Raw genomic sequence first — 228,997 nt, forward strand, 5'->3', positions numbered from 1 at the left:
GAATGCTCCGTGCAGATGGGGTCATGACCCCATCTGCACGCAATCAACACCTCACATAGGTTTTGATCACCCAATCATCATGCAAGGACGAACGGTTGTGGTTAGATAAATTTATGCTTCCACCCACGCCTTCCCTTGCCACCTCGATCGGTCCGGTGCTCGAAACATTGAGCATTATCGGCACCTTCGTCTTCGCCGCGTCCGGGGCGCTGGCGGCGGCGCGGTTGCGGCAGACGCTCGTCACCTTCGCTTTCTTCGCGCTCGTGACGGGGGTGGGCGGCGGCACGGTGCGCGACCTGCTGATCGGTGCACCGGTCTTCTGGGTGGTGGATGCGGTGCCCGCGATCGCCTGCATGGCGGCGGCGCTGGTCGTCTGGTTCAGCCCCCGCCGCTGGTGGAGCGACCGCGCGCTCGACTGGCTGGACGCGATCGGTCTGGCCGCCTTTGCCGTATTCGGCGCGGCCAAGGCGATGAGCTTCGGCGTCCCGCCCTTCGTCGCGGGGATGATGGGTGTCGTCACCGGCTGCGTCGGCGGCATCATGCGCGATCTGCTGGCGGGCGAGCCGTCGATCCTGCTGCGGCCGGAACTTTATGTGACGGCGGCGGCCTTCGCGTCGGGGCTGTTCGTGGCGCTGCGCTGGATCGGGCTGGATGTGCCGGTCGCCGGCGTGATTGCGGCGCTGCTGGGGTTCGGCCTGCGCGCGGTGGCGATCTGGCGCGGGCTGGGCTTGCCGGGCTATCGGGATGAGAAGTAGGGCGATTTGGTTGGCAAACATATGGACCAATTCTGCACCGTCATCCCCGCGCAGGCGGGGATCCATCTCGCACCATTTCACTTTGTTCAGAGGTCGGGAGATGGGTTCCCGCTTTCGCGGGAATGACGAGAAGGGTGGTTAGGGGACTGTCAGCTTTTGCACAGAGTCAGTGTATAGCCGCCACAGAAATTGCATCAGGGGTGCCGCATGTTTGTCATAGAAGATGAGTCACACGCCGAACATGTTGGGCAGTTTGAGAGCAAAATCGACGCGATAGGTGAATTGCAGCGATTGGCTAAACTCCCATGGGATGAAGCGCCGAATGTTTGCCCCTGTAAAAGTTGGCGGACTTGCGGGCGAAGCTACCACCTAATCGAATACGATACGTCAGGAACCCCATGGCGACAGGTAAGCAATCTCCCCTTTCTCGAAGTATCGGCAGCCGGAATTTTGTGGCTGTCTGGCGTTGAGTGATAAACGTCAGCTTTCAGGTGCGAGAACCTCCAAGCTGACCGGCAACAAATGGTCGTTTGCGCCGAAAGTGCATGTCATATTCGCGCAGAGGCGCGGAGAACGCAGAGTTGGAGTGGTAATTTTCTCTGCGCTCTCTGCGTCTCGGCGCGCAATCTTTCTTTGGTTTGGTTCACGCGGAGGCGCGAAGGCGCGGAGGGGTTGCGCATCTGCTCCGCGTCTTCGCGCCTCCGCGTGAACAATATATGCTGCCTGCGGCGCGACTGCGGCTTAAGGTCGACTATGGTCTTGCCCACCCCGCTGCGACTAACGCGCTGCGCGCGTAAGTCTCGCTAACCCCTCCCGCAGGCGGGAGGGGTGCATCTGTTGCTGTTTTACCGCCACAATCCCGCGAGCAATGCCATCACGCCACGTTCGTCTGCGGCGCTTTGCTGCTTGGGCGCGCCATAGCCGCGGCATTCCAGGCAGTCGGCCCGGATGCCGGCGCCCGTGACCAGCGCTTTCACATCGGACACCGCCTGCATCGCCCAGCCGCGTTGCGCCGCCGCCTGCCGCGCCAGCATGTCGCGGGGCGCGCTGGCGTCTTCCTGCTCGCGCTGCGCGATCGACTGGACGAATTCGGTGAACGGGTCAGGCTTCTTCTCGATCGCATAGGCGCGTGCCTTGGCAGGATCGAGCTTGGCGCGGCGGGCGGCTTCGGCGATCGCGTCTTCCAGGCCGCCGAACCGGTCGACCAGCCCGATCTGGCGCGCGGTGCCGCCGTCCCAGACGCGGCCCTGCGCGATGGCGTCGATCTGTTGCGGGGTCTTGTGGCGCGAGCGGGCGACCAGACCCACGAAGCGGCGATAAATATCCTCGACGCCCAATTGCATGATCTGATCGAATTCCGGGGTGGTGCCGCCCACGACATCGGGCTGGCCCGACAGCGGCGTGGTGCGCACGCCGTCCGTGGTGATGCCCATCTTGGCCAGCGTGCCTTCAAAGCTGGGGATGATGCCGAACACGCCGATCGACCCGGTGATGGTATCCGGTTCGGCAAAGATCACGTCGCCCGGCGTCGACACCCAATAGCCGCCGCTGGCCGCGACATTGGCCATGGAGACGACCACCGGCAGCCCGGCCGCCTTGGCTTGCAGGATCGCGCCGCGAATCTTTTCCGACGCCATCACCGATCCGCCCGGCGAATCGACACGGACGACGAGGGCCTTCAAATCCTTTTCATCGAGCGCGGTCAGCAGCAGGTCGGAAATCGTGTCGCCCGCCGCCGTGCCGGGGCCGCCTTCGCCGTCCACGATATCGCCCGCGACCGTCAGCACGCCGATCTGGCCATCGCCGGAAGGCTTGTGCGCCTTCACATAGGCGGCCAGGTCGATGCTGGCGAAACTGCCCGCCTTGTCGCTGCTGGAGTCGCCCGCGACCTGCGCCACGCGCGCGCCAAAGGCGGCTTCGTCGCCCAGCTTGTCGACCAGCCCCGCCGCCAGCGCGGCCTTGGCAATGTCGCCGCCGGTGGCGCGCGCGGCGCTCAGCGGATCGGCGGCATAGGCGGCGATCTTCGCCTTTGGCCGCGCCTTGGCGACATCATCCTGCCAGTTCTGCCACAGGGCGTCGGCCAGCGCCTGATTGGCCTGCTTGGCTTCGGGCGACTGTTCGGACCGGATATAGGGTTCGACGAAGCTCTTATAGGTGCCGACGCGATAGACATGGGTGTTCACGCCCAGCTTGTCGATCAACCCCTTATAATAGAGGTTGGAGCCGCCCCGGCCCAATATGGCGACACCGCCCAGCGGATCGCTCCACACTTCGCTGGCATGGGCGGCCAGTTGATAGCTGTCGTCGCTGTAGAGCGTGGCATAGGCCAGCACCGGTTTCTTGGCGGCGCGCACGCCGTCCAGCGCCTTGCCCACGCGGGCCATCGCCACCTGACCGCCGCCGGCAAAGCCGTCGAGGTTCAGGACCACCGCCTTCACCTTGGCATCATCCTTCGCGGCGTCGAGCGCGGCGACGATGTCGGACAGGCGATATTCCTTTGTCTCCGGTCCGGAACCGCTGAGCAGGGCCATGGCGCCGACCTCGGCGGGTTGCTCCACGATGCTGCCGTCCAGATCCAGCAGCAACGCGCCGCTGCCGACCTTTTGCGCGGGCTTGGGGGAAAAGGAGAGGGCGGCATAAAGCGCGCCGAAGAAGAGCAGCAGGAGCAGCAGGACCAGTCCGTCCTTGATCGCAACCAATATGCGCCATGCGCCCTTCACAAATGCCAAGTCGGCTGCTCCTTCATCTTGAACCCTTTGGCTATCGCAAGGACGCCCTCGCTGCAATGTGGGGCATGAACAGCCCGCGACAAGCTTGCGCCCACGATTTTGCCCGTTATGGGAAGCACATCATTTGCCGCTATCGTGCAGGAGACGCGCCCTATGCCCACTCTCGTCCTTATCCGTCACGGCCAGTCGGCCTGGAATCTGGAAAACCGCTTCACCGGCTGGTGGGACGTCGATGTGACCGAAAAGGGCGTGGAAGAGGCGCGCGCCGCCGGCCGCCTGCTCAAGGAAAAGGGGCTGGATTTCGACCAATGTTACACTTCGGTCCAGAGCCGCGCGATCAAGACGCTCAATCTGGTGCTGGAGGAAATGGGGCGGCTGTGGCTGCCGGTCGAAAAGGACTGGCGCCTGAATGAACGCCATTATGGCGGCCTCACGGGCCTGAACAAGGCGGAAACAGCGGCCAAGCATGGCGACGCGCAGGTGAAGATCTGGCGCCGCAGCTTCGACATTCCACCGCCGGTGCTGGAAGCGGGCAGCGAGTTCGATCTGGCCGCCGATCGCCGCTATGCCGGCATCCCGATCCCGTCGACCGAAAGCCTCAAGGACACGATCGCCCGCGTGCTGCCCTATTGGGAATCGGTCATCGCGCCTGACCTGAAGGCTGGCAAGCGCGTCGTCATCTCCGCCCATGGCAATTCGCTGCGCGCGCTGGTGAAGCATCTGTCGAACATTCCCGACGATGAGATCACCGAACTGGAAATCCCGACCGGCCAGCCGATCGTCTATGATCTGGCCGACGATCTGACCGCGATCGACCGCTATTATCTGTCGGAGCGCTGATCGCGATCTTTGGAAGTAATTGATCGCGGCGATGTGAAGGGCTGGAAGCTTCGGTTTTCATACGCACAAGTCGCGACTGCGATCTCTGAACGGCTATAAACTTCATTGCCCCTTGGCGACCCGCTCGCTAAGGGGCTTTGCTTTCCGGGCCATCACCATCAGGGGAAAGTATCAAGGCCATGAGCGCAATCGACGTCGGTATCATCATGGGTTCGCGGTCCGACTGGGAAACCATGCGCCACGCCGCCGAAACGCTCGACGCGCTGGGCGTCGCGCATGAATGCAAGGTGGTGTCCGCCCACCGCACCCCGCAGCGCCTCTATGATTATGCCACCGGCGCTGTCGCGCGCGGCCTGAAGGTGATCATCGCCGGTGCCGGCGGCGCCGCGCATCTGCCGGGCATGACCGCATCGATGACGCGCCTGCCGGTGCTGGGCGTGCCGGTCGAGTCCAAGGCGCTGAAGGGCATGGATTCGCTGCTCTCCATCGTCCAGATGCCCGGCGGCATCCCCGTCGCCACGCTGGCCATCGGCAAGCCCGGCGCGATCAATGCGGGCCTGCTGGCCGCCGCCATCCTCGCCACCAATGACGCGGCTCTGGCCGATCGGCTCGATGCCTGGCGTGCCCGCCAGACCGATGCCGTCGCCGAAACCGTCGAAGACTGATAGATAGAAGGCCCATGACGACCATCGCGCCCGGCTCCACCATCGGCATCCTTGGCGGCGGCCAGCTCGGCCGGATGATCGCTATGGCGGCGGCCCAGCTGGGCTATCGCACCAGCATCTATGCGCCGGAGGAAAGCGGCCCGGCCGCCGACGTCTCGCCGCTCTGGACGCGCGGCGCCTATGAGGATGCGCAGGCGCTGGCGTCCTTTGCCGATGGCGTCGATGTCGTCACCTATGAGTTCGAGAATATCGATCCGGCCGCGGTTGAGGTTCTGTCCACCCACGGCCTCGTCCGCCCCGGTGCGCAGGCGCTGCGCGTGGCGCAGGACCGGCTCGCCGAAAAGCGCTTCGTCTGCGATCTGGGCGGGCTGACCGCGCCCTTCGCGCCGGTCGAAAGCCTCGACGATCTGGAAGAGGCGATCGAACAGGTCGGCAGCCGCGCCATCCTGAAGACCAACCGCATGGGCTATGACGGCAAGGGGCAGGCGCGCCTGTCCGAGCCGGGCGATGCGGTCGGCGCCTGGAACGCCATTGGCCGCCAGAGCGCGATCCTGGAAGGCTTCGTCACCTTTGCCGAGGAATTTTCGGTCATCCTGGTGCGCGGCGCCGATGGCGAAGTGCGCTTCTGGGATTCGGCGGCGAATGTTCATGTGAACGGCATTCTTGCCACATCGACCGTGCCCGCCGGGCCGCTGATCGAGGGGCAGATGGAACAGGCCCGCGCGATGGCGAAGCAGATCGCCGACGCATTGGGCTATGTCGGCGTGCTGACCTGCGAATTTTTCGCCAGCGCGGACGGCCCGGTCTTTAATGAAATGGCGCCGCGCGTCCATAATAGCGGTCACTGGACGATCGAGGGCGCGGTGACGAGCCAGTTCGAAAACCATGTCCGCGCCATTTGCGGCCTGCCGCTGGGCGACACCGGCCTTGCCGCGTCGCGCGTGGAGATGCGCAACCTGATCGGCGATGAGGCCAATGCATGGCTGGAGATATTGGGCGATCAGGCCAATCATCTGCACCTCTATGGCAAGCATGAAGCGCGTCCCGGCCGCAAGATGGGGCATGTGACGCGGCTGGTGCTTTAGGTAAAAGCGCCGTCATTCCCGCGAAAGCGGGAACCCATCTCCCAACCTCTGATCGGGGTGAAAAGGCGGGAGCTGGATCCCCGCCTTCGCGGGGATGACGGACGATGAGTGGCAAGGGAGTGACGTTTTGAGTGGGCAGAGCGGAATCACCCTGGTCCTTGCCCGCGCCGACAATGGCGTGATCGGCAAGGATGGCGACCTGCCCTGGCGGCTGCCGGCGGACCTCAAGCATTTCAAGGCGATCACCGCCGGGCACCCCATGATCATGGGGCGCAAGACGTTCGATAGCCTGCCCGGCCTGTTGCCCGGCCGTCGCCATATCGTGCTGACCCGCGATGCCGCATGGGCGAGCGAGGGCGCAGAGGCTGCGCAGGATATCGCAGGCGCGATCGCGCTGGCCGATGCCCCGGTTGCGATGGTGATCGGTGGCGCGGAAATCTATCGCCTGTTCCTGCCGATGGCCGACCGGATCGAACTGACCGAAGTGCATGTCGATGCGGAGGGGGATGCGGCGATTGCCTATCCCGACCCGGCAGGCTGGCAGGAAAGCGCGCGGGACGATCATCCGGCGGTGGATGGGCGACCGGGTTACAGCTTCGTGACGTTCGAGCGGAAGCGCTGATTTTCGTCATTGCGAGCGTAGCGAAGCAATCCACGGCGCGATATTGGATTGCTTCGCTGCGCTCGCAATGACGGTAGGATAGGGCATCCCGTCCATTGCCACACCCGGCCCACCTCCCTATAGGCGCGCCATGGAGCGGCTTTCTAGCGGCGCCCCGATCCCCGCCCATCTGCGCGGGAGCGTCATGGCGCTGGGCAATTTCGATGGGTTTCATGCGGGCCATCAGGCGGTGGTCGGTCGTGCGATCGATCGCGCGCGGGCCGAAGGGCGTCCGGCGATCGTCGCCACCTTCGATCCGCATCCGATGCGGCTGTTCCGGCCCGACACACCCAGCTTTCGCCTGACCACGCTGGACCAGCGCGCCGCATTGTTCGCCCGCGCCGGTGCGGATGCCATGCTGGTGTTCGACTTCACGCCGGAGCTGGCCGCGCTGGACGCCGCCGCCTATGTCCGCCTGCTCACCGATCAGATGGGCGTCGCCGCCGTGGTGACGGGGCAGGACTTCACCTTTGGCAAGGGGCGCAGCGGCACGATCGACAGTTTCGGCCAGTTCGGCCTGTCGGCAGAGGCGATTCCCCCGGTCATGGACGGGGAGGGGGTGATTTCCTCCAGCCGCATCCGCGTCGCGTTGCAGGCGGGCGATTGCGACACCGCCACGCGCCTGCTGACCCGCCCCTTCGCGATCGAGGGGCTGGTGCAGCATGGCGACAAGCTGGGCCGCACCATCGGCTTCCCCACCGCCAATATCGACATGGGGCCGTATCTTCGCCCAGCCTATGGCATTTATGCGGTGCGCGGCCTGCTGCCTGACGGCCGAGTGCTGGATGGCGCCGCCAATCTGGGCATCCGCCCCAGCTTCGATCCGCCCAAGGAATTGCTGGAGCCGCATTTCTTCGACTTCGCCGAAAGCCTCTATGATATGTCGATAGAGGTGCAACTGATCCGCTACCTCCATGGCGAGGTGAAATATGACGGGCTCGACGCGCTGATGGCCGGCATCGCCCGCGATTGCGAGGATGCGCGGCAAATCCTTGCGGGAACGCCTTACCTCGCGTAGGGCACGCTCTCCATTCACCCCGTTCGTCCTGAGTAGCCATTGAGCGAAGTCGAAATGGCGTATCGAAGGACTGGGCTTTGGCGCGGATGCTTCGATACGGGCCTTCGACAAGCTCAGTCCCTACTCAGCGCGAACGGTTTTACGTTCTAGTGCCGGACCCATCATGACCGACCAGCCCGATTATAAATCCACCGTCTTCCTGCCCGTCACCGACTTTCCGATGAAGGCCGGCCTTGCGCAGAAGGAACCGGCCATTGCGGCGAAGTGGGAGGCGATGGACCTCTATGGCAAGCTGCGCGAGAAGCGCGCGGGGCGCGAACGCTTCATCCTGCATGATGGCCCGCCCTACGCCAATGGCGACATCCATATGGGCCATGCGATGAACAAGGTGCTCAAGGACATCATCGTCCGCAGCCAGTCGCTGCTGGGCAAGGATGCGCCCTATGTGCCCGGATGGGATTGCCACGGCCTGCCGATCGAATGGAAGATCGAGGAGGAATATCGCAAGAAGAAGCTGAACAAGGATGAGGTGCCCGCCGCCGAATTCCGCGCCCAGTGCCGCGCCTATGCCGACAAATGGGTGGGCGTGCAGAAGGATCAGTTCAAGCGTCTGGGCGTGATGGGCGATTGGGCCGATCCGTACCTGACCATGAAGTTCGATGCCGAAGCGACGATCGTGGGCGAATTGCTGAAGTTCGCGGAAAGCGGCCAGCTCTATCGCGGCGCCAAGCCCGTCATGTGGTCGCCGGTGGAGAAGACCGCGCTGGCCGAAGCCGAGGTCGAATATGAAGACGTCACCTCGACCCAGATCGACGTGGCGTTCGAGATCGTCGAAGCGCCCAACGCGCCGGAGCTGGTCGGCGCGCATGCGGTGATCTGGACGACGACGCCCTGGACGATCCCTGTCAATCAGGCGATCGCTTATGGGGAAGAGGTCGAGTATTCGGAATTGCTGGTGTGGCCGGCTGATCTGCCTTTGGAGACTATGTCTCGGGAAGAGAAGATCGCTACCGCTGCAATCATTTTGGTGGCGACGGATCTGGTCCCGGCTGTCGTGGAGCGACTGCACATCATCGCTATGGTGCAACGCAAGTGGAAAGGCACCGACCTCGCCGGCGCGATCACCCGGCATCCGATGCACGCGCTGGGCGGCTTTTTCGCCAGGCCGCGTCCGCTGCTGCCGGCCGACCATGTCACGACCGATGCGGGTACGGGCCTCGTCCATATGGCGCCCGACCATGGTGAGGAGGATTTCCTTGCCTGCAAGAAACTCGGGATCGATCCGGTCTTTGCGGTCAATGATGCGGGCTTCTATCGCGACGACTGGGACTGGCTGCCGGGGCAGGGCAGCGTCATCAACACCAAGTTCAATGGTCCCGATGGCCCGATCTGCACCGATCTGCGTGGCGTCGGCGCGCTGCTGAGCGCCAGCGACTTCCGCCACAGCTATCCGCATAGCTGGCGGTCTAAGGCGCGCATCATCTATCGCTGCACCCCGCAATGGTTCATCCCCATGGATAAACCGCAGGAAGCCGTGCTGGCGGACGTCGATGGCGGCGTGATGCCGACCCCGATCGTCACCGGCAACGGCCCGACGCTGCGCGAAATCGCCCTCGACGCGATCGAGCAGACCCGCTGGGTGCCGGAGCGGTCGACCAACCGCATCCGCTCCATGGTGGAAGGCCGCCCCGACTGGGTGATCAGCCGCCAGCGCGCCTGGGGCGTGCCGATCGCCCTCTATGTCCATCGCAAGAGTGGGCAATATCTGGTCGATCCGGCGGTCAATGCCCGCATCATCGAAGCGTTCAAGGGCGCCGGTGCGGACGCCTGGTTCGGCGCGGATCATCAGGCGCTGCTCGGTCCCGATTATGACCTCAACGACTATGAGGTCGTGAACGACATTCTGGACGTCTGGTTCGACAGCGGCTCGACCCACAGCTTCGTGGTCGAGGGCCGCTATGGCGAAGGCGTGCGCGCCGACCTCTATATCGAGGGTTCGGACCAGCATCGCGGCTGGTTCCAGTCCTCGCTGCTCGAAAGCTGCGGCACGCGCGGTCGCGCGCCCTATGGCGCGGTGCTGACCCATGGCTTCGCGCTGGACGGTACGGGCAAGAAAATGTCCAAGAGCCTTGGCAATGTGGTCGATCCGCTCAAGATCATGAGCGAGAGCGGCGCGGACATTTTGCGCGTCTGGGTCGCCAGCACCGACTATTTCGATGACGTGCGCATCGGCAAGGAAGTGCTGGCCGGTTCGTCCGACGCCTATCGCAAATTGCGCAATACATTCCGCTACATGCTGGGTGCTCTTTCCGACTATGATGAAGAGACGGAAGCGGTGTCCTATGCCGACATGCCGGAGCTGGAGCGTTATATGCTCCATCGTCTGGCCCAGTTGGATGCGGAACTGCGCGCTGTGGTCGACAAGGCCGCGAAGAGCGAGAACTGGCTGGAGTTCAGCCGCTACACCCGCGCGATCTTCGATTTCGCGAACAGCGACCTGTCGGCCTTCTTCTTCGATATCCGCAAGGATTGCCTCTATTGCGATGCGAAGAGCGATCCCAAGCGGCGCGCCTATCGCACCCTGCTCGACACGCTGTTCCACGCGCTGGTCCGTTATGTCGCGCCGATCATCCCCTTCACCGCTGAGGAAGTATGGCAAAGCCGCTTCCCAAGTGACGAGGATAGCGTCCATTTCCTCGAATGGCCGGAAGTCGATCATCACTGGATCAACAGCCACCTGAACGACAAATGGGGCGAACTGCGCTACCAGCGCGAGCAGGTGAACGAGGCGATCGAGCCCTTCCGTCGGGAAAAGGTGATCCGCTCCAGTCTGGAAGCCGACGTCACCATGGGTGAAATGCTGCCCAGCGACGGTGTGAACTTCGCCGAAATCGCCATCGTCGCCAGGATCGAAATGGGCGTGGGCGACGGCATCATCGTCAAGCCCAGCGACTGGCACAAATGCGGCCGCTGCTGGCGCCTGCTGCCGGAGGTCGAGGAAGACGGCACGCTCTGCAACCGCTGCGACGATGTGCTGAAGGCGTGACGGAGAGGGCGGGCCTGAAAACGGTTCGCCCTTACTGAAACAAGTTCATCGTGACGTCATTTCCAGGCTGAGATAAACGCAACCATGCCTACGCCATCCATCAACCATCGCCCGCTGGGGCTGACCGTCGCGATCGTGACGCTCGCGCTGGACCAGCTCGTCAAATATACCGTCACCTATCCGCTGGCGCTCAAGAGCCGACTGGACGAGGGGATCGAGATATTGCCGATCTTCCGCCTGCGCTGGCTGGAAAATCGCGGCGTTTCCATGGGCTTCTTCCATGCCGATACCGATATGGCGCGCTGGGCGCTGGTTGGCATGACCTTCCTGATCGCCGCCTTTGTGGGCGTGTGGATGTGGCGGGAACGCGCGCGGCAGGATGTCGCGGCGCTGGGCATGGTGCTGGGCGGCGCGATCGGCAATATCGTGGATCGCGTGCGCCTCGGCTATGTCGTTGATTATGCGGATCTGCATTTCGGCGAATGGCGGCCTTTCCTGATTTTCAACCTGGCGGACGCCGCCATCACGATCGGCGTGCTGATCCTGCTTGCGCGGGCGCTGCTGCTGCGCGACAAGGGCGCAAAGACGGAGACTTTGAAGTGAAGCGTAACCTGATCCTCGCCGCTGGCCTTGTTGCATCCCTGTCCGCCTGTGGCGGCGGCGGTGGCCTGTTCAATCGCGCGCGCCCCGACGAATTCGCCGTCTCGCGTCAGGCGCCGCTGGTCGTGCCGCCCGATTTCGCACTGGTGCCGCCGGCGCCGGGCACTCCGGCCGCCGCTGCGGTCGATTCGCGCAGTGAAGCGATGCAGGCGATGTTCGGCGGCCCCGCCGCCCGCAGCGCGGGTGAAACCGCGGCGCTGACCGCCGCCGGTCGCGCCAATGCGGCCGCTGGCATCCGCTCGTCGGCTGGTGATCCGGCGACCGAAGTGGTCGACAAGGGCAGCACCACCCGCGACATCATCGCCGCGCCGGAAGGTGACGGGCAGGACGCACGCGCCGCCACGCCGAACTGATTAATATCAGGGAAGGGGACCTTGGTGGTCCCCTTCCTCGACCAGAGCCTTGAGCCGGGCGAGGGTGCCGTCCCATTGGGCGCTCACTTCGTCCAGCCAATGGCATGCCGCCTCGATCGCGTCGCGCCGCAGCGCATATTGGACCTCCCGCCCGCTGCGGCGGCGATGAACCAATCCGGCGCCATGCAGCACGCTCAGATGCTTGGTGACGGCCTGCCTGCTCATCGGCAGCCCGTCGCCTAGCTGCGCGATCGACCGTTCCCGGCCATCGGACAGGCGCCGGACCAGCCCCAGTCGCGTCGAATCGCCCAGCGCGGAGAAGAGCGAGGCCGGTTCAGCCGCTGACATAGCGCCGGACATTCTGGACCTGCTCGGCCCAGCCGCCGTCATTGGAGCGCAGGATATTCGACCGACGCGGTTCCGGCACGGCATCGAAACCGCTTTCGACCACGGTCAGTCGCGTGCCCGTCGTGATCGGCTCCAGCAGGAATTCGACCAGCGTCCATTCCGGCACGCCATTGCGGATCGCCTCCTCATCCCCGCCGGTCGCCGGCCATTCGAAGGCGAAGCGCGTCATCGGCTCGATCGCGACGGTGCGCGATTCCCAGGGGAAATGCTCATAGCCCGGATAGGTCATGTGCCCGGTCGTGCTCTGGCCCACGATAAAGGGTTGGTCGAGCGCAACCTGAAACCAGGCGCCGAATTTTTCATGATCGGTGATGGCGTCCCAGACTGCCTCTACGGGCGCGGCGATTTCGATCGTCTTGATGATGCTGTCGGTCATATAGGCAACCTCCTGGTTGCTTATATGACCTGCTTCGTCGATTGGCGCAATAACATCGATATTTGTTTCTATATCGCAATGAAAATATCAATGATAAACAAACTATAATTTCAAAAGTTCCATTTATGTAAAACAATAGTATTTTTATGTAAAATATAAGAAGATGATACTGAATTATTATTTAATGATATTTTTTAAAATGATCTTAGAGGCAATGGTGTCTTTTGTATTGGCGGGGAGTATTTTGTCTGGAGGATGAAATGTCCGTATTGAAAAGCATGCCGAAACTTGCTTCTGCGGCTCTGATACTGGCTGCTGGCCTGGCGGCATCAACGCCGTCATTCGCTCAACTCAAATTGCAAAACAGCCCGATCCGGGTGCAGGTCGGCAATGGGCCGACATTGATCGGATCGTCTACGCCCAACAGCGGTATCGGTGTCAGTATCCTGTCCAATCAGGTCGGCACCCATAATGGCACGAGCATTCGCTTGTTGGGTGACGAAACGATTGCAGGGCTCAATACCAATTTGCTGGGCACCAACGGCAGCGGGGAAACGACTCTGCTGCTCTCGCTCAATCCGACGAAGAAATAAGGTCAGCGAGCATGGGAGGGCCGTTTCCGGTCCTCCCTGCTTTTTGGCAAGCCATGCATATCCTGCGCCTTTTTCTGATCATCTTGTCCGTCTTCATGGGCGCTCCGATACTCAGCGCGCAGGTGGCGCCTGATCAGGCGGGGAATGTCCAAGAAGCGGGCCTGTTTCCGTCGCCGGACGTCGCGATCCGGAAGATTGTGATAAAGGGCAGCAGGATTTCCGCTGATCTCGACCGGGCGGTGAAGCCATTTGAGGGCAAGGCAGCGAGTGAAGCGGCTCTGCGCGAAATCGCCGACGTGCTGGCGCGCACTTATAACCTCAGTGACATCGCGATATTCAACATCAGCCTGGACAGCTTCACGCCCGCCGATGGTGTGTTGCAAATCCATGTGCAGGAAGGCCATGTCGAAAAAATCCAGGTTGATGGTGATGTGACGGCAAAACGGGCGCAGCGCCATGTGCGAGCGATTGCTGCTCCGCTTGCGCTATCATCGCCGTTGCGCAAATCAGCGCTACAACGGGTGTTGCGCCAGATTGCCGATATGCAGGGCAACAGGGTGGAGGCGGACATGATCGGCGGCCAGGCTCCCGGCGGGTTGGTGCTGCGTTTCACGGTGCAGCGCGCAAAGCCCAGATGGTCGATCGGCTTCGACAATGGCGGCACGCAGATTTTCGGTCGGCCGCAGGCGCGTGTCGGCGCGGGATATGACAATGTGCTGACCGGTGGCGATCGAATCGACATGCTCTATAGCCGCCTGCTCAGTAGCAAGGGCGAAGCTATGGGGGCGACTTATATGGCGCCTCTGGGCGTAGATGGGCTGCAACTATCCTTGACGGCGGCGCATGGCCGGACGGAATTGGCCGATTACGAATTGAAGGCGCGTACAACCACCTTGTCCACGACGTTGTCCTACCCGTTGCATAGCGGAGTCGCGACAGCACTGTCGGCGAGTGCCGCGCTGGAAATGCAGCAAAGTCATCTTGATATAATCGGCCTTCGTTTGATCACGGAAAATGTGCGGATCGGTCGATTGGGGCTGAACTGGTCCAAGGCGAATGCACAGGCGCGATCGGAGATTGGCGTTTCCGTCTCCCGATCCATCGATTTGCCAGGTGCACAGACCAGTTGGTTCATCACCGACCGGCGTTTCACCAAATTGCGCGTTAGTGCTGCCTATCATCGTCTGATCGACCGTAATGTCATCGTCCGTCTCTTGGCTACCGGCCAGTATAGCAAGGATGCATTGCCGAGTGCGGAAGCCTTCTTTCTGGGGGGCGACAGCTATGGGCGGGGGTTTGAACCGGCGATAGTGAGCGGTGACAGCGGCATTGCGGGCAATATGGAACTCGCCTGGGCGCCGCCGGCGTCCAAAAGCGGCCGTCGTGCCGAATTCTACGCCTATGTCGATGGGGGGCGGGTGACATATAATGCCCGGCCGATATCCTATCGCGCGACCTATGGACTTGCGTCGACTGGGGCCGGGGTCAGAGTGCGCGATGGGCTGTTGCGCATGGACTTGTCCGCCAATCGCGTAATAAAAGACCCCTATGTCGGATTTGGCGATCGTTGGCGCTTGTCCGTCAGTGCGTCCTTGTCCTGGCCTTGATGGTGGCGGCTATTCAGATAGCGCGCGAAGCTGGCAATGCTGAGAGGCAAGGGAATGGTTTCCGGCGACCGGGCCGTTGCTTCAGGCAGTGAAAATAACTGGAAGAACTCGGCGATCATGTCTTCAATATCTTCCGGATCGATGCTGGCGTCCTTTTCCAGATCGTCATCGGGGTGCGGCAATATGTCGCCCTCGCCATAATAAGGGCTGATGGCGTCCCATAGGAATTCCGCCACAGGCTCCGCGATGCCGGATGCGACCAGCCCGTCGATCATCGCCCATGGCGCCATGCCATCCCGCTTCGCGGCCAGGCGTCTGGCCTGACGCTTCGCATGCCAATGGCCGCACAGGATCAAGCCGCCCATGCCCAGCCACACGCCGAGCAGCAGCTTGACGACGAGCGTCAGGCCCGCGCCTCCGCGCCCACGCTGTTGTGGCGAAGCGCGGTGAGCACCGTGTCGACGATCGCATCGGCATCGAGGCGCGCATCGGCATATTGTTTTTCGGGCTTGTCCTGATCCTGGAACAGGTCGGGCAGGCGCATGGTGCGCAGTTTCAGGCCATTGTCGATCAGGCCAGCGTCACTGGCGAGCGTCAGCACATGGGCGCCCAGGCCGCCGATCGCACCTTCCTCGATCGTCACGGCGACTTCATGCGTGGTCAGCAGCTTGCGGATCAACGCTTCGTCCAGCGGCTTGGCGAAGCGCAGGTCGGCGACGGTGGTGGACAGGCCCTTGGCCTCCAGCACTTCGGCGGCTTTCAGGGCTTCTTCGAGTCGGGTGCCCAGCGAAAGGATAGCGACCTGACGCCCTTCGCGCACGATCCGGCCCTTGCCGATTTCCAGCGCTTCGGGAACCGTCGGCATGTCGACGCCGGTGCCATTGCCGCGCGGATAGCGCACGGCGATCGGCCCGCTGTCATGCACGGCGCAGGTGTGGACCATATGGATCAGTTCGGCCTCGTCCGCCGCCGCCATCACCACCATATTGGGCAGGGTGGCGAGATAGGTGACGTCGAAGCTGCCCGCATGGGTGGAGCCGTCGGCACCGACCAGACCGGCGCGGTCGATGGCGAAGCGGACGGGGAGATTCTGGATCGCCACATCATGCACGACCTGATCATAGGCGCGTTGCAGGAAGGTGGAGTAGATGGCGCAGAAGGGGCGCATGCCTTCCGCCGCGAGGCCCGCAGCGAAGGTCACGGCATGCTGTTCGGCAATCCCCACGTCGAAGATGCGGTCGGGGAAGGCCAGTTCGAACTTGTCGAGGCCGGTGCCAGACGGCATGGCAGCGGTGATGGCGCAGACTTTGGGGTCGCGCTGCGCTTCGGCGATCAGTGCCTGCGCGAAGACATTGGTATAGCTGGGCGGGCCGGGAGGCGCCTTCGCCTGCGCGCCGGTGATGACGTCGAATTTCTGGACGCCATGATATTTGTCCGCCGCCGCTTCGGCCGGGCCATAGCCCTTGCCCTTTTGCGTGACGACATGGACCAGACAGGGCCCTTCGGCCGCATCGCGGACATTTTCCAGAACCGGGATCAACTGGTCCAGATTATGGCCGTCGACCGGGCCGACATAATAGAAGCCCAATTCCTCGAACAGGGTGCCGCCCATCGCCATGCCGCGCGCAAATTCATCGGTCTTGCGCGCCGCATTGTGGAGCGGACGGGGCAGCTTGCGCACCAGACGCTTGGCCAGGTCGCGCAAGCCCAGAAATTCGCGGCTCGACACCAGACGGGCGAGATAGGCGGAAAGGCCCCCGACCGGCGGCGCGATCGACATATCATTGTCGTTCAGGATCACGACCAGCCGGTTGCCCGCGTCACAGGCATTGTTCATCGCCTCATAGGCCATGCCCGCCGACATCGCGCCGTCGCCGATCACGGCAATGCCCTTGCCGGGACGGTCCTGCATCTTGTTGGCGATGGCGAAGCCCAGCGCCGCGCTGATCGAGGTGGAACTGTGCGCCGCGCCGAAGGGGTCATATTCGGATTCGGCCCGCTTGGTGAAGCCGGACAGGCCACCACCCTGACGCAGGGTGCGGATGCGATCGCGCCGCCCGGTCAATATCTTGTGCGGATAGCATTGATGGCCGACGTCCCAGACCAGCTTGTCGCCCGGCGTATCGAACACATAATGGATCGCCGTGGTCAGTTCCACCACGCCAAGGCCCGACCCCAGATGGCCACCGGTTACGCCCACCGCCGCAATGGTTTCCGCGCGCAACTCATCGGCCAGTTGACGCAATTGGTCGGGCTGGAGCTTGCGCAGGTCGTCGGGGGTGCGAACGGTATCGAGCAACGGGGTAGCAGGTTCGGACATGGGAAGGTGCCTACTCGTTTTCCTGCGCCAAGTCGAACCCTTGCGACGTTTTTGACGGCGCTAAAGCCTCGATCAGGGCCACGGCTTGGGCGAATCGCGCGTCCCAGTCGCCACCGACCGATGCCCAGCGCACGCCGCTCGTCTCCAGCATCGTCTGGCAGATCGCGGCGAAACGGGCGCGCGCCCTGTCTTCGCCATAGACGCGGACCTCATCGGGCACCCACCGGACATCGGCTTCCATCAGCAGATAGAGATCGGCCTTGGGATGGGAGAGGAGTTCGGTCGGGACGTGGCCGATCATCATCTCCGCCCAGGCGGCGGTCATCAGCGAATCGGTGTCTGAAAAGAGGAAGCCATTGGCCTTTGGTAGCGCCGCTTCGATCATCGTCGCCTGTGTCCGGCCGATCAGCAGCAGGTCGGCCTCGTCCATTTCCACGCCATGCGTCTCGGCATGGGTGCGGCCATATTCGGATACCCAGATCGTGTCGAAATGGCGGGCCAGCCGATCCGCCAGCACCGATTTTCCTGTGCTTTCCACGCCATGCAGAACGATAGACACGCTCATGCCGGCGCGCGCTCCATCGTGCGGCGCCATGCCATCAGGCCCCAGAGCGCGATGACGAAGAAGAGGGCATAGAGGATCGATGTCGCGATCAGGCCCCGGCTCCAGAACAGGCCGGTCGCCAGCGCATCGACCACGACCCACAAGATCCAGCTTTCGACCTTCCGCTGCGACTGGAGGATTTGCGCGGCTACGCTCATGCCCGCGATGGTCGCATCGGCGAAGGGCGCGGCGGCGTCGGTAAAGCGGGCCATCATGCTGCCCCATGCCACCGCCGCGAGTGCCGTGCCGGCCAGCCAGAGCACGCGCGCCATGGCGCTCAGCCGCTCCACGGCAATGCCGCCATCGTCGGTCTTGCGGCTATGCACCCAGTTCCACCAGCCATAGAGGTTGATGACCAGAAAGAAGATCTGGAGCAGCGCGTCGCTATAGAGTTTCGCGTCGAGGAAGACGAAGAAATAGAGCGTCACCATCGCGATGGCGAACGGGTAGTTCCACAGCGATCGGCGCGCGACGAGGATGATATTGACCAGCCCCAGCGCGGCCGCGATCCATTCGATCATGGTCATGGCAGGCGGCGAAGCCCCGTCAATGGGCGTTGCAGGTGCCGCGCATCTCGATCACCGCGCGCTTCGGCGTGAAGCCGGCCTTGTCGGCGGCGGCGCGCAGCGAGGAGGTGATCGGATCATTGTCGATATGCGTCACCTGCCCGCATTCGTCGCAGACCAGGAAGATGCAGTCATGATGACAGCCCGGATGGGCGTTGGCGATATAGGCGTTGGCGCTTTCAACCCGCATGGCGATGTTGTTCGCCACGAACAGGTCGAGGATGCGATAGACGCTGTTCGGCGCGACCCGCTTGCCGCGCGCCTTGGACACATTGTCGGCAATGTCATAGGCGGAGGCGGGCTTTTCCTCGGCCGCCAGCGCATCGAAAATGGCGGCGCGCATCGGCGTCCATTGTTCGTTCTGCGCCTCCAGCGTGGCGCGTGCGGCATTGGCCAGCTTCGCGCCGGTCGGTTCCTGATGATGATGGTGATCGTGGTCGGCCATGGTCTCTAATCTATGCGCAGCCAGGGGTTCCGGCAAGGGGAGGGCTTTTTAGGGACGGCTGAAGTTCCAGGCGGCCCACAGCCAGCCCGCGATCATCAGCGTGCCGCCGATCGGCGTGATCGCGCCCAGCCATTTGGGACCGCCCAGCGCCATGACATAGAGGCTGATCGCGAAGATCGCCGCGCCGACCAGCATCGCCGCCGCTGCGCCGCGCGCCACGCCCATGACCGCCAGCACGCCCACGGCATGGATCAACTGATATATCCCGCCGGTGCGCAGCCATTCGGCCGCCTTGGGATCGGCCACGCCATGGGCGCCGAAGGCCCCGGCGCCGATCGCCAATGCCGCCGACAGACAGGCCAGTATCGCGATCATGCCTCTTCTCCATCCCCTCGGCTCAGCAGCCGCATGCCGCGGCCGGGCCGATACATCAAGTCCTTCGCCGCCAGCAAATTCCCATGTTCGATCTGAAGCGCCATGCGCTGTTCGTCATTCTCGCGATATTGGCGCTCGACTTCTTCCACTTCCTCCTGCGGCACGCCCAGCGCTTCCATCGCCTGCACGCCCATGCAGATGGCGGATTCATAGACTTCGCGCACCACCCCGGCCAGATCCATGTCCTGAAGCGCCAGTACCTGCCGCCGGTCGAAGGCGCGGACCATCAGGGCGGCTTGCGGGAAGGCTTCGGCGATCGGCTGGAGCGCGCGGCTGTCGAGCGAGGGATCATCGATGCAGAAGGCGATCAGCCGCGCTTCGCCCGCGCCGGCGCGGTGGAGCAGGTCCATGCGCGTGCCATCGCCATAATAGACTTTCATGTCGAAGCGGCTCGACACTTCGATCTGCGCCGGCTTCTTGTCGATCAGGGTGACGCCGAAGCCATGGCCCATCAGCATCTGCGCCACCGTCTGGCCGAAGCGGCCATAGCCCACGATGATGGCGGAGCCGCGTGGCGCATCCTCAGGCCCCAGCAAGCTGCCGTCATCCTTAGGCTTGGCGAATTCGAAGCGGCGGGCGAACAGCATCAGGAACGGCGTTGTTGCCATGGAGAAGGTAACGATCGCGCTGAACAGGCTGGCGGCCTGCGGGGCGATCAGCAGGGCGCTTTGCGCCTGCGCGAACAGGACGAAGCCGAATTCACCGCCCTGAGACAGGAGCAAGCCCGCGCCCAGCGCCTGTTGCCAGTTCATGCCGAACAGCCGGGCCAGACCGGTGATGATCGCCGCCTTGGTCGCGACCAGCATCGCGGCCATCGTTATCACGAAGATCGGATTGGCGGCCACGGTATGCAGGTCCAACACCATGCCGACGGCCAGAAAGAAGAGGCCGAGCAGGATCGACCGGAACGGTTCCACGTCCGATTCAATCTCATGCCGATAGGGCGAATCGGCCAGCATGACGCCCGCGACGAAAGCGCCCAGCGCGGTCGACAGGTGAAGCGCGTGCATCAGCGCGGCGGCGGCCAGCACGGTGAACAGGCCGACGGCCACGAACAGTTCGCGCTCGCCCATGCGCCCGACCAGCCCCAGCAGCGGGCGCAGGATGAAGCGACCGGCCAGAACGAGCCCGGCGATCGCCGCGACGGTATAGCCTGCCATCATCCATCCCGGCGGGCCACCGGCATCGGCCGGATTGCGCGACAGGGCAGCGACGATGGTGATCAGCGGAACGATCGACAAATCCTGGAACAGCAGGATCGAAAACACCTTCTCACCGAAGGGCGAGTTGATGCGGCCGCTGGATTTCAGGCCCGGCAGCACCTGCGCCGTGGACGACAAGGCAAGCGGCAGGCCGAGCGCGATCGCCGCGCCCCAACTGAAGCCGGTGGAATAGAAGATGATCGCGGTCAGCGCGCATCCGCACAGCACGACCTGCGCCAGACCGAGCGCGAAAATGTCACGCTTCAGCCGCCACAGCCGGGCGGGATGCAGTTCCAGCCCGACGAGGAAGAGCAGCAGGACGATGCCGATTTCCGCGATGGCGAGCTTCGATTCTGCGCCACCGACAAGGCCCAGCCCCTGCGGCCCGACCAGCGCGCCCGCGACCAGATAGCCCAGCACGGCGCCAAGGCCGAAGCGACGGAACAGCATGACGAAGGCGACGGCCGCGCCTAGCAGGATCACGCCCTCGGATAGCAGCACGTCGGTCGCACTCACGGCAGCATGGGCCTCCATCAGGCGTCTGCCATGCGGGCGGCTTCGGCGATCGCCTCGAAACCGAGTCGGATCGATGCATGCCGGGCGGGATAGCCGCGCGCCGGCGCCAGCACGGCAAGACCCGGCCAGAAATCCAGATCGTCACTGTCGCCGGACAGATAGGCGGTCAGCCGGTCGCGCGCATCGGCCAGTTCCTGCGCCGTCAGGCCGATCGCCTGCGCCGCCATCAGCGCCGCCGATGCCTGTCCCAGCGCGCAGGCCTTCACGTCCAGCCCCATGTCAGCCAGCCTGCCATCGGCCATCTTCACGTCCGCCGTGACCCGCGATCCGCAGGTCGGCGACCGCCTTTCGACCGTGGCTTGCGGGTCGGGCAGGCGCTGGTGATGCGGGATGCTGGCGGCGAGCCGCAATATGTCCTTGTTATACAGGGGCGCTTTTAGGGGGGCGTTCATGCCGACCCATGTAGGGCAGGAGCGGCGCGGGGTGAAGGCGGCGATTGGTCCTAGGGGAAAATAGAATTGGGAATCCTCCCCTGCAAGGCGATGGTGGAGAGGGATTTGCCTAACCTCAAAGGGTAGCGCCATACTCCTCCGTCTGGCCTTCGGCCATCCACCTCCCCTCCCAGGGGAGGATTATCGGAAGGCCATTGTCTCGACTGCCCCGGCGGCCTATCGCGCAAGCCATGAAGATCCTCGTCGATGCCGATGCCTGCCCTGTGAAGGAGGAAATCTATAAGGTCGCCTGGCGGCATGAGGTGCCCGTCACCATCGTCAGCAACAGCCCGATCCGCATTCCCGTCCATCCGCTGCTGGACCGGGTGGTGGTGAGCGATGGTTTCGATGCGGCCGATGACTGGATTGCCGAGCGGGCCGATGCCCGGTCGATTTGCATCACCGCCGACATCCTGCTCGCGGACCGCTGCCTCAAAGCAGGCGCAGTGGTGATTGCGCCGAACGGCAAGCCCTTTACGCTGAGTTCCATTGGCGCCCGCGCGATCATGGCGGACCTGCGCGCGGGCGCGGTGGGCGATCCGATCGGCGGGCCGCCGCCTTTTTCGAAGACGGATCGTTCGCGCTTCCTGTCTTCACTCGATGAGGCGCTGATGCGCCTGAAGCGGGGCCGCTGATGGCCGACTATGACGCGATCATCCTGGGGGCAGGCGCAGCGGGCATGATGTGCGCCAGCGTCGCCGGACAGCGCGGTCGGCGCGTGCTGCTCGCCGACCATGCCGATGCGCCGGGGAAGAAGATCCTGATTTCCGGTGGCGGCCGCTGCAACTTCACCAACATCCACACCGCTGCCGACCGTTATCTGTCCGCCAATCCGCATTTCGCCAAGTCGGCGCTGGGGCGCTATAGCGCGCAGGACTTCCTCGCGCTGGTCGAGCGCTACGGCATTGCCTGGCATGAAAAGACGCTGGGGCAGCTTTTCTGCGATGGATCGGCGAAACAGATCGTCGCCATGCTGGCGGAGGAATGCACCAAAGGCGGCGTCACCATGGCGCTGGGGCAAGGCATTACGGCGATCGATCATGCGGACGGCCTGTATCGGGTGACGATCGGCGGGGTCGTGCATCGTGCTCCCGCGCTGGTACGGGCGACCGGCGGGCCATCGATCCCGAAAATGGGCGCGACCGGCTTTGCCTATGATGTCGCCCGGCAGTTCGGGCTGACGATCGTCCAGCCGCGTCCCGCGCTGGTGCCTTTCACGCTGGGGCCGGAGGAGGCGCTGTTCCAGTCGCTCTCCGGCGTGTCGGCGGATGTCGAGGTGCGCTGGAACAAGACCCGCTTTCGCGAAGCGGCTTTGTTCACCCATCGTGGGCTATCCGGTCCGGCGATGCTGCAAATCAGCAGCTATTGGCAGCATCGCACGCCCATTCAGGTGAATTTCCTGCCGGACAGGACGGCGGACTGGCTGCTGGAGGAAAAGCGCGAGCGGCCGCGCACCCATTTGCGCCGCGTGCTGGGGCAGGCGCTGACCGAGCGGCTGGCCGACACATTGCTGGAACGGATCGGCGTTCAGGGCGAACTGGCCAATCTGTCGGACAAGGCGCTGCGGCAGGTGGCGGCAAAGCTTGCGGACTGGCCTTTCGTTCCGTCGGGTACGGAAGGCTATGCCAAGGCGGAAGTTACCGTGGGCGGCATCGCCACCGCTGGCCTTTCATCCCGCACGATGGAGGCGACGAAGGTGCCGGGCCTTTATGCCATTGGCGAGGCGGTGGACGTCACCGGCTGGCTGGGCGGCTATAATTTCCAATGGGCATGGGCCAGTGGGTGGGCCGCAGGACAGGCGCTTTAGGGGCGTTCGACATTCAACCCTGACGGGCTGCAAATGGCGAATTGCCGCGCTTCCGGTGCTCACATACTTTTAGTACGCTGCGTTGAAACGAGGCACATGACTCGTTTCAAGGGTCGCGAAAATCCACCATTTTCGCTCCGTCATCATCTGAATGTCGAGCGCACCTAGGCAACCTGCGCCCGTGCGGCGCTGATGCTGGCTTGCAGGTGCGTGCGGCGGAACGGTTTGGACAGGCGGACGATGTCGGGCGCGATCAGGTCGATACCCTGATAGCCCGAGATGATCATCACCGCGACGGTCGGATGGTCTACTCGTAACCGCAGCGCCAGTTCCGCGCCGGTCATTCCCGGCATGACATGATCGGTGATGACGATGTCGGGCTGATAGCCTGCCTCGATCATGCTGATCGCCAGTTCGGCATGGTCGATATCGACCACGTCATAGCCCATGTCCGCCAGCATCTCGCGCGTGCTGTTGCGGACCAGTCCATTGTCGTCGACCAGCAGCACCTTGCCCTGAAAACCGCCCTGCGCCGTCACGGTCGGTTCGTCATTGGCTGGAGCGAGGGCAATTTTCTCGACCGGCAGCCAGAACTGAACCTGCGTGCCCTTGCCGAATTCGCTGTCGATTTCCAGCGCGCCGCCCAGTTGCCCGGCGAGGCCATGCGCCATCGACAGGCCGAGGCCCGTGCCGTGGCCGCTTGGCTTGGTCGTGAAGAAAGGCTCCATCGCCGACGCCTTGACCGCCGGAGTCATGCCGATGCCACTGTCCGCGATGGTCAGGCAGACATAGGGACGAGGGAGCAGCGGGGCGGGCAGGCCATGTTCGCGTATGTCGGCGCTGATGGACAGCATGCCGCCATCGGGCATGGCGTCCCGGCTGTTGACGACCAGATTCAGGATCGCCAGTTCCAGTTGGTGCCCGTCCGCGCGGACGGAGGGCAGGGAATGGGGCACGTCGATCGACAAAGTGATGCGCGGCCCCAAGGTACTGGCCAACAGCGCCTGCATTCCGTCGAGCAGATCGCTCAGATCCACCGCCGTCGGCAGCAGCGGCTGGCGGCGGGAAAAGGCCAGCAGCCGCTGGACCAGCGTCTGCGCCGTTTCGGCCGCTTGCATGGCGATGGATCCCGTCCTTGCGATGGCTTCGGGGGTTATGTTGCCGGAAAGGATGCGATCCAGTCCGCCGATGATGGGTGTCAGCAGATTGTTGAAGTCATGGGCGACATGGCCGGTAAGCTGGCCCAATATCTCCATCTTCTGGATCTGGCGCAGCGTGTCCTGCGACTTTTCCAGATCCTTGGTCCGCTCCCGCACCCGATCGTTCAGTTGCAGGTTGAGCGCTTCCAGCGAGGCGAAGAGGCGGCCATTTTCCAGCGCCGTTGATGCCGCCCGTGCCAGAGCCTCCAGCAAGGCAATCTGATTGTCGGTCGGCGCACCCGCTTCGGACCAATAGGCTCCCATCGCCGCAATCGATTCCACCCGGCCGATCGGCACCATGATCATGGATCGGACGAAGGTGGTGCGATACGCATCCACCGGCACCCGTGGGTCCATGAAAATATCAGGGATCACGGCGGTCTGGTGGTTGAGCATTGCCCAGCCGGAGACGCAGCGCTGCATCGGGAAGCGCTGGCCCGCCCAGAGCGGTTCCATCGCATCTTCCGCGACATAATGGCATTTGTCTTCATCGCGCAGCACCACCGCGATACCATCGGCGCCGACCGCACGGCGCGCAAAGGCACGCAGGACGGAGATGATCGCGTCGATCGATCGGGCACCGGCTAGTGCCTCCATCGCTTCGGCTGCCAGGGTCCAGCGTGCGGCCAGCGCCTTATGCTCGGCGCGAACCTCGCTGTCTGATGCTTCCCTCATCGCGCAACCTCTGCATTGGAACTGGCGCCATATGACATGCAGGCAGTTTCGTTGCGAAATAGGCCTTCGTCAACGGCTTACGCGATGAAGTGAGGAATGCGTATCCGATTATGTAATTTACGACAGGGCATTAACCACGCTGGAGAGGCCGGGATCATGGCCCATTATCTTCGCCCTCCGGCTGCGTCGGTGCGATACGCGGCGGGGGCGTGCCTTGCGGCGGCGCGGGGATGGGCTGGTCGGTCGGGATGCGGATCTGGTTCGGGCCGATATTGACGGTCATGCCGCCTTCATCGACGCCCAGGCCGACATTGCCGATGCCGGTTTCCACGGCGATGTTGGCGATGGCGTTGACCAGATCGGGATCCTGTTCCGCGTCGGACGTATCCTCGACCGGTTCGTTGATCGCGCCGCTCATGAAATTGCGCCAGATGCGCGCCGGTACGCCGCCACCGGCCGCACCGCCGGGAAGGGGCGTGTTGTCGTCATTGCCGATCCATACCGCCGTCACCAGACCGCCGGCATAGCCAACGAAAATGGCGTCACGGCTGTCTTGCGTCGTGCCCGTCTTGCCGAAAGTGCTGGTGCGCAGGGCGGCCGCGCTGCCCGTGCCGCGATTGGCGGCGGAGGAGAGCAGATCGCGGATCATTTCCAGTTGATCATCGCTGAAATGGCGCTGGCGTTGCATCAGCTTTTCGAACCAGCCTTGCTCCTCCGGCGGCAGGCCATGGGCGACGACCGGATAGGCCCCGGCTGCGACCGCCGCATAGGCCTCCACCAGTTCGACCAGCGGAATTTCCGACGTGCCCAGCGCCAGACTGAGATCCTCGGTCAATGGCGCGGTGACGCCCAGATCGCGCGCGACCTTGATGACATTGTCGACGCCGACCTTCTGGGTCAGGCGCACGGCCGCCACATTGCTGGACGCGGCGAAGGCCTGACGCAGGGTGATGCGACCGCGATATTTGCCGCTATGATTGGCCGGGCGATAGGTGCCGGTGGTGATCGGCGTATCCTCGATCATGTCGTCCGGCGTCATGCCCGCGCGAAAGGCCGCGAGATAGACGAACAGTTTGAAGGTCGATCCCGGCTGGCGCTTGGCCTGCACCGCGCGGTTGAAGCTGCTCTTGTCGTAATTCTTGCCGCCGACCATGGCGACGACGCTGCCATCGGGTTTCATCGCGACCAGCGCCGCCTGTGCCCCGCCCAGCGGCGCGCGGCGGATCGCGGCTTCGGCCAGACGCTGGATACGCCAGTCGAGCGTGGTCTTGATCTCCTGCTCGCCATAGACGGCGCCGGCCCGGTCGCGCGCCTGCGGCAGCACCCAGTCGGCGAAATGGGTGCCGCTGGTGGGGTCCGGCTCCTCATGCACGTCCAGCCGCGCGGGCGGCAGGGCATTGCGGTCAGCCTGGCTGATATAGCCTGCATCCACCATCGCCTGCGTCACCAGCGCGGCACGGGTGCGGGCGCCCTTCAGATTGGAGGTGGGGGCGAGGCGGGAGGGCGCCTTCAGCAACCCGGCCAGCATCGCCGCCTGCGGGATGCTGAGGCGATCGGGCGAACGGTTGAAATAATGGCGCGCGGCGGCGCGCAGGCCATAGACATTGTCGCCGAAATAGACGTTGGAGAGATATCTCTCCATGATCTGATCCTTGGTCAGCCAGGCTTCTAGCCACACCGCAATCAGCGCCTCGCGCGCCTTGCGGCCGAAGGTGCGGTCGCTGGACAGGAACACGCCCTTGGCCAACTGCTGGGTGATGGTGCTGCCGCCCTGTGACGATCCGTCCGACCAGAGATTATGCCACATGGCGCGCGCGATGCCACGCGGGTCGACGCCCCAATGGCTCTGGAAGCGCCGGTCTTCGATTGCCATGAAGGCCTGTGGCACATGGGCGGGCAGTTCGGCGACGGTGACGGGCTTGTCGATCACCGCGCCGCGCCGCGCGATCAGATGGCCGTCGGCCGACATCAGGCTGATCGCGGGCGGGGCGATGGGCTTTAAGGATCGGGACAGCGGCGCCGTGACCGCCAGCCAGCCGATCAGGATCATCAGCACGGCAAGGCCGGCGGCCATGACCCAGCCGAAAATCTGGAGACGCCGCCGCCATGGGGTGGGCGGGGCAAAGGCGCTGGGCGGACCCGCGCCAAATTCGCGCGGCGGCGCAGCGGCGGGATCGGCGTGGGCAGAGTCGGTCATCGGTTCGTTCATACTGTATTGTTCACATGATACAGTCAAGCCTGTCCCGCAGCGGGACACGGGCCGGAGTTAACCACAATAAGCGCTGGCAGATATGGTAAATTTTGCGTTAACCATTTTCCATGCGTAACCGACCTCTCGTCCTCACCACCGAATCGGCCCGCCATCCCTTCCGGCAAAGGCTGCCCGCCCATGTGTTGCGTGTGCGAGATGATGGGCCGACGGGCAAGAAGCGCCCGGTCGACGACGACAGCGACTGGAAATTATTCGCGCTCAGCTTTTGCGCCTTCTTCACGGCCTTCTACAGCTTCATCTTCTGAAGCGTCGGGCTGCGCGCGCCACTTAATGGCATAGCGGGCCGTCGCAGGCCTTGTGCAGTTTCCACGCCATGCCCGCGCAGGGGATGGTCAGGATCGCGACCAGAAGCAATTGCATCACCACGGATACGCCCGCGATGCTGAGGCCGATGGCGCAGAGCGATCCCACCACCATCGCCCCGGAATTGACGATATTATTGGCTGCCACCGTCCGCGCCGCCTCGCACTTTTCGACCGTGGTGGTCAGGAAGGCATAGAGCGGCACGACGAACATGCCGCCAAAGGTCGCGACGCCCAGCAGGCAGAAGGACAGAGGAATCGCCAGCGGATGAGCCAGGAATCCCGCCAGCGACAGCATCTGGCCATCGGGCGCCGGCGTCCACAGATCGCACACGATATGGAAGGCGACGATGCACACGCCCATGCCGATTACCGAAGCGGGGGCATATTTGGCGGACACATGGCCCTGAAGCAGGCGGTTGATGGCGATCGATCCGATGGCGATGCCGATGGAGAAGATCGCCAGAAACAGGCTGGCGACAGGCTTGTCGGCGGTCAGCACATTCTTCACCAGCGGCGGAAACTGGATGAACAGGATCGATCCCACCGCCCAGAACAGGCTGATCGCCATGATTGCCAGAAACAGCCGGCGAATATGCATCGTACCCTTCACCAGCGCGATGGAGGAGCGGATGATGTGAAAATCGATCGGCTGCTTTTCCAGCAGGGAGGGGGCAGACGGCACCTTGCGCCCGGCGACATAGCCGATCAGTGCGGTGATGATGATGCCGACGGCGGCCGCCTCGATCGGGATCAGGCCGGCCAGGATCGTGCCCGCCAGAATCGCAATATAGGTGCCGGCTTCCACCAGTCCGGTGCCGCCAAGTACTTCGTCATCTTCCAGATGCTGGGGCAGAATCGCATATTTGATCGGGCCGAAGAAGGTCGAATGGATGCCCATGGCGAACAGGGCGGCCAGTAGCAGGGGGATCGCCAGCGTGTGGATGGCGATGCCGCTCCAGATCAGCGCAAGGCCGATCGCGCCGACGCCCATGATGCCGATTTCCGCGGCTTTCACCCAGCGGATGATCATCGCCTTGTCTCGCTGGTCCGCCAATTGGCCCGACAGCGCCGACAGCAAAAAGAAGGGCAGGATGAAGATGCCCGTCGCCAGCGCGCTGAACCAGGTTTCCGACCGTTCGTCATTGTAAACCTGATACACGACGAACAGCACCATGGCGTTCTTGAACAGGTTATCGTTGAAAGCACCCAGCAGCTGAGTGATGAAAAGCGGCAGAAAACGGCGCTTGTTCAGGAGCCTGAGTGAGGCTTGCATATTATTGGGCGTCTTCTTTCCCGTTAGCGACCGGGGCGGGGTCTAGCGGGTGGCGGCGTCCCTGTCCAATACCAAGCGCCTGCATGCTGCCAACCTGCATGGCCTCGCTTGTGCCGCGTCCCAGTCTGTGGCAGGTCGCCCGAATGCTGACGCTGCCCAATTTGCTGACGCTTTCGCGCATCCTGACAGTACCCTTGCTGGTCGCTTTGCTGTGGCCTGCGGAGGTCGGTGCGCGCTGGACGACCGGCTATGCCTTTGCCTTCGGCCTCTATTGTCTGATGGGCATCACCGATTATTTCGACGGCTATCTGGCCCGCGCGCAGGGCGCGGTGTCGAAACTGGGCATCTTCCTTGATCCCATTGCCGACAAGATCATGGTCGGGGCGGTAATCCTGATGCTGGCGGCGACCCGCGACATTGCGGGGATGCATATCATCGCCGCGATGATCATCCTGCTGCGCGAGATCGCGGTGTCGGGCCTGCGCGAATTCCTCGCCGGTTTGCAGGTGTCGGTGCCGGTGTCGCGGCTGGCCAAGTGGAAGACGACATTTCAGATCATCGCGCTGGGCGCGCTGATCCTGGCCGGTGCGGTGCCGCATTTCGCCTTCGTCCAGTTGGTGGGCATCATCACGCTCTGGGCCGCCGCCATTCTGACGCTGATCACCGGATGGGATTATCTGCGTGTCGGCATCAAGCATATGGACTGATCCATGGCCGCGCCCATGCTGACCATCGTCTATTTCGCCTGGGTGCGTGAAGGCGTGGGCCGAGATGATGAGCGGATCGATCGTCCGTCCCCCGACATGACGGTTGCCGATCTGGTCGCGGCACTGGCGGCGCGGGGCGGCGGCTATGCGCAGGCGCTGGGTGATTCCACCAAATTGCGCGCCGCACTCGACCAGCGGTTCGTGCCGCTGGAGGCCGTGATCGGCGAGGCGCGGGAACTGGCCCTGTTTCCGCCGGTGACGGGCGGATGAAGCGGGTTTCGATCCAGTCGCAGGACTTCGACATTGCCGCCGAACTGGCGGCGCTGGAGGCGCTGGGCGGCGGCGGCGTGGCGAGCTTTACCGGCGTGGTGCGTGGGGAGGGCGGCCTCACCGCGCTGGAACTGGAACATTATCCGGCGATGACGCAGGCGCAGGTCGACCGGATCGTGGAGGATGCGCTGGCCCGCTGGCCGCTGCTGGGCGTCAGCGTCATCCATCGCTTCGGGCGGCTGGAACCGGGCGCGCGCATCGTCTTCGTCGGCACGGCATCGCGCCATCGCACCGCCGCGCTGGAAAGCTGCGCCTTCCTGATCGACTGGTTGAAATCGCACGCACCCTTCTGGAAGAAAGAGCATTTCGGCGACGGCGCAACCGCGTGGGTCGAAGCGCGCGCAGAGGATGAGGCGAAGGCGAAGGGGTGGGGCGGTTGATCGCCTGATTCCCACCGTAAAGGGACAAAAGAACCGCAAAACGCGCGTGTTTTTGTCACCTTATGTCACCTTTGACGAGCGCAGGGCGGCGACAGGCATCGACAATGGAAAGAGCAGGTGATGCGGTAGCCGATTTGGGGTCTGTAGGACAGGAACCGGTCGGGCGGGTTTTGACCAAAGGCGGACTTCTCCGTGCCGTCACCCTGAACTTGTTTCAGGGTCCATTCCTCCTCTTGGAGCGACAGCATGCGGCTGCACGATGGATGCTGAAACAAGTTCAGCATGACGAACTGGGAAGGTGGCCGGTAGCGACCATTAGCTGCCATTTAACATCCGTAATTTACCGCTCTGTCAGGTAATTTCCTCTCGAACGAACGGATGTTGTCAATGCTCCGCTACCTTATGCCTTTAGCCTTGATTGCATCGGGAGCCTGTTCCAGCAAACCCGAAAAGGCAGATAATGCCGACGAACGCGTCACTCTCTATTCTCATGAGAGTAATGGAGCCACCCCAGCATATCGAACTCCCGGCTTATTGGATTGCGACCCGTTGACGGCCTATTACCAGATAGGTGGCAACCCTGTATTGGCAAAGGAGGCGCAGGCTCTCTTCCTGCCATTGCCAGATGCGAATGATAATGAGGGCGTGCTTCGGTCACGGGAAGAACGCGAGAGACAGAAATCCGCCGTGAAATTTGCACTGATGCACAACCATGCGGCTTTCAAAGCCGGAAAAGCACAGATTCTCCGGGTTTGCCGTTCCGCAAAGCTGGTCGATTTCTAAGCGGGGGCGCAACCAACTGCCGCTAGTAAAGCCGCCCTTCCGTTCCCCACCCATTTTTGCCGTTAAACCTGACCCAACAGTAGCGAACCGCCCCACGCCTCACGCTGCTTCGGGCAACCGGCAACTCATCGCCGCCGCATCGCGCAAAATTTCGGCCAGCATGTGGAATTCCTTTTCGCGCGGGCTGTTGCGGCGCCAGACCAGCGCGATATCGCGGGAGGAGCGTTCCGATTCCAGCGGTCGTGCGATGATCTTGGTATGCTCCAATATGCCGCCAGCGATCGCCATTTCCGGGATCATCGTCACGCCCAGCCCATTGTCGACCATCTGGATCAGCGTGTGCAGCGACGTGCCCATCATCGTCGCGCTGGCCCGCAACTCCGGCCGGTTGCACGCCGCCAGTGCATGGTCCTTCAGGCAATGGCCGTCTTCCAGTAGCAGCAGCTTGCTTTCATCGATCATGCCCGGCTTGATCCATTCGGGCGGGTTGCTCGGTTCGTCCTTGGGAAAGGCGACATAGAGCCGGTCCTGAAACAGGATTTCGCTGTCCATGTCGCCCATCGGAAAGGGTAGAGCCAGCAGCACGCAATCGACATTGCCGTGGCGCAACGATTCGATCGCCGCCTGGCTCGTCTCCTCGCGTAGATAGAGTTTGAGTTCGGGCCGTTCGGCGCGCAGCCGGGGCAGTAGGCGGGGCAGCAGGAAGGGAGCGATGGTCGGGATCACGCTCATGCGCAATTCGCCGGTCAGCGGCTTGCCGGAAGCTTCGGCGATCGCCGCCAGTTCCTCCGCCTCGCGCAGGACGCGGTGCGCCTTTTCCACGATCCGGTCGCCCAGCGCCGTGAAGCGCACCACGCGCCGGGTTCGCTCGACCAGCGTGACGCCGATCAGCGACTCCAGTTCGCGGATGCCCGCCGACAGGGTCGACTGGGTGACGAAGCAACTGTCGGCGGCCTTGCCGAAATGGCCCTGTTCCTTCAGCGCCACCAGATATTGGAGTTGCTTGAGCGTTGGCAGGTAACTGGACATTTATCGGCTTCCTCGATCAGAAAGCCGGATATAAGCGTCTCATCCGATATATCCAAGATATTTGGCGACCCCGAACAGCGATGTCAGCGTCAGGATGATGCCGACCGCCGTGAACAGCAGGCGCGGCGCGACATGGCGGGCCAGCATGGCGCCGAAGGGGGCGGCGACCACGCCACCGACCAGCAGGCCCAGCGTGTAGGTGGTGAAGGTTTCCCAGCCCAGATGGAAGATGAAGGTCAGGCTGATCGCAGTGGTCAGGATGAATTCCACCGTATTGACCGTGCCGATCGTATGGCGCGGACTGGCCCCCTGGATCAGCAGGTTGGATGTCACGACCGGACCCCAGCCGCCGCCGCCCGACGCATCCATGAAGCCGCCGATCAGGCCCAGTGGCGTCACCCATTTGGGATCGCGCGGCTTGGGCGGCAGATGAAATCCGCGCCAGATCAGATAGAGGCCGATCGCCGCCAGATAGGCCTGAACGAACGGCTTGATGACCGCGCCATCGATGTTGGACAGGATATAGGCACCGGTTACGCCACCGATCACGCCGGGGATGATGAGTTTGGCAAATAGTTTCCAGTCGACATTGCGGTGCAGGATGTGACTGATCGCCGATACGCCGGTGGTAAAGGTTTCAGCGACATGGACGCTGGCGGAGGCACGGCTGGGCGGTACGCCGAGCGTCAGCAGGAGCGTGCTGGAGATCACGCCATAGGCCATGCCCAGCGCACCGTCGATGATCTGTGCCCCGAAACCGACCAGGATGAAAGGCCAGATGTCGTCAAAATTGGCGACGAAAGTGTCGATCATCCATTACCCCTTGGTGACATTGTCTACCTTCATGATTGGAATATATCTGGCCGCCAAGCAAGTTTCTATTTGTTGCCTTAAAGGCTGATTGGGCCAACATCTGGAAATAGGCGACCGGTTCGCTTATATGCGTTGCTCATAAGATGTTGGGAAACGGTCAGGGACGTCAGGATGGTGCGCAACCTCATTGCTTATCTGGATTCGGTTAAAGCCCGTGATCCTGCGCCGCGATCCCGCGCCGAAATCCTGCTCTATCCCGGCGTCTGGTCGCTGGCCTTCCACCGCGTGGCGCATCGACTGTATCGGTCCGATCTGTTTTTCCTCGCCCGTGCAGTCAACCATATGTCGCGCTTCCTGACCGGGAATGACATTCATCCCGGCGCGAAGATCGGCAAGCGCTTCTTCATCGACCATGGCTTTACCGTGATCGGCGAGACGGCGGAGATTGGCGACGACGTCACCCTGTATCAGAATGTCACGCTGGGCGGTACCGATCCGGCCAATGGCATCGCCGGCAAGCGGCATCCGACTCTGCATGACGGCGTGATCGTCGGTTCGGGCGCGCAGGTGCTGGGACCGATCCAGGTCGGCCCGCGCGCGCGGGTCGGCGCCAATGCCGTCGTGACCAAGGATGTGGCCGAAGCGGCGACCATGGTCGGCATCCCCGCGCGACCGATGCTGGTGGACGTTACCGCCTATCAGCGCGACTTCCTGCCCTATGGCACGCCGTGCAGCGATTGTTTCGACCCGGAAAAGCAGAAGCTGGAAATGCTCCAGTGCGAAGTCGAGCAATTGCAGAAGCGCCTCGCCGAATTGATGGCCGAACGGCAGACGCCGGTCCTGCCGGGCGATGACGGCGCGCTGTTCAAGGAGCGCGGCCGGGCCTGATGACCAATGTGACGCCGTTTCCTGTTAACGGTGCGGGTCAGGTCGGTTTCGACCGACTGGAATTGCAGCGGATCATGGACTTGTACGGGCGCATGGTGTCGGCCGGTCACTGGCGCGACTATGCGATGGACATGGGGCGGGAAGCCGCGATCTTCAGCGCCTTTCGCCGGAGTGCCGAGCGTCCCGAATATCGTATCGAAAAGCGCCCTGCGCTGCGTCACCGGCAGGGTATGTGGGCATTGGTTGGTGAAAACGGCCAGGTGCTGAAACGCGGTCAGGAATTGCAGGGCGTGCTTGCGCCGGTCGAACGGAAATTGCTGCGCATCGTCGAGAATTGAGCGACCGCTGATGGTCAGACGGTCGCCCGGTCCAGATAGGGCAGGCGATCCGTCACCATCGGCGGCAGGCCATGGACGATCAGCGCGCGGGCATGGTGCCATAGGGCTGATAGCAGCAGCAGGGCGGAGCCGATCACCAGACTGGTCAGCGCCCAGGACAGTTCGACGGCGCCGGCCTGTTTGAACAGGGCATAGAGCGCGAACAGCACATAAGCGAGACTGGACACCAGCAGCGCCCGCCGGTCGATCGCCAGCGCGACCAGACCGAAGGCGACATAGAGCGCGATGACCAATATCGCCCGGCCGACGCTGATCTCGTCCCCGTTCAATACGCCGAGCAGGTGGAACAGCGCATGGGCGATCATCGGCGCGGCGGCCAGATGGAGCCAGAAGGCGACGTCGGACCGGCGGGTGGTCCGGGCGCGATCACTCATGTCCCACCACATGGCGAGGGCAAAGATCGCCAGCCCCGATCCCAGCAGCAGCAGGAAGGGCAGGGTCTTGCTATCCGGGGCGGCCGCCATGATGAGGCCGGCAATCACTCCGGCGGCGGCGGCAGAGCCGGCTGCCACGGTGATCGGCACGTGGAAGCGGCGCCAGTGGGCGAAGGCGGCAAGGCCGCTCATCGCCGCAACGCCGGAGAAGATCAGCGACGCCAGACTGTCGCCGGCATGGGGGAAGATGCGGATCGCCAGCGCGGACAGCGCAAAGCCGGTGCCGCCCACGAAGCCCGCCAGCAGCAGGATGGACGGAAGGGCCATGCGGCGTCGGCGGGTGAAATATTCGGCCAGACCCCAACTGGCCGCCGCGACCAGCAGGCCCGACATGAAAACGGGTTCATGCGCTGACGCGCCCAGCCGGAAGCTGTTGCCGAGCCAGCCGACTGCGACCAGCAGGATGATGCTGGCGATGGCGACGAAGATGTCGTTGAAGCCGGTGAGCAGCCGAAAATGTTCTTCATCCACGACCGGACTGGCGCGCAATTGCGCCACATGATCGCGCAACGCCTGTGCGGCCGTGGCGGGAATGACGCCCGCCGTCACCGCATCCTGAAGATCGCTCTCGCTATACATCGGTCCTGCTCCCGGAACTGTCCAGGATCGCAGAATAGCACCACTGTATTATATTATCAATACAGTGGTGCGCTGACTGTGCGCTCAGCGGGCGACGCGGTCTGCCAGGCTGCTTTCTTCCTGAAGAAAACCGCGCACTTCGGTGATGAAATGGTCGAACTGGTCATGGTGCAGCCAGTGGCCGGCATCGGTGAACTCGACCAGTCGGGCATTCTGGAAATGGCGGATGCGGCCGTCGCGGACCGGGTTGGATGCCCAGCTATCCTTGCCGAGGCAGAGGAGGGTGGGGCAACTGATCTGCGACCAGAAGGCGGGGAGGTCACTGTCGGTTCCGGCCTGCGGCGTCTGGGCATTCAGATAGGGATCGAATTTCCAGCCATAGCTGCCATCTTCATTGCGGTTGACGCCGTGGGCGGTCAGATGCAGCGCCTGTTCCACCGACAGATGTTCATTGCGTTCCCGCATGCGACCAACGGCGGCTTCGATCGTAGGGTAGCGGCGCGGCGTGCGCCCGGCGCTGGCGCGTCGTCCCGCAATCCACTGGCGCCAGACGTCGGTCGTCTCCTGCTCGGCTTGCTGCCGGACACGTTCGGGCGACAGGCCGAGGCCTTCGATGGCGACGATCCGGCGCAGCTTTTCGGGGAAGAGGCCGGCATAGCGAAGGCTGATCGCCCCGCCGAGCGAATGGCCCACGATCGTCACCGGCGATCGATCCAGCAGATCGACCAACTGTGCCAGATCATAGACGAAATTGCTCATCATATAGGAACCGTCGGGCGACCAGGCGCTGTCGCCATGGCCGCGCAGATCGGGTGCGATCACATGATAGTCGCGCGCCAGCGCCCGCGCCGTCCAGTCCCAACTGCGCGCATGGTCGAACCCGCCATGCAGCAGGATCAGCGTGGGCGCGGATGGATTGCCCCAGTCGAGATAATGAAGCCGCGTGCGCAACGACGTGAAGAAATGCGACGTGGGCGTAGGCACGGTCGGAATATCCATGCGATCCTGCAAGCTAGAGACGAAAGTCGATGACCTCCCCTTTGGCGATGTCTGTCGCCCTTGCAAGCAAGGAGCGATTAAAATCCTATCTTTATAATTATTTCAATCGCACAGTTCGAAAATGAATTCAACGATCAGAAAGCGCAATATTGGTTGTTTCCTCTGCGGGACGGCGCGATATGCTATGATGGATCGAGCCAATGGCCCTTGCGAGGTCGGCTTGCCGGAACGGTTTGTCGAGCCGCAACCGGCCGGAAACATGCGGCGGCAGTTCGGCAAAGCCGGTGATGATGATGACCGGCAGGCCGGGCCGCAACTGCTCGATCGAATCGGCCAGTTGCGCGCCGGTCATGCCCGGCATGGCATGGTCCGTCACCACCAGATCGACCGTGCCGCGTTCCAGCATGTGCAGCGCTTCCTGCGCCGACGACGCCTGAAACACGGTGTGCCCCAGTTCCTCCAGCATGCCCGCCGTGTTCATCAGCACCAGATCATCATCATCGACCGCCAATATCACCAGCGGCGCATTTTCGCCGATCATCTCTTCGATCGGCTGAGTGGGGGCGCTCAGGTCGCTGTCGCCCTGCGCCACCGGCAACCACAAGGATACGGTTGTGCCATGGCCCGGCTCGCTGGAGATGGTCAGCGATCCGCCGCATTGCTGGGCAAAGCCATGGACCATCGACAGACCCAGCCCCGTTCCCTTGCCGACGCCCTTGGTCGTGAAAAAGGGTTCGCGCGCCCGCTCGATCGTGGCGGCGTCCATGCCTTCGCCATCGTCGGTCACGGATAGGCGGATATAGCCGCCTTCGGTGAGATCGGGCCGTTCGCCTGAAACCACGGCGATTTCGGCGGCGTCGATGATGATCTTCCCGCCACCCGGCATGGCGTCCCGCGCGTTCACCGCCAGATTGAGCAAGGCCAGTTCCAGTTGCGCCGGATCGGCATGGGCCGTGCGCAGCGTCAGGGGGAAATGGGTTTCGATGCTGGCCGTCGTGCCCAGCGTGGTGCGCAGCAATTCCGCCATGCCCTGCACCAGCGCGATGCAATCGACGCCCTGCAACTTCAATTCCTGCTTGCGGGCAAAGGCCAGCATCCGCTGGGTCAGGGTCGCGCCGCGATCCGCCGCGGTCATCGCATTGTCCAGATAGCGGGAAATATCGCCGCCATGGGCGAGCCGCTGCCGCGCCAGATCCAGACTGCCGACGATAACCGCCAGCAGATTGTTGAAGTCATGCGCGACGCCGCCGGTCAGCTTGCCGATCGCTTCCATTTTCTGCGTCTGGACGATCGCGTCGCGCGCTTCGTCCAGCGCCTTTTGCGTTTCGCGCCGCTCGGTCAGGTCGCGGGTGATCTTGGCAAAGCCCAGCAGCCGCCCGTGTGGATCGCGGATAGGATCGATCACGACATTGGCCCAGAAGCGCGACCCGTCCTTGCGGATGCGCCATCCTTCCGCCTCGAACCGGCCTTCGCGTTCGGCGGTGTGCAGCGCGCGGGAGGGCAGGCCGGCCAGCCGGTCTTCCTCGCTGTAGAAGCGGGAGAAATTCTGGCCCATTATCTCGTCGGCGCGATAGCCCTTGGCGCGTTCCGCACCGGGATTCCAGCTTGTCACCGTACCGACCGGATCGAGCATGTAGATGGCATAATCGGTGACGCTCTGCACCAGCAGGCGAAACCGTTCTTCGCTTTCCCGCAGGGCTTCCTGCGTTTTGCGCCGCTCGGTCAGGTCGCGGGTGACCTTGGCAAAGCCCAGCAGATGGCCCGCCGGATCGCGAATGGGATCGATGACCACATTGGCCCAGAATTGCGACCCGTCCTTGCGAACGCGCCAGCCTTCCGCCTCGAACCGGCCGTCATGGTCCGCTGTGTACAGTGCGAGCGCGGGAGTGCCGCTGGCCTGATCCTCCGGCGTATAGAAGCGGGAAAAATGCTGACCGATAATCTCGTCCGCCTCATATCCCTTGAAGCGGCGCGCGCCTGCGTTCCAACTGATGACGACGCCACCCGGATCGAGCATGAAGATGGCATAATCGGTCACGCTCTGCACAAGCAGTTCGAAACGGTTGCTGGCCTGTTCAAGAGAGGCAGTGATCATGGAGTCCCCGGTTGCGCCGCCCCTACGGCGTCCTTTGCCTGTGGCAAAACACGGTATGGCAACGAACGTTCCACGATAGGCCCTGTTGATGACATTTCCAGTCCCTGGCGTGTCGGTCAGGGTCTTGACTTGAATCGCCGCGCTGCCCACCACGACGCCAGACTTAGGACAGGATGGCATGGTGGAAAAGGCGACGATCACGGTCATTGGGGAAGCGATGCTGGAATTGAGCCGTGGCGAAGGCGACGGCTGGAACCTGCGTTATGGCGGTGACGTCATCAATACAGCCGTCCATCTGGCGCGTTCGGGGGATCATGTGCGCCTTGCCAGTGCGCTGGGCGCGGACCCGATGAGCGCGCAGTTGCGCAGCCAGTGGGAAGCCGAAGGCGTCGATACCAGTCTGTTGATCGCGGTGCAGGGACAGCTTCCCGGCCTCTATGCGATCGAAACCGATGCGACAGGGGAACGCAGCTTCCATTATTGGCGCAGCGAAGCGGCCGCGCGACGCATGTTCGACCTGCCCGAAAGCCCGGTCATGGTCGCGCAGGCGGCGCAATCGGACCTGCTCTATTTCTCGTTGATCACCCTTGCCATCCTGCCCGATGCGGGGCGGGAGGCCTTGCTGGCACTGGCGAGGCAGGTGAAGGAGCGGGGTGGCAAGGTCGCTTTCGACGGTAATTATCGTCCCCGCCTGTGGAGCGATGCCGCCACCGCCTGTCACTGGCGCGACCGGGCCATCGCGCTCTGCGACATCGGCTTGCCGACGCTGGCGGATGAAGTCGAGATGGGCGAGGCGGATGACGCGGCGGATGCAGCGGCCCGCTGGGGCGCTGGCGAGGGCCGGGAGATTGTGGTGAAGCTGGGCGGCGACGGCTGCATGGTCGAGGGCGTGGTCGTGCCGATCCCGCAGAAGCTGGCGGTTATCGATTCGAGCGGTGCGGGGGATGCCTTCAACGGCGGCTATCTCCATGCCCGGTTGGCGGGCGCGAGCGTGGCGGATGCCGCACTGGCCGGCCATCGCCTCGCCGGGTGGAATATCGGACGGCGCGGCGCCATCCCCGCCAAGGATGCCGACGCGCCTTACTGATCAGGCCGGTTGCAGGACTGCGGCCGAGCGGTTCAAATCCTGTTTCAAGGTGCGAATCTGGCGCTCCAGTCGGCGCTGTTTCAGCACATTGGCATGGATATGGGTGGCCAGCATCCGTTCCTGCACAAGGAAAGGCTCGGCCGCCATCTGCGCCCGGCGGGCGGCGTTGCTTTGCGGCGGGACGGCCAACGCCTGTTCCAGATGGTGCGGCAGCAGATAGCGCGTCAGCCATGCATCCGGCGTGGAATGGGCGAAGGCGACACCGGTCGCATAATTGTCCAGAATTTCGGCCGCGAGCGATGCGGCGGACAAGCGGCGCTCCTGACAGCGACCGGTGAAATTGAAGCGGGCCGCTGCATCGCGATTGCCTTCGTGCAGATAGCCCGGCCCGCCGAAATGATCATAGACATAGACGGGCGTGCGGCCCGCGAGGGCATAGGGAATGCTCTTGCCGATGGAGATCACCAGATCCGCCTGTGCGATCATGGCCGGCGTCACCAGTTCCTCTTTGTCGCCGCTGCGGCCGATATGCTGAACGCTGCATGTCTGTCGCAACAGATGGAGCGCGCCCATAAGATCGGGGTCGCGATGGCTGCTGATGGTCAGGATGCGGGCAGGGCGGGTCGGCAGCGCGCGAGCAGGCGCGAAGAAGGCGGCGGGCGCCGCATTGTGGAAGCAATGGATCGGGCCGGTCTGGCCGATTTCCTGCAAATGGCCCGCCGTCATCTCGCTATTGGCGAGTATCATGTCGGCCAGCAACCGGTCATGCAGCCAGCCGCCGCTTTCCATATAGGATTTGCGCGACAGGCGACCGAGCAGGATCAGCGTCGCTTTCCGGTCTTCCTGTGAAGGCGCATAGTCGAACAGGCCCAGAAGCTGATGCTGGGCATAGAGGGCATCGAAGGTGAAGGGGCGGATCAGCGCCGGGTCGGTGATGATATGGCCCCCGGCATCGGCGATCAGCAAGGACATGGGCGGTTCGGCGATGCTGGCATAGACGGTCACGGCATAGCCCGACCGGTGAAGATGATCTGTCATTTCCAGCGCAACCACTTCTGACCCGGCGATATTTTTGAGGTGATTGGTCGCGACGAGCGCACGCCGCACGGGCGCGTTGGGAGTGGGGGCAATAGGCATGATCGCTGGCTGATCCGTGATCCGGCGGGGCGGGTCAATCCTTGATAAAAAGGGCGCGGTCTTCATCGACCTGAAATGGGGCCGTTGACCCGTTCGGGGCGCTATGCCATGGACGCTCCACGATGCGGGTGTAGCTCAATGGTAGAGCAGCAGCTTCCCAAGCTGACGACGGGGGTTCGATTCCCCTCACCCGCTCCAACTCCCCGGAAATAGCTGTTCAATAGCGGATCGACCATAACTGGTCTGTGTCCCGGCTTGAGTTGCGCCTGCCATTTTCGCTAAGAAGCAGGCATCAGATCTGATCGGGGTTGTGGAATTTGTGAACGGTTCGCGCAAGCAACAGGATGTCAGGCCGGCCGCGCGACAGCTTTTGCGGCAATGGTTGGGGTCCAGCGAGGCGGAGGCCTTGTCGTCCGTCGATGCCTTGGGGCGCGGGTCCATCCGCGCCGCTGCGCAGGCCGCCGAGCGTCTGGACCGGGGGACGGCCATGTCGGCTTCGGCCGATGGCGTGTTGCATGAATTGCAGAAACTGGCTGAGGCCTATGCACCAGCCGAACCGCCGCGTCGGCGGCTGCGCATTTTCGGCCGGGCGCAGGCAGTGCGCCCTGACAGGCCCGATCTCAATGCGCTGGTGGCAAAGCTGGAGCGGGAGCGGGACAATGTCGCGCATGGCCTGATCGTGATCGAAACCGATCGGGCCAGATTGCAGGATAGCGAAGCCGGTCTGGAGGAGGCGGTTCAACTGATCCACGCCTGCGTTGCGGCGATCGAGGCGGCGGCGCGGGAACTGGCGGGGGATCAACCGGCGCGGGCGGGGTTTTTGCGCGATGGCATCGCCCCCCGATTGCTGGCGCGGGAGCAGGATGTGCTGACCCAGTTGGCGGTGACGCGGCAGGGCGTGCTGGCGCTGCAACTGGTGTCGGACGGGCAGCGGGCCTTGGGGCAGGCGATCGATCGGGCGCGTGAAACCAGCGTGGCTGCGTTGCGGACCGCCATGGCGGCGCGGCAGGCGGTCGATGGCAGTCGCGACCTGTTGCAACAGGCTGATGCGCTGGATCGCACGATGGACGCTGCGCGCGGGGCGGGGGCGGCCGACCGGGACGTCGATCGGGCTGTGGCCGATGCGGTCGATCAGGTGCGCCGGGCCATTGAGGCTGCACACATGTCGACGCGCGCCCTCTAGCGCTGCGCTTTCCCCTCGCCTAGGATAGCTGCGTGGCTGGTTTTCTGGACAAATTGACGGGTTGGATGGGGGGAAGGGCCGCGCCCATGCCCCCTGCACGGGTAGAGCAAGAGCCCGCAGCACCCAGCATAGCGTCGGATGATCCGCGCCTGCCAGATGCGTCGCGTCCGCTGGTGGCGCGGATGTTGTCGCTGATCGCCGATATCGAGGCGCGGACGCAGGATGACGGGCTGATGGTGTCCGCGCTGACGGAGGTGCGCCAGATGCGCGACAGCCATTTGCCGCGCCTGATCGCCAGCTATGCCGATATTCCGGCGTCGCACCGGGCAGAGATTTTCCGTCAGACGGGGCGCTCGGCCAGCTATAATCTCAATCAGGGGTTCGAAAAGATGATCGCCCGGCTTGAGACCCTGTCGCGCTCGCTGGCTCAGGAGGATCTCGACAGTTTCGCCGACAATCTGCGCTTCATCGATCACCGCTATGGCGAGGATGATCCGCTGCGCTGATCGGTTTGTTTGGAAATGCGCCTATGGCGCATCCGCACCGGCCCTCACCCCCACCCGACCACCCAGATATGGTACCCTGTTGGGCGGTCGGTTGGGGGTGAGGGCCGGTGCGGTTCTTGAAATGCGCTCTTTCGCGCATTTCCAAACAAACTATCAGCCCAGCCGAACCGTCGGTGTCAGCCACACCGTCCCACGTCCCCGGAACATATAGACCAGCCCTTCGCCGCTGCGCATCGCATTGCGCAGGCCACGTACCAGCGGCCGCAATTCCACCTGAAGCCCGGCCGAAAACATCAGCATCAGGTCGCCATCGACGATCAGTTCCTTCTGACCGTCCAGTTCGACCACTTCGATCTCTTCGACCGGCACCGGCGCTTCGACCACGAAGGCGCCCCGACCGGTCAGCTTGGGCTGCATCAGGCCGTTGCCCGACAAGATGCCCTGCACCGACCGGTGAATATGCGTCGACAGTTCGATATTGGCGTCGCAGGCGTAGAAGGCGCCATCGTCCAGGATCAGCGAATCATCGGGGCCTTCCATGGAGGCGAGGATGAAATATTTGGTCGTGGCTTCGGTCCAGACCTCCCCCCATCCCGAATAGCGCGTGGCAAAGGCGCTTTCTCCGGTCCCGGCGGAGGTGATCGCCCGCTTCAGGAAACCACCGGCGCCGGCATTCTTCTGCACCTCGACCTGTAGCTTGCCATGCGCATATTGCAGCGCGCCCGGCTCCAGCAGCGCCGCGCCGCCATCCAGCATGATGCGCACTTGTCGCGCGGTCACGCCATGGGGCGCATGAAGATGGATGGTGGCGGCGGTGCCGTTCGGTGTCGGATTGGGGACATGGACTGGCCCGCCCAATATGTGGCTCTTACGCGCAAATTCATAGAGTTCGAAGCGAACCCCGGCGCTGGCCTGCTCATCGATCTTGCTGCGATAGGCGCTCATCCCTGCCTCCTCTTTCTGGATCAAGCGCGCAGGGCGAGCGGATCGGCGATGCCGAATAGCGATGCACGTTGCAGCAGCCGCTCGGCCCAGCCGCGATGGGTGGCCGGTTCGCACATCACGCCGTCACGGCCGAATACGGCCGGGCTGCCCTCTGCCAGCACGAGGCGGGCTTCCTCTTCCTCGTCGGCCGGGACGGCCAGGGCATTCTGGATCACGGCGATCTGGGCGGGGTGTATGGCCGTCTTGGTCAGCAGCCCATGCTCGATATCGCGCAGCACCTCTTCGCGCAGCAGCGCGGCGTCGGCATAGCGTTCCAGCACCGGCGCGCTCAAGGCAAAGCCCCAGGGCGCGAAACCGGCCACCAACTGGCCGATCAGGCTGCCGAGTGGCCCTTCATAGGCGGTGCGGTTGGCCGGTCGGCGCAGGCCCATCGCCTGCAACAGGTCGTTGCCGCCGATCCGCAGCACCAATATGCGGTCCTGCACCGCCAGCAACTGGTCACGGAAGCGGCGCATTTCCTGCGGGTCGCAGGCTTCGCGGGTTTCCAGCGTCGGCATCAGGCGATGCCGGTCATGCAGCGGCAGGGAGAGATAGGCCGGCATCGTGTCGGCATGCGCCTTTGGCACGACGAAGCCGTCAATCTGCTCGATGCCCGGCATGCATAATATATGTTCCAGCATCGCGGCGGAGCGGGGGCGGATGAACAGCAGCGGGTCGGTGGGGGCCGCCTCCCGCGTGACGAGCGCCCGCAGGAAGGTCGCCAGATGGGTGAGGGCGGTAGGCAAATCCGCCTCCCGCACCGAATCCTCCAGACACAGGACGGCCGATCGCAAGCCCGGAGGACGACGCGGGCCGAGGACCGCCGTAAACAGGTCGCCCCGCATGCAGGGAATGTAGAGCGTTGCCCCCAGAGCGACGGAGGAAATCGGCGTCGTGACGGTCATCTGTCATTTCCCAGGCTACGGATGATGGCGACGGCGCGATAATGGGAATCGGCGCCCAATGGTTCGATCGGGATGGCGTGGCCGGCCGCAAGGTGGAGCAGATGCGCGACATCCGCATCATCGCGGTCGCGGATCAGCAGGCGTTCGGGCATGCGGCGCAGCAGCGCGCGGGTGGCTTCAGCGATACCGGGCTTGATCCGGTTGCGATCGCGCGATCCGGTCTTTGCCAGCAGCGCTTCCACCATCGTTTCGCAAGCCTGCCCCAGCATCGCACGGCGCGCAGCATGCCCGGCTATCGACCGGGGCGTGGCGGCGGCCGCCAGCGGGGCAATCGCGGCGATAAAGGCATGGGACATGTCCGCATGCGCATAATGCGGGTAGGTGACGCAGGCATGAAAATCGCCGGGGCCGACGACGTCCGTGTTCAGGATGGACCGGCTGACGAGGCCCGACACGATGCCGTTCAGCAGGCCGGACGCGATCAGATAATCATCGTCGCTCGCCGCGATATCGGCTTGTCCCGCCGGATCGGCGATCACCGCCAGTGCCGGCGCAAAGCCATGGGGGCAGGCGTCCAGCGACCGGCGCAATTCCTGGGCGATGGCGCCCTTGCCGGTCCAGCCGTCGATGAAGATCGCATCGCGCGGATCGTGACGTTCCGCAATATGCGCCAGCGCCACGGGATCGATCCCGCGATCGCGGATGATGCTGATCGAATAATGGCTGGCGCGATGCCCCCAGGCGCGCAGCGTCCGCGCCAGCAGCACGCCGATCGGTGTGCCCGCCCGGGCGAGCGACACCAGTATAATCTCCCGGCCGGGCCTGCGCTCGACAAGTCTGGCGGCAAGGCTGGCCACATCCTGCGCCAGCCGGGCGCCATTGCGGGCCAGCGCGGCATGATAGAGGCCAAGATAGCGATCGTCCGGAATGGATTCCGGCGCGATCATTTCGGAATAATGGCGGCGGCCCGATTGGATCGCGGCTTCCTTCGCCGCGACATCGGTGGCGGCCATCGATACCGGCTTCAGTAGGAAGGTCACGTCCTGCGGATCATAGCTGCCGGAAAAGACGGGGCTGGCATCGGCATCAATGCGCATGGAACATGCTCCCCGCCAGTTGGGAGCGCGGCGGCATCATCGCATAGTCGCACAGGCCCATGAACGGCGCATCGGTCAGGCTGTCGCCAATGCCGATGACCGGCGCATCGGGATATCGTGCGCGCAGGGCGGGCAATATGTGGGCGACTGCATGTTCCTTGCCCAGATAGGGCGGCATCAGCGCAACATTATTGCCGTTACGGTGATCGGTCCAGCCGGGCGGCAGCGCGGGCACGGCGGCGTCGACGACCGCGAACAGCGCCGCATGATCGGCATCGGCATGTTTGGCCAGCGTATAGAGCGGCAGGTCGCCCTCCATCAGCACGCGCGCGCGAATGGTGATGCTGCGGGCCTGTGCTTCCACGGCGATGGCGTCGGACAAGGCCGCCAGTTCCGTCGCATGGCGGGCTGCCTTTTCGGCGATGATCGCCGCCCAAATTATGTCTACTTCGCTGTTTGCATCCAGCACGACACCGCCATGGGCACAGACTGCCGCCTTGAAGGGAATATGCGCCCGGCGCAGCGCGTCCAGACTGCGGGCGGTGACGGGGACCATATGGCTCGTCTCTGCCAGCCACTGAATGAACTGCATCTGGCGCGGGGTCGCATAGCTGAGTGGGGAGCCATCGGCGGCAAAGCCCAGCGGGGTCAGCCGATCATGCGGCACGTCCGCCGGGCATTTGCGCAGCGTCTGGAACAGCGTGTCGTCCAGATCGACCAGGGTGATGGCGCGCATCAGGCGTTCCATCCGATCAGGTCCGCGTCCAGCGCGCGGACCAGCGCCGGATCGACCGTGCCGGTGCCGGTTTCATGGGCGATCCATGTGGTGCGCTGGTCGGCCGGATCGGCATTGTAGAGATAATTAGGGACGCCGGTGTCATAATTGTCAGCGAAGCAGAGCTTGGCCTTCATCGCGGCGGCGAGGCGCGCTGGGCTGCGGCTGGTTGCCTGCACCACCACATCATGGCCTTGCTGCGCCATTTGTTCGGCGAGGCGGAAGGGGAGATAGGTGAACTCGCCGGTGCCCACGATACGCAGCGGGCCTTCGACCGGCGGCAGCGGGGTGATCGGTGGCAGGGCGATCGGCGCATCCAGTCCCAGCCTGCCGAAATTGCGATGGGTGGCGAGACGGCCGAGTGAGGCGGCGGCGACATCGAACGCGGCGTTCGCGGTCGCGACCTCCCCCTGCGTCCATTCCATGCGGCCGGAAAGCAGGGCCGCGATCTGCGTCGGGCGGGGCATGCGCGTCGGCCAGTCCTTGCCGACCGACCAGTTGGTCAGCGTCGCGACAACGATCGCCTCGACCGCCGGCCATGCCTCGACAAAGGCCGTCGCCAGATTGCACAAGGTCGTGCCGGTTGACACTTCATCGTCCACGATCACCAGCGATCGGGGGCCTTTCGGGCCGAGCGCAGGCAGGTCGGGGCGGTAGACGAGGTGAGCCGAAGCATGGCTGTGCGGCTCCTCGAACCGGCAGAGCAGGGGATGATCGATCTGCTGGCGGGTCGAATGGATGAAATAGATATCGTCGCGACCGGTGGTGAGACGCAATTCCTCATGGATCGTCTGGCCCAGACACACCGCCGTTTCCGCCAGACCGATCACCATGATCGGGCCGGGCAGGTCAGCCGGGATGCGAGCGGCGAGATCATGAACGCTGCGGCGCATGACCTGCGGCGCGGCGGGGGTATGTCGTCCCAAAACGCGTGAGACGACCAGAAAGCCGCGCCGGGGGTTCTCGCGCGCGGCGAAATCGCACAGCGCGTCGAGCGGCCAGACGGCTTCCTCCACCTCTATGTCGAGTTGGCCGGTCGGCAGGGTGATGGATCGGGCTGTTGCGGACCGGGTCAGCATGTGCAGCTAATCCGGGCGATCGTGTCGCGTGCCTGCCGGACCACGGCGGCCCGGCCGATGATCGCCGGATCGGGACGGGCAAAGGGCGGTTCGATGCCGAAGGAGTCGAGGAAACTCAGGATGATGGCCCCTTTTATGCCGAAGTTGATATTTTCCGCGCTGGCACCCGACTGGCGGATGCGATCGAGGTTCAGTGATGAGCTAACGAGTCCGACCAGATGACCCGCCATGTCCAATATCGGGCCACCGCTATTGCCGCTGGCGATCGGTGCGGTGAACTGGAAGACCGTGCTGTCATTGCCGATGCCGCACAGCGCCGCGATATTGCCGGCGCTGGCCTGTGGCCCGGTGCCTAGCAACCCTTGTAGCGGAAAGCCCAGCGCGACGATATCCTCGCCCAGATGCAGGCCGACCTGCGACCGGAACTGTGCCGTGGCGGGCAAGGGCGCTTCGACCCGCAGCAAGGCGAGGTCGTTGCGCGGATCGGCGAACACGGTCACGGCGTCGATCGGCCGACCTGCGGCATGGACGGTGACGATACGGGCGTCCTCCACGACATGCGCGTTGGTCAGGATATGGTGGCGATCGATCGCAACCCCGCTGCCCGAAGAGGTGCCGCCGCGTGGGCGATCATGGCCGCCATGGTCTACCTCCCGATCGGGCGGACGAAGCCGGGGGATCAGGCGCTGGACCCAGCCATGGTCGATGCCATGCGCGCCGGCGATGGCGCCCAGCCCCATGGCGAAGCCCTGCCCATTGGCGGCCATGCGCCATGCCCCCTGATGGCGATAGCATTCGATCAGGATCACCGCCGCGTCGGGGCGGTCATGCAGGTCCACGCCAAAGCGCAGGTCGCCGGTTTCGACCGTCAGCCGCCGCGCGATCGGCTGAGTCTCGCGATCGAAGGCGATCAGTTGCAGCCGGTCCACCTCAGCCGGCACGGCGTCGAGCGAGAGGGACAGCCGATCGCCATCCTCGAACCGCGCCGCCGGGCGCATTTCGCGGGTGACGCTGTCGAGTGGGGGGAAAGCCGAGGCGGTTCTGCGATCGGACCCCAGGGCGATCAGCGCCAGCGCGAGATTATGGCCGCCACCGCCGGCGAACGCGAAGATGCGCTCGCCGGAGATTGGCGTCCGTTCGCCCGCGACCAGGTCACGCATAGGCGCGCGCGGGACGGGTCAGACGTTGACGCCGAAGGAAGAAGCAAGCGGTCCCAGACCACCGGCAAAGCCCTGGCCGATCGCCTTGAATTTCCATTCGCCATTATGGCGATACAGGTCGCCGAAGATCATCGCGGTTTCGGTCGAAGCGTCTTCCGACAGGTCGTAGCGCGCGATTTCCGTGCCGCCATCGGCGTTCAGCACGCGGATGAAGGCGTTGGACACCATGCCGAAATTCTGGCGGCGGCCATCGGCTTCGTGAATGGTGACGGCGAAGCTGAGCTTGGTCACATCGGCCGGTACCTGATCGAGCGAAACGGCCACGACTTCATCGTCGCCGCTGCCTTCGCCGGTCAGATTGTCGCCCTGATGCACGACCGATCCGTTGCCGCCATTCTTGTTGTTGTAGAAGACGAAGTCGGCGTCCGACCGCACCTTGCCACCGTCATTCAGCAGGAACACGCTGGCGTCGAGGTCGAAAGCGCTGCCATCGGTGACGCGGGTGTCCCAGCCCAGGCCCACGCGCACGGCCTTCAGGCCCGGCGCTTCCTTGCTGAGGCTGACATTGCCGCCCTTGGAAAGCGAAACTGCCATAACTATTCTCCTTCTCGCCGGCCTTTAGCCGACATTGACACCATAGTTGCGCGCCAGCGGGGCAAGGCCGCCCTTATACCCCTGGCCGACCGCGCGGAATTTCCACTCGCCATTATGGCGATAGACTTCGCCGAAGATCATCGCCGTTTCGGTCGAGGCGTCTTCGGCCAGATCATAGCGCGAAATCTCCCGCCCGGTCGCATCGTTGACGATGCGGATGAAGGCGTTGGACACCATGCCGAAGCTCTGGCGGCGGCCTTCGCCATCATGGATCGTCACGGCGATCGCGATCTTTTGAACGTCAGCGGGAACGCGCGTCAGTTCGACCTTCAGGGCTTCGTCATCGCCGTCGCCCTCACCGGTGCGGTTGTCGCCGGTATGCTCGACCGATCCGTCCGAAGACCGCAGATTATTGTAGAAGATGAAATCGCTGTCGCCGCGCACCTTGTCGCCGGATGCCAGCAGGAAGGCGCTGGCGTCCAGATCGAAATCGGCGCCATCGGTGGTGCGCGTGTCCCAACCCAGACCGATCAGGATCTTCGACAGATTGGGTTCTTCCTTGGACAGGCTGACATTGCCGCCTTTGGACAGGCTTACCGACATGCTTTTCTCTCCTGCTTATGGGTGGTCCAGATGCTCGCCGGTGCCGCTGACCGGGGAGGCATCCTTGCGGTTGTTCCGCAGCGAATCATAGAAGGCGATGCCGATCAGCGCCGCGCCGATCAGGCCGGTGACGGTTTCGGGGATTTCGAACCGGACCGACAGCAGCATGATCGCGGCCAGCGCGACGATCGCATAGAAAGCGCCATGTTCCAGATAACGATATTCGGCCAGCGTGCCCTTATCGACCAGCATCACCGTCATGGAGCGGACGAACATCGCCCCGATGCCCAGGCCCAGCGCGATGATGAACAGGTTGTTGGACAGGGCGAAAGCGCCGATCACGCCGTCGAACGAGAAGGAGGCGTCGAGTACTTCGAGATAGAGGAAGCCGGCAAGGCCCGATTTCACCACCGCGCCGGTTGCGGCGTCACCATGTTCTTCCTGCTCCAGCAGCGCGCCGATCGACTGCACGCCGATATAGGTGATCAGGCCGAAAATGCCTGAGGTGATGAAAGTCATCGCCTCTTCCGGGTGGATCAGGCGCGAAATGCCGTAGAGCGCCAGCAGGACGATGCCGATCGCCAGACCCGAAATGCGCGACAGGTTGACGAAGGGGCGCTCGATCGGGCCGATCCAGTGGACGTCCTTGTCCTCATCCAGGAAGAAGGTGAGGCCCACCATCGCCAGGAAGGCGCCGCCAAAGCCGGAAATGCCGACATGCGCGCCGGTGATGATCTGTTCGTACCGGACGGGATCGCTGGCCGCCATGGTGATCGCGTCGATCGGCCCCATCTTCGCCGCGATGGCGACGATCGCCAGCGGGAAGACGATGCGCATCCCGAACACGGCGATCAATATGCCCCATGTCAGGAAGCGCCGCCGCCATACCGCGTCCATGTCGCGCAGCACGGTGGCGTTGACCACCGCATTGTCGAAGGAGAGCGAGACTTCCAGCACGCCCAGCACCGCGACGATCCACAGGATGCCCAGCGTGCCCGTGACGCTTCCCGTAATCGTCCAGCCCAGCCATGCGGCCAGCGCCAGACAGATAGCGGTGAAGAGGAAGGAACCCTTATAATATTTGAACACGATAACCCCCGTTTTGCCGCGAGCGGCTTAATCCTTGCGACCGGCAACCCAGCGCAGACCCCATCCCAGACTGTCATCCAGCACCTTCTGGTCGCGCACATAATCCACGATGCGTGTCGCCTTCAGGCGGCCGACATCATTTTCGATCAGCACGATACCGCATAGACGGCGATCGTTACGCCCTTCGGTCATGCGCACCTCGATCGGTGGCTGGTCTGGCATGGTGACGAGCACCACGCCATCCGTCTGTTGCCAGTTTGGCACGCCGTCGTAAATATTGGCGAACACCGCAATCCGCCGGATGCTGTTCCAGTGGGCGCCGTTGATCCGCATGGTTTCGCCCTGCGATACGTCGCCGGTGCGATCGTCGCCGGACAAAGCGATATAGGGCGGCTCGGCAAAAGCGCCGAAGACATTGCCCAGCGCCTGCACCACGCCCTTGCGCCCGTCCGCCAGTTCGAACAGGCAACCAAGATCGAGGTCGATCGCCGATCCGCCGCCGAAAAAGCCCTTGCGGCCGCGCGACCAGTTCAGGTTGATGCTGATCTCGCCAAAATGCGCGCCACGCTTTTCCAGGCTGATCGTCTGGCCCGGCTTTTCCAGCGACACCTTGCTGAGATTGACCGGCGGGGGTGGTGGCGGTGGAGGAGGGGGCGGCGGCGCAGCGGGCGCTTCCTCCGCCACATCGATGCCGAAGGAGCGGGCCAGAGGCGCCAGCCCGCCATTAAAGCCCTGACCCACGGCGCGGAACTTCCACTGTCCGTTGCGGCGATACAGTTCGCCAAAGGTCATGGCCGCTTCGCTCGCGCCGGCGAGGGCCGGGCGGAAGCTGAGGGCAGAGGAGCCGCCAACCGGGGCGACACTGATGCTCGCTCCGTCGATCAGCGCCAGCGTCTGGCCCTTCGCCTGCGCTTCATGGATGGTCGCGCAGAACACGATCCGCTCGATCTCGGCGGGCAGGCACTGAAGATCGACCTCGAACGCGCCGCGCCCCGAACCGGTGACGAAGCGAATGCCGCCACCACCGCCTTGCGGCTGGTTGTAGAAGATCATGTCCGCATCGCTGCGGACCTTGCCAGAGGCCGTCAGCAGATAGGCCGACGCATCGGCATCCACGTCCCGCCCGGCCGCGGGCGTCCATGCGAACGCAACGGTCAGTGTATCGCCGGGAACCGCTGCGTTTCCGCCCTGCTGGAGATCGGTCATCTAAGCCTCGGTCAAAGAGAAGCGCGGATCGTCTGCATCATGTCCTGGAAGGTGCGGCCGCTCGTGCGTTCGCCCAGCGCCTTCATGTCCCAGCCATCGCCATTGCGCGTCAGCTTCGCCATCAACTGCCCGGTGTGGGAGCCCGCCCCGGTCAGGTCGTAACGGGCCATTTCCTTGCCCGTGGTCGAATCGACCAGTCGGCAATAGGCGTTTTCGATCCGGTCGAAGCTGTCGCCCATGAAGCTGTTGACCGTGAACAGCAAGGTCTGGACGGTCGCGGGCAGGCGAGTGAGATCGACCTGGATGACTTCGTCATCGCCATCGCCCGCGCCGGTGCGATTGTCGCCGCTATGGACGATGCTGCCGTCGCGGGTGGAAAGCTGGCGGAACCAGACCTGATCCAGCAAATTGCCCTGCGCGTCGAACAGCAGGCAGGATGCGTCCAGATCGATTTCGCCGCCACCGCCCACCAGCTTGCCGAAAAAGCCCTTGGCCTTGCGCACGTCCCAGCCCAGACCCATCGCGACACGGGTCAGGCTGCCGCCACCGGACTTTTCCAGACGGACCGACTGGCCCTTTTGCAGACTAACCATGCACACCCTCCGTCAAACTTGTGATCATATGGAGCCTAGTGCCAATGGCTTACGCTCCGCAATAGCAACTGGGCGAATTTTGCTTTCCGGATATCGACTTGACCGTCGAATTTGACATCGCTTTTGCAGGTTGACCGGGGCTTATTTTCAGGAAACCCCGTATCAGGCAAACGCATTGCGAAACTATTACCATCGCCCGGCTTGTTAGGGCAGACAAATGCCTGCCGATCCCTTCTGACGCGGCTCTGCCTGCACCATCGCGATGACCTCGATGTCGACATCCGCTTCGAACGGATTTGCCGTGCCTGTCACCACGTCGATCCAGGTCGCGCAGAAGGGGACGCCAGCCGCATCGCAATAGGATGCGCCGCCGGCCGCGCGGGCGTTGATTTCCAGGATGCGCCAGCCGCCATGACGGTCCTGCTTATACTGGACGTTCACGGCGCCATGCAGTCGGTGTCGGCGGACCAGTTCCGTTGCATGTTTGGTCAGTTGGTGGCGAGTCTGAATGCGTTGCCGGTTGGCGTCCAGCTTGGTTCGCACCGCCGCCAGCATTACCGTGCCGCGATCGGCGACGATATCGACCGACGCTTCAAGGCCGGGCAGATGCTCCATCACCAGAAGCGAGAAACTGTCGCCGACCTCTTCGGCATGGCGGAGCGAGGCGGCATAGACCTCCGGCGCGATCCGCCGCGCATCAGGATCGGCCAGATGCGCCAGCGGTCCGTTGGCGTCCAGCGTCCAATAGCCCGCACCATAGACGCCCCGGCTGGGCTTAACACAGGCTGTCGCGCCATTGCGCGTCGTGGCGTTCACGGCGGCCTCGAACGCGGCGGCCGTCGTTACCCATGTCGTGGGGCACAGATAGGGATCGTCGGCCAGAGAGGCGCTGAACGCCGCCTTGTCGTCCAGCAGATCCAGCGTGTCGACATCAGCCGCGATATGGACGTGAATGCCGCTCGCCGCAAACCGGTCCAGCGCTCTCGCCACGCCGATCTTGCCGCGTTGGGGCACCAGCGCCTCTATGCCGCGCTGCGTGGCGGTTTCGATCAGCCAGTCGGTATAGTGTGTCTCGCCCCGGCCCGGCTCCGTCCAGAAGAGGGGCGACACGTCCCGCACCGGCGAGTCCTGGTCGATGGCGCTGACGCATAGCTGAATATGCGGCCGATCCGCAACGATACGACGCACAAGGTTGCGCATGGAAAAGGATTGATTGAACCAGACTCGCATCTGCGCGCGCTGCCCCCCCGATTTGACAAGCGTTGATGACATGTCAGCCTAGCGCGCGTGCAGGGGCTTGTCGCATTCCGAATGCGCGTCAAGTGCTTCAGGTGAAGACGAAATCCGAGACGGAAAGACTGGTCTTGTCGATCCCGTCCAGCACCAGCACCGTGCCCCCGCCAAAGTCGAAGACGGTATCGTCGCCATCCTGCACGGCGATCGCCATCACCTCGCTGAAGCTGTCATAATCTTCCCCGACAGTGACATTGATATGGTCGTCCGTGCCATCGCCTGCCGTGAAGTCCATGATCCGCTGTCGTCCGGTGCCGAACACGGTGAAGATGTCATAGCCATCCCCGCCATAGATGCGGTCATTGCCGCCGCCGCCCATGATGTAATCGTCGCCGCCCCCGCCATAGAGGACATTGTTGCCGCTGCTGCCATAGATGGCGTCGCCCGCTTCGCTGCCGCGCGCATTTTCGAAATCGCGGAATTTGTCACCCGTGCCCTCCGCGCCATAGGCGGTGCCGGTTTCCAGGTTGAGGCTGACCCAGTGGGTCGATCCTTCATAGCTGATCGTGTCGATGCCCGCGCCACCGTTCATCCGGTCGGCACCGCGCCCGCCTATGATGAGGTCATTACCCGATCCGCCGCGCAATATGTCGTCGCCGTCGCCGCCCTCGATCCGGTTGTTGCCGGTGTCGCCGGCCAGTTCATCGGCCTGTGCGCTGCCGATCAGCCGTTCGAAGCCGCTGAATGTGTCGCCCTGCGCATCCCCGCCGGAGGCCGCACCGGTGCCCAGATTGACGGAGACACCAAGGCTGGAATGGCTATAGTCGAGCGTGTCGGTGCCCAGGCCGCCGATCATCATGTCCGCACCCAATCCGCCGCGTAGGATGTCATTGCCCGCGCCGCCATTCAGTTGATCGTCGCCTGCGCCGCCGATCAGCAGGTTGGTCTGGCCATTGCCGGTCAAAATGTCGTTCTTGCTGCTGCCCTCGACATGGCTGAAATTCGCTAGTGTGTCGCCATCTGCATGGCCGCCCGATGCGGTATGGGTCAGCAGGTCGACCCAGACGCCAGCGGTCGATCCGGCATAGCTGACCGTGTCACCGCCGCCCCCGCCGTCCATATCGTCCGCACCCGCGCCGCCGGTGAGAATGTCCCGCCCGTCGCCGCCGCGCAATATGTCGTCGCCATCGCGGCCGAACAGCCGGTTGGCGCCGCTGTCGCCGGTCAACTGATCATCATGGGCGCTGCCGATCAGCCCTTCGATCGAGAAGAAGCTGTCGCCGATCGCTTCGCCCAGCGTGCCAAGGCCCGTTTCCAGATTGACGGCGACCGCAGAGGCGGCCTGGCTATAGCTGGCGCTATCCCGTCCGAAACCGCCATCCAGTTCATCTGCGCCTGCGCCGCCCAGCAATATGTCGTCGCCATCCCAGCCGATCAGCAGATCATCGCCGGCCCGGCCCAGCAGCGTATCGTCCGCCAGTGCGCCGACCAGCATATTGGAGGCGGCATTGCCGGTGCCACGGAAATCCTGGCTGTCATCGACATTGATCAATATTTCGACATTGTCGCCCAGCTTATAGGCAGCCAGGCCCCAGACGACGACCTGATCCATACCTTCGTCGGCATTTTCGACCACCGTATCGGCCAGGCTGTTCACGACATAGATATCGTCATCCAGCCCGCCTTCCATATGGTCGTCGCCCAGGCCGCCTTCCATTATGTCATAGCCATCGCCGCCCACCAGCGTGTCATCGCCATCATAGCCATAGAGCGCATCGTCGCCGTTCAGGCCGATCAGGACGTTGGCCTGCATATTGCCGGCGATGTCGTTATCTTCATCATTGCCGGTGCCGTCGATCGCGTCCGATCCGTCCAGCAGCAGCGCTTCGACATAGGCGCCGAGGGTGTAGCTGGTCGTCGTGACGACCATGTCATAACCGCCATCTTCCAGTTCCACGACCTGATCGGACAGGGAGTCCACGATGTAGAGGTCGTCGCCTGCGCCGCCGTGCATCTGGTCCTCGCCGGCGCCACCATCCAGCCAGTCGCTGCCGTCGCCCCCATAGAGCCGGTCATTGCCGTCACCGGAATCGAGATAATCGTCGCCCGCCAGCCCGTAGAGTTCGTCCGCGCCATAGCCGGAAATGACAATGTCCAGATCGCTGGTGCCGGTCAGTATCTTGTCGCCATGGGCCAGACCGGCATTCAATATGTGCCAACTCATGCTGACCATATCCGCGCTGAAGCTGTTCATCGCGGTTAAGGTCAGTGTGGCGTCGGCCACATCCTCGCCTGAGGGAAAGCCGATATAGATGGGCACCGTCTCGGAGTCCCAGCCATAGCCGCCGGTCCCGCCGCCAATGCCGGAATTCACATCATAATAAGTGTAGTTCCAGCTTGTTTCGTAAAAGGACTCGCCCGTCTCCGGATCATTATAGCCATCGACTATATAGTCGACCTGCATGTCGAAGCTGTTGGAGTCGCGATCGACGGAAAACCAGTATCCGATGGAACCTGACATGACCTGCTCCCGCCTCATCTTTGTTACGGGAGCGTTTATACTATTTTGCCTGTTTCAACAAGAAATCCCGGATATTCGACTGTCGATATTCAGCATCTTGTATCAATAAATAGATAGTAAATTCAGATATTTGGCAATTTCTTCATGGATGGCCGAAAATATCTCAACCAACCTGTCGCTTGGCGAGCTTGCGGGCGAGCGTGCGGCGATGCATGCCCAGGCGCCGGGCGGCTTCCGAAATATTGAAGTCGCTGTCCTTCAGCACTTCATGAATATGCTCCCACTCCAGTGTCTTGATCGATGTCGGGCGCGGGGCGAGGGGCGTGTCGGGATCGCCGCCGGACCGGGCGAACGCCGCCTCGATATCGTCGGTGTTGGACGGTTTGGCGAGATAGTTGGTCGCGCCCAGCTTGATCGCATCCACGGCTGTCGCAATGCTGGCAAAGCCGGTCAATACGACGATCAGCATCGCGGGATCATGGGCATGGAGCGCCTGAACGCAGGCCAGCCCGGATTGCGGGCCGAGCTTCAGGTCGACCACCGCATAGCCGGGCTGGTTGGCGGCAAGCAGATCGTTGACCGCCTCCAGACTGTCCGCCAGCAATACCTCATAGCCGCGCCGTTCGAAGGATCGTTTCAGGGTACGCGCGAAGCCTTCGTCATCCTCCACGATCAGGAGTTGCTTGTCAGTCGCCATCGCTTTCCTCCTCCAGCGCCAGCGTGGCGAAGGGCAGGCGCAACTGGATCATCGCCCCGCCATCCGCGCCGTTGCTGGCATCGACCCGGCCGCCCAGCTTGCGCACCACATTGACCACCAGGAACAGGCCCAGCCCGCCGCCCTGCCGACCCTTGCTCGACCGATAGGGTTTTCCGACATCGGCCAGCATGTCCGGGCTGAACCCCTTGCCATTGTCGCGCACCGTGATGTGCAGCCACTGGCTGTCCCGGCTGATCATCATGTTGATATAGGTTGCGCCCGCCTCGCGCGCATTGTCCAGCAGGTTGGTGACGGCCTGACGGATCACCGGATCGGCAACGATGCGTGGATAATCATGCGGGCCGAAATCACAGCGCAGCGGCATGCCCGCATTTGCGGCGCGCCAGTCGCGGGCGATGATTTCTATGAAGCTGCGGACATCGGTAGCCTGCGGGGCTTCGCCACGGGCTTCGCCGGCGGACATCAGGATACCGGTCAATATGGATTTGCAGCGCTTCACCGCCGCTTCCATTTCCTCCACTTCCTCGACCAGCGCGGGATGCTTCCTGATCTGGGGCATATGCCGCCAGTCGCCCAGCACTACGGCGAGCTGTGCGAGCGGGGTGCCCAGTTCATGGGCGGCGCCCGACGCCAGCAGCCCCATGCGGATGATATGTTCCTCTTCCACAGCCTGTTGCCGCAAGCGTGCCAGATAGGCTTCGCGCTGTTGCAGATTATGCGTCACGCGGGTCATGAACAGGACCAGCAGCACCGCGATCATCGTGACGCAGACCCATGTGCCGACGATATGCAGGTCGAACAAATGACCTTCCAGCGAGTCGCTCAGGTCCAGCGGTCGATAGAAGACGGTCAGCATCGCCGCGCAGGCGGAGGAGGCCGCCACGATGCCCCACACGCTCCAGCGATGGAGGAGTACCACGCCCAGCGCCACTTGCAGCAGATAGAGCGAAATGAAAGGATTGGTCCCGCCGCCGCTCAGATAGAGTTGGGTGGTCAGGGCCAGCACGTCGAACAGCAGCGCCAGGAACAGTTCGGCATGGGTGATGTCGGCCCGGCGTCGCAGGATCATCAGGCTGCCGACATTCATCAGCACCGCGATGCAGGGGACCACCAGCATCGACTGTAACGGCAGGTGGATGTTCATGCCGAAATGCACGACCAGGATCGTCGCGATCTGTCCGGCGATGGCGATCCAGCGCAATTGCACCAGCAAGGCCATGTTGCGGCGCCCGGCGGCGTCGGCGGGCCACTGGCTGGGGAGCCAGCGGATACGCTTGACCGGCGCGCTGTTCATCCCTGGCGATCTTTTCCCGACTGGCGCATCACGACGATGTAGCCCCCCACGGTCATCGCCGCCAGCACGAACCATGTGATGGCATATTGCAGGTGACTGTTGGGGAAGGAAATGACGGTGAGGCCGCCGACAGGCAGGGCGGACGGGGAGGGGGCCGCGCCCGCATCGATGAAATAGCTGGCCTCGACACCGTTCAGCTTGCGGGCATGGCCGATGGCCGCGACATCGCGGGAATACCAGCGGTCGGCGGTCGGATCGTTACTGCGCAGGAAGCCGCCGCCCGGTTCGGTCAGGCGCAGCAGGCCGATGACCTGCACCTTGCCTTCTGGCCGGTAATAGCGGGCCTTGCGGTCGGGCACGAAACCACGATTGATCAGGGTGATCTTGCCATCGTCCTGGCGCAGCGGCGCCATCACCCAGAAGCCGGGACCGCGTATGGTGACGGCCTGCGTCAGGGCGGCCTTGTCATGCAGGAAGGTACCGGTCAGCGTGACGCGGCGATATTCGTCGTCCCTGGTCGCGGTGGCGGGTGCGGGGACCGGCGCGGCGTGGATGCGGGCATCGACACGGGCGATCAGATCGCGCTTCCAGGCGAGGCGTTTGACTTGCCAGATGCCGAGCGCGGAGAAACCGGAAAAGAGGATCAGGGCGATCAGCGTCAGGCCGATCGTGAAAGCCGGGGAGCGCTTGGCACGCCCCCCGGTGTTCGCCATTGTCACGGCATGTCGCTCATGTTCGCCATGGCATTCATGTCATGATCGGCCATGTCGTGGGTCATTTCACCCGTGGGATCGCTCGGCATCGTCCCGGACATTTCCATGTCGCCATGCGGCATCATGTTGGTGTTCAGGTGATACATGACCCAGGTGGACCCCGACAGGGTGATGACGATCAGCACGACCGTCAGCATCATCGCCATGAACGACCAGCCGCCTTCGACGCGGGTGTTCATGTGCAGGAAGTAGATCATGTGGACGACCACCTGTACGGCGGCGAAGGCCAGGATGACGAAGCCGGTCAGCTTCGGATCGCCCAGCACGCCGGACATGACCAGCCAGAAGGGAATGGCCGTCAGGATCACCGACAGGCCGAAACCGATCATGTAGCTGCCCATGGTTCCATGGGCGCCATCCTCATGGTGGTCATCATGCCCGTGGCCGTGGGCGTCGTGGCTATGGACAGCGTCGCTCACCGCAGGACTCCCATCAGATAGACAAAGGTGAAGACGCCGATCCAGATGACGTCGAGGAAGTGCCAGAAGAGGCTGAGGCACATCAGGCGACGCTTGTTGGCCGGGATCAGACCCTTCTTGCCGACCTGCACCATCAGCGTGATCAGCCAGATCGAACCGAAGGTGACGTGCAGACCGTGGGTGCCGACCAGCGTGAAGAAGGACGACAGGAATGCCGAACGCCACGGACCTGCACCTTCATGGATGAGATGCGAGAATTCGTAGAGTTCGATGAACAGGAACGCCCCGCCGAACAGCAGCGTGACGAACAGCCAGGCCTGCGTGGCGCTGACCTTGTTCTTTTCCATCGCCAGCATGGCGAAGCCATAGGTGATGGACGAGAACAGCAGCATCGCGGTGTTGAGCGCGATGAGCGGCAGGTCGAACAGATCCTTGGGGCCAGGGCCGCCGGCGAAGTTGCCGCCGAGCACGGCATAGGTGGCGAACAGGATGGCGAAGATGAGACAGTCGCTCATCAGGTACATCCAGAAGCCCAGCATGGTGCTGTGGCCTTCGTGGAGGTGCGGTTCCTCGGGTAAATGATATACCCGAGGTTCCGTGTTTGCAGTTGCGCTGCTCATGGGTGTCAGACTCCCGCCGCGAGGATGCGCGTGCGCTCTTCCTCGGTGCGCGTGACCACATCCGCGGGGATGTAATAGTCGCGCTTGTAGTTGAAGGTGTGGAAGATCGCGAAACCGATCATGCCCAGGAAGCTGAGGCCCGCGAGCCACCAGATGTACCAGATGAGGGCAAAGCCGCACAGCGTGGCCAGACCAGCGAGGATAACCCCGGTGCCGGTGCCGCTGGGCATGTGGATCGCTTCATAGCCGCTCAGCGGACGCTGATAGCCATGCTTCTTCATGTCCGCCCAGCTATCGGCATCGTAGATGACCGGCGTGAAGGCGAAGTTATACTCCGGCGGGGGCGAACTGGTCGCCCATTCCAGGGTACGGCCATCCCACGGATCGCCTTCCACCTTATATTCGTCGCGCTTCCAGATGGAGACGGCGAACTGCACCAGCATCGCACCAATGCCTGCCGCGATGATCACCGCGCCGATGGCGGCGATGATGAACCACTTCTGGAGCGACGGGTCGTCGAACACGCGCATGCGGCGGGTCACGCCCATCAGGCCCATGATGTAGAGCGGCGTGAAGGCGAGCCAGAAGCCAACCTGCCAGCACCAGAAGGACACATGGCCCCAGAACTGGTTGAGCTTGAAGCCGAACGCCTTGGGCCACCAATAGTTGATCGCCGCGAACAGGCCGAACAGCACGCCGCCGATGATCACGTTATGGAAGTGCGCGATCAGGAACAGCGAATTGTGCAGAACGAAGTCGGCGGGAGGAACCGCCAGCATCACGCCGGTCATGCCGCCGACCGTGAAGGTCAGCATGAAGGCCACGGCCCACATCATCGGCAGTTCGTAGCGGATCTTGCCACGATACATGGTGAAGAGCCAGTTGAAGAGCTTCGCACCCGTCGGGATCGAAATGATCATCGTCGTGATGCCGAAGAAGCTGTTGACGCTGGCGCCCGAACCCATGGTGAAGAAGTGGTGCAACCATACCAGGTAGGACAGCACCATGATGGTGCAGGTAGCATAGACCATCGACGTATAGCCGAACAGGCGCTTGCCGCAGAAGGTCGAGACGACTTCCGAGAACACGCCGAAGAGCGGCAGGATGAGGATGTAGACTTCGGGGTGGCCCCAGATCCAGATCAGGTTCACGTACATCATCGGGTTGCCGCCGAAGTCGTTCGTGAAGAAGTTGGTGCCGGCGTAACGGTCCAGCGAGAGCAGGACCAGGGTTGCGGTAAGAATGGGGAAGGAGGCGACGATCAGCACATTGGTGCAGAGCGAGGTCCAGGTGAAGACCGGCATCTTCATGAGGGACATGCCGGGCGCGCGCATCTTGATGATGGTGGCGAGCAGGTTGATGCCCGACAGGGTGGTGCCGACACCGGCGACCTGAAGCGACCAGATATAATAGTCGACGCCGGTCGCGGGGCTGTAGGCAAGACCCGACAGCGGCGGATAGGCCAGCCAGCCGGTCTGCGCAAATTCACCCAGGAACAGCGAGGCCATGACCAGAACCGCCCCGCCAGCCGTCATCCAGAACGAGAAATTGTTCAGGAAGGGGAAGCTGACGTCGCGGGCGCCGATCTGCAGCGGGACGATGTAGTTCATCAGACCCGTCACGAACGGCATGGCCACGAAGAAGATCATGATCACGCCATGGGCGGTGAACACCTGATCATAATGGTGCGCGTTCAGATAGCCTTCATTGCCGTTGAAGGCCATGGCCTGCTGGCCGCGCATCATGATGGCGTCGGCAAAGCCGCGCAGGAACATGATAAGGCCCAGCACCATGTACATGATGCCGATTTTCTTGTGGTCGACGCTGGTGAACCATTCGTTCCAGAGATAGCCCCAGAGTTTGAAATAGGTCAGCGCCGCGACGAGTGCCGCACCGCCCAGCATCACGCCGCAGAATGTCGCGACGACGATGGGTTCATGCCATGGGAATGCATCCCATGTCAGACGACCAAAGATCATCTGTGTTGTTGTGAGTGTGCCTGTCATGGGCCTTACCGATGCTGCGCGTGCGCGTCAGCGCCGCTGGGAGAGGAGTGATCGGCCGAAACCGCACCCGGTGCGTCGGGAGCGCTTTCCTGCCCGTTATTCACGTCGGACTGCTCGATCGAATGGCTGTTGGGCAGGTCATATTTCAGACCTTCCGTTTCCTTCGCCGATTCCTTGCCGGCGCCGCCCATCTGGTCGATGTGCATCAGGTCGCTCATGCAACGCTGACCGGGCTTGACGCACATGTTGACCACCGCGTCGAACAGCTTTGCTTCGCTGGTGCCATAATAAGCGACGGGCGCTTTTTCGGTCGGCTTGGCAAGGGTCAGATAGGCCGCGCGGTCAAGCGGGGTCTGGCTGGCCTTCACCTTGGCCACCCAGGCGTCGAAGCCGGCGCGGTCCATGGCTTTGTACCCGAAGCGCATATGGGTGAAGCCCGCGCCCGAGAAGTTGGCGGAGAAGCCGGTGCTGGACACGGGCTTGTTGGCGACGGCGTGGAGCTGCGTCTTCATGCCGGGCATCGCATAGATCTGGCCGGCGAGTTCGGGAACGTAGAAGCTGTTCATCACGGTCGATGCGGTGATGTCGAAGCGGACCGGAACATTGGTGGGCAGGGCCAGTTCGTTGACCGTTGCGATACCCAGTTCAGGATAGATGAAGAGCCATTTCCAGTCGAGCGCGACCACTTCGACCGTCAGCGGCTTGACCTTGGGGTCGATCGCGGTGGTCGAGTCGATCCGGTCGAGCGGACGATAAGGGTCCAGCTTGTGCGTGCTAACCCAGGTCACGGCGCCCAGCGCGATGATGATCAGCAGCGGGGCCGACCAGATCAGCAGTTCCAGCTTGGTGCTATGATCCCAGTCGGGGTCATAATCCTTGTCGACCGCGTCGTTCGTGGCGCGATAGCGCACCGCGAACCATACGACCATCGCCATGACGGGGATGACGATGAGGAGCATCAGCGCGACCGAAATCAGGATCAGATCGCGTTGCTGCACCGCAATGTCGCCCGACGGGTTCATCACGACCCAGTTGCAGCCCGCCAGCGGCGCCGCAAGAATCGGAGCGGACCAGCGCAAACGCCTGATCCAGTTGGGGGAGAGTGGGTTAGCCATGGCGCGCGCCTAATCCTTCCGCACAGAGTCGGATAGTGGGCAATTTGTCCAATTGTGTGCGAACGCAAAAAATGTTTGGGATATGGGATACTGCTTAGACTCTGCGTGTTTTCTGTTATGCTGTGATTCCACGGCCACTGGCAGACGATATAACAACCGCACCGGTGGCCCTGCCAAGGAGCGGATGTCTATGAGTTCTGGGGCCATTGCCTTCACCTCCACGCCACTTGAGGATGATGCGCGCAATATCAATGCGCGTGACCATTCCATCGCGCCGGGTGATATTTCCATCGGGGTGATCATCGGTCGCACCTCCGAGTTTTTCGATTTCTTCGTGTACGCGATCGCTTCCGTGATCGTGTTTCCACACCTGATCTTTCCCTATGTGGATGCCCTGACCGGCACCCTTTATTCCTTCGCCATCTTTGCCGTCGCGTTCGTCACCCGGCCCCTGGGATCGCTGATCTTCATGGCGATCGACCGGCGCTATGGACGCGGCACCAAGCTGACGGGGGCCCTGTTCCTGCTGGGCAGCTCCACCGTCGCGATCGCCTTTCTACCGGGATATGAGACGATTGGCCACTATGCTGCGGTCGTCCTGATCATTTTGCGCGCGGCGCAGGGTATCGCGCTGGGCGGCACCTGGGATGGTCTGGCCTCGCTCCTGTCGCTCAATGCGCCGCAGCATCAGCGTGGCTGGTACGCCATGGTGCCGCAGTTGGGCGCGCCGCTGGCGCTGATCGTGGCGAGTGGCCTGTTCGCTTTCTCCATCCTCAACATGACCGAAGCCGATTTTCTCGACTGGGGCTGGCGCTATCCCTTCTTCGTAGCCTTTGCGATCAATGTCGTGGCGCTGTTCGCCCGACTGCGCATCGTGGTGACGCACGAATTCGAACGGCTGTTCGAACAGCGGGATTTGCAACCCTCGCCGGTGCTGCCGACGCTGCAGAAGGAAGGCCGCAATATCATCATCGGTGCGTTTGCGCCGCTGGCCAGCTTTGCGCTGTTCCATATGGTGACGGTGTTCCCGCTCTGCTGGGTCGCACTCTATACCGACCAGCCGTTGGATCGCTTCCTCATCATCGAGATGATCGGTGCATCCGTCGGCCTGCTCGCCATCGTCGTGTCCGGTTTCATCGCCGACCAGATCGGTCGTCGCTCGCTGCTCGGCTGGTCGGCGCTGGGCATCGCGATCTTCGCGCTGATGGCGCCGCTGCTGCTGAATGGCGGGGAGCTGGGCGAAGTCGCCTTCATGATCCTGGGCTTCATGCTGCTCGGCCTGTCCTTCGGTCAGTCGTCCGGCGTGGTGGCGTCCAACTTCGCGACGGAAGCGCGCTATACAAGTTCGGCGCTGACGTCCGACCTTGCTTGGCTGGTCGGTGCGGGCTTCGCGCCGCTGCTGGCCCTGCTGCTGTCGGTGAAGTTCGGTTTGGCCGCTTCGGGTATCTATCTGCTGTCCGGTGCGGTCGCGACCATGGTGGCGCTGTACGTCAATAAAGAACTCGCCGGGCGCGACCGTTAAATCGCGCGCCGCATTCGCTGAAGCGCCTTTCGGTCGAACCATCCGGTCAGGCCGGGGCGCGGACGCCAGCGGGGCAGCCAGTCCGCATAGAGGCTGGACAGACGCGCGGGGAGGCCATCTGGCCCCTCGCGCGTCATGATGTCCGACACGATCCGGTTCTGATAGAAACGGACAGAATAATTGATCAGCCTTTTATATTGCATGGTCCATGTCGACGGGCGGGCAAGGCCCACCATTTCGGCCAGAAAGCCCGCATCGTCGCAATGCCGCACCCGGTCATGCACCCAGTGGCTGTCATCCTTCAGGTCCGTATGCGCCCAGGCGGCGACCAGTCCATCGTCTCCGATCAGATCGTCGGGCAGGCGCAGCCCGCGCCGCCGGATCGTCGCGACGAAGCGGCCTGACAGCGCATAAAGATCACCGAACAGCCCGCCTTCGGCCCGCAACCCCTCCCGATAGGCCTGCGCCATGCGGCCGTTCATCGGCATGCCGGCAACGGCGTTGGCGTGCGGATGCGCGGCGAGATGGGCCACCAGCGCGTCGAAGGAGCCGGACATGATTTCCGCGTCGCCATCCATGAAGATTACGGCCGCTTCGGTCCCGGTGAGCAGATGATGGACGAAGTGGTTCCAGGTCCGCGACTTGCCGCCCTGTACGATATCATGGACGATGATGTTCGCCCGGCCGCCCGCCGCCGCCTTTGCCCTCTCCACAGTCGCGTCGGTGGTGCCGTTCACCAGTACATGAAAGATGGTGTCCGCCCGGTCGAGCGGCAGTGAGGCGAGGCAGAGGCCAATCCGGCGCTCCTCCTGATGGGCGAAGATCGCCACAGCGACGGAGGCGGGGGGCAGGGGCGCGGCGGACATGGCCTTAGCGGAAGTCCCAACCCTGCTGGCCATGCTGCACGCCGTCCAGCCCGTCGGCCTCATCCTGCGGGCTGACCCGCATCGGGATGATGACGGAGACGATCAGCGCCGCGATCGCGCTGCCGACCATGGCCCACAGCGCCACCACGACCACGCCGATGACCTGGCTGACCAGTGCGCCGGTCAGGCTGATATTCGCGTCGAACCCAACTCCGCCCAGCAAGGGCAGAACGAAGATCGGCAGCAACAGCGCTCCGGTGATGCCGCCCAGCCCGTGGATGACGAAGACGCCCGCGCCGTCATCGATGCGACGGCCGATAATCACATAACCCAACCGACATATAAGGGCGGCGATCAGACCGATCAGCATCGCGCCCCCGGTCCCGACCAGTGCGGCCGACGCCGATATGGCGGCGATCCCCGCCAGCGCGCCGGACAATATGCCGGTCGCGCTGCTGCGCGCGCCCATCAACTTATCGAGCAAGGCCCATGTCAGCGCGGCGGCGCAGGCGGCGAAATGATGGTTGAGGATGGCGGTAGCGGCATCATCCGTCGCGCCCAGCGCCCAGCCGCCGATCACGCCCGACAGACCGACCCATAGCAGCGCGCCGCCTGCCATAGTCAGCACCGGCGCATGGCCCGCCGTCGTGGCGTCGCGCCGCGCGCCCACGATCAGCGCCAGCGCCAGCGCGGAAAAGCCCGCCAGCCCATGCACCACCAGTCCGCCGGCAAAATCCATGACGCCAAGGTTGGCGAGCCAGCCGCCGCCCCAGGCCGCATGGGCGACCGGCACATAGACCAGCAGCAGCCAGAGCGGCGTGAAGCCGATCCACCAGCCGATCGGCGTCCGCTCCGCCACCGCGCCCACCATCAGGCAGGCGGCCAGCAGCGCAAGGCCAAGCTGGAACAGGACGAAGGCCGATTCGGGTATGGTCAGCGCGTCGCGCAACTGGCCCAGATTGGCGAGCAGCAGATTGGCGCCGCCGCCCAGCCAGTCGCCACCGGGCGCATAGGTCAGGCTGTAGCCCGCAATCGCCCATGTCAGCGACGCCGCCGCCACGACCCCCGCGCCCTGCGCCATCACCGACAGCGCGCTGCGCACATTCACCCCGCCCGTATAGCGCAGCATCAGCCCCGGCAGCGCCGCCAGCAGCACCAGCAGCGCGCACAGGATCATCCACCCGGTATCGCCGCTATCGGCCACCGCCACCTGCGCAAAGGCAGGCCGGGGCAGCGCCAGCGCGGCAAGGAAGGGCAGGGCAAAAGTGAAGCGCATCGGTGGGACCTGACTGTCAAAACTGGCAAGGGTCTAGCGGAAGGCTGGTAAAGTTTTCGATAAGCAAGAGCGTGGCGTTTGGGGCAACGGCGACCGGTGGAGGGGCAACGCGACGGTGCGGCCGAAGTTCACAGTGTCGTCGGGCTTTTTCGGCCCGAAGCGTCCGCGAAGCGCTTGCAACGCACCGCGAAAGCGTCTCCGACGCGCCACTTGGGTCACGGCGGCGCGTCACAGGTGATCATGGTGACGCGGCAGTGACGCGATGTAGGTGCGTTAACGGCGCGTTGGGCACGCGATGACGGCGCGGGAGGAAAAAGGACGGCTGTTTCATCCATCAGGATAGATCAGAGAAAATCCTACATTGGAAGGGAGTTGAGGATGGTAGAGCCACAGACGGTGCAGTTTGGAGCGCAGGCTTTAGAAAAAGCTACCATTCCAATGGCGGCGGCTCCTGCCCCACCCGAGGAATTCAGCGCTAAATTTGCTCTCCAATGGCCTTAAATAGGCTGCGACAATCGACTGATTGTTTTGCCCGCCTCAAAACAGGTTTCCAGTGATATGTATCTGCAATCATCAGTTGAGCGGCCGCTGCCTCCTATACTGGCCCGATTGTCGAAGGGGGAGCGGTCCATTCCTATTCTGACTACACCAAGCAAGCCCGCCGCTGTATGGCTACGAAATGCTAGATGATACAGCCGCCCACGAATTGCTCACGTCGGTCTTCTATTCGGAAAATGAGGGCCTTCTGGAACGCCTCCAAGCTGGAGTGCAATTCGCGCATTACACCAGCGCCGAGACGGCGATGCGGATCATTCAGAGCCAAGGGGCAGAGCGGGCGATATGGCTCCGCAATTCCACCGAAATGAACGATTTCGCTGAAATTGAATACGGCTGCTTTTGGCTGAACAAGTGCCTAGAAGACCCCTCAGTTAACACACGGATGCTACACCTAGCGCAAGCGTTGGGGCTGAACATTGTTGATCTTATGGGCTCAATGAATGCGTCAAGTCGCCAGTTGAAAGTGGGCACTTTTCTGCTCAGTCTATCGGAACACCGCGCCACTGATAATACCGGAACGCTCAGCATGTGGCGTGCCTATGGCGGACACGCCAATGTGTGCATCGTCTTGAAAGCCGAGCCGCTCGCTGGCGATCAGGACGCTTATTCTGTCGATCTAGTAGCTGTGGATTATAACGGCGAAGACGGTTTTATGCGCCGGATCACAAAGCGTTTGGATAATATCGAAGATAATCTCGAAGCGCTGAAGCTCTGCAATCCCCAATGGGTACGATCAAACTGGCTGCTGTCGATTGAAGAATTGGTTCTCTCCACGAAAGATCCGGGATTCCATGAAGAGAAGGAATGGCGGATAATCCATCGACCCTCGCGTAAATGGTCGGCGCTGAACGTGCCGAGCAAGGTCGTGTCTGTTGGCGGCATTGTTCAGCTAATCCACTATCTCCCATTCCAAAATTTTCCGGAACATAATCTCAACGGTGTGGAACTCGAAGAAATTTTGGATCGGATCATTATTGGGCCAACGCCTAACCCCGCTTTGGTTCGAGAGGCATTCATCCGTCTGCTGCACGATGCGAACATTACAGACGCGGAGAGGCGTGTCGTAATCAGCAATATCCCCTTGCGTCGTTACTAAAACCATTCAGCTAAGTTAGCTAAGATTCACTACAGCTTAGGCTGAGAAGCCACCCCAGCCACCCCAACCCCATCATCCCCCTTCACCGGCATCAACTCCCGTATCACGCCCCAATAGCCCCGCGTCACATGCGCGTCCGCGGCATAGGCGGGGTCCTGCATCATATGCACATGCAGGCGGCGCAGATTGTGCCAGGGGACGGAGGGGAACAGATGATGTTCCAGATGATAGCTGACGTTGAGCGGCCCGATCAGCACGCGGTCGACCAGCGTGGGGAGGATGGTGCGGGTGCCGTTCAGTTCGCTGGTGTCGGCGACGCCATTATGTTCGGCCATCGCCCGGATGCGGTTGAAGATATTGGCCCAGAGATATTGGGGGATCAGGAACAGCCCCAATATCTGCCAGCGCCAGGGCGACCAGAGGACGAGGCCATAGACCACCACCGCCCACACCACATAGCGGATGCGCAGCGCCAGCCGATAATCGAAGCCGAAGCGGCGGGGATTGTGGAAATTGGCGAGCGGGGACCAGACCCGCGCGGCGCGGGCGACGCGATAATAGTTGAGGCCCAGCAGGCTGCGCAGGAACAGCACGACCATGCCCGCGCCATCCTTGGGGAAATGCTGGTCCGGGTCCTTGCGCTGGACCCGATAATCATAGTCGCGCGACGTGTTGGTATGGCGGTGATGCACCATATGCGCCACGCGATACAGGTCGACGCTGAACGCCAGCGGGTAGGCGACGAACAGGTCGCCGATCAGATCATTGGCCCGGCGATTGCTGAACAGCATATTGTGGCAGGCTTCATGCATCATCACCGCCAGACACTGGATGCGGGTGCCGATGACGAAGCCGGCCAGCAGATAGACGGGCAGGCTGTCGGCCCGGATGGCGACCACGCAGGCGCCGATCATCACCGCCCATTGAAAGACGAGCAGCAGCGCGTTGCGCATATTGGGGACGACGGAAAGCTGGCGGATCAGCGGCATCGTGCCGCGGCGCGAATAGCGATATCCTGCCGGCCGATCATGGGCGCTGTCTTCCATGGCGGCCTGCCTCCCTATGCCCCGTCAGCCTGAGCGCCATGCTATGGATGGTGCGATGCAGCGTCAAGCATTGCGCCCGGACGGGTGGGATTGAGGCTTCTACGGAATTGCGCCTTCAATCAGACCCACATCCGTTCGTCCTGAGTAGCCATTGAGCTTGTCGAAATGGCGTATCGAAGGATCAGGCGCAGCGCTGGATGCTTCGATACGGGTCTTCGACTTCACCTTTGGTGAAGTTTATCCTGAGCGCCTGCTGCAAGCAGGCAGTCGAAGGGCTCAGCCCCTACTCAGCACGAACGGTTCAGATCAAAAGCACATGCCCTAATAACTCTCGCCGCCGCACAGCACCTTGCCGACGCCGCGATTGTCGACGGTGCAGGCCGGCTTGCCTGCGATCGTCACGTCGCCGGTTCCGGTCGACGTCACCGTCGCATTGACGTCGGTCGTCAGGGCGATATTGCCCGCGCCGTCGTTGAAGATGGTCGCCTGTCGCGCGCGCAGCGGCTCGGCGGCCACGCTGCCCGGCCCGGTCAGGCGGATATTGGCGACCCCGGTGCGTCCGGTCAGCGTCGCCCGTCCACCGCCCGCCAGCGTCACATCGACCTGATCGAGTTGCACATCCGCGATGCCGACATCGCCATTGCCGCCCAGGATGATTTCGCCGCGCAGCCCCTTCATCCGGTTGATCGCGATCGATCCGCCGCCGGTCAGCACCACCCGCTCGACCATGCCGGTCGACAGGCGTAGCGTCGCGGCGCCGCTGCGCTTCTCACCGGCCTGCCGATCCATGCTGATGGTCAGCAGGCGGCCCGATACCTCGACTTTCAGCCGGTCTAGCGCGGTCTGATCGCCCTCGGCACGGGCGGACACGCCCATGCCGGTGGCCAGGATGACGGTGACGGGCGCGTCGACCCGGATCGCGTCGAAACTGGTGAGGGTGAAGCCGCGCGTCGCCGCACCAGCGGGCGCGGCGATCGCCAGGGGGATCAGGATCAGGGGGCGCAGCGCGCCTCGCCGGGACCAACTCCGCTTGTCGTGCATTGCGCCTTGCCCTTCACCGTCACATCGCCCGGACCCATGATGCTGATAGCGACCTGGCCGTCGGAGGCAATGTCGATATCGCCGGCGCCCAATATGTCGATCTTGGCGGTGCCGACTTTCAGCGCTTCGCCATCGATATCGCCCGCGCCGGTGATGGACAGGGTCGCCTTGTCGGCGGTGCCGGCGATCTTGATCGATCCCGCGCCGGTGATGTCGGTGCTGAGCGTCTTGAGCTTGACCGCGCCGATGCGGAAATCGCCCGCGCCGGTCAGCGAGAGGGAGAGGCTGTCGCCTTCCGCTCTGTCCAGATCGAAATCGCCTGCGCCGGTCAGGTCTGCCGACTTGATCGCGGGCATGGTGACATGGACGGTCGCGCCTTTGTCTCCGCTTTTGCGGCCCCAACTCCAGTTGCCCTTGGACTTGCGGCCGATGACCAGCTTGCCGCCCTTCACCTTGATGTCGAGGTCGGCGACGGCGGCAGAATCGCCATCGGCCTTCACGGAGAAGGCGTCGCCGATGGTGACGGAGACATTGTCCGGCCCGGTCGCGTCGATCGCGTCGAAATCCTTGAGGGTTGCCCAGTCCTGCGCGGATTGCACGACCTCCGCGGCGGTCGGCGCTTCATCGGTGCGCGAACAGGCGCTGGTCGAAAGGGCCAGTCCGGAGAGGGTGAGGGCCAGCAGGGGCAGGGAGCGGGGCATCGCAAATCTCCATATCGTGTATTGCCGTGATAATACACATGCGGGGTGGCGGTTCCAAGCCCCTTGTTCGTCGGACGGGTTGAAGCCAGACTATATATCTGAAAATCGCGGAGTCTCCCTGTTCATGCGCCTCTCTCTTCTTGCCCTGCCTCTGGTAGCGCTTTCCGTCGCCGCCCATGCCGAAACCAATGAGGAGAAGGGCGCGCGCTGGTGGAGCCATGTGCAGGCGATCGCCAATGACGGGATGGAAGGGCGCGGCACCGGCACGCCGGGTTATGATCGTGCGGCCGACTATGTGATTGCTCAGATGCAGGCGCTGGGCCTGAAACCGATGGGCGTGGACGGCTACAAGCAGCCTGTCGCCTTTGTCGAGCAGGTGATCCAGTCCGACAAGAGCAGCGCTTCGCTGGTCGGGCCGCAGGGCGCGGCGGCGCTGGCGGTGCCGGGCGACCTCATCTTTTCGGGTGGCGGCGGGCCGGTGCCCGAAAGCATCGATGCGCCGATGGTGTTCGCGGGCTATGGCCTGCATCTGCCCGAAGCGGGGCATGATGATTTTGCCGGGCTGGACCTGAAGGGCAAGATCGTGGTCGTCCTGTCGGGCGGCCCGGCCAATATTTCGGGTGCGCTGAAATCCCATGCCCGGTCGGAGCGTGCGCATTGGCTGGCGGCGCAGGGCGCGCTGGGCCTGATCACGCTGGTCACGCCCAAGCAGGTGGAGATCCCCTGGGTGCGCCGGGTGGCGCTGGCCAGCGCGCCAGCGCTCTATTATGCGGACAAGGCGCTGCGCGATACGGAAACGCCCTTCCTGGGTGCGCAGTTCGACCCGGCCAAGTCGGCGCAATTCTTCGCCGGTACGGGCAAGGATTTCGACGCGATCGCCGCCGCGGCTGATGCTTCCGCCCCGGTCGCCAGCTTCCCGCTGGCGCTGCGGTTCAAGGCGCAGGTCGCCGCCACTCGTCGCGACCTCTCCTCCCCCAATCTGGTCGGGGTCATGCCCGGCAGCGATCCGAAGCTGGCCAAGGAATATGTCGTCCTGTCCGCCCATCTGGACGGCTATGGCATCGGCACCCCGATCAAGGGCGACGCCATCTATAATGGTGCGTTCGACAATGCATCGGGCGTGGCCAGCCTGCTGGAAATCGCCCGCGCGCTCAAGGCCGGGAAGTTGAAGCCGAAGCGATCCATCCTGTTCACCTTCGTCACGGCGGAGGAAAAGGGGCTGTTGGGCGCCCGCTATTTCGCCCGGCGGCCGACCGTGCCGCAGAAGGATATCGTCGCCGACCTGAATTTCGACATGGCGCTGCCCATCTTCCCGCTGACGGCCGTCACGCCGATCGGCTATGACCAGAGCAGCCTGGGGCAGGATGCGGCGGCGGTCAGCGCGGCGATGAACCTTCCGATCACGCCCGATCCCTTCCCGGATCGCAATGTCTTCATCCGGTCGGACCAATATGCCTTCATCCGCGAAGGCATCCCGGCGCTCTTCTTCAAATATGGGTTCAAGGCGGGCACGCCGGAGGCCGACACCGAAAAGGCGTGGCGCGCCAATCTCTATCACTCGCCCTTCGACGATCTGAACCAGCCGGTGCTGCCGGCCGAGACAGCGAAGCTGAATGACTATGTCACCGCCGTCACGCTGCGCGTTGCCAACACGCCCGCGCGCCCGGCCTGGAATGCGGACAGCTTCTTCAAGCGCTTTGCCAAATAGGAATGCGCCTCTTGAACCAAAACCGTTCGTGCTGAGTAGGGGCTGAACCCTTCGACTGCCCGCTTGCAGCAGGCGCTCAGGATAAACTTCACCAAAGGTGAAGTCGAAGTTGAAAAGGTCGGATCGTCCCCCGGACGATCCTGAACCATCCGGGGGATGGTTCACCTGTTCAAGTATCGAAGGATCAAGCGCGGCGCATGATCCTTCGATACGCCATTTCGACTTCGCTCAATGGCTACTCAGGACGAACGGGGGCGGGGACGCTTTATCACGCAGATCGTTCGTACAATTCCAGCGGAAGACCGTCGGGATCGGTGAAGAAGGTGAAGCGCTGATCGGTATAGGGATCGATGCGGATGGGTTCGCATTCCACGCCTGCGGCGGTCAGGCGCGCCACTTCCGCGTCGATATCGTCGATCAGGAAGGCCAGGTGCCGCAATCCGCAGGCTTCGGGGCGGCTCGGGCGAGCCGGGGGTGTGGGGAAGGAGAACAGCTCGATCTGGGCATTGCCCGCGTCCAGATCGCACTTCCAGCTTTCCCGTTCCGCGCGCCACACTTCGCGAAGGACGGGAAAGCCCAATATGTCGCGATAGAAGGCGCGGGAGCGTTCATAGTTGGAACAGATGACGGCAATATGGTGGATGCAGCGCATGGCGGTGGCTTAGCCCAGAAGCCAGCCGGTGGGAATGGGAGGGAAGAGGTGGGCAACCTTGCCCTTTTGCGCCCCGCCAAGTAAGGCGCGCCGGTTATGACTCGCTCGCTCACCTTCGCCATCCCCAAGGGCCGCATCCTCGATGAAGCGCTGCCCCTGCTCGCCAAAGCCGGTATCGAACCGGGGGCGGAGTTTCATGACAAGAAGAGTCGCGCGCTGCGTTTCGCCACCAACCGGCCCGATGTGTCGATCATCCGCGTGCGCGCCTTCGACGTTGCGACCTTCGTCGCCCATGGCGCGGCGCAGATTGGCATCGTCGGTTCAGACGTGGTGGAAGAGTTCAACTATTCCGAACTTTATGCGCCGGTCGACCTCGATATCGGCCATTGCCGCCTGTCGGTCGCCGAACCGGTCGATGCGGCGGACGAAGATCAGGCGGCGATGAGCCATGTCCGCGTCGCGACCAAATATCCGCATCTCACCCGCCGCTATTATGAAGCGCGCGGGCTTCAGGCCGAATGCGTGAAGCTGAACGGCGCGATGGAATTGGCGCCGTCGCTGGGATTGTCGCGGCGGATCGTCGACCTTGTGTCGTCCGGCGCGACGCTCAAGGCCAATGGTCTCGTCGAAACCGACATCATCATGCAGATCAGCGCGCGCCTGATCGTCAATCGCGCCGCCTACAAGATGCGCTCGGCCGAACTGACGCCGCTGATCGACGCCTTCCGCGCCGCCGTGGGGGTGAAGGATGCCGCTTAAGCTCTCCACCACCGACGCCGATTTCGCGTCCGCCTTCACCGCTCTGGTCGACGCTCGTCGCGAAGCGGACGAGGATGTGTCGCGCGATGTGACCGCGATCCTGAAGGCCGTGCGTGCCGGCGGCGACACGGCGCTGGCGGACTATACCCAGCGCTTCGACCGGCATGACCTGAATGTCAGCGGCTGGTCCGTGACGGCTGCGGAAACGCGGGCGGCGCTTGACGGCCTTTCGACAGAACTGCGCGACGCGCTGGAACTCGCGGCTGCGCGCATCACCGCCTATCATGAAAAGCAGAAGCCGGTGGACAGCGATGGCGTGGACAGCGCCGGGGTTCGCCTGGGCGCCCGCTGGAACGCGGTCGATGCCGCTGGCCTCTACGTGCCGGGCGGGCGTGCCGCCTATCCCAGTTCGCTGCTGATGAACGTCATCCCGGCCAAGGTCGCGGGCGTAGCGCGCATCGCCATGGTCACGCCGACCCCCAATGGCGAGATTAATCCGCTGGTGCTGGCCGCCGCGCAAATTGCCGGGATCGAGGAAATCTGGCGTGTCGGCGGCGCGCAGGCGGTGGCCGCGCTCGCTTATGGCACTGACCGGATCAGGCCCGTCGATGTGATCACCGGCCCCGGCAACGCCTGGGTCGCCGAAGCCAAGCGCCAGCTTTACGGCGTGGTCGGCATCGACATGGTGGCCGGCCCGTCGGAGATCGTGGTCGTCGCCGATGGCAAGAATGATCCGGAATGGACCGCCGCCGATCTGCTGAGTCAGTCGGAGCATGACCCGACGAGCCAGTCGATCCTCTTCACCGACGATGCCGCTTTTGCCGATGCCGTCGCGCAGGCCGTCGAGCGCCAGATTCCGACGCTTTCCACCAGCGCCGTCGCCCGCACTAGCTGGGACGCCAATGGCGCGATCATCGTCGTGCGCGATCTGGACGAGGCGATGCCGCTGGTCGATCGGCTGGCGGCCGAGCATCTGGAACTGGCGGTGGACGATCCCGACCGCTATTTTGCGCAGGTGCGTCACGCCGGTTCCGTCTTCCTGGGTCGGATGACGCCGGAGGCGGTGGGCGATTATGTCGCTGGGCCGAACCATGTGCTGCCCACCGGTCGCCGTGCGCGCTTCTCCTCGGGCCTGTCGGTGCTCGATTTCATGAAGCGCACCAGCTTCCTGAGCCTTGACGCAGCGGCCATCGGCGCGATCGGCCCCGCTGCCGTCGCGCTGGCGCAGGCGGAAGGACTGCCCGCGCATGCTGCTTCGGTGGCTTTGCGTTTGAAATAGAATATCGTTCGCCCTGAGCGAAGTCGCAGGGCGCGCCTGAGCATTGGCGAAGGCAATTGACCTCACTGCGTTCGGTCATGGGCTTCGACATTTTTTCGAGGCCAGTGACTCGAAAAAACAGCCCGAACGGCTAAGGAAAGAATTATGAACGAACGCTCCAAATCCCGTTCCGCCGCGCGCCTTGCCGCGGTTCAGGCGCTGTACCAGCTCGAAATGGAGGGCACGCCCGTCCATATCCTGCTGCACGAATTCCATCAGCACCGTCTGGGTGCGACGATCGAGGATGTGACCTATGCCCCGGCGGAGGAACCCTTTTTCGACGATGTCGTGCAGGGCGTGGATCGTCGTCGGGATGAGATTGACGGCCTGATCGCCGCCCGCCTGTCGAGCGGCTGGAGCCTTGACCGCCTCGACAAGCCGATGCGCCAGATTTTGCGCGCCGGCACCTATGAGCTGCTCGCGCGGGCCGATGTCGGCACGGGCACCGTGATCAGCGAATATGTCGATGTCGCCCACGCCTTTTACGACAAGCGCGAGGCGGGCTTCGTCAACGGCCTGCTTGATGGCGTGTCGAAGGACGTGCGGAAGTAAAGTTTCGCGCCGGCTACCCGTATAGATAAGGGATCATGTCCGCCGAATCCCGCTTCCTCACCCTGTTGCGCCTGCTGGCTCATGATCCGGCGGCGCAGGGGCTGAGCGACGATGTCGCGATCCTGCCGGTCGGCGGGGCGCGGCTGATCCTGACCAGCGACACGATGGTCGAGGGCGTCCATTATCTGCCCACCGATCCGCCCGCCGACATTGGCTGGAAGCTGGCGGCGGTCAATCTGTCCGACCTGGCAGCCAAGGGCGCGCGCCCGGTGGGGTGCCTGCTCAACTATGCGCTGTCGGGCGACGATGGCTGGGACGCGGCCTTTCTGGAGGGGTTGGGCGAAGCGCTGGAGCGGCACGCCATGCCGTTGCTGGGCGGCGATACGGTGCGGATGCCAGACGGCAGCGCGCGCAGCTACAGCCTGACCGCCATCGGGGAAGCTACAGCGGCCGTCCCCACGCGCAGTGGGGCGCAGCCGGGCGACCGGCTTTATGTCACCGGGCCGGTGGGCGATGCGGGCATCGGGCTGGATTTGGCCCGCGCCGATCCCGCTGCATCCGGCCCGCTGGTGGAGGCCTATCGCCGTCCCCGCCCGCGTATATCGGAAGGCGCGCTGCTCGCGCCGGTGGCCGGCGCGATGATGGACTTGTCCGACGGGCTGCTGATCGATGCGCTGCGCATGGCGCAGGCGAGCGGCGTCGCCATCACTATCGACCATATCCCGCTGTCGCGCGCGCTGGAAAAGGTGCGCGGGGCCAGCACCGCTGTCCAGATCGCGGCTGCGCGCGCGGGGGATGATTATGAACTGCTCTTCGCCCTGCCGCCCGGCATGGCGGTGCCGGTCCGGGCGATCCCGGTCGGCCATGTGAGTGAAGGCACAGGCCTGACGCTGAAGATCGACGGCGCGATCCTGCCCTTGCCCGACCGGCTGGGCTGGGAGCATGGGTAAAGGCGGGCAGGCTGGGACAAACTGCCCGGCTTGATCCCCCCGGTTGCCGCGCCTACACCCCTTGCCATGACCCATGCACCCTATCCGGCGCTGCGTATGCGCCGTACCCGTGTCGCCGCCTGGAGCCGGGCGATGCACGCCGAAAACCGCCTGTCGCCCAGCGATCTGATCTGGCCGCTCTTCGTGACCGAGGGCGAAGGCATAGAGGAACCGATCGCCGCGCTGCCGGGCGTGTCGCGCTGGTCGGTGGACCTGATGGTCGCCCGCGCGAAGGACGCGCGCGACGCGGGCATTCCCTGCCTTGCCCTGTTCCCCAATACCCAGCCGGACCGGCGCAGCGATGCGGGCGAAGAGGCGCTCAATCCCGATAATCTGATGTGCCGCGCCATCCGCGCGATCAAGGATGCGGTGCCCGATATCGGCATCCTGACCGACGTGGCGCTCGACCCCTATACCGCCCATGGGCAGGACGGGCTGCTGGACGATAGCGGCTATGTCCTCAATGACGCGACGATCGACGTGCTGATCGGCCAGTCGCTCAATCAGGCGGCGGCCGGGGCGGATATCATCGCGCCCAGCGACATGATGGATGGCCGCATCGGCGCGATCCGCGCCGCGCTGGAGCAGGGCGGCCATGTCAATGTCCAGATCATGGCCTATGCCGCCAAATATGCCAGCGCCTTCTATGGTCCCTTCCGCGACGCGGTGGGATCGCGCGGGCTGTTGAAGGGCGACAAGAAAAATTATCAGATGGACCCCGCCAATGGCGAGGAAGCACTGCGCGAGGTCGCGCTGGACCTGGCCGAAGGGGCCGACAGCGTGATGGTGAAGCCGGGCCTGCCCTATCTGGATATCGTCGCGCGGGTGCGCGATCGCTTTGCCGTGCCGGTCTTCGCCTATCAGGTGTCGGGCGAATATGCGATGATCGAACATGCCGCCGCCGCGGGCGCGGGGGATCGCGATGCGCTGGTGCTGGAAACGCTGCTGGCGTTCAAGCGGGCGGGCTGTTCGGGCGTGCTGACCTATCATGCGCTGCACGCTGCGCGCCTGCTGAATGGCTGAATTCCGGCTTGAAACGGATCGGCTGATCCTGCGCGAATGGCGTGCGGGCGATGTCGATCCGTTCATGCAGGCGCTCGATACGCCCGATGTGATGCGCTGGCTGGGCGGATCACAACCGCGCAGCCATTATGCCGATCTGCAACAGAGCATGGCCCGGATGGAGGCGGATATCGGCCATTGTTTCTGGATCATGGAAAGCCGGGCTGACGGCGCGATACTGGGCTTTTGCGGCCCGCGCCGGGGGCGGCATCCCGGCACGCCCATCTATGGCGAAGTCGAACTGGGCTGGCGCCTGTCCGCCAGTCATTGGGGACAGGGCCTGGCACGGGAGGCGGCGCAGGCCGCGATTGACTGGTGCTGGGCCAATCTGCCCGACCGGCGGGTGATCGCCTATACGGTGCCGGGCAACAGCGCGTCCTGGGGGCTGATGCAGCGGCTGGGCATGGCGCGGCAGGCGGCGCTGGATTTCGATCATCCGTACTTCGCGCCGGGCCATCCGCTGTGCCGCCATATCGTCTATGCGCTGGACCGGCCGGATTGATCGCCTCTTAACATCCGCCTTCTCCTGCGGCATGACCATGATCGGGGCATGGGGAAGGGGAATGAGTTGATCGGCACACGCACCCGCTTCATCCTCACCATTTGCGCGGGGTCTTTCCTGCTCTTTCTGGTCCAGCCGATGATCGCGCGCATGGCGTTGCCGCGTCTGGGCGGTGCGCCGTCGGTGTGGAATTCGGCGATGCTGGTCTATCAGGCTCTGTTGCTGGCCGGATATGCCTATGCCCATCTGCTGGGCCGCTTTCCCGCGCGGCGGCAGGCGCTGATCCATCTCGGCCTGTTCCTCCTCTCCGCCATCTTCCTGCCGATCGGGCTGGCGACATGGCAGCCGCCGCAACAGATGGAGCCGGCTTTATGGGTGCTGTGGCTGCTCGCCGCGTCGATCGGCCCGCTCTTCTTCGTGGTCGCGGCGCAGGCGCCGCTGCTCCAGCGCTGGTATGCGCTGGCGGAGGGGCGCGATCCCTATCCGCTCTATGCTGCGTCCAATCTGGGTAGCTTCGCCGGGCTGATCGCCTATCCGCTGCTGGTCGAACCCTTTCTGGCGCTGCGGGCGCAGAGCCTGTTCTGGTCGCTCTGCTATGGTGCGCTCTTCTTCCTGGTCTATGTCAGCGCGCGGCGATTACCGCCCGATGCGCCGGGGGAAGTCGCCAGTGAAGCGGCCGATACGCCTGCACCGGGGCGGCGGCAGATGCTGCACTGGCTGGCGTTGTCGGCCGTGCCTTCCGGCCTGATGCTGGCGACCAGCCTGTATCTGACCACCGATATCGTCACCATGCCGCTGCTCTGGGTGCTGCCGCTCGGCCTCTATCTGCTCAGCTTCAGCGCCGCCTTCGCCACCCGGCGCGGCGTGGCGGACCTGTGCAGTCTGATCGCGCCCATCATCCTGCTGATCGGCGCCTGCATCGCCTTTACCGGGACGATCCATTTCCCGGTATTCGTGGCGCTGGGCATATTGGCGGTGCTGTTCGTTGTGTCGACCGCGCTCCATGCCCGCCTTTATGATCAGCGCCCGGCGGCGGCGCATCTGACCCGTTTCTACCTGCTGCTGTCGGTCGGCGGAATGATCGGCGGGCTGTTCTGCGCACTGATCGCGCCGCTGATCTTCGACTGGACCTATGAATATCCCGCGCTGCTGGCGGCTGCCGCGCTGCTGCTGCCCGCGCGCGAAGCGACGCTGCGGCTGCCGCGCTTGCTGTGGGAAAGTCCGGCGCGCCGGGTCTGGCTGGCGACGGCGATGTTGCTGGCGGGGCTGGTTCTGTCGATCATCGGTGGCGGGCTGGTGCCGGGATGGACATCGCCGCTGATCAAGACGATCTGCTTCACCACCATCATCGCCTTTGGCGTACTGGCGCTGGGTCATCGGTTGCTGGGCGCGGGGATACTCCTCTATCTGATGCTGTGCCTCAGCGGGTGGGAGAAGCTGTCCCAGTCGGCCAGCGGCATGCTGACGCGCAGCTATTTCGGCGTCTATGGCGTCGCGGACCGGGACGGGAAGGAACGCATCCTGTTCCACGGCACCACCCTGCACGGCATCCAGAATCTGACGAAGGGCCGGGAGACCGACCCGACCAGCTACTATGCGCCGCTGTCCGGCGTGGGGATGGCGCTGGGCCATGCGCCTACGTTGTTCGGCCCACATGCGCGGATCGATGTGGTGGGGCTGGGGGCGGGGACGCTGGCCTGCTATATCCGCCCCGGCCAGACATGGCGCTTCTACGAGATCGATCCGGCGATGGTCGCCATCGCCCGCAATCCCGCCGATTTCAGCTTCCTATCGCGTTGCCAGCCGCATGCCGACATCGTGATCGGCGACGCCCGCATGACGATCGCGCAGCAGCCGGCGGGCGGCGCGGACCTGCTGGTGATCGACGCTTTCTCTTCCGATTCCATCCCCATGCACCTGCTGACGCGGGAGGCGCTGGATATTTACGGCCGTCGGCTGGCGCGCAATGGCGTGCTGCTGATCCATATTTCCAACCGCTATCTGGACCTGCGGCCGGTGGTGGCGGGGGATGCGGCGGCGGAGGGATGGCACGCGCGGCTGCGTCATTATGTGCCGGACAAGCGGGATGAGGCCCGCCACTATGCCGCGTCTTTATGGGTTGCCCTGTCGCGCGACCCGGCGCAACTGGACCGTCTGGAATATCTGACCCGGCCGCAGGACTGGCAATTGCTGCGCCCGCGCCCCGGCTTTTCCGCCTGGACCGACGACCATGCCAGCATCCTGCCGGTGCTGAAGATCAGACCATGAGAGAGGAAGATATATTGTCCGCCCCAGACTATCCAGATGTCAGCATCATCCCCTTTGACGGCAAGGCCCCACGCATCCATTCCAGCGCCTTCATCGCGCCGGGATGCCGGATCATCGGCGATGTGGAAATCGGCGAGGATGCCAGCATCTGGTATAATTGCGTGATCCGGGGCGATGTGAACAGAGTGCGGATCGGCGCGCGGACCAATGTGCAGGACGGCACGGTCATCCATTGCGACAGCCCCGGCGACCGCGCCGACGGCCGCCCGGCCGATGGCTGGCCCGCGATCATCGGCGACGATGTGCTGATCGGCCATATGGCGATGATCCATGGTTGCGTGCTGGAGGACCGGGCATTCGTGGGGCTGGGCGCGATCGTGATGAGCGGCGCGCGGGTGGAAAGCGACGCGATGCTGGCCGCGGGCGCCCTGCTCTCACCGGGGAAGAGCGTGCTGCACCGCCAGCTATGGGCCGGGCGCCCGGCAAAGTTCATGCGCGACCTGAGCGACGAAGCGCTGATCGACATGCGCGAAGGGGTGGACCATTATGTCCACAACGCCAAGGCGCATAAGGGCGCGGTGAAGGCTATGGGGGAGTAGGGGGCTGGTTTGGGTGGGTAGGGGAAGGGCGGCGCTGGAGAAAATATGTGCTAAAGCTGACAGAGTTGGTTAGCATTATCGCATGATGCACCATCTTTGGCCTTGGTCTCTTGCTCTGCCATTTTTGGTGGTGATGGGAGGTGAAGCCTATGCCGCCCGCACATCGATTGCAGTGGAGCGGGCGGTGACGCATTGTGTAGGAGGCGTCCAAGAAGTTGATCTGCCCGGGGGTGAAGTTCCATTATCCCGTCGCGATTTCGTCAAGCCATCACCCAAAAGCCAGTTGCTGCTACGGCGCTTTCTTGGTGGTAGAAAATACCGACCGTTGACACCGGAACTGAGCAAATCACTTGGTGTGACCGCCAATGCGGGTCGGCAGTGGAATGCTATGGAGGTCACTGGAGATTACGGCAAAGATGCAAATGAAGCAGAGCGGACTTTTTACAATCCGCACGCTTTGGTTGCGTCATTTTTTCCTGCCACGAAGAAACTGGCTGTGGGTGTCTCTCTGCCATTTGTACCAAAATCGCGGTTTTTCTCGTTCATCGTGCTGATCGATATCCCGAAAGATACGAAGCAAGTCACGATTGATTGCGGTAATTTTAGATGACAGCTCAAGGGAGTTTCGTTCGCTAATCTAAATAGCGAAAAATGGTCGTTAGCCGCTGCATTGCCATTTCGTTATGCTGAACTTGTTTAGCTACGCTAGCCTTTGGCTCAGCATCCATCGCGCCGCCGAATCCATTCATCAAGAGGAGGAATGGACCCTTAAACAAGTTCAGGGTGACGATAAGGGAGAAGTCTGCCTTGATCGTCAGGCGCCGCCTTTCAAGGCTGCGGCAGTCGCGCCTTCATCGCGTCGATGCGGTCATTCTGCTGGTCGACCAGGGCCAGCGCGGCGCTGCGGGCGGCGTCTATGTCTTCCAGGCCGCCGCGCGCCTTGCCGTCGGCGATGGCGTTGCTGCGCTCGACATAGAGGGTGTCGAGGCTGGCGAGGGCCGAGACGCTGTCGTTGCGGGCGGTTTCCAGCGCGCTGATCGTCACCTGCGCGGCGACCCAGGCATCGCTCGACACGGGCGATCCGGATGCCGCGCGCACGGCCTTGTCAGCGGCGGCGGCAGCGGCGTCGAACCCGGCGGCGCCCTTGTCCGCCTGTGCCACATGGCTGGCGATTTCCTTCGACAGGGCAGCGTCGGCCGGGGCGGGCGCGGGGGGCGGCGCGACTTCGGCGACCGGCGCGCTTTCGATCGGCCGCTTGGCCAGCGACGGATAATTTTGCGGCGACCCGGCGCAACCGGACAGGAACAGGGCCAGAGCGGCAAGAAGGCGGCGCGGAGTCATGTGTATCATCTAGGTGGAGGCGAGGGCAGACGCAACCGCCTCAACGCCCTGGTTGATCATAGGCTTCGTTTCTCGAATGCCCGCGAAATGATCGAACGGATTAGAGTTTTAACCACCGGCGTCATTGCGAGGGCAGCGAAGCAATCCATGGTCGCGCCAGTGGTTTGCTTCGCTGCGCTCGCAATGACGATTCAATGTGAAATCATTCCGTCCTAGATCAACGCGGCAGGGCGGCGGCTTCGCGGGCGAGCGCTTCGATCTTGGCCGGGTCGATCGGTCCCTTGGGTACGACCCAACTGCCGCCGACGCATTTGATGAAGGGCTGGGCCAGCCATTCCGGTGCGCTCTGCGGCGTGATGCCGCCGGTGGGGCAGAAGCGGGCGGTGTGCAACGGCGCGGCCAGCGCCTTCAAGGCTGGCAGGCCGCCAGACGTTTCGGCCGGGAAGAATTTGAAATGGCTAAGCCCCATGTCCATGCCCCGCATGATGTCGCCCGCCGTGGCGGTACCGGGCAGGAAGGGGATGTTGGCCGCGATTGCCGCCTTGCCCAGCGGCTCGGTGAGGCCGGGGCTGACGATGAAGCGCGCGCCTGCTTCCATTGCTGCATCAAGCTGCGCGGGGTTCAATACGGTGCCCGCGCCCACAACGGCGCCCTCGACCTTGGCCATTTCGCGGATCACGTCCAGCGCGGCGGGGGTGCGCAGCGTCACCTCCAGCGCGGGCAGACCTCCGGCGACCAGCGCCTGCGCGATCGGCAGCGCATCTTCGACCCGGTCCACCACCAGCACCGGAATTACCGGCGCCAGTTCCATCACCTGTTCTACGGTCAGGCTCATCATCACTTCTCCCTATAAGCTGCGGCAGCGCCGAACAGCCCGATTTCATCATGGATGGCGCAGCGGATCGGTACGGTCGCCATCAGGCTTTCGAACCGGCCCTTGGCCTTGAAGCGGGTGTGGAACCCGCTCTGCTTCAAAAAGTCGTGCATGCGCTGGGTCAAGCCGCCGGCCAGCACCACCGCATGGGGGCCATGCGCCAGCGCCAGATCGCCCGCGACCGATCCGTAGCAGAGGCAGAAACGCTCCAGCGCGCGGCGGGCGAACTCGTCACTGCCGTCCAGCGCGGCCTGCCATAATTCGGGGTCTTCCATCAGGATGACGCGATCATGGCCGATCGTCGCCAGCGCCTTGTAGATGTAATTGAGGCCCGGCCCGGACACGATCCGCTCGGTCGACACGCGCAGGAACTTGTCGCGCAGGTAAGAGAGGATTTTCTCCTCGGTCGGGTCCAGCGGGGCGAAGTCCAGATGGCCGCCCTCGGTCGCGATGACATGGGGATGACCCTGATCATAGGCGATCATGGCGACGCCAAGGCCCGTGCCGGGGCCAAGGATGGTCACGCCGCCATCGCTGGGGAAGGGGCGATCCTCGCCGAACAGCAAAGGCAGATTTTCGGCCGGCAGGCGGGACACGGCATGGGCCACCGCCTCGAAATCATTGACCAGCCGCACGCTGTCGACATTGATGTCGGCCGCCAGCGTATCGGCGCGGATCACCCAGTTGCTGTTGGTCAACTTGATCACCTCCCGCCCGATGGCAGTGGCGAAGGCGATGGAGGCGGCGCGGGGCAGGTCGCCGCTGCCCTCCTTCTTCTCATCTTCGGCAAAGGCCGCCCAGCAGGCTTGCAGGCTGGGATAGTCGGCGACCTTGTACTTGCGCACGGTGCCGAGCGTCGGCACGCCCCGCTCGTCCAGCGAGGCGCGGGCGAAGCGGGCGTTGGTTCCGCCAATATCGGCGGCGATGATGTCGGTCATATTCGGACACCTTGATATAGTGTTCGTCATCCCCGCGTAGGCGGGGATCCATCTCCCGCCTTGGCCTCAGTTGCGAGGTTGGGAGATGGGTTCCCGCCTTCGCGGGAATGACGAGGATTAACGGTTCAGATCTCGCTTTCCATCGCCGCCAGGATCGGCGACGCGCCCTGTTCGGCCAGGTCGCTATGATGGCGGAACAGGGCGAACAGCTCACGGCCGGTGTCGTATGGCGGGGGCGGGGCGGCGGGGATATCCCGCGCGTCCCATGTCGCCGCATCGACCAGCGCGGTCACTTCGCCGCTTTCCGCGCACACCCGCACCATGTCGCCATCGCGCAGCTTGCCGATCGCGCCGCCACCCAGAGCTTCGGGCGACAGATGGATGGCGGCAGGCACCTTGCCGGACGCGCCGGACATGCGGCCATCGGTCAGCAGCGCGACCTTGAACCCGCGATCCTGCAACACGCCCAGCGCGGGGGTCAGCTTGTGCAGTTCGGGCATGCCGTTCGCACGCGGCCCCTGGAAACGAACCACGACGATGACGTCGCGCTCCAGCTTGCCCTCCTTGAAGGCGCGCAGCACATCGTCCTGATCCTGGAAGACGGCGGCGGGCGCCTCGATCGTCCAGCGCTCCTTGTCGACCGCGCTCACCTTCATGACGCAGCGGCCGAGATTGCCCTGAAGCAGCTTCATGCCGCCATCGGCCTGGAAGGGATTGGCGGCCGGGCGCAGCATATTCTCGTCGCGCGAAGCGGGAACGTCGTTCCACACCAGCCCGTCGTCGCCCAGCGCAGGCTCCTTGCCATAGTCGGTCAGGTCGTCCGACGCGACGGTCATGATGTCGCGATGGAGCAGCCCGGCGTCCAGCAATTCGCGGATGATCACCGCCATGCCGCCCGCCGCGTGGAAATGGTTCACGTCGCCCGACCCATTGGGATAGACGCGGGCGAGCAGCGGCACCACGTCCGAAATCTCTGCAAAGTCGGTCCAGTCGATATGGATGCCCGCCGCCCGCGCGATGGCGGGCAGATGGATGGCATGGTTGGTCGAGCCGCCCGTCGCCATCAGGCCGATGATCGCGTTGACGATTGCCTTTTCATCGATGCAGTGGCCCAGCGGACGATAGTCCTCGCTGTCCCAGCCGATCTGCGTCATGCGCTGGGTGGCCGCACGGGTCAGTTCGGTGCGCAGTTTCGTGCCCGGATTGACGAAGGCGGCGCCCGGCATGTGCAGGCCCATCATCTCCATCATCATCTGGTTTGAGTTGGCCGTGCCATAGAAGGTGCAGGTGCCCGCGCCATGATAGGAAGCGCTTTCGGATTCCAGCAGCTCGTCCTTGCCGACCTTGCCCTCGGCATAAAGCTGGCGGATGCGGACCTTTTCCTTGTTGGCGAGGCCCGAAGGCATCGGGCCGGCCGGGATCAGGATGGTCGGCAGATGACCGAAGCGCAGCGCGCCGATCAGCAGGCCCGGCACGATCTTGTCGCAAATGCCCAGCAGCATCGAGCCTTCGAACATCGCGTGGCTCAGCGACACGGCGGTCGACAGGGCGATGGTGTCGCGGCTGAACAGGGAAAGGTCCATGCCCGCCTGTCCCTGCGTCACGCCGTCGCACATGGCCGGCACGCCGCCCGCCACCTGCGCGGTGGCGCCAACTTCGCGGGCCGCGATCTTGATGATCTCAGGGTAGCGGCCATAGGGCTGATGCGCCGACAGCATGTCATTGTACGACGTCACGATGCCGATATTCATCGCGCGGCCGGTGCGGATCACCGCCTTGTCCTCACCGCTGGCGGCAAAGCCATGGGCGAGGTTGCCGCAGGAAAGCTGCTCGCGGTTGGTGCCCGCGTCACGGCCCCGTTCGATCAGGTCGAGATATTTCAGGCGCGAAGCGGCGCTGCGCTCCACGATGCGGTCGGTGACCTTTGCGATCACCGGATTCAGATCAGTCATGCCAGCTGGCTCCGTCACGTTCGATAAGGGCAATGGCCGAAGACGGACCCCAGTTCCCTGATGAATAGGCGGCGGGCTTCATATTGGCCTCTTTCCACCCGTTGATGATCGAATCGATCCAGGCCCATTGGGCTTCCACCTCGTCGCGGCGGACGAACAAAGTGGCGTTGCCGGCCAGCAGGTCCAGGATCAATCTTTCATAGGCGATGCGGCGGCGCTGCCCGGCGAAGGCGGCGGTCAGCGACACATCCAGCGTCACCTCGTCCAGCTTCACCTGCTGCTCCAGCCCCGGTCTTTTGCTCATGATTTGCAGGCGGATATATTCCTCCGGCTGCAAGCGGATGACCAATGTGTTCGGCTCCAGCCCCGATCCATGTCCGTCCCGGCCGAAGATGCTGTGGCGCACCGGCTTGAACTGGATCACGATTTCGGACTGACGCTGCGGCATCCGCTTGCCGGTGCGCAGGTAGAAGGGCACGCCCTGCCAGCGCCAATTGTCGATATAGGCCTTCAGCGCAACGAAAGTCTCCGTGTCGGACGGCTGGCCCAGTTCATCGGCATAGCCGGTGACGATCTGACCGCTGACCGCGCCGGGGGTATATTGGCCGCGCACGCTGTGGGTCTTGACCGTCTCGTCGGTCATCGGGCGCAGCGACCGCAGCGCCTTCACCTTCTCGTCGCGCACCGACGTCGGGTCCATACGGGCGGGCGGCTCCATGGCGATGATCGACAGGATCTGGAGCATGTGATTCTGCACCATGTCGCGCAGCGCGCCGACCCCGTCATAATAGGAGACGCGGCCTTCCAGCCCGACCGTCTCGCCCACGGTGATCTGCACATGGTCGATCGCGCTGGCATTCCACAGCGGTTCGAACATCACATTGCCGAAGCGCAGGGCGAGCAGGTTCTGCACCGTTTCCTTGCCCAGATAATGGTCGACGCGGAAAATCTGGTCCTCGCCGAACAGATGGCCGATGCCGTCATTCACGACCCTGGAGGAGGCCAGATCCTTGCCGATCGGCTTTTCCATCGCGATCCGCGTGGTCGGCACGATCAGACCGGCGTCGGCCAAGCCCTGCGCGGTCGGCGCGAACAGGGACGGGGGCGTCGACAGATAGACCGACAGGCCACGTTCCAGCCGGCCATCGATTCGCTCCGCGAGCGCGGCGAACTGATCGGCATTGCCCGCTTCGACCGACTGATACTGGATCATCGCGCCGAAGCTGGCCGCGATATCCGCATCATAGCGGTCGGCGGGCAGGAACTGCTTGAGCGCCGCGTCAATCTCCGCGCGGAACGCCTCGTCGCTCATCTCCGACCGGGCCGACCCGATGATCAGGAAGTCGGCAGGCAGCAGCCCGTCGGACAGGAGATTGTAGAGCGAAGGGAAAATCATCCGGCGCGCCAGATCCCCCGTGGCGCCAAATAACAGAAACGTAGCAGACGGATCGGTCAAAGGATGGTCCTTCTCCGTTATGAATTTATCTATGTCTGCACGAAGCCGCCCTTATAGCGAGCGTGGATCGTTACGCAAGAAGGCTATCGTGCATGACTGTGCGCTGCAACATAATGGCGCATTCTGCCAGCATTTCCTTTGCGTCCGTTACCGTCGCTTGTCGTGATTATCACTCAGGCCGCGGCGCCAGTTGAGGATATGGGCACCCGCCAGCAACAGGCTGCCGGTCACGGTCCACAGGGTTTCGGCCAGCACGCTATGTGCCGCCAGCGCGCCGATGGTCATCAGCGCCAGCCCGGCCATGCCGGTCATCAGCGGCGCCACGCCACCGCGCCGCCGCCCCTGTATCAGCGCGAACAGGCTGGTTGGGATCGCCAGCGCCAGCATGATGATATGAAAGGATTCGCCCGGATCGATCCTGCTGGCGAAGGCGGGCAGCAGCGCGAACAGCAGCGGCAGGCCCAGACAATGCAACGTGCAGAGCGAGGATGCGCACAGCGCGAATCCGTCGAGCCATCGCCCGGCGCTCTTTTGCCCGTTCAGTTGCCCGCACGCCGCGCGCTCCGTTTCGAATCCGCTCATTTCGCCTCATTCGTGAATGATATAATATTACATTTAGGGGCAGCATGTGGGCGGCGAGGGCAGGCCTGTCAAGGATGCGGGACCAACTTCCGCGATCCGATCCGATTTTCGGCTGGACGCCCGCGTCGGATTTTGCCATTTGGCGCGAACCAGCCGTGCGGGTGTGGTGAAACTGGTAGACGCGCCGGACTCAAAATCCGGTTCCGCAAGGAGTGTCGGTTCGATTCCGACCACCCGCACCACTGGCTTCCTCGATAGGAGCGATTGCCCTGTCGCGGACTGCCTGCCGGCCTGCTATGCCAGACTCATGAAGCTCCGCCATATATTGCCGCCGGTGCTGTTCGGCCTGCTTTTCCTGACCATCATCAGCGTGGGCGACGCGCTGTTCTGGAGCGTGCCCCATGCACTCGAAAAGCTGCCGCCGCGCCTGCTGACGGTCGTCGTCCTGACCGCCCTGTGGCTGGTGCATGTCTATAAGCGGATGGTGCGCTGATTGGGATAAGCGGAGCGGGTCAGGAGAAGTCCGCAGTCCCGCTCCTTACCGTCCACCCTGCGCCTGAAACCAGGGCACCATCCGCGCGATCGCATCCTCGACCCGGTCGGTCGACACGGCGAAGCTGAAGCGGATGAAGCGGTGGCCGTCGACCGGATCGAAATCAATCCCCGGCGCGGTCGCCACGCCGGTTTCGCGCAACAGCTTCTGACAGAAGCTCAGGCTGTCATTAGTCAGATGGCTGATATCGGCATAGATGTAGAAGGCGCCGTCGGGCGGGGCGATCTGCGCCAGGCCCAGCGCGGGCAGGGCATCGAGCAGCAATTGCCGGTTGCGGCGATAGCCCTCGACATGCTCCTCCAGGTCGTCCGTACAGTCGAAGGCGGTCAGGCCAGCGCGCTGCGCCAGCACCGGCGGGGTCAGGAACAGATTGCCCATCCGCGCCCGCGCTACGCCGATCAGGTCGGTCGGCACCACGATCCAGCCCAGCCGCCATCCGGCCATGCTGTAATATTTGGAGAAACTGTTCACGATGATCGCGTCGGGCGCATATTCCAGCATCGAATGGGCCGGTTCGCCAAAGCTCAATCCATGATAGATTTCGTCGGAGATGATGCGGATGCCCCGCTCCGCGCAGACCGCCGCAATCCGTTCCAGTTCCTCCGCTGGGATGATCGTGCCGGTGGGATTGGCCGGGCTGGCGAGGATCAGGCCGTCCGGCGCAGGATCGATCGCGGCGAGCGCATCGGCGCTGATCTGGTATCGTTCGGCCGGGCCGCAGGGCACTTCGACCGGCTCCAGATAGAGCGCCTTGAGATTATTGCGATAGGCGACATAGCCCGGCCGCGCCGTGGCGACCCGCGCACCGGGGCGGAACAGACAGGTCAGCGCCAACACCAGCCCCGGTGATGCGCCACAGGTCAGGATGATCTGTTCGGGGTCGACCGCAACGCCGTGCCGTTCCCCATAATGGCGGGCGATCCGTTCCTTCAGCGCCGGGCTTTCCCAATAGCCCATCGGATCGGTGTCCAGCACCTGATGCGCCACCGCGATTGCCTCGGCAGGCGCGCCGGTCGATGGCTGGCCGAACTCCATATGCAGGATGGAACGGCCTGCGGCTTCGAGGGCATGGGCTTCGCGGCTGATGGCGATGGCGTGGAAAGGATCGATCTCGGCTACCATGGGGCGTGCCTATTATGACCGGGCAACCATGTCCATGGCCGGCGCGTTTCCACCGACATGGACCAGACGCTGCTCACCGCCTTGCAATATTATGGTGCCGGGGCCGCGACGGTCGCGGCGCTGGTGGTGTCGCTCAATCTGGGGCGGCGAGTGACGGGGTGGGCGTTCGTCCTGTTCGTCACATCCTCCATCGCCCTGATCGGCTGGGGTTTTCTCGACAAGGATAGCGAAGGGATAGGCTGGCAGAATGTCGCCATGCTGGCCATTAACGCGGTGGGCGTGTGGCGCTATCTGATTTCACAGCATGAAGTGCGGGCGTGATAAGCGTCCCTCATCCTACAGCAACGCGCTTTAAATCTGATCCGTTCGCCCTGAGTAGGGACTGAGCTTGTCGAAGGCCCGTATCGAAGGGGCTGGTATGTCCCATCCTTCGATACGCCGCTTCGACTTCGCTCAGCGGCTACTCAGGACGAACGGCGGGTGGTTCAGATTTAATGCTGTTCGCTCTAATCCCGTCATCCCCGCGAAGGCGGGGATCCATCTCTCGTCTTTTCACCGATCCGGAAGCAGGCGAGATGGATTCCCGCCTTCGCGGGAATGACGGGGAAATGATGTTAATGCGGGCCCGTCACGCCTCCGCGATCCACACCTCGACCGGCACGTCATCCTGCAACAGCGCCAGCCGGATCGGCAGTTCCTCTTGCCCACCACCCGCCAGTGCGCGATCATAGACCGCTTTCTTGCCCGCGCCGCTGATCTGAAGGAAGATGAAGCGGCTCTGCAAAACCCCATGGGCGGTCAGCGACATACGCTGGTGCGGGGCGACCGGCGGCGTCGCCGCGATGGTCAGCGCCTTGCTCACCAGCCCTTCGGCCAGTTCCGCGCCCTCGGGGAAGAGCGATGCCGTATGCCCGTCATCCCCCATGCCCAGCAGTATGATATCCAGCGGCCAGGGCAATACCGCAAAGGCCGCCTCGACTGCCGGCTGCCCGGCATAGGCGTCGGCCGCGTCATTCTTCATCGGCACGAAGTGCGCGCTGGCCGCCGCGCCTTGCAACAAAGTTTCCCGCACCAGCCGCTCATTACTGTCGCTACTGTCGGGCGCGACCCAGCGTTCGTCCACCAGCGTCACGACAACCTTGCTCCAGTCGAGATCGGCCGCGCTCAGCGCCTCCAGCACCGGCCGGGGCGATCGGCCGCCCGACACCGCGATGCTCGCCACGCCGCGCGCGGCGATGGCGTCGGACAGGATGGCGGCGATGCGCGTGGCGATATCGGCGGCGGCGTCCGCGCCGGTGGCAAAAAGATGTTCGGTCGGCATGGGGCTTACTCCGCGACTGCTTCGGGAAGCGTGCAAATGTCCACCCAAGTCGCCCCGGTCAAGGTCGCCAGTCGATCGGGCGTCAGTTCGACCGAACTGGTCCGCGATCCAGCCGCCGGAAAGACGGTGGCGAAATCCCTGAGCGATATGTCGCAATAGACGGGCAGCGGCTGGACAAGGCCGAAGGGGCAAACGCCGCCCACGGGATGGCCGGTCAGTTCCTCCACCTCATGCCCGCCCAGCATGCGCGGCTTGGCGCCCAGCGCGGCCTTGGACTTGGCATTGTGCAGCCGCGCGTCGCCGCGCGCGCAGACCAGCACGACGGCCTCGCCCACGCGCAGCGACAGCGTCTTGGCGATCCGCGCGGGTTCGACACCCAGCGCGGCCGCCGCCTCGATCACCGTCGCGGTGCTGACACCCTGATCGATGATCATCACATCGGGCGCATGCGCGGCGAACCACGCGCGGACGCTGGCGTCGCTCATTCGCCGCGAATATCGCCCAGCTTGCGTTCCCAGGCGAGCGCATGGCTCACGATCTTGTCCAGATCGGCATGTTGCGGCTGCCAGGGGAATTCCGCCATGATGCGGCGATTGTCGGAAATCAGCGAAGCGGGGTCGCCGGCGCGGCGTCCCTCGACCCGGCGGTCGATCGTCATGTTGGTCACGCGGTCGACCGCGTCCAGCACTTCCATCACCGAAAAGCCCCGGCCATAGCCGCAATTGAGCGTGTAATTCTTCGTCTTGTCCGCCTGCAACGCATCCAGCGCCAGCACATGGGCACTGGCCAGATCGCTGACATGGATATAGTCGCGCACGCCGGTTCCGTCGGGCGTGTCGAAATCGCTGCCGAACACCGCGACATGGCTGCGCTTGCCCAGCGCCGCTTCCACCGCCACTTTGATCAGGTGGGTGGCGCCGGCGGTCGACTGGCCGGTCCGGCCCTGCGGATCGGCGCCCGCGACGTTGAAATAGCGCAGCACGCAGAAATTGATCGGATGCGCCGCCGCCACGTCGGCCAGCATGATCTCCGTCATCAGCTTCGACATGCCATAGGGGTTGATCGGCAGCTTGGGGCTATCCTCCCGCACCGGGCTTTCCTCCGGCGTGCCATAGGTGGCGGCGGTGGAGGAGAAGATGAAGTGCGGCACGCCGACCCGCACCGCGCTCTCGATCAGGTTGCGGCTCTTGGCGCTGTTATTGTGATAATATTTGAGCGGATTCTCGACCGATTCCGGGACGATGATGGAGCCTGCGAAATGCATGATCGCGCCGATATTCTGCTCTTTCAGCAGCGCTTCGACCAGTGGCTGGTCGGATATGTCGCCTTGCGTGAAATGCACGTCTTCGGGAATGGCCCAGCGGAAGCCGGTGGTCAGATTGTCGATCACCGCAACGCGGTAGCCCGCATCGCGCAGCGCCAGGACTGCATGGCTGCCGATATAGCCGGCGCCCCCCGTGACCAGAACCGTCGGCTTTTCGCTCATAAAATAAGGTCTCCCCGGATGTGCCGGGGAGACCTAAACCAGCCTCGTTACGATTTACAGTCTTTTATGCCGCAGCGCGGGACGGGAGCGAGCGATAGAAGGTCGCGCCGCTCGCCGCCATGTCCCGCAACTGCTGCGTCGGGGCAAAGCGCGGGCCATGGACCGCCGCCAGCCGGTCCAGCACGGCCACGACATGGGCGATGCCGACCGTATCCATATGGCTGAACGGCCCGCCGGTATAGGGCGCAAAGCCCCAGCCGAAGATCGCGCCAATATCGCCATCTTCCGGCGTTTCCAGCACACCTTCCTCGAAACAGCGGGCGCATTCGATCAACTGGCGATAGAGGAGGCGTTCCTTGACCGCCTCGACATCGGGCTGGTCGTCGGCGCGCGGGAACATCTCGCCCAGCACCGGCGACAGATGCTTTTTCGCGCCTTCGGGATAGTCGTACCAGCCCTTGCCATTCTTACGGCCCAGGCGATCGGCCTCGACCATCTTGACCATGATGTCGTCCGAACCCTGTGGCACATAGGCGTCGCCCAGTTCCTTCTTCGCGGCGCTCATGATCTTCCAGCCCAGCTCGATCGATACCTCGTCGCTGACCGCCAGCGGACCGGTCGGCATGCCAAGCTGCTTGCCGGCATTTTCGATCAGCGCCGGATTGATGCCCTCGCCGACCAGTTCCGCGCCTTCCTGCACATAGGTGCCGAAGCTGCGCGAGGTATAGAAGCCGCGGCTGTCATGCACGACGATCGGGGTCTTCCTGATCTGCGCGACGAAGTCCAGTGCCTTAGCGATGGCGGCGGGGCCGGTCTTTTCGCCCAGAATGATCTCGACCAGCGGCATCTTCTCGACCGGCGAGAAGAAATGCACGCCGATGAAATTCTCGGGCTTGGTCCAGGCCTGCGCCAGCCTGGTGATCGGCAAAGTGGATGTGTTGGAGCCGAAGATGGTGTCGGCGCCCAGCACGGCTTCGACCTGTCTGGTCACTTCGGCCTTGATGCCGACATCCTCGAACACGGCTTCGATCACGAAATCGGCCCCGGCAAGCGCGGCATAGTCGGTGGTCGGCGTCACGCGGGCTAGCGTCTCCGCCATCTTCTCAGGCGTCATGCCCCGGCCGAGCCGCTTCTTCAGCACTTCCTCGACATGCGCCTTGCCCTTTTCGGCATAGGCCTGGTCACGGTCGAACAAGACGACTTCGATCCCGGCCTGTGCCGCGACGGTGGCAATCCCCGCGCCCATCATGCCCGCGCCCAGCATCGCGAGCTTGGTCGTCGGTGCCTTGGGCTGGTCCTTGGGACGGCGCGCACCGCGCTCGGCGGCCTGTTTGTTGACGAACAGGGTGCGGATCATGTTGCTCGCCTGCGGGTCGGCGGCAACCTTGGCGAAATATTTGCTTTCCACGCGGATCGCCCGGTCCATGGGCAAAGTGATGCCTTCATAGACGGCCGACAACAAAGCGATCGGCGCGTTCATGTTACGCTGCGTCTGCTTCAGCGTCATCGGCAGCGCGCCGGCCATGGTCTGGACGAAGGCGGGGTTGAAGCCGCCCGCGCCGCCCGGAACCTTAAAGCCCTTCACATCCCAAGGTTGCGTGTTGGCGCTCGGATTGGCCTTCACCCAATCGCGCGCGGCCGCCAGCGCCGTGCCCTGTGGCACGACGCCGTCCACGACCTTCAGCATCGCGGCTTCGGCCGGGCGGAACAGCTTGCCCTGCAACATATACATCAGCGACGCCTGCACGCCCATGATGCGCGGCAGACGCTGCGACCCGCCGCCGCCGGGGAAGAGGCCGATCAGGATTTCGGGCAGGCCAAGCTGCGTCTTGCTGCTGTCGCCGACGAAACGACGATGACAGGCCAGCGCCAGTTCGAAACCGCCGCCGACGCAGGTGCCCTCGATCGCGCAGGCGATCGGCTTGCCGCTGGTTTCAAGGCGGCGGAACAGGGTGTTCAGCACGAAAACCTTGTCGAAAATCGCGGCCGGGGCAGGGCGATCCCCGCTCTCGCTTGCCAGCATCGACCCGAAATATTTGAGGTCCATGCCGGCCATGAAGCCGCTGTCCTTGCCCGACGCGATGACCGCGCCCTTGATGCCCTCTTCCGACGCGATGCGCGTGATCGCGGCATCCAGATCGCTCAGGAAGTCCGGGCCGATGACGTTCATCGATTGGCCCGGAACGTCGATCGTCAGGGTGGCGATGCCGTCGGCGTCGATGTCGAAGTTGATGGTGTTCATGATGCAGCCTTTCCCATCTCCGTTCGTGCTGAGTAGGGGCTGAGCTTGTCGAAGACCCGTATCGAAGCATGGGTCCTTCGATACGCCATTTCGACTTCGCTCAATGGCTACTCAGGACGAACGGATTATATTTCTCAGATACGTTCGATGATGATGCCGGTGCCCATGCCCGCGCCCACGCACAGGTTGATGAGCGCGGTGCCCTTGCCCGACCGTTCCAGTTCGTCCAGCGCCGTGCCCAGCACCATCGCGCCGGTCGCGCCCAGCGGATGGCCCATGGCGATCGCGCCGCCATTCACGTTGATCTTGCTGTGGTCGAGGTCCATCGCCTGCATGTAACGCAGCACGACCGATGCGAAGGCTTCGTTCAGTTCCCACAGGTCGATGTCGGCCTGTGTCATGCCAGCCCGCGCCAGCAGCTTGCCCGCGACGAATTCCGGCCCGGTCAGCATGATTAGCGGCTCCGACCCGATCGACGCCATGGCTTTGATCCGGGCGCGGGGCTTCAGCCCATATTTGTCGCCGATATCCTTGTTGCCGACCAGCACGGCGGCGGCCCCGTCCACGATGCCGCTGCTGTTCCCGGCATGATGGATGTGGTTCACCTTCTCCAGTTCCGGGTAGCGAAGCAGGGCAACAGTGTCGAAACCCGGCATCTCCTCACCCAGCGCGGTAAAGCTGGGCTTCAGCGCGCCCAGCGACTGCATCGTCGCATCGGGCCGCATATGTTCGTCATGGTTCAGGACGACCTGTCCGATCACATCCTTCACCGGCACGATGGATTTGGCGAAACGCCCTTCGTCCCATGCGGCCTTGGCGCGTTTCTGGCTTTCCACGGCATAGGCGTCGGCATCGTCGCGGCTGATGCCGAATTTGGTGGCGATCACGTCGGCGCCGATGCCCTGCGGCGCGAAATAAGTCTTGTACGCGACCGCCGGGTCCATCGCCCATGCGCCGCCGTCGGACGCCATCGGCACGCGGCTCATCGATTCGACGCCGCCGCCGATCGCGAACATCGCTTCGCCCGAATAGACCTTGGCCGCCGCCATGTTCACCGCCTCCAGCCCCGAAGCGCAGAAACGGTTGATCTGCACGCCCGGCACGGTCTGCGCATAATCGGCGTTCAGCACGGCGACGCGGGCAATGTCCGCGCCCTGTTCCCCCACCGGGCTGACGCAGCCCAGAATGACATCGTCGACATCGGCCGTGTCGATCTGGCTGCGATCGCGCACGGCTTCCAATACCTGCGTCGCCAACTGGATCGGGGTGATTTCGTGCAGCGACCCGTCGGCCTTGCCCCGGCCACGGGGCGTCCTGACGGCGTCGTAAATATAGGCTTCCATGATCATTCCCTCTCCGTGGGGGGCCGTTTTGGCGCTTCGAATGTGGAGGGGAATGTATTTACGTTTACGTAAAGTGCAAGTGTCTATTGCAGGAGATTATCGCAACCGGCCCTGCCGTAACGGCAATAGTGCGTTCGCGATGCAACTGTCCAACTTGCTGTCGCTCGCCTTGCGCATTGCTGCGCGAATCTGCCCGATATTCCAACCCCATGGCGCGTAACAAAACGACCCGACCCGCACAGGGTGCGGGCCGGGGCGCCGGGATTGAAGCGGGGCGGGCGGAGGCAGTCCGCCCACCCCCCTGATCAGCCGATCTTGCCGAGCAGGCTGTCCACGGCAACCTTGGCGTCGCCATAGAACATCCGCGTATTCTCCTTGTAGAAGAGCGGGTTTTCGATGCCCGAATAGCCGGTGCCCTGACCGCGCTTCGACACGAAAACCTGCTTGGCCTTCCACACTTCCAGCACCGGCATCCCGGCGATCGGCGAGTTGGGATCGTCCTGCGCTGCCGGATTGACGATGTCGTTGGAGCCGATCACGATCACCACGTCGGTCGAGGGGAAATCCTCGTTGATCTCGTCCATTTCCAGCACGATGTCATAGGGCACCTTGGCTTCGGCCAGCAGCACATTCATATGGCCGGGCAGGCGACCCGCGACCGGGTGAATGGCGAAGCGGACGCTCTTGCCTGCTGCGCGCAGCTTGCGGGTCAGTTCGCTCACGCTCTGCTGCGCCTGCGCCACCGCCATGCCATAGCCGGGCACGATGATGATGCTGTCCGCATCATTGAGCGCAGCCGCCACGCCATCGGCGTCGATCGCGACCTGTTCGCCCTCAATCTCCGCCGCCGGGCCGCTGGTGCCGCCAAAGCCGCCCAGGATCACCGACACGAAGCTACGGTTCATCGCCTTGCACATGATGTAGCTGAGGATGGCGCCCGAAGAACCGACCAGCGCGCCGGTCACGATCAACAGGTCGTTACCCAGCGTGAATCCGATCGCAGCGGCGGCCCAGCCCGAATAGCTGTTCAGCATCGACACGACCACAGGCATGTCCGCGCCGCCGATGCCCATCACCAGATGGAAACCGATGAACAGCGCCAGCACCGACATGGCGATCAGAACGGTCAGTTCGCGGCCCTCGACCCCGATATTGCCGACATACATGACCAGCAGCACCAGCGACGCGATCGCCGCCGTCGCGTTGAGCACATGACCACCCGGCAGCTTCTTCGCCTTGCCGTCCAGCTTCCCCGCCAGCTTGCCAAAGGCGACGATCGACCCGGTGAAGGTCACTGCGCCGATGAAGATGCCCAGAAACTCCTCGACCTTCAGAATGTTGATCTCGACCGGTGTCTTGTGCGCCAGCACGCCGGCAAAGCCGGTCAATGCCGCCCGCGCGGCGGGATCGAGCGCGTTCACCGTTTCCAGTTCGAAATGCGCATTGTAACCGATGAAGACGGCGGCCAGACCCACGAAACTGTGCAGCGCGGCGACGAGTTGCGGCATTTCGGTCATCTGGACGCGCACCGCCACAACCCAGCCGATGACGGCAGCGACAGCAAAGGTCGCGACCACGATCGGCAGATTGGCCGCACCTGGGCCAAAGAGCGTCGCCACGACGGCAAGCGCCATGCCGGATATGCCATACCAGACGGCGCGCTTGGCGCTTTCCTGATTGGACAGGCCACCAAGGGATAGAATGAAAAGAACCGCAGCGGAAATATAGGCGGCGGATACCACACCGATATCGAACATGGATCGTCCCCCTTACGACCGCTGGAACATGGCAAGCATCCGGCGCGTGACCAGGAAGCCGCCAACGATATTGATCGACGCGATCAGGATGGAAATCGTCGCCAGAACCAGGACGATCGTGCTGGACGATCCGACCTGAAGCATGGCACCCACCACGACGATCCCGGAAATCGCGTTCGTCACCGCCATCAGCGGCGTATGCAGCGCATGGCTGACGTTCCAGATCACCTGGAACCCGACGAAGCAGGCCAGCACGAAGACGGTGAAATGTGCCATGAAGCTGGCCGGCGCGACCGCGCCGACCGCCATCAACAGCACCGCGCCGGCGATCAGCGTCGTGATCTGCGACCGGGTCTGCGCCTTGAAGGCAGCGACTTCCTTCGCCCTTTTCTGTTCGGGCGTCAGCTCCTCGGCCTTGGGCTTGGGTTTCTGGGCCGCGATCGCCTTGATCTTGGGCGGGGGCGGTGGGAAGCTGACCGTGCCTTCAAAGGCGATGGTCGCGCCCCGGATCACGTCATCCTCCATGTTGTGGACGATCACGCCATCCTTGCCCGGCGTCAGGTCCGCGAGCATATGGCGGATATTGCTGGCATAGAGCGTGCTGGACTGGGCCGCCATGCGGCTGGGGAAATCGGTGTAGCCGATAATCGTCACGCCATTAGGCGACACGATCTTCTGGTCGGCGACCGTCAGTTCGCAATTGCCGCCGCGCTCGGCCGCCAGATCGACGATGACTGATCCGGGGCGCATCGCCTCGACCATGTCCTTCGTCCACAGCACAGGTGCGTCCCGGCCGGGGATCAGCGCGGTGGAAATGACGATGTCGACATTGGGCGCCAGTTCGCGGAATTTCTTGAGCTGCGCTTCGCGGAATTCCGGGCTGGATGGTGCGGCATAGCCGCCGGTCGTCGCCCCATCCTGCTGTTCTTCGGCAAAGTCGAGATAGACGAACTGCGCGCCCATCGATTCGATCTGCTCGGCGACTTCCGGCCGCACGTCGAAGGCCAGCGTGATCGCGCCCAGCGATGTCGCCGCGCCGATCGCTGCCAGACCGGCGACACCTGCGCCGATCACCAGCACTCTGGCCGGCGGCACCTTGCCCGCCGCCGTCACCTGCCCGGTAAAGAAGCGCCCGAAATTCGCGCCCGCCTCGATCACCGCGCGATAGCCCGCGATATTCGCCATGGAAGACAGCGCATCCATCTTCTGCGCGCGCGAAATGCGGGGCACCATGTCCATCGCCAGCACATTCGCGCCGGTCGCGCTGATCGCCGCCAGCTCTTCGCCACGCTGGCCGGGATAGAAGAAGGAAATCAGCGTCTTGCCCGGCGTCAGGCGAGCGGCCTCGTCCGCTTCGGGCGGCCGTACCTTCACCACCACGTCCGCTTCGGCCCACAGCGCTTCCGCGCTCGGCAGTACCGTCACGCCGGCGGCGCGATAGGCATCGTCGCCAAATCCGGCGGCGACCCCTGCGCCACTTTCGACAAGGCACGCATGGCCCAGCTTTTGCAATTGCAGCGCGCTGTCGGGTGTCAGCGCGACACGCGCCTCATCCCGTGCGACTTCTCTGGGTGCACCGATCTTCACACCGTCTCCTCCCCCTTACATTATGTGCGCTTGCCACCATTTTGTCGCGCGGCAGACAGACTGACAAGTGGCTCTTGGTCGGACGGGCGCCATCAGTCCATCGCGAAACTCTTGGTGCGGTGGAAGCTGAGCTATCTTGGTCGTGCTGACAAGTGTAAGAGTTTGTTAGAAAGATGTGCGAAACGGCTCATTTTTGTTCCGGATAGCGCCTTACGCCGCCATTGCGTCTGCCCGATCCAGCGCGCGGCGCGATGCCATGATCTCCCCCACATGCGCCTCCGCCCAGCGGGTGATCTGGTCCAATATGCCGATCAGCCCGCCCGCCAGCGGGGTCAGCGCATATTCCACCGTCACCGGCACCGTCGGGAAGGCGGCGCGGCTGACCAGTCCGTCCCGCTCCAGGCTCTTGAGCGTCTGCGACAGCATCTTCTGAGAGATAGCGCCGACCCGCCGCCGCAGATCGTTGAAGCGCACCGGCCCGTCCTTCAGGCTCAGCAGCACCAGCACAGCCCATTTGTCGCCGATCCGGTCCAGCACCTGCCGGGTCGGGCAGTCGGGATTATAGGCATCGCCCACACGAAGGGGCAGGGGAACGGTCATGGTCGGTATCCTCGACGTAACCAGGTGATGGCAAAGTGCCTTCTTGCGACCATGATATCCCAATCGCTATCTGGTTTCCATTGGTAACCGTAAAGAAGGAGATAGTGGCATGAAGGTAGCGATCGTCGGCGGCAGCGGCCGGGCAGGCCGGGAAATCAGCGCGGAACTGGCCCGGCGCGGGCATCAGGTGACGGCGATTTCGCGCCATCCCGAAAATGCCGTCGAGGCCGAAGGCGTCACGGCGGTCGCGGGCGACGTCAACGACGGGGCGGCACTTGCCGAAACGCTGCGCGGCCATGATGCCGTGGTCAGCGCAGTCATGTTCTCCGACACCGATCCGGTTTCGCTGGTCGGCGTGGTGCGGGCGTCCGGCGTGCCGCGCTATCTGGTCGTCGGCGGCGCAGGCAGTCTGGAGGTCGCGCCCGGCGTGCCGCTCATCACCACCCCGGAATTCCCCGAAGCCTATAAGGCCGAAGCCGGGAAGGGTGCCGACTTCCTGACCTATCTGCGTGGCGTGGACGACATCGACTGGACCTTCCTGTCGCCGTCCGCCTATTTCTTCGTCGGCGATCGCAAGGGCAGCTTCCGTCTGGGCAAGGACGCATTGCTGGTCGACGCGGATGGCAACAGCAGCATCTCCTACGCCGACTATGCCATCGCGCTGGTGGACGAAATCGAAACGCCGCAGCACAGCAAGGCGCGGTTTACCGTGGGGTATTGATGCCTCATCCAATCTCCTCCCGCAAGCGGGAGGGGTAGCGAGACTTGGTTCGGCGCAGCCGGACCTAGTCGCAGCGGGGTGGGCATTTGCAACCTCACGCATGCCCACCCCTTGATGGGAGTCACGCGCTTCCCATCAACCCCTCCCGCCTGCGGGAGGGGGAATAATCAGGCCGCCCCTTCCAGCTTATCCTGCGTCTTCGTCTCGAAGTCGCTCGCATCATGCCGTTCGTGCAACTGCTCTTCCAGCGGCCCGTTCGCCTTGTTGACCATGCGGCCGCGCTTCACCGCCGGGCGGGCGTCGATCTGCTGCGCCCAGCGCAGCAGATTCTTGTAGCTGCCCGCATCCAGAAACTCCGCTGCGCCATAGGCCCGACCCAGCACCAGCCCGCCATACCAGGGCCAGATCGCGATATCGGCGATCGTATAGTCCGCACCCGCAATATAGTCATTGTCCGCCAGACGCTTGTCCAACAGGTCCAGTTGCCGCTTCACTTCCATCGTGTAGCGGTTGATCGGATATTCATATTTCTCCGGCGCATAGGCGAAGAAATGGCCGAAACCGCCGCCCAGCAGCGGCCCGGCGCCCATCTGCCAGAACAGCCAGTTCAGCGTCTCGGTCCGCCCCGCCGGGTCGGTGGGCAGGAACTTGCCGAACTTCTCCGCCAGATAGAGCAGGATGGAACCGGATTCGAACACGCGCTGCGGCGGCGACACGCTGCGGTCCAGCAGGGCCGGGATCTTGCTGTTCGGATTGACCTCGACAAAGCCGCTGCCGAACTGGTTGCCATCGCCGATCTTGATGAGCCAGGCGTCATAGTCCGCCGCGCTCACGCCCGCTTCCAGCAATTCCTCCAGCAGGATCGTCACCTTCTGCCCGTTAGGCGTGGCAAGCGAATAAAGTTGCAGCGGATGCTCGCCCACCGGCAGATCCTTGTCATGGGTCGCGCCGGCGATCGGCCGGTTGATATTGGCGAAGGGGCCGCCATTCTCCTTGTCCCATGTCCAGACTTTGGGCGGAGTATAGATTTCGGTCATGCGGGCTGGCTCCGATATAGGAATGGATGCCCCGCAGGTAGGAAAGGGGGCATCCACCCGCAACCGAGCAGCGCTTATCGATCCATGATTATTTCCCATCCACCCTGACGACCAGCACACTGACCGGCGCCATATGGACGATGGCCGATGCATTGGAGCCGAGCAGCCGCGACGTGAGCGAAGGCTGGTGCGACGCCAGCACGATCAGGTCGGCCTTGCGCCGTTCCGCCTCGATCAGCACTTCGTCGCGTACCCGCCCACGCCGGGTGAATATCTGGGTGCGGGCCGGTTCCAGTCCGGCCTCCTTCGCCCATGTCTGCATGTCGGACAGGGCGTCCTCTTCCTCCCGCTCGTCGAAATCGCTGGCCAGCAGATCGGAATAGCGGGTCGGCAGATAATAGCGGACATACAGGATATGGACGACCGCCTGCGTCCCGGCGGCCTGCGCTGCGGCGATTATGGCTGCACGGGCCAGATCGGGACTGTTGACGTCGACGGCGGCGATGATCGTGGCGTAGGGCATCCTCTTGGCTCCTGTATCATTATGCCGGATCAACCCGTCGCGCGCGCGGGCGATGCACCTGTCATGAAAGATTCCCGAAGCGACATATATAAGGAACAACCGCAATATCCGCGCAATCCATCGCGTTGGCGATGACGGGCGGGGGGCAGGGGGCCTATGGCGGCGCGCGTCGGGCAAGTTGTCCCGCCCACTGGAAATTTTTCCGCGCTCAGGCCCTTGACCGGCGGAACGACTTTTCCATATGCATGCCGCTAGCACTCTCATTCGATGAGTGCTAACAAAGAAGAGTTCATCGGGAGACGGACAGGCGGACAGGGCATTTCGGGGCGCGACCCCGGTTCCCGTGCGCTCACCCCCTCCCCAGACGCTAGGGAAAGGCAATCAACATGGCATTTCGTCCGTTGCACGACCGCGTTCTCGTTCGCCGCATTGAAGCGGAAGCGAAGACGGCCGGTGGCATCATCATCCCCGACACCGCCAAGGAAAAGCCGCAAGAAGGCGAAATCGTCTCCGTCGGCACCGGCTCGAAGGCCGAAGACGGCAAGGTCACGCCGCTGGACGTCAAGGCTGGCGATCGCGTTCTGTTCGGCAAGTGGTCGGGCACCGAAGTCAAGGTCGACGGTGAAGACCTGCTCATCATGAAGGAATCGGACATTCTGGGTATCGTCGCTTAAGCGACCCGCAGAATTTCGGTTTTCCAGTTTCCCAATTTTTCAAAGGAATTAGATCATGGCAGCGAAGGACGTAAAGTTTTCGCGTGACGCTCGTGAGCGCATCCTGCGCGGCGTCGACATTCTGGCCGACGCGGTCAAGGTGACCTTGGGCCCGAAGGGCCGCAACGTCGTCATCGACAAGAGCTTCGGCGCGCCCCGCATCACCAAGGACGGCGTCAGCGTCGCCAAGGAAATCGAACTGAAGGACAAGTTCGAGAATATGGGCGCCCAGATGGTGCGCGAAGTGGCGTCGAAGACCAACGACATCGCTGGTGACGGCACCACCACCGCGACCGTTCTGGCTCAGGCCATCGTGCGCGAAGGCATGAAGTCGGTTGCCGCCGGCATGAACCCGATGGACCTGAAGCGTGGTATCGACCTCGCCGTCATCAAGGTCGTGGAAGACATCAAGTCGCGTTCGAAGCCGGTTTCGGGTTCGGCCGAAGTTGCCCAGGTTGGCATCATTTCCGCCAACGGTGACCGTGAAGTCGGCGAAAAGATCGCCGAAGCCATGGAAAAGGTCGGCAAGGAAGGCGTCATCACCGTGGAAGAGGCCAAGGGTCTCGACTTCGAACTGGACGTCGTGGAAGGCATGCAGTTCGACCGCGGCTACCTGTCGCCCTACTTCATCACCAACCCGGAAAAGATGGCCGTCGAGCTGGCTGATCCGTACATCCTGATCCACGAAAAGAAGCTGTCGAACCTTCAGTCGATCCTTCCCATCCTGGAAGCCGTCGTTCAGTCGGGCCGTCCGCTCCTGATCATCGCGGAAGACATTGAAGGCGAAGCGCTGGCGACCCTGGTCGTCAACAAGCTGCGCGGCGGCCTGAAGGTTGCTGCGGTCAAGGCACCGGGCTTCGGCGACCGCCGCAAGGCCATGCTGGAAGACATCGCCGTCCTGACCAAGGGCGAAGTGATCTCGGAAGACCTCGGCATCAAGCTGGAATCCGTGACCCTGGGCATGCTGGGCACCGCCAAGCGCGTCACCATCGACAAGGACAACACCACCATCGTCGATGGCGCCGGTGAAGCCGACTCGATCAAGGGCCGTACCGAGCAGATCCGTGCGCAGATCGAAGTCACCACTTCGGACTATGACCGTGAAAAGCTCCAGGAACGTCTGGCGAAGCTGGCTGGCGGCGTGGCCGTCATCAAGGTCGGCGGCGCGACGGAAGTCGAAGTCAAGGAACGCAAGGACCGCGTCGACGACGCCCTGCACGCCACGCGCGCAGCCGTCGAAGAAGGCATCGTCCCCGGTGGCGGCACCGCGCTGCTGTACGCGACCAAGGTTCTCGACGGCGTCACCGGCGTCAATGATGACCAGACCCGCGGCATCGACATCGTCCGCAAGTCGCTGACCGCTCTGGTTCGCCAGATCGCCAGCAACGCCGGTCAGGACGGCGCCGTCGTGTCGGGCAAGCTGCTCGATCAGGACGACACCTCGTTCGGCTTCAACGCTGCGACCGACACCTATGAAAACCTCGTCGCCGCCGGCGTTATCGACCCGACCAAGGTCGTGCGCACCGCGCTCCAGAACGCTGCCTCGGTTGCTGGTCTGCTGATCACCACCGAAGCCGCCATCTCGGAACTGCCGGAAGACAAGGCTGCACCGGCCGGCATGCCCGGTGGCATGGGCGGCATGGGCGGCATGGACTTCTAAAAGCGATCGTAGCGGGTGGGCATCGCTCACCCGCGGTTCGATCGCGACTTCAAAGAAGTCCTGCCTTCCATATTGGAATGAAGAGGCCGGTGGAGCGATCCACCGGCCTTTTTCTTATCCTCGCTTTCCTGCGCCGTCACGGTCGGGCATAATGGTTTCTTGGACGGGGAGAATGGATGAAGCCCTTGATGACCGCATGGTTGCTTTCGTCGGCAGCGCCCATGACTGCCGATCTACAGGCTTTCGAAGAGCGGCGCATTCTGGCTCCGCTGACGGACTATTCTGTCGACGGGCGCGGCTTTGTCGAATTTGCACCAACGGTCGAAACGCGGAATGTGACGTGCGTCCTTGTTTCCAAGCGCATCTATGATTGCCGATATGACAGCCGCATAAAGCCGTCATTGGCAAATGATTTCGAACCTTGGCAAACCCGCAACGAGCGGATCATGAAACGGCGCAAGGCTTGGATCAGGGCCGATAAAGAAGGCTGAAGCAAAGCTCCTACAATATGACCCGTTTGCCCTCAGCCTATTGAAGTCTGTCCTGTGCGACGCCGTAGGCAGCATCCAAGGGGGCTGTGCTTTTCTTAGAGCATCGAACCTTAAATAAGAATCGTTCGGCCCTTCGACTTCGCTCAGGAGAGCCTGTCGAAGCCCCCTCTTGTTCTTCAAGAAGTACGACCCTTCGACGGCAGGCGCTCAGGACAAACCAAGATCGAGAAACGCCGGGCTGTTCCAGCCGCACAATCCTGTCCTATCAGGCACCCGCATGGGATAAGCGACAACGGCTCTTTCCCATCGTCGCCTCCATCGCCCGGCTTTCCGATAGGATCGCGCTGCTGTAATATTATGTCAGAATTCGCGGGAAATATGCGAAGTTAAGCGGCAGCGCCTTGCGATCCGTCGGCCTGCTCCGTCACTACCATCATCGGCAATTCCGCCCGCACTTCGAACCCCAGCGTCCGGTACAGCGAGATCGTCTTGTCATGCGCTGCATAGGCATGAAGGAAGGGCGTCTCACCGCGATCGAGCATCGCCTGCATCACCCCCCGCATCAGCGCCCCGGCAAGACCGCGACCGCGCCACTCGGGATGCGTGCAGACACCGCTGACCTCGGTAAAGCCCGGCATCCGCATCCGCTCGCCCGCCATGGCGATCAGCCTGCCCTCCACCCGCATACCGATGAACCGGCCCAGCCTGTGGGTATGCGATCGGAAAGGGCCGGGCTTGGTTAGCAGCGCCAGTTCCAGCATCTCGGCGGCGTCCGCTTCGCCCAGCACCGTCCATGCGGGCGGCGCGGCTTTAGCCGGGATGATGGTCGGTGCGACCATCTGCGCCAGCGTTGCGGTACGCGCCACCGTCAAGCCCGGAGGCGCGACGATCGCATCGGGGCCGAGCAGCCATAGCTCATCGTCCGGCGGCACCAGCGCGGCGAGTGCCCGGCGGCTCGCATCGCTATCATCCGCTGCCGCCCCAAACGGCCCATGAAGCGGATCGATCCGCCGGGCCAGATCATCGCCTTGCGCCAGCGCGGACCAGCCATGGGCCAGGCTATGCCAGATCGGATGGTCGAGCGGATGGATGGCGTGGCTCCTATGCTATGCCGTGGGGGACAGGAGAGGGCGGCCTATCATGTCGTTTCGCGCACGACAATATTATCGCAACGTCCTGCCTGCCGCCTCGGATTCCGTAGCGATATGAAGGCTGAAGCGCGCGATTGCCAATGCACCGTTTACCAAATGGCAATGCTGATCGCCGATAAGGCACAACACGTGTCCGGACCACTCCACCTTCTGCGCGCAAAGTTGCGCACGCGCTTCGCGCCGGCCACCCAGCAAAGCGCTGAGGTGAAGGATAGTCTCGTCAAGGCGCTTTACGCCTCGCCGGCCTCTCTGCTCAGCGGTGCGATTTCCGGTGGATCGCTGGGTCTGGTCGTCGCTTATTCGGCACGCCTGACGCCCATCATCGTCATTTCGATCCTGATCCTGGTCGTCGGGATCAGTCGGTCGATTTCCGCCGTCTATTTCCAGCGGCAACTGGCGCACAAGGATGATCTGGCCAGCCCGATCTGGGGGGCGGCCTATGAACTGGGCGCCTGGATCTATGCCGCCCTGCTCGGGCTGCATGCACTGGCCACGCTCACCATGACCGACGCCGCCAGCCTGCATGTGCTGAGCGTCGGCATGGTCGCTTCCTATGCCGGCGGCATTTCCGGCCGCAATGCCGGGCGGGTGCATGTCGCCGTGGGGCAGACCTGCTTCTCGCTGCTGCCGACATCGCTGGGCCTGATTCTGGCAGGTGGCCTTGGCTACACCATATTGGGTATCCTCTGCTTCCTGATGATCTTCGCCATGGCGGAGATCACCAAGACCACGCACCGCATCGTGTTGCAGGCGCTGCTCGCCAAGAATGAAAAGGCGCTGCTGGCCCAGAAGTTCGAAAAGCTGGCCCGCTATGACAGCCTGACCGGCGTCGAAAACCGCATGGCGATGCAGATGCGGTTGCGTGATCTGTTCGAACAGCGGCAATCCGATCAGGAAGCGATGGCGATCCTGTGGATGGACCTCGACCGCTTCAAGGAAATCAACGATTCGCTGGGCCATATCGTGGGCGATCAGTTGCTGTGCCAAGTTGCGGAGCGTGTGACCCGCGCACTGGACGGGCGCGGCCATGTCTCGCGCTTTGGCGGCGACGAATTCATCATCATCTGCCCCTATGCCGACCGCGTCGTCGCTGACGCCGTGGCATCCGATGTGATGCAGGAATTTGCGAGCGAATTCGAAGCGGGCGGCTATTCGCTCAGCGTGACCGCATCGATGGGCATCGCCGTGGCGCCCGCTGATGGTCGTGGCAGCGACGAACTGCTCCAGCATGCCGATCTGGCGCTCTATCAGGCCAAGCATGGCGGGCGTAACCGCCACAGCCGCTTCGACTGGTCGATGAAGGAACGGCAGAACCGCATCTATGAACTGGAAATGGGGCTGCGCGCGGCGCTCGCCAATGGCGACCTGCGGCTGCATTACCAGCCGATCTTCAACAGCGAGACGGGCCGCATCGTCATATGCGAAGCGCTGATGCGTTGGGATCATCCCCGACTGGGGCCGATCTCGCCGGGTGAATTCATCCCGATCGCGGAAAGCAGTTCGCTGATAGAGCCGATCACCACATGGGCGCTGGAAAAGGCCTGTCAGGACGCCATGGAGTGGGACGAGGATATCCGCGTCGCCGTCAACATCTCGCCCGCGCTCATCAAGAGCGACGGGCTTTCGCGGTCTGTCATGGCCGCGCTGCTGAAGGCCGGGATGCGCGCACGGCGGCTGGAACTGGAAGTTACCGAATCCACCTTCCTGGAAGATGATGGCCGCACCCATCTGATCCTGGCGGAAATGCGGCGGATCGGCCTGCGTCTGGCGCTGGACGATTTCGGGACCGGCTATTCGTCGCTGGGTTCGCTGCGGTCCCACGCCTTCGACACGATCAAGGTCGACCAGAGCTTCATGCGCGGCGTGGGCGAAAATCCCCGCGATCGCGCCATCGCCCAGTCCGTCGCCTATCTCGCCCATTCGCTGGACGTCGAAACGGTGGCCGAAGGGATCGAGACGGAAGAGCAGCTACGCTATGCCCGCGAGGTCGGCTTCACCAATGTTCAGGGGTTCGTGCTGGCCAGGCCGATGCCGGCCGACGCGCTGCTGGAACTGATGGCGCAGATGCGGTCGGACGGGCACGACATGGTTGGCCTCATCCGTCAGCGGCGCCTCGCCTGAAGCGCCGCTGCGATAGGGTGGATCAGCGCGTCAGGCGAGTCTGTGCGGAGGCCAGCCGACGCATCATCCGCATATCCTTCAAGTCGATCTTGACGGCCGACGCCGCCCAATTCTCGACAATGTCCTTCAGTTCTTCATAGTCGAGCGGATCGACCCGGCGCCCGGCCTGGAACACGCCGACATGCCCGGAATGATGCGGTCGCGTGCTGCTGATATAATCGCGCACCGCCGCTTCGCCCTCGCCATCTTCCACCAGCCGGTGGACGATGCCCAGATCATACATTTCCTCGGCGCTATAGACCTTGCCGGACAGGATCATGCGCTCGGCCATCAGGCGGCCCAGCTTGCGGGCGAGGATCGAATAGGCGCCCATGCCGGGGAACAGGCCGAACAGCATTTCGGGCAGGCCGAATCGCGCGCTGCGCTCGGCGACCACGATGTCGAAGCAGAGCAGTGCCTCAAACCCGCCGCCCAGCGCATCCCCCTGCGCCAGCGCGATGGACACGACCGGCATGTCGCCATTGCGCCAGGTGCGGTTGACCACGTCGATACAGGCATGGCCATAGTCGATCAGGCCGGGCAGGTCGCCGCGCTCGATACAGCCGGCGAACAACTCCAGATCCCCGCCCAGATTGAAAACGCCCGGAAAGCGGGAGCCGGCGACCAGATATTTGATCGGCAACTGGCCCGCGTCGAACAACCGCTTGCTCTCCACATACCAGCTGCGCACGTCCCGCAGCATCGCCATGGAGAAATTCGGCCGTTCCTGCGGCGCCATGAATGCCCATAGCGTTTCCAGCGGCGCATCCCATTGCACGTCGATCTGGCCCAGATCGAACATCTTCGACTGGCCGGCCAGTTCGATGGACTGCGTTTCCGTAGCGTCGAACGGCACATTTTCAGCCGATGAAAACGGCTCTTGTGATGCCGTGTCATATTCTCGTCCCGTGGGACTAAAACGTCCTGAATCAATCATGTGCGACCCCGTTTTCCTATTCTGCATGAACAGATCAGGCTGGTCGGCAGGATGCAATCAACCGACCCTTTATTGATAGGCTGTTAACCATTTTTGGTCATCACTGTTGCATTCCGGCCGCCCTAAAGCGCCGAGAAGCGGGGTCTCTGTGGCGCGAAAGTCACAAAACGTCCTATTTGGCAAATGTAAAATTTACCATGCAGGCCTTTGTTAACCTTTGTAAATTAGCGTCACGGGCATGATCGAACCGCGTTCCTCCTCCCATCGCGTGACCCTGGCCCTGCATGATGCGCAGGGTGATCCATGGCCACTGCGCCTGTCCGCCGACTGCCTGCGCTTCATCGGGCCTTATCGCCGGGTGGAAGGGTTTAATATCGATGCGATGCTATTGCTGGAGGGGCTTCGCAAGGCTGGCTGATCCCCGCTAATCCTTGTACATGGGCGCGTTCATCCCTAGAGCGCGGCGCATGACCAGACCCCGTTTTTCCTTTTCCATCAGCGCCACCGACGGCAAGGCACGCACTGGCGCGATTCAGATGAAGCGCGGCGAAATCCGCACGCCTGCCTTCATGCCTGTGGGCACCGCCGCCACCGTGAAGGCGATGCGCCCCGCCGAAGTCCGCGCGACTGGCGCGGATATCATCCTGGGCAATACCTATCACCTGATGCTGCGCCCCGGCGCGGAACGCATGGCGCGCCTTGGCGGCCTGCATGGCTTCATGGGCTGGGACCGGCCGATCCTGACAGACAGCGGCGGCTATCAGGTGATGAGCCTGTCTGCGCTCACCAAGATGAGCGAGGAGGGCGTTGCCTTCTCCAGCCATATTGACGGGTCGAAGCATATGCTGACGCCCGAACGGTCGATGGAAATCCAGCGCCTGCTAGACAGCGACATCGTCATGGCGTTTGACGAATGCACTAAAAATGGCTGCACTCATGACGAGGCGGCCAAGTCGATGGAACGATCGATGCGCTGGGCCAAGCGATCGCGCGACGGCTTCGACGCCGACGGCGAGCATGCAGAACGCGCGGCCCTGTTCGGCATCCAGCAGGGATCGCTGGACGAAAATCTGCGCCGCATCTCGGCCGAAAAGCTGATCGAGGTGGGTTTCGACGGTTATGCCGTGGGCGGTCTGGCGGTGGGCGAGGGGCAGGAGGCGATGTTCGCCACCCTCGATTTTGCGCCCGACATGCTGCCGCAGGACAAGCCCCGCTATCTGATGGGCGTGGGTAAGCCGGACGATATCGTCGGCGCCGTCGAACGCGGCATCGACATGTTCGATTGCGTGCTGCCGACCCGCTCGGGCCGCAACGGGCAGGCCTTCACCTGGGCCGGTCCGCTCAATATCCGCAACGCCAAGTTCAACGAGGATCTGGGGCCGCTCGATCCGCGCTGCGGCTGCCCGGTCTGCGCGACCTGGAGCCGCGCCTATCTGCACCATCTGGTCAAAGCGGGCGAAATGCTGGGCGCCATGCTGATGACCCAGCATAATATCCACTTCTATCAGGAACTGATGCAGGGCCTGCGCGACAATATCGCAGCGGGCACGCTCTCGGCCTTCACGGCTGATTTCCGTCGCGATTATCAGCGGGTCTGAGAGCGATCAGGGAATGACCGTGATGGCGATGGCGTATCGGCCGGCGTCGCCATCATGCTCCAACGGCGATCGCAACTGGCGCGACAGGCCGGTCAGGACCCGACCATAGCGTTCGCCCAGTCGACTGGTCATCTCATCGGACGCCATCAGCCCACGCGACTGCATCACCAGCAGGGCGCGGTCAGGTCGGGCCTCATCCTGATGCACGGAAATGCGCATCGTGCTCTGCGGTGCCATCATCATCGCCAGTTCGACCAGTTCGGTGATCAGGAAGGCGATCGGCACGGCCACATCCTGACTGATGTGCAGATTATCGCTTTCGATCTGGATCGCGAAGCGGCGGGCCTTGGCCGGGGCGGTGCCGCGCAGGCTGGCCGACAATTCGCTGATCAGCGGCCGCACGCCTACGCCGCGATTTTCCTCCAGTTCCGCAAAATGGTTGCGGTGGACGACCGACAGTGCATCGACCCGGCGCTGGATGGAGGCATAGGCTTCGATGGCTTCCGCTTCATGGGCGGAGCGGGCGTGCAGGCTGATCAGGCTGGCAATGATTTGCAGGTTATTCTTGACCCGGTGATGCACTTCGCGCGTCAATTTGCGCTGCGTGTCCAGTCCTTCGGCCATCTCCGCCTCATGGGTGGCGACATCTTCGCTGATCTCGCGGAAGGTTTCGCCCAGTGCGACGATCTCCTGCGCTGGGGTGCGCACCCGTTGCATCGGTTCCAGCACTTCGCCGGGTTGATAGGCGGCCACCACCCGGCGCAGCAGCACCAGCGGGCGGATCAGCAGCCGATTGACAACGAACCAGCCGATCGCCGCCGCCGCAAACCACATCACCAGCGGCAGGAACAGCGACAATAGCCGCGCCACCGTGGCCGGTGGATCGCGCACCGACATGGTCAGGATGATGTCAGGCGGATCGAGCCGGGCGGAAAGACTGGCGGTATGGCCCATCGCCGCACTGCCCGATCGGCTGACGATCAGTTTGACGTCGCCCTGGCGGAGGGTGAGTTGCCGGTTCTGGAGGGCGGTGGCGGGGTCCGCGATGCTTTCCAGATGCATGCGCGAATAATAGGCAAGGCCGACCACCTGGCCGTTCCGGCTCCGCACCCGGCTGACCAGATATTGCGATGTGGGCAGCAACTGGGCGACCGGGCGATCGAAGCGTGCGCCGGGTGCGATACCAGTCGGTTCGTCATTGTCCGATTTGCACAGCCGCTTGCCCGCCTTGTCATAAATATAAAAGCGTGCGCCGTCCGTATCATGCGACGACAGGAAGAAGGCCAGTCGCCCGCACATGCCCGGATCGGCGGCGCGATTGGCGATGGCGTTGACCGTTAGCTCCAGCGCGGTGCGGTCCGACTGAAGATCGGCCGTCAGCTTGCGGGCACTCTGCGTCACCGCAACCCGCAGCAGCGCTTCCTTTTCAAGGTCAGCGGTGCGGATTGCCTGAAGGGAAGCGACCAATGCGACAAGGCCAAGAGGCAACAATGCGAGCGTCAGGATGAGGAACATCTTGACGCCGGTGGACCGGAAATACAGCAGCAGGGGCTCTGTCAGGGACCGGGCTGCCGGAGGAAGGCTGCCCTCCGCCATAATGTCATCAGTCCAACTTGTTCAGCAGGTCCAGCATTTCGGACGGGATATCTTCGTTCACCGCGCGCTCATATACGGTGCGCAAGACTTGCGAAACATGCGCGTCTTCCTTGGCAGCGGGAGCCGCCGCGCGACGCTTGCTGGGGGCAGGCGCGTCCTTCACCTGATCCTCGGGTGTCCCGATGCCGGCATTGTTGCTGTCATCGGCCACGTCCCGATCCGTCGTTGAAGAAACCAAAATCAGCCCCTCTAAGCAGCCACATTTACCATGTCAGACATCCCGTTTCGCGGGATTCTTTCATGCCGTCAATTCGTTGGCAGGCGATCTTCACAGGAAAAACGCGATATCGCCAAAAAAACCATATGGATGCGAAACAAATCGAGCGGTCGATGGTTCCGCAATCCGAAGCATTTTTTACGCTGCCCGTTTCACGGTCGGCAAAGGGGGAACGGGGGCTTGCCAATGCGGCATGGACATTCCATCCTTCCTGTCACGCCGATGCTTCGGGACAATATGCCCGATTTGGGCAGGGAGACGATTTGACGATGTCGCTTGGACAGCAACTGCACCCCCATCTTCCGTTTCTGCGGCGCTATGCCCGTGCCCTGACGGGCAGCCAGGCGCATGGCGACGCCTATGTCCGCGCCGCTCTGGAAGCGATCGTCGCCGCGCCGGAAGAATTCCCCAGCGACGTCGATCCACGCCTTGGCCTCTACAAGACTTTCCAGGCCATCTGGTCCTCTGCCCATCTGGAAGATCTGCCGGCCACCGCAGGCAGCAATCGCGAGGCGATTGCGCAGGCGCGCCTCGCCCGCCTGACCCCGCTACCCCGTCAGGCACTGTTGCTGACGGCACTGGAAGGCTTTACGGTCGATGACGTGTCCTACCTCATCGGAATGGACAGCGATGAGGTCGAAGCGCTGGTGGAAGAAGCGCTGACCGAGATCGAGGCGCAGACCCGCGCCAAGGTGCTGATCATCGAGGATGAACCGATCATCGCGATGGATATCGAAACCATCGTCCGCGATCTGGGTCATGACGTCACCGCCATTGCCGTGACGCGCGAAGACGCCGTGCGCGAAGCGCTGGCAGATCGTCCCGGCCTTGTGCTGGCCGACATCCAGCTTGCCGATGACAGCAGCGGCATCGACGCGGTGAAGGATATTTTGGCCGAATTCTCGGTGCCGGTCATCTTCATCACCGCCTTCCCGGAACGGTTGCTGACCGGTGAGCGGCCCGAGCCGACCTTCCTGATCACCAAGCCGTTCCAGCGATCGACGGTAAAGGCCGCGATTTCGCAGGCGCTCTTCTTCGACGAAGCAACGGCCCCCGCCTGATTGGCGGCATCTCGATAAAATCGGGAACCCCGATCGGAACGCTGCGTTAATGATGCGTAACGATCGGGAGAAGGGCCATGGTCGAGCAGGAAAAACATATCGCTACGCAAGATGCGCGTGCAGGCGCTACGCCGCATGTGATGCGCTATGTGCTTGCCGCCTCTCTGGCGTTGGCCGTCATCGCCATGTTGCTGGTGCTTTGGCGCTAGTCGATGGATGCGGGAATTGGCTTTGGCGATAAACGATTTAAGGTACAGGCGCACTTATGGCTTTGACGACGTCGATTCATGCGGCGAAGGCGGTTGCCGACACAGGGATGAACCCCATGGATGAAGACGTTGGCGATGTCGGCGCTGTCGAAGAACGCGCTGCGCTGTCCGATTCGGACTTCAAGCGGGAACTGGCTTCGGTCATCCCGCATCTTCGCGCTTTTGGTCGCTCGCTTTCAGGCAATCGTGATCTGGCGGACGATCTGGTGCAGGAAACCCTGCTGAAGGCATGGGCGGCGCGTGCGCGTTTTCAGGCCGGCACGAACATGCGCGCCTGGACCTTCATCATCCTGCGCAACCATTATCTGTCGCAGATGCGTCGTTCGCGCTTCCGCGGCGAATGGGATGATCTCACGGCGGATCGCATCCTCGCCGCACCGGCCAGTCAGGACAAGCATGTCGAATTGTCCGACATGCAGCGTGCCCTGCTGCAATTGCCTCAGCCCCAGCGCGAAGCGCTGATTCTGGTCGGGGCAGGTGGTTTCGCCTATGAAGAGGCAGCCGAAATTTGCGGCGTTGCCGTCGGCACCATCAAGAGCCGCGTTGCCCGTGGTCGCGCCGCGCTCGAACAGATTTTGGAAAGTGGCGACCTGCCGTCTCGACGGACTCAGGAAACGACGGAAACGGCGGTCCTCGATGAAATTATGGATGACGTCGACCGGTTGAGCCGGGGTCGCAGCCACAGCGACGAAGATTGAACGGAACGTTCGCGCCGTCCTGGCCGTTATCGGAAAGCAAGGAGGCGACCATGGGTGACAAGCCCGTATTGCGGGAGGGTGATCCTGCATCGCATAGGCCTGCGCCGGAGCCATCGCGCGGCAGCGGCGTGATTTTCGTCGTCGTCGTACTGGCGCTCATTCTGGCGATCGGCTTCTTCTACATGACCAATGATCGGCGCGAAAATCGTCAGGCCGACGCCATAACCGGCGCAGCGGGATCGGTCGACAATGCGGCGCGTGTCATTGGTGACGCCGCAAAAAATGCCGCAGATGAGCTGCGCAACGACAATTAGAGCGCGCTGCGCCAAGTCCGAACCACTCGCCGTTCGTCCTGAGTAGCCGCTGAGCGAAGTCGAAGCGGCGTATCGAAGGATGGTGCACGCCAGACCCTTCGATACGGTCCTTCGACAAGCTCAGTCCCTACTCAGGGTGAACGGATTAGATGTAAAGTGTCGTCCTCTAGGCGCCATCAAGGCGGAGGGACGCACCTTCCGCCATTCCTCTTCATTTCGTCTCGTCGCGATTGACCTGGTCATCGTTCAGCATTTCTTTGCCATTTTCCGTCAGGGTAGCGCCTACTGTCGGATTATCTTACAGCGATTGTAAGGCCAGTCCGGCGCCAGAAGGCGCGCCAGTTCGGCGGCCAGCGGGATAAGTGCAACGATGATCAGGCTGTTCAAACATTATGTGCCGCACGCGGTGCTGCTGCTGGGCCTGCTCGATTTCGCATTGCTGCTCGCTGCGGCGGAGGTCGGCTGGGTCTTGCGCGCGCATCAGATCGGCATGGATGTCGATCATATTTCCACCCGCATCGGCCCGTTGATCAGCTTCGCCGTGTCGATCCAGACCGCGATGATCGCGGTCGGCGTCTATGGCACCGAAGCGCTGCAATCGATTCGTTTCGCCTTCGCCCGCCTGCTTGTCGCCGTGTCGCTGGGCGTCATCTTCCTGTCCGTCCTCTATTTCCTGTTGCCGGGCATGACCCTGTGGCGCTCCAATTCGCTCTACGCCATGGGGCTGGCGATGGGTGTGCTGGTGCTGGTGCGTCTGCTGCTGGGATCGATGATTGGCGGGGAGGCTTTCAAACGTCGTCTGGTGGTGCTGGGCGCGGGCAATCGCGCCGCCCGGATCAAGGAACTGGAGCAGAAGCGCGGCGCGGGCTTTCTGGTCGTCGGCTTCATCGCCATGAATGACGGCGCGCAGGTGATCCCGGAGGCGATCAACCGCGACGCCGTCTTCAACCTGTCCGATTTCGTGGTACGGCTGAACGCCAGCGAAGTCGTGCTGGCGCTGGAGGAGCGGCGCAACGCCATCCCCATGTCGGACCTGCTGCGCATCAAAACGACGGGTGTCCATGTCAACGACCTCTCCAGTTTTCTGGAGCGCGAAACCGGCCGCGTCGACCTCGCCAGCGTCAATCCCAGCTGGCTGATCTTCTCCGACGGTTTTTCCGCCGGCCGCCGCCTGTCCAGCATCGCCAAGCGCGTCTTCGATATCGTCGCCAGTTCGATCCTGCTGGCGCTGACTGGCCCGATCATCCTGCTTGCCGCGATTCTGGTGAAGATGGACAGCAAGGGACCGGCTTTCTACCGCCAGCAGCGCGTCGGCCTGTTCGGCCAGGAATTCTGGATCGTGAAGCTGCGCACCATGCGGCTGGACGCGGAAGTCAATGGCAAGGCGCAATGGGCCGAAAAGGACGATCCGCGCATCACCCGCCTGGGCTATTGGCTGCGCAAGCTGCGCATTGACGAACTGCCCCAGACCTGGACGGTGCTGAAGGGGGAGATGAGCTTCGTCGGCCCGCGCCCCGAACGCCGCCAGTTCGTCGAGGATCTGGAACAGCAGCTTCGCTATTATGCGGAACGCCATATGGTGAAGCCCGGAATCACCGGCTGGGCGCAGATCAACTATCCCTATGGCGCGTCGATCGAGGATGCCCGGCACAAGCTGGAATATGACCTTTATTACGCCAAGAATTACACGCCCTTTCTGGACCTGCTGATCCTGATCCAGACCCTGCGGGTCGTGCTCTGGCCCGACGGCGCACGCTGACGGGCAGCGGACGATGGGCGCGCTCCTCCAATTTGTCGGCGACTGGGGCCATGCTCTGGCGGCGGTGCTGTTCGCCGCGCTGGGCATATTCCTGCTGCGCCGACGCGCCGACGCGCCCGAACCGCGCCTGCTCGCGTCGGCGCTGCTGCTGACATCCTGCTGGGCGCTCTATGTCTCCTTCGGCGGGGTATCGATGCCGCTGTCGGGGATCGGCGAAAGCATCCGCAACGCAGCCTGGCTGCTGGCGCTATTCACCATCTGGCGGCGCGGGCCGGTGGGGCGGACCGGGGCGCGGGGCGCCATTGCGGCGGTCTATGCCGCTGTTGCCGGCCTGATCCTGCTCCAGACTTTCACGGACCTCACCTGGCGGCAATTGCCGGTGGACAGCGACCTGCATCGCGCGCTGCTGACCTGTTCGCTGGTCCTGCGGATGATGACGGCCATCGGCTGCCTTCTGCTGGTCCACCAACTCTACACCGGCTGGCCATCGCGCGAGCGGGGCGGGATCGCCCTGCTGCTCGGCGCGCTGGCGGCGATGTGGACCTATGACCTTAATCTCTATGCCATCTGCTATTTCGCGCCCAACCGGGTCAGCGAGCTTTACGCCCTTCGCGGGCTGCTGATGGCGCTGCTGGTGCCGGTGGTAGCGATCGGCATGCGCAAGGGGATGGCCGGGCGCCTGCAATTGTCGCGCACCATCGCCTTCCAGTCGCTCTCGATCATGGCGGTCGCCCTCTATGTCGCGGTGCTGGTCGCCGTCGCGGTGCTGATCGAACTGATTGCTGGTCCCTATGCCCGTCTGGTGGAGATTGCGGCGGTCTTCTTCATCGCTGTCACCGCGCTGGTGTTGCTGCCATCGCCCCGTATCCGGGCCCTGTGGCGGGTGCAGGTTGCCAAGCATTTCTTCCAGCATCGCTATGATTATCGCACCGAATGGATGCGCTTTGGCGAAACCATCGGCCGCCCCGGTGAAGACGCCGCGCCGCTGGGCGAGCGGGTGGCCAAGGCAGTGGCCGACATTACCGACAGTCCGGCCGCCATGCTGATGCTGCGCGATGACAGCGGCGACCTGATCTTTGAAACCCATTGGAACTGGAATGACGATCTGGCCGCGGTCGGCATCGTGCCGTTCGCCATCGTCCGGAAACTGGAGAAGAGCGGCTGGATCGTCGACCTTGCCCGGCTGAAGGGCGGGGAGGGGACGCTAGACCTGCCCGACTGGCTGATGGAGGACCGGCGCGCCTGGGCGCTGGTGCCGCTGATCCATTATGGACGGTTGATCGGCGCGATCCTGCTGGCTCGTCCCCCGGTCGACCGGCGGCTCGACTGGGAGGATTTCGACATGCTGCGCGCCGCTGGACGTCAGGCGGCGACTCATATCAGCGAAGCGCAGGGGCAACAGGCGCTGGACGACGCCCAGCGCTTCGACGAATTCAACCGCCGCTTCGCCTTCATCGCCCATGACATCAAGAATCTGGTCAGCCAGCTATCCTTGCTGTCCCGCAATGCGGAGCGGCACGCCGACAATCCCGAATTTCGCGCCGACATGCTGCTGACGCTCAAGGAGTCGGTGGGCAAGATGAACGACATGCTCGCCCGCCTGTCGCTGCATAACAAGGGGCGGCCCGAAGAACCCCGCCCTATGCCGCTGCGCGATCTGCTGGTCCAGCTTGCCCATGCCCGCGCGCGCCAGCATGCCGTGCAGGTCAGCGGAGACGCCCCGCTGGCGCTGGCCGATCCCGCTCGCGTCGAACAGATCGTCCAGCATCTGATGCAGAATGCCATAGATGCCAGCCCGCCCGGCAGCCCGGTCGACCTGCGCCTGTCCGCTGATGCGCAGGACGTGATTGTCGAGGTGATCGACCGGGGCAAGGGCATGAGCGCCGAATATGTCCGCCGCGACCTGTTCAAACCCTTTTCCTCCAGCAAGACCGGCGGCTTCGGCCTTGGTGCGTTCGAGGCGCGCAGTCTGGCGGAGGCGATGGGCGGCCGCATCGACGTGGACAGCAAACCCGGCGTCGGCAGCCGCTTCACCCTGCGCCTGCCATTGGCGCCGCTATCCGATCGTAAAGAGAAGGCCGCCTGATGAGCGACACCCGCCCCAAATTGCTGATCGTGGAGGATGATCCGGGCCTGCAACGGCAATTGCGCTGGGCCTATGAGGATTATCAGCTCTTCATCGCCGGCGATCGGGAAGAAGCGATCGAGATGCTGCGGGCCGAGGCGCCCGATGTGGTGACGCTCGACCTTGGCCTGCCGCCCGATCCGGACGGCACCAGCGAAGGCTTCGCCACGCTGGCGGAGATGCTCAAGATCAAGCCCGATACCAAGATCATCGTCGCATCGGGCCATGGCGCGCGGGAAAGCGCGCTGGATGCGATCGCGGGCGGCGCCTATGATTTCTACCAGAAGCCGGTCGATATCGATGAACTTGGCCTGATCGTGCGCCGCGCCTTCCACGTCCACGGGCTGGAGCGGGAAAATGTTCGGCTGGCCGATGTCGCGCCGGAGGATGGCCGCGTGCTGGGTCGCCTGATCAGCGGCGCGCCGGAAATGATGAAGGTCGCCCGCACCATCGAGCGGGTCGCCAGCGCCAATGTGTCGGTCCTGCTGCTGGGCGCCAGCGGCACTGGCAAGGAATTGCTGGCGCAGGGCCTGCATGACACCAGCCCGCGCCGCACCGGCGCCTTCGTCGCGATCAATTGTGCGGCGATCCCCGAAACCCTGCTCGAATCCGAATTGTTCGGCCATGAAAAGGGCGCCTTCACTGGTGCCATCAAGATGACGCCCGGCAAGATCGAGCAGGCGCAGGGCGGCACGCTCTTCCTGGACGAGGTGGGTGACATTCCGCTGCCGTTGCAGGTGAAGCTGCTGCGCTTCCTTCAGGAACGGGTGATCGAACGGATCGGCGGGCGGCAGCCGATCGCGGTGGACACGCGCATCGTGTGCGCCACTCATCAGGATCTGGAGGCGATGATTGCCGCCGGCACCTTCCGCGAGGATCTCTATTATCGCCTCGCCGAAATCACCGTGCGCATTCCGCCGCTGCGCGATCGCCCCGGCGATCCGGCCCTGCTGGCGCGCCATTTCCTCACCCGCTTCGCCCGCGACATGAACCCGCAGGTCAAGGGGCTGGCCCCCGATGCTCTCGCCGCGCTCGACGCCTGGGCCTGGCCCGGCAATGTGCGCGAACTGGAAAATCGCATGAAGCGCGCCGTCATCATGGCAGACGGCAAGCTGATCACCGCCGCCGACCTCGATCTGGATGACGAACGGGCGGATGGCGGCGATGTCGTGAACCTCAAGGCCGCACGCGAAATGGCCGACCGCCGCGCCATCCGCCGCGCCATCGCCCGGACCGACGGCAATATCTCCGGCGCGGCCAAGATATTGGGTATCAGCCGGCCGACCCTCTACGATCTGCTCAAACAATATCAGATGCAGAATTGATGCGCCGCACCCGACTGATCCTGATGCTGGGCGTCGCGGCCCTGCTGCTTGGCGTTGCCGGCCTGTGGCAATGGCGCGCGCATGAACGGGACGGCAGCGCCGCTCTGACGCGCGGCCTTGCGGCGCTGGAAAAAGGCGATGCCCGCACCGCGCGGGTCGAACTGATGAACGCGATCAAGGCCAATCCCCGCGCCGCCGATGTCCGCGCGGCGCAGGCCCGCGCGCTGGCGGAACTGGGTGATGGCCCCGGCGCGCAGGGGGAAGTGGAACGGGCACGCGCGCTGGGCCAACCGGCATCGCAAACCCGTGCCGTCATGGCGCAGGCGCTATTCCTGCAAGGGGATATGCAGGGCGCCCTGCGGGAAGCCCGCGCAACCGATCTGCCCGAAGCCGATGCCGTGCGAGCCGCGCGCGTCGTCGCCCGCGCGTCTCTGGCGCTGGGCGATGGCTATGCCGCCCGAACCGCATTGGAACAGGCGCTGGCCCTTGCCCCCAATGACCCGGAAAACTGGATCGATCTCGGCCGCTTCCGCATCGCCATGGGGGATCAGGCCGGCGCGATCGTCGCCGCCGAACGGGCGGTGGTGCTGGCGCCCGGCAATCCCCACGCGCTCGCCCTGCGCGGCGAACTGGTTCGCGCTCAATATGGGTTGATCGCGTCGCTGCCCTGGTTCGACCGGGCGCTGGCCGCCAACCCGGATTCGGTCCCGGCGCTGGAACAATATGCCGCCACGCTGGCGGACGCCGGACAGGCTAGCAAGGCGCTCAGCCTCAGCCGTCGCCTGCTGGCGCTCGATCCTGCCAATCCGCGCGCCTGGATGCTTCAGGCGGTGATGGCCGCGCGGGCGGGGGAGGGCGACCTTGCCCGCAAGCTGCTCGATCGCACGAAGGGGCGGTTGGACGCGGAGCCTGCCACCCAATTGCTGCGCGCAATACTGCATATGGAGGATGGCAATGCCGTGCTGGCGGCCGATACGCTGGCGCCACTGGTCGCCGCGCAACCGGACAACCGCACCGCCCGCACATTGCTCGGCCGGGCCTATTATCTGAATGGCGATTATGCATCGGCGGCGTCCACGCTCGCGCCGATCGTCGCCCAGCGCGATGCCGATCCCTATATATTGACCCTCGCTGCCCGTGCGCAGGAGGCACTGGGTGAGCGGACCATGGCTGCCGATATGCTCGCCCGTGCCGCTTGGCCAGTCCGCCCTGCGACCGATGCCTTCGCTAGCCCCCGCGACGCCGCGCTGGCTGCGTCGCCACCGTCCAGCGTCGCCACTGCGCGCGACAATATCCCCTATATCCGCGCCCTGCTCAGCACGGGCCAGCCAGAGGAAGCGCTGGCCCGCGCCCGTGCGCTCAGCCGTGCCAATCCCGGCGCGCCGGACGCATGGCTCATCCTGGGCGATACGCTCGCCACCGCCGGTCAGCCGCAACAGGCCGTCCGCGCCTATGAGGCGGCGGGCAATATCCGTTTCGATCGGGATGCCGCGCTGCGTCTGGCCGCCGCCTGGGCGCGTGTTGGCAATCCGGCCCGCGCGGGGCAGGTGGTGCAGCTTTTCCTCTCGCAAAATCCCAATGATGTGGAGGCGCAGCGTCTTGCCGCCATCGTCGCGGCGCAGGCGCAGGACTGGCGCACCGCGCTGCGGATGCTGCGCGCCGTCCGCGGGCAAGTGGGCGACAATGACGCGCTGCTGATGGCCGATCTCGCCCGCGCCGCGCTCGAAAGCGGCGATCGCGCCGCTGCCCGTGCCTATGCCGCCCATGCCTATCGCCTGATGCCCGGCAATCCGGTGACAGCAGACATGTTCGGCTGGGTGCTGTTCAAGAGTGGCGAGAAAGGCCCGGCGCCTGTCGACCTGCTGGAAAAGGCCGTCGCTTTGGCCCCCGGTGCGCCGGCGCTGCAACTCCATCTGGGGCAAGCCTATGCCGCCGCCGGGCGGAAGGGCGAGGCGAAACTGGCTCTGGCGCGCGCGGTGGCCGTCCCCGGCTTCCCCGGCCGTCAGGAAGCGATCGACGCGCTGGCGGCGCTATAGATTCGTCATTGCGAGCGAAGCGAAGCAATCCATGGTGCGACAGTGGATTGCTTCGCTTCGCTCGCAATGACGCAGGAGACTTTACGCCTTCGCCATATCCAGATCGTCGATCCGCAGCCCCAGCCGCCGGATCTGCGCCGCGACCGGCGGCCAGACATTGTCGATGAAATGCGCGCGCTCCATTTCGCGCAGGCGGCGGGTCGCGCCATCGGCCACGAACATGCCGACGCCGCGCTTCACCACTACAAGCCCATCATCCTGAAAGCTCTGATAGGCCTTCGCCACCGTCAGCGGGTTCGCCCCTTGCGTCGCGGCGAAAGCGCGGACCGAAGGCAACAGATCACCGTCGGAAAATTCCCCATCCAGGATGGAAGCGGCGATGATCTCACGCAAGCGGAGATAGACGGGTTTGGATTCGTCGGCCATGGTGCATCAGTGCCATAATACAGCCACAGGGGTCAAGCTAGGAAATTGCCCATTGCTTTACGCCCGTGTAATTATCTGTCCCAGGTCGATACGATATCGTCATATTCTGGCCGGGGGCGTTCTTCCTGCGCTTTGCCCACGGTGCCGATGAAGACGAATCCGGCAATCTTCTCGTCCGCCCCGCCAAAGGCATCGCGCACATCGTCGTTGAAGCTGGGCCATCCGGTCAGCCAGCCGCCGGCAAAGCCCAGCGCATGGGTGGCATGCAGCAGGTTCATGATCGCCGCGCCGGCGGACAATTCCTGTTCCCAGACCGGGATCTTGCTGCCCGCGACCGGTTTGGACATCGCCACCACTAGCGTCGGTGCCTGCTGCGCGAACTGGTGCATCGCCTCGATCTCCAGCCGCCCGGCCTCCGGCTTTTCGGCGCGATAGGCTGCTTCCAGCAGCGCGGCCAGCGCATCGCGCCTGTCCTGCGGCACGATCACGAAGCGCCAGGGCGCCAGCTTGCCATGATCGGGCGTGCGCAGCGCCACTTCCAATATCTGCCGCAACTGCGCGTCATCCGGGCCGGGCGCGACCAGATCGCGGGGCTTGCCGGAACGGCGGGTCTGGAGCAGGGCGAGCGGGGAGGAGAGGTCGTTGAACATCGCAGCGACAGATGGCGCGACATGTCCGCCAGCGCAAGAGCAGGCGGGGTTTTTGACAGGACGAACCCTTCCGCTCTAGGCTGTTTCCATAAGCGGCCCCGTGCTCGGCGGCCGGAAACAAGATAGTGATAAAGGGTGCCGAATGGCGATTTCGGACAAGATTGCGATCGAGCCAGGCAAGACCTGGCTCGGTCATCCGCGCGGGCTATATTTGCTCTTCTTCGCGGAAATGTGGGAACGGTTCAGCTATTACGGGATGCGCGCCATCCTGATTTTCTACCTCACCAAACATTTTCTCTTTGGTGAGGACAAGGCTTATCTTCTCTACGGCGCCTATACGTCGCTGGTTTACATCACGCCGGTCATCGGCGGTTATCTGTCGGACCGATTCCTGGGGCCGCGCAAGTCGGTGCTGGTGGGCGGTGTCTTTATCGCCATCGGCCATTTTTTGATCGCCGTGACCGAAGGACCGGGGGGACAGGACCCGCTCTATCTCAACGGCTTCTACCTCGCGCTGGCCAGCATCATCGTCGGCACCGGCTTCCTGAAGGCCAATATCTCCGTGCTGGTGGGCGAACTCTATGCCCGTGACGATCACCGTCGCGACCCGGCCTTCTCCATCTTCTATATGGGCATCAACATGGGCGGCATGCTCGGCCCGATCGTCTGCGGCCTGCTGGGCGAACTTTGGGGCTGGAGCTGGGGCTTCGGTGCGGCGGGCGTCGGCATGCTCGCCGGCCTCGTCATGTTCGTATGGCTGCGGCCCTGGCTGCTGGGCAAGGGGGAACCGCCCGCACCCAAGGCGCTCAGCGCGCCGACTGCCGCCGGCCTCAGTCAGGAATGGACCATCTATCTGGGCGCGGCGCTGGGTGTCGTCGCCATCTGGCTGGTGATCCGTTACGCAGAGCTATTGGGTTATGCGCTGCTCGCCTTCTCGGCGCTGACTGTTGTCTATATCCTCTGGCGCACGCTCGGCACGCTGGGGAAGGTAGATCGCGACCGGATGTTCGCCGCGCTCTTCCTGATTGCGCTCAACCCGCTCTTCTGGGGCCTGTTCGAACAGACCGGATCGTCGCTCAACATCTTCACCGACCGCAATGTCGACCGCGCCATTCTCGGCTGGGAGGTTCCCGCCTCGCTGTTCCAGTCGGTCAATTCGGTCTTCATCATCCTGTTCGCGCCGCTCTTCGCGGTGCTGTGGACCTTCCTCGACAAGCGGCGCCTCGAGCCCTCCTCGCCCGCGAAGTTCGGCATCGGCCTCATCCTGTGCGGCGCGGGCTTTCTGGTGCTGGTGGCGGGCGCGGCGATGGCGGGCGCGAACCTGACGCCGGTCCTGTTCGTCTTCCTCATCTATCTGTTCCATACGCTGGCCGAACTCTGCTTCTCGCCGGTCGGCTTGTCCGCCATGACCCGCCTGTCGGTGTCGTCGATGGTGGGCCTCGTCATGGGCACATGGTTCCTCGCCATGGCGGCAGGCAATTTCATTGCCGGCCTTATTGCCCGCGCGACCGGCAGTGGTGAAGTAGGGAATGTCAGTCAAGTGCTTGACGTCTATACGCAAATTGGCTGGTTCGCGGTCGTCGTGGGCGTGCTGGTTCTGCTTGTGTCGCCCCGTATTAAACGCATGATGCATCTCGATCTTATCGGTTCGGAGGAAAAGGCATGAAGACGGGAGGCAGATGGCTGCTGATCGCGGCGCTGCTGGCGGGCAGCGCCGGCCCGCTCGCGGCAAAGCGGGACAAGGATGAACCGGCGTCCGCCGTGCAGGGCTCCTCGGCAGAGCCCGAAAATCCCTATCCCTCCACCTACAAACCCTATCCCGGTCGTCCCACGGCGATCCGCGGCGCCACCATCTTCGACGGAGAAGGCGGCCGCATCGACAAGGGCGTGGTCTTCCTGTCGGAGGGCAAGATCGTCGCCATCGGCGGCCCCGACACGCCGATCCCGGCCGATATTGCGGTGTTTGACGGCACCGGCAAATATGTGACGCCGGGCGTGATCGACATTCACAGTCATCTGGGCGTCTATGCCTCGCCCGGCGTCGATGCGCTGTCGGACGGCAATGAAATGACCTCGCCCGTGACACCCCATGTCTGGGCCGAACATAGCATCTGGCCGCAAGACCCCGGCTTTGGCCGCGCGCTCTCCAATGGCGGCGTCACCACGCTCCAGATCCTGCCCGGATCGGGCAATCTGTTCGGCGGCCGCAGCGTCACGGTCAAGAATGTCCCCGCCCGCACCCAGCAGGGGATGAAATTCCCCGGCGCGCCCTATGGCCTGAAAATGGCGTGCGGTGAAAATCCCAAGCGGGTCTATGGTGGCAAGGGGCGTGAGCCATCGACCCGCATGGGCAATATCGCGGTCGATCGCCAGACCTGGATCAAGGCGCGGGAGTATCAGAAGAAGCGCGCCGCCGGGAAGGATCAGACCCGCGACCTCGGCATGGAAACGCTGGCCGACGTGCTGGAAGGCAAGATCCTGGTCCACAATCATTGCTATCGCGCCGATGAAATGGCGAACGTGATCGATATGTCGAAGGAATTTGGCTACAAGATCGCGGCTTTCCACCATGCGGTCGAAAGCTACAAGATCGCCGATCTGCTGCGCGACAATGGCATTTGTTCGGCCATGTGGGGCGACTGGTATGGCTTCAAGATGGAAGCCTATGACGGGATCAAGGAAAATATCCCGCTGGTGCAGCAGGCCGGCGCCTGCGCCATCGTCCATAGCGACGATCAGGATGGCATTCAGCGCCTCAATCAGGAAGCGGCCAAGGCGCTGGGCGCGGGCCGCCGCATGGGGATCAATATCTCCGACGAACTGGCCTGGACATGGCTTGCCATCAATCCGGCGCGCGCCATGGGCATTTCCGAACAGACCGGCAGCCTCAAGGTCGGCAAGATGGCCGATGTCGTGCTGTGGAACGGCAATCCCTTCAGCACCTACACGCGGCCGGAAAAGGTCTGGATCGACGGCGCGCTTCTCTATGACAGCGCCAATCCGAAGCTGCGACCGGTCAGTGATTTCGAACTGGGCCAGATCGGCGCGGGAGACGTGAAATGAGCCAGCGCTTTTCTTTCAATCCGTTCGCCCTGAGCCTGTCGAAGGGCGCTGCCCGAACGGTGGTGGCTTGCGCATTGGCCATGGCCACCCCCGCACTCGCCCAGTCCATCGCCATCACTGGCGCCACGCTGGCGCTGGGCGACGGGTCGGAGCCGATCCAGAACGGCACCGTCGTCATTACCGCGGGCAAGGTTGTCGCAGCAGGCGCCGGCATCGCCGTACCCGCAGGCGTGAAGACTATCGACGCCGCCGGCAAATGGGTGACGCCCGGCATCGTCTCGGGCTTCTCCCGCGTCGGCCTGGCCGAAGTGCCCGGCGTCAAGGAAACCAACGACATCCGTGCCGCCCGCTCGCCTTTCTCCGCCGCGATCGACGTTGCGCCCGCGATCAACCCGCTGGCCAATCCCATCGCGATCAGCCGAACTGCGGGCATCACCCGCGCCGTGGTGGCCCCCGCGACCGCCAATGGCATCTTTGCCGGGCAGGGTGCCGTCATCGATCTGGGCGCGGACATGACGCCGATCACCCGCGCGCGCGCCTTCCAATATGTGGAAATGGGCGAAGAGGGGAAGGATGACGCCGGCGGCAGCCGCGCGGCGACGATCCTGACCTTCCGCATGATGCTGCGCGAGGCGCAGGAGTTCGCCAAGGCCCCCGCCAGCTATGATGGCCGGTCGAGGGATGCGCTGCTCAACCGTGTCGATGCCGAAGCGTTGGTGCCCGTCGTTACTGGCGCCATGCCGCTGATGGTCCATGCCGAAAGCGCGCGCGATATCCTGACCGTCCTGTCGCTGCGGCAGGATTTCCCGGCGCTCAAGCTGATCCTCGCTGGCGCGACCGAAGGCTGGATGGTCGCGCCCCAGATCGCCGCCGCCAAGGTGCCGGTCATCACCGCGGGCCTTGAAGACCTGCCCTCCAGCTTCGAAAAACTCGCCGCGACCCAGAGCAATGTCGGCCGCATGGTGAAGGCGGGCATCAGCGTTTCGATGGGTATGCTGACCGGCGACGACGCGCTGCAACTGCGCGCCGCGACCCAGCAGGCAGGCAATATGGTCGCGCTGAACCGGGTGCCGGGCGCGACTGGTCTGAGTTGGGGGCAGGCGCTGCGCACCATCACCTCCGCCCCGGCCGAGGCGATGGGGTTGGGCGACCGGATCGGATCGCTCAAGGCCGGCAAGGCGGGCGATGTGGTGATCTGGGATGGCGACCCGCTGGAAATGACCTCCGCCCCGGTGGCGGTCTGGATCGACGGCGTCGCCCAGCCACTGGAAAACCGCCAGACCAAGCTGCGCGACCGCTACGCCACGCCGGGCGAGGGCGACCTGCCCAAGGCGTATGAATGGTGAAACGGGAAGGGGGACTACGGCCCCCTTTTCTTGGATAAAGAGGCCACCCTCAATCGGAGGTCGACAGGGAGGCCGTAGGCACTGTCGCTTATGAAGTTGGCAGCCCCCACCACACCGTCACCCCAGCGCAAGCTGGGGTTTCAGGCGATAGCGGGATGAGGCTTGAGCAGGCACCTCGTTCGACTGTCTCCCGCCTCCGCCTGAGATGCCAGCCTTCGCTGGGATGACGACGTAAAATCACTGTCCCACAGTCTTCCCAGCCTGTCCTACCTGCCGGTTATCGCGTACCCAAAGCAGGGCTCTTTCGCATCGCCTGCACCCCGCCACGCTCGCAACGAAATTTCCAACTTCCGCACGAAAATATCAAGATTCACGGGAAACATGCGAAGTTAAGCGGCGCATATCCTATTTGTCGGTCGCGCCCCAGACATCGCTGGCCTTCACATAGCCGCGCTGGCCCTTGATATCGAAACCGCACCAGCCGCCCGAACAATCGCTCAACCGGCCAACCACGCCGCGCTCCGCCCGGAACAGGGTGCGCGATCCGTCGCTGGCACCTTCATGCAGGGGGGCGATGTCCGCTTTCACGATGGCGGTGGCGGTATCGCTCAACAGGCGGACGTGCATCCATCCCAGCGCGCCATCCGGGTCTTCGACCTTGCGCCACTGGCCCAGCACCTGCACCACCTTCACCGGCAGGTCGCGGCGGCGATAGACCCAGTTGGACGGATAATCCAGGCTTGGCCCCACGCGCATCCGCGCTTCATCCTGCGCCAGCGAAGCCCAGTAGGGCACCGGCTTGGCTGGCGCCGCCAGCGCAGCGCCCGCCGCCCCGATCCCGGCAGCAATGCCCGCACCCAGTAAAAACCGCTTCATTCCAGACCCGAAAACCATGTCGCCCATGGCTCTCCATAGTCGCTTGCGTCGATTTGCGACAGTCTTTCCTATCACCCGTCGGTCCTTATCCGCTTGACCCGCGACCCGGCCGGGAATAGCGGCTTGATCCATGGCCAAGAAGCAGCGACCCGCCAAGCCGCGCGTCATCGTCACGCGCCGCCTGCCACCCAATGTGGAGGCGCGCATGGCCGACCTGTTCGATACCAGCTTCAATGTCGGCGATGTGGCGATGAGCCGCACCGAACTGGCCCGCGCCATGGCCCAGTGTGACGTGCTGGTGCCCACGATCAACGACACGATCGACGCGGACCTGATCGATGCCGCGCCCGACCGGCTGCAACTGATCGCCAGCTTCGGCAGCGGCGTCGACCATATCGATCTCGCCGCCGCCCGGCGGAAGGGGATCATCGTCACCAATACGCCCGGCGTCCTGACCGAGGATACGGCCGACATGACGATGGCGCTGATCCTGTCGGTGCCGCGCCGTCTGGCAGAGGGGGAGAAGCTGGTCCGCACCGGCGAATGGCGCGGCTGGAGCCCGTCGGGCATGTTGGGCCACCGGATCGCCGCCAAGAAGCTGGGCATCATCGGCATGGGCCGCATCGGCCGCGCCGTCGCTCGCCGCGCACGCGCCTTCGGCCTGTCGATCGCCTATCATAACCGCCATCGCCTGCCTTTCGAAGTGGAGCAGGAACTGGAAGCGGAATGGCAACCCGATCTGGATGCGCTGATGTCGTGGAGCGATATCCTGTCGATCCATTGCCCACTCAACGCCGGCAGCCGGGGCCTGATCGATGCCCGCCGCATCGCGTTGCTGGGCCCCAACGCCTACCTCATCAACACGTCCCGCGCGGAAATCACCGACGAACGGGCGCTGATCGACGCGCTGGAGGAAGGGCGGATCGCCGGTGCCGGCTTCGACGTCTACACCCATGAACCGGCGGTCGACCCGCGCCTGCTGGCGCTGTCCAACGTCGTGCTGCTGCCGCATATGGGGTCTGCAACCTTTGAAGGCCGCGACGCCACCGGCGCCCGTGTCATCGCCAATATCCGCACCTGGGTCGACGGCCATCGGCCGCCCAACCAGGTCTTGGAAGGCTGGGTCTGAGGTCAGGCGGTGGCGAGCTGGTCCTTGAGGCCGTTCACGACCAGATGGCCACGCATAACCGACTCATTGGCCTGCCGCACGGCGGCATGGGTGTCGGCATCGATCGCCTCGTCCTTCAGCACCCGCTCGAATTCTTCGCGCAGATAATCTTCGCCACGGTCAATCGCCTGGATCACGGCCTTGTCACCGCCGCCCAGTGCCACGAAAATATCTTCCATCCGGCGATGTACCGTCCCGGCCGCCGACCCGAATTCGTTGGGCTTGCCGCCCAGCGCCCGGCTGCGCGCCTGCAACAGGTCCACCGCTTTACGGCGTTCGGCCGACAGATCGCGAAACAGCGTCTGGAGTTCGGCTGACTTCGCCTTGTCGGCGCTATGGTCATAGCCTTTCACACTGTCGATCAGGGTGGTGATCAGGTCGTCCAATTTGCTGATGGCATGGTTGCTCGACATCGCCTTCTCCTCATGATGGCGGGGAAACAACCGCCGATCGACCATGATGGTTCAATCAAGCACCTGATATTCAACCTTAACCTACCATTAGCTATAGTCTATCAACCCGCTACGCAGGCGGAACAAGCTGCCCCGTAATCGGTTGAGCAGGGCATGATCGCTCTCCTATGAAAGGACCCATCATGATCAAGCTTGCCCTTATCTCGCTCGTCATCGCCGCCGTTCTGGCGCTTCTGGGCTTTGGCGGCGCGGCCGGCACCTTTGTCGGCATCGCGAAGATTCTGTTCTTTATCGCCATTGCCGTCTTCGTTCTTTTCCTCGTGCTGGGAATCCTGGCTGGCAAGGGGATCAAGGACGCGATAGATTAAGGTATGACTGAGATTGGCGCTGGAGTGAACGAAACTGGCAGGTTGCTGCGCGATGAAGCCGGTTTCCTGCTCCAGCGTGATTGCGGCGGCAGCTACCGCCTCGTCCTGTTGCGCGTGCCCGTGGACCATGTCGAGAAACGGGTGCGGGTGCAGGGCTATTATGCCGGTGACAATATTGTCGAGGCCGAGGGCGTAGCCGCCGCCTGACCCTCTTGCCAAACACCGCGTGAAGCGCGATCCATTGCGCCCATGCGCAAGATTCTTTCTTCTCTCATCCTCCTGTCCGCGCCCGCTCTGGCGCATGCCCAGACAGTGCCCCATGATCAACTGACCCGGATCATCGACGATCATTGGGCCTGGTATCTGTCGACCCATCCGGTCGAGGCGACGGCGCGCGGCGTGCGCGACTATGACGACCGCATCTACGACATGTCGCTCGCCGCGCGCGATGCGCACATCAAGGCGGAAGGCGGCTTCGTTACCCGTTTGGAGGCCGTCCCGGCGCAGCAACTGGATGCGGCCGACCGCGTCAATCGCGACGTGCTGCTCTGGATGCTGCGCGACGATATCGACAGCGACCGGCATCCGGCAGAGCGGCTGATGCTCTTCACCACCTATTATGGCTGGCATCAGGGCTTTTCGGGCATGGCCGATGGCCTGCCTTTCTACAATCAGGCCGATTATGACAGCTATCTGAAGCGCCTCGCGCTCTATCCCAAGCAGAATGGCGATGCCCTTGCGATCACGCGGCAGGCGATCAAGGGCGGCTATGTGCAACCCTGTTCCGTGCTGCAAAATTACGCGAAGAGCATCAGCGGCATCATGGACGGAAAGCCGGAGGACACGCGCTTCTACGAACCGTTCAAGCGGCCCAAGCCGCGCGATATCAGCGACGCGGACTGGAGCGCAATGCAGGCGCGGGCCGTTGCCCTGATCCGCGACGTGCTGACGCCTGAATATCGCAAATGGCACGACCTGTTCGTGGCCGACTATCTGCCGCATTGCCGCAAGAGCGACAGCGCATCGGCGCTGCCCGGTGGCGCAGCCTGGTATGCCAGCCGGGTGCGGGCGCACACCACGACCGACCTGACCCCAGACCAGATCCACCAGATCGGCCTGGATGAAGTCGCCCGCATCGGCAAGCGTATGGACGAGATCGCAGCGAAAGCCGGCTATCCCAGCCGTGCCGCCTATATCCAGCATCTGCGCACCGATCCGTCCTACTATGCGAAGACTCCCGAGGAGTTGCTGCGCGTCGCGGCCCGTCAGGCCAAGACGATCGACGGCCTGCTTCCACGCTATTTCGGCACGCTGCCGCGTTTGCCCTATGGCCTGAAGCCGATCCCGGCAGCCGAGGCCGAAGGAACCACGACGGCCTATTATGGGCCCGGTGCGCCGGAGAGCGGCATTTCCGGCACCTATTGGGTCAATACGTCGAAGCTGGATCAGCGCCCCTTCTGGGAACTGCCCGCGCTGACCGCTCATGAAGCGGTGCCGGGCCATCACAACCAGATCGCCCTGCAACAGGAATTGCCGCTGCCGCCTTTCCGCAAATATCTGGCGGGATTCACCGCCTATGTGGAGGGCTGGGCGCTCTATACCGAATATCTGGGCGAAGAGATGGGCCTCTACGACACGCCCGAAAAGATGATGGGCCGCCTGTCCTATGAAATGTGGCGTGCCTGCCGTCTGGTGGTCGACACCGGCATCCATGCCAAGGGCTGGGACAAGGCAAAGGCCGTCGCCTTCATGAAGGCCAACAGCGCCCTGTCGGACGCGAATATCGACGCGGAGGTCAATCGGTACATCAGTTGGCCCGGTCAGGCGCTGGGCTACAAGCTGGGCGAGATCAAGATCCGCGAATTGCGGGCGAAGGCGGAGGCGGCGTTGGGGCCTAAGTTCGACCTGCGGCGCTTCCATGACGCGGTGCTGGCGCAGGGTGCAGTGCCGCTGACCGTATTGGAAAGCCAGATCGACGGGTGGATCGCGGCAGAGAAGGCGCGGGGATAGCCGTCCTACTTAAGTCCGTTCTTTACTCAGAGTAATAGAAAAGTCGCGGTTTTTGGTCGATTGGCGTGGTTCGCAGCAACATTTTGCTGCGCTGCCGCGACTTGCCAATTCGCGTCTCTTGGCGTACCGGGGCCGCGTCAGCTCCCGGACCGGGCATATAAGTCGGCAAGTGGCGCTGCGCGTCGACTCCGTGCACTTTATATGACGTTGGGAACGAGATGAGCATTTACCTGGATTATCTGGCCGAAATCGAAAGCCGTAAGACTCAGGGACTCGCGCCCAAGCCGATCGACGATGGCGCACTGGTTGCAGCCCTCATCACGCTGATCGAGGATGCGGGCAGCGAACATCGCGCCGAAGCGCTGAAATTCTTCATCTACAACACGCTGCCCGGCACCACCAGCGCCGCGGGCGTGAAGGCCGACTTCCTCAAGAAGATCGTGCTGGGCGACGTCACCGTCGCGGAAATCACTCCCGCCTTCGCGCTGGAACTGCTGAGCCATATGAAGGGCGGTCCCTCGATCGCCGTGCTGCTCGATATTGCGCTGGGCGATGACGCCGCTCTGGCCAAGCAGGCCGGCGATGTGTTGAAGACCCAGGTGTTCCTGTATGACGCCGACATGTTCCGCCTGCGCGACGCCTATAAGGCGGGCAATGCGGTGGCGAAGGATGTGCTGGAAAGCTATGCCAAGGCCGAATTCTTCACCAAGCTTCCCGAGGTCGAGGACGAGATCAAGGTCGTGACCTTCATTGCCGGCGAAGGCGATATCTCGACCGACCTTCTGTCGCCGGGCAATCAGGCGCATTCGCGTTCCGACCGCGAACTGCATGGCCAGTGCATGATCTCGCCGGCCGCGCAGCAGGAAATTCAGGCGCTCAAGATCCAGCATCCCGACAAGCGCGTGATGCTGATCGCCGAAAAGGGCACGATGGGCGTTGGTTCGTCGCGTATGTCGGGCGTCAACAATGTGGCGCTGTGGGCCGGCAAGCAGCAGAGCCCCTATGTGCCCTTCGTCAACTATGCCCCCGTCGTCGCGGGCACCAACGGCATTTCGCCGATCTTCGCGACCACTGTGGACGTGACCGGCGGCATCGGCCTCAATCTGAAGAACTGGGTCAAGATGACCGGTCCGGACGGCAAGGTCATCCTGAACAATGACGGCAATCCGGTGCTGGAAGAGGCCTTCTCGGTCGCGACCGGCACGGTGCTGAAGATCGACGTCAAGAACAAGAAGCTGACCGATGAGGCCGGCAACGAACTGGTCGATGTCGCCGCGTCCTTCACGCCGCAGAAGATGGAATTCATGAAGGCGGGCAGCAGCTACGCCATCGTCTTCGGCAAGAAGCTCCAGACCTTCGCGGCCGAGACACTGGGCGTCGAAGCGCCCAAGGTGTTCGCGCCGAACAAGGAAATCACGGTCGAGGACCAGGGTCTGACCGCCGTCGAGAAAATCTTCAACCGCAATGCCGTGGGCGTGACGCCGGGCAAGATACTGCACGCCGGTTCGGACGTGCGCGTGAAGGTGAACATCGTGGGTTCGCAGGACACCACGGGCCTGATGACCGCGCAGGAACTGGAAGCGATGGCCGCCACGGTCATTTCGCCGCTGGTCGATGGCGCCTATCAGTCGGGCTGCCACACCGCGTCGGTGTGGGACAAGAAGGCGCAGGCCAACATTCCCAAGCTCATGAGCTTCATGAACAATTTCGGCCTGATCACCGCACGCGACCCCAAGGGCGTCTATCATGCGATGACCGACGTCATTCACAAGGTGCTGAACGACATCACCGTGGACGACTGGGCCATCATCATCGGCGGCGACAGCCACACCCGCATGTCGAAGGGCGTGGCCTTCGGTGCGGACTCCGGCACGGTTGCGCTGGCGCTGGCCACCGGCGAAGCCACCATGCCGATCCCGCAGTCGGTCAAGGTGACGTTCAAGGGCAAGATGCAGCCCTATATGGACTTCCGCGACGTGGTGCATGCGACGCAGGCGCAGATGCTGCACCAGTTCGGCGGAGAGAATGTGTTCCAGGGCCGCATCATCGAAGTCCATATCGGCACGCTGCTGGCTGATCAGGCCTTCACCTTCACCGACTGGACGGCCGAAATGAAGGCGAAGGCGTCGATCTGCATTTCCGAAGACGCAACGCTGATCGAATCGCTGGAAATTGCAAAGTCGCGCATCCAGATCATGATCGACAAGGGCATGGAAAATGCCGCCGGCACCTTGAAGGGCCTGATCGCCCTTGCCGACAAGCGCATCGGCGAAATCCGCTCGGGCGAAAAGCCTGCCCTGTCGCCGGACGCCAATGCGAAATATTTCGCCGAAGTCGTGGTCGACCTGGACCTGATCGACGAGCCGATGATCGCCGACCCGGACGTCAACAATGCCGACGTGTCGAAGCGCTACACCCACGACACCATCCGCCCGGTATCCTACTATGGCGGCACCAAGAAGGTCGATCTGGGCTTTATCGGTTCGTGCATGGTGCATAAGGGCGACATGAAGATCCTGGCCCAGATGCTGAAGAACATCGAAGCGACTGAAGGCAAGGTTGAGTTCAAGGCACCGCTGGTCGTCGCTCCGCCGACCTACAATATCGTCGACGAGCTGAAGGCCGAAGGCGATTGGGACGTGCTGAAGAAATATGCCGGTTTCGAGTTCGACGACGTTCATCCAAAGAATGTCGCCCGCACCGAATATGAGAATATGCTCTATCTGGAGCGTCCGGGCTGCAACCTGTGCATGGGCAATCAGGAGAAGGCATCGAAGGGCGACACCGTCCTTGCCACCTCGACCCGCCTGTTCCAGGGGCGCGTCGTGGAAGATACGGCCAACAAGAAGGGGGAATCGCTGCTCGCCTCGACCCCGGTCGTGGTGCTGTCGACCATCCTGGGCCGTACGCCGAACATGGACGAATATAAGAAGGCGGTGGTCGGCATCGACCTCACCAAGTTCGCCCCGCCCAAGGCGGCCTGAGGACTGCCCCCAACCGCGGGCGAACTGCCCCACCGGGTGATGCGGCTTACACAGAAAAGGCGCCATTATCGTGGCGCCTTTTCTTTTTGCCCGGCTTTGGCGGAAACAGTAAAAAGTATTTGGGGCAAAGCCCGTCCCGCACTCGCAGGCAGAGCGGAAAAGACAGGCTGATCAGGCAAGCTGTGGCGCAAGGGGTGAGGGCGACATTTCTCCATCCTGTGCACAATAAAAGTGCAGGTCTTGCGCTCGTTACTGCGAATGATTTTCAGTAGTCGAATATGGCGGAAATAAAGGCCCTTCCGACCATTTCTCCCTTTGACTTGGCCGAGGCAATCCCTATCTCGCAGACATATCGGGACATACCTGCTTCGACCCATGGTTGGGGCGCGTCCCGCCCCTAATCCGTCCGGTGGCGAACCGGCTGGACCTTGCGGCGGATCATGCGTCAGCCTCCTTGCCCTGGGCCGGGGCCATCTGCGAGGAGACGCACGACCTATGACCGCCACTGGACAGGACACCCTCGGCACGCGCGACACGCTCAACGTCGGCGGCAAGGACATCGCCTATTATTCGTTGAACAAGGCGGCGGAGAAGCTGGGAGACGTTTCGCGCCTGCCTTTCTCCATGAAGGTGCTGCTGGAAAATCTGCTGCGCTTCGAAGATGGCGTCACCGTCACCATCGAGGATATTCAGGCGATCGTCGACTGGCAGAATGACCGTGGCAAGGCGGAGCGGGAAATCCAGTATCGCCCGGCGCGCGTGCTGCTTCAGGATTTTACCGGCGTTCCCTGTGTGGTCGATCTGGCCGCGATGCGCGACGCGATGAATGCGCTGGGCGCCGACGCCAGCAAGATCAACCCACAGGTGCCCGTCCACCTCGTCATCGACCATTCGGTCATGGTCGATGAATTCGGCACGCCCAAGGCGTTCGAACAGAATATGGAGATTGAATATCAGCGCAATATGGAGCGCTACGACTTCCTGAAATGGGGCAGCAAGAGCCTCGCCAATTTCTATGCCGTCCCCCCCGGCACCGGTATCTGCCATCAGGTGAACCTGGAGAATATCGCGCAGGGCGTCTGGTCGAGCGAAGCTGCCGATGGCACGTCCATCGCCTATCCCGACACCTGCGTCGGCACGGACAGCCACACCACCATGATCAACGGCCTGGGTGTGCTGGGCTGGGGCGTGGGCGGGATCGAGGCGGAAGCGGCGATGCTCGGCCAGCCTGTCTCCATGCTGATCCCTGAAGTCGTCGGCTTCAAATTCACCGGCAATCTCAAGGAAGGCGTCACCGCAACCGACCTCGTCCTCACCTGCACCCAGATGCTGCGCGCGCGCGGTGTGGTTGGTCGCTTCGTCGAATATTTCGGCCCCGGCCTTGCCACCCTGTCGCTGGCCGACCGTGCGACGCTGGCGAACATGGCGCCCGAATATGGTGCGACCTGCGGCTTCTTCGGCATTGATGACAAGACGCTGGACTATATGCGCCTGACTGGCCGCAGCGACGAGAATATCGCGCTGGTCGAGGCCTATGCCAAGGAACAGGGCTTCTGGATCGATCCGTCGATCGAGCCGGTGTTCACCGACACGCTGGAACTGGACCTCGGCACCGTTGTCCCCAGCCTTGCCGGCCCGAAGCGCCCGCAGGACCGTGTGGCGCTGCCCGAAGTCGATGATGTGTTCAACGCCGACATGGTCAACACCTACAAGAAGGCGCAGACCCGCGTCCCGGTGGAAGGCAAGGATTTCGACATTGGCGACGGCGACGTCACCATTGCGGCGATCACCAGCTGCACCAACACGTCGAACCCCAGCGTGCTGGTGGCCGCCGGTCTGGTCGCCAAGAAGGCGAATGAGCTGGGCCTCAAGCCCAAGCCTTGGGTGAAGACATCGCTGGCGCCCGGTTCTCAGGTCGTTACCGACTATCTGGAAAAGGCCGGCCTCCAGTCGCATCTCGACGCGATCGGCTTCAATCTGGTCGGCTATGGCTGCACCACCTGCATCGGCAATTCGGGGCCGCTGGCCGAACCGATCAGCAAGGCGATCAATGAAAATGGGCTGGTCGCCGCAGCCGTGATTTCGGGCAACCGCAACTTTGAAGGCCGCGTGTCGCCCGACGTGCGCGCGAACTTCCTCGCCAGCCCGCCGCTGGTCGTCGCTTATGCGCTCAAGGGCACGGTGATCGAGGATTTCATCACCACCCCGATCGGCACCAGCAAGGATGGGGAGGCTGTCTATCTGAAGGACATCTGGCCGACCAACGATGAGGTCGCCTCTACCTTGGCCGGCGCTGTCGACCGCCAGATGTTCCAGGCCCGTTATGCCAATGTGTACAAGGGCGACGCCCATTGGCAGGCGATCGAAGTCACCGGGTCGGATACCTACACCTGGCGCGCCGGATCGACCTATGTCGCCAATCCGCCCTATTTCGAAGGGCTGACCATGACTCCGGCGCCGGTCACTGACATCATCGACGCCAAGCCGTTGGCGATCTTCGGCGACTCGATCACCACCGACCACATCTCGCCCGCTGGCTCGATCAAGGCGTCGTCGCCCGCGGGCAAATGGCTGTCGGAGCATCAGGTCGCCCAAGCCGACTATAACAGCTATGGTTCGCGTCGTGGCCATCATGAAGTGATGATGCGCGGCACCTTCGCCAATATCCGCATCAAGAATCTGATGCTGGACGGCGTCGAAGGCGGCATGACCAGCTATAAGGGCGAAACCATGGCGATCTATGATGCCGCCATGGCGCACAAGGCTGACGGCACGCCGCTGGTCGTGATCGGTGGCAAGGAATATGGCACCGGTTCCTCGCGCGACTGGGCGGCCAAGGGTACCAACCTTCTGGGTGTCCGCGCCGTGATCGTCGAGAGCTTCGAACGTATCCACCGGTCCAATCTGGTCGGCATGGGCGTGCTGCCGCTGGTGTTCAAGGATGGCCAGACCCGCGATACGCTGGGCCTGAAGGGCGATGACAGCTTCACGATCACCGGTGTCGCCGACCTGAAGCCGCGTCAGGACGTAACCGTCAACGTGACCCGCGCCGATGGCTCGACCTTCAGCTTCACCGCATTGTGCCGGATCGATACCGTCAACGAACTGGAATATTTCCTGAACGGCGGCATCCTGCAATATGTGTTGCGCAAGCTGGCCGCTTGATCGGCTGACATGTCCGGCTAAGGAAAAGGGCTTCTCCTTCATGGGAGGAGCCCTTTTCCTTGGGGGAGTCGCGATGGCATTGTTCGTGGAAATCATCGGCTGGGCCGGCGCGCTTCTGGTGCTGGCGGCCTATGTCGGCGTGTCGACCGGGCAACTGGCGGGCGGATCGGCAACCTTCCAATGGCTGAATGCTGTCGGTACGACCTTGTTTGTCGTCAACACCTGGTGGCATGCAGCCTTCCCGTCGATGGTGCTCAACATCATCTGGAGCGTCGTGGGTTTCTATACCTTGTGGCGCATTTTTCGCCGGAGAATCTCCCTGTCATGACCCGCTTTATCGACCTGAGCCACGCCATCGAACATGGGATGCAGACCTATAAGGGTGTCGCCGCGCCGCATATCTGCGATTACTGGACCCGCGATCAGTCGCGCGCCAATTATGCCGATGGCAGTACGTTCCAGATGGGGCGGATCGACATGGTGTCGAACACCGGCACCTATCTGGATGCGCCCTTTCATCGCTTCGAAGAGGGGGACGACCTCTCGATGCTCGATCTCGACCGGCTGGCCAGCCTGCCCGCGATTGTGGTGCGGCGGCCGTTCGAGACGATGGGGCTGGCGACCGATGCTGCCGATCTGGACGGGATCAACGTGGCGGGGCGTGCCGTGCTGGTGCATACCGGCTGGGATCGGCACTGGCGCACGCCCGCCTATTTCGAAGAGCATCCTTTCCTGACCGAAGCGGCGGCGCGGCTTCTGGTGGAGCGGGGCGCGAAGCTGGTCGGGATCGACAGCCATAATATCGACGATACAAGACCCGGCACCGGGCGGCCGGTGCACCGCGAACTGCTGGGCGCGGGCGTGCTGATCTGCGAGCATATGACCAACCTTGGCGCGCTGCCGGATGCAGGCTTCACCTTTACCGCCGTACCGCCAAAGATTGTGGGCATGGGGACGTTTCCGGTGCGGACTTTTGCGACTTTATAGGGGCAGGAACCGAGCCATGCGCGCCTTCAACAGTGCGATCAGGTCCGGGTCCATAAATTCATAATCGTCGGGGATATCGAGGCAGACGATCCTTGTTCCGCCAAGCGCCGACCGGAAGCGCTTCTGGATCTTGTTGCGATGGGCCTTCTCCATCACGAAGATGGTATCGGCCCAGCGCAGCATCTCATCATCCAGTGGTGTTTCCGCATCATGATTGGTCCCGGCCGACAGGGTTTCGATGCCGGGATAGTCGGCGAAAATCTGTTCCGCTGTGGGGCTACGCAATTTGTTCTGGCTGCAAATGAACAGATAATGCCGCTCCCTCTCCATCAGCGCCCATATCCCGTCATCGAATAGGGCCGTGCCTTTTCGCCGGTTGCCCATGTCTTGTTGGGTGTGGCCTGCATCGTGAAGCGCAACTCTCCGCCGCCGCGGATTTCTGCGTCGGTGATATAGCCGCGCCCCAACGCCTTGCCGTTGAGCGTCACCCGGCCGACATAGCGGTTGGCGTCGGACAGGCCGTCGGCAATCACGGTGAAGGGCTGCCCGTTCGGTAATGTCATCTCCGCCCGGTCCACGAACGGCCGCCCGATCACATATTCATTGCTGCCCGGCGCCACCGGATAGAAGCCAAGCGCGGTGAAGACCAGCCAGGCGGACATCTGGCCCAGATCGTCATTACCGGCCAGGCCCTCGGGCGTGGGCTTATACTGGCTGTCTACAATCTGCTTGAGCCGCTCCTGCGTGCGCCATGGCTGGCCCGCATAATTGTAGAGATAGGCGACGTGATGGCTGGGTTCGTTGCCATGGATATATTGGCCGATCAGGCCGGATATGTCCTCGGCATGGCTATAGTCGATCTTGCTATTGTCATAGTCGAACATCGCATCGAGCTTGGCGACGGTTTTCGCGTCGCCGCCCAGCAGGCGGAACAGGCCGCCCTGATCATGCGGCATGAACCAGCTATATTGCCATGCATTCCCCTCCGTATAGTCGCTGCCATAGTTGATGGCGGTCGGATCGAAAGGGGTGCGGAAGCTGCCGTCCGCCTTGCGCGCGCGCAGGAAGCCGGTCTTCGCGTCGAAGCTGTTGCGCCAGTTCCGGGCGCGTTTATCGAAGCGCTCTGCCGTGGCGGTGTCGCCAAGCTGGCGGGCGAGGCGGGCGATGGTCCAGTCGTCATAGGCATATTCGACCGTCTTGGACGCGGCTTCCGGTTCGCGGTCGATCGGGACATAGCCGAGCTTCATGTAGTCGCCAAGGCCGCCATAGGGGGCATAGTCGGCGCTCGCGACCATCGCCTTGAGAGCGGCGGCGCAGTCGATGCCTCTGATCCCCTTCAGGCAGGCGTCGGCAATGACGGGAACGGCATGATAACCGATCATCGTCCAGGTTTCCTTGCCGCCGAACTGCCAGACGGGGAGGATGCCGAACGGGCTGGTCTTTTGTCCCGCGACCAGCGAGTTCACGAAATCGGCATTCTTCGTTTCGGGCTGGATCAGCGTCAGCAGCGGATGTTCGGCGCGGAACGTGTCCCACAGTGAGAAGGTGGAATGCATGGTGAAGCCGGTTCCGGCATGGACCTGATCGTCCGGCCCGCGCCAGCGGCCATCGGCATCGCTCCAGACGCTGGGCGCCATCAGGCTGTGATAGAGGGCGGTGTAGACATTGGTGCGCATCGGCTTCGGCGCGTCGATCTTCACCGCACCCAGCGCATCGGTCCAGGCGGTGCGGGTCTTGGTGCGGATCGCGTCGAAATCGCCCGGCTCGCTGGCGAGATTGGCGATCGCGCCATCCTCATCGACGCCGGACAGGGCGACCTTCGCCTCCAGCGGTTTCGTCAGCGTTCCGAAGTCGAGTTGCGCCACCAGCGCGCGGCCGGAGAGGGAATCCAGCGTTTCGGGGCCGCGACCGGGGCCTTTGAAGCCTTTGTACAGAATATCCTTTTCGGTGCTGACGAACTGGTGGCCGGTCAGCGGCGCGGAAAAGCGCATGGCAAAGAAAATGCGCCGCGGCGTGGCCCAGCCGCGCACCTCGCGCGATCCGGTAATCGTGCCATCGGGGCGGATGCGGATCGAGGACCAGAGTATCTTGCCGGGATAATCATAAATGATGGAGCGCAGGTCGAGCACCAGATGCGCGGCCTTGCCCGTTGGGAAGGCATAGCGGTGGACGCCGACGCGGGTGCCGGCGGTCATTTCCGCGCGTACGCCCGGATCGGTCAGGGTGACGGCATAATAGCCGGGTGACGCAATCTCATCGGCCTTGCGCGATCGGAAGCCGGGCGTCTTGTCGTCGCCAGCCTCCAGCGGAACCGTATCGCCGCTGACCGGCATCACCAGAAAATCGCCCAGATCACTATGGCCCGCACCCGAGAAATGGGTGTGGGAAAAACCCAGGATCACCGGGTCTTCATGGCGGTATCCGGCGGCCCAGTTATAGGTCTGGCGCGCCGGGCCGACCTGGGTGTCCGGCGAGAGCTGGACCATGCCGAAGGGCGCGACGGCGCCGGGAAAGGTATGGCCTTCGCCCGATGTGCCGATGAAGGGATCGACCGCCGCAACCGGATCGTCGGCAGCCGGCTGAGCGAGGAGGGGGGCGGCAAAGAGGGCGCCGGCGAGCAGCGCGATGCGAAAGGCTTTCATGCGCCGGTTAGATCATGGCAGCGCCCTTTGGCCAATAGTCCTGATTTTACGACCGCAAGAAAGGCTGGGGTGGCGGCGGCCGATACGATTGTCTAGCGTCCGAATCAGCAATGAAAAGAGCGTTGATCGTCCGTCATGTACCGCGCGAGGGTGCGGCAGGGTATCTCCAGCCGATCGAGGCGGCGGGCTATCGTATCGATCGTATCGATGTGGCCAGCCCCGATTTCGCGCAGGTCGATCTGTGCGATCCCGACCTGCTGATCATGATGGGCGGCCCTATGGGCGTCTATGAGCATGACCTGCATCCCTGGATTCCCGTGCAGATCGAAAAGCTGGCCGCTCGGCTTGCGTCTGACAGGCCAACGCTCGGCGTATGTCTGGGCAGCCAGATGATCGCGGCGGCGCTGGGTGCGCGCGTCTATCCGGGTGGCCATATGGAACTGGGCTTTGCGCCTGTGACGGTGAATGGCACGGGTGCTCAATCGCCGCTGCGCCATATCGACGGCGTGCCGATCCTGCACTGGCACAGCGACACGTTTGACCTGCCAGACAATGTCGAACTGCTCGCATCGACCGGGAAATATGCGCATCAGGCGTTCCGCCGCGGCCCGAACCTGCTGGCGCTGCAATTCCATGCTGAAATGGGCGAAGACCCTCGCTTCGAGGATTGGCTGACCCATTTTTGGGCCGATCTGGACGTGGCCCAGCAATGCGGCATCGCCCTGCGGGAGGATCATGCCCTGCACGGTCCAATCGCCGTGGCGGCCGGTCGCGCGATGATCGGCGAATGGCTGGCAGGCATCGATCCCCCCCCCTGACATCAGTAAGGTGATGGCAATCAATGTCTGTGCGGCGGTTCATTGCTCCGAAGATTTTTGGCAAAATATTTGGTAAATCTCGTAGGCTGGCATATATCGATGCACGGCGCTAACAGGGACAATGCCGATAGAAATCGAACGCAAATTCCTGGTTACCGGAGACGGATGGCGCAAAGATGCCGATGCTGGCCGTTTTTTCCGCCAAGGCTATGTGACACGCGGAAATTGTGGGCAGCAGGAAAAGGCAAGCGTGCGCATTCGTCTGGCCGGCAACCGAGCGTGGCTAACGCTGAAGAGCGCTCATGCCGGCATCATCCGGGACGAATATGAGTATGAGATCCCGGTCAGCGACGCAGCAGAGATACTGACGCAGATGTGTGGCGCGCCAGTGATCGAAAAGACGCGCTATAGGGTGCCGCATGACGACCGCATCTGGGAAGTGGATGTATTTGCCGGTAATGCAGCCGGACTGGTGCTGGCCGAGGTGGAACTGGAGGCGGTTGACGCGCTTTTGAATCTGCCCGATTGGGTTGGAAAGGAAGTAACCGACGATCCCCGCTTTCGCAATGCTGCAATCGGCGTTGAAACATCCGGCGATTACATTCCCAAAGCAGAAGGCCCATGAATTTCGACGATCAACTCCAGCGCTATTTTGGCGCACACGATATCGATGCCTTGCCTGCCGCTGCCATGACGGCGGGCATCGAAAAGATGCGGGTCGATTTCGGGCTGGAACAGGATCGGCCGCGACGCTTTGCCTTATGGTCGCTGCTGTTCCTGCTGGGGCAGGCGCCCGATCTGGACGCCTTCGAAGATTCGGCCGACCGGGAAGCCGCGCGCAATTTCATGGACCTGATGGATGCGGTGCCGCCTGAAGGTGGCGAGGAGTCCTGACGTCAGAGCCCTTCGGCTTCGACCCAGTGCGCACCGGTGATGTGGCGGGCCAATGTCCAGACCTGTCGCCGGATATCGGGCACGGCGACGATTTCCCAATGGGCGCCCCGCGTCATCGGTCCGACCACGAACAGCCGTTCCTGCGCTTCGCCGTCGCGGGTCAGGGCGCGGCCTTGCCGGTCGACATCGATCCCGATGGCCAGTTCATCCGCGCGGACCGCGCCGCGTTCCGCCAGCCGGTTCAGCAGACTGTCGCTGCTACGCCGCAAATCGCCCAATGGGCCGGTGCAATTGACGACCCGCGCGACAGGCATCGTTTCGCCACCGGTCATGCCGCGTCGGCGGATCGTGATCGCCAGACTGTCTCGATCCGGTACCGCATCCAGAATCTTCGCGGCCATGATCGTCAGTCGTCCTTCATCACACAGCGCTTCCAGCCGCGCGGCGACCTGCGGTGCGATCCGGTGGCGGTGTACGTCCCAATAGGGGCGCAGGTGGCGCAAGAAACGCTGCCGTTCCGGCGCGAACGAAGCGCGCCACATATCCTGTGTAAAGGGGCGCAATTCATCGATGGCGTTGCGCCACCCGATCTCCAGGCCACGCCGGCGTATCTGACGCAGCAAAGTGGATAGCGGTCCGGTCGGCTTGTCCCGACAGGCGGTGAAGGGGGCCGCCGGCGCATGGGCGTGCGGTGCCAGCCCACGCCGGGAGAGGGCCAGGATCGACCCTTCGAACCCCCCATTGACGAGACTGAGGATGGAGTCGACGGCGGTCAGCCCGGTGCCAAGCAGCATCACCCTGTCATCAGGCCCCAGCCCCTCGGCCAGATCGCAACTCCAGGGATCATTGACATAGGCGGCGCTATTCAGCCCGGCAAAGGCAGGCAGGCGATGGGGTGGCAGGTTGCCGGGTGCGATGGTCGCCACATCAGCGTCCACGGTGCCGCCCGATGCCAGTATCAGGCGCACGCCATCCGGCTTAAGCTCCAGGTCAACTGCTTCGTCGGCGATGATGGTGAAGCGGCCGGGCGCCGCGCGCTGCATGTCGTCCAGCAAATCGCACAGATAATCGCCATAATCGCGCCGGGTCGCAAAACTCGTTTCGCTCCCTTTGTTTCGCGTCTTCAGCCATGTTGCGAAATGATCGGGCCGATCGGGAAAGGCGCTCATATTAGCGGCGCGTACGTTCAGCACATGATCGGCCTGCGCCGCGCCATAGGCCAGACCCCGACCCAGCCGGTCGGGTCGCCTCTCGATCAGGGTTACATGCAGCGAGCCATGCCGGAGCAGGTTGATTGCCAACAGCGTACCGCTGAAGCCACCCCCGACGATGGCGGCGTGACGGGGGATCAGCATGGATCAAGCATTTCTAATGGTTCGCGCAGCATTGCTTGTGGGACATATCTCTACTGACGGAATAGATAAAGAGGCCATTTGATGCTTCCGGAAGGACGAGAATGCGCCTGTTACGATCCCTGCTCCAACGATGGCATGTGCTGCATGATGCCGCGCGGCGGGAATTGCTGCGCGATCCCACGATCATTCTGTTCGAACGGGCATCCGATTCGGGTGATGGGGCGCATGGGCGCTGAGATGCTTTCCCGTCGTGACATGCTGGTTGCCAGCGCTGCGTCCTGTCTCTTCCTGTCGGGCTGTGGCACGGCACAGGGCGGGCGACCGAAATTGCGGATATCGATCACCGGCAAGGGGGAAGGCGACACCCGCCTGCTGTTCAAGGCTGCGGGCATCAGGCCGGAAGGCTTTGACCTGATCTATAGCGAGTTCCAGTCGGGCCATCTGGTTGTCGAGGCGCTGAACGGCGGATCGCTCGATTATGGTGGCATGAGCGAAATACCGCCAATCTTTGCGGCCGCCTCGACCATCCAGAGCTTCCGTCAGATTGCCGTGGCGCATGGCGATGTGAACAATCAGGTCGTACTGGTGCCCAAGGGATCGAAAGCAAGATCCATCGCCGATCTCAAAGGCAAGCGGGTCGGTTATGTCCGCGCTACCACCTCGCAATATTTCCTGATCAGGATGCTGGAAGATGTCGGCCTGACCTGGGGCGACATTACGCCAGTGGCGATGGGCGTGTCGGATGGCGCTGCCGCTTTCTCGCAAGGCGCTCTGGATGGCTGGGCGATCTATGGCTTCCCGATCCAGAGGGCGATCGCGACCGAGGGCGCGCGTATTCTGAAGACTGCTTATGGCATATTGTCGGGCAACTATCTGGTTTCGGCCCATGTCGACGCGCTGGCCGACCCGGAGAAGGCAAAGATCATCGGCGAATATCTGGCGCTGGTGCAGCAGGGCTTTGGCTGGGCCGCCAATCATCAGGACGAATGGGCCGGTATCATCGCCCAGGATATCGGCGTACCGCGCGACTATGTGCTCGACCAGTTCCGGCACAAGAGTGCCAGCTATGAACTCCGACCGGTAACGCCGGAAGCCATCGCCTCGCAGCAGCGCGTGGCGGACCTCTTCTTCCAGCAGAAATTGCTGCCCAAGGCGGTCGATGTCCGTCCGCTGTGGGACGATCGTTTCAATGCCGACATTCCCAAGAGAGGCTGAATGACCATGGCCAGTCAAGCCATTGCCCGCGAAGATGCGACCGGTAAAAGCGCGCAGCGCGCCATTGCCGAACCGGTCGGTGCCGATATTCTCGATCGGATCACGAAACAACTGGCCGCGACGGCCGAGCAATATGACCGTAGTGGTGAATTTCCCCGTGCCAATTTCGATCTGTTGGCGAAGGAGGGGTTGATCGGCCTGACCGTAGCGCCTGAATATGGTGGGCGCGGCGCATCTTTTGGTGAGGCGATCAGGGTTCTGGCCGCCGTTGCGAAGGGGGATCCGTCCACCGCGCTGATCCTTTTCATGACGTACCACTATCATGCGAACCCTGCGCGGGCGCAGGGGTGGCCGGCCCATATCTATGAGCGTCTGGCGCAGGATGCGGTTGCGGGGCGCGGGCTGATCGGTGGGCTTCGGGTCGAGCCGGAACTGGGGACGCCCGTGCGCGGTGGTCTGCCGGCAACGGTGGCCCGACGAACCGCGGATGGCTGGGCGGTCAGCGGCACCAAAATCTATTCGACCGGATCAACCGGGCTGGACTGGTTTTCGGTCTGGGCCAAGACCGACGAGGAGACGCCGCGCGTCGGCAATTTCCTGGTCAGGTCCGACAGCCCCGGCATCACGATCGAGCCGGCATGGGATCATCTGGGCATGCGGGCGACGGTTAGTCATGCGGTGCATTTCGATGATACGCCGACCCCCTTGGATCACGCGGTCGATATCCGGCGGCCCGAACAATGGGCGGCGGGCGCTGGCGATCCCAGCCTGGCGATCTGGAACGCGCTGTCCATTTCCACCATCTATGACGGCGTGGCCCGAGCTGCGCGCGACTGGCTCCGCGCCTATCTGAACGATCGGGTGCCGACCAATCTGGGTGCGTCGCTCGCCACTCTGCCGCGCGTGCAGGAGAAGTTCGGCGAGATCGAGTCCCTGTTGCAGGTCAATCGCACGCTGATCCGCGATGCCGCCGCGCGCCATGACGCGGGCGATCCGCCGAGTGCTGTGGAAGTGAACAATATCAAATATCTGGCCACGGCCAATGCGATCCGCGCGGTGGAGATTGGCCTGGAACTGACGGGCAATCCGGGAATCAGCCGGAAAAATCCGCTGGAGCGCCATTATCGCGATGTGCTGTGCAGCCGCATCCATTCGCCGCAAACCGACACTATTTTGATCGCCGCCGGTCGCGCGGCTCTTGGGAACTGACATGTCACTCATCATTGCCAGCCAGCTTGACGCCGATTTCAATCATGGCCTCGGCCAGCATCCGATCGCACCGATCCTGATCGACGTGGCAGAGGATGAGCCTTGGGCCGCCGCCGCCGAAGCGGACGTGCTTCTGATCCGGCCGTCTCCGGCCTGGCGACAGCCGCAGGCTGCGGTGCCGCCAGCCTGGCCGGGGCGGTTGAAATGGGTCTATAGCGCATCGACTGGGATCGATTTCTATCCGCAATGGCTGCTCGATGCGCCGCTCGTCACGTGCGGGCGCGGAGTCGCGGCCGACGAGATTGCCGATTATGTGATCGCCGCCATCTATGCGCATGCCAAGAATCTGGAGGCGGTGACCGCCCGATCGCGTGCGCAATGGATCAACGTGCCGCTGGGCCGCGTGTCGGGGACGACGATCGGTATCGTCGGGCTGGGCGCGATCGGGCAGGCGGTCGCGCGACGGGGACTGGCACTGGGCGCACAGGTGGTCGGCCTGCGTCGATCGGGCGCGAAATCCAGTGTCAGCGGCGTCGAGAATGTCGCCGATGTCGAGGCGCTGGTGGCCCGATCGGATCATATCGTCATTGCCGTGCCAGCTACCGCAGAAACGCGGCATTTGTTCAACGATGCGTTGCTGGCGAAGGTGAAGCCGGGCGCTCATATCATCAATGTCGCGCGGGGTTCGGTGATCGATCAGGAGGCGCTGATGCGGGCGCTCGACCGGGAAGATAGCGGGCCGGGCTTCGCTACGCTGGACGTGACCGATCCGGAACCGCTGCCCGAAGGCCATGCCCTTTACACCCATCCCCGAGTCCGGCTGACGCCGCATATTTCCAGCAACCATACGCTGGTGCGGCATCGGCTGCTGGAAAAGGTGCGGGATGATATCTCCCGCTTTGCGCGGGGCGAGGCGCCGAGCGACATCGTCGACCCAGTGCGGGGATACTGAGCGAAGTTCACAGTGTCGCAGAGGCCGTCCAGCCAAGGGCCTCTGCCGTTAAAGCGCCTGCACCGTTTCCCTCGCCAGTTCGGCGAGGCGATGCGCAGCCTTGTCCAGCTTGTCCCCGGCGCGCAGGATCGCGGCGACGCGGGGCAGGGGCGGCAGCCTGTCATGCTCCAGCGTAGCGCCTTCACCCAGGAACAAATGGGTCCGGCAGGTGATGCCCAGCCCCGCACCCACGGCGGCTTTCAGCGTCGCCAGATTGGGCGTTTCCACCGCGATCCGCCATTGCAGTCCGGCATCTTCCAGTCCGCGAATAGCGGCTTCGCGGAAGCGGCAGGGTTGTTCTAGCACGGCGAGGGGAATGACCTCCCGGTCCGCCAAGGCGCTTTCGCCATACCAGCTCATCGGCGCGACGGTGACGGCATGGCTGTCATTGGGGGCGGCGAAGCCCAACAATATGTCGAGCTCGCGCCGGTCGAGCAGGGTCTGCAATTCGGCGGTACCCGCGACCCTGGCATAGATTTGCGCATCGGGATGCAGTTCGGCAAAGCGCGACAAAAGCCCGCTGAGCAGCGTGTCGGCAAAATCCTGGACCATCCCGATCCGGGCTGGGCCGGCGAAGCGTCCCGCGCTGACGGCGGCGACGGCTTCGTCATGCAACAGCAGCACCCGACGCGCATAATCGAGCAGGACGTCGCCTGCCGCCGTCAGATTGAGTCGGCGGCCTTCCCGCAGGAACAGCGTCTGCTGCACCAGTTCCTCCAGTCGCTTGATCTGAAGGCTGAGGGCGGATTGGGTTACGAACACCTGTTCCGATGCATTGAGCATCGACCCGGTGTCGACGATCGCAACGAAACTTCTCAACAAGTTGGTCGGCAAATTGACCGGCACGGGAGACCTCATAGGATAAAGGGAAGGCCGATCCGGTGTCGGGAACGGGTCTGCGACATATCGCCGATACTTATATATCAATCAAAATAGTAGAGATTTGTCAAGGCGAGGAAAATCTTGGCGAGAACGATCGATGCACCGGAAACCGCCATTTTTGCCGCTAATCCGCCCCATAGCGGCGATGAAATGCGATCTATGATCAACGCTGATAGGTGGCGGTAGAAAAACTTAATTGAATCAGTAGACAATTCATGTTGGGCTTTACGGGACTTCACAAAAGGCCCGGACATGGCGGTTGTAACGATCAATGATATTCCCGACGCAGGGCGACGACAGGCCGCTGTTCCCGCGCGTCGCTTTTCGCTTTCACGCTTTGGCGGGCGCTGGCTTTCGCCGGTCGTGCTGTTGCTCTTGTGGGAGGCTGGTTCGCGGATCGGGCTGATCCCTGAGCGGACGCTGGCGGCGCCTTCGGCCGTGTTGGGTACGCTGATCGAGATGGTCATCTCCGGCGAGCTGCCATCCAACCTGCTGGTATCCTTCGCCCGCGTTGCCGCTGGCCTGTTGATCGGCGTCGGCCTTGGGCTGGCGTTGGGGCTGGTTGCTGGTCTGTCCCGCACCGGCGAACTGGCGGTCGATCCGCTCATGCAGATCAAGCGGACCATCCCGGCGCTGGCGCTGACCCCGCTGTTCATCGTCTGGTTCGGTATCGGCGAAACGCCCAAGGTGGCGCTGATCGCCTTCGGCACGATCTTCCCGGTCTATCTCAACCTTTATAGCGGCATCCGCAGCGTCGACCTGCGCCTGCTCGATGCGGCCAAGAGTTTTGGCCTCAGCCGATGGGAGCAGATCTGGCATGTGGTTCTGCCGTCCGCCCTGCCTTCGCTGCTGGTCGGCCTGCGCTATGCACTGTCGGTGTCGATCCTGGTGCTGGTCGTGGCCGAACAGATCAACGCATCGGCGGGCCTCGGCTATCTGATCAACAATGCCCGCGATTTCATGCGGACCGACATCATCGTCGTCTGCCTCATGGTCTACGCCATTCTCGGCCTTGGCGCCGACTGGCTGGTCCGCACCATCGAAGCCCGCGCCCTTATCTGGCGCCCCAGCATAGTGGAGCAATAAGCATGGACGCTCGCCACGGCTTTTCAACGATCGACAGCGCCGTACATCAACCGCATCCCGAACCCGTCGTTCGGTTGCGGGGCTTTACCCGGCGCTTTGGCCCCAACACCATCATCGATGGCCTGAACCTCGACATCGCGCCGGGTGAGTTCATTGCGCTGCTGGGCCGGTCCGGATCGGGCAAGACGACCTTGCTGCGGACACTGGCCGGTCTGGACGAAGTGCGCGGACAGGATGTCGAAGTCCCCGATTCACGGGCGGTCGTCTTTCAGGATGCACGCCTGCTGCCCTGGAAGCCGGTCTGGAAGAATGTGTCGCTGGGCCTGAAGGGCGATGGTGGTCGTGATCGGGCAGAGGCTGCACTCAAGGAAGTGGGGCTGGGGCATCGGATCGATGCCTGGCCGCTGACCCTGTCGGGCGGTGAGGCGCAGCGTGTAGCGCTGGCGCGGGCGCTGGTGCGGGAGCCCAAGCTGCTGCTGCTCGATGAGCCTTTCGCCGCGCTCGATGCGCTGACCCGCTACCGGATGCACGATCTCGTCCTGTCGCTCTGGCGCCGGCACAAGCCCGCCGTGCTGATCGTCACCCATGATGTGGAGGAAGCGATTGCGCTGGCCGACCGCGTGCTGGTGCTGGACAAGGGCCGGATCGTTGCCGAAGAGCGGATCACCGCGCCGCGTGGTGAGCGCACCAGCTTTGCCGGTCGGCTGCGTGAAAAACTGCTATCCTATCTGGGCGGTGATGATCATGGCGAGGGTGTCCTGCCCTTCCCGGTGGCGGCGGAATGAGCGCGCTCGCTACATTGGAACGCCCGGTGAACGCGCCCGTCAATATCGGGCGGCTGCGCGGATTCATCACCGCCTTCGCCGATTTGCTGGCGGCCACACGCGACGAGCAGGCGATATTGGAAAGCGGTCGGTCGCTGCTCGCTCGCCTGATCGCCACTGATGATTGGTTGCCGGAGGAATTCACCCGCCCCGATCCCGATCGCTATCAACAATATCTGCTGCATTGCGATAGCCGGGAGCGTTTCAGTGTCGTCAGCTTCGTCTGGGGGCCGGGGCAGGCGACGCCGATCCATGATCATAGCGTCTGGGGGCTGGTCGGCGTGCTGCGCGGTGTCGAGAAGGTGGAGCGTTTCCGCCGTCTGCCGACCGGCGGGCTGATCGCGGAGGGCGAAGACCTGTTGCGGGAAGGGGAGGTGGACGCCGTTTCCCCGCGCGTGGGCGATATCCATCGCGTGACCAATGGCCTGACCGACCGACCATCCATCAGCATCCATATCTACGGCGCCAATATCGGCGCTGTCGAACGGGCGACCTATGCCAGCGATGGCACGCCCAAGACCTTCATTTCGGGTTACGCCAATGGCGTGATCCCCAATCTCTGGGACAGATCGAAAAAGCCATGAGCACTGATATTCTAGACCGCGTTCAGACCAGCACGCCGCAGGACATTCGCCACGCCCTGCTGGTCGGCAGCGAAATCGCCGTGATCGACGTGCGCGAGGAACATGACTTCGCGCAGGGCCACCCGCTCTTCGCCGCGCAGATCCCGCTGCGTCGGATCGATGAGGAAGCCCGCTGGCGCATCCCGCGTCTCGACACGCCGATCATCGTCTATGATGATGGCGAAGGTCTGGCGCACAAGGCTGCGGTTCGTCTGGAAGCGCTGGGTTACAGCAATGTCCGTGAGCTGGAGGGCGGCCTGGCTGCCTGGCTGCATGCTGGCTATGAACTGTTCGAGGACGTCAACAGCTATAGCAAGGCGTTCGGTGAACTGGTGGAGCATCGTCGCTATACGCCCAGCCTGGCCGCGGAGGAAGTGCAGGCGCTGATCCGCGAGAAGGCCGACATCAAGATCCTCGATGCGCGCCGCTATGACGAATATAATACGATGAGCATCCCGACCGGGACCAGCGTGCCGGGCGCCGAACTGGTGCTGCGCGCGCGGACCATCGCGCCCGATCCCGATACCACGATCATCGTCAACTGCGCCGGTCGGACCCGTTCGATCATCGGTACCCAGTCGCTGGTCAATTCGGGTATTCCCAACAAGATTTTCGCGTTGCGCAACGGCACGATCGGCTGGACGCTTGCGGGGCAGGAGCTGGAAAATGGCCAGACCCGTGTCGCACCGGAAGTGGATGATCTGGCCGCTATCGAGGCGCGCGACCATGCGCGCGACGTCGCCTATCGCGCCGGGGTTAAGCGTATCGGCTGGGACGAACTGGAAGCGTTCAAGGCAGATACCGCCCGCACCCTCTATCTCTATGACGTACGCCAGCCACGCGACTATGAAAGCGGCCATTTGCCCGGTTTCCGCAATGCGCAGGGCGGGCAGCTGGTGCAGGAAACCGACCATAATGCGCCGGTGCGTGGCGCGCGCATCGTCGTGACCGATACGCTTGGCCCCCGTGCCGACATGACAGCTTCCTGGCTGGCGCAGCTTGGCTGGGATGTGTCGGTACTGGATGTCGACTGGTCGACCGTGACGCTGGAGAAGGGGCCGGATGGCGCACCGTCGCCGCGCGGGCCGGAAGGGCGCTACAAGCGACCCTATGAAGGCACCGACAACAAGGCTGCTGCGATGCAGGCCTATCTCGACTGGGAATATGGCCTTGTCGCCCAGTTGGAACGCGACGGCACCCACGGCTTCTACGTCATCTAAATATCAGGAGACAGCATATGAGCGTCAGGTTCATCGGCTATATCGGCTTCAACAATGGTTCGGAAACGCAGGCAGCGGTGCGCAGCCGGGCGCTCGACACCGATTATGTCAACGCGGCGGCCAAGGCGCAGGAAGAGGGCGGCTTCGACCGGGTGCTGATCCCGTTCGGATCGAACAGCCCGGAAAGCCAGATCGTGGCGGCCCATGCCGCCGCCATCACGACAAAGCTCGGCTTTCTGGTCGCCCATCGGCCCGGTTTTACCCAACCGACGGTGGCCGCGCGGCAACTGGCGACGCTCGACCAGCTTTCGGGCGGGCGGGTCGCGGTGCATATCATCACCGGCGGCGCCGATGAGGAAATGGCGCGCGATGGCGACACACAGACGGTGAAGGCGCAGCGCTATGCTCGCACCGACGAATATCTGACCATCCTGCGGCAGGAATGGACCGCCGCCACGCCCTTCGACCATCAGGGCAAGTTTTACGACATTCGTCAGGCGTTCAGTGCGATCAAGCCGGACAATCTGCCGGTCTTCTTCGGCGGATCGTCGGAAGAGGCGATCGATGTCGCCGGTCGCCATGCCGATGTCTATGCGCTGTGGGGCGAAACGCTCGAAGCCGTGCAGGACACGGTGCGGGCGGTGCGCAAGTCGGCGGGGCGCTATGGTCGCGATCCCGGCTTCTCGCTGTCGCTGCGCCCGGTGATCGCGGATACGGAAGAAGCTGCGTGGAAGCGGGCGGCCGAGATTGAGGAACAGGTGCGCGAAAATCGTGTCGCTGCCGGTCTGCCGCTGACTGGCCATCGCCCGCCCAATGCAGGCTCCCTGCGTCTGCTCGACACCGCCAGTGGCAATCGTCGCGACACGCGCCTGTGGACCGGCGTGGCTGCGCTGACAGGCGCTGCGGGGAACAGCACGGGACTGGTCGGCACGCCGGAACAGGTGGCTGATGCGATGCTCGATTATTATGATATCGGCATCGACCATTTCCTGATCCGTGGGTTCGATCCGCTGGGCGATTCCATCCTGTACGGCCGCGAATTGCTGCCTGTCGTGCGCCGCAAGGTGGCCGAGCGTGAGGCATCCAGCCTCGCACTGGCAGGCTGACCCATGTCGAAGAAGAAAGTCGCCATCCTGTCGGCGGCGCTTGTTGCGGTGGCGGGCCTCGGCCTTGCCGCCGCGACCTTTAAGCGGAGCGACGACAATGTCCTGCGCGTCGCCAATCAGAAGGGGCAGGTCAGGGCGATGATGCTCGCCTCGGGCGCTTTGGAAGGGGCGCCCTACACGGTCGAATGGTCGGAATTTCCGGCAGCCCAACCGCTGCTGGAAGCGGTGGGCGGCGGTGCGGCGGACCTGGGCCTCGCGGCTGATGCCCCGTTCATCTTCGCCTATCAAAGCGGCAGCCCGGTCAAGGCTATCGCCGTGCAGGCACCCGTCAATCAGGCGCCCGAAGCGCTGGCCGTGCTGGTTAAGAATGCGTCGCCGATCAGGAGCGCGCAGGATCTGGTCGGCAAGTCCATCGCCACCACGCGCGGTTCGATCGGCCATCATCTGTTGTTGCAGGCGCTGGAGCGGGCGAATATCCCGGCCGACAAGGTGCGGGTTACTTTCCTGACGCCGGGCGATGCCAAGGCGGCGTTCGACAGTGGGGCGATCGACGCCTGGGCGATATGGACGCCCTATACCAATGTCGCGATCAAGGAAGGCGCGCGCGCCGTGATCGACGCCAAGGATTATGGCCTGCCGCTCTATATCGACATCGCCCACGCGGATTCGATTGCGCCCAAGCACGCCCTGCTGGCGGACTTCCTGCAACGCGAGGCTAAGGCGGTAGCCTGGGCGCGGGCGCATCCCGATCAGTTCGCGCAGGTGCTGGCGAAGGAGACCGGCCTGCCGCTCGATATTGCCCGTGCCAGTTTCGACCGGAACAACCGCGTGTCCCAGCCGATCGATGCCAAGATCGTGGCGCATGAGCAGGAGATTACCGCGCGTTTCAGCAAGGCAGGGCTACTCAAGGGCGAGCGCGATGTTACGCAGGCCTTTGACACCAGCTTCGGCAAATAACAGGCCAGTCTGTCATGAAAATGACGCGATGACCGGCATTCCGTTCCAATAAGACTTTTCACGTCGCATTTTACCGACTAGAGGGCGCCCATCCCCGGGGGGCCGCTGATACGCGGCTGAGAGCTGGCCAGTCAGGCCACGACCCGTTGAACCTGATCCGGCTGATACCGGCGTAGGGAGGGTTGGTGGCCTGTCTGCTGTCCCTCCATGTGGAGTGGACGTGTAATGAAGAAGATGGCTCTTGTTTCCGTTGGTCGGGCTGCGCTGATGGCGCCGATGCTCCTTATGGCGCCGGTGGCGATGGCCGCCGATGGGGATGATAGTGATCGCGCGACGATCCAGGTCACTGGCCATCCCGATCCCGAAGGTCTGCTGCCCGATCAGACCGCGCCGAAGGCGGTGAGCGCCATCTCCACCGACTTCATCATCAAGCAGGCGCCGACACTGAACGCCTTTCAACTGGTCAACCTGCTGCCGGGCGCCAATGTTTCCAGCAGCGATCCCTATGGCCTGTCGGCTACGTCCAGCCTGACGATGCGCGGGCTGGGGCAGGACCAGATCGGTGTGCTGCTGGAGGGCGCGCCGCAAAATGATATCGGCTATTATTATGCCTATCCCTCGCAATTTGCCGATGCGGAAAATGTCCGCCAGATCGCGCTGGCGCAGGGCAGCGCTGACATCGACGCGCCGGTGGTGGCTGCGGCCGGTGGCCTGCTGTCCCTGACGCTGGATGATCCGAAGGCAGAGTTTGGTGGACTGGTGAACCTGTCGGTCGGTTCCTATGACGAACGGCGCGCCTTCGTGCGGTTGGACACGGGCGAGATCGGCAATAGCGGTTTCAAGGCGTTCGTCTCCTACTCGAACAACCGGGCGGATAACTGGCGCGGGGCGGGCTATGACAAGCGCCAGCATATCGACGCGAAGATCCTGCGCGAATGGGGCGACGGCAATCGGGCCAGTCTGGCCGTCTCCTATAATGATGCCATCACATCCACCTATCCCAGCCCCAGCAAGGCCGACTGGCAGGCCTATGGTCGCGAATATAATTTTTCGGAACGCTATAATGGCGGCGATACCAGCTATTGGAAGCTCTATCGCGGGCCGTTCCGCAACCTCTATTTCGCGGCGCCGATCCATCTGAAACTGAGCGACAGCCTCAGCTTCGACAGCAGCGCCTATGCTCAGTTCGGCCATGGCAATTCGCCCTATGGCACGCAGCTGGGCACGACCGGCAATTATCTCGGCACCGAAGAGCTGACCCAGCCGATCATACTGCCCGGCGCCGTGGATGGCGTGGCGACGGTGCTGGGCAACTGGACGGGCAAGCAGCGCCGCTTCGGTGATGTGAGCAAGTTCACGCTTCAGGCGGGCACACATAAGATCGTCGCAGGCCTGTGGTTCGATTATGGCACCGACCGGGTGACCCAGTCCTACACTTCCGTCAATGCGGACGGGCAGCCGGTCGACGCCTGGGGCTATCAGGACAAGGCGATCCGCACGGCGGACGGGCGGCTGCTCGCCTATGAAAACCAGCGGACCGTTACCGTGACCAAGGGCTTTTTCCTGGCGGACAGCATCGCGGTTACACCGAAACTGGGCATCGATATCGGTTTCAAGGGCGTCAGCCTGCTGCGCAATGGTCGTAATTATCTGCCCGGTCCGCAGTCCAAGGTGCATGTCGACAGCTTTGCCGCGCTGCCCCGCGCCGCGATCCACTATCAACTGGACGACCGGCAGCAATTATTCGCCAATGTGACGACCAATTTCCGCACGCCGAACGAATTCGCGCTCTATAACAGCTATTATGGCGGCGAGTTGGTCAGCCGGGGGACGAGCGCGCTCAAGAATGAATATTCCGTCTCGCAGGAAGTGGGCTATCGCTATATCGGCCCCAGCCTGTCCTTCTCGCTGACCGGCTTCCATTATCATTTCCGCAATCGTCAGGTGGCGACCGTGGTCAATAGCGGTGGCGCGCTGGTCAATTCCACGATCAATGGTGGCAGCCAGACATCCTATGGGCTGGACGGCGAAATCGACTATCGTCCGGCCAAGGGCATGAGCATCTATATCTCCGGCGAATATCTGCATACCCGGCAGGATGACGACCTGTCCGTCAATGGCGATTATCTGCCGACGAAGGGCAAGCGCGCGGTATCCAGCCCGCAATTCCAATTTGGCGTCGGCACCACCTATGATGACGGCCGGCTGTTCGGCAGCAGCGCGCTCAAATATGTCGGTCGTCAATATGCGACCTTCATGAATGATGAGAGCATCAAGGGCTATGCCACGCTGGACCTGTCGATCGGCGTGCATCTGGCCGGGCTGATCGACAAGCAGCGCACCGATTTGCGCCTGAACGCGATCAATATCACCAATCCGCATATATTGTCGGGCGTTCAGGCGATCAGCAGCAATGCGCAGGATGTGACCGGCCGCAACGGCACGCTGATTCCCGGTTCGGCCCCGACCTATTATATAGGCAGCGGCCGGGCGTTCGTGGCGACGCTGTCCCGGACCTTCTGAGCATGAGCGGCGCGGCGTCTCACCTCGTCCATGGCATGGGCATGGCGATGGAGGCCCCGACATGGCCTGCCATCACCATGGCCGATGCGGAGGCGGCGCTCGCGCATTTCCTGGCTGCGGGTCGGTTGATCGGATTGGACTGGCATTCGCCGCGTCCCTTTTCGGCTGCGACGCTGGCGCGGACCGACGGGGGCGAATATTTCCTGAAGCGCCACCATAAGTCGCTCCGCACACCGGCCGCGCTGGCGGAAGAACATGGCTTCATGGCGCATCTGCGCGCTGGCGGCGTGGCCGTTCCGGAGGTGTTGGAGGCGGCCAGCGGTGCCAGTGCGATCGGGCTGGGTGACTGGAGCTATGAACTGCATCGCAAGGCGCCGGGCGTCGACCTTTATCGCGATCGCCAGTCATGGACGCCGTTCCTGACGCATGACCATGGCTATGCGGCGGGGGCTGCTTTGGCGCGGTTGCATGGGGCGGCACGCGATTTCACCGCGCCGCCGCGTGGCCCGCATCCGCTGGTGAGCAGTTTCACCATCCTGCCTGCGCGTGATCCCCTGGGGGCGACGCAAGCCTATATGGCCCCGCGCCCGGCAGTGGCCGATTTTCTGGCGGATCAGCCATGGCGGCAGGAACTGGCGGACCTGTTCGGAGCACTGGGGGAGGGGCTGTCCGATCGGCTGGAAGGACAGCCGTCGCTCTGGACCCATAATGACTGGCATCCGACCAATCTTCTCTGGTCGGACGACGGCACGGTCAGCAGCATCTTCGACTTCGGGTTGGCGACGCAGACCTGTGCGCTGCACGATATCGCCACCGCCATCGAACGCTGCGCCATTCCCTGGCTGGAACTGGAAGGCGGCATATGGCGCGGCGTGGCCGATGCCGACGCGGCGCTTTCGATCCTCGCGGGCTATCGATCGGTCCTGCCGCTTGGTCGCGACGATCTTGAGACGATCATCCGCCTGCTGCCGCTCGTCCATATCGAATTCGCCCTGTCCGAGGTCGATTATTTCGCCGGGATATTAACCGATCGCGATGCGGCCATGATCGCGTGGAAGGACTATCTGATCGACCATGCCCGATGGTTCCTGTCCCTGCCCGGACAGGCCTTTCTGGCAGAACTGCGCCGGGGAGCATTGGCCTGATGTCGCTTCTGGAAATCGCCGGCGTTGCCATCAGCTTTCTGGGCATCTGGCTGACCGCCAAACGCCGGATGCTGTGCTGGCCGATCAATTTTCTGGCCTGCGCGCTCTATTTCAAGCTGTTCCTTGATGTGCGCCTCTATGCCGACATGGCGCTTCAGGCTTTGTTCGGTGCTGCCATCCTCTATGGCTGGTTCCAATGGGCGCAGGGCAGGAATGACGTAGGCGAAGTTGCCGTCGAACCGTTGCGCCCTGCGCGGGCATGGACGGGCCTTGCGATCGGCGCGGTCGGCGCGGCGGTGATCGGCTGGGGCACCAGTCGCTATACTGACGCCGCCTTGCCTTGGATGGATTCCGGGCTGAGCAGCTTCAGTCTGGTCGCGCAATATTGGACCGCGCGGCGCCATGCGGCCAGCTGGCTGCTGTGGATCGCGGTCGATATCCTCTATGTCGGCATGTTCCTCTTCAAGGAATTATGGCTGACGGCTGGCCTTTATGCGGCGATGATCATGCTTGCCATAGTGGGATATCGGCGCTGGCGGCAGGCGAAGGCCACGCTGTCCGAAGCGGCATAGGCAGCGTACACAGGCTTCGAACGTCCGGGATGGGGCGATAAAGTGACAAAAGCACCGCAAAATGTGCCTGAAATTGTCACCTTATGTCGCCTTTGCCAATTCCGCACGGACCGCTTTTTCAGCGCGTTCTTTCTCGACAATCAAAAGAGTCGATCGCAGGATAAGGAAGCGCGATCCGGTAGGACAGGTCATTCCCATTCTCGACAGCCACATCGGGGCAGCGCGTTAGCCGGGATATGCCCGCGCCGACCGGGAAATCGCATCCTGCTATGAGAACGCCTTTGTGACCCTTGAGACATTCTCATTGGGCGGCGGCGCCCCCCCACTCTAAACAGGCCGGCAAAGGAGTAAATCCATGGCCACTGTCCTGAAAGACGACCGTTTCCGCCAGTCCGATATCAGCGAAGCGGAGTGGAAGGTTCGCGTCGATCTCGCCGCCTTCTATCGTCTGTCGGCCCTCTATGGCTGGGATGATTTCATCTACACCCATATCTCGGCGCGGGTGCCGGGACCGGATCATCATTTCCTGATCAACCCCTTCGGCCTGATGTTCGATGAGATCACCGCATCCAGCTTGGTGAAGGTCGATCTGGACGGCAATGTGATCGGCGAGAGCGACTATGGTATCAACTATGCCGGCTATGTGATCCATTCCGCGATTCATGGCGCGCGCGACGATGCCCATTATATCGCCCATTTCCACAGCGCGGACGGCATGGCCGTATCGGCCCATGCAGAAGGGCTGCTGCCGCTCAACCAGCGCGCCTTGTCGCTGATTCCGCGTCTGTCCTATCATGATTATGAAGGGGTCGCGCTCAATCTGGATGAGCGGGAGCGCATCGTCGCGGACCTGGGCGACACGAAGATCATGCTGCTGCGCAATCATGGCACGCTGGCGCTGGGATCGACGCCGGGTGAGGCGTTCAGCGGCATCTATCATCTGGAGGAAGCTTGCAAGGCCCAGGTCCGCACCCTCAGCATCGGCCGCGACCAGGTGCTGATCGCGCCGGAAGAGGCGCAGGAGGAAGTGCGCCGTCAGATGAGCCGGGAGCGCAAGCCGGTGGAAGGCGCCAAATCCCATTACGACCTCGTCTGGGAAGCCGCCCTGCGCAAGGCGCAGCGTCAGGCACCCGGTTACGACATCTGATTTCCAAGGATATATTGCATGACACAGCGTCAGCTTAAACTCGGCCTCGTCCCCACGGGCGTCGGCGGTCCCGGCGACAGCAATCGCTGGCTGGACACTGATATTCCGGTCGACGCCAGCGTCAGCATCGACTGGTATATCGATGTGGTGCGTCAGGCGGAGGCGGCCAAGTTCGATCTCGTCTTCATCGTCGACAGCCAGTTCATCACGGCGAATTCGCCGCCGCATTATCTCAACCGGCTGGAACCGCTTACCCTGTTGTCTGCGCTGGCGGTGGCCACCAGCCGGATCGGGCTGGTCGGCACGCTGACCACATCCTATAACGACCCCTTCAATCTGGCCCGCCGTTTCGCCTCGCTCGACCTGATCAGCAAGGGGCGTGCGGGATGGAATGTCGTGACCAGTGGGGACGCGGGCACGGCAGGCAATTTCAGCCTGCCCGAACATTTCGACTATGACACCCGCTATCGCCGTGCGGTCGAATTTCTCGATGTGGCCCGTGGGCTCTGGTCGAGCTGGGAGGAGGGGGCGCTGGTGCGCGATCGCGCGACCGGCCAGTTCCTCGATGCCGACAAGCTGCACCGGCTCGACCATCGCGGCGAATTTTTTCAGGTGGTGGGACCGCTCAACCTCCAGCGTTCGCCGCAAGGGGAACCCGTCATCTTCCAGGCGGGCGACAGCGACCAAGGGCGCGATCTGGGCGCCACCATCGCCGACGCCATCTTCACCCACGCTGCCACGATAGAGCAGGGGCAGGCCTTTTACGCTGACCTCAAGGAGCGCGCCGTCCGTCAGGGTCGAGATCCGGATCAGATCGTCATCCTCCCCGGCTTCTCCGTCTATGTCGGCGATACCGATGCGGAAGCGCAGGCGATCGAGCATCATTATCGTAGCGTCGACCAGAGCTTCGATCAGGCGCTCGCTGAATTCGGCCGCCCCTTCGGCTGGTATGATTTCCGCCAGCATGATCCCGATGCGCCCTTCCCGGCCGAAGCGCTGGAGCATGCCAAGAGCAGCTTCTATACGCAGGCGAAGAAGGTGACGAATTTTGCCTTGGCACAGGGGCTGACCCTGCGCCAGACGGTGGAACTGCTTCGCGCCGGGCGCGGGAGCCCCTTTGTCGGATCGGCAGAGACGGTTGCCAATGAAATTCAGCACTGGTTCGAAGAGCGCGCGCTTGATGGGCTCAACGTCCATCTGGGCCATCCGGCGCAGTTCAAACGCTTTGTGCAGGAAGTCGTCCCGATCCTTCAGGCGCGGGGTCTGTTCCGTACCGAATATGAGGCGGATACGTTACGCGGCAATCTGGGTCTCACCATTCCGGCGAGCCGCCATCATGCCCCTTCGGCCCATCGCGACGCGGCATGAAACTATAAAAATTCATCGATATAGGCCGGGCAACACTCATTGGCGCAGAGCGGTGGGGGGCGTCACTATGATCCGGACCGCAAGGAGATCATGATGGCGACACTTCTCACCGCAACGCTCAGGGACCGTTTTGCCGCGCTGCAGGCGGAACGGGCGAATAGCTGGCCCGCCACGCAACTGGCCGCCAATGCCCGTCAGCGTCATATACTGATCGATCGGTTCGATCCGGCGGCAGTGGCGCAGGCGGGGTCTATCCTGCCGCCCACGGATTTCGACGATGTCGAGGGTGGCACGTTGTCGCTGGACGCGCTGACGGCCGAGGGACCGGCGGTGCTGATCTATTTCCGCTTCGCCAATTGCCCGGCCTGCAATCTCGCCTTGCCTTATTATGCCGAACAGCTGTTTCCTGCGCTGGCCGCCAAGGGCGTCCGCCTGGTCGCGCTCAGCCCGCAAAGGGCGGATGCGCTGAGGGAGATCAAGACGCGACATCGCCTGCCCTTCGTGGTGGCGACGGATCGGGACAATGGGCTTGCCCATCATCTGAGCATCACCTTCGAACCCGACGATCAGCCTTCGCCGCCACCCTCCGGCTGGATTGGCGAAGTGACTGGTACGGGAAGCTGGGCATTGCCACAGCCGACGGCCGCCATCCTCGGGCAGGGGCGGCAGTTGCTATGGCTGCAAGTCAGCCCCGACTGGCTCGATCGTCCGGAGGCGGACGCCATTCTTCAGGCTGTCAGGGAAGTCCTTTCTTAATTCCTCCTGTCGCAGAATTGCGAATCTGTCGCATTAGCTGTACGGCGACGTCGGTATCGAATCGACCGGATGGCGGCGATTTGCGACGAGGATAAGAAGGATAAGAGAGATGCTGAAACAGTCGGTTCTGCTGGCGGCGCTGCTGGGTCTGGGTTCGGCGGCGCAAGCGCATGAAATCTGGGTGGAGCGTGATGGCACGGGGCCTGCGCGCATCTATCTGGGCGAACCGGGCGAGGTGCAGCCCGAAGGCGGCGATCCCGAGTTCGAGAAGCTGAAGGCGCCGCAGTTGGTGCCTGCGTCGAAGGCTGCGCAGGTGCGCAAGGCCGGCTATATCGAAGTGGCCGCGCCTGCCGGAGACGTTCGCGTCATCGACGACAGCGTGTTCGCGCCTTGGGGCGAAGAGGGGAAGAAGGAGGGTGTGATCTATTACGCTCGCGCCGGACGTGCCGAAGCCAAGGCCGGCCTGCCGCTGGAAATCGTGCCGACCGCCGCCCATGCCGACAGCTTCACCCTGATCCGCGACGGCAAGCCGCTGGCCGCGACCAAGGTGACGGTGATTTCGCCTGACAAATGGTCGAAGAGCTTCACCACCGACGCGCAGGGGCGCGTCACCCTGCCGCTGAAGGACAAAGGCCGTTTCATCCTGTCGGCCACCCATGAGGAAAAGGGCGACCTGAGCCTGGCGGGACAGAAAGTGTCTACCCTCTACCACATGGCGTCGCTGACTTTCGTCAACGATTGAGGAATGATGCGGGGAACCTGAATGCATCAGGCTCCCCGCACCTCAATCAGGCGGCGTCGACCAGGACGATCTCGCTATCTTCGATCGCAGTGACGCGGATGACGTCGATATCGCTGATCGCGGCCCCGTCGCGGGCGTTGACGCGAACATCGTCGATCTGGATCGCGCCGCTGGCGGGCACCAGATAGGCCTTGCGATCGCGCCCGATCGGATATTCGGCGCTTTCACCGGCCTTCAGCGTCGCGGCGACGACCCGCGCATCGGTGCGGATGGCCAGCGCGTCATTATCATTGTCATATCCCGAAGCCAGCGTCACGAAATGACCGGCGCGGTCGCCCTTGGGGAAGGGGCGGGCACCCCAACTGGGCGCTTCGCCCTGACGGGTGGGGATGATCCAGATCTGGAAGATCTTCGTCGTCACATCTTCCCGATTATATTCCGAATGGCGGACGCCGGTGCCCGCACTCATCACCTGAACGTCGCCCGCTTCGGTACGGCCCTTGTTACCCAGGCTGTCCTCGTGCGTGATCGCGCCTTCGCGGACATAGGTGATGATTTCCATGTCGCGGTGCGGGTGCGGCGGGAAGCCGGTGTTCGGTGCGATCGTGTCGTCATTCCAGACGCGCAGATTGCCCCAATGGGTCCGCTTGGGATCATGATAGCCGGCGAAGGAAAAATGATGCTTGGCGTCCAGCCAGCCATGGTTGGCGCCGCCGAGGCTGTCGAAAGGGCGAAGTTCGATCATGCTCTTGTCTCCATGCGGGGGCGGGATGCCGCCTCGCGTTGGAACCGTCTTTAGACCTTGCGCACTTTCCCGATCAGAGAGATAAAATAGGGTATTATGTTCGAGGAAATCGAAAAGTGAATAATCCCGGTACGCCGACTTTTGACCAGTTGCGCATCTTCCTGACGATCGTCGATACAGGCAGTTTTGCCGCCGCCGGGCGTACGCTCAATCGGGCGGTGTCGGTGATCAGCTATGGCATCGCCAATCTGGAGGCGCAGCTGGGCCTGATGTTGTTCGAGCGGGAAGGGACGCGCAAGCCGCAACTTACCGTCGCCGGTCGGGCGTTGCTGGCGGAAGTGCGCAGCATCTCGCATGGCATGGATGGGCTGCGGGCCAAGGTGAAGGGGCTGCTCGACGGGCTGGAGGCGGAGGTCAATATCGCCATCGACGTGATGCTGCCCGCCGACCGGCTGGGCAGGGTGCTGCGCGCCTTCGCACGGGAATTTCCCACGGTGCAATTGCGCCTTCATGCCGAAGCGCTCGGCGCGATCACCGCCATGGTGCTGGACCGGGGCGCGGTGATCGGCATTTCCGGGCCGCTTTCCGCCGGTGTTGAAGGGATTGAGAGCATGGCGGCCGGGCTGGTCCCGATGGTGCCCGTGGCCGCACCGGATCATCCGCTGGGCCGTATGGACGCGATCGTGCCGGGGGCAGGGCGGGATTATACCCAGTTGGTGTTGACCGACCGATCGCGCTTCACCGAGGGGCGGGATTTCTCCGTCAGTAGTCCGAAGACATGGCGCCTTGCCGATCTGGGCGCGAAGCATGCGCTGCTGCGCGAAGGGATTGGCTGGGGCAATATGCCGTTGCCGATGATCGAGGCGGATCTGGTGGCGGGGACGCTGGTGCGGCTCGCCATGCCCGATCATCCCGGCGGCACCTATCGCTTTTCGGGCATCTGGCGGCGCGATACGCCGCCGGGACCGGCCGCATCCTGGCTACTCGACCAGTTTGTCGCGCTGGGTCAGGATGACCGGGAGCCGGATGGATTGAGCGACGTCTGATCCGGCTGGCTCGCGATCGCAAGCCAGCCGGTTTCGTTTCAGACGAGGTCGAACCGGTCTGCGTTCATGACCTTGACCCAGGCGGCCACGAAGTCGCGGACGAACTTTTCACCCGCATCGGACCCTGCATAGACTTCCGACAAGGCACGCAACTGCGAGTTGGAACCGAATGCCAGATCGGTACGGGTCGCGGTCCACTTCTGTTCGCCGCTGACCCGGTCGGAGCCGACGAACGTCTCGTCCGCTGCATCGTCCACCTGCTTCCAGGCGGTATTCATATCGAGCAGGTTGACGAAGAAGTCATTGGTCAATTGCCCGACACGGGTCGTGAAGACGCCGTCCAGCGATCCGCCATGATTGGCGCCCAGCACCCGCAGGCCGCCGACCAGCACCGTCATTTCCGGCGCGGACAGGCCCAGCAACTGCGCCCGGTCCACCAGCAATTCCTCCGTAGGCACGTTGAAGCGGACCTGGAGATAGTTGCGGAAACCGTCCGCCTTCGGCTCCAGCACGGCGAAGCCATCGACATCGGTCTGGTCCTGCGAGGCATCGGTACGACCGGGCGTGAAGGGCACGCTGATAGCATGGCCCGCAGCCTTCGCCGCCTGCTCGATGCCGACGCTGCCGCCCAGCACGATCAGATCGGCGACCGAGACGCCGGCCTCCGCCGCAATGCCTTCATAGACCGCCAGCACCCGGCCCAGTTCGGCCGGCTCATTGACGTCCCAGTCCTTTTGCGGGGCAAGGCGCAGGCGCCCGCCATTGGCGCCGCCGCGATGGTCGGACCCGCGATAGGTCACGGCGGAGGCCCAGGCGGTCTTGACCAGATCGGCCACCGACAGGCCCGACGACGCGATCTTGTCCTTCAGCGCTGCGATATCGGCAGTCACGGTGCCGCTAGCCGCCGGGATCGGGTCCTGCCAGATCAGGTCTTCCGCCGGCACTTCCGGCCCCAGATAGCGTGCCTTCGGCCCCATGTCGCGATGGCAGAGCTTGAACCAGGCGCGGGCGAAGGCGTCGGCGAAATAGGCCGGGTCGGCCCGGAACCGGTCCATGACCTTACGATAGTCGGGGTCGACCTTCATCGCCATGTCGGCCGTGGTCATCATCGTGGGTACCTTGACGCCGGGCGTATGCGCCTTGGGCGCCAGCGTCTCTTCGGGATTGCCGACCGGTTGCCATTGCTTGGCGCCCGCCGGGCTGCGGACCAGTTCATAGTCATGGTCGAGCAGCATGTCGAAATAGGTCATGTCCCAGGTCGTGGGCGTCGGCGTCCAGGCGCCTTCGATGCCGCTGGTGATCGTATGATCGCCCATGCCGCTTTCATGCCCGCTCTGCCAGCCAAGTCCCTGCTGGGCGATGTCGGCGCCTTCGGGCTCTGCGCCGACCAGCGAAGCGTCGCCTGCGCCATGGGCCTTGCCGAAGGTATGGCCACCCGCCGTCAGCGCGGCCGTCTCCTCGTCATTCATGCCCATGCGGGCGAAGGTTTCGCGAATGTCGCGGGCCGACTGGAGCGCATCGGGATTGCCGCCCGGTCCTTCGGGATTGACGTAGATCAGGCCCATCTGGATCGCGGCCAACGGGCTTTCCAGCGCCATGTCCTTTTCGGGCTGGATACGGGTTTCATTGGCTTCGTCGCCGACCCAATTTTCTTCCGTGCCCCAGTAAATGTCCTTTTCCGGCTCGAACACGTCGGCGCGGCCACCGCCGAAGCCGAAGACCGGCCCGCCCATGGATTCGATCGCGACATTGCCGGCCAGGATCATCAGGTCGGCCCAGCTCAGCTTCTGCCCATATTTCTGCTTGATCGGCCACAGCAGCCGGCGCGCCTTGTCCAGATTGCCATTGTCCGGCCAGCTGTTGAGCGGCGCGAAACGCTGCGAGCCGGAGGATGCGCCGCCGCGACCGTCGCCGGTGCGATAGGTACCGGCGCTATGCCAGGCCATGCGGATGAAGAAGGGGCCATAATGGCCATAATCCGCCGGCCACCAGGGCTGGCTGTCGGTCATCAGCGCGGTCAGATCCGCTTTCAGCGCGTCATAGTCGATCGTCTGGAATGCGGCGCGATAGTCGAAATCGGCATCCATCGGATTGCCCGACAGGCCGTTCTGCTGAAGAATGTCGAGCGACAGCTGATTGGGCCACCAGTCACGGTTGGTGCGACCCAGCAGGGTTCGGCTTGCCGCCTTATCCTTCATTGGACAGCCCTGTGTTTCTGTTGTCTTGGCATCCATATTCGTCACTCCTTGTCTTTCCCTGCATGTCCTTCTAGGCGGCGGCCGGGCGCAAGCCAAACCGGGAATATCGCTCTGTCTGATCGATAGATTGATGCGACATGGACCACCCCCGATGGAGCCGCGCAGGATGCGCTGTTCTCCGTTCTGTTCAATGTGGAAGGGGCAAAGACGTTCCCCCCGGTGTTGGTCGAAGTGGACGCGGCATTGATCGCTGCGAGCGGACTTTTGATAGCTGGCCAGCGATGCGCTGCCTGTAGACCTCTGGTTCGATAAGCATAGAATGGAGCGGGTGGGACTGGTGCAGTCGGTGGTTTTCATATGAGCGTTGAGAGCCTGACCGGGGCCGAGGCCGCCGTTCGCACGCTTCAGGCCCATGGTGTGCGCCATATCTTTGGCCTGTGCGGTGACACCAGTCTGCCTTTCTATGACGCCTTGTGCCGGCTGGACCATGGCATGGAGCATGTGCTGACCCGCGATGAGCGCAGCGCGGCCTATATGGCGGATGCCTATGCGCGGGTGACCGGCCGCGTGGGCGTGTGCGAGGGACCGAGCGGCGGCGGGGCGACCTATATCCTGCCCGGCGTGATCGAAGCGAATGAAAGTTCGGTCGCGCTGCTCTCCATCACATCCGACGTATCGGTGACGGCGCGCGGGCGCTATCCGTTGACCGAACTGGACCAGCGCGCCCTGTTCGCGCCGCTGACCAAATGGAATGCGGTGGTCGATCATGTCAGCCAGATCCCGCATATCTTCCGCACCGCCTTTCGCGCGGCGACGACGGGGCGGCCGGGGGCGGCGCATATCGGTCTGCCCTATGACCTGCAAAAGCAGCAGCTCGACGCGGCGGATGTCTGGGCCGATCCGCGCCATGGCTGTTTTCCCGCCTATCGCACCGGTCCGGACCCGGACCTGATCGCGGCAGCGGCGGACGTGATGCTGGCGGCCAGGCAGCCTGCCTTCATCTGCGGCGGCGGGGTCATCCTGTCGGGTGCGTGCGATGTGCTGACGGAACTGGCCGAGATACTCGATGCCCCCGTCGCCTCCACCGTCAGCGGTCATGGCGTGATTGCCGACGATCATCCGCTGGCCGTGGGTGTGGTCGGCGCCAATGGTGGCACGGACGAAACGCGCGCGGCGATTGCCGACGCTGACACGGTGATCTTCGTTGGCTGCCGGGCGGGATCGACCACCACGGAACATGGCACGGTGCCGTCGCGTGGCGTACCGATCGTCCATATCGACATCGATCCCATGGTCGTTTCGGGCAATTACCGGGTCGAGGCGGGGATTGTCGGCGATGCGTTGCTCTGCCTGTCGGCGCTGAAGATCGAGATCGAACGGCGGCTGGCGGGCGCACGGCTGCATAGTGGCGCGGCGGAACGGCTCGCCGGTCTGAAGGCAGCGAAGCGGGCCGGGTTCGACCGGTTGGCCGCATCGACTGATACACCGATCCGGCCTGAACGGGTGCTCGCCGCCTTGCAGAGCATATTACCCGCCGATGCGATCATCGTGGCCGATCCGGGCACGCCCTGTCCCTATTTTTCCGGCCATTATCAGTTCAATTCGACCGGCCGTCGTTTCATCACCAACCGGGCGCATGGCGCGCTTGGTTTCTCGCTCCCGGCTTCGATCGGGGCGCAGATTGGTGCGCCGGATCGCAAGGTCGTGGCGGTGATGGGCGACGGCAGCTTCGGCTTTGCCGTGGGTGAGATGGAGACAATGGTGCGCAAGGGGTTGCCGATCACCATGATCGTCTTTTCTAACGCTTCCTTCGGCTGGATCAAGGCGAGCCAGAAGGATGGCTATGGCGAACGCTATTTCTCGGTCGATTTCACGCGCGTGGATCATGCACGCATCGCCGAGGCCTATGGCGTGAAGGCCTGGACGGTGCGCGATCCGACCGAACTGGACGGGGTCGTGCGGCAGGCCGTGGCCCATGACGGACCCTCGCTGATCGACGTGATCGCACAGCCGCTGGAGCAGTCGGCCGTGCCGGTCAGCAAATGGATGGGATGAGGAGGGAGGTCGCCGACAGATGCGATCCGGTTCTATGATGGATTTTATGGGAGCAGGAATGATGAATCGCAGATATTTCATGGGGCTGTCGCTGGGCGCACTGGCGGCCGGGGCAGCGCGGGCAGTCGACGTGCCGCTGGGCCGCAAGGGGGTGATGCTGATGAATCGCATCGCGCCGTCCCTTTCGCAGCTGATGATCGCCAATCTGGACGGCAGCAGCGAACGCAAGCTGCTGGTCGATACGGGCTATGAATATAATGGATCGCTCTCGCCCGACGGACAGTGGTTGTTGTTCACGTCGGAACGGCGCGGCGACGGGCAATCGGATATCTTCCGCGCGCGGCCCGACGGCACCGGCATCGCTCCGGTCGTCACCACGGACAGCATGGACGACGCAGCTGTCCTTTCGCCCGACGGGCGCACGCTGGCCTTCGTATCGACACGGGACGGCTATCGCGCCAATATCTGGTTGCAGGATCTGTTCACTGGCCGCATCAAGCAGCTGACCGGCGTCGGCGAAGTGCGGGGCACGAAGGATATGCCCGACTGCTATTTCCGCCCGCAATGGTCGCCGGACGGCAAGTGGATCGCCTTTTCAAGCGATCGCAACACGACATGGACCGGCCATGACGGGGGCAGGGGCTGGGAGCATACCCAGGAACTGAGCATCTATGTCATCAAGCCCGATGGCACCGGATTTCGCAAGGTGGCGTCCAAGCCCGGCTATTGCCTCGGTTCGCCTAAATGGTCGCCGGACGGCAAGCGCATCGTCTTTTACGAAATGACGGTCGAGGCGACATGGGGCGCCCGCCGGCCCAATTATGTCGGGAAAGCCTATTCGCAGATTGTGTCGGTCGATGTCGCAACCGGCGAGCGAGTGGAACATACGACCGGCACCGACCTCAAGCTCCAGCCACAGTTCCTGAGCAACAGCGAGATCGGCTATCTGGTGAAATATGGCCCCAATGAAGGGCTGGCCTATACGTCCGATCGCCCCGCAGTGAAACAGGCCTTCATCCGCGCGCCAAGCTGGACCCCGGATGGGAAGTCGGTGATCTATGAGAAGGTCGCGTTCAAGCCGGTGCGTCCGCTCTACAAGCCGCTGTTCAGCTGGGACAAGGATTATGACTATCAGCATGTCGACGTCTTTCCGCTATTGTCGCGGGATGGCTGGATCGTCTTCACCGAAAAACAGCTGGGTAATAGTTCGGTCTGGGTGATGCGGCCCGATGGGTCGGAGAAGCGCAAGGTCTTCGAATCCAGCGGCAACGGCCTGGACGAAAAGAAGGTGCAGATGGGCCTTGCCGGCGCCTTCCAGCCCTGCTGGTCGCCCGATGGCCAGTGGATCGCCTTTGGCCTGGGCTATTGGTTCGCTGAGCGTGACAAGATGACGGCCGCGCTGTGGCGCGTCCGTCGGGATGGCAGCGGCGCGGAGCAGCTGACCGACGGCACGACCCATTCCGGCTTCCCCAGCTACTCGGCCGATGGCAAGGAACTGGTCTATCGCGTGTGGAGCGAGACGGAGAAGGGACTGCGCGTTCTGAACCTCGACACGCGCAAGACGCGGGTGCTGACGCAGGGGATGGACAATCTGCCCGGCTGGTCGCCCGACGGCAAGCGCATCGTCTTCACCCGCAAGCGCGAGGACGGCAATTTCGATATCTACACGATCAAGCCGGACGGCACCGGCCTGTTCCGCGCAACCACCCATCCGTCGAGCGACGGCCATGCGGTCTGGTCGCCGGACGGGCGGATCATGTGGAGCGGGTCTGAACATGGCTTCCGCGACGAGGCTGCGCTCTATGACCAGACCTTCCAGCAATATGGCCAGATCTATGTGATGAACGCCGACGGATCGAACAAACGCCTGCTGACCGACAGCAAATGGGAGGATTCTATGCCGCTCTATTTGAGCGATCCATCCTGATCGTCTGAACGCGGAGAAGGGATTTCAGGCCCCGTTGCACATGGTGTGACGGGGCCTTTGCTGCTTTGCTGCGACAGGGAGTGAGACACATGTTTGCGATTGCGCGATGATGATTGATTTAACATAATGTATATTATCGAGTTATAAATCGGTTTGCCGGAGGGTTGATGAAGCGGCGATGCCTTGCTGGAAAAATTCATTGCCGTTTTGCATCGCAGCATGACAATATTTTTCCTTTCAGTTTATATTTCCGATATATTTTCTCATAAAATCCGCCTGTATCCTCCATTATGAAAAGATCATTTGGCGCTTTTGTAAGATAGTCATCCTATGACGGATGCAGACATCATGCGGCCCGATGACGCGGCGACGGACTGGACCATCGACCAGGCCTGGGACTCTTACAGCCCACAGGACCATGCCATGTGGGACCATCTGTTCGCGCGGCAGGCGAAGATGCTGCCCGACCGCGTCGTGCCCGAATATATGGATGGCCTGGACATATTGCGGATGACCCGGCCGGGCATCCCGAATTTCGAGGAACTGTCCGAACGGCTGATGAAGGCGACCGGATGGCAGGTCGTGGCCGTGCCGGGTCTGGTGCCCGATCATGTCTTTTTCGAACATCTGGCCAATCGCCGCTTTGTTGCCGGGCGCTTCATACGGACGCCCGCACAGACGGACTATCTGCAAGAGCCGGATGTTTTCCATGACGTCTTTGGCCATGTCCCGCTGCTCGCCCACCCGGCCTTCGCCGATTATATGCAGGCCTATGGCCGGGGTGGTTTGCGCGCGGACGGTCTGGGTGCGATCGAGAAATTGGCGCGTCTCTATTGGTACAGCGTCGAATTCGGCCTGATCCGGCAGGATGGCGGGCTGAAACTTTATGGCGCTGGCATCGTGTCGTCGCACGGGGAATCCCTGTTCGCGCTGGACGACCCCTCCCCCAACCGGATCGGCTTCGACCTGCGGCGGGTGATGCGGACCCGATATCGCATCGACGATTATCAGCAGACCTATTTCATCATCGACAGCTTCGAGGATCTCTTGCGCCAGACCGTGGAAACAGACTTTGCGCCCATCTATGCGCAACTCGCCGATGCACCCGATTTCGATATCGACACGATCCTGCCGGACGATCGGGTCCATAATCGGGGTACGCAGGCCTATGCCCGGTCGAAGGCGCTGTCGGCATGACCCTGTTTACCGACACCCAGGACGCCCTGTTCGATGCCCTGCGACCGCAGGCGCCTGATGCCCTGCTGGGCCTGATTACGGCGTTCAGGGCCGATCCGCGCCCGGACAAGATCGATCTGGGCGTCGGCGTCTTCCGCGACGACCATGGCGCGACGCCGGTCATGCGGGCGGTGAAGGCGGCCGAGGCGCGGCTGGTGGCCGATCAGCAGAGCAAGGCCTATCTCGGCGCCGAAGGGGACGCGCGCTATACCGAATTGCTGGCGGAATTGCTGCTGGGGGCCGATGCCGCCGATGAAGAGCATCTGGCAGGCGTGCAGACGCCCGGCGGGACCGGGGCACTGCGGTTGGGTGCAGAACTGATCGCCCGTGCGCGGCCGGATGCGCGGGTTTGGATCGGGACGCCGACATGGCCCAATCATATGCCGATCTTCCGCGCGGCGGGCCTAGCTATCCAGCCGCACGCCTTTTACCATCGCGACACCGGCGGGATCGATTTCGACGCGATGATGGCCGATCTGAGCGATGCGATGCCCGGCGACATAGTGTTGCTGCACGGCTGTTGCCATAATCCGACCGGTGCGGGCTTCGGCGCCGATCAGTGGCGGGACATCGCCGCCTTGTGCGAACGGCGCGGTCTGATCCCCTTCATCGATCTGGCCTATCAGGGACTGGGCGACGGATTGGATGACGATGCCGCCGCGACCCGGACGATGCTCGCCCGGCTGCCCGAAGCGCTGATCGCCTATAGCTGCGACAAAAATTTCGGCCTGTATCGCGATCGGGTCGGCGCGTTGTGGGTGCAGTCCCGGTCCGGCGCCGGGGCCGCTATTGCCAAGGGCAATATGCTGGCGATCGCGCGGGGCCTGTGGTCGATGCCGCCGGATCATGGCGCGGCGGTCGTGCGGGTCATCCTCGACAATCCGGATTTGCGCGCCGACTGGATGGCGGAGTTGGACGCCATGCGTATCCGCCTCAACGGCCTGCGGATGGCACTGAGCGCGTGCCATCCGCGACTGGCGCCTATTGCGAACCAGCGCGGCATGTTCGCGCTGTTGCCGCTCTCCTCCGATCAGGTCATCGCCGCACGGGAACAGCACGGCATCTATATGGCGCCGGACGGCCGGATCAACATTGCGGGGCTGACGATCGATACAATTACCGCTTTCGCGCGCGGGATCGTGCCCTATCTGAATATATAAGAGAGGAATGCAGTCATGCTGGAAGCTCCGGCCAATAACCCATTGGGTCTGAATGGTTTCGAATTTGTCGAATTCACCTCCCCCGATCCGGAGGCGATGGCCCGGCAATTTGAGGAGATGGGGTTCGTCGCCAGCCACCGGCATCCCCGCAAGAATATCACCCGCTACAAGCAGGGCCGCATCAACCTGATGCTGAACCGCGACGATGCCGGCCGCGTTGCCGCCTTTCGCGGCGAACATGGTCCGTCGGCAAGTGCCATGGCCTTCCGCGTCGCCGATCCGCAGGCAGCTTTGCAATGGGCGCTGGAGCATGGCGCGGAACGGACCGAAGAAGACGATACTGTCATCCGCGGGATTGGCGGCTCCTATCTCTATTTCATCCGGGACGGCGAAGACCCTTATGCCGACTGGGCCGAATTCCCCGGCTGGCAGCAAGCGGAGGCGCGCAATAGCGTCGGCCTCGACCTGCTCGACCATCTGACCCATAATGTCCGCCGTGGGCAGATGCGGGTGTGGAGCACATTCTACCGCACGCTCTTCGGTTTCGAGGAGCAGAAATATTTCGATATCAAGGGACAGGCGACCGGCCTGTTCAGTCAGGCGATGATCGCGCCGGACAAGGCGATCCGTATCCCGCTGAACGAAAGCCAGGATGACAAGAGCCAGATCGAGGAATTTATCCGCGAATATCATGGCGAAGGCATTCAGCATCTGGCGCTGACGACGGACAATATCTTCGAGACGGTCGAGAAATTGCGCGCACGCGGCGTACGCCTTCAGGACACGATCGAAACCTATTATGAACTGGTCGACAAGCGCGTGCCCGGCCATGGCGAGGATATGGAACGGCTGCGCCGCAATCGCATCCTGATCGACGGATCGGTCGAGACTGGCGAAGGTATATTGCTCCAGATCTTCACCGAAAATATGTTCGGCCCGATCTTCTTCGAGATCATCCAGCGTAAGGGCAATGAGGGCTTTGGCAATGGCAATTTCCAGGCCTTGTTCGAATCCATCGAACTGGACCAGATCCGGCGCGGCGTGATCACGGTCGATGCCTGAGCAGGACGCCTTGATGTTGGGCGGCTTCGGCAACCATCATGCGAGCGAGGCGATTGCCGGCGCCTTGCCGCAGGGACGCAATTCGCCGCAGCATGTCCCTTATGGCCTTTATGCCGAACAATTGTCCGGCACGGCCTTTACGGCGCCGCGCGCCGAAAACCGGCGAAGCTGGCTCTACCGCATGCGGCCTTCCGCCGCGCACGGGCCATTTCGCCCTTTTGTGCGGGAAATGCTGATCCGGTCCGGGCCGTTTCAGGATGGCCCCGTATCGCCCAACCGGTTGCGCTGGGATAGTCTGCCGCTGCCGGAGGGGGGCGTCGATTTTATCGAAGGGCTGACCACCTATGCCGGCAATGGCGATCCTGTCAGCGGTACGGGCTGCGCCATCCATCTCTATGCCGCGACGGCGTCGATGGTCGATCGCGCTTTCTTCTGCGCCGATGGCGAATGGCTGATCGTGCCGCAACAGGGACGGCTGCGGCTGGTGACGGAACTGGGTGTCCTGTCTGTCGGGCCGCTGGAAATCGCTCTCATCCCGCGCGGGATGCGATTCCGGGTCGAATTGCTCGACGGGGCGGCGCGTGGCTATGTCTGCGAAAATTACGGGGCATTGTTCCGCCTGCCGGAACTGGGACCGATCGGTTCCAACGGCCTGGCCAATGCGCGCGATTTTGAGGCGCCTTGTGCCGCTTTCGAAGATCTGGAAAAACCGTTCGAGATCATTCAGAAATTCCAGGGAAAGCTCTGGTCGACGACGATCGATCACAGCCCGTTCGATGTGGTCGCCTGGCACGGAAATCTGGTGCCGATGCGCTATGACCTGCGCCGGTTCAATACGATCGGCACGGTCAGCTATGACCATCCCGATCCGTCGATCTTCACCGTGCTGACATCGCCCAGCGATACGCCCGGCACCGCCAATATCGATTTCGTGATCTTCCCCCCGCGCTGGACGGTGGCGGAAGATACTTTTCGCCCGCCCTGGTTCCACCGCAATGTCATGAGCGAATTTATGGGGCTCATTCAGGGCGAATATGATGCCAAGGCGGGCGGCTTTGCGCCGGGCGGCGCATCGCTGCACAATAGCATGTCGGCGCATGGCCCCGACCGTGAGAGCCATGGCCGGGCCGTGGCCGCCGACCTTTCACCGCACAAGATCGAGGATAGCATGGCCTTCATGTTCGAGAGCCGCCATTGTTTCGCGCCGACCCGCTGGGCGATCGAAACGCCGCTGTTGCAGAAGGATTATGACGCCTGCTGGCAGGACTTTCCCAAGGCGCAACTGCCGTCCGACCCGGAGCACGGGGCATGAACTGGTGGCAGACGGACGAAACGCATGATCCGGCGCTGACAAGCTGGGTGGACAGCGCGAACGGCCATGTCGACTTTCCGATCCAGAATCTGCCTTTGGGTGTCTTTTCCCCTGCCGATGGCGGCGCGCGTATCGGTGTCGCGATCGGCGACCACATTCTCGATCTGGCGGCCTGCGCTGAAGAAGGGTTGATGCCGCAAGCGGTGGCGGCACTTTGCGGAGACAGCACGCTCAACCGCCTAATGTCGGTTTCTCCTGTCGCGCGAGCCGATCTGCGCAAGGCACTGTCCGTCCTGCTCTCGGAACCAGCGGGACGGAAGAAGGTCGAAGAGAAACTCTACGCCACGCGGGACTGCATGCTCCACCTGCCAGCGGCGATCGGCGACTATAGTGATTTCTATGTCGGCATACATCATGCCAATAATGTCGGGCGGCAATTCCGTCCGGACAATCCGCTGCTCCCCAATTATAAATATGTGCCTATCGGCTATCATGGTCGGGCTTCCTCGATCCGCCCGTCCGGCGTGCCGCTCGTCCGCCCCAGCGGACAGCGCAAGGCGCCCGATGCCGACAGCCCCATTTACGCGGCTACGGCCCGGCTCGACTATGAACTGGAAATGGGGGTTTGGATCGGCGCGGGCAATGAACTCGGTTCGCCCATTCCGATCGCGGAAGCCGGGCATCATGTGGCGGGCCTCTGCCTGTTGAATGACTGGTCGGCGCGGGACCTGCAAGCGTGGGAATATCAACCGCTTGGGCCATTTCTTTCAAAGAGTTTTCACAGCAGCATTTCGCCCTGGGTGGTCACGCGCGAGGCGCTGGCGCCATTCCGCATCGCTCAGCCTGCGCGGCCGGAAGGCGATCCTGCCCCCCTGCCCTATCTGCTCGATGCTGATGATCAGGCGCACGGCGCGCTCGCCATCATGCTTGAAGTGCTGATCTCCAGCGCTGAGATGCGCGCGCAGGGCCGGGCGCCGTTTCGCCTGAGCCATGGCCCGGCAAGCAATATGTACTGGACCATCAATCAGATCGTGGCCCATCAAACCGCCAATGGTTGCAACCTCAATCCCGGCGATCTGCTGGGCACCGGCACCATTTCAGCGCCGACACAGGACGGCTTTGGTAGCCTGCTGGAACTGACGCAGGGCGGGCGCGAGCCGATCATGCTGCCAAGCGGCGAGCAGCGTACCTTCCTTGAGGATGGCGACGAGGTGCTGTTGCGGGCCAGCACATCGGCAGAGGGCTTCGCCTCGATCGGCTTTGGCGCTTGCCGTGCTATAGTTTTGCCCGCGCGATGAGCGAGATTCTGCTCCACAGCTATTGGCGTTCCAGTGCTGCCTATCGGGTGCGGATCGCCCTGAACCTGAAAGGCCTGCTTTATAGGCAGATAACGCATGATCTTCGTGCCGGAGCGCAACGGCGGCACGACTATCTGGCGATCGCGCCGCATGGACTGGTCCCGGCGATCGAATATGAAGGGCGGAGCATCATCGAGAGCATGGCCATATTGGAATGGCTGGAAACGCGCTGGCCGGCTCCGCCCCTTTTGCCCGCCGACCCCGATGAGGCGGCCATTGTGCGGTCAATGGCGGCTTTGATCGGATGTGATATTCATCCGTTAAACAATTTACGTATTCTCAATACATTGCGGGCTGATCTTGCGGCCTCCCCGGGACAGGTTCAGGCATGGGCGTCGCACTGGATCAGCGATGGCTTCGCGGCGCTGGAAACCCTCATAGTCCAGCACGGCGGCGTCTATGCGTTTGGCGACGGTCCGACGCTGGCGGACTGCTATCTCGTGCCCCAGATATACAGCGCACGGCGCTTTGGTGTCGACCTGTCGGCTTATCCGCGCCTTGTCGCTGCAGGAGAGGCTGCCGGTCGCCTGCCCGCTGTCATGGCGGCGCATCCTGACAGGCAACCGGATGCTGATCCGTGAGCGAGGCTGGCGACAGGCTCACCGAAACGCCGGCCGGGGTGCAACTCTGCCGACTCGATACCATCGCAGATCACAGCGCGCGCAATTTCGTCCTGCAAATGCGGGCGGGCCGTTTTCATGGTTTCGTCGTGCGGTCCGGTGACAGGGTGCACGGCTATGTCGACCGCTGCCCCCATGCCGGATTGCCGCTGGCGCAGCGGCTGGATGACTATCTGACGCCTGATGGCCAGTGGATCGCCTGTAGCTGGCACGGCGCGCTGTTCCGGATCGAAGATGGCGCGTGCCGTGCCGGTCCCTGTGCGGGCCAGTCGCTAACATCCTGGCCCGTTGAGATCAGAGGCGAATGGATCGTTACAAGCTGAGCGCTTATCACGGTTAGCGATCAGATCGCATGTTCATCCTCGCTGGTAATTTCAGCGAGCTTGCCTTCGACCACACCCTTGCCCGGTTTGCTCTTCCGGAACGGTTCAAAGCTCGCCCGGCTGGCGTCGAATGTCATGTCCCAGGGGATATTGTCGCCCCGGAAGATCGGCGGTGCATTGTTCGACCAGAGCAGCGAGCCGAAGCGAAAGTCCCAGGCGCGCGGTACCCAATTATCGTCCAGATAATCCGTGTCGGCATGATATTCCGCCTCGCCGGCCTTTCCGGGCATGTCGCAATAATAATAGATGGCGGACGAGATGCGATGGCGCGAAATGCCGCCACTGCTGTTCATGCTGGCATTTTTCCAGCCCTTGGCTTCCATGATGTTGGCGCCCAGCATCACCTCGTCAATATCGTCCATGCCAAAGGCGATATGCATGAATTTGAAATGGTCCGGCGCGATCGGCAGGTCGCAATTTACCCAGAAAATCGAATGATGTTCGAACGTGCCGGGTGCGCGGGCGAATATGCCCGTGCCCTTGCTATGGTCGATATAGCGGAAGCCCAGATGGCGCTCGTAAAATTCGAAGCTGCCGACATAGTCAGGCGAGAAGAAGACGACATGGTTGATCGTCTTGGGAATGGCCCGGCGGCGCCAGATCCTGTGCTGGTTGAGGCGCGGATAGTTGCCGGGCGTATTGACCGGGCTCGTCTCGCTGACCACCGCACGCTTGGCCCAGACCTGCAACGCGATCGGCTGTCCGTCGGGGCACAGGCAATGCACCGCCCCATCGGCATCGCGCCGCACCGCCACTTCGGTCGCAAGGCTGGCGGCAATGCCCTCCAGCACATCCGCATTTTCCACGCCCCAGACGGTTTCCTTCAGGCCGTCGCCGGGGAAGGGATCAGGCGAGGGCAGGCGAGGGTCGCCATGGCGGTATAAGGTGATGCGTGAACCCGAAGGCAGTTCGAATATCGCCTCATCCTCATTTGCGTGGGACAGGGACAAGCCGAAATCCGTCCAGAAACGCTGATGTTCTTCGAGATCGGAAACGCCGAAGACAGCGTTTGCTACGCCCAAAATGCTCATGATCACTCCTCATCCTTCCCTGCTGTTATGAAGAGTGACCCGGTCGCCCAAAAACGCATTTCATGGGACGCAGCTATCTGCGGAACAGAAGGGATAGGAGGAACAGGATCGTCCTGAAGTCCAGCAGCCGAAGGGCCGCGCGGGCTTCGGCCGGGGTCAGCTTCGCCACCATGGGCATGGCGCCGAATATCTTGCCCCGGATGATCAGCGCATTGCCCTCCCGCTCGATCCGGCGCACGGTCATCAATTCCTTGTCCTGCGCGTCCAATATTTTCATGCCTTTGGGCTTCCGGCTCGTCATTGCACGGCTCCTGCGCAAACCTTGTCGAAATCGATGTCCATATCGTCCATCATCTGGATCGCCGTGGCGCGGCCGGCCCCGAAGACGCCGCCGCCCGGATGCATGAACGGCCCGACCAGATAGAGCCCCTCGATCCCCGGCACGCGCAAATGGCCCAGGTCCGGCGTCGGGCGATGGCCGACCGACTGATAGAAGAAGGGCGCACAGCCATGGATATCGCCCTTCAGGAAACTGGCCGGGCTGTCGCGTTCATGGTCCACCGGCGATCGTATCAGCCGTCCGCTGATATTGTCGTCGCTCAGGTTGGAGTAGAATTTGCGATATTGCGCCAGCGCCTTGTCGGCGACCTCCTCCTTGCGCTCGTCCCATGATCCGGGACCGCCGGGATAGAGGTCATAAGGCGCGAAATTCACGCCATAGAAGATGCCGGCGCCGTCCGGCGCACGGCTGGGATCGAAGATCGTATTGTCGCCGCCCGCGATCAGTCGTTCCGACACTTCGCCCCGCCGCAGCTTGTCATATTCCAGCAGCATGTCACGCATGCTGTAGAAGTCCATAAGTTCGGTCATCATGGCGTTGGTGTCGTTGCCGACCTTCAGCTTCAGCCGCTCCTTCAATGTCAAATGGGTCAGATTGATGGAAAAGGTCGACTGGGTGACGCGTTCCGCCCGCTCCAGCACCGGCTCGGGCGTTTCGGAGACGAATTTGCGCAACACATGCGGATGGATCGCGCCGATCACGCCATCCTTGGCATGAAACGTCTCTCCGTCGATCAGTTCCAGCCCGGTTGCCTTGCCACCGGACACGATCACCCGGCGCACCTCGGCATTGCAGCGCACTTCGCCCCCGAAATGCTCGATCGCGCGGACCAGCGCATGGGAGAGTTGCCCCGACCCGCCCTTGGGCATGGAACAGCCATAGGCGTGGATGATGCCGGGCATCAGGAACGCGCCCATGCCGGTGCCCAGTTCGTCGGGCATCTGGAGATTTTCCGTCACCATCCGCACGATGTGCAGACGCAGGAGATCGCTTTCGAAATATTGGTTCACCACGTCCAGCGCGGACCGCTGCATGACATCCAGCAGGAAGCGCCCCTCGTCCGACTGGTCCATCATCGCCACGAAGGCCCCCATCGGGAAAGGCGGCGCGTAGAGTCCGGACATGAACATCGGCAGGGCCGCCATGCTGGCCTGCGCGAATTTGCGATAGGCTTCGGCATCCTTGGGCGAAAAAGCCGCGATTTCCTCGCAGGTCCGGTCCAGATCGCGCCAGGACCGGACGATCGTGCCGTCTTCCCAGATCGAGGCATGGGGCAATTCGGGATAGATATATTCCAGCCCGAATTTCGACAGCAGGCCCAGTTCATCCTGACGCAACATCGGGTTGCCCTGGATCATGATATGCACATTGCTGTGCTCGTCATGCCAGAAGCCGGGCTGGATCAGTTCCCGCGTCGAAACCCCGCCGCCATAATGCGGCTTGCGTTCCAGCACCAAGACCTTCTTGCCGGCCTTGGCCATATAGGCCGCGGCGGTCAGGCCATTATGGCCGCCGCCCATCACGACGATGTCATAGCTGCTCATACATGCTCTCCAAAAAAGGCCCGGAATTGCGCGATGCCCGGCACATGACTGGCGCAGCCGCCATCGGCGACCAGCAACTGCCCGGTGATGTTGCGCGCCGCGTCGGACGCGAGGAAGGCGACCGCTTCGGCAATATCCTCCGGCTCGCCCAGCCGGTCGCGCAGCGTCTCCGCCTCCACCGCCTGCCGCAGCACCGGCGGGAAGGCCTCGCGCAAGGCCGGCGTCAGCGTCATGCCCGGCGCGACGGCGTTGCAACGGATACCCTGCGCCCCATGGCTGGCGGCGATGGAGCGGGTCATCTGGATGATCGCCGCCTTGGACGAACTATAAGCCGCCTGAATCAGATGCCCCTGCAAGGCGAGATTGCTGACGGTATTGACGATATTGCCCTTGCTCTCGCGGAGATGCGGCAGGGCGGCACGACAAGCGATCATCGTCCCGCGCACATTGACCGCATAGGTCCGGTCCCACAGCGCCGTTCCCATATGCTCGATATCGCCATCCTGCTGGGCTATATCGGGGCCAAGCAGGGCGGCATTATTATGCAGGATATCCAGCCGTCCATAATGGTCCGCCACGGCTGCCACCATGGTATGAATGGACTCTTCGCTTTCCAGATCGAGCGGCACGGCGATCGCGCCGGGCAGGCTGTCCGCCAGTGCTCTGGCAGCGTCGATCGCGATATCGGCAATCGCCACCCTCGCCCCGCGCGCCGCCATCAGCCTTGCCGTGGCGGCGCCGATCCCGCCTGCGCCGCCGGTAATGACCGCCACCTTTCCGTCGAGACGGATTGCATCCGACGCCATCGCCCTCTCCTTCGCTTGATCTTCTGGCAAAGCACCATAATGTGCCTGGCAAAGGGGAGAAGACGGTACTTTTTTGTGCCTTCCAAATAACGACCGATGAGCGATTTCGACGATTTCGATCCCGCCTGCCGCGCCCGATTGACGGCGCTGGCGCAGGATATGCACCAGCATGGCGCGGAACAGGATGCGCCGATCCGGACGATCTTTGGTCTGCTCGGGGATCGCTGGTCGATGCTGATCCTGCTGCTGCTGGACATCAGTGCGTTTCGTCATGCCGAACTGCGCCGCCTGCTCGACCGAATGAGCGCGGAAGGTGCGATTTCGCAGCGGGTGCTGACGCTCAAGCTGCGTTTGCTGGAACGCAACGGCATCGTATCGCGATCCGTGAGCGAGGATATTCCGCCCAAGGTGGGCTATGCGCTGACGCCGCTGGGGCAGGAATTGCTCGGCGAAGCCAAGCGCCTGCTGAACTGGACTCAGGGCAGACGGGATGAAATAGAGAAGGCGCGCGCTATCTTCGATGCTTAGCCGTATAATGCGCCATTAAGGACATATCCTAAGGATGGCGCATGACCGGGACGCTAGTTTGGCGACATGCGCCTGTTTCTCCTCGCCGCCACAGCGATCGCGATCACCCCTGCATCCGCCCAGGCTGACGACGTGCCGCTATCCCCCATTGGCCTGCCATTCCAGCCCGGCGCGCCCAGGGCTGTTGCGGCGGACCATCCACTCTATCACCGGATTGCGCTCGATCCGGTGGCCGATATGCCCAATGTCGTCGGTGCGTCGGCCACGGGCGGGATCATGGGAGCGGCCAAACGCAGCAGCTTCGAGAAGGCGCTGCGCGAAACGCTGGAGAAACTAAACCTGCTGGCGCCCAGCGAAAGCGAGGCGAAGGTGCGGTTGTCGCCCCGCTGGATCAATATGGAGGCGCCCTTCAAAATCTCCTTCTCCAGCAGGGCGATCGTGCGCATGGGATGGAGCCTGAAGCGCATCGACAATGGCCAGCCCATCTTTGACCGGGACATTTCGACAGCGGCGGAATCGAAGGGCGGGAGCGGCAGTGAACGCGCCATCGGGGTCGGCCGGGTGGCGCTGATGACCAATATCGCCTCGGCCATGCGCTGTATCGATCTCGCAGCCTATGGTCAGGCACCGCAGGACTGCGCCCTGACCCCCGACTTCACCTATAAAGCGCCGATCTACCGGTTCATGTGGGTGCCCTAATTGCGGGCACGCGGGGTCGCGTCGCTCAGAAACTGGGCCGCCAGTTCTTCACGCGAGACCCGCGCATGATCCAGCGACACCACGCTGCCGCCTGCCGTCGCCGGTGCCTGCGCGCCAGCGACGATCCGTTCCACCACCCATCGGATCGCCGGATCGTTGTTGCTGGAAATATGCCACTGGATCGCCTCGCGGATCGGCGGGATATCCATCGGCACTTCGCGCAGCGTCAGCGGCAGATATTCCGCCATGCGCGTGGCAAGCCGCCGGTGCATGGTGGCGATCCGGTTCGACCCGATCACCAGCCCCGCCATCGACAGGAAACTGTGAGTGACGATCTCGATCCGGCGCTGCCGCTTCTGCCGCCGCACGAACCAATCCTCAAACGCCGATACCCGCGCCCGGCCGAAGCGGGCGGTCACATGCCCCATCTCGAAATAGCGATCCTTGGTCATCGGCTCGGCCATGGCGGGATTCCCGTTCCAGCCGACGACGACATAATCATCCTCGAACAATATCTGGCTGGGATGATCGGCGGAAATGGCATAGTCGATCGTGACCAGCAGGTCGATTGCGCCCCGCTCCAGCGATTCCAGCAGCACTTCGGTCAGCGACTGGATTTCGAAGCGCATCCCCGGCGCCTGACTCTGCAAATCGGTCATCGCCGCCGCCAGCAGCACTTCGGTCATATAGTCCGATGCCATGATGCGGATCGTGCGGTCCGACGTCGCGGGATCGAAGGGCGGCGGCACGGCGATGGTGGTGCGAATTTGCTCCAGCACGGCACGTACAGGTTCGACCAGTCCCTCGGCACGAGCGGTCAGCACCATCTGCCGCCCCTTCTGCACCAGCAGATCATCCGCGAAATATTCGCGCAGACGACCAAGGGCGGAAGATGTTGCCGACTGCGACAGGCAGATGCGGTCCGCCGCCAGGCTGACGCTGCGTTCGCTGAGCAGTGCGTCGAGCGCCACCAGCAGATTGAGATCCAGCCTGTCGAACCGCATGTCGCTCTCCTCTTTTCAGCCTGCCGCTATCACCGACAATGCGTTGGCGACCAGCCTAGCAGCATCGCCGTCATGGGCAAAGCCGGCATGGTCGGCGGCCGGCGTGGACAAAGGTGGATGCGCGCCGAAAGCGGCCTCCAGCGCGGCATCGAGGCGATAGCTGACGAGATCAGCGGAGGTGCCGCACTGGCGCGCGATTTCCGCTGCCAGATCGCCCATGCTGATGCGCTGTGCCGGCAGGGTCACGACCCGCGTGGCCGGCATCAGCGCTGCGTCCATATCGATCGCGTGGAGCAGATTGTCGGCACAGCGGCTGACCGACTGCGCCCAGATGGTTGCATCCGCCGATACCGGGCAGGTGAAAGGCTCACCCGCCCGCAGCGCATGGAACAGATCGCTCATGAAGGCGGACTTCATGCCCGACGGCCCCTTGGGCCGCGCGAGGATACCGGGCAAGCGAACGCTCACCCCCTCGATCTCGCCGCGATGATGCATCAACGCGACGGCGACCTCCATCATCGCTTTGTGCCCGCCATAGACCATGCGCGGCGACAGCGGGGTCAGATCGTCCACCCCCTGCGTCGGCAGCGGATCGCCGAACACCGCGATCGAACTGGCATAGACGACCCGCGGCCGCTCCCCCGCGGCCTTCGCCGCATCCAGCAGATCATACATGGCGTCGATATTCACCCGGCGCGATGCCGCCGGATCGGCCTCCGCCGCGCCGCCCGGCACGGTGGCAAGATGGACCAGCGCGGTGCAGCCATCGGCCAGCGCCTCCGCCCGCACTTCGGCGGAACAGATGTCACCCACGACCGCCCGCGCGCCATCAGGAATACCGCCCGCCGCGGTATCCATGCCAACCACCTGATGGCCATTGGCCAGCAACCGTTGCACCAGTTGGCGCCCGACGAAACCGCCCGCGCCCGTCACGATAATCGTCATGCTTCAATACCGATCCGCATAATGGTCCTGCACATCTTCACTGTAGCTGCCCAGCGGATAGGGCAGCATCTGCGCATTCCAGCTGTCCCATTGCAGCCGCATCGCCTTCAGCCGGGCCGGATCGTCGGTAACATGGTCGGCCCGCTCCCGCTCATCCTGCGCCAGATTGAACAGATGCTCCTTCCCGCCCAGCTTCAGATATTTCCAGTCGCCGTCACGTAATGCGGCCTGCCCATTGCCCTTGTAGCGCCAATAGAGCGCGCGCGTGGTCGGCGCCGCCTTGCCGGTCAGTTGCGCCGACAGGTCCATGCCGTCGAACGTCCCGGCCTTGGCGACGCTGCCCCCCGCCATCGCCAGCAGGGTCGGCAGGAAATCCATCGAGATCATCACCTGATCGGATGTCGAACCCGGCGCGATCCTGCCCGGCCAGCGCATCAGCAGCGGCACGCGGATGCCGCCCTCCAGCAACTCACCCTTGACCCCGGTGAAGGGCCAGGTTTCGGAAAAGCGCTCGCCGCCATTATCGCTGGTGAAGATAACGATCGTATCATCCGCCTTCCCGCTCCGCTCCAACGCGGCGAGCAATTTGGCGACATTCTGATCCATCGCCTCGACCATTTCCTTATATTTGGCGAGACTTCCGCCATTATAATGGAAGGACGCGCCGAGCGTCGGCGCCACCGCCGCATCCTCCCGCCCTTCCCAGGGCCAGTGCGGCGCATTGAAATGCAGGCTCATGAAGAAGGGCGTGTCCCCGGCCTGCTCGATCGTCTTCACCGCCTCATCCCCGAACAGATTGGTCAGATAGCCGTTGCGTTCAATCGGCGTGTCGCCCTGTGCCAGGCCGATGCCGACATCCTTGCCGCCCATCACCATATGATGCCGGAAATAGTCAGCCGCACCTTCAACGATGCCGAAAAACTCGTCATAGCCATGGTGCAGCGGGCTATGTTTGGGCGGTTCACCCAGATGCCATTTGCCGATCAATTTGGTGCGATAGCCGATCGCCCGCATGACCGAGGCAATGGTTGGCCGATCGAGCGGGACGCCTATGCCTTCGGGTGCCGCTGGCCCCAGCGGTTCTTCTATGCCGATGGCGAAGCGATATTGGTAGCATCCGGTCAGCAGCGCTGTGCGGGTCGGCGAGCAGATGGAGCTATTGGCATAGCCTTGCCGCAGCTGGATGCCCTGCGCGGCGATACTGTCGATCGCGGGTGTCCTGATATGGTGCGACCCGGTGCAGGACAGGTCGGCATAGCCCAGATCGTCGGCCATGATGAATATGATGTTGGGGCGCTTGACCTTGGCGGCAGTGACCTGCGCCTCACCCGTCGCTGCCAGTGCCCCCAGCGCGCCCGCGCCCCGCATGAATGACCTCCGATCGACCCGCAATGCTCTCTCCTCTTCCTTATCGAGGGGGCAGGCGCGCGACCTGCCCCTTCCCGTCCATCTCTAGCTTAAAATTCCGCCGACAGGCGTAGCCCATAAGTGCGCGGCGCGCCGAAGCGGGCGACCGCCATGCCGATCGGCGAGCGCTGCGGCGTGGAAATGCGGCGCTTGTCCTCGAGATTGTAGATGAAGCCGCCGACCGACCAGCCGCCATCGGGCGACCGCAGGGTCAGATTGAGATCGGTCTGCCAATAGGCCGGGATACGTTCGAAATCGAGATATTCGAAGGCGCCATATTGCGAGGCGCGCCAGGCCGTCGCGACATTGCCGACCAGTTCCAGCGTATTGCCGAGCGGTACCACCTGCTCCGCGCCCAGATTGACGGTCCATTTGGGCGAGAAGAGCAGAGGCTTGCCCGAGCAATTGAAGTCCTTCACCGGCGCGCCGCCCGCCGTGCCACCGGTCAGCGTGAAGGAGCAGTTGATATTGTCGCGCGGCGACGCGGTATAAAGGTGCAGGTCGTCATAAGTGGCTTTCAGATATTGCACCTTGGCGTTCAGCGTCGTCGTCCGGGTCGCCTTGACCATCGCATCCACATCGAAGCCCTTGATCGTTGCCTTGCCCGCATTCTCGTTGGAATTGATCAGCGTACCGCTCGTGTCGACGGTGAAATAGGTGATCTGCTGGTCCTTATACTTCCAGTAGAAGCCTTCCAGATTGAGCTGGACCCGGTTGTTGAAGAAGCGGTTCTTCGACCCGATCGTATAGGCGGTGATGAATTCCGGGTCGTAGCGCGATTTGCCTTCCGCCAACTGGAAGCCGCCCGCGCGATAGCCGGTCTCGACCGTCGCATAGAGCAGGTTCTGCGGGCCGAGGTCGAACTCCGCCGACGCCTTCCACGTCACCCGCGAATAGGTGCCGCTGTCGACCACCGGATTATAGGTTTTCAGGATCGTGCCGGTGCCGTTCAGCAACGGAAACACCTGGGCATTGGCCTGATCGGTACTGCCCGCCGCAATCCAGCCATTGCTGACCAACCAGTTCACCGTATCCGCCGTCGTCAGGAAATTGGGATAGTGGGGTAATGCTCCCGGCGCGGCGCAACCGGCCGCAAAGGAGGCCGGCGGCGTGATGTTCGCCGGTGGCAGGCCGCCGCAGAAGGTTATGAAATTGTTGATGATGCCATCCATCGACTTCTTGTCGCGGGTGTAGCGCGCGCCGCCGACCAGCCGGAACCGGTCCGTGACGTTGGCGGTCAACTGGCCGAACGCGGCCCAGCTCTTCGTCTTGTGGGTATAGGACTGGATCGGCAGCACGAATTCCTGATTATATTCATTTTTCGCGTCGATCGTTTCGTTGAAGTAGAAGCCACCCAGCACATAGTCGACCATGCCGACCGATCCGGCGAGGCGTGCTTCCAGACTATATTGGCTGTCCTTTTCCCAATTATAGGCCGTGTTGAAGGCCGGGCCGTAGAAGAAGGTTTCCCCCTTCGACTGGCGATAGGCCGGGATCAGGGTGAAGGTGCCGATATCGGTCTTCCAGTTCAGCTCCGCATTGACGCCCCAATAAGTATAATCGACCGATGCATCCTGGTTCATCGCATTAAGAAAGCCAAAGCCCGGTGCGCCAAGCAATGTCTGGCGATAGGCATTGGCCGCATCCGTGTTGAAGCCTTCGGACGCATCGAACGGCGATTTAGCGAAGGTATAGCCCGAAGCGCCGGGGGTGTAGGAACCGATATAGCTGCCTCCCGGACCGACGCCGCCTACCTTGGTCCAGTCCGCGCCGATGCGCAGGCTGACAGCATCGCTCGGTTCGATAAGGAACTGGCCGCGCAGGCCGCTACGGTCCAGATCGTCGCTACCGTCGCGATTGAAGCCGTCGCGCACCTGCCGCGTTGCCGCGAAACGCAGCGCGCTATTGTCGCTGGTGGCGAGGTTCACATAGCCATCGACATTCACCGCGTCATAATTGCCATAGGAGAAATTGAAGCCCGCGCCATTGCGGCCGATTTCCGGATGGGCGGGGATGATGTTGACCGCGCCGCCCGTCGCATTGCGACCATAAAGGATGCCCTGCGGCCCCTTCAGCACCTCGACACGGGCAAGGTCGTAGAAGGCGGAGCCGAACGCACCGGCCGCACGCGCCAGCACGACACCATCATAGCTGGGCGTCACCGCCGGGTCATTATAGCTGCTCGACGTGATATTGCCGACGCCGCGAATGAAGATGGATGTATTGGAACCGCCGCCATTGGTGATGCTGATGGCCGGGACGGTCTTGGTAATATCCTCGGCTCTGGCGATGCCCTGCTGCAACAGGTCGTTACCCGTCACCGCATCGATCGCGACGGCCGCCTTCTGCGCACTTTCTTCCTTGCGCTGTGCGGTGACGACGATCTCGTCCAGCCCCGCCGAGCCTTGCGCTGCCTGATCGGCCGTTTGTGCCTGCCCCGGTACGGCGGCCATCATTCCTATAAAGGCGGTGGTCGCCAACAATGCGTTACGCATGATCCTCTCCCCTGATGATTTGATTTTGGTCAATTCTGGAGCGTGCGGCGGAAAAGTCACATTGATTTGCTGGATGCGACCTATCTGCCCACAGGGACAGCAATGAAACGACCGGATGGATGCAACGACCGGATGGATGCGACGCATCGACAGGAAGAATTTGTCCTGCCGCCCCGCCCCGTTCAACCATGATCCCATGGCAGAGGATGTAATCGAGAGCATCGCGACGGCGCTTGTCGTTGGCGGAGGCATTGGCGGGATGGCGACAGCCATCAGTCTGACGGAAAGGGGGGTTCGGACCGAACTGATCGACCTGGATCCGGAATGGCGCGTCTACGGCGCGGGAATCACGATAACCGGGCCGACCCTGCGCGCCTATCGCCGCCTTGGGCTGCTGGAACCGATCAAGAAGGCGGGCGCGATCACCAACAAGACCCGGCTGTTCCGCTTTGACGGCACCCATCTGCACGATCTGGAAGAGCCGGTGATCGAGGAAGGGCTTCCCGCGACCGGCGGGATCATGCGCCCGGTGCTGCACAGGATCATGCAGGAGCGGGTGAAGGAATTGGGCATAGAAGTACAGCTGGGCCTGACCGTCACGGCGCTTGAAAATGACGAATCCGGCGTTGCGGTGACCTTCTCCGACGGTTCCAATGGCCATTATGATCTGGTGGTGGGTGCTGACAGCGTTGCGTCCAGCGTTCGGGCCATCGCCTTCCCGCATATGGGTCCGCCCCAGCCGACTGGCCAAGGCTGCTGGCGTATTTCCATCGCCAAGCCGCCCGGACTGGATGCGGGGGAATTCTATCTCGGGCATGAAAACCCTTGCGGTATTACCGCCTGTGGACCGGACACCGTGTATATGTGGATGCTGACTCCGCATGAAGAGCGGGAAGCCTTCATGACGGAAGAGGAACTCTTCTCTACCCTGAAAGACCTACTCAAGGATTTCGGCGGCAATGCCGGTTGGGTCCGCGACAATATGACCCGCGACAACTGGATCAACTACCGGCCACTAGCCGCTGCACTCCAACCCCGCCCCTGGTACAACGGACGGATTGTACTGGTGGGTGATGCTGCCCATGCCACCACGCCACATCTGGCATCCGGCGCGGGCATGGCGGTGGAAAGCGCCATCGTCCTTGCCGAAGAACTGGCCAGGGCGAAGGACGTGGCAAGCGGACTCGCCGCTTATGAAGAGCGCCGCTACAAGCGTTGCCGCGACGTGATCGAAAGCAGCATCGGCATCGGCCGGTTGCAACTGGAGCACCGCCCCCCGCAGGAACATGCCGCCTTGCTGGAAGGGGCGCTCAGCCGGTTGAACGATCCATTCTAACCCATAGGGACCGGTGGAAATATCCACCGGTCCCTATTTCTCATTCCGCCGTCCACCCGCCATCGACGATCAGGCTCGTTCCGGTCATCAAGCCTGCGGCATCAGACGCAAGGAACACGACCGCCCCCATCAAATCCTGTACGGTGCCGAGACGGCCCAGTTTGATCTTGGTAAGGACGCTGGCAAGGAACGCCTCGTCCTCGAAAAACGGCTTTGTCATCGGCGTTTCGATGAAGGTCGGCGCGATGGTATTGGACCGGATGCCATGCGGGGCCAAATCCAGCGCCATCGCCTTGCTCATCCCCTCCAGCCCCCATTTGGACGCGCAGTAGAGCGATCGTTGGGGGCCGCCGACATGGCCCATTTGCGAACCCATATGAATAATGGAACCGCTGAGGCCCGCATCGATCATGCGCCGCGAGACCGCTTGCGCGACGAAGAAGGCCGCCTTGAGATTCAGCCCCAGCACCGCATCATAATCCGCCTCCGAAACGTCGATGACGGATTTGGGTCGATTAGTGCCTGCATTGTTGAGCAATATTTCGAAGGGCGCGACGCCTTCGATCGCTCGCGCCGTTCCCGCGACATCATTCACATCCAATGTGAGCGGGTCCGCCTGTCCACCGGCAGCGCGGATCGCGGCGGCGCCCGCCTCAATCTCTCCATGGCTGCGTGCCGCCAGCGTCACATGCGCCCCGGCCTGCGCCAGTGCGGCAGCGCAGGCGAGGCCGATGCCCCGCCCCGCCCCCGTTACCAGCGCCCGCCTGCCATCCAGCCGAAAGCTCGGCGTTGTGGGCAGCGCGTCCATCAGGCGACCGTCGCCGGGCTGGGCACGGCAGTACCGGCATAGGGCACGTTCCGCCCGCCATAGCGCCGCACGCGGATATTGGCCTGTTCTCCATGGCCGGCAAAGCCCTCCAGCCCGCAAAGCCGGCTGCAATATTCGCCGATCAATGCGGAGGCTTCATCGGTCAGCACCTTCTGATAGGTGCAGGTCTTGATGAACTTCCCGACCCAGAGCCCGCCGGTGTAGCGCGCCGACTTCTTCGTCGGCAGCGTATGATTGGTGCCGATCACCTTGTCGCCGAAACTGACATTGGTGCGCGGCCCCAGGAACAGGGCGCCATAATTGGTCATGTTTTTGAGGAAATAGTCGGGATCGGCGGTCATCACCTGCACATGTTCCGACGCCAGATCATCGGCGATGCGCACCATTTCGGCATCATCTTCAGCCACGATCACTTCGCCGAAACTTTCCCATGCCTTGCGGGCATAATCTGCGGTCGGCAAGATGGCCAATAGGCGTTCGACCTCCTTCATCGTTTCGCGCGCCAGTTTCTCCGACGTGGTCAGCAAAACCGCCGGACTGTCCGGTCCATGCTCCGCCTGTCCCAACAGGTCGGTCGCGGCCAGTTCGGCATCGCAGCCAATTTCGTCCGCGATCACCAGCGTCTCGGTCGGTCCGGCGAACAGGTCGATCCCCACCCGCCCGAACAATTGCCGCTTGGCCTCCGCAACGAAGGCATTGCCCGGCCCGACGAGAATATCGACGGGATCGATGCTCTGCGTACCCAGCGCCATCGCGCCCACAGCCTGAATGCCGCCCAGCGCGTAGATAGCGTCCGCGCCCGCCATGGCCTGCGCCGCGACGATCGCCCGTGCCGGCTTGCCCTGAAACGGCGGCGCGCAGGTAATGACACGTGGCACGCCAGCCACCTTGGCGGTGATGACCGACATGTGGGCGGAGGCTAGCAACGGATATTTCCCGCCCGGGACGTAGCAACCCGCCGCATTCACCGGCAGATTCTTGTGGCCCAATATCACGCCGGGCAGCGTTTCCACTTCCACATCCTTCATGGAGTCCCGCTGAATGCGCGCGAAATTGCGGACCTGAGTCTGCGCAAATTCGATATCCTTGCGCTCCTGCGGTGTCAGGCTGTCGACGCATGCATCGATTTCCGCCTGACTGAGGCGATAATCCTCCCGGTCCCAGCCATCGAACTTTACCGACATCTCGCGCACGGCCGCATCACCGCGCTTTTCGATATCGGCCAGTGCCGCCTCGACGCTATCGCGAACCTTGCGATCGGCATCGGCCTTTGCTTCGGCCGTGGCGCCCCTTTTCAGATATTGTGCCATTCCATCATCCTTTTGAAAAATCTGTCAGAAACCCTGAAGTGCCCGCTCGACATGATCGACCTGCGGCGGCGTGCGGAAAAAGGGACCGGCGAGCGATCGCCATGCGGCAAAGCCGTCGGTTGCGCGGAAATCGACCATGTGCGCCTCCACACTGTCCCAATCGACCACCAGTTGATAATGGCCTGGCCGATCGACCGACCGATCCAGCCGGAAACTGCGACACCCCGGCGCCACGCGAAAATGGCGCATGGCCTCACCCACCGCAGCCTCGAAAGCCACGGCATCCGCCGGATCGATCTCGATCCGGGCAACTTCGGTAATCATGGCTTCTTCCTTCGCCCTACCAGGCCGTCGCACCTGCATCGACGGCAATATCCGCACCGGTGACATAGCGGGCTTCATCCGACGCCAGCCACAAGGCGCACCAACCAATATCCTCCGGCTCGCCCAACCGCTGGATCATGTTCTTCGCCAATATCTGCGCCTCGATCGCCGGATCGGAGGCCAGATGATCCCGCGTCGCCGCTGTCAGGATGAAGCCCGGCGCGATGCTGTTGGCACGAATGCCATGCGGCGCGCCTTCCATGGCGAGTTGCCGGGTCATGGCCAGCACGCCCCCCTTGCCGGCGCAATGGGCCAGTGCGGGCGATCCCTCCAGCGCATGGCGCGCATTGGCGGACGCAAAGTTGATGACCGATGCACGTCCGCTGGCTTTCAGCCAGGGCCAGGCTGCGCGCGTGGCGAGAAAGACGATGTCCAGTTCCCCGGCCAGCGTCGCCTTCCAATCGGCATAGCGCATCTTCTCGATCCATTCGAAGACCGCAAAGGCAGCCGCGTTGACGAGAATATCGATCCGGCCATGTTCGGCGCCGATCCGTTCGAACAGCGCGCCAACTGCCACTTCATCCAGCAAGTCGCAGCTTTCATCGGCACCGCTGCGGTCCACGCCGATCACTGTCGCGCCCTCGGCCGCGAAGAGGCGCGCACACCCCTCCCCGATGCCGTTGGCCGCGCCGGTCACGACCGCCAGCTTCCCTTTCAGCCGATCACCCATGGGCCACTGCCACTTCCATAGCCTGTTCACCGCGCCGGAACGGCACGACCAGCGCAAGGATCACGCCGATCAACGCCCCCAGCGACAACAGGCCAAAGGCTGCCATCAATCCACCTGCCTGCTTCGACAGCAGGGTGACGACGACGGGACTCAGAAACTGTCCGAAGGCAAAACTGCTCTGCCACATGCCTGCCCCTCGCCCCCTGATCTCGAACGAAAGAAGGCTCATGGCCCAGACCAACAGGGTCGGCAGCAGCAGGCCGGCGCCGATCTGGTTGAGGAAGCAGCCCATCAGGAAAGCCTCCCACTCGCGCGCCAGGCCCATGATGCCGAAGCCGATCGCCAGCAGTATGAATTCCAGCAGCAACAGCCCGCGCACCGGCCAGCGCCCGATCCGGGAATAAAGCAGGGTGCCCATCGGCACGCCGATACTGGCGACCGAAGTCAGGAAGCCTATCCGCGCAGGATCGCTCATCCCCAGCACATGCAGTCCTGACGATGCCTGAATTTGCACCGTGTAGAAGAAGATCGAGCCATAGATGGTGATCGCCATGATGATCAGCATCCGGCGCCAGGGGAAACCGGCCCATCCCGTGCTCTGCGCCTTTTCTCTGCCGGTCTCGCACCGCGGTTCCCAGGTATGGCGAAGCACCAGCACGAACATCAGCAGAGCCGAGGCATAGACCCAGAAAGGCGCCCGCCATCCGAACACGCCCAGTTGCCCGCCCAGATTGAAGAAGAGCAACGCTGATAGCGAGGCGAAGGCGGTCTGCCCGGCCAGCCATTTGTCGCGGGCAGCGCCCTTATAATAATCGCCGATCAACGTGGTCGACAGCACCATGATCAGGGCTTCGGCCACGCCCACCCCCACGCGGGAAATCAGGATGGCGGGCAGGCTGGTCAGGAAAAGCGGTGCCACACCGACCAGTGCATAGGCCAGGAAGGATGCCAGCAGCAGCCGGCGACGCCCGAACCAGTCCCCCAGCATCCCGCCAAAGGGCGAGAAGAGGGCGACGCATAGCGCCGGGATCGTCAGGATCATCGGCACCCAATATTCATAGCCGGGCACATCGCTGAAATCGGACATTAATTGCGGCAGGATCGGTGCCAGCAGCACGATCGCCATGGTCGACAGGGTAATCGGCAACAGCAGCGAAAAGCCGGTCAGAAAACCCGGTTCCTGCGCTTCTCCTCGATCCCTCATGCAGCTTGCTCGTGCAACATGGCGCCAGCCTCTCCTTCTTATGTAAAGAGAATGAAGCCGAGCGCGGGTGGATGGTCAAACCGAAAGGATCAAACCCACCTATTCGCCGGAACGATGCCGCCGTCAGACGTTCGTTTCTTCGACGAATTCGATCAGGTTGCCGGCACAATCTCGCAGAAAACAGCCCTTCCCGAATGCCTCCCGCACGACGAAAGCGATGTCGGCGCCCTTCTCCTCCATCTCGGTCAGGAACAGGTCCAGATCCTCGACCCGGAAGGCGACATGCTTGTTGCCGTGGGTTCGCAGATCCGATGGCGGATGCCGTCTTTCTTCCGGCAGAGGCGCCGCGCCCTCCACTTCAAACAGTTCGAAACGCAGCGGCCCCTTGCGGATCATCGCCGCATGCGATCGGGCGGCGTCGATGTAGAAGCGCTTTTCCACTGCAAAGCCCAGTACCCGGCCATACCAGTCGATCGCTTCATCCAGACTTGGGACGCTGACGCCGCCATGATGGAAGGTGAAGTCCGCCATCACCCCATCTCCGCAAATGTTTCGGCGCACCAGTCGGCAATATAATCCCGCATGCCCGTCCCGTTATCGGCGCCGCAATGTTCGACCTCGAAATCCTGCTTCGTGAACATGCGCAGCGTGCGCTTGGGTGAATTGACGGCCTGATCATAGCTCAACTGGGCATTGAAGGCCGGGATCTGTCGGTCATTCTCGCCATGGGTGATCAGGAAGGGTACTTTGATCTTCTCCACCTGACCATCCAGGCTGATCTGATCGGCATAGGTCAGGAAATCATCCCGGTTATCGAAGCCGAACACCCACATCACATGATCCCAATAATGAGGCACCGGATTTTCGCCCTCATTGGCGACCCGCTCCCGCTGACGCCGCCCCCAGACATGGTTGGCACCCATGACGGCGCATAGCGCATAGCGCGGATCATTGGCCGCAATGCGGGGGGCGTGATATCCCCCAAATGAAAGACCAAATATGCCTATTCTGTCATGGATGACGTCGGAGCGGGTCAACAGATGGTCGAAGGCCGCCGATCCCCAGCGTTCCGCATCATAGACCGCCGTCAACCCGCGCTTGCGCAGAGCCTCCCCGGTTCCGGGCTGGTCGATGAAGAGCGTATTGATCCCGCGCTCAAGATTGGCGGCGCCATGCCCCGCCATATTGACCTGTTCCTTCATGGAATCGAGACCATTGACCGAGACCAGCGTGGGCCGCGCAATGCCGGAACCGTCATGGACGAAGATGCCGGTATAGGCACTGTCCTCATAGGGGATTTCCACGAAATCGACATGCAGGCCGCGCAGCGCCGTGCCCTTGGCATAAAGTTCCAGACCGCGATCATAGGCGGCCCAGCGCGGCGCATAATCCCGGCTCTGCATCCGTTCCGCCGCCAGATAATAGCCGGATGCGCGCAGATATTTGCTGCCCGCCGACAGCAGATAACCCTCAGCCTCATCGGCGGCCGCATTGGCCGCCACCTGATCGGCAACCCGCAGCCAGCTATCGAACATCAGCGCACTACCTGCATCGGCGCCCGCTTTGGCCGCGTCCATGATCGGGCGATTGGCCTCGTCAATCTCACCATGATTGCCGCCGCAGACCAGCGCCAGGTTGGTCGCGAGGTTCCAGACATAATTACCGGGGAAGGGTTCGAACATTCAGCCTGTCCTTATGATCTCGCGCCAGACCGGCGCACATCCTCATGCCGCCAAAGACTGCCCGCCACCGTCCAGATCAAATCGAATTTATGGAGGCCGCCTATCGATAGATTGGCTTTGACCATCACGGGTCGCCTGCTCCACCTCCTTGGCACAAGAATGGATTGAAAGGAGACGGGATGCGGCTGGCAACGCTCAAGGATGGGAGCCGGGACGGGCAACTGATCATTCTCGCGCCCGATGGCCACCATTATGCGCCGGCGCCGGTTGCTACATTGCAGCAGGCGATGGAGGACTGGTCTGATCTCGCCGCGTCGCTGGCCGCAGTTGACGGTTTCCCGCACGCCCTTGACCCCGCCATGCTGGCGGCGCCCTTGCCCCGCGCATGGCAATGGCTGGATGGCTCCGCCTTCGAAAGCCATGGCACGTTGATGGACAAGGTTTTGGGCATCACTCCGGAGAAAACCGGTCGCCCGCTGATGTATCAGGGGCTTTCGGATCGCTTCCATGGCCCCACCGATGCCGTTCCGATGCCGGACGAAGCTCTGGGCATCGATTTCGAAGGGGAATTCGGCGTCATCGTCGATGAGGTTCCGATGGGAACGGACGCGCAGGACGCCATGGCGCATATTCGCCTGATCGTGCAGATCAACGACTGGTCGCTCCGCATGCTGGCCGGACCAGAAATGAAGACAGGCTTTGGCTGGGTTCAGGCCAAGCCGGCCTGCTCCATGGCGCCGTTCGCGGTCACGCCCGACGAACTGGGCGACCAGTGGCGCGATGGCAGGGTCTGCCTCGACCTGCTGGTGGACTGGAACGGCAACCGCTTCGGCGCCGCCAATGGCGCGCCGATGGCCTTCGGCTTTCATGAACTGGTTGCGCATGCCGCCCGCACGCGCCATTTGCCCGCCGGAACGGTGATCGGATCGGGGACCGTATCCAACGCCAATTTCCGGGAAGTCGGATCATCCTGCATCGCGGAACGGCGCGGGATCGAGATTGTCGACGAGGGCGCACCGCGAACCGGGTTCATGCGCTTTGGCGACCGCATTCGCATGGAAGGGCAACTGGCGGACGGCCGCGCGCCCTTCGGCATCATCGACCAGCAGATCATCCCCTATCAAAGAGTATCCGCATGACCGAAATGAGCGATTCCGGCCTTCCGCCGATCCAGCGCGTTGTTACCGGGCACAATGCCGACGGCCGGGCCATCTTCAAGTCGGAGGATGTCACCCCGACCCGGATCATCCCGAGCGGAGACGCCTCCTTCCTGTTGTTGTGGACGACCGACACCGTTCCTGCCGACAATAATGACGAAACGGACGGGCGGGACCGTGATGCCGGACTGACGATCAACCGTGGGTCGGCCATCCGCATCGTCGACATGCTGCCGGGCGGGCAGTCGCCCATGCATCGCACCAACAGCATCGACTATGGCATCATCATGTCGGGCGAGGTCGAACTGGAACTGGAAGACGGTCGCAAAACGACGGTCCGCGAAAATGGCGTCATCATCCAGCGCGGCACCAATCATCTGTGGCGCAATGTGTCCGACAAACCCTGTCGCATCGCCTTCATCCTGATCGAGGCGCCGGCCTATCTGCACAACGGCCAGCCCTTACCGGAGCATAAGCCGGAAGACGTGCATTGACCCTGTTCGACCTGCACGGAAAGATCGCGATCATCACCGGATCGACGCGCGGCATTGGCCTGGCCATTGCCCGCGCCTTTCGGGATCATGGCGCGCAGGTCGTCATTTCCAGCGAAAATGCGGAGGATTGCGCGAGCGTCGGGCGCGAGTTGGGCGCATTAGCGCTTCCCGCCGATGTGGCCGATCCTGACCAACTGGCTGCGCTGGTCGATAAAACCGTCGATCATCATGGCGGCATCGACATAGTGATCTGCAACGCGGGCATCACCGGGCGCCCTGGCCCTTTCGCTACCGTCGACATGGCCGATTTCGATCGGGTGATGGCCATCAATCTGCGCAGTCAGGTGGAATTGTGCAATCTTGCCTTGCCCCATATCGCCGGTCGGGGCGGGGGCAGCGCGATCCTGATATCCAGCCTTTCGGGCCTGCGCGGCAATGGCGCCATCAATGCCTATGCATTGGCCAAGGCGGGCGTCGCGCAGCTTGCGCGCAATCTGGCGGTCGAATGGGGACCACGCAGCGTCCGCGTCAACGCCATCTCGCCCGGCTTCATCCGTACGGAATTATCCGCGCCGCTGATCGCCGATCCCGCCTTCATGCAGCGCCGCATGGCCATGACACCGCTGCGGCGTCCGGGCGAAGTGCACGAGGTCGCTGGGGCAGCCCTGTTCCTGGCATCTGCGGCCGGAGGCTTCGTCACCGGCCATAATCTGGTGGTGGATGGCGGGACGCTGATAACCGACGGTAGTTGAGGTCAGAGACGATAGCCGCTTCGAGTCCCATTCTATCTGGACGACAGGCGACCAGCAAAACTCGCCTTGGCGACATCATCCCCGCAAGCCGTCAGAAATAGCGCGTTGGCTGCGGCATCAGCCTCTTGCCCGGTCCGATCGATCGAGAAATAGCGTTTCACCATCGTCACCTGAGAGGCTGGCAGCGCTGCGAGGCGCTGCCCCTGCTCCAATGCCGTCATGGCCGGGTCTTCAGCCAGCATATCGACCAAACCCCATTGCGCGGCCAACGGGCCGTCCAGACGATCGATGCCCCAACTCAATCGCCGTGCCCGTGTCATGCCGATGCGACGGGACACCCCCTCCAGTCCCCAGGCCGGGAATAGGCCGATCGGCACTTCGGGCAAGGCCCATCGCGCTTCGCTTGTGCCGACGACGATGTCGCAGGCCGCCGCAAGCGTCAGTCCGCCCCCCATGGCAAAGCCATGCACCGCCGCGATGATCGGTCGGGGATGGGCCATCATCATCCGCGCCAATCGGCCGCAATCCGCTTCGAACCGGCCACGGTCATGATTGTCCATCGCCGCCAGCTCGGTGAGGTCGCTACCCGCGCAAAAGCCCTTGCCCGCGCCCTCCAACAGGATCGCGCCAGCACATTGCCCCGCGCGCCCGTCGATCAGGCGCAACAGACTTTCGACCATGGCGACGGACATGGCATTGCGCCGGTCGGGCCGGTTCAGGATGATCCGGATGATGCCATTGTCCGCTTCTTCGCGAAATGGCTGGATATCCTCAAATCCCGCCAGCAGCGTCCATTCAGCCATCCGCCGCTACGCCCTTGGCGTCCGTCAGATAGAGATCCAGTTCCGCCAGAAACTGCTGTATCCGCCGCTCCTGTTCGGAAAAGACGATGATGTCGTTCAGCCCCTTGGACCGCATGCCGCGCTGGAGCGTCACCATATTGGCGATATCCTGCTCCACCACTTCGCCGCCCTGCGGATTTTCATGGGTCGTGCGGCGACGCGGCGGGCGAACCTTGCCCGACACATCGACATCATCCTCCACCCCCATATAGGCAGGCGGGCGTCGGCCGTCGCCCAGTTGGGCCGACAGCACCATCACATCATGATAGCCCTTCTCCGGATCGGTCGGATGAGGACGGAAACGTTGCAACAGCACGCCTTCGGGATGCATGTTGAGCGTGACATTGGGGAAGAGCGACGGGTTCCAGTCGTCGGTCAACTGATTGTCGGTGAAGCCGGAAAAATCCATGCCATATACATTGTCGGGCCGGCGCTTGGCCGCCTGAATGGCCCGCCGGACATGGCGCGCATCGCCCTTGAACCCGACGGCCTTGACGCCCGCTTCCTGCATCATGAAGGCCAGGCCGACATTGATGAAGCGACTGTCGGGCCAGCGCGGAGACACCACCGCCACGGGAAACAGATGCCGGTTATGGCCATGACGATAATGGTCATATTGAACATTATAATCGTCGACATAGGGTTTGATCTGCGGATGCGTGGCATGCGCATGGTAATTTTCGTTGAAGACAGAATACATGGTCTTCCAGTTGGCCGGCACTTCGATCGTCAGATCCTTGACGACATACATGTCCTCCATCCGGTAGGAGGCCAGCATCGGCATCAGGTCGGCAAAATACTCCTCGAACGGCATGGGATCGGTCGCCATGTTGACGAAGATCAGCCCGCCCCAGTCGCGGACATGGACCGGCGTCAGGTCCAGATTCTGGCACAGCGCTTCGGCTCCGAATGTCTCACGGTCGGTGACGCGGACATTCTTGCCTTTCATAGTATAGCGCCAGCTATGCATGATGCAGGTGAAGGATGTGGCGCCCTTGCCGAAATCCTCCTGCACCAGTTCATTGCCGCGATGTTTGCAGACATTGTAGAAGGCGTTGACTTCGCCATCCTTGCCACGCGCGACGATGATCGACTGGGTGCCGATATCGAAGCGGAACCAGTCGCCAGCATCGGGAATGTCGCTCGACACCCCGGCGAGCAGCCAGACGCGGCTCCACATCTTCTCCTCTTCGCGCGCCTTGGCGTCGGCGTCGATGAAAGGGCGGACCGACACCGCCCGGTAGCGGGCAATGTCAGGATAGAGCTCATCCAGCCGCCAGGGCGACTTCGCCTCATAATCGGCAGTGATCTCGCCCGGCTCCAGCAGCAGCGCTTCCGGATCGGCGCGCATCTCCTTGATCGGCCGGTCGTTGAAGCGGATTTCCGCGTAGCGCGCCTTGGTCGCCATTTGCCTGTACTCCTGCGTCAGAACTGGACGCGCTTGGTGAAGCCCCCGTCGACCACCAGATTGGCGCCGGTGACATAACCGGCCGCAGGACTGGCGAGGAAAGCGATCGCCTTTGCGACCTCCTCTGGCGTGCCCATGCGGCCCATCGGAATCTGGCCGACGATCCCGGCATACAGGTCAGGCGCCAGCGCCTTTGCCCCTTCCCAATTGCCGCCGGGATAGGTGATCGGACCGGGCGACACCATGTTCACACGAATGCCCTTTGGCGCCCAGGCTTGGCTCAATTGCTTGCCATAGGTGATGACCGCCGCCTTGATCGCGTTGAAGGCCTGCGGCACCAGGAATGTCTCGACCGCCGCCGTGCTGGACATCAGGATGATCGACCCTGCGGTGGATTTCTCCAGCCATGGTTCCAGCGCCTCGCACCCGTCGACCGCGCCCAGCATGTCCAGCCGGTAGCTTTCGTCCCAGTCGCCCGATCCCTGTGCACCGGACGAGCTGATCGAATGGATGAAGATGTCGCATCCGCCGATCCGCTCGGCAAGACCGGTGAGCATCGCGCGATAGCCTTCACGATCCTCCAGCACATATTCCTGCGTCTCGACCGTGCCGCCCAGTTCGGCTTTCAGATCGTCCAGCGCATCGCCATTACGAGAGAACAGCCCCAGTGTCGCGCCTTCGGCGGCCAGCAGCTTAGCCGTTTCCCGGCTGATGCCGCGCGTCGCGCCACCCAAAATCACCTTCAGACCGGAAAGCCCCAGATCCATCGTCACTCTCCCTTGAAAAACATGCCGTCGGGGTTTCAGCCCCGCGCCCAATAAATTGCGTCCATCGTCTCGCCCGCATCGAAGCGCTGCTGGATCGCCTTCATGCTCACCAGGCTGTCGGGATGGGCGAACAGAGTCTGGCTGATCGTCTGATCATTTTCGATGCCCTGACTTTGGTTGAGATCCTCCGCCTCGCCCAGCATCCGCTTCATGCCGGCCACCGACTGCGGCGGCAGCGCAGCAATGTGGCGCGCCATATCCAGCGCAGCCTCGACCGCGCCGCCCTTCGCCACGACGCGATTGACCCCGCCCAGTTCGTAGAGACGCTCGGCCGTCAGCGGTTGCCCGGTCAGCACCACCTCCGCCGTTATCGTCCGCCCGATCAGGCGCATCAGCCGCGACGTGCCGCCAATGCCCGTGCCCGCGCCGATAATGACCTCTGGCTGGCTGAAGCGCACGCCCTCCTCGGCAATGCGCAGGTCGCAGGCCCAGCCCAGTTCACACCCACCGCCCGACGTATCGCCGCTGATCGCCGCGATCGTCACGGCACTGCCGCGATTGAGCGTCTGGAGCGACCGGAACCAGCCAGCCGGATCGCCCGTCGCCGCCTGCCCCTCCACCAGCTTCACGATATCGTCGAGATAGGCATGTTCCAGCCAATGCCCCGCGACCGACGACGCCAGCACGATGACCCGCGCGCCCTGTTCGATCGCACCGTCCAGCGCATCCGCCAGCGCCGACACCGTGGCGCAACTGGTCGTATGGCCGGGCGTGCCGCCATCGCCGACTGTGATCAATGCAATGGCTGCGTCCGGCCACTCCACCTGAATGTTGGATGCCATGCCTGCCTCTCCTTGTCGTCGCGCCCATCCTTGTCGGGCGTCATCTGTCGGCGAACAGGCTAGCGCACTTGCTCCGCCTGTCAAGATAGTATGCTGGCACATTATTCGTTTACGCGCTATCTTGCTGGCAAATCAGAAACCAGAGGTGAGGAGTCCTGCCGCATGATACCCGCGCAAAGCGCCCATTCGCAGGCGATCGCCGCCCGACTCCAGCGCTTCATGGACGATCATGTCTATCCCAATGAAAAGCTGTATGAGGAGCAGCTCCATGCCGGTCCCGAACAGTTTCGCGTGCCGCCGATCCTGGAGGAACTCAAGGCGAAGGCAAAGGCGCAGGGCCTGTGGAACCTGTTCCTGCCCCATTCGGAAAACGGCGCGGGCCTCTCCAACCTCGATTATGCGCCGCTCGCCGAGATTATGGGCCGGGTCCATTATGCGTCGGAAGTGTTCAACTGCTCCGCGCCCGACACCGGCAATATGGAAGTGCTGGACCGCTATGGCAGCGAGGAACAGAAGCAACGCTGGCTGGCGCCGCTATTGGAAGGCGAGATTCGGTCAGCCTATTGCATGACGGAACCCGCCGTCGCCTCCTCCGACGCGACCAATATCGAGACGCGCATTGAGCGCGATGGTGACGAGTATGTCATCAACGGTCGGAAATGGTTCATCACGAACGCCTATCATCCCAACACCCGTGTTTTCATCCTGATGGGCAAGACCGATTTCGAGGCCCCTCGCCACCTGCAACAATCACAAATTCTCGTTCCAACCGACACGCCAGGAATCACCTGGGTTCGTCCGCTGCCGGTGATGGGCTTCTTCGATGAGCCCAAGGGCCAAGCGGAACTTCTGTTCGAGAATGTAAGGGTACCGACGGACAACATCATCCTGGGTGAAGGGCGCGGCTTCGAAATCTCGCAAGGACGGTTGGGTCCGGGGCGCATCCACCATTGCATGCGCATCCTTGGCCAGTGCGAGCGGATGCTGGAACTGACCTGCAAGCGCCTTCTGAACCGCGTTGCCTTCGGCAAGCCGCTCGCCAGCCAGTCGGTCTGGCAGGAGAGGGTCGCAGAGGCGCGCATTCAGATCAACATGGCCCGGTTGCTCACACAGCGCGCGGCGCACCTGATGGACACCGTTGGTAACAAGGAAGCGCGCAGCGAAATCTCGCAGATCAAGGTGGCTGCCACGCGGATTGGCCGGATGGTCGCCGACATCGCGGTGGCGGCGCATGGCGCGGCAGGCCTGACCAATGATTTCGGCCTCGGCTATGGTTTCACGCGCATGCAGATGCTGCGGATGGGTGACGGGCCCGACGAGGTCCACAACAGGATAATCGCCCGTACCGAGTTTGACAGATACAACTCCGTTCACCGCTCGGGAGAGGGCGAATGACCAGCCGCCAGGAACAATTTGGTGGCGAGGAAACCCCTCCTTCCCACCTCCAGATCGACCTTGATCGGCTGGCATCCTATTTGGGGTCGCGCCTGCCGGGCATGGGCCGCGACTTGACCGCAACCAAATTCAAGGGCGGCCAGTCCAACCCCACCTACCGCTTACATGGCCTTGGTGGCAGCTTTGTGCTGCGCCGCAAGCCGCCTGGCAAACTCGTCGAGTCCGCGCATCGCATCGACCGCGAGTATCGCATTCTCTCGGCACTGACGGAAACTGATATATCGGTGGCGCGCCCCTATCTCTATTGTGAGGATATCGATGTCATAGGGTCGGAATTCTATATTGTCGAACACATAGCGGGCCGCGTGTTCTGGGAAGCCGACATGGCAGACTGCATGCGCCACGACCGCGCTGCCATATATGACGACATGAATGCCATCCTCGCACGCCTGCACTCACTCGACCCCGTCGCAATCGGCCTTGGCGATATCGCCAAGCCTGACGGCTACATCGAGCGCAACCTGATGCGCTGGTCGACCCTCTATGAAGAAGCGCAGCTTACCCAGATTCCAGACATGGACTGGCTGATAGAAGCATTGCCTCAACATTTGCCGAAGGCGAAGGAAAGCTGCTTCATCCATGGTGACTTCGGCCTTTATAACCTGATCATTCATCCGACCGAGCCGAGAGTCTCGGCCGTACTGGATTGGGAGATGGCGACACTGGGTCATCCACTGGTCGACCTTGCTCATCATCTGCGCGCCTGGTGGGACTTGCCCAACTCGGGCCTTGCTGCAACGAGTCTCGTCGGCGTTGACCTGCCGGCGTTCGGCATTCCGACTATGGATGAATATGTCTGCCGCTATTGCGAGCGGCGCGGAATAGCGGTGCCCGACTTGTCCTGGTATCTTGCCTATGCGCAGTTCCGCTATGGCGCCATGGTGCAGGGCATCTTGAAGCGCGGAGCGGAAGGCACCGCTGCTTCGCGCGTCATGGTCCATAATCAGGACCGAGTGGTTCGGATCGCTGCCATGGCCCGCCGGTCGCTCGAAGGATATAAGATCAAGGAATAAAATCCCCGAAAATCTTGATGACTGGCGTTGAGAGATGGTCTGAAACTCCATCAGCATCCGTTTCGCTGAAACAGCGTAGAGGCGTGCTGACTCCAGAACGTATAAATCCACGCACGATGTTGCATGATTAATCTTGATTGAATCAAAATCGTGCAATAGTGCGCGGTCGTGGCCAATAAACTTTCTACATCTCGTCGCGATGTTGTGGCGACGCGCCTGCTGGCCGGAGAGCCGGTCAGCAGCACCGCCCTCGCCGGCGAATTCTTGATCTCCGAAGATGCGATCCGACGAGATTTGCGCGCACTGGCGGCCGCCGGCATCTGTCGGCGCGTTTATGGAGGCGCGGTTCCTCTTCTTTCCAGCGGGCTGCCGATATCGGCACGGCTGAAGGAAGGCCTAGTGGAAAAGCGGGCGCTGGCGAGAGCCGTCTTGCCTCTCATTCCACGCCAGAGTTTCGTATTTCTAGACAGTGGCAGCACCAATGTCATGGCCGCCGAAGTCCTGCCCGATGATGCGGATCTGTCAATCGGAACCAATTCGATTGAGGCAGCGGCGACGCTGGCGGCGCGTCAGGATTTGCCGATGCTCTTTGCAGGCGGCGGGGTCCACCTTGCCATCGGTGGTTGTGTCGATGGCGCTGCCATCGAAGCCGTCTCACGGCTGAACATCGACGTCTGCCTGCTTGGTGTTTGCGCGCTTTCCGCCGAGAATGGCGTCAGTGCGTTCGATGCTGCCGATGCTGCGTTCAAGCGGGTGCTGATCGCGCGCAGTCGATGCACGATTATACTTGTTTCGAATGAAAAATTAGCGGGTCATGCCCCGCATCGCATCGCGGGCCTCAGTGACGTCGATCATGTCGTCGTCTCGCACGACGCCCCGGAGGATGCCGTGGCTAAGCTGGAACTGGCCGGGGTGAAGGTCCTGCGCGCTGGTCTGCACCAGACAAACTGACGGAATTACCGATGATGACGCAGGAAGCCGGATCACGGCTCGCGACGCGCGCTGCCTTTCTGGTGGCTGGATTTGGTCTTGCCTGCTGGGCTCCGCTGGTGCCGCTCGCAAAGGCACGGCTTGGCGTGAACGATGGCGCTCTGGGCCTTTTGCTGTTGTGCCTGGGATTGGGGTCGGTCGCGGCAATCAGCTTGCCGGACCGCTGACCTCCCGCATCGGCGCGCGCCCCGCAGTCATCGTCGGCGGGATCGGACAGGCAGTCCTGCTGCCATTTCTGGCGTTTGCGCCCGATATCTGGACAATGGCGGCCGCACTTTTGCTGTTCGGCGCTTTTCTTGGCGTGATCGAAGTGGGGATGAACGTCCATGCAGTCGAAGTGGAAAAGCGTGCTGACCGCCCGTTGATGTCCGGGTTCCACGGATTGTTCAGCGTCGGCGGTTTCATCGGCGCGTCCATGATGACCCTGGCGTTGTCGGCCGGGCTGATCGCGGTCACGGGAGCGATAGTGGCGGCGGCTCTGATGATCGGCATACTGACTTTGGCAGCGCCGCGCTTCATCTTGACACCAAAGGCCGAAGAAACGCCGCTGTTCGTGGTGCCGCGCGGAATCGTTATCCTGCTGGCCCTTCTGGCCGCGCTGACCTTCCTGACCGAAGGCGCGATCCTGGATTGGGGCGCATTGCTGCTCAACGGCAAGGGTCTGGTGCCCACCGCACAGGCTGGCCTAGGCTATAGCGTCTTTGCGATTACGATGACCTTTGGCCGCCTCACCGGCGATGCCGTCGTCGCGCGACTGGGCGACCGTCGAACGATGCTTTGGGGCGGCATGCTGGCCATCATCGGCTATGTCGTCCTGCTGACCGCTCCGGTCGCCATGGCCGCTTTTGTCGGCTTCATGCTGATCGGGCTGGGCGCGTCCAATACGGTTCCCGTGCTGTTCCGTCAGGCTGGAGCGCAAACCGCCATGCCTTCCGGCCTCGCCATCGCGTCGGTCACGACGGTCGGATATGCCGGAATTCTTGCCGGCCCCGCCGGTGTGGGCTTCGTCGCGCAAGCCATCGGGTTGCCGAACGCTTTCTGGATGCTGGCCGCGATGCTGTTGCTCGTTCCGCTCTACGCAGGCATCGCTACGGCGGCGACGAAAAACTGAACGACAGACGAGAGTATGCACGATGCATGTACCCGACGCGACCGTGCGGCGTCTTTGGATGACAGGCTATAGCGGCGAATGTTGCGCAATGACCATGCTCGCAACTGGCTGCATCGATCTTGCGTTCGAGCCCTCGCTTCAGCCTTACGACATCGTTACCCAGGCAGGGAGGCGTGGTCACAACGCTGAAATGGCATCCGCTACCTCTACGCTGCATGCGCAAGCGCAGATCGGGATGCAATTTTCTCTGCAACCGTGATCGAAAGCGGCCAGTTCACATTTTGGGGAATGAAAATCGGCGGCTGACCGTCGTATTGGCCTCGACATTCCTTTCCTAATCCAGCTTCGCTTCGATGAAGCCCCGGACATCGCGTGTCACGTCGGTGAAGGTCTTGCCGTCGAGGTACAGCATATGGCCCGATGCATAATGGCGGCTGACGAGGTTGGGCCTGAGTTCGGTCGGCAGATAGAGATGGGCGAGATCGAATTCCGTCGCGAAGAAGGGTGTCGACAGGTCGTAATAGCCGCTGAGCGACAGGACGCGCATCCGTGGTGCACGGCGCATGGCGGCGCCCAGATCGATAGCGACATTGGCCATCGCATTCTGGCGCGGGCCGCCCGGCGGCATATGGCTCCAGTCCCAGACGGGGAAGAGCGCTGGCGTGTTCACCACATAATCGCCGTCCGACGCATAGCCCAGGTCATGGGCGAGATAGGCGGAGAAATTGGCGATGATCGCACCGGAGATCGCGTCGTCGGCCGGATCGCTCTGTGCCGTATCGGCCGCATTATCTCCCTCACTGCCGATAAAGCGTGTGTCGAACCCGCCCGTCACGGCGCTCCGATCCCGCAGCAATTCCTTGCGGAAACGGTCGGGCGGTACATGCAGGTCGGCCTGGCGGAGATAGTCCGGGCTGAGGCCCGTCAGCGATGCCATTTGCGCAATCACGCTTTCGCGCTCCTCCGCGCCGATATCCTGCCCCTTGGCCAGCGCTGCCGCATAGGCGCCTTGCGCGAACTGGCGCGCACGGGCGACATGCGCGTCCAGCCCCGTGCCCCGATCCACCTTGCCATGATACCAGGCCGTAGCGGCATAGCTGGGCAGATAATTAATATCCATCCGGTCGAGGCCGGGCGCCCGCTGCGCAAAATTCAGGATGGAGGACATGAGGATCACGCCATCGACCGGCATGCCGCTGTCGATCAGCTTATAGGACAACATCGCCGACCGGGTAGTGCCATAGGATTCGCCGAACAGATATTTGGGCGAGAGCCAGCGATTGTTGATTTCGACATAGCGGCGGATCGCCTGCATGAAGGCGGCGGCATCCTGATCATTGCCCCAATAATGCTTCGAGTCCTGGGGATCGAGCGCGCGCGAATAGCCGGTGCCCACCGCATCTAGGAAAACCATGTCCGTACTGTCGAGCAGACTGTCGGGATTGGGCGCGAGACGGGGCATGGCGCCGCCCTGTTTCCCGACATCGACCGGCACCCGCACCGGCGCGAAAGAGGCCATGTGCAGCCAGATGCTGGAGGAGCCCGGACCACCATTGTAGAAGAAGGTGACGGGCCGCCGCTCCGCTGCCTTCGGCGCGACCGTGTAGGCGACATAGAAGAGGCTGGCCCCCGGTTTTCCCTGCTTGTCCTTGAGCTGCAAGGTGCCGACGGTCGCACTATAAGGCAGCTTCACGCCCTTTGCCATGGTCAGGACATGGCTGGTGACCACGCGCTTTTCGGCGACAGGTTCGCTCGCCTGCGCTGCGGGTTTGTCGGTGGCGTGGAGCGGTGCCATGGGCGATGCCAGCATGATCCCCGCAACGGACGCGCTAAGCATGCGGCACATCAGCGGGTCGTCGCATCATAAAAGCGGTCGAGATCGAGCTTCAGCTTCCGCGATGCGGCCTCATCCACATAGGTCATGTGGCCGGACTCATAGTAGGAGAAGCTGATATTCTGGCGCAGATTGGGCGTCAGATAGAGATGCGAGACGTCGAATTCCGCTCCCGCAAACGGCGTCGCCAGATCATAGAGTCCGGCAATCACCATCACCTTGAGATTGGGATTGCGCTGCATGGCACCAGCGAGGTCCAGCGCGGTGTTGGGGACCGGAATAGGTTCGTCGATCCCCGGCGCCTTGTGATGATTATCCCATGCCGGCGCGATCACGCCATTGTAGAGCGGCCGATATTGCAGGTCCGGCTTGTAACCGATGTCGCGCGCCAGATGATCCTGGAAGGTGGAAAGATGAGCGCTGTTGACGCCTGCGGTCGCGGCATCGTTGGTCGCCGGATCATAGGAGCCGTCGCCGCTGACATAGGAAGCCGGCGCCGTGAAGCGCGTATCGAACCGGCCGATGATCAATCCCTGATCGGCCATCAGCGCGCTGCGATATTGTTCCATGCCGACGCGCAGCTTGTTCTTCTTGAGGAAGTCGACCGACAGCCCGATATAGCCGCTGAGCGTGCGGGCCACGGCGTCCATCTCCTCGGCCGACAGCCGGTCGCCCTTGAGCAGGGCGGTGGCGTAGGGGCCAAGGGCGAAGGCGCGGACCTCGTCGAGATAGGCCATCAGGTCGGTCGGGTGGGTCGCCGATTTGCCATGATACCAGGCCGTCGCCGCGAAGGAGGGCACCCGCCCGATGTCCTCCAGGTCGACGCCGGGAAGGCCGGTGCCGGAATTGAGGATGGTCGACATCAACACGACGCCGTTGAAATCCATCCCCTGATTCTGGAGCTTGTAGACAAGGCCCGCCGATCGGGTGGTGCCGTAGGATTCCCCGAACAGGTAGCGCGGACTGTTCCACCGGTCATTCTTGGTGATGTAGCGGTTGATGGCGCGGGCGAAGGAATCGATATCCGCGTCGACGCCCCAGAAGGCCTTGCCTTTGGTATCACCGACCGGGCGGGAATAGCCGGTCCCGATCGCATCGATGAAGATGAGATCGGACTTGTCGAGCAGCGAATAGGGATTGTCCTGCACCACATAGGGGGCCGGCAGGGTCGCCTTGGGGGTCAGCGTCGGCGGGCGCTTGGGGCCGAAACCACCGACATTGAGCCAGAGGCTGGCCGATCCGGGACCGCCATTGTTGAAGAAGGTGAGCGGCCGGGGCTTGCCCGTCGCACTGGCCCCCTGTGCGGTATAGGCGGTGTAGAAGATGCTGCCGCGGGGCACGCCATCATCATCGGTGATGATCAGCGTGCCGGCCGTCGCCTTGTACGCAATGGTCTTGCCGTTGATGATCATCTTGTGATCGCGGCTGGCCAGTTCCTCCCTGGGGCCTGCATCCTGCTGCCCCCCGGCGGGTGGTTCGCTGGCGCGCGCCACCGGCCCGTTGGCGACGAGCGCCGTCGCAGCGCCCAGCGCCAGCATCGAAACAAAAGCCTTCATCGTCGGGAGCCTCATTTGCGCAGGGTCAGCGTCGCGCCGATCGTGCGCGGGCGGAAGGTGACATATTGATAGGGTTGGGTGTAGTTTTCGTAGGTGGTGCAGGCTGCGCCTTCGCCGGTGGCACAGCCGGTCCTGCCGCCTTCATTGCCCAGCACATCCTTCGAATTGAGCAGATTGTCGGCGAAGATCGAGAATTCCCAGCCATCGCGGCGCAGGCCGATCCGTGCGGTCATATAGTCGGTGGCTTCCGACATATAGGTGTCGGGCGTGAAACTGCCCGTGCCGGGACCGAAGCTGTTCTGGTAGCGGGAGGCATGCTGCCAGTCGGCGCGCAGATAGGCGCCATAGCTGCCGATATCGAAGCGATATTCGCCCGCGATGTTGAAGGCCCATTTGGGCACCGGCAGACGATCGCCATCGCGGATATAGAGGGTGGACGACGGGGCCGGGCCAACGACGGCCTGCGTATATTGCGCGTCGGTATAAGCGACGATGCCGCTGAGCGTGAAGCCATCGACAGGTTCCACCGATGCTTCCAGGTCGAAGCCCTTGGACACCGCCTTGCCGCCATTGACGACATAGCCAAAGCCGCAGGTCGGCAGGCCATAGCTTGCCTGGATATTGCTCCAGTCGATGTAGAAGGCGCTGGAGTTGAGGCTGAGCTTGCGATCGCGCGAGCGCAGCTTGGCACCGACCTCATAGCTCCACAGCGAGTCCGCCTTGTAGGTGCCCGGCGTCGAGGTGATGCCAAGGGTCGCAAGATCCGCTCCGCAGCGCGATGCCGGCGGCGGCTGGTTGACGCCGCCCACGCGGAAGCCCTTGGCCGCCGTGGCATAGAGCATGTTGGCGCTGTCCAGTTGATATTGCAGGCCGAATTTGGGTGTGACCGGCGTTTCTCTGACCTTGCCGTCGGTCAGGCCGCCATTGGCGGTGGTCGGCGTCAGGAAGCCAGCAAAGGTTCCGGCCGTGACCTGATGATAGCGGAACTTCTCCCGGCTGACGCGCGCGCCGGCGATCAGCTTCAATTTGTCGGTAACGGCGAAATTCGCCTCCCCAAAGACGGCGAGCGATTTTTCCTTCAGATCCTGATCGCGATGATAGGTGATATTCCCGTCCTCGACCGGCACACCGAAAATGGCCGCCGCGGGCGCGCCGAACACGGCCTGGGTCAGATCGTCCAGATTGGCGACGATATGATAGTTGGAGTTGTTCTTATAAGTCGCGAAGAACCCGCCGACGACCCAGTTGAAACGGCTGTTGCCATCATTGGCGAAGCGGACTTCCTGGGTGAAGCCGGTGCGCTTATTCTCGTAGATCGGGGTCGAACGATAGCTTTCGATATCGGCGACGAAGGGAAAGCCACCTTGGAAATTGCCCGGTTCGATATAGCTATAATCCGACCGGCCATGGGTGCTGTCGCTGATATAGCTGGAGATCGAGGTCAGCGTGGTGCTTCCCATGTCCAGTTCCGCCTTCAGCGACGGAAGGAAGATGCGCGAGGTACGCGGCTGTCTGGCGACGCAGCGCGGCGTGGTGGCGGCGTAATTGTCACCTACATTGCAGTTGGTGCCGGTCTGATAATCGCCATAGACGGCGGCCGGATAGGTGGTGCCGTTCAGCGTGGTTTCCGGCACTGTCTTCCAGGCTGTATCAGCATCATGCTGCTCGCTCAGCGCATAATAGACCGATGGCGTCAGGCTGAAATTTTCGGTCGGCTTGAACAGCAGCGCGCCGCGCAGCGCCCAGTCATCCGAACTGTTCGTGTCCTTGGCCAGCGTGTCGCCGGTGAAGCGATCGACATGATCGATATAGCCCGCCGTCCGACGGTGCCACATGCTGACGCGAATGCCGAGCCGGTCCTCGATCAGCGGGCCGCCCAGCGCGACGCCCAGGTCATGATTGATGCCGCCATCCTGCACGGCGCCGATCTCCGCACGGGCATAGGCCGTAACCTTATCGAGGCTGGGTTCCGGTGTGATGAAGCGGATCGTGCCGCCCAGGGACGAACCGCCATAGAGCGTACCCTGCGGGCCGCGCAGTACCTCCACCCGTTCCAGATCGAACAGCGCCGGGATCGGCGTGCCGCTGCCCGAAATGCCGATGGCGTTGCGCTTCTGGAGCGGGGCATCATCCAGATAGACGCCGGTTGTCTGCGCCCCGGTTGACGATGCCACGCCGCGGATCGAGATGCTGGGCACACGGTCGGCGGTGGTCGAGCTCTGCATCGAGAGCGCGGGAACCGTGCGGACGATGTCGGACACGCTGCGGATATTGCGGCGGTCAAGCTGTTCCTGCGGCATGGCCTGCATGCTGATCGGCACCCGGTTGAGGGTCGTTGCCGTCTTGGTGGCGGTCACGATGATTTCGCCGCCGGTGCCGGGTTCGTCCGCTGCAACGGATGGGGCATTGGCGGGCTGAAAGGACCGGGGCGCTGCCCAATTTGCGGCGGCGCGTGCCGCTTGTCCGATCCGCAGCGACGTCGGCGTGGTGACGACATGGGCGCGCGGCTTGAGGATGATCGCTGCTCCGCTATCGGCAACGATTTCGAGATTAGCCTCGGCAATGAGGCGGCGCAGCGCCGCGCGCGTGTCGAAAACGCCCATGATGGCAGGGGAGCGAACGCCCGCAAGCTGATCGGCTGGCGCGATGATCTGAATCCCGCTTTGGCGCGCGAACATCGGCAGGGTCATGTTGATATTGCCCGCCGGCACGCTGAACTTGCGATCTTGTGCCTGCGCGTTGGTGGTCGCCATCGCGGCGATCAGGCTGGCGCCGATTAGCAGACTCTTCATGGTCGTCGAACGGTTCATCATCTGGCCCCCTGCCGCTCCCCGGACGCGGTACATGGATCGGGCCTTTCAGACCGGTCTGCGCATCCTCCCTGCCCCCCGTTCCCCTGGGGTTTTGCGGCCTAGATGCATGAGGCGGAATTTTCCCCCAGTCGGAATCGCATTTTTTATAAATTATTCGGCCGGTCTGTTTTTTATGTTTTGATGATAGCGTGTCGCACGGGTTCGCTCGTCATGGGGCTTGCCGACCATGACCGATTTTTCCGACGATCGCGCCTTCTGGCTGTCACGGCATATCCTGCCGCATGAGGGTAGCCTGCGCGCCTGGCTGAGCCGGCGCGCCCATATCGGTTTCGATATCGATGACGTGATCCAGGAGGCCTATTCCCGCCTCGTCATGCTCGAAACGGTGAGCCAGATCGTCAATCCTCGCGCCTATCTCTTCCAGACTGCCCATTCGATCATTTTGCAGGACCTTCGCCGGTCGCGGATCGTGCCGATCGGGTCGATCCATGAAATCGGTACGCTCGAACTGGAGGCCGCAGACCCCCTGCCCGATCAACTGGTCGACGAGCGTATGGAACTGGAACAGGTAGCGGCGGCGATCGAGGCGCTGCCCCATCGGTGCCGCGAGGTATTCGTGCTGCGCAAGGTGCAGGGCCTGTCGCAACGCGACGTCGCCATCCGGCTGGGGCTGTCGGAAAGCACGGTTGAAAAGCATGTCGCCAACGCTATTGGCAAATTGCTGAATTTCTTCGCGCATAGCGGAAAATGGAGCGCTCGTGCATCAAGGGCACGGAAACGAGACAGCCGGCCGCATGAAAAGAGACAGTAGCGCAAAGATCGGAGATGCCGCGGCACTATGGGCTGCGCGCATCGATCGTGCGCCCCTGGAGGCGCATGAACAGGCGGCGCTTGACGCCTGGCTGGCAGGCGACAGCCGCTGTGCGGGCGCCCTGATGCGGGCGCGCGCCGCCCTGATGCGCATGGATGCGGCCCAGGCTCTCGGTCCGGATTTCACGCCTGCAACGCCGCGCCCGCATCTGTCCCGCCGCACCGTCATCGCCGGGTCGGGCGGGTTGCTCGCCGCCTCGCTTAGCGGCTTCCTGCTCTGGCCCCGGTCCCAGCTCTATCGCACCGGAACGGGAGAGGTGCGGCTGATCCCGCTCGACGATGGATCGATCGCGACGCTCAACACCCAGAGCGAGATGGAGATACTATTTTCCCGTGAACAGCGACTGGTTCGCCTGATCCGGGGCGAAGGCTATTTTGAAGTCGCCAAGGACAAGGCCCGGCCGTTCATCGTCGCGGCGATGGGGGCGGAAGTCCGGGCAGTCGGCACCGCCTTCACCGTGCGCGCCCTGCCCAGCCGCGCCGTCGATGTGCGCGTGCAGGAGGGAGTCGTCGAAGTCGCCAAGCCTGCGCATGCCAGTCAGGCCGTCCGGATGGCCGCGAACATGGAAGCCAGGATCGACGATGACAATGATAATATTTCGCCCGTTGCGGTCACGCCGGACAATGTCCAACGCGTCCTGCTATGGCGGGAGGGTCGCCTGAGCTTCGAAAGCGAGACGCTCGCCAATGCCGTTGCGGAGTTCAACCGCTATAATCGCACCGCGATCATCCTGGCCGATCAGGATATCGGCAAGAGGCATGTGACGGGTCTATTCTCGGCAACCGATCCCCAGGGCTTTGCCCAGGCTATCGCGCTGAGCATGGATCTGAACACCCGTTCGAACGGCAATCAGATTCTTATCGAGAGCCGCTGAGCCGACATTCTCGCCTCTCCTCAGATGCAACCAGACCGCGAGTATCCTGCTGCTCTCCGGCTTAGCGATGGTGGGCCATGCAGCAGCTTTCTGTCGGGATGAAATGTCAGTCGATGCCCGACGTCCGTATCGCAAAGTAACTTGACCTCATTCACAAACGCCGCGATATGAACGCCACAAAATAGTGGGGATCAACCTCGCCAGGCATACGAGCGCCCATGGCGCCACGGGGCCGTAGAATGGGAAGGAGATCCTATGTCTGCGTGCTACCCACTGTCATCCTGTATCGAGTGGCAATTTACTGAAGCCGGTGAACTGGACGCGCGGCTGCGTGCGGCAAGCGCGACTGGTTTTGAACTGGCCGAATTTCATCTCTGGCGTGACAAGCCAGTGGATATGCTGGCGACCGCTCTGGCCGAGACGGGTATGCGCCTCACCGGCGTGTGCGTCGATCCGCGTCGTTCGATTGTCGATCCGGCCGAGCGCGAAGAGATGGTGACTGCAGTGCGCGAGACAATCGCTGCCACAGAGCGATTGGGCAAGCCTGACCTTATTGTCGCGTCCGGATTCAGGATTGAGGGGCTAAGTGAGGACGAGCATTTCGCCAATGCCTTGACGACGCTGCGTGCCGCGGCAGATGTGGCGGAGGAAGCAGGGGTCACGCTGCTGCTCGAACCGCTAAATACCCGATTATTTGCGGCAATGTATCTGGTCAGCACCAAAGTTGGCCTTGATCTGGTCGAGGCCGTGAACAGCCCCAATCTGCGTCTGCTCTACGATGTCTGGCACAGTGCGGTAATGGGCGAGACGATGGCGGAGGTGCTGGCAGGCCGCATCCATCTGGTGGCCCACGTACAAGTAGCCGACATGGAAGACCGCCATGAACCCGGCACCGGTAGCCTCAACTGGGCCAAGGTCATGCAAACCTTGCAGGATCTGGGCTATTCGGGTGCCATTGGCCTCGAATATTTCCCGACCCTCCCGATGGATCAGTCGGTGGCGCTAACCCGGCAAAAGCTGGGCTGCTGACGGCACGACACTGCCGATCAAAGCGGATCAGGGCCCGCCAATCGCCCGCGCCAAACACAGGCGGTCCGCTGTTTAGCCCCAGCGCCAGATAAAATGGATATCCAAATGCATTCCGATAATATCGCGATCAGTCTCGACCTGATTAATCGCCATTACCAGGAACCCAATCGCAACCGCTACGAAAGCCGGTATTTCTGGGAAGAATTATACACTCTGATCGCTGCATCCGGCTTCTCAGCGATCGAGATTCCCTATGAGCCGGTTTGGCAATTTGGCGGGCGCAGCGGCGTGCCGTTCAACCGCTATTGTGTAGCCACCAAATATGGCGACGCGGCCAACTATCGCAGCTTGCTGGAATCAAGCGGTATCAGCCGTGTCAGTGGGGTGACCTTCGATCCCAATCTGTTCATGCGCAACGCCAATCTGGACTTCTATTTCGGCGCCACGGGGCACTTCGCCAGGGAAGCGATCACCCATGCAGCGGATCTGGGCGCAAGCTATTTCGCAATCAGCCCGTCGCCATTCTACGGGCGCGTCGCGCAATATCATCCCGACATAGAGAATAATCTGGAGAGCTTCACCGCGCGCACCGTCAAACTGCTGGGCGATCTTGCAATCACCGCAGAAGATGTTGGCATCAACCTCTTGCTTCGCAACGAATATTGGAGCCTGTTTCACGGTGAGCGAATTCTATCATTGGCGGACGCGCTTCCCGAAACGGTGAAGCTGGACATTGATACAGCGAACCTCTTTGTCGCTGGAATCCCGGCCGCAACCTTCATCGAAGCGCAGATCGGCAGGATCGATTGCGTGCATCTGACAGATACCGATTTCGTCGACACGCAGACAGTCTGGAAATCCGCCAATCCCGAATTTCCGCGCGAACGGGCCACGCAGGTTTTCCGCGACCCCGGAACCGGATCGGTCGATCTGGCCGGGATCGCGGCGCTGCTCGACAAGCTGGACTATCGCGGCCCCATCACCTGTAGCGCCCGACAGACGAGGGACCCGTTTCGCGCGCTGCTGCGAACCCGTCTCCTCCTCAATCAGCTACAGAAATAAATTGAACGGAGGCTCCGTCATGCCGAACATTCGCTACGCAAATATGTGCCACTGGAAAGCGATCCCTTACCGCACGATCGATAATTTCCGTGAATTTTACTATGAAGACAAGTCCAACAGCGCCTATTATTCGGACTGGGACAATATATTGAAATATCAGTCCGCATTGGGCTTTGAAGGGATCGAAATCGCACCCTGGGATCTGGCCGACATCCTGCCACTGTTCGGATCACCTCAAAACTTTACCGAATTCGCCAAGGATCGCGGAGTCAAGGTCATCGGCATGTTTCATGGCGCCCATGCTTCTCATGCGGCGGATCATTTCGACGAGGCCGTTCGGGCCGGACGGGAAGCGGTCGACACGATAGTTCAGTTTGGCGGCACCTACATGAATACATGCCCCACCCAGAATTACTATGGAACCGGTCCGCTAAGCCGGGAAGAAGTGCAGCAATGCGCAAAGGTAATGAATGAGATCGGCCGCTATGCAACGGATCATGGTGTCAAAATCGGCCTGCATAATGAGTTTTTCTGCGCGATAAACCTTCCCAATCACCGCGAACTGATCGAATCGACCGATCCAAAACTCGTACATTACTGTATCGATACCGCGCAGATAGCGATCATGGGGGAGGATCTGCTCAAATTTTACGACGACTATCACGATCGCATCAGCACCTTCCACCTCAAGGACACTGCGTCGTCCAAACTGCCGGATAGCGTGCGTTATGCACAGGACCCTGAGATCGCTGACGACGGCACGCGATGGTTCTGGGAACCGGGACAGGGCGAGCTTGATCTGAAGGGCCTGTATCATCTGCTCAAGCAACACGCTTTCCAAGGCTGGATTTCGATCGAATATGACGGATCGCCGGACCTGTTGGCCTCGATGGCCATGACACGCTACTTCTTGGATAATGAATTGCGGCCAATCTACGATTGAGCGCATTTTCCGCAGGACGGCTATTAATCGCTTTCCATATGGAAATAGACGCACAGATGCCTGCTCGCCGTTTAGCGAAAAAATATTCTATTTATAATCATATCGAAGGCCGATGCAGGCTAAATCTACGACCGGCATAGTCGATCAACCGGTAACGACCGGACAGGAGAGGAGGCAGATTATGCGTTCCGATAACAGGCTTCGTCAGACCGCCACAACGATAGTTCTCATTCTTGCCTCCTGCCTGCTTGCCCTCTTCTTCACGTTTGTAGGGTATATGAAGGCTTTTGCCCCATTAGCCGAACTGGCGCAGCATCATGCCTGGACGGTCCATCTGCCGGAGCCTGCAGGGCGGGGTGTCGGTTGGAGCGAAATGGGTTGCGCATTGCTGCTTCTGATCGGCACGATCCGCCCTGTGGCGGGGCGTATCGGATCGATTGTGCTACTATTCAATCAGATGGTCGCAGCAGCGGTTCATGCGTGGACAGACGAGACCCGATCATTGCCACAAAATGCCGTGATCATCCTGATCTGCCTGTTGATCCTTCTTTTGCAATCGCGCCGCCGAATCATCGGTACTGATCGAATGGAGACCACGGGCACCGCGCATTAAGAACACCCGGCTCATCGGCTGGCTGCACGAAATGGCGATAGCTCCCCACCCGATAATACCAGAAATCCATGGACTATCCGGACGCCGCGTAGGGCCATTCAGCCATAGCAAAACTAAAATACATATTCTTTTATGGGTTGACGCATAGGATGGTCATTATTAAAACCATCATTGTAATTCGTAAAAACCCCTATGAGGGGGTATATCGAGGGGAGGAACCATGAAGAAATTCCGTCGCATATCCGCGCTGACCGCCAGCGTCGCCGCCGTGGCATTCGCCAGCCCGCTCTGGGCGCAGGACAATGGACCTGCCGACACCGACAAGGTCGGCCTTGCCGACATCGTCGTCACCGCGCAAAAGCGTGCCACCAACATTCAGGACACACCGATTGCGATGCGCGCGTTCGACAGCGATGCGGTGCTGAACGCCGGCATCAGTGATGTGAACGGCCTGTCGCGCCTTGCGCCGGACCTGAACATCACCAACGACACCCAATATACCAAGATCTCGGTCCGCGGCATTTCCAGTCAGGATCATGGCGAAACCGCCGACCCGGCACTGACCATCAATATCGACGGCGAATATATCAACCGCCCGATCGCGCTGAACGCCAGCTTCTTCGACCTGGAACGCATCGAAGTATTGCGTGGCCCGCAGGGCACGCTTTATGGCCGCAACGCTACGGCCGGTGCGCTGAACATCGTTGTCGCCAAGCCCAAGCTGGGCGAATTTTCCGGCTACGCCACCGGCAGTTATGGCAATTACAAGTCGTTGTCCGCCGAAGCCGCCGTCAACGTGCCTCTCGGGGATAAGGTCGCCATTCGCGCCAGCGGCATGCACAATGAGCATGACGGCTATTTCAACAACGGCTCGGCCGGTCGCGGCAGCGCAGGCAATACCGACGCCGCCCGCCTGTCCATCTACGCCGAACCGACCGAAGGCGTGCGCGCCTATCTGGCCGGTGAATATGTGAATGTCGACACGACCGGTGTTGCCCAATATGGCATCGTAGTAGCCAATAACGGCGTGCTGACCAACCCGGCCTATGCCGGTGGCCTGGTCGATCCCATTCCGTCGACGCCGCAGCTGGAAAATGGCGGCGTGCCGCATAATCTTCAGTTCAACCCGCCGCGCAAATCCTTCCCGCTGGGCGATCTGGGCTATACCCGGATCAAGCAATATGCGGTTCGCGGACGGTTGGACATCGACGTCGGCTCCATCGGTACGCTGAGCTATATCGGCGGTTATCGCGATGTGCAGTCCGATGTCAGCCAGCCGCTGAACGGCTATGTACCGACCGTCTTCATTCAGAATTACGAGAAGAATTCGCAGACGCAGAGCCATGAAATCCGCCTGTCGGGCGGCGAGAATGGCGGCGTGATCTATCAGGTCGGCGCCTTCTACTTTAACGAAGACCAGTATATGGCGCAGGGACTGTTCCTGCCGCTGGCTGCGGGCGGCAGCTACCTCAATTATTTCTATCGCCCCTATGTGAAGAATAAATCCTATGCTGGCTTCGCGCAGGCGACCGTTCCTCTGGCTGAAACGCTGAGCGTCACCGGTGGTATCCGCTATACCAAGGACAAGAAGAACGCCCAGTTCACGAATTTCGGCCCTCGTTTCGGCCTCGGTTCTACACCCCCGACACTCGAAACAGCGGGCAGCACGACCACTTATCCCAACATGAAGGACAGCCAGGTCACCTGGACGCTGGGAGTGGATTATAAGCCGAGCCGCGATAACCTGATCTACGGCAAGGTCGCCACCGGTTACAAAGCGGGCGGTTTCGACAATGTCAGCTCTTTCGGCGCGGAAAAGCTGACCGCCTATGAAATCGGCACGAAGAACAGCTTTGCCAACCGCACGATCCAGTTCAACGCATCTGCCTTCTATTATGACTATAAGGATCAGCAGATCCCGATCTTCCTCGACACCAATGTTGGTGCAGAAGTGGTGAATGCGGGCGCGTCACGCATCTGGGGCATCGAAACGGACACGACCATCCTGCTGTCCCGCAACGATCGTTTCACCGCGACCGTCAACTATCTGAATGCGAAGCTGACCAAATTCTCCGCGAACCTGCTGGGCCTGACGGGCACGCTGACCGACAGCGATCCCAACACGCCGGGACTTCAGCCCTTTGATCTGAGCGGCAATACGCCAGTGCAGTCGCCCAAATGGACCATTGCGCTGGGCTATGACCATGATTTCCACTTCGGCGATCAGAAGGTTACGGCCAGCCTGTTCAGCCGGTTCAAGTCGGATTATTATCTGCAACCCAGCAATGATCTGGCCACCCGGCAAAAGGCGTTCACCCAGACCGACTTCACGCTGGAATGGGTGGCCCCCAATGATCGCTTCAGCGTTCAGGGTTTCGTCCGCAATATCGAAAATTATCGGCCCTTCGCCTTTGCGGGTTATGTGAACGCCGGCGGTTCGCTGCTGATCAACTATGTCTATGGCTCTCCCCGCACCTATGGCGTTCGCGGCACCGTTCGTTTCTGACGGACAGCACGAACAAAATAGGGCATGATCTGGAGGCGGTTCCGGCTAGGCCGGCGGAACCGCCGTCCTTCTTCTTCGACCGGACCCAGTTTCTGCCGCGCAGGGACGATCAAGGAGAAGGTCATGATTCCGTCCCAGTCGATCACCAGCATCCGGGCCGCGACCAGCCTGTAACATCAAGGAATAACCATAGGGCCGGCCGCAAACCGGCCCTATTTTGCATATAGGCCCGGCGCGAACGGGCCATCATAAGATGGTGAGGACAGTGTGATGACGAGTGCGGTTGCAGGTCATGCCACAGACGAAACCCTGGTCAGGGCTGCTGCCCCTGCGGGCGGAGACAGGTTACGACCATGGGAGAAGATAAGCTATGGTCTGGGCGATTTCGCCTGTGGCCTCAGTTGGAACGCGGTGGGCGCATTCCTCCTCTATTTCTATACAAATGTTGCGTTGCTGCCCGCGGCCGCGGTAGGGACCTTGTTCCTGCTGTCGCGCCTGTTCGACGCGGGTGTCGACCTGGGCGTCGGTTTGATGGTCGACCGGACACGGTCGCGCTGGGGCCGCACCCGGCCCTATTTCCTGTTCACGGCCGTCCCCTTTTCGATCCTGCTGGTGCTGACATTCACCACCATCGATGCATCGACCGGCGCGAAACTGGCCTATGCCTACATCACCTTTTCGCTGCTGGGCATCCTCTACAGCTTTCTGGCGGTGCCCTTTTCCGCGCTGATGCCGATGATGACGACCGACCATGGCAGCCGCATGCAACTGGGCAGCGCACGGGCGATCGGCACGTCGATTTCCGTCATCCTGGCAACCGCCGCCACCATGCCACTGGTCGGCCTGCTGGGTGGAGGAAATGAGCGGACGGGCTTTGCGCTTGTGGCGGTGCTGTTCGCGGCGCTGACGCTGGCGGCGCTGCTCAACCTGTTCTTCAGTTGCCGGGAACGGCACCATGACGAAGCGCCCCGCAGCGAGGCGATCGGCCCGCAGTTGAGCGCAATGGCGCGCAACAGGGCGTGGCTGGTGACGTTCCTGTTCTGCACGCTCAATTTCCTGCGCTTCGGCTGTGTCATTTCCGTCACCGCTTTCTTCGCGATAGAGGTGATGAAGGCGCCGTGGATGATCGGCATATTACTGCCCGCCGTGTCCGGCACGCTGCTGCTCAGCGCCTTCATCGCGCCGATGATCTTCAAGCGGACGGGCATTCGCCGGGGCTGCATCGCCGCGCTGGCGGCCGCCATCCTGCTGCACCTGATCCTGCCATGGGTGGAGGCGCAGCATATGCTGTTCCTGAGCCTGTTCCTGATCGCCGCGATTTTGGTCAGCCTGACAATGACAGCCATTTTCACCATGGCGGCCGACGCGGTGGATTATCATGAATGGATTTTCGGCGTGCGCAACGAAGGGCTGCTGTCATCCGGCATCAGCCTGTCGACCAAGGTCGGCATGGCGGTCGGCACCGCCATCATCGCCTATGTGCTGGGCATCGCCGGTTATGATCCCAAGGCCGTGACCGATGGCGCACGCGCGGCGATCCGCTGGTCCTATTATGGCTGGCCAATCGCCATCATGATAATTCAGCTCATCATCATCGCCTTCTGGCCGATGGACGGCCTGCATGAACGCATCCGCAAGGAGATTGCGGCGCGGGTGGGCTGAGCGCTTCTCCGGTTGCAAAGGGGGCCGCTGCACCAACGCAGCGGCCCCCTTTTTGTTTGCGCTGAATGCTGATCAGAACATCGGGTGGGCGTTGCGCGATGTTTCGGGCACGGCTTGGAACATGTCCCAATGTTCGACGATCCGGCCATTTTCGAAGCGGAAGATTTCCATCACTGCCGCGCCACGATCCTCCGCCGACAATTTGCCGCGATAATGAACCGCCGCCAGATTGCCGTCGACCAGGATGCGCTGCACCGCGAAGGTCGCGCCGGGGGCCGAACGCAGCCCCTTGATAGCGGCGACCGCACCGTCGCGCCCCTGCCCCATGCGGCTGTTATGCTGGATCAGGTCGGGCGCAACGAACTGGCTGTATGCGCGATCGACATCGCCCTTCGTGAACAGCAGATCTATGAAGCGTTCGAACGCGCGGCGATTGCGCGCCGTGTCGCCCCGCCCCGCAGGATTTGCCGGGGCCATCGCTAGCGGGGCGCTGCCCGATGCCACGGGTTGCAGCACATCCCAATGTTCGACGACCTTGCCATCCTTCAGCCGGTAGATGTCAGCCACCGCCGCGCCGGACGTGCCGGGCGTGCCCTGACCGAACAGATGCACCAGTGCCAGGTCGCCGTCGATCAGCAGATGCTTCACGTCGAAATGCGCGCCGGGTTGGGCGAACTTTGGTCCCAGCACCTCGACGGCGACCGTCGCCCCGTCGGGAAGGCCGGGATTATGTTGGATGTAATCCGGCGCGACATGGGCCGCAAATGCGGCCGCTACATCGCGTTGCGCGTAGAAACGGTCGACAAAATCGGCAACGATGGCGCGATTGTCGACCGCCTTTGCCAGTGCGGCGGGCGCAATGGCGATGAGCGCGACGCTGAGCGCTGTGATGACAGGCCTCACAGCACGCCTTCCTTCATCAGCGAGACCGCATGGTCACAGGCGCGCGCCGTTAGTGCCATATAGGTGAGAGACGGGTTCTGGCAGGCGGACGAGCTCATCTGCGCACCGTCGGTGACGAACAGGTTGGATATGTCATGCGATTGGCTCCAGCGGTTGAGCACGGATGTTTTGGGATCATGTCCCATGCGCGCGCCGCCCATTTCGTGGATGGCGGTGCCGCCCGGATTGGGCTGGTCAAAGCCCATGATGACATGGCCGCCAGCGGCCTCCATCATCGCGGCGGCTTCCTTCTTCGCGTCGGCCAGCGCGCGCCGTTCATTGTCGCCATGTTCGAAATGGATGTTCAGCATCGGCAACCCTTGCGGGTCCAACTTTGACGGGTCCAGCGTCAGGCGGTTAGTCGCGCGCGGCAGGCTTTCGGCAAAGCCGACGAACACCATGCGCCATGCGCCAGTCTTGCGGGTTTCCGCCTTGTAATCCGCGCCGATGCCCGCCGACCGCTTGGCCGCTGTCCAGCCGCTCTGTAACGCGCCGCCCTGAAAGCTGTAGCCGCGGGTGAAGTCGCCATCCTTTCTATCGAGATTACGGAAGCGCGGGATGATCACGCCGGTCGGCCGGTTGCCGAAGGTCGTGCGATCTTCAAAGCCCGGCATCATCGCCATGGTCGACAGAGTCGAGGCATGGTCCATGACGTGGGTGCCGAGTACCCCGCTACTGTTGGCAAGGCCGTTGGGGAAGGCTTCGGAACGGGAGCGCAGCAGGATGTGCACACTGTTGAAGGCACTGGCGTTCAGGAACACCATGCGCGCGCTGTGGCTGCTGCGCTGGCCGGTCTTCACATTGAGGACGCGGACGCCCGTCGCCTTCTTCGTGGCGGGATCATAATCGACCGCTTCCACCAGCGAGTCCGTCACCACCGTCAGCCGCCCTGTCGCCTGCGCGGCAGGCAGCGTCGAGCTTTGCGTGCTGAAATAGGCCCCGTAGGAACAGCCGCGCGCGCAGATGGAGCGATACTGGCACGGCGCGCGTCCTTCCTTCGGCGCGGTCAGGTTCGCGGTGCGGCCGACGGTCAGACGACGGTCGGGCCATTTCTGCGAAATGGCTTCGCGCACATGCTGTTCCACTACGTTGAGCGCCATGGGCGGCAGGAATTTTCCGTCGGGCAGCGAAGGCAGACCTTCGGCCGCGCCGGACACGCCGATGAAGTCCTCGACATAGTCATACCATGGCGCGATGTCGGCGTAGCGGATCGGCCAGTCGGTGCCGTATCCGTCCACCTTGTTCGCGCCGAAATCATAGTCCGACCAGCGATAGCTTTGCCGTCCCCAGGTCAGCGACCGGCCGCCAAGCTGATAGCTGCGCCACCAGCTGAACTGCGTACCATCGGCAACGGCATAGGGATTATCCTTGTCGTTGACGAAATGGTTCTGGGTAAATTCGGTGAAGTGGCGGTTGAGCCGCTGCACCGGATATTCCGCAGCATAGAGTTCCGCGTCGCCCTCGCCCCGAAACGGCATGTCCCAGGGTGCCTTGGTTTCGGTCACATAGTCCGTGCCATGCTCGATCATGCGTCCCCGCTCGATCATCAGCACCTTCAGGCCCTTTTGCGTAAGTTCCTTTGCAGCCCACCCGCCGGTGATGCCGGAACCCACCACGATCGCGTCAAAATCCATGTTCATCCGAAATCCACCGCTGTCCAGTCGCTCGACCAGGAGCGGTTATTGGGGGCCAAGGGAAGGTTCGGGTCCCAACGACCCGGCACCAGTTCATATTGCAGTTCCTGACTGCCGCCGATTTCCGAAGTGTAATAGCCGGTCAGGATCAGCCCCTTCAGCTTCTTCCACGGATGATCCCTGCGGTCGCCAGTGAAGGCATCCGCATCATAGGCGGCCAGCACGTCATGCTGGCGGGCGGGCGACAGGTTCAGGAACAGCGAAGTGGTCAGTTGATTGAGCTCCCGCTCCACGCCGTCCAGCACGGAAAGGCCGCCGCGCTCTTCGCCCATATGGACACGGCCCGGCGTTTCGGGCGCGGTGTCCTCCAGCCCGTGACGCAGCGCCAGTTCGACAAAGGCAGGCACGCCAGCCGCAACGGCTCCGGGCGTATCGGTCGCGGGAATCACCAGGTCGGACAAACGGGCCAGCAGGAGCTTCTCAGACGCGCTGGCGCCGCCATCCTGCCCTTCCCGCACCTTGTTCCATGCATGCACTGGCAATCCCACCAGCGCGCCCAGAACGGCTGCACCACCTAATATCTGGCGACGATCGACCGTGGTCGGCGACCACCCGTCCGATGGCGCTGAAAGGCTGTTTTCGCCTTGTCCCATATCCTCTCCTCACGCGCCGACATGGGCGCACATGTGAACTATAATTCCATTTCTTACAGAGTTGGAAAGACGGCGGCAAGTCTTGGCATTGGAGTCTGTAGGGAAATACGAAAAATTGCTATTTCCCAGTATCTCTACCACCTTCTTTATTGCCACCCCCGCGAATTTGAAGCTGGCGCGGGATGGCGAGCGCGAGCAGGCCCACCGCGAGCAGGCTGGCCGCGACGACGATGGCCGACAGGGTGAAGGCATGGATCGCGTCTTCCCCGGCCGTTCCAGCCAGCGGATCGATCAGGAAGAACAAGGTGCCGATCGCCGCCGCGCCGATGGCGGAACCCAATTGTTGCGTCGCCTTGAGCGTGCCCGATGCTGAACCGGCATGGCCGACATCGACTTCGGACAGGGTGCAGGGCGGCAAAGGCCCGCCGACCAGCCCCATGCCCAGCCCCATGGCGAGCAGTGGAAAGGCGATCAGCCATGGCGCGGCAGTCATCAGCGGAGGGGCATTGAAAATCGCGATCAGCACGCCCAGCCCCACCACCATCAGCGCAGCGCCCCATGTGATGATGATCGGGCCGAAGCGCGGCAGCGCCTTGCGCGACAACAAGCCGATAGCGAAGGATGCACCAAAGGCATAGGGCACATGGGCGATGCCCACCTGCGCAGCCGTAAAATGCAGACCGCGCTGCATGGCGAGGGTCAGGATGAACAGCAGCCCGCCGGTCGCCGTCTGGAACATCAGGGTGGTGAACAGACCGAAGGTGAAGCCGCGCGCATGGAACAGGTCCGGCACGATCAGCGCCGAACCGTCCCGCGCCATGCGCGCCCGGCTGTGGCGGATCAGCATCAGCGCGATGGGCAGGCTGCACGCCATCAGCGCGAAGCCCCAGAGCGGCCAGCCATAATCGCGCCCCTGAATGAGCGGAAAGATGAGCGCGAACAGCAGCAGCATGACCAGCGTCGTGCCCCCCATGTCGAGGCGCGGACTGTGGGCGGATTTGCCCGCAGGCAGGATGCGCATCGCCATGATCAGTGCGATGATCCCGATAGGCAGGTTGATCAGGAAAATCGGCCGCCAGCCCAGCCCGAACAGATTGGCGCTGAGAATGAGGCCGCCGATCACCGGCCCCAATACCGCCGCCAGCCCGCCCAATATGCCGAACAGGCCC

At 62.8% G+C, this 228,997-nt stretch carries 216 protein-coding genes, 2 tRNA genes and 1 riboswitch (1 of these 219 cut by a window edge); of the genes, 114 read left to right on the forward strand and 104 right to left on the reverse strand.

What is annotated here, in order from left to right:
• The first annotated feature begins 113 nt into the window (after positions 1-113).
• Complete coding sequence (locus BMY84_RS07935; RefSeq protein WP_093082809.1) at positions 114-755, forward strand: trimeric intracellular cation channel family protein; 642 nt, start codon at positions 114-116, stop codon at positions 753-755.
• An 845-nt stretch (positions 756-1,600) separates the two neighbouring features.
• On the opposite strand, the gene sppA is transcribed toward BMY84_RS07935, so the two are convergent.
• Positions 1,601-3,484 carry a signal peptide peptidase SppA gene (sppA, locus tag BMY84_RS07940; RefSeq protein WP_093082812.1) on the reverse strand — a complete coding sequence of 628 codons (1,884 nt, stop codon included), beginning with the start codon at positions 3,482-3,484 and terminating at the stop codon, positions 1,601-1,603.
• Between the two features lie 153 nt (positions 3,485-3,637).
• Between sppA and gpmA the strand changes: the two genes are divergently transcribed.
• From gpmA to BMY84_RS07980, 8 genes are all read left to right on the forward strand, one after another.
• On the forward strand, positions 3,638-4,324 hold the full coding sequence (gene gpmA, locus BMY84_RS07945; RefSeq protein WP_093012867.1) for a 2,3-diphosphoglycerate-dependent phosphoglycerate mutase: 687 nt from the start codon (positions 3,638-3,640) through the stop codon (positions 4,322-4,324).
• 179 nt (positions 4,325-4,503) lie between these two features.
• Positions 4,504-4,989, forward strand: coding sequence for a 5-(carboxyamino)imidazole ribonucleotide mutase (gene purE / locus BMY84_RS07950; protein WP_093082814.1), 486 nt, complete (start codon positions 4,504-4,506; stop codon positions 4,987-4,989).
• 14 nt (positions 4,990-5,003) lie between these two features.
• The gene (locus tag BMY84_RS07955; RefSeq protein WP_093082817.1) at positions 5,004-6,074 is read left to right on the forward strand and encodes a 5-(carboxyamino)imidazole ribonucleotide synthase; all 1,071 of its coding nucleotides are present in this window, start codon (positions 5,004-5,006) and stop codon (positions 6,072-6,074) included.
• A 127-nt stretch (positions 6,075-6,201) separates the two neighbouring features.
• Positions 6,202-6,696 carry a dihydrofolate reductase gene (locus BMY84_RS07960; RefSeq protein ID WP_256215150.1) on the forward strand — a complete coding sequence of 165 codons (495 nt, stop codon included), beginning with the start codon at positions 6,202-6,204 and terminating at the stop codon, positions 6,694-6,696.
• 130 nt (positions 6,697-6,826) lie between these two features.
• Complete coding sequence (locus BMY84_RS07965) at positions 6,827-7,753, forward strand: bifunctional riboflavin kinase/FAD synthetase (protein ID WP_093082822.1); 927 nt, start codon at positions 6,827-6,829, stop codon at positions 7,751-7,753.
• Between the two features lie 163 nt (positions 7,754-7,916).
• Entirely contained in the window at positions 7,917-10,799 is a 2,883-nt protein-coding gene (gene ileS / locus BMY84_RS07970; RefSeq protein ID WP_093082824.1) for an isoleucine--tRNA ligase, read from the forward strand.
• Positions 10,800-10,883: 84 nt separating this feature from the next.
• Positions 10,884-11,402 (forward strand): signal peptidase II, encoded by a 519-nt coding sequence (gene lspA / locus BMY84_RS07975; protein ID WP_093082827.1) that lies wholly within the window; start codon positions 10,884-10,886, stop codon positions 11,400-11,402.
• Positions 11,399-11,812 (forward strand): DUF3035 domain-containing protein, encoded by a 414-nt coding sequence (locus tag BMY84_RS07980; RefSeq protein WP_093012847.1) that lies wholly within the window; start codon positions 11,399-11,401, stop codon positions 11,810-11,812. The genes lspA and BMY84_RS07980 overlap by 4 nt, the downstream gene beginning before the upstream one ends.
• A gap of 6 nt (positions 11,813-11,818) precedes the next feature.
• On the opposite strand, the gene BMY84_RS07985 is transcribed toward BMY84_RS07980, so the two are convergent.
• A complete protein-coding gene (locus BMY84_RS07985) occupies positions 11,819-12,172 on the reverse strand; it encodes an ArsR/SmtB family transcription factor (RefSeq protein WP_256215151.1) in 354 nt (117 codons plus the stop codon).
• Positions 12,147-12,596 (reverse strand): SRPBCC family protein, encoded by a 450-nt coding sequence (locus BMY84_RS07990; protein ID WP_093082829.1) that lies wholly within the window; start codon positions 12,594-12,596, stop codon positions 12,147-12,149. Before BMY84_RS07990 ends, BMY84_RS07985 begins: the two co-directional genes overlap by 26 nt.
• Positions 12,597-12,856: 260 nt before the next feature.
• On the opposite strand from BMY84_RS07990, the gene BMY84_RS07995 reads away from it, so the two are divergent.
• Together BMY84_RS07995 and BMY84_RS08000 are read left to right on the forward strand one after the other, a co-directional pair.
• Positions 12,857-13,189, forward strand: coding sequence for a hypothetical protein (locus tag BMY84_RS07995; RefSeq protein WP_093082831.1), 333 nt, complete (start codon positions 12,857-12,859; stop codon positions 13,187-13,189).
• Positions 13,190-13,242: 53 nt separating this feature from the next.
• Complete coding sequence (locus BMY84_RS08000) at positions 13,243-14,796, forward strand: ShlB/FhaC/HecB family hemolysin secretion/activation protein (protein WP_177203942.1); 1,554 nt, start codon at positions 13,243-13,245, stop codon at positions 14,794-14,796.
• Here BMY84_RS08000 and BMY84_RS08005 read toward each other — a convergent pair.
• The 8 genes from BMY84_RS08005 to BMY84_RS08040 all read right to left on the reverse strand — a co-directional run bounded on the left by BMY84_RS08005 (position 14,736) and on the right by BMY84_RS08040 (position 21,336).
• Entirely contained in the window at positions 14,736-15,071 is a 336-nt protein-coding gene (locus BMY84_RS08005) for a hypothetical protein (RefSeq protein ID WP_143075006.1), read from the reverse strand. The two genes, BMY84_RS08000 and BMY84_RS08005, sit on opposite strands and share 61 nt — an antisense overlap.
• 128 nt (positions 15,072-15,199) lie before the next feature.
• A complete protein-coding gene (dxs, locus tag BMY84_RS08010) occupies positions 15,200-17,116 on the reverse strand; it encodes a 1-deoxy-D-xylulose-5-phosphate synthase (RefSeq protein WP_093082839.1) in 1,917 nt (638 codons plus the stop codon).
• A gap of 10 nt (positions 17,117-17,126) precedes the next feature.
• A complete protein-coding gene (locus BMY84_RS08015; protein ID WP_093083389.1) occupies positions 17,127-17,681 on the reverse strand; it encodes an AAA family ATPase in 555 nt (184 codons plus the stop codon).
• Positions 17,678-18,247, reverse strand: coding sequence for a nicotinamide riboside transporter PnuC (gene pnuC, locus BMY84_RS08020; RefSeq protein WP_093082841.1), 570 nt, complete (start codon positions 18,245-18,247; stop codon positions 17,678-17,680). Before pnuC (BMY84_RS08020) ends, BMY84_RS08015 begins: the two co-directional genes overlap by 4 nt.
• Positions 18,248-18,266: 19 nt before the next feature.
• Positions 18,267-18,731, reverse strand: a complete 465-nt coding sequence (locus tag BMY84_RS08025; RefSeq protein ID WP_093012825.1) for a Fur family transcriptional regulator — start codon at positions 18,729-18,731, stop codon at positions 18,267-18,269.
• A gap of 48 nt (positions 18,732-18,779) precedes the next feature.
• A complete protein-coding gene (locus BMY84_RS08030) occupies positions 18,780-19,106 on the reverse strand; it encodes a DUF423 domain-containing protein (protein ID WP_093082844.1) in 327 nt (108 codons plus the stop codon).
• A complete protein-coding gene (locus tag BMY84_RS08035) occupies positions 19,103-20,902 on the reverse strand; it encodes a cation:proton antiporter domain-containing protein (RefSeq protein WP_093082846.1) in 1,800 nt (599 codons plus the stop codon). Before BMY84_RS08035 ends, BMY84_RS08030 begins: the two co-directional genes overlap by 4 nt.
• Positions 20,902-21,336 carry an iron-sulfur cluster assembly scaffold protein gene (locus BMY84_RS08040; protein ID WP_093082849.1) on the reverse strand — a complete coding sequence of 145 codons (435 nt, stop codon included), beginning with the start codon at positions 21,334-21,336 and terminating at the stop codon, positions 20,902-20,904. The genes BMY84_RS08035 and BMY84_RS08040 overlap by 1 nt, the downstream gene beginning before the upstream one ends.
• 230 nt (positions 21,337-21,566) lie before the next feature.
• On the opposite strand from BMY84_RS08040, the gene BMY84_RS08045 reads away from it, so the two are divergent.
• The gene (locus BMY84_RS08045) at positions 21,567-22,010 is read left to right on the forward strand and encodes a YaiI/YqxD family protein (protein WP_093082852.1); all 444 of its coding nucleotides are present in this window, start codon (positions 21,567-21,569) and stop codon (positions 22,008-22,010) included.
• Positions 22,010-23,182 (forward strand): BaiN/RdsA family NAD(P)/FAD-dependent oxidoreductase, encoded by a 1,173-nt coding sequence (locus BMY84_RS08050; protein WP_093082855.1) that lies wholly within the window; start codon positions 22,010-22,012, stop codon positions 23,180-23,182. The genes BMY84_RS08045 and BMY84_RS08050 overlap by 1 nt, the downstream gene beginning before the upstream one ends.
• Before the next feature lie 164 nt (positions 23,183-23,346).
• Here BMY84_RS08050 and BMY84_RS08055 read toward each other — a convergent pair whose 3' ends face one another.
• Both BMY84_RS08055 and BMY84_RS08060 read right to left on the reverse strand, forming a co-directional pair.
• Positions 23,347-25,056 (reverse strand): ATP-binding protein, encoded by a 1,710-nt coding sequence (locus tag BMY84_RS08055; RefSeq protein WP_093082857.1) that lies wholly within the window; start codon positions 25,054-25,056, stop codon positions 23,347-23,349.
• Between the two features lie 154 nt (positions 25,057-25,210).
• Entirely contained in the window at positions 25,211-27,265 is a 2,055-nt protein-coding gene (locus BMY84_RS08060; protein WP_093082860.1) for a transglycosylase domain-containing protein, read from the reverse strand.
• Between the two features lie 110 nt (positions 27,266-27,375).
• Here BMY84_RS08060 and BMY84_RS08065 point away from each other — a divergent pair, with 110 nt between their 5' ends.
• A complete protein-coding gene (locus BMY84_RS08065; protein WP_093082862.1) occupies positions 27,376-27,573 on the forward strand; it encodes a hypothetical protein in 198 nt (65 codons plus the stop codon).
• Between the two features lie 22 nt (positions 27,574-27,595).
• Here the strand turns inward: BMY84_RS08065 and BMY84_RS08070 are convergent, their stop codons facing one another.
• Complete coding sequence (locus BMY84_RS08070; protein WP_093082865.1) at positions 27,596-28,906, reverse strand: MFS transporter; 1,311 nt, start codon at positions 28,904-28,906, stop codon at positions 27,596-27,598.
• A gap of 143 nt (positions 28,907-29,049) precedes the next feature.
• On the opposite strand from BMY84_RS08070, the gene pgsA reads away from it, so the two are divergent.
• The 4 genes from pgsA (at position 29,050) to BMY84_RS29020 (ending at position 31,106) form a co-directional block, all read left to right on the forward strand.
• On the forward strand, positions 29,050-29,613 hold the full coding sequence (pgsA, locus tag BMY84_RS08075) for a CDP-diacylglycerol--glycerol-3-phosphate 3-phosphatidyltransferase (protein WP_093083391.1): 564 nt from the start codon (positions 29,050-29,052) through the stop codon (positions 29,611-29,613).
• Between the two features lie 15 nt (positions 29,614-29,628).
• Entirely contained in the window at positions 29,629-29,883 is a 255-nt protein-coding gene (locus tag BMY84_RS08080) for a MoaD/ThiS family protein (protein WP_093083392.1), read from the forward strand.
• The gene (locus tag BMY84_RS08085) at positions 29,880-30,323 is read left to right on the forward strand and encodes a molybdenum cofactor biosynthesis protein MoaE (RefSeq protein ID WP_093082867.1); all 444 of its coding nucleotides are present in this window, start codon (positions 29,880-29,882) and stop codon (positions 30,321-30,323) included. The genes BMY84_RS08080 and BMY84_RS08085 overlap by 4 nt, the downstream gene beginning before the upstream one ends.
• Positions 30,324-30,710: 387 nt before the next feature.
• Positions 30,711-31,106, forward strand: coding sequence for a hypothetical protein (locus BMY84_RS29020; RefSeq protein ID WP_143075007.1), 396 nt, complete (start codon positions 30,711-30,713; stop codon positions 31,104-31,106).
• Between the two features lie 99 nt (positions 31,107-31,205).
• Here the strand turns inward: BMY84_RS29020 and BMY84_RS08095 are convergent, their stop codons facing one another.
• On the reverse strand, positions 31,206-32,135 hold the full coding sequence (locus tag BMY84_RS08095; RefSeq protein ID WP_093082872.1) for a hydrogen peroxide-inducible genes activator: 930 nt from the start codon (positions 32,133-32,135) through the stop codon (positions 31,206-31,208).
• A 39-nt stretch (positions 32,136-32,174) separates the two neighbouring features.
• Positions 32,175-32,948, reverse strand: coding sequence for a sulfite exporter TauE/SafE family protein (locus BMY84_RS08100; RefSeq protein ID WP_093082875.1), 774 nt, complete (start codon positions 32,946-32,948; stop codon positions 32,175-32,177).
• A 171-nt stretch (positions 32,949-33,119) separates the two neighbouring features.
• On the opposite strand from BMY84_RS08100, the gene epsC reads away from it, so the two are divergent.
• Entirely contained in the window at positions 33,120-33,836 is a 717-nt protein-coding gene (epsC, locus tag BMY84_RS08105) for a serine O-acetyltransferase EpsC (RefSeq protein ID WP_093082878.1), read from the forward strand.
• A complete protein-coding gene (locus tag BMY84_RS08110) occupies positions 33,836-34,174 on the forward strand; it encodes a DUF2794 domain-containing protein (RefSeq protein WP_093082880.1) in 339 nt (112 codons plus the stop codon). The genes epsC and BMY84_RS08110 overlap by 1 nt, the downstream gene beginning before the upstream one ends.
• 14 nt (positions 34,175-34,188) lie before the next feature.
• Here the strand turns inward: BMY84_RS08110 and BMY84_RS08115 are convergent, their stop codons facing one another.
• The 3 genes from BMY84_RS08115 to BMY84_RS08125 all read right to left on the reverse strand — a co-directional run bounded on the left by BMY84_RS08115 (position 34,189) and on the right by BMY84_RS08125 (position 38,341).
• The gene (locus BMY84_RS08115; protein WP_093082883.1) at positions 34,189-35,247 is read right to left on the reverse strand and encodes a hypothetical protein; all 1,059 of its coding nucleotides are present in this window, start codon (positions 35,245-35,247) and stop codon (positions 34,189-34,191) included.
• Between the two features lie 84 nt (positions 35,248-35,331).
• Complete coding sequence (locus BMY84_RS08120) at positions 35,332-36,246, reverse strand: alpha/beta fold hydrolase (protein WP_093082886.1); 915 nt, start codon at positions 36,244-36,246, stop codon at positions 35,332-35,334.
• A gap of 127 nt (positions 36,247-36,373) precedes the next feature.
• The gene (locus BMY84_RS08125) at positions 36,374-38,341 is read right to left on the reverse strand and encodes a hybrid sensor histidine kinase/response regulator (protein ID WP_093082889.1); all 1,968 of its coding nucleotides are present in this window, start codon (positions 38,339-38,341) and stop codon (positions 36,374-36,376) included.
• 178 nt (positions 38,342-38,519) lie between these two features.
• On the opposite strand from BMY84_RS08125, the gene BMY84_RS08130 reads away from it, so the two are divergent.
• Positions 38,520-39,428: a sugar kinase gene (locus tag BMY84_RS08130; RefSeq protein ID WP_093082891.1), complete on the forward strand. Its 909-nt coding sequence runs from the start codon at positions 38,520-38,522 to the stop codon at positions 39,426-39,428.
• On the opposite strand, the gene BMY84_RS08135 is transcribed toward BMY84_RS08130, so the two are convergent.
• Positions 39,429-40,565, reverse strand: a complete 1,137-nt coding sequence (locus tag BMY84_RS08135) for a hypothetical protein (RefSeq protein ID WP_093083394.1) — start codon at positions 40,563-40,565, stop codon at positions 39,429-39,431. It abuts the gene before it with no gap.
• 124 nt (positions 40,566-40,689) lie between these two features.
• Here BMY84_RS08135 and BMY84_RS08140 point away from each other — a divergent pair.
• The 3 genes from BMY84_RS08140 (at position 40,690) to BMY84_RS08150 (ending at position 42,254) form a co-directional block, all read left to right on the forward strand.
• A tRNA-Gly gene (locus tag BMY84_RS08140) sits at positions 40,690-40,763 on the forward strand.
• A gap of 208 nt (positions 40,764-40,971) precedes the next feature.
• Positions 40,972-41,748 carry a toxic anion resistance protein gene (locus tag BMY84_RS08145; RefSeq protein ID WP_143075008.1) on the forward strand — a complete coding sequence of 259 codons (777 nt, stop codon included), beginning with the start codon at positions 40,972-40,974 and terminating at the stop codon, positions 41,746-41,748.
• Between the two features lie 86 nt (positions 41,749-41,834).
• Complete coding sequence (locus BMY84_RS08150; protein ID WP_256215155.1) at positions 41,835-42,254, forward strand: hypothetical protein; 420 nt, start codon at positions 41,835-41,837, stop codon at positions 42,252-42,254.
• 153 nt (positions 42,255-42,407) lie between these two features.
• Here BMY84_RS08150 and BMY84_RS08155 read toward each other — a convergent pair whose 3' ends face one another.
• The 20 genes from BMY84_RS08155 to cyoA all read right to left on the reverse strand — a co-directional run bounded on the left by BMY84_RS08155 (position 42,408) and on the right by cyoA (position 63,038).
• Complete coding sequence (locus tag BMY84_RS08155; protein WP_093082896.1) at positions 42,408-43,199, reverse strand: AIM24 family protein; 792 nt, start codon at positions 43,197-43,199, stop codon at positions 42,408-42,410.
• Positions 43,200-43,219: 20 nt separating this feature from the next.
• Entirely contained in the window at positions 43,220-44,143 is a 924-nt protein-coding gene (locus BMY84_RS08160) for an HpcH/HpaI aldolase/citrate lyase family protein (RefSeq protein WP_093082899.1), read from the reverse strand.
• Positions 44,140-45,240 carry a cysteine protease StiP domain-containing protein gene (locus BMY84_RS08165; RefSeq protein WP_093082901.1) on the reverse strand — a complete coding sequence of 367 codons (1,101 nt, stop codon included), beginning with the start codon at positions 45,238-45,240 and terminating at the stop codon, positions 44,140-44,142. The genes BMY84_RS08160 and BMY84_RS08165 overlap by 4 nt, the downstream gene beginning before the upstream one ends.
• On the reverse strand, positions 45,230-45,976 hold the full coding sequence (locus tag BMY84_RS08170) for a hypothetical protein (RefSeq protein WP_256215156.1): 747 nt from the start codon (positions 45,974-45,976) through the stop codon (positions 45,230-45,232). The genes BMY84_RS08165 and BMY84_RS08170 overlap by 11 nt, the downstream gene beginning before the upstream one ends.
• Entirely contained in the window at positions 45,976-47,094 is a 1,119-nt protein-coding gene (locus tag BMY84_RS08175) for a phosphoribosyltransferase domain-containing protein (RefSeq protein WP_093082904.1), read from the reverse strand. Before BMY84_RS08175 ends, BMY84_RS08170 begins: the two co-directional genes overlap by 1 nt.
• Positions 47,088-48,254 carry a trypsin-like peptidase domain-containing protein gene (locus BMY84_RS08180; protein WP_093082906.1) on the reverse strand — a complete coding sequence of 389 codons (1,167 nt, stop codon included), beginning with the start codon at positions 48,252-48,254 and terminating at the stop codon, positions 47,088-47,090. Before BMY84_RS08180 ends, BMY84_RS08175 begins: the two co-directional genes overlap by 7 nt.
• Before the next feature lie 18 nt (positions 48,255-48,272).
• The gene (locus tag BMY84_RS08185) at positions 48,273-48,848 is read right to left on the reverse strand and encodes a TerD family protein (protein ID WP_093082909.1); all 576 of its coding nucleotides are present in this window, start codon (positions 48,846-48,848) and stop codon (positions 48,273-48,275) included.
• Between the two features lie 24 nt (positions 48,849-48,872).
• The gene (locus tag BMY84_RS08190) at positions 48,873-49,451 is read right to left on the reverse strand and encodes a TerD family protein (protein ID WP_093012745.1); all 579 of its coding nucleotides are present in this window, start codon (positions 49,449-49,451) and stop codon (positions 48,873-48,875) included.
• Between the two features lie 15 nt (positions 49,452-49,466).
• Positions 49,467-50,540 carry a DUF475 domain-containing protein gene (locus BMY84_RS08195; protein ID WP_093012742.1) on the reverse strand — a complete coding sequence of 358 codons (1,074 nt, stop codon included), beginning with the start codon at positions 50,538-50,540 and terminating at the stop codon, positions 49,467-49,469.
• Positions 50,541-50,567: 27 nt separating this feature from the next.
• Positions 50,568-51,746: a TerD family protein gene (locus BMY84_RS08200; RefSeq protein ID WP_093082912.1), complete on the reverse strand. Its 1,179-nt coding sequence runs from the start codon at positions 51,744-51,746 to the stop codon at positions 50,568-50,570.
• An 11-nt stretch (positions 51,747-51,757) separates the two neighbouring features.
• Positions 51,758-52,339, reverse strand: a complete 582-nt coding sequence (locus BMY84_RS08205) for a TerD family protein (RefSeq protein WP_093082914.1) — start codon at positions 52,337-52,339, stop codon at positions 51,758-51,760.
• Positions 52,340-52,543: 204 nt separating this feature from the next.
• Positions 52,544-53,539 (reverse strand): ATP-grasp domain-containing protein, encoded by a 996-nt coding sequence (locus BMY84_RS08210; RefSeq protein ID WP_177203943.1) that lies wholly within the window; start codon positions 53,537-53,539, stop codon positions 52,544-52,546.
• A 127-nt stretch (positions 53,540-53,666) separates the two neighbouring features.
• The gene (locus tag BMY84_RS08215) at positions 53,667-56,093 is read right to left on the reverse strand and encodes a calcium-binding protein (protein WP_093082919.1); all 2,427 of its coding nucleotides are present in this window, start codon (positions 56,091-56,093) and stop codon (positions 53,667-53,669) included.
• Between the two features lie 163 nt (positions 56,094-56,256).
• Positions 56,257-56,790, reverse strand: a complete 534-nt coding sequence (locus tag BMY84_RS08220) for a response regulator transcription factor (protein WP_093082921.1) — start codon at positions 56,788-56,790, stop codon at positions 56,257-56,259.
• Positions 56,780-58,105 carry an ATP-binding protein gene (locus BMY84_RS08225; protein ID WP_093082924.1) on the reverse strand — a complete coding sequence of 442 codons (1,326 nt, stop codon included), beginning with the start codon at positions 58,103-58,105 and terminating at the stop codon, positions 56,780-56,782. Before BMY84_RS08225 ends, BMY84_RS08220 begins: the two co-directional genes overlap by 11 nt.
• On the reverse strand, positions 58,102-58,824 hold the full coding sequence (locus BMY84_RS08230) for an SURF1 family protein (RefSeq protein ID WP_093082926.1): 723 nt from the start codon (positions 58,822-58,824) through the stop codon (positions 58,102-58,104). The genes BMY84_RS08225 and BMY84_RS08230 overlap by 4 nt, the downstream gene beginning before the upstream one ends.
• The gene (cyoD, locus tag BMY84_RS08235) at positions 58,821-59,297 is read right to left on the reverse strand and encodes a cytochrome o ubiquinol oxidase subunit IV (protein ID WP_093082929.1); all 477 of its coding nucleotides are present in this window, start codon (positions 59,295-59,297) and stop codon (positions 58,821-58,823) included. The genes BMY84_RS08230 and cyoD overlap by 4 nt, the downstream gene beginning before the upstream one ends.
• Positions 59,294-59,917, reverse strand: coding sequence for a cytochrome o ubiquinol oxidase subunit III (cyoC, locus tag BMY84_RS08240; RefSeq protein ID WP_093082932.1), 624 nt, complete (start codon positions 59,915-59,917; stop codon positions 59,294-59,296). Before cyoC ends, cyoD begins: the two co-directional genes overlap by 4 nt.
• Positions 59,918-59,922: 5 nt before the next feature.
• The gene (gene cyoB / locus BMY84_RS08245) at positions 59,923-61,923 is read right to left on the reverse strand and encodes a cytochrome o ubiquinol oxidase subunit I (protein ID WP_093082935.1); all 2,001 of its coding nucleotides are present in this window, start codon (positions 61,921-61,923) and stop codon (positions 59,923-59,925) included.
• A 5-nt stretch (positions 61,924-61,928) separates the two neighbouring features.
• Complete coding sequence (cyoA, locus tag BMY84_RS08250; protein WP_093082937.1) at positions 61,929-63,038, reverse strand: ubiquinol oxidase subunit II; 1,110 nt, start codon at positions 63,036-63,038, stop codon at positions 61,929-61,931.
• Positions 63,039-63,228: 190 nt separating this feature from the next.
• On the opposite strand from cyoA, the gene BMY84_RS08255 reads away from it, so the two are divergent.
• The gene (locus BMY84_RS08255; protein ID WP_093012705.1) at positions 63,229-64,560 is read left to right on the forward strand and encodes an MFS transporter; all 1,332 of its coding nucleotides are present in this window, start codon (positions 63,229-63,231) and stop codon (positions 64,558-64,560) included.
• Here the strand turns inward: BMY84_RS08255 and BMY84_RS08260 are convergent.
• Both BMY84_RS08260 and BMY84_RS08265 read right to left on the reverse strand, forming a co-directional pair.
• The gene (locus BMY84_RS08260; RefSeq protein ID WP_093082939.1) at positions 64,557-65,426 is read right to left on the reverse strand and encodes a glycosyltransferase family A protein; all 870 of its coding nucleotides are present in this window, start codon (positions 65,424-65,426) and stop codon (positions 64,557-64,559) included. The genes BMY84_RS08255 and BMY84_RS08260 overlap by 4 nt on opposite strands.
• Before the next feature lie 4 nt (positions 65,427-65,430).
• Positions 65,431-66,702, reverse strand: coding sequence for an ammonium transporter (locus BMY84_RS08265; RefSeq protein ID WP_093082942.1), 1,272 nt, complete (start codon positions 66,700-66,702; stop codon positions 65,431-65,433).
• A 679-nt stretch (positions 66,703-67,381) separates the two neighbouring features.
• Here BMY84_RS08265 and BMY84_RS08270 point away from each other — a divergent pair.
• Positions 67,382-68,356 carry a DUF2971 domain-containing protein gene (locus tag BMY84_RS08270; protein ID WP_093082944.1) on the forward strand — a complete coding sequence of 325 codons (975 nt, stop codon included), beginning with the start codon at positions 67,382-67,384 and terminating at the stop codon, positions 68,354-68,356.
• Between the two features lie 29 nt (positions 68,357-68,385).
• Here the strand turns inward: BMY84_RS08270 and BMY84_RS08275 are convergent, their stop codons facing one another.
• The 3 genes from BMY84_RS08275 to BMY84_RS08285 all read right to left on the reverse strand — a co-directional run bounded on the left by BMY84_RS08275 (position 68,386) and on the right by BMY84_RS08285 (position 71,144).
• On the reverse strand, positions 68,386-69,402 hold the full coding sequence (locus tag BMY84_RS08275; protein WP_093082947.1) for a fatty acid desaturase family protein: 1,017 nt from the start codon (positions 69,400-69,402) through the stop codon (positions 68,386-68,388).
• A gap of 321 nt (positions 69,403-69,723) precedes the next feature.
• On the reverse strand, positions 69,724-70,443 hold the full coding sequence (locus tag BMY84_RS08280; protein ID WP_093082950.1) for a GIN domain-containing protein: 720 nt from the start codon (positions 70,441-70,443) through the stop codon (positions 69,724-69,726).
• A complete protein-coding gene (locus BMY84_RS08285) occupies positions 70,395-71,144 on the reverse strand; it encodes a head GIN domain-containing protein (protein ID WP_093082953.1) in 750 nt (249 codons plus the stop codon). The genes BMY84_RS08280 and BMY84_RS08285 overlap by 49 nt, the downstream gene beginning before the upstream one ends.
• Positions 71,145-71,268: 124 nt before the next feature.
• Here BMY84_RS08285 and BMY84_RS08290 point away from each other — a divergent pair, with 124 nt between their 5' ends.
• Entirely contained in the window at positions 71,269-72,852 is a 1,584-nt protein-coding gene (locus BMY84_RS08290) for a M28 family metallopeptidase (protein ID WP_093082956.1), read from the forward strand.
• 268 nt (positions 72,853-73,120) lie between these two features.
• On the opposite strand, the gene BMY84_RS08295 is transcribed toward BMY84_RS08290, so the two are convergent.
• Positions 73,121-73,504 (reverse strand): VOC family protein, encoded by a 384-nt coding sequence (locus tag BMY84_RS08295; protein WP_093082959.1) that lies wholly within the window; start codon positions 73,502-73,504, stop codon positions 73,121-73,123.
• Between the two features lie 96 nt (positions 73,505-73,600).
• Between BMY84_RS08295 and hisG the strand changes: the two genes are divergently transcribed.
• From hisG to BMY84_RS29025, 9 genes are all read left to right on the forward strand, one after another.
• Positions 73,601-74,263: an ATP phosphoribosyltransferase gene (hisG, locus tag BMY84_RS08300; protein WP_093082962.1), complete on the forward strand. Its 663-nt coding sequence runs from the start codon at positions 73,601-73,603 to the stop codon at positions 74,261-74,263.
• Positions 74,253-75,542 carry a histidinol dehydrogenase gene (hisD, locus tag BMY84_RS08305; RefSeq protein ID WP_093082965.1) on the forward strand — a complete coding sequence of 430 codons (1,290 nt, stop codon included), beginning with the start codon at positions 74,253-74,255 and terminating at the stop codon, positions 75,540-75,542. The genes hisG and hisD (BMY84_RS08305) overlap by 11 nt, the downstream gene beginning before the upstream one ends.
• A 144-nt stretch (positions 75,543-75,686) precedes the next feature.
• Positions 75,687-76,133 (forward strand): transcription antitermination factor NusB, encoded by a 447-nt coding sequence (nusB, locus tag BMY84_RS08310; protein ID WP_093082968.1) that lies wholly within the window; start codon positions 75,687-75,689, stop codon positions 76,131-76,133.
• Between the two features lie 35 nt (positions 76,134-76,168).
• Positions 76,169-77,083: a thiamine-phosphate kinase gene (gene thiL, locus BMY84_RS08315; RefSeq protein ID WP_093082970.1), complete on the forward strand. Its 915-nt coding sequence runs from the start codon at positions 76,169-76,171 to the stop codon at positions 77,081-77,083.
• A gap of 66 nt (positions 77,084-77,149) precedes the next feature.
• Entirely contained in the window at positions 77,150-78,145 is a 996-nt protein-coding gene (hemB, locus tag BMY84_RS08320) for a porphobilinogen synthase (RefSeq protein WP_093082973.1), read from the forward strand.
• The gene (locus BMY84_RS08325; RefSeq protein ID WP_093082976.1) at positions 78,138-78,686 is read left to right on the forward strand and encodes a GNAT family N-acetyltransferase; all 549 of its coding nucleotides are present in this window, start codon (positions 78,138-78,140) and stop codon (positions 78,684-78,686) included. The genes hemB and BMY84_RS08325 overlap by 8 nt, the downstream gene beginning before the upstream one ends.
• Before the next feature lie 48 nt (positions 78,687-78,734).
• Positions 78,735-80,954 carry a fused MFS/spermidine synthase gene (locus BMY84_RS08330; RefSeq protein ID WP_093082979.1) on the forward strand — a complete coding sequence of 740 codons (2,220 nt, stop codon included), beginning with the start codon at positions 78,735-78,737 and terminating at the stop codon, positions 80,952-80,954.
• On the forward strand, positions 80,951-81,553 hold the full coding sequence (locus BMY84_RS08335; protein WP_093082982.1) for a gamma carbonic anhydrase family protein: 603 nt from the start codon (positions 80,951-80,953) through the stop codon (positions 81,551-81,553). Before BMY84_RS08330 ends, BMY84_RS08335 begins: the two co-directional genes overlap by 4 nt.
• Before the next feature lie 82 nt (positions 81,554-81,635).
• Complete coding sequence (locus tag BMY84_RS29025; RefSeq protein WP_143075010.1) at positions 81,636-82,163, forward strand: hypothetical protein; 528 nt, start codon at positions 81,636-81,638, stop codon at positions 82,161-82,163.
• A 218-nt stretch (positions 82,164-82,381) separates the two neighbouring features.
• Here BMY84_RS29025 and BMY84_RS08340 read toward each other — a convergent pair whose 3' ends face one another.
• The 6 genes from BMY84_RS08340 to BMY84_RS08365 form a co-directional block, all read right to left on the reverse strand.
• The gene (locus BMY84_RS08340) at positions 82,382-82,894 is read right to left on the reverse strand and encodes a hypothetical protein (RefSeq protein ID WP_093082986.1); all 513 of its coding nucleotides are present in this window, start codon (positions 82,892-82,894) and stop codon (positions 82,382-82,384) included.
• Positions 82,895-83,111: 217 nt separating this feature from the next.
• Positions 83,112-83,729, reverse strand: coding sequence for a bifunctional 4-hydroxy-2-oxoglutarate aldolase/2-dehydro-3-deoxy-phosphogluconate aldolase (gene eda, locus BMY84_RS08345; protein WP_093083398.1), 618 nt, complete (start codon positions 83,727-83,729; stop codon positions 83,112-83,114).
• Between the two features lie 2 nt (positions 83,730-83,731).
• On the reverse strand, positions 83,732-84,736 hold the full coding sequence (gene glk / locus BMY84_RS08350; RefSeq protein WP_093082988.1) for a glucokinase: 1,005 nt from the start codon (positions 84,734-84,736) through the stop codon (positions 83,732-83,734).
• A 95-nt stretch (positions 84,737-84,831) separates the two neighbouring features.
• Positions 84,832-86,658: a phosphogluconate dehydratase gene (edd, locus tag BMY84_RS08355; RefSeq protein ID WP_093082991.1), complete on the reverse strand. Its 1,827-nt coding sequence runs from the start codon at positions 86,656-86,658 to the stop codon at positions 84,832-84,834.
• Positions 86,651-88,114, reverse strand: a complete 1,464-nt coding sequence (gene zwf, locus BMY84_RS08360) for a glucose-6-phosphate dehydrogenase (protein ID WP_093082993.1) — start codon at positions 88,112-88,114, stop codon at positions 86,651-86,653. Before zwf ends, edd begins: the two co-directional genes overlap by 8 nt.
• A 147-nt stretch (positions 88,115-88,261) precedes the next feature.
• Positions 88,262-88,696, reverse strand: coding sequence for a MerC domain-containing protein (locus tag BMY84_RS08365; protein WP_093082996.1), 435 nt, complete (start codon positions 88,694-88,696; stop codon positions 88,262-88,264).
• A 157-nt stretch (positions 88,697-88,853) separates the two neighbouring features.
• Here BMY84_RS08365 and BMY84_RS08370 point away from each other — a divergent pair.
• Positions 88,854-88,938 (forward strand) — tRNA-Leu (locus BMY84_RS08370).
• A gap of 65 nt (positions 88,939-89,003) precedes the next feature.
• Positions 89,004-89,189: a hypothetical protein gene (locus BMY84_RS08375; RefSeq protein WP_093082998.1), complete on the forward strand. Its 186-nt coding sequence runs from the start codon at positions 89,004-89,006 to the stop codon at positions 89,187-89,189.
• Between the two features lie 45 nt (positions 89,190-89,234).
• Here BMY84_RS08375 and BMY84_RS08380 read toward each other — a convergent pair whose 3' ends face one another.
• On the reverse strand, positions 89,235-90,371 hold the full coding sequence (locus BMY84_RS08380; RefSeq protein ID WP_093083001.1) for a pyridoxal phosphate-dependent aminotransferase: 1,137 nt from the start codon (positions 90,369-90,371) through the stop codon (positions 89,235-89,237).
• 57 nt (positions 90,372-90,428) lie between these two features.
• On the opposite strand from BMY84_RS08380, the gene BMY84_RS08385 reads away from it, so the two are divergent.
• Entirely contained in the window at positions 90,429-90,692 is a 264-nt protein-coding gene (locus BMY84_RS08385; RefSeq protein WP_093083004.1) for a hypothetical protein, read from the forward strand.
• Between the two features lie 307 nt (positions 90,693-90,999).
• On the opposite strand, the gene pgl is transcribed toward BMY84_RS08385, so the two are convergent.
• The 8 genes from pgl to BMY84_RS08425 all read right to left on the reverse strand — a co-directional run bounded on the left by pgl (position 91,000) and on the right by BMY84_RS08425 (position 100,707).
• Positions 91,000-91,692, reverse strand: coding sequence for a 6-phosphogluconolactonase (gene pgl / locus BMY84_RS08390; RefSeq protein WP_093083006.1), 693 nt, complete (start codon positions 91,690-91,692; stop codon positions 91,000-91,002).
• Between the two features lie 5 nt (positions 91,693-91,697).
• A complete protein-coding gene (locus tag BMY84_RS08395) occupies positions 91,698-92,177 on the reverse strand; it encodes a YbaK/EbsC family protein (protein WP_093083010.1) in 480 nt (159 codons plus the stop codon).
• Entirely contained in the window at positions 92,174-93,178 is a 1,005-nt protein-coding gene (galE, locus tag BMY84_RS08400; RefSeq protein ID WP_093083012.1) for a UDP-glucose 4-epimerase GalE, read from the reverse strand. Before galE ends, BMY84_RS08395 begins: the two co-directional genes overlap by 4 nt.
• Before the next feature lie 64 nt (positions 93,179-93,242).
• Positions 93,243-95,420 carry a 3-hydroxyacyl-CoA dehydrogenase NAD-binding domain-containing protein gene (locus tag BMY84_RS08405; RefSeq protein WP_093083015.1) on the reverse strand — a complete coding sequence of 726 codons (2,178 nt, stop codon included), beginning with the start codon at positions 95,418-95,420 and terminating at the stop codon, positions 93,243-93,245.
• Positions 95,421-95,554: 134 nt separating this feature from the next.
• Positions 95,555-96,763 (reverse strand): acetyl-CoA C-acetyltransferase, encoded by a 1,209-nt coding sequence (locus BMY84_RS08410; RefSeq protein ID WP_093083018.1) that lies wholly within the window; start codon positions 96,761-96,763, stop codon positions 95,555-95,557.
• A gap of 305 nt (positions 96,764-97,068) precedes the next feature.
• Positions 97,069-98,520, reverse strand: a complete 1,452-nt coding sequence (locus BMY84_RS08415) for an NAD(P)(+) transhydrogenase (Re/Si-specific) subunit beta (protein WP_093083020.1) — start codon at positions 98,518-98,520, stop codon at positions 97,069-97,071.
• A gap of 12 nt (positions 98,521-98,532) precedes the next feature.
• Positions 98,533-100,107: a Re/Si-specific NAD(P)(+) transhydrogenase subunit alpha gene (locus BMY84_RS08420; protein WP_093083023.1), complete on the reverse strand. Its 1,575-nt coding sequence runs from the start codon at positions 100,105-100,107 to the stop codon at positions 98,533-98,535.
• A gap of 210 nt (positions 100,108-100,317) precedes the next feature.
• Positions 100,318-100,707 carry a winged helix-turn-helix transcriptional regulator gene (locus BMY84_RS08425; protein WP_093083025.1) on the reverse strand — a complete coding sequence of 130 codons (390 nt, stop codon included), beginning with the start codon at positions 100,705-100,707 and terminating at the stop codon, positions 100,318-100,320.
• Between the two features lie 109 nt (positions 100,708-100,816).
• Here BMY84_RS08425 and BMY84_RS08430 point away from each other — a divergent pair, with 109 nt between their 5' ends.
• Positions 100,817-101,428: an NAD(P)-dependent oxidoreductase gene (locus BMY84_RS08430; RefSeq protein ID WP_093083028.1), complete on the forward strand. Its 612-nt coding sequence runs from the start codon at positions 100,817-100,819 to the stop codon at positions 101,426-101,428.
• A gap of 167 nt (positions 101,429-101,595) precedes the next feature.
• On the opposite strand, the gene yghU is transcribed toward BMY84_RS08430, so the two are convergent.
• Entirely contained in the window at positions 101,596-102,465 is an 870-nt protein-coding gene (gene yghU / locus BMY84_RS08435; RefSeq protein WP_093083032.1) for a glutathione-dependent disulfide-bond oxidoreductase, read from the reverse strand.
• Positions 102,466-102,553: 88 nt separating this feature from the next.
• Positions 102,554-102,988, reverse strand: a complete 435-nt coding sequence (locus BMY84_RS08440; RefSeq protein WP_093083035.1) for a universal stress protein — start codon at positions 102,986-102,988, stop codon at positions 102,554-102,556.
• A 386-nt stretch (positions 102,989-103,374) separates the two neighbouring features.
• On the opposite strand from BMY84_RS08440, the gene groES reads away from it, so the two are divergent.
• From groES to BMY84_RS08455, 3 genes are all read left to right on the forward strand, one after another.
• Positions 103,375-103,662: a co-chaperone GroES gene (gene groES, locus BMY84_RS08445; protein WP_093012383.1), complete on the forward strand. Its 288-nt coding sequence runs from the start codon at positions 103,375-103,377 to the stop codon at positions 103,660-103,662.
• Positions 103,663-103,717: 55 nt separating this feature from the next.
• Positions 103,718-105,361: a chaperonin GroEL gene (gene groL / locus BMY84_RS08450; RefSeq protein ID WP_093083038.1), complete on the forward strand. Its 1,644-nt coding sequence runs from the start codon at positions 103,718-103,720 to the stop codon at positions 105,359-105,361.
• 176 nt (positions 105,362-105,537) lie between these two features.
• Positions 105,538-105,852 (forward strand): hypothetical protein, encoded by a 315-nt coding sequence (locus tag BMY84_RS08455; protein ID WP_093083042.1) that lies wholly within the window; start codon positions 105,538-105,540, stop codon positions 105,850-105,852.
• Between the two features lie 386 nt (positions 105,853-106,238).
• Here BMY84_RS08455 and BMY84_RS08460 read toward each other — a convergent pair whose 3' ends face one another.
• The gene (locus BMY84_RS08460) at positions 106,239-106,943 is read right to left on the reverse strand and encodes a GNAT family N-acetyltransferase (RefSeq protein WP_093083044.1); all 705 of its coding nucleotides are present in this window, start codon (positions 106,941-106,943) and stop codon (positions 106,239-106,241) included.
• A gap of 189 nt (positions 106,944-107,132) precedes the next feature.
• On the opposite strand from BMY84_RS08460, the gene BMY84_RS08465 reads away from it, so the two are divergent.
• The gene (locus BMY84_RS08465) at positions 107,133-109,124 is read left to right on the forward strand and encodes a putative bifunctional diguanylate cyclase/phosphodiesterase (protein ID WP_256215161.1); all 1,992 of its coding nucleotides are present in this window, start codon (positions 107,133-107,135) and stop codon (positions 109,122-109,124) included.
• Positions 109,125-109,146: 22 nt separating this feature from the next.
• Here BMY84_RS08465 and BMY84_RS08470 read toward each other — a convergent pair whose 3' ends face one another.
• Positions 109,147-109,965 carry a crotonase/enoyl-CoA hydratase family protein gene (locus BMY84_RS08470; protein ID WP_256213276.1) on the reverse strand — a complete coding sequence of 273 codons (819 nt, stop codon included), beginning with the start codon at positions 109,963-109,965 and terminating at the stop codon, positions 109,147-109,149.
• A 373-nt stretch (positions 109,966-110,338) separates the two neighbouring features.
• On the opposite strand from BMY84_RS08470, the gene BMY84_RS08475 reads away from it, so the two are divergent.
• Both BMY84_RS08475 and tgt read left to right on the forward strand, forming a co-directional pair.
• A complete protein-coding gene (locus BMY84_RS08475; RefSeq protein ID WP_093083050.1) occupies positions 110,339-110,518 on the forward strand; it encodes a hypothetical protein in 180 nt (59 codons plus the stop codon).
• 49 nt (positions 110,519-110,567) lie between these two features.
• Positions 110,568-111,698 (forward strand): tRNA guanosine(34) transglycosylase Tgt, encoded by a 1,131-nt coding sequence (gene tgt / locus BMY84_RS08480; RefSeq protein WP_093083053.1) that lies wholly within the window; start codon positions 110,568-110,570, stop codon positions 111,696-111,698.
• Positions 111,699-111,704: 6 nt separating this feature from the next.
• Here tgt and BMY84_RS08485 read toward each other — a convergent pair whose 3' ends face one another.
• Together BMY84_RS08485 and BMY84_RS08490 are read right to left on the reverse strand one after the other, a co-directional pair.
• The gene (locus BMY84_RS08485; RefSeq protein ID WP_093083401.1) at positions 111,705-113,213 is read right to left on the reverse strand and encodes a sensor histidine kinase; all 1,509 of its coding nucleotides are present in this window, start codon (positions 113,211-113,213) and stop codon (positions 111,705-111,707) included.
• 88 nt (positions 113,214-113,301) lie between these two features.
• Positions 113,302-113,505 carry a NepR family anti-sigma factor gene (locus BMY84_RS08490; protein ID WP_093083056.1) on the reverse strand — a complete coding sequence of 68 codons (204 nt, stop codon included), beginning with the start codon at positions 113,503-113,505 and terminating at the stop codon, positions 113,302-113,304.
• Between the two features lie 335 nt (positions 113,506-113,840).
• Here BMY84_RS08490 and BMY84_RS08495 point away from each other — a divergent pair, with 335 nt between their 5' ends.
• The 8 genes from BMY84_RS08495 to BMY84_RS08525 all read left to right on the forward strand — a co-directional run bounded on the left by BMY84_RS08495 (position 113,841) and on the right by BMY84_RS08525 (position 123,158).
• Positions 113,841-114,632 carry a response regulator gene (locus tag BMY84_RS08495; protein ID WP_093083402.1) on the forward strand — a complete coding sequence of 264 codons (792 nt, stop codon included), beginning with the start codon at positions 113,841-113,843 and terminating at the stop codon, positions 114,630-114,632.
• Between the two features lie 77 nt (positions 114,633-114,709).
• Positions 114,710-114,841, forward strand: coding sequence for a hypothetical protein (locus BMY84_RS30395; protein WP_256215162.1), 132 nt, complete (start codon positions 114,710-114,712; stop codon positions 114,839-114,841).
• A 116-nt stretch (positions 114,842-114,957) separates the two neighbouring features.
• A complete protein-coding gene (locus BMY84_RS08500; protein ID WP_093083404.1) occupies positions 114,958-115,599 on the forward strand; it encodes a sigma-70 family RNA polymerase sigma factor in 642 nt (213 codons plus the stop codon).
• A gap of 50 nt (positions 115,600-115,649) precedes the next feature.
• The gene (locus BMY84_RS08505) at positions 115,650-115,913 is read left to right on the forward strand and encodes a hypothetical protein (RefSeq protein ID WP_093083059.1); all 264 of its coding nucleotides are present in this window, start codon (positions 115,650-115,652) and stop codon (positions 115,911-115,913) included.
• Between the two features lie 370 nt (positions 115,914-116,283).
• Entirely contained in the window at positions 116,284-117,672 is a 1,389-nt protein-coding gene (locus BMY84_RS08510) for a TIGR03013 family XrtA/PEP-CTERM system glycosyltransferase (protein WP_093083062.1), read from the forward strand.
• Between the two features lie 13 nt (positions 117,673-117,685).
• Entirely contained in the window at positions 117,686-119,758 is a 2,073-nt protein-coding gene (prsK, locus tag BMY84_RS08515) for an XrtA/PEP-CTERM system histidine kinase PrsK (RefSeq protein ID WP_093083064.1), read from the forward strand.
• On the forward strand, positions 119,758-121,122 hold the full coding sequence (prsR, locus tag BMY84_RS08520; protein ID WP_093083067.1) for a PEP-CTERM-box response regulator transcription factor: 1,365 nt from the start codon (positions 119,758-119,760) through the stop codon (positions 121,120-121,122). Before prsK ends, prsR begins: the two co-directional genes overlap by 1 nt.
• Positions 121,122-123,158, forward strand: coding sequence for a tetratricopeptide repeat protein (locus tag BMY84_RS08525; RefSeq protein ID WP_093083069.1), 2,037 nt, complete (start codon positions 121,122-121,124; stop codon positions 123,156-123,158). The genes prsR and BMY84_RS08525 overlap by 1 nt, the downstream gene beginning before the upstream one ends.
• Before the next feature lie 81 nt (positions 123,159-123,239).
• Here the strand turns inward: BMY84_RS08525 and BMY84_RS08530 are convergent, their stop codons facing one another.
• Together BMY84_RS08530 and BMY84_RS08535 are read right to left on the reverse strand one after the other, a co-directional pair.
• On the reverse strand, positions 123,240-123,584 hold the full coding sequence (locus BMY84_RS08530; RefSeq protein ID WP_093083072.1) for a GntR family transcriptional regulator: 345 nt from the start codon (positions 123,582-123,584) through the stop codon (positions 123,240-123,242).
• Between the two features lie 71 nt (positions 123,585-123,655).
• Positions 123,656-124,234, reverse strand: a complete 579-nt coding sequence (locus BMY84_RS08535) for a nitroreductase family protein (protein ID WP_093083074.1) — start codon at positions 124,232-124,234, stop codon at positions 123,656-123,658.
• A 142-nt stretch (positions 124,235-124,376) separates the two neighbouring features.
• Here BMY84_RS08535 and BMY84_RS08540 point away from each other — a divergent pair, with 142 nt between their 5' ends.
• The 3 genes from BMY84_RS08540 to BMY84_RS08550 all read left to right on the forward strand — a co-directional run bounded on the left by BMY84_RS08540 (position 124,377) and on the right by BMY84_RS08550 (position 128,643).
• Positions 124,377-125,900 carry a peptide MFS transporter gene (locus tag BMY84_RS08540; protein WP_093083077.1) on the forward strand — a complete coding sequence of 508 codons (1,524 nt, stop codon included), beginning with the start codon at positions 124,377-124,379 and terminating at the stop codon, positions 125,898-125,900.
• Entirely contained in the window at positions 125,897-127,297 is a 1,401-nt protein-coding gene (locus tag BMY84_RS08545; protein WP_093083079.1) for an amidohydrolase, read from the forward strand. The genes BMY84_RS08540 and BMY84_RS08545 overlap by 4 nt, the downstream gene beginning before the upstream one ends.
• Before the next feature lie 80 nt (positions 127,298-127,377).
• Positions 127,378-128,643 carry an amidohydrolase family protein gene (locus tag BMY84_RS08550; protein WP_093083405.1) on the forward strand — a complete coding sequence of 422 codons (1,266 nt, stop codon included), beginning with the start codon at positions 127,378-127,380 and terminating at the stop codon, positions 128,641-128,643.
• A gap of 405 nt (positions 128,644-129,048) precedes the next feature.
• Here the strand turns inward: BMY84_RS08550 and BMY84_RS08555 are convergent, their stop codons facing one another.
• Positions 129,049-129,546, reverse strand: a complete 498-nt coding sequence (locus BMY84_RS08555) for an SH3 domain-containing protein (RefSeq protein ID WP_093083082.1) — start codon at positions 129,544-129,546, stop codon at positions 129,049-129,051.
• A gap of 103 nt (positions 129,547-129,649) precedes the next feature.
• Between BMY84_RS08555 and BMY84_RS08560 the strand changes: the two genes are divergently transcribed.
• On the forward strand, positions 129,650-130,648 hold the full coding sequence (locus BMY84_RS08560) for a 2-hydroxyacid dehydrogenase (protein ID WP_093083086.1): 999 nt from the start codon (positions 129,650-129,652) through the stop codon (positions 130,646-130,648).
• A 2-nt stretch (positions 130,649-130,650) separates the two neighbouring features.
• Here BMY84_RS08560 and BMY84_RS08565 read toward each other — a convergent pair whose 3' ends face one another.
• Complete coding sequence (locus BMY84_RS08565) at positions 130,651-131,100, reverse strand: ferritin-like domain-containing protein (protein ID WP_177203944.1); 450 nt, start codon at positions 131,098-131,100, stop codon at positions 130,651-130,653.
• Positions 131,101-131,282: 182 nt separating this feature from the next.
• Between BMY84_RS08565 and BMY84_RS08570 the strand changes: the two genes are divergently transcribed.
• From BMY84_RS08570 to BMY84_RS08600, 7 genes are all read left to right on the forward strand, one after another.
• A complete protein-coding gene (locus BMY84_RS08570; RefSeq protein ID WP_093012647.1) occupies positions 131,283-131,468 on the forward strand; it encodes a DUF1328 domain-containing protein in 186 nt (61 codons plus the stop codon).
• A 3-nt stretch (positions 131,469-131,471) separates the two neighbouring features.
• On the forward strand, positions 131,472-131,675 hold the full coding sequence (locus tag BMY84_RS08575) for a DUF5818 domain-containing protein (protein WP_093012321.1): 204 nt from the start codon (positions 131,472-131,474) through the stop codon (positions 131,673-131,675).
• 42 nt (positions 131,676-131,717) lie between these two features.
• A complete protein-coding gene (locus BMY84_RS08580) occupies positions 131,718-133,478 on the forward strand; it encodes a DUF885 domain-containing protein (protein ID WP_093083092.1) in 1,761 nt (586 codons plus the stop codon).
• Positions 133,479-133,696: 218 nt separating this feature from the next.
• A complete protein-coding gene (locus tag BMY84_RS08585) occupies positions 133,697-136,462 on the forward strand; it encodes a bifunctional aconitate hydratase 2/2-methylisocitrate dehydratase (protein WP_093083095.1) in 2,766 nt (921 codons plus the stop codon).
• Positions 136,463-136,957: 495 nt separating this feature from the next.
• The gene (gene acnA, locus BMY84_RS08590) at positions 136,958-139,627 is read left to right on the forward strand and encodes an aconitate hydratase AcnA (RefSeq protein ID WP_093083098.1); all 2,670 of its coding nucleotides are present in this window, start codon (positions 136,958-136,960) and stop codon (positions 139,625-139,627) included.
• Between the two features lie 73 nt (positions 139,628-139,700).
• On the forward strand, positions 139,701-139,955 hold the full coding sequence (locus BMY84_RS08595; RefSeq protein ID WP_093083100.1) for a CBU_0592 family membrane protein: 255 nt from the start codon (positions 139,701-139,703) through the stop codon (positions 139,953-139,955).
• Positions 139,952-140,614, forward strand: coding sequence for a cyclase family protein (locus BMY84_RS08600; RefSeq protein WP_093083104.1), 663 nt, complete (start codon positions 139,952-139,954; stop codon positions 140,612-140,614). Before BMY84_RS08595 ends, BMY84_RS08600 begins: the two co-directional genes overlap by 4 nt.
• On the opposite strand, the gene BMY84_RS08605 is transcribed toward BMY84_RS08600, so the two are convergent.
• Together BMY84_RS08605 and BMY84_RS08610 are read right to left on the reverse strand one after the other, a co-directional pair.
• Complete coding sequence (locus BMY84_RS08605; RefSeq protein WP_093083106.1) at positions 140,609-140,944, reverse strand: low molecular weight protein tyrosine phosphatase family protein; 336 nt, start codon at positions 140,942-140,944, stop codon at positions 140,609-140,611. The genes BMY84_RS08600 and BMY84_RS08605 overlap by 6 nt on opposite strands.
• Complete coding sequence (locus BMY84_RS08610) at positions 140,944-143,256, reverse strand: GH92 family glycosyl hydrolase (protein ID WP_093083109.1); 2,313 nt, start codon at positions 143,254-143,256, stop codon at positions 140,944-140,946. Before BMY84_RS08610 ends, BMY84_RS08605 begins: the two co-directional genes overlap by 1 nt.
• A gap of 110 nt (positions 143,257-143,366) precedes the next feature.
• Between BMY84_RS08610 and BMY84_RS08615 the strand changes: the two genes are divergently transcribed.
• The 3 genes from BMY84_RS08615 to BMY84_RS08625 all read left to right on the forward strand — a co-directional run bounded on the left by BMY84_RS08615 (position 143,367) and on the right by BMY84_RS08625 (position 144,968).
• Positions 143,367-144,074 (forward strand): glutamine amidotransferase, encoded by a 708-nt coding sequence (locus BMY84_RS08615; RefSeq protein WP_093083111.1) that lies wholly within the window; start codon positions 143,367-143,369, stop codon positions 144,072-144,074.
• Positions 144,075-144,195: 121 nt separating this feature from the next.
• Entirely contained in the window at positions 144,196-144,699 is a 504-nt protein-coding gene (locus BMY84_RS08620; protein WP_093083114.1) for a CYTH domain-containing protein, read from the forward strand.
• Positions 144,696-144,968, forward strand: a complete 273-nt coding sequence (locus BMY84_RS08625; RefSeq protein ID WP_093083116.1) for a hypothetical protein — start codon at positions 144,696-144,698, stop codon at positions 144,966-144,968. The genes BMY84_RS08620 and BMY84_RS08625 overlap by 4 nt, the downstream gene beginning before the upstream one ends.
• A gap of 2 nt (positions 144,969-144,970) precedes the next feature.
• Here the strand turns inward: BMY84_RS08625 and BMY84_RS08630 are convergent, their stop codons facing one another.
• Positions 144,971-146,323 (reverse strand): FAD/NAD(P)-binding protein, encoded by a 1,353-nt coding sequence (locus BMY84_RS08630; protein WP_093083119.1) that lies wholly within the window; start codon positions 146,321-146,323, stop codon positions 144,971-144,973.
• Between the two features lie 101 nt (positions 146,324-146,424).
• Here BMY84_RS08630 and BMY84_RS30400 point away from each other — a divergent pair, with 101 nt between their 5' ends.
• The 4 genes from BMY84_RS30400 to BMY84_RS08645 are packed head-to-tail and all read left to right on the forward strand — an operon-like array spanning position 146,425 to position 149,699.
• On the forward strand, positions 146,425-146,559 hold the full coding sequence (locus tag BMY84_RS30400; protein WP_256215164.1) for a hypothetical protein: 135 nt from the start codon (positions 146,425-146,427) through the stop codon (positions 146,557-146,559).
• Entirely contained in the window at positions 146,549-147,538 is a 990-nt protein-coding gene (locus BMY84_RS08635; protein ID WP_256215166.1) for an ABC transporter substrate-binding protein, read from the forward strand. The genes BMY84_RS30400 and BMY84_RS08635 overlap by 11 nt, the downstream gene beginning before the upstream one ends.
• A gap of 6 nt (positions 147,539-147,544) precedes the next feature.
• Positions 147,545-148,747 (forward strand): acyl-CoA dehydrogenase family protein, encoded by a 1,203-nt coding sequence (locus BMY84_RS08640; RefSeq protein ID WP_093083407.1) that lies wholly within the window; start codon positions 147,545-147,547, stop codon positions 148,745-148,747.
• A gap of 1 nt (position 148,748) precedes the next feature.
• Entirely contained in the window at positions 148,749-149,699 is a 951-nt protein-coding gene (locus BMY84_RS08645) for a D-isomer specific 2-hydroxyacid dehydrogenase family protein (RefSeq protein WP_093083124.1), read from the forward strand.
• 48 nt (positions 149,700-149,747) lie between these two features.
• Here BMY84_RS08645 and BMY84_RS08650 read toward each other — a convergent pair whose 3' ends face one another.
• Together BMY84_RS08650 and BMY84_RS29030 are read right to left on the reverse strand one after the other, a co-directional pair.
• A complete protein-coding gene (locus tag BMY84_RS08650; protein ID WP_093083126.1) occupies positions 149,748-150,584 on the reverse strand; it encodes a LysR substrate-binding domain-containing protein in 837 nt (278 codons plus the stop codon).
• A gap of 77 nt (positions 150,585-150,661) precedes the next feature.
• Positions 150,662-150,892 carry a hypothetical protein gene (locus BMY84_RS29030; protein ID WP_143075011.1) on the reverse strand — a complete coding sequence of 77 codons (231 nt, stop codon included), beginning with the start codon at positions 150,890-150,892 and terminating at the stop codon, positions 150,662-150,664.
• On the opposite strand from BMY84_RS29030, the gene BMY84_RS08655 reads away from it, so the two are divergent.
• The 13 genes from BMY84_RS08655 (at position 150,873) to BMY84_RS08715 (ending at position 164,689) form a co-directional block, all read left to right on the forward strand.
• Positions 150,873-151,706: an ABC transporter permease gene (locus tag BMY84_RS08655; protein WP_256215167.1), complete on the forward strand. Its 834-nt coding sequence runs from the start codon at positions 150,873-150,875 to the stop codon at positions 151,704-151,706. The two genes, BMY84_RS29030 and BMY84_RS08655, sit on opposite strands and share 20 nt — an antisense overlap.
• A gap of 2 nt (positions 151,707-151,708) precedes the next feature.
• On the forward strand, positions 151,709-152,491 hold the full coding sequence (locus BMY84_RS08660; RefSeq protein ID WP_093083127.1) for an ABC transporter ATP-binding protein: 783 nt from the start codon (positions 151,709-151,711) through the stop codon (positions 152,489-152,491).
• Positions 152,488-153,114 carry a cysteine dioxygenase family protein gene (locus BMY84_RS08665; RefSeq protein ID WP_093083129.1) on the forward strand — a complete coding sequence of 209 codons (627 nt, stop codon included), beginning with the start codon at positions 152,488-152,490 and terminating at the stop codon, positions 153,112-153,114. Before BMY84_RS08660 ends, BMY84_RS08665 begins: the two co-directional genes overlap by 4 nt.
• Positions 153,111-154,373: a rhodanese-like domain-containing protein gene (locus BMY84_RS08670; protein WP_093083130.1), complete on the forward strand. Its 1,263-nt coding sequence runs from the start codon at positions 153,111-153,113 to the stop codon at positions 154,371-154,373. Before BMY84_RS08665 ends, BMY84_RS08670 begins: the two co-directional genes overlap by 4 nt.
• Before the next feature lie 17 nt (positions 154,374-154,390).
• On the forward strand, positions 154,391-155,479 hold the full coding sequence (locus BMY84_RS08675) for an LLM class flavin-dependent oxidoreductase (RefSeq protein ID WP_093083132.1): 1,089 nt from the start codon (positions 154,391-154,393) through the stop codon (positions 155,477-155,479).
• A 3-nt stretch (positions 155,480-155,482) separates the two neighbouring features.
• Entirely contained in the window at positions 155,483-156,436 is a 954-nt protein-coding gene (locus tag BMY84_RS08680) for an ABC transporter substrate-binding protein (RefSeq protein WP_093083133.1), read from the forward strand.
• A gap of 85 nt (positions 156,437-156,521) precedes the next feature.
• A riboswitch (TPP riboswitch) is annotated at positions 156,522-156,632 on the forward strand.
• A gap of 80 nt (positions 156,633-156,712) precedes the next feature.
• Positions 156,713-158,959 carry a TonB-dependent receptor gene (locus BMY84_RS08685; protein WP_371262407.1) on the forward strand — a complete coding sequence of 749 codons (2,247 nt, stop codon included), beginning with the start codon at positions 156,713-156,715 and terminating at the stop codon, positions 158,957-158,959.
• Between the two features lie 2 nt (positions 158,960-158,961).
• On the forward strand, positions 158,962-160,104 hold the full coding sequence (locus BMY84_RS08690) for a phosphotransferase enzyme family protein (RefSeq protein ID WP_093083136.1): 1,143 nt from the start codon (positions 158,962-158,964) through the stop codon (positions 160,102-160,104).
• Entirely contained in the window at positions 160,104-160,676 is a 573-nt protein-coding gene (pnuC, locus tag BMY84_RS08695; RefSeq protein ID WP_093083138.1) for a nicotinamide riboside transporter PnuC, read from the forward strand. The genes BMY84_RS08690 and pnuC (BMY84_RS08695) overlap by 1 nt, the downstream gene beginning before the upstream one ends.
• Positions 160,677-161,031: 355 nt before the next feature.
• Complete coding sequence (locus BMY84_RS08700; protein WP_093083139.1) at positions 161,032-161,823, forward strand: class II aldolase/adducin family protein; 792 nt, start codon at positions 161,032-161,034, stop codon at positions 161,821-161,823.
• Between the two features lie 18 nt (positions 161,824-161,841).
• Positions 161,842-163,191 carry an LLM class flavin-dependent oxidoreductase gene (locus BMY84_RS08705; protein ID WP_093083141.1) on the forward strand — a complete coding sequence of 450 codons (1,350 nt, stop codon included), beginning with the start codon at positions 161,842-161,844 and terminating at the stop codon, positions 163,189-163,191.
• A gap of 90 nt (positions 163,192-163,281) precedes the next feature.
• The gene (locus tag BMY84_RS08710; protein WP_256215169.1) at positions 163,282-163,947 is read left to right on the forward strand and encodes a peroxiredoxin-like family protein; all 666 of its coding nucleotides are present in this window, start codon (positions 163,282-163,284) and stop codon (positions 163,945-163,947) included.
• A 109-nt stretch (positions 163,948-164,056) separates the two neighbouring features.
• Positions 164,057-164,689 carry a DUF4198 domain-containing protein gene (locus BMY84_RS08715; RefSeq protein WP_093083142.1) on the forward strand — a complete coding sequence of 211 codons (633 nt, stop codon included), beginning with the start codon at positions 164,057-164,059 and terminating at the stop codon, positions 164,687-164,689.
• A 46-nt stretch (positions 164,690-164,735) separates the two neighbouring features.
• Here BMY84_RS08715 and BMY84_RS08720 read toward each other — a convergent pair whose 3' ends face one another.
• The gene (locus BMY84_RS08720; RefSeq protein WP_093083144.1) at positions 164,736-165,434 is read right to left on the reverse strand and encodes a pirin family protein; all 699 of its coding nucleotides are present in this window, start codon (positions 165,432-165,434) and stop codon (positions 164,736-164,738) included.
• A 116-nt stretch (positions 165,435-165,550) separates the two neighbouring features.
• Between BMY84_RS08720 and BMY84_RS08725 the strand changes: the two genes are divergently transcribed.
• On the forward strand, positions 165,551-166,480 hold the full coding sequence (locus tag BMY84_RS08725) for a LysR family transcriptional regulator (protein WP_093083145.1): 930 nt from the start codon (positions 165,551-165,553) through the stop codon (positions 166,478-166,480).
• A gap of 38 nt (positions 166,481-166,518) precedes the next feature.
• On the opposite strand, the gene katG is transcribed toward BMY84_RS08725, so the two are convergent.
• Positions 166,519-168,714: a catalase/peroxidase HPI gene (katG, locus tag BMY84_RS08730; RefSeq protein ID WP_093083147.1), complete on the reverse strand. Its 2,196-nt coding sequence runs from the start codon at positions 168,712-168,714 to the stop codon at positions 166,519-166,521.
• Positions 168,715-169,035: 321 nt separating this feature from the next.
• Here katG and BMY84_RS08735 point away from each other — a divergent pair, with 321 nt between their 5' ends.
• The 9 genes from BMY84_RS08735 to BMY84_RS08775 all read left to right on the forward strand — a co-directional run bounded on the left by BMY84_RS08735 (position 169,036) and on the right by BMY84_RS08775 (position 179,731).
• Positions 169,036-170,733, forward strand: a complete 1,698-nt coding sequence (locus BMY84_RS08735; RefSeq protein WP_093083148.1) for a thiamine pyrophosphate-binding protein — start codon at positions 169,036-169,038, stop codon at positions 170,731-170,733.
• Positions 170,734-170,791: 58 nt separating this feature from the next.
• Entirely contained in the window at positions 170,792-172,660 is a 1,869-nt protein-coding gene (locus tag BMY84_RS08740; RefSeq protein ID WP_218146925.1) for a hypothetical protein, read from the forward strand.
• Between the two features lie 330 nt (positions 172,661-172,990).
• A complete protein-coding gene (phhA, locus tag BMY84_RS08745; protein ID WP_093083150.1) occupies positions 172,991-173,857 on the forward strand; it encodes a phenylalanine 4-monooxygenase in 867 nt (288 codons plus the stop codon).
• Complete coding sequence (locus BMY84_RS08750; protein WP_093083152.1) at positions 173,854-175,056, forward strand: amino acid aminotransferase; 1,203 nt, start codon at positions 173,854-173,856, stop codon at positions 175,054-175,056. The genes phhA and BMY84_RS08750 overlap by 4 nt, the downstream gene beginning before the upstream one ends.
• A gap of 15 nt (positions 175,057-175,071) precedes the next feature.
• Positions 175,072-176,118, forward strand: coding sequence for a 4-hydroxyphenylpyruvate dioxygenase (gene hppD, locus BMY84_RS08755; RefSeq protein WP_093083153.1), 1,047 nt, complete (start codon positions 175,072-175,074; stop codon positions 176,116-176,118).
• A 13-nt stretch (positions 176,119-176,131) separates the two neighbouring features.
• The gene (gene hmgA, locus BMY84_RS08760) at positions 176,132-177,430 is read left to right on the forward strand and encodes a homogentisate 1,2-dioxygenase (protein WP_093083413.1); all 1,299 of its coding nucleotides are present in this window, start codon (positions 176,132-176,134) and stop codon (positions 177,428-177,430) included.
• Positions 177,427-178,728: a fumarylacetoacetase gene (gene fahA, locus BMY84_RS08765; RefSeq protein ID WP_093083155.1), complete on the forward strand. Its 1,302-nt coding sequence runs from the start codon at positions 177,427-177,429 to the stop codon at positions 178,726-178,728. The genes hmgA and fahA overlap by 4 nt, the downstream gene beginning before the upstream one ends.
• Positions 178,725-179,369, forward strand: a complete 645-nt coding sequence (maiA, locus tag BMY84_RS08770) for a maleylacetoacetate isomerase (RefSeq protein ID WP_093083156.1) — start codon at positions 178,725-178,727, stop codon at positions 179,367-179,369. The genes fahA and maiA overlap by 4 nt, the downstream gene beginning before the upstream one ends.
• Entirely contained in the window at positions 179,366-179,731 is a 366-nt protein-coding gene (locus tag BMY84_RS08775) for a Rieske (2Fe-2S) protein (RefSeq protein ID WP_093083158.1), read from the forward strand. Before maiA ends, BMY84_RS08775 begins: the two co-directional genes overlap by 4 nt.
• A 20-nt stretch (positions 179,732-179,751) precedes the next feature.
• Here the strand turns inward: BMY84_RS08775 and BMY84_RS08780 are convergent, their stop codons facing one another.
• From BMY84_RS08780 to BMY84_RS08795, 4 genes are all read right to left on the reverse strand, one after another.
• Positions 179,752-180,822 carry a VOC family protein gene (locus BMY84_RS08780; protein WP_093083159.1) on the reverse strand — a complete coding sequence of 357 codons (1,071 nt, stop codon included), beginning with the start codon at positions 180,820-180,822 and terminating at the stop codon, positions 179,752-179,754.
• Between the two features lie 73 nt (positions 180,823-180,895).
• Positions 180,896-181,123 (reverse strand): hypothetical protein, encoded by a 228-nt coding sequence (locus BMY84_RS08785; protein ID WP_093083161.1) that lies wholly within the window; start codon positions 181,121-181,123, stop codon positions 180,896-180,898.
• Positions 181,120-182,706, reverse strand: coding sequence for a phytoene desaturase family protein (locus tag BMY84_RS08790; protein WP_093083162.1), 1,587 nt, complete (start codon positions 182,704-182,706; stop codon positions 181,120-181,122). The genes BMY84_RS08785 and BMY84_RS08790 overlap by 4 nt, the downstream gene beginning before the upstream one ends.
• Entirely contained in the window at positions 182,703-183,512 is an 810-nt protein-coding gene (locus tag BMY84_RS08795; protein ID WP_093083164.1) for an SDR family NAD(P)-dependent oxidoreductase, read from the reverse strand. Before BMY84_RS08795 ends, BMY84_RS08790 begins: the two co-directional genes overlap by 4 nt.
• Before the next feature lie 96 nt (positions 183,513-183,608).
• On the opposite strand from BMY84_RS08795, the gene BMY84_RS08800 reads away from it, so the two are divergent.
• Both BMY84_RS08800 and BMY84_RS08805 read left to right on the forward strand, forming a co-directional pair.
• On the forward strand, positions 183,609-184,040 hold the full coding sequence (locus BMY84_RS08800; protein ID WP_093083165.1) for a winged helix-turn-helix transcriptional regulator: 432 nt from the start codon (positions 183,609-183,611) through the stop codon (positions 184,038-184,040).
• Positions 184,041-184,106: 66 nt separating this feature from the next.
• A complete protein-coding gene (locus tag BMY84_RS08805; protein ID WP_093083167.1) occupies positions 184,107-184,739 on the forward strand; it encodes a hypothetical protein in 633 nt (210 codons plus the stop codon).
• On the opposite strand, the gene BMY84_RS08810 is transcribed toward BMY84_RS08805, so the two are convergent.
• From BMY84_RS08810 to BMY84_RS08825, 4 genes are all read right to left on the reverse strand, one after another.
• Complete coding sequence (locus BMY84_RS08810) at positions 184,736-185,743, reverse strand: LysR family transcriptional regulator (RefSeq protein WP_093083169.1); 1,008 nt, start codon at positions 185,741-185,743, stop codon at positions 184,736-184,738. The two genes, BMY84_RS08805 and BMY84_RS08810, sit on opposite strands and share 4 nt — an antisense overlap.
• Before the next feature lie 15 nt (positions 185,744-185,758).
• Entirely contained in the window at positions 185,759-186,688 is a 930-nt protein-coding gene (locus BMY84_RS08815) for an NAD-dependent epimerase/dehydratase family protein (protein WP_093083170.1), read from the reverse strand.
• A gap of 3 nt (positions 186,689-186,691) precedes the next feature.
• Positions 186,692-188,056: a sulfatase family protein gene (locus BMY84_RS08820; RefSeq protein WP_093083172.1), complete on the reverse strand. Its 1,365-nt coding sequence runs from the start codon at positions 188,054-188,056 to the stop codon at positions 186,692-186,694.
• Between the two features lie 89 nt (positions 188,057-188,145).
• Positions 188,146-190,590: a TonB-dependent receptor gene (locus tag BMY84_RS08825; protein WP_093083173.1), complete on the reverse strand. Its 2,445-nt coding sequence runs from the start codon at positions 190,588-190,590 to the stop codon at positions 188,146-188,148.
• A gap of 115 nt (positions 190,591-190,705) precedes the next feature.
• Between BMY84_RS08825 and BMY84_RS08830 the strand changes: the two genes are divergently transcribed.
• On the forward strand, positions 190,706-191,926 hold the full coding sequence (locus BMY84_RS08830) for an FAD-dependent monooxygenase (protein ID WP_256215176.1): 1,221 nt from the start codon (positions 190,706-190,708) through the stop codon (positions 191,924-191,926).
• Positions 191,927-191,966: 40 nt separating this feature from the next.
• On the opposite strand, the gene BMY84_RS08835 is transcribed toward BMY84_RS08830, so the two are convergent.
• From BMY84_RS08835 to BMY84_RS08865, 7 genes are all read right to left on the reverse strand, one after another.
• Positions 191,967-192,734, reverse strand: coding sequence for an SDR family NAD(P)-dependent oxidoreductase (locus tag BMY84_RS08835; RefSeq protein ID WP_093083175.1), 768 nt, complete (start codon positions 192,732-192,734; stop codon positions 191,967-191,969).
• Positions 192,734-194,065 (reverse strand): histidinol dehydrogenase, encoded by a 1,332-nt coding sequence (gene hisD / locus BMY84_RS08840; protein WP_093083176.1) that lies wholly within the window; start codon positions 194,063-194,065, stop codon positions 192,734-192,736. The genes BMY84_RS08835 and hisD (BMY84_RS08840) overlap by 1 nt, the downstream gene beginning before the upstream one ends.
• Positions 194,066-194,089: 24 nt before the next feature.
• Positions 194,090-194,389: a putative quinol monooxygenase gene (locus tag BMY84_RS08845; protein WP_093083178.1), complete on the reverse strand. Its 300-nt coding sequence runs from the start codon at positions 194,387-194,389 to the stop codon at positions 194,090-194,092.
• A gap of 16 nt (positions 194,390-194,405) precedes the next feature.
• On the reverse strand, positions 194,406-195,119 hold the full coding sequence (locus BMY84_RS08850) for an SDR family NAD(P)-dependent oxidoreductase (RefSeq protein WP_093083180.1): 714 nt from the start codon (positions 195,117-195,119) through the stop codon (positions 194,406-194,408).
• Complete coding sequence (locus BMY84_RS08855) at positions 195,112-196,323, reverse strand: MFS transporter (protein WP_093083182.1); 1,212 nt, start codon at positions 196,321-196,323, stop codon at positions 195,112-195,114. The genes BMY84_RS08850 and BMY84_RS08855 overlap by 8 nt, the downstream gene beginning before the upstream one ends.
• Positions 196,324-196,446: 123 nt before the next feature.
• On the reverse strand, positions 196,447-196,854 hold the full coding sequence (locus tag BMY84_RS08860; protein WP_093083183.1) for a VOC family protein: 408 nt from the start codon (positions 196,852-196,854) through the stop codon (positions 196,447-196,449).
• Positions 196,854-198,005, reverse strand: coding sequence for an alpha/beta hydrolase (locus BMY84_RS08865; protein WP_093083185.1), 1,152 nt, complete (start codon positions 198,003-198,005; stop codon positions 196,854-196,856). Before BMY84_RS08865 ends, BMY84_RS08860 begins: the two co-directional genes overlap by 1 nt.
• Before the next feature lie 179 nt (positions 198,006-198,184).
• On the opposite strand from BMY84_RS08865, the gene BMY84_RS08870 reads away from it, so the two are divergent.
• The 3 genes from BMY84_RS08870 to BMY84_RS08880 are packed head-to-tail and all read left to right on the forward strand — an operon-like array spanning position 198,185 to position 200,408.
• Entirely contained in the window at positions 198,185-199,144 is a 960-nt protein-coding gene (locus tag BMY84_RS08870; protein WP_093083186.1) for a fumarylacetoacetate hydrolase family protein, read from the forward strand.
• Positions 199,141-199,656, forward strand: a complete 516-nt coding sequence (locus BMY84_RS08875; RefSeq protein WP_093083188.1) for a cupin domain-containing protein — start codon at positions 199,141-199,143, stop codon at positions 199,654-199,656. Before BMY84_RS08870 ends, BMY84_RS08875 begins: the two co-directional genes overlap by 4 nt.
• On the forward strand, positions 199,653-200,408 hold the full coding sequence (locus BMY84_RS08880; protein ID WP_093083190.1) for an SDR family NAD(P)-dependent oxidoreductase: 756 nt from the start codon (positions 199,653-199,655) through the stop codon (positions 200,406-200,408). The genes BMY84_RS08875 and BMY84_RS08880 overlap by 4 nt, the downstream gene beginning before the upstream one ends.
• Positions 200,409-200,440: 32 nt before the next feature.
• On the opposite strand, the gene BMY84_RS08885 is transcribed toward BMY84_RS08880, so the two are convergent.
• The 4 genes from BMY84_RS08885 to BMY84_RS08900 are packed head-to-tail and all read right to left on the reverse strand — an operon-like array spanning position 200,441 to position 204,267.
• The gene (locus BMY84_RS08885) at positions 200,441-201,211 is read right to left on the reverse strand and encodes an enoyl-CoA hydratase/isomerase family protein (RefSeq protein ID WP_093083191.1); all 771 of its coding nucleotides are present in this window, start codon (positions 201,209-201,211) and stop codon (positions 200,441-200,443) included.
• A complete protein-coding gene (locus BMY84_RS08890; protein ID WP_093083193.1) occupies positions 201,204-202,658 on the reverse strand; it encodes an aromatic ring-hydroxylating oxygenase subunit alpha in 1,455 nt (484 codons plus the stop codon). Before BMY84_RS08890 ends, BMY84_RS08885 begins: the two co-directional genes overlap by 8 nt.
• A 17-nt stretch (positions 202,659-202,675) precedes the next feature.
• Positions 202,676-203,425, reverse strand: a complete 750-nt coding sequence (locus tag BMY84_RS08895; protein ID WP_093018720.1) for an SDR family NAD(P)-dependent oxidoreductase — start codon at positions 203,423-203,425, stop codon at positions 202,676-202,678.
• Positions 203,426-203,460: 35 nt separating this feature from the next.
• Positions 203,461-204,267 carry an enoyl-CoA hydratase/isomerase family protein gene (locus tag BMY84_RS08900; protein WP_177203946.1) on the reverse strand — a complete coding sequence of 269 codons (807 nt, stop codon included), beginning with the start codon at positions 204,265-204,267 and terminating at the stop codon, positions 203,461-203,463.
• Positions 204,268-204,429: 162 nt separating this feature from the next.
• On the opposite strand from BMY84_RS08900, the gene BMY84_RS08905 reads away from it, so the two are divergent.
• The 5 genes from BMY84_RS08905 to BMY84_RS08920 all read left to right on the forward strand — a co-directional run bounded on the left by BMY84_RS08905 (position 204,430) and on the right by BMY84_RS08920 (position 208,836).
• On the forward strand, positions 204,430-205,662 hold the full coding sequence (locus BMY84_RS08905; protein ID WP_093083196.1) for an acyl-CoA dehydrogenase family protein: 1,233 nt from the start codon (positions 204,430-204,432) through the stop codon (positions 205,660-205,662).
• Positions 205,659-206,735 (forward strand): phosphotransferase family protein, encoded by a 1,077-nt coding sequence (locus BMY84_RS08910; RefSeq protein ID WP_093083198.1) that lies wholly within the window; start codon positions 205,659-205,661, stop codon positions 206,733-206,735. Before BMY84_RS08905 ends, BMY84_RS08910 begins: the two co-directional genes overlap by 4 nt.
• Positions 206,736-206,903: 168 nt before the next feature.
• Complete coding sequence (locus tag BMY84_RS08915) at positions 206,904-207,686, forward strand: DeoR/GlpR family DNA-binding transcription regulator (RefSeq protein ID WP_093083199.1); 783 nt, start codon at positions 206,904-206,906, stop codon at positions 207,684-207,686.
• An 11-nt stretch (positions 207,687-207,697) separates the two neighbouring features.
• Positions 207,698-207,892, forward strand: a complete 195-nt coding sequence (locus tag BMY84_RS30100; RefSeq protein ID WP_218146926.1) for a hypothetical protein — start codon at positions 207,698-207,700, stop codon at positions 207,890-207,892.
• On the forward strand, positions 207,844-208,836 hold the full coding sequence (locus BMY84_RS08920) for an MFS transporter (RefSeq protein WP_218146927.1): 993 nt from the start codon (positions 207,844-207,846) through the stop codon (positions 208,834-208,836). Before BMY84_RS30100 ends, BMY84_RS08920 begins: the two co-directional genes overlap by 49 nt.
• A gap of 334 nt (positions 208,837-209,170) precedes the next feature.
• On the opposite strand, the gene BMY84_RS08925 is transcribed toward BMY84_RS08920, so the two are convergent.
• From BMY84_RS08925 to BMY84_RS08935, 3 genes are read right to left on the reverse strand one after another with little or no spacing between them, the layout of a single operon-like run.
• Positions 209,171-210,673 (reverse strand): S10 family peptidase, encoded by a 1,503-nt coding sequence (locus BMY84_RS08925; protein WP_177203948.1) that lies wholly within the window; start codon positions 210,671-210,673, stop codon positions 209,171-209,173.
• Between the two features lie 8 nt (positions 210,674-210,681).
• The gene (locus BMY84_RS08930) at positions 210,682-212,226 is read right to left on the reverse strand and encodes a S10 family peptidase (RefSeq protein ID WP_256215179.1); all 1,545 of its coding nucleotides are present in this window, start codon (positions 212,224-212,226) and stop codon (positions 210,682-210,684) included.
• An 11-nt stretch (positions 212,227-212,237) separates the two neighbouring features.
• Positions 212,238-215,039 carry a TonB-dependent receptor domain-containing protein gene (locus BMY84_RS08935; protein WP_177203949.1) on the reverse strand — a complete coding sequence of 934 codons (2,802 nt, stop codon included), beginning with the start codon at positions 215,037-215,039 and terminating at the stop codon, positions 212,238-212,240.
• Positions 215,040-215,265: 226 nt separating this feature from the next.
• On the opposite strand from BMY84_RS08935, the gene BMY84_RS08940 reads away from it, so the two are divergent.
• From BMY84_RS08940 to BMY84_RS08975, 8 genes are all read left to right on the forward strand, one after another.
• Positions 215,266-215,850: an RNA polymerase sigma factor gene (locus tag BMY84_RS08940; protein WP_093083204.1), complete on the forward strand. Its 585-nt coding sequence runs from the start codon at positions 215,266-215,268 to the stop codon at positions 215,848-215,850.
• Complete coding sequence (locus tag BMY84_RS08945; protein ID WP_093083205.1) at positions 215,834-216,784, forward strand: FecR family protein; 951 nt, start codon at positions 215,834-215,836, stop codon at positions 216,782-216,784. The genes BMY84_RS08940 and BMY84_RS08945 overlap by 17 nt, the downstream gene beginning before the upstream one ends.
• Positions 216,785-217,039: 255 nt before the next feature.
• Positions 217,040-217,813 (forward strand): TIM barrel protein, encoded by a 774-nt coding sequence (locus BMY84_RS08950; RefSeq protein WP_093083207.1) that lies wholly within the window; start codon positions 217,040-217,042, stop codon positions 217,811-217,813.
• Positions 217,814-217,918: 105 nt separating this feature from the next.
• The gene (locus BMY84_RS08955) at positions 217,919-218,875 is read left to right on the forward strand and encodes a sugar phosphate isomerase/epimerase family protein (RefSeq protein WP_093083208.1); all 957 of its coding nucleotides are present in this window, start codon (positions 217,919-217,921) and stop codon (positions 218,873-218,875) included.
• Positions 218,876-219,023: 148 nt separating this feature from the next.
• Positions 219,024-219,818: a sugar phosphate isomerase/epimerase family protein gene (locus BMY84_RS08960; protein ID WP_256215181.1), complete on the forward strand. Its 795-nt coding sequence runs from the start codon at positions 219,024-219,026 to the stop codon at positions 219,816-219,818.
• Between the two features lie 181 nt (positions 219,819-219,999).
• Positions 220,000-220,431, forward strand: coding sequence for a DoxX family protein (locus BMY84_RS08965; RefSeq protein ID WP_177203950.1), 432 nt, complete (start codon positions 220,000-220,002; stop codon positions 220,429-220,431).
• A gap of 220 nt (positions 220,432-220,651) precedes the next feature.
• Positions 220,652-222,937 (forward strand): TonB-dependent receptor, encoded by a 2,286-nt coding sequence (locus tag BMY84_RS08970; protein WP_093083213.1) that lies wholly within the window; start codon positions 220,652-220,654, stop codon positions 222,935-222,937.
• 270 nt (positions 222,938-223,207) lie between these two features.
• Complete coding sequence (locus BMY84_RS08975) at positions 223,208-224,599, forward strand: MFS transporter (protein ID WP_093083214.1); 1,392 nt, start codon at positions 223,208-223,210, stop codon at positions 224,597-224,599.
• Positions 224,600-224,671: 72 nt separating this feature from the next.
• Here the strand turns inward: BMY84_RS08975 and BMY84_RS08980 are convergent, their stop codons facing one another.
• From BMY84_RS08980 to BMY84_RS08995, 4 genes are all read right to left on the reverse strand, one after another.
• Positions 224,672-225,502 (reverse strand): nuclear transport factor 2 family protein, encoded by an 831-nt coding sequence (locus BMY84_RS08980; protein ID WP_093083216.1) that lies wholly within the window; start codon positions 225,500-225,502, stop codon positions 224,672-224,674.
• Entirely contained in the window at positions 225,499-227,181 is a 1,683-nt protein-coding gene (locus BMY84_RS08985) for a GMC oxidoreductase (protein WP_093083217.1), read from the reverse strand. The genes BMY84_RS08980 and BMY84_RS08985 overlap by 4 nt, the downstream gene beginning before the upstream one ends.
• Entirely contained in the window at positions 227,178-227,828 is a 651-nt protein-coding gene (locus BMY84_RS08990) for a gluconate 2-dehydrogenase subunit 3 family protein (RefSeq protein WP_093083219.1), read from the reverse strand. The genes BMY84_RS08985 and BMY84_RS08990 overlap by 4 nt, the downstream gene beginning before the upstream one ends.
• A gap of 118 nt (positions 227,829-227,946) precedes the next feature.
• Positions 227,947-228,997, reverse strand: the 3' portion of a protein-coding gene (locus tag BMY84_RS08995; RefSeq protein WP_093083221.1) for an MFS transporter. The gene runs 488 nt beyond the window's last position; only the last 1,051 of its 1,539 coding nucleotides appear in the window; its start codon lies beyond the right edge, outside the window; the stop codon is at positions 227,947-227,949.

This window comes from Sphingobium sp. AP50, assembly GCF_900109095.1.
Lineage (GTDB): Bacteria > Pseudomonadota > Alphaproteobacteria > Sphingomonadales > Sphingomonadaceae > Sphingobium.

Coding starts and splice junctions, on each gene's coding strand:
- tgt (WP_093083053.1), top strand. CDS start 110,568: ATGACCAGACCCCGTTTTTCCTTTTCCATCAGCGCCACCGACGGCAAG.
- BMY84_RS08325 (WP_093082976.1), top strand. CDS start 78,138: ATGGCTGAATTCCGGCTTGAAACGGATCGGCTGATCCTGCGCGAATGG.
- BMY84_RS08260 (WP_093082939.1), bottom strand. CDS start 65,426: ATGTCCGCCGCGCCCCTGCCCCCCGCCTCCGTCGCTGTGGCGATCTTC.
- BMY84_RS08860 (WP_093083183.1), bottom strand. CDS start 196,854: ATGGCGGACTTCACCTTCCATCATGGCGGCGTCAGCGTCCCAAGTCTG.
- BMY84_RS08265 (WP_093082942.1), bottom strand. CDS start 66,702: ATGCGCTTCACTTTTGCCCTGCCCTTCCTTGCCGCGCTGGCGCTGCCC.
- BMY84_RS08070 (WP_093082865.1), bottom strand. CDS start 28,906: ATGCAAGCCTCACTCAGGCTCCTGAACAAGCGCCGTTTTCTGCCGCTT.
- BMY84_RS08970 (WP_093083213.1), top strand. CDS start 220,652: ATGAAGAAATTCCGTCGCATATCCGCGCTGACCGCCAGCGTCGCCGCC.
- BMY84_RS08685 (WP_371262407.1), top strand. CDS start 156,713: ATGCTCCTTATGGCGCCGGTGGCGATGGCCGCCGATGGGGATGATAGT.
- hisD (WP_093082965.1), top strand. CDS start 74,253: ATGCCGCTTAAGCTCTCCACCACCGACGCCGATTTCGCGTCCGCCTTC.
- hisG (WP_093082962.1), top strand. CDS start 73,601: ATGACTCGCTCGCTCACCTTCGCCATCCCCAAGGGCCGCATCCTCGAT.
- cyoB (WP_093082935.1), bottom strand. CDS start 61,923: ATGACAGGCACACTCACAACAACACAGATGATCTTTGGTCGTCTGACA.
- BMY84_RS08495 (WP_093083402.1), top strand. CDS start 113,841: ATGTCGCTTGGACAGCAACTGCACCCCCATCTTCCGTTTCTGCGGCGC.
- BMY84_RS08170 (WP_256215156.1), bottom strand. CDS start 45,976: ATGCGCGCCATCACCCTGGTCGATCTGGACGACACGCTGTTCCAGACG.
- BMY84_RS08665 (WP_093083129.1), top strand. CDS start 152,488: ATGAGCGCGCTCGCTACATTGGAACGCCCGGTGAACGCGCCCGTCAAT.
- BMY84_RS29020 (WP_143075007.1), top strand. CDS start 30,711: ATGCTCCGCTACCTTATGCCTTTAGCCTTGATTGCATCGGGAGCCTGT.
- BMY84_RS08615 (WP_093083111.1), top strand. CDS start 143,367: ATGAAAAGAGCGTTGATCGTCCGTCATGTACCGCGCGAGGGTGCGGCA.
- BMY84_RS08100 (WP_093082875.1), bottom strand. CDS start 32,948: ATGATCGACACTTTCGTCGCCAATTTTGACGACATCTGGCCTTTCATC.
- BMY84_RS08125 (WP_093082889.1), bottom strand. CDS start 38,341: ATGATCACTGCCTCTCTTGAACAGGCCAGCAACCGTTTCGAACTGCTT.
- BMY84_RS08905 (WP_093083196.1), top strand. CDS start 204,430: ATGATACCCGCGCAAAGCGCCCATTCGCAGGCGATCGCCGCCCGACTC.
- BMY84_RS08500 (WP_093083404.1), top strand. CDS start 114,958: ATGGATGAAGACGTTGGCGATGTCGGCGCTGTCGAAGAACGCGCTGCG.
- BMY84_RS08710 (WP_256215169.1), top strand. CDS start 163,282: ATGATGGCGACACTTCTCACCGCAACGCTCAGGGACCGTTTTGCCGCG.
- BMY84_RS08060 (WP_093082860.1), bottom strand. CDS start 27,265: ATGAACGAACCGATGACCGACTCTGCCCACGCCGATCCCGCCGCTGCG.
- BMY84_RS08575 (WP_093012321.1), top strand. CDS start 131,472: ATGACTGAGATTGGCGCTGGAGTGAACGAAACTGGCAGGTTGCTGCGC.
- BMY84_RS08160 (WP_093082899.1), bottom strand. CDS start 44,143: ATGACCGTCACGACGCCGATTTCCTCCGTCGCTCTGGGGGCAACGCTC.
- BMY84_RS08895 (WP_093018720.1), bottom strand. CDS start 203,425: ATGGATCTGGGGCTTTCCGGTCTGAAGGTGATTTTGGGTGGCGCGACG.
- BMY84_RS08925 (WP_177203948.1), bottom strand. CDS start 210,673: ATGCTTAGCGCGTCCGTTGCGGGGATCATGCTGGCATCGCCCATGGCA.
- BMY84_RS08425 (WP_093083025.1), bottom strand. CDS start 100,707: ATGACCGTTCCCCTGCCCCTTCGTGTGGGCGATGCCTATAATCCCGAC.
- BMY84_RS08700 (WP_093083139.1), top strand. CDS start 161,032: ATGGCCACTGTCCTGAAAGACGACCGTTTCCGCCAGTCCGATATCAGC.
- BMY84_RS07995 (WP_093082831.1), top strand. CDS start 12,857: ATGTCCGTATTGAAAAGCATGCCGAAACTTGCTTCTGCGGCTCTGATA.
- maiA (WP_093083156.1), top strand. CDS start 178,725: ATGAGCGAGATTCTGCTCCACAGCTATTGGCGTTCCAGTGCTGCCTAT.
- BMY84_RS08205 (WP_093082914.1), bottom strand. CDS start 52,339: ATGGTTAGTCTGCAAAAGGGCCAGTCGGTCCGTCTGGAAAAGTCCGGT.
- BMY84_RS08080 (WP_093083392.1), top strand. CDS start 29,629: ATGCTGACCATCGTCTATTTCGCCTGGGTGCGTGAAGGCGTGGGCCGA.
- BMY84_RS08540 (WP_093083077.1), top strand. CDS start 124,377: ATGGCGATTTCGGACAAGATTGCGATCGAGCCAGGCAAGACCTGGCTC.
- BMY84_RS08200 (WP_093082912.1), bottom strand. CDS start 51,746: ATGACCGATCTCCAGCAGGGCGGAAACGCAGCGGTTCCCGGCGATACA.
- BMY84_RS08580 (WP_093083092.1), top strand. CDS start 131,718: ATGCGCAAGATTCTTTCTTCTCTCATCCTCCTGTCCGCGCCCGCTCTG.
- BMY84_RS08035 (WP_093082846.1), bottom strand. CDS start 20,902: ATGGAGGCCCATGCTGCCGTGAGTGCGACCGACGTGCTGCTATCCGAG.
- lspA (WP_093082827.1), top strand. CDS start 10,884: ATGCCTACGCCATCCATCAACCATCGCCCGCTGGGGCTGACCGTCGCG.
- groL (WP_093083038.1), top strand. CDS start 103,718: ATGGCAGCGAAGGACGTAAAGTTTTCGCGTGACGCTCGTGAGCGCATC.
- BMY84_RS08565 (WP_177203944.1), bottom strand. CDS start 131,100: ATGTCGAGCAACCATGCCATCAGCAAATTGGACGACCTGATCACCACC.
- BMY84_RS08810 (WP_093083169.1), bottom strand. CDS start 185,743: ATGCGGTTCGACAGGCTGGATCTCAATCTGCTGGTGGCGCTCGACGCA.
- dxs (WP_093082839.1), bottom strand. CDS start 17,116: ATGTCCGAACCTGCTACCCCGTTGCTCGATACCGTTCGCACCCCCGAC.
- BMY84_RS08065 (WP_093082862.1), top strand. CDS start 27,376: ATGCGTAACCGACCTCTCGTCCTCACCACCGAATCGGCCCGCCATCCC.
- BMY84_RS08000 (WP_177203942.1), top strand. CDS start 13,243: ATGCATATCCTGCGCCTTTTTCTGATCATCTTGTCCGTCTTCATGGGC.
- BMY84_RS08475 (WP_093083050.1), top strand. CDS start 110,339: ATGATCGAACCGCGTTCCTCCTCCCATCGCGTGACCCTGGCCCTGCAT.
- BMY84_RS08850 (WP_093083180.1), bottom strand. CDS start 195,119: ATGGGTGATCGGCTGAAAGGGAAGCTGGCGGTCGTGACCGGCGCGGCC.
- BMY84_RS08930 (WP_256215179.1), bottom strand. CDS start 212,226: ATGAAGGCTTTTGTTTCGATGCTGGCGCTGGGCGCTGCGACGGCGCTC.
- BMY84_RS08635 (WP_256215166.1), top strand. CDS start 146,549: ATGGGCGCTGAGATGCTTTCCCGTCGTGACATGCTGGTTGCCAGCGCT.
- BMY84_RS08535 (WP_093083074.1), bottom strand. CDS start 124,234: ATGTTCAACGACCTCTCCTCCCCGCTCGCCCTGCTCCAGACCCGCCGT.
- phhA (WP_093083150.1), top strand. CDS start 172,991: ATGACGGATGCAGACATCATGCGGCCCGATGACGCGGCGACGGACTGG.
- pnuC (WP_093082841.1), bottom strand. CDS start 18,247: ATGACCATGATCGAATGGATCGCGGCCGCGCTGGGGCTGGTCAATATC.
- BMY84_RS08440 (WP_093083035.1), bottom strand. CDS start 102,988: ATGCCCTACGCCACGATCATCGCCGCCGTCGACGTCAACAGTCCCGAT.
- nusB (WP_093082968.1), top strand. CDS start 75,687: ATGAACGAACGCTCCAAATCCCGTTCCGCCGCGCGCCTTGCCGCGGTT.
- eda (WP_093083398.1), bottom strand. CDS start 83,729: ATGAGCCTGACCGTAGAACAGGTGATGGAACTGGCGCCGGTAATTCCG.
- BMY84_RS08955 (WP_093083208.1), top strand. CDS start 217,919: ATGCATTCCGATAATATCGCGATCAGTCTCGACCTGATTAATCGCCAT.
- BMY84_RS08935 (WP_177203949.1), bottom strand. CDS start 215,039: ATGATGAACCGTTCGACGACCATGAAGAGTCTGCTAATCGGCGCCAGC.
- BMY84_RS08555 (WP_093083082.1), bottom strand. CDS start 129,546: ATGGGCGACATGGTTTTCGGGTCTGGAATGAAGCGGTTTTTACTGGGT.
- purE (WP_093082814.1), top strand. CDS start 4,504: ATGAGCGCAATCGACGTCGGTATCATCATGGGTTCGCGGTCCGACTGG.
- cyoA (WP_093082937.1), bottom strand. CDS start 63,038: ATGGCTAACCCACTCTCCCCCAACTGGATCAGGCGTTTGCGCTGGTCC.
- BMY84_RS08405 (WP_093083015.1), bottom strand. CDS start 95,420: ATGAACACCATCAACTTCGACATCGACGCCGACGGCATCGCCACCCTG.
- BMY84_RS08610 (WP_093083109.1), bottom strand. CDS start 143,256: ATGAAAGCCTTTCGCATCGCGCTGCTCGCCGGCGCCCTCTTTGCCGCC.
- BMY84_RS08185 (WP_093082909.1), bottom strand. CDS start 48,848: ATGGCAGTTTCGCTTTCCAAGGGCGGCAATGTCAGCCTCAGCAAGGAA.
- BMY84_RS08645 (WP_093083124.1), top strand. CDS start 148,749: ATGTCACTCATCATTGCCAGCCAGCTTGACGCCGATTTCAATCATGGC.
- acnA (WP_093083098.1), top strand. CDS start 136,958: ATGACCGCCACTGGACAGGACACCCTCGGCACGCGCGACACGCTCAAC.
- BMY84_RS08175 (WP_093082904.1), bottom strand. CDS start 47,094: ATGCTGACCCGGTCCGCAACAGCCCGATCCATCACCCTGCCGACCGGC.
- BMY84_RS08485 (WP_093083401.1), bottom strand. CDS start 113,213: ATGTTCCTCATCCTGACGCTCGCATTGTTGCCTCTTGGCCTTGTCGCA.
- BMY84_RS08965 (WP_177203950.1), top strand. CDS start 220,000: ATGCGTTCCGATAACAGGCTTCGTCAGACCGCCACAACGATAGTTCTC.
- galE (WP_093083012.1), bottom strand. CDS start 93,178: ATGAGCGAAAAGCCGACGGTTCTGGTCACGGGGGGCGCCGGCTATATC.
- BMY84_RS08715 (WP_093083142.1), top strand. CDS start 164,057: ATGCTGAAACAGTCGGTTCTGCTGGCGGCGCTGCTGGGTCTGGGTTCG.
- BMY84_RS08660 (WP_093083127.1), top strand. CDS start 151,709: ATGGACGCTCGCCACGGCTTTTCAACGATCGACAGCGCCGTACATCAA.
- BMY84_RS08225 (WP_093082924.1), bottom strand. CDS start 58,105: ATGAACAGCGCGCCGGTCAAGCGTATCCGCTGGCTCCCCAGCCAGTGG.
- BMY84_RS08085 (WP_093082867.1), top strand. CDS start 29,880: ATGAAGCGGGTTTCGATCCAGTCGCAGGACTTCGACATTGCCGCCGAA.
- glk (WP_093082988.1), bottom strand. CDS start 84,736: ATGACGAACACTATATCAAGGTGTCCGAATATGACCGACATCATCGCC.
- BMY84_RS08270 (WP_093082944.1), top strand. CDS start 67,382: ATGCTAGATGATACAGCCGCCCACGAATTGCTCACGTCGGTCTTCTAT.
- edd (WP_093082991.1), bottom strand. CDS start 86,658: ATGACTGATCTGAATCCGGTGATCGCAAAGGTCACCGACCGCATCGTG.
- BMY84_RS08095 (WP_093082872.1), bottom strand. CDS start 32,135: ATGTCCAGTTACCTGCCAACGCTCAAGCAACTCCAATATCTGGTGGCG.
- BMY84_RS08375 (WP_093082998.1), top strand. CDS start 89,004: ATGAAGCTCCGCCATATATTGCCGCCGGTGCTGTTCGGCCTGCTTTTC.
- BMY84_RS08115 (WP_093082883.1), bottom strand. CDS start 35,247: ATGTATAGCGAGAGCGATCTTCAGGATGCGGTGACGGCGGGCGTCATT.
- BMY84_RS08050 (WP_093082855.1), top strand. CDS start 22,010: ATGGCCGACTATGACGCGATCATCCTGGGGGCAGGCGCAGCGGGCATG.
- BMY84_RS08835 (WP_093083175.1), bottom strand. CDS start 192,734: ATGGACGCGCTGCCCACAACGCCGAGCTTTCGGCTGGATGGCAGGCGG.
- BMY84_RS08210 (WP_177203943.1), bottom strand. CDS start 53,539: ATGCGCAACCTTGTGCGTCGTATCGTTGCGGATCGGCCGCATATTCAG.
- BMY84_RS08380 (WP_093083001.1), bottom strand. CDS start 90,371: ATGGTAGCCGAGATCGATCCTTTCCACGCCATCGCCATCAGCCGCGAA.
- BMY84_RS07955 (WP_093082817.1), top strand. CDS start 5,004: ATGACGACCATCGCGCCCGGCTCCACCATCGGCATCCTTGGCGGCGGC.
- BMY84_RS08740 (WP_218146925.1), top strand. CDS start 170,792: ATGATGAATCGCAGATATTTCATGGGGCTGTCGCTGGGCGCACTGGCG.
- BMY84_RS08830 (WP_256215176.1), top strand. CDS start 190,706: ATGGATGCAACGACCGGATGGATGCGACGCATCGACAGGAAGAATTTG.
- groES (WP_093012383.1), top strand. CDS start 103,375: ATGGCATTTCGTCCGTTGCACGACCGCGTTCTCGTTCGCCGCATTGAA.
- BMY84_RS08155 (WP_093082896.1), bottom strand. CDS start 43,199: ATGAGCGCCTATCGCAGCAAGATCGATGAGCAGGCCAGCGCCGGGGTT.
- BMY84_RS08630 (WP_093083119.1), bottom strand. CDS start 146,323: ATGCTGATCCCCCGTCACGCCGCCATCGTCGGGGGTGGCTTCAGCGGT.
- BMY84_RS08825 (WP_093083173.1), bottom strand. CDS start 190,590: ATGCGTAACGCATTGTTGGCGACCACCGCCTTTATAGGAATGATGGCC.
- BMY84_RS08040 (WP_093082849.1), bottom strand. CDS start 21,336: ATGAACGCCCCCCTAAAAGCGCCCCTGTATAACAAGGACATATTGCGG.
- cyoC (WP_093082932.1), bottom strand. CDS start 59,917: ATGAGCAGCGCAACTGCAAACACGGAACCTCGGGTATATCATTTACCC.
- BMY84_RS08335 (WP_093082982.1), top strand. CDS start 80,951: ATGAGAGAGGAAGATATATTGTCCGCCCCAGACTATCCAGATGTCAGC.
- epsC (WP_093082878.1), top strand. CDS start 33,120: ATGGTGCGCAACCTCATTGCTTATCTGGATTCGGTTAAAGCCCGTGAT.
- BMY84_RS08670 (WP_093083130.1), top strand. CDS start 153,111: ATGAGCACTGATATTCTAGACCGCGTTCAGACCAGCACGCCGCAGGAC.
- BMY84_RS08815 (WP_093083170.1), bottom strand. CDS start 186,688: ATGACGATTATCGTGACGGGCGCGGGCGGTTTCGTCGGGCGCCAACTG.
- BMY84_RS08655 (WP_256215167.1), top strand. CDS start 150,873: ATGGCGGTTGTAACGATCAATGATATTCCCGACGCAGGGCGACGACAG.
- BMY84_RS08340 (WP_093082986.1), bottom strand. CDS start 82,894: ATGACTCCGCGCCGCCTTCTTGCCGCTCTGGCCCTGTTCCTGTCCGGT.
- hmgA (WP_093083413.1), top strand. CDS start 176,132: ATGTTGGGCGGCTTCGGCAACCATCATGCGAGCGAGGCGATTGCCGGC.
- BMY84_RS08180 (WP_093082906.1), bottom strand. CDS start 48,254: ATGCGTGACCTGGTCGCGGGCGAACGGACGCCAATCTCCGGCGAGCGC.
- BMY84_RS08940 (WP_093083204.1), top strand. CDS start 215,266: ATGACCGATTTTTCCGACGATCGCGCCTTCTGGCTGTCACGGCATATC.
- BMY84_RS08255 (WP_093012705.1), top strand. CDS start 63,229: ATGAGTTCTGGGGCCATTGCCTTCACCTCCACGCCACTTGAGGATGAT.
- pnuC (WP_093083138.1), top strand. CDS start 160,104: ATGTCGCTTCTGGAAATCGCCGGCGTTGCCATCAGCTTTCTGGGCATC.
- BMY84_RS08560 (WP_093083086.1), top strand. CDS start 129,650: ATGGCCAAGAAGCAGCGACCCGCCAAGCCGCGCGTCATCGTCACGCGC.
- BMY84_RS08790 (WP_093083162.1), bottom strand. CDS start 182,706: ATGAGCAGCTATGACATCGTCGTGATGGGCGGCGGCCATAATGGCCTG.
- BMY84_RS08190 (WP_093012745.1), bottom strand. CDS start 49,451: ATGTCGGTAAGCCTGTCCAAAGGCGGCAATGTCAGCCTGTCCAAGGAA.
- BMY84_RS08330 (WP_093082979.1), top strand. CDS start 78,735: ATGGGGAAGGGGAATGAGTTGATCGGCACACGCACCCGCTTCATCCTC.
- BMY84_RS07935 (WP_093082809.1), top strand. CDS start 114: ATGCTTCCACCCACGCCTTCCCTTGCCACCTCGATCGGTCCGGTGCTC.
- BMY84_RS08950 (WP_093083207.1), top strand. CDS start 217,040: ATGTCTGCGTGCTACCCACTGTCATCCTGTATCGAGTGGCAATTTACT.
- gpmA (WP_093012867.1), top strand. CDS start 3,638: ATGCCCACTCTCGTCCTTATCCGTCACGGCCAGTCGGCCTGGAATCTG.
- BMY84_RS08975 (WP_093083214.1), top strand. CDS start 223,208: ATGACGAGTGCGGTTGCAGGTCATGCCACAGACGAAACCCTGGTCAGG.
- BMY84_RS08220 (WP_093082921.1), bottom strand. CDS start 56,790: ATGGCGACTGACAAGCAACTCCTGATCGTGGAGGATGACGAAGGCTTC.
- BMY84_RS08990 (WP_093083219.1), bottom strand. CDS start 227,828: ATGGGACAAGGCGAAAACAGCCTTTCAGCGCCATCGGACGGGTGGTCG.
- BMY84_RS08530 (WP_093083072.1), bottom strand. CDS start 123,584: ATGGCCGACGAATCCAAACCCGTCTATCTCCGCTTGCGTGAGATCATC.
- BMY84_RS08945 (WP_093083205.1), top strand. CDS start 215,834: ATGAAAAGAGACAGTAGCGCAAAGATCGGAGATGCCGCGGCACTATGG.
- BMY84_RS08570 (WP_093012647.1), top strand. CDS start 131,283: ATGATCAAGCTTGCCCTTATCTCGCTCGTCATCGCCGCCGTTCTGGCG.
- BMY84_RS08675 (WP_093083132.1), top strand. CDS start 154,391: ATGAGCGTCAGGTTCATCGGCTATATCGGCTTCAACAATGGTTCGGAA.
- BMY84_RS08130 (WP_093082891.1), top strand. CDS start 38,520: ATGGTGGAAAAGGCGACGATCACGGTCATTGGGGAAGCGATGCTGGAA.
- BMY84_RS08735 (WP_093083148.1), top strand. CDS start 169,036: ATGAGCGTTGAGAGCCTGACCGGGGCCGAGGCCGCCGTTCGCACGCTT.
- thiL (WP_093082970.1), top strand. CDS start 76,169: ATGTCCGCCGAATCCCGCTTCCTCACCCTGTTGCGCCTGCTGGCTCAT.
- BMY84_RS08295 (WP_093082959.1), bottom strand. CDS start 73,504: ATGCGCTGCATCCACCATATTGCCGTCATCTGTTCCAACTATGAACGC.
- BMY84_RS30400 (WP_256215164.1), top strand. CDS start 146,425: ATGCGCCTGTTACGATCCCTGCTCCAACGATGGCATGTGCTGCATGAT.
- BMY84_RS08805 (WP_093083167.1), top strand. CDS start 184,107: ATGCGCCTGTTTCTCCTCGCCGCCACAGCGATCGCGATCACCCCTGCA.
- BMY84_RS30395 (WP_256215162.1), top strand. CDS start 114,710: ATGGTCGAGCAGGAAAAACATATCGCTACGCAAGATGCGCGTGCAGGC.
- BMY84_RS08795 (WP_093083164.1), bottom strand. CDS start 183,512: ATGGCGTCGGATGCAATCCGTCTCGACGGAAAGGTGGCGGTCATTACC.
- katG (WP_093083147.1), bottom strand. CDS start 168,714: ATGGATGCCAAGACAACAGAAACACAGGGCTGTCCAATGAAGGATAAG.
- BMY84_RS08985 (WP_093083217.1), bottom strand. CDS start 227,181: ATGAACATGGATTTTGACGCGATCGTGGTGGGTTCCGGCATCACCGGC.
- BMY84_RS30100 (WP_218146926.1), top strand. CDS start 207,698: ATGATGACGCAGGAAGCCGGATCACGGCTCGCGACGCGCGCTGCCTTT.
- BMY84_RS08505 (WP_093083059.1), top strand. CDS start 115,650: ATGGGTGACAAGCCCGTATTGCGGGAGGGTGATCCTGCATCGCATAGG.
- BMY84_RS08855 (WP_093083182.1), bottom strand. CDS start 196,323: ATGAGGGATCGAGGAGAAGCGCAGGAACCGGGTTTTCTGACCGGCTTT.
- fahA (WP_093083155.1), top strand. CDS start 177,427: ATGAACTGGTGGCAGACGGACGAAACGCATGATCCGGCGCTGACAAGC.
- BMY84_RS08865 (WP_093083185.1), bottom strand. CDS start 198,005: ATGTTCGAACCCTTCCCCGGTAATTATGTCTGGAACCTCGCGACCAAC.
- BMY84_RS08150 (WP_256215155.1), top strand. CDS start 41,835: ATGCCCCCTGCACGGGTAGAGCAAGAGCCCGCAGCACCCAGCATAGCG.
- BMY84_RS08470 (WP_256213276.1), bottom strand. CDS start 109,965: ATGTTCGATCTGGGCCAGATCGACGTGCAATGGGATGCGCCGCTGGAA.
- BMY84_RS08395 (WP_093083010.1), bottom strand. CDS start 92,177: ATGAGCGACGCCAGCGTCCGCGCGTGGTTCGCCGCGCATGCGCCCGAT.
- BMY84_RS08015 (WP_093083389.1), bottom strand. CDS start 17,681: ATGAGCGTGTCTATCGTTCTGCATGGCGTGGAAAGCACAGGAAAATCG.
- BMY84_RS08690 (WP_093083136.1), top strand. CDS start 158,962: ATGAGCGGCGCGGCGTCTCACCTCGTCCATGGCATGGGCATGGCGATG.
- pgsA (WP_093083391.1), top strand. CDS start 29,050: ATGCTGACGCTGCCCAATTTGCTGACGCTTTCGCGCATCCTGACAGTA.
- BMY84_RS08045 (WP_093082852.1), top strand. CDS start 21,567: ATGAAGATCCTCGTCGATGCCGATGCCTGCCCTGTGAAGGAGGAAATC.
- BMY84_RS08910 (WP_093083198.1), top strand. CDS start 205,659: ATGACCAGCCGCCAGGAACAATTTGGTGGCGAGGAAACCCCTCCTTCC.
- BMY84_RS08165 (WP_093082901.1), bottom strand. CDS start 45,240: ATGCGCATTGATGCCGATGCCAGCCCCGTCTTTTCCGGCAGCTATGAT.
- BMY84_RS08800 (WP_093083165.1), top strand. CDS start 183,609: ATGAGCGATTTCGACGATTTCGATCCCGCCTGCCGCGCCCGATTGACG.
- BMY84_RS08005 (WP_143075006.1), bottom strand. CDS start 15,071: ATGATCGACGGGCTGGTCGCATCCGGCATCGCGGAGCCTGTGGCGGAA.
- BMY84_RS07990 (WP_093082829.1), bottom strand. CDS start 12,596: ATGACCGACAGCATCATCAAGACGATCGAAATCGCCGCGCCCGTAGAG.
- prsR (WP_093083067.1), top strand. CDS start 119,758: ATGAGCGACACCCGCCCCAAATTGCTGATCGTGGAGGATGATCCGGGC.
- BMY84_RS07985 (WP_256215151.1), bottom strand. CDS start 12,172: ATGTCCGGCGCTATGTCAGCGGCTGAACCGGCCTCGCTCTTCTCCGCG.
- BMY84_RS08900 (WP_177203946.1), bottom strand. CDS start 204,267: ATGGCATCCAACATTCAGGTGGAGTGGCCGGACGCAGCCATTGCATTG.
- pgl (WP_093083006.1), bottom strand. CDS start 91,692: ATGCCGACCGAACATCTTTTTGCCACCGGCGCGGACGCCGCCGCCGAT.
- BMY84_RS08750 (WP_093083152.1), top strand. CDS start 173,854: ATGACCCTGTTTACCGACACCCAGGACGCCCTGTTCGATGCCCTGCGA.
- hppD (WP_093083153.1), top strand. CDS start 175,072: ATGCTGGAAGCTCCGGCCAATAACCCATTGGGTCTGAATGGTTTCGAA.
- BMY84_RS08285 (WP_093082953.1), bottom strand. CDS start 71,144: ATGCCCCGCTCCCTGCCCCTGCTGGCCCTCACCCTCTCCGGACTGGCC.
- BMY84_RS08120 (WP_093082886.1), bottom strand. CDS start 36,246: ATGGATATTCCGACCGTGCCTACGCCCACGTCGCATTTCTTCACGTCG.
- BMY84_RS08845 (WP_093083178.1), bottom strand. CDS start 194,389: ATGATTACCGAAGTTGCCCGGATCGAGATCGATCCGGCGGATGCCGTG.
- BMY84_RS08215 (WP_093082919.1), bottom strand. CDS start 56,093: ATGTCAGGTTCCATCGGATACTGGTTTTCCGTCGATCGCGACTCCAAC.
- BMY84_RS08545 (WP_093083079.1), top strand. CDS start 125,897: ATGAAGACGGGAGGCAGATGGCTGCTGATCGCGGCGCTGCTGGCGGGC.
- BMY84_RS08280 (WP_093082950.1), bottom strand. CDS start 70,443: ATGCACGACAAGCGGAGTTGGTCCCGGCGAGGCGCGCTGCGCCCCCTG.
- BMY84_RS08605 (WP_093083106.1), bottom strand. CDS start 140,944: ATGGAGAGGGAGCGGCATTATCTGTTCATTTGCAGCCAGAACAAATTG.
- hisD (WP_093083176.1), bottom strand. CDS start 194,065: ATGGCACAATATCTGAAAAGGGGCGCCACGGCCGAAGCAAAGGCCGAT.
- BMY84_RS08410 (WP_093083018.1), bottom strand. CDS start 96,763: ATGGAAGCCTATATTTACGACGCCGTCAGGACGCCCCGTGGCCGGGGC.
- yghU (WP_093083032.1), bottom strand. CDS start 102,465: ATGACCGAAATCTATACTCCGCCCAAAGTCTGGACATGGGACAAGGAG.
- BMY84_RS08885 (WP_093083191.1), bottom strand. CDS start 201,211: ATGGCTGAATGGACGCTGCTGGCGGGATTTGAGGATATCCAGCCATTT.
- BMY84_RS08595 (WP_093083100.1), top strand. CDS start 139,701: ATGGCATTGTTCGTGGAAATCATCGGCTGGGCCGGCGCGCTTCTGGTG.
- BMY84_RS08870 (WP_093083186.1), top strand. CDS start 198,185: ATGCGGCTGGCAACGCTCAAGGATGGGAGCCGGGACGGGCAACTGATC.
- BMY84_RS08415 (WP_093083020.1), bottom strand. CDS start 98,520: ATGTTCGATATCGGTGTGGTATCCGCCGCCTATATTTCCGCTGCGGTT.
- BMY84_RS08625 (WP_093083116.1), top strand. CDS start 144,696: ATGAATTTCGACGATCAACTCCAGCGCTATTTTGGCGCACACGATATC.
- BMY84_RS08525 (WP_093083069.1), top strand. CDS start 121,122: ATGCGCCGCACCCGACTGATCCTGATGCTGGGCGTCGCGGCCCTGCTG.
- BMY84_RS08600 (WP_093083104.1), top strand. CDS start 139,952: ATGACCCGCTTTATCGACCTGAGCCACGCCATCGAACATGGGATGCAG.
- BMY84_RS08550 (WP_093083405.1), top strand. CDS start 127,378: ATGGCCACCCCCGCACTCGCCCAGTCCATCGCCATCACTGGCGCCACG.
- BMY84_RS08785 (WP_093083161.1), bottom strand. CDS start 181,123: ATGACGAGCCGGAAGCCCAAAGGCATGAAAATATTGGACGCGCAGGAC.
- BMY84_RS08680 (WP_093083133.1), top strand. CDS start 155,483: ATGTCGAAGAAGAAAGTCGCCATCCTGTCGGCGGCGCTTGTTGCGGTG.
- BMY84_RS08455 (WP_093083042.1), top strand. CDS start 105,538: ATGAAGCCCTTGATGACCGCATGGTTGCTTTCGTCGGCAGCGCCCATG.
- BMY84_RS08025 (WP_093012825.1), bottom strand. CDS start 18,731: ATGGCCGACCACGATCACCATCATCATCAGGAACCGACCGGCGCGAAG.
- BMY84_RS08030 (WP_093082844.1), bottom strand. CDS start 19,106: ATGATCGCGATACTGGCCTGTCTGTCGGCGGCATTGGCGATCGGCGCC.
- BMY84_RS08705 (WP_093083141.1), top strand. CDS start 161,842: ATGACACAGCGTCAGCTTAAACTCGGCCTCGTCCCCACGGGCGTCGGC.
- BMY84_RS08585 (WP_093083095.1), top strand. CDS start 133,697: ATGAGCATTTACCTGGATTATCTGGCCGAAATCGAAAGCCGTAAGACT.
- BMY84_RS08640 (WP_093083407.1), top strand. CDS start 147,545: ATGGCCAGTCAAGCCATTGCCCGCGAAGATGCGACCGGTAAAAGCGCG.
- BMY84_RS08720 (WP_093083144.1), bottom strand. CDS start 165,434: ATGATCGAACTTCGCCCTTTCGACAGCCTCGGCGGCGCCAACCATGGC.
- prsK (WP_093083064.1), top strand. CDS start 117,686: ATGGGCGCGCTCCTCCAATTTGTCGGCGACTGGGGCCATGCTCTGGCG.
- BMY84_RS08365 (WP_093082996.1), bottom strand. CDS start 88,696: ATGAGCGGATTCGAAACGGAGCGCGCGGCGTGCGGGCAACTGAACGGG.
- BMY84_RS08275 (WP_093082947.1), bottom strand. CDS start 69,402: ATGGAAGACAGCGCCCATGATCGGCCGGCAGGATATCGCTATTCGCGC.
- BMY84_RS08430 (WP_093083028.1), top strand. CDS start 100,817: ATGAAGGTAGCGATCGTCGGCGGCAGCGGCCGGGCAGGCCGGGAAATC.
- BMY84_RS08510 (WP_093083062.1), top strand. CDS start 116,284: ATGATCAGGCTGTTCAAACATTATGTGCCGCACGCGGTGCTGCTGCTG.
- BMY84_RS08110 (WP_093082880.1), top strand. CDS start 33,836: ATGACCAATGTGACGCCGTTTCCTGTTAACGGTGCGGGTCAGGTCGGT.
- BMY84_RS08780 (WP_093083159.1), bottom strand. CDS start 180,822: ATGAGCATTTTGGGCGTAGCAAACGCTGTCTTCGGCGTTTCCGATCTC.
- BMY84_RS08620 (WP_093083114.1), top strand. CDS start 144,196: ATGCCGATAGAAATCGAACGCAAATTCCTGGTTACCGGAGACGGATGG.
- BMY84_RS08135 (WP_093083394.1), bottom strand. CDS start 40,565: ATGCCTATTGCCCCCACTCCCAACGCGCCCGTGCGGCGTGCGCTCGTC.
- BMY84_RS08890 (WP_093083193.1), bottom strand. CDS start 202,658: ATGGCGACCAAGGCGCGCTACGCGGAAATCCGCTTCAACGACCGGCCG.
- BMY84_RS29025 (WP_143075010.1), top strand. CDS start 81,636: ATGATGCACCATCTTTGGCCTTGGTCTCTTGCTCTGCCATTTTTGGTG.
- BMY84_RS08290 (WP_093082956.1), top strand. CDS start 71,269: ATGCGCCTCTCTCTTCTTGCCCTGCCTCTGGTAGCGCTTTCCGTCGCC.
- BMY84_RS08385 (WP_093083004.1), top strand. CDS start 90,429: ATGGACCAGACGCTGCTCACCGCCTTGCAATATTATGGTGCCGGGGCC.
- BMY84_RS08875 (WP_093083188.1), top strand. CDS start 199,141: ATGACCGAAATGAGCGATTCCGGCCTTCCGCCGATCCAGCGCGTTGTT.
- BMY84_RS07965 (WP_093082822.1), top strand. CDS start 6,827: ATGGAGCGGCTTTCTAGCGGCGCCCCGATCCCCGCCCATCTGCGCGGG.
- hemB (WP_093082973.1), top strand. CDS start 77,150: ATGACCCATGCACCCTATCCGGCGCTGCGTATGCGCCGTACCCGTGTC.
- BMY84_RS08055 (WP_093082857.1), bottom strand. CDS start 25,056: ATGAGGGAAGCATCAGACAGCGAGGTTCGCGCCGAGCATAAGGCGCTG.
- ileS (WP_093082824.1), top strand. CDS start 7,917: ATGACCGACCAGCCCGATTATAAATCCACCGTCTTCCTGCCCGTCACC.
- BMY84_RS08820 (WP_093083172.1), bottom strand. CDS start 188,056: ATGCGGGGCGCGGGCGCGCTGGGGGCACTGGCAGCGACGGGTGAGGCG.